General features: G+C 67.8%; 211 protein-coding genes, 1 tRNA gene, 2 other RNA genes and 2 pseudogenes (1 of these 216 cut by a window edge). 76 read left to right on the forward strand and 140 right to left on the reverse strand.

Annotated features, from left to right (window positions below):
* The first annotated feature begins 784 nt into the window (after positions 1–784).
* The 3 genes and pseudogenes from GTW51_RS02030 to GTW51_RS02040 all read left to right on the forward strand — a co-directional run bounded on the left by GTW51_RS02030 (position 785) and on the right by GTW51_RS02040 (position 3,125).
* Positions 785–1,815: pseudogene (locus GTW51_RS02030) on the forward strand (IS110 family RNA-guided transposase).
* Between the two features lie 536 nt (positions 1,816–2,351).
* A complete protein-coding gene (locus GTW51_RS02035) occupies positions 2,352–2,726 on the forward strand; it encodes a response regulator (RefSeq protein WP_281354558.1) in 375 nt (124 codons plus the stop codon).
* A gap of 147 nt (positions 2,727–2,873) precedes the next feature.
* Positions 2,874–3,125: a DUF6894 family protein gene (locus GTW51_RS02040; protein ID WP_163042199.1), complete on the forward strand. Its 252-nt coding sequence runs from the start codon at positions 2,874–2,876 to the stop codon at positions 3,123–3,125.
* Positions 3,126–3,163: 38 nt separating this feature from the next.
* Here GTW51_RS02040 and GTW51_RS02045 read toward each other — a convergent pair whose 3' ends face one another.
* Positions 3,164–3,883, reverse strand: coding sequence for a Crp/Fnr family transcriptional regulator (locus GTW51_RS02045; protein WP_246232497.1), 720 nt, complete (start codon positions 3,881–3,883; stop codon positions 3,164–3,166).
* A 213-nt stretch (positions 3,884–4,096) separates the two neighbouring features.
* On the opposite strand from GTW51_RS02045, the gene GTW51_RS02050 reads away from it, so the two are divergent.
* Complete coding sequence (locus GTW51_RS02050; protein ID WP_163042200.1) at positions 4,097–4,867, forward strand: Crp/Fnr family transcriptional regulator; 771 nt, start codon at positions 4,097–4,099, stop codon at positions 4,865–4,867.
* 163 nt (positions 4,868–5,030) lie between these two features.
* Positions 5,031–5,300 (forward strand): DUF6894 family protein, encoded by a 270-nt coding sequence (locus tag GTW51_RS02055; protein ID WP_163042201.1) that lies wholly within the window; start codon positions 5,031–5,033, stop codon positions 5,298–5,300.
* A gap of 525 nt (positions 5,301–5,825) precedes the next feature.
* On the opposite strand, the gene GTW51_RS02060 is transcribed toward GTW51_RS02055, so the two are convergent.
* The 6 genes from GTW51_RS02060 to GTW51_RS02085 form a co-directional block, all read right to left on the reverse strand.
* Positions 5,826–5,901, reverse strand: a tRNA-Lys gene (locus GTW51_RS02060).
* Positions 5,902–6,007: 106 nt separating this feature from the next.
* Positions 6,008–6,424, reverse strand: coding sequence for a PilZ domain-containing protein (locus GTW51_RS02065; RefSeq protein ID WP_163042202.1), 417 nt, complete (start codon positions 6,422–6,424; stop codon positions 6,008–6,010).
* 528 nt (positions 6,425–6,952) lie between these two features.
* Positions 6,953–7,972 carry a ketol-acid reductoisomerase gene (gene ilvC / locus GTW51_RS02070; RefSeq protein ID WP_163042203.1) on the reverse strand — a complete coding sequence of 340 codons (1,020 nt, stop codon included), beginning with the start codon at positions 7,970–7,972 and terminating at the stop codon, positions 6,953–6,955.
* Positions 7,973–7,995: 23 nt separating this feature from the next.
* Positions 7,996–8,634: a TetR/AcrR family transcriptional regulator gene (locus tag GTW51_RS02075; protein WP_163042204.1), complete on the reverse strand. Its 639-nt coding sequence runs from the start codon at positions 8,632–8,634 to the stop codon at positions 7,996–7,998.
* Positions 8,635–8,733: 99 nt separating this feature from the next.
* Positions 8,734–9,333 (reverse strand): transglycosylase SLT domain-containing protein, encoded by a 600-nt coding sequence (locus tag GTW51_RS02080; protein WP_163042205.1) that lies wholly within the window; start codon positions 9,331–9,333, stop codon positions 8,734–8,736.
* 205 nt (positions 9,334–9,538) lie between these two features.
* The gene (locus tag GTW51_RS02085; protein WP_163042206.1) at positions 9,539–10,288 is read right to left on the reverse strand and encodes a pyridoxine 5'-phosphate synthase; all 750 of its coding nucleotides are present in this window, start codon (positions 10,286–10,288) and stop codon (positions 9,539–9,541) included.
* Between the two features lie 205 nt (positions 10,289–10,493).
* On the opposite strand from GTW51_RS02085, the gene GTW51_RS02090 reads away from it, so the two are divergent.
* Positions 10,494–11,996, forward strand: coding sequence for an apolipoprotein A1/A4/E family protein (locus GTW51_RS02090; protein ID WP_163041840.1), 1,503 nt, complete (start codon positions 10,494–10,496; stop codon positions 11,994–11,996).
* Between the two features lie 84 nt (positions 11,997–12,080).
* Here GTW51_RS02090 and GTW51_RS02095 read toward each other — a convergent pair whose 3' ends face one another.
* From GTW51_RS02095 to ilvN, 4 genes are all read right to left on the reverse strand, one after another.
* A complete protein-coding gene (locus GTW51_RS02095; RefSeq protein WP_163042207.1) occupies positions 12,081–13,208 on the reverse strand; it encodes an ATP-dependent DNA helicase in 1,128 nt (375 codons plus the stop codon).
* 120 nt (positions 13,209–13,328) lie between these two features.
* Positions 13,329–15,323, reverse strand: a complete 1,995-nt coding sequence (locus GTW51_RS02100; protein WP_163042656.1) for a hybrid sensor histidine kinase/response regulator — start codon at positions 15,321–15,323, stop codon at positions 13,329–13,331.
* 100 nt (positions 15,324–15,423) lie between these two features.
* A complete protein-coding gene (locus tag GTW51_RS02105; RefSeq protein ID WP_163042208.1) occupies positions 15,424–16,017 on the reverse strand; it encodes a LysE family translocator in 594 nt (197 codons plus the stop codon).
* Positions 16,018–16,067: 50 nt separating this feature from the next.
* Entirely contained in the window at positions 16,068–16,640 is a 573-nt protein-coding gene (gene ilvN / locus GTW51_RS02110; protein WP_163042209.1) for an acetolactate synthase small subunit, read from the reverse strand.
* A gap of 161 nt (positions 16,641–16,801) precedes the next feature.
* On the opposite strand from ilvN, the gene GTW51_RS02115 reads away from it, so the two are divergent.
* Positions 16,802–17,785, forward strand: coding sequence for a hypothetical protein (locus GTW51_RS02115; protein WP_163042210.1), 984 nt, complete (start codon positions 16,802–16,804; stop codon positions 17,783–17,785).
* A 91-nt stretch (positions 17,786–17,876) separates the two neighbouring features.
* Here the strand turns inward: GTW51_RS02115 and GTW51_RS02120 are convergent, their stop codons facing one another.
* The 4 genes from GTW51_RS02120 to miaA form a co-directional block, all read right to left on the reverse strand.
* The gene (locus GTW51_RS02120) at positions 17,877–19,661 is read right to left on the reverse strand and encodes an acetolactate synthase 3 large subunit (protein ID WP_281354559.1); all 1,785 of its coding nucleotides are present in this window, start codon (positions 19,659–19,661) and stop codon (positions 17,877–17,879) included.
* Between the two features lie 266 nt (positions 19,662–19,927).
* Positions 19,928–20,737, reverse strand: coding sequence for a DUF1206 domain-containing protein (locus tag GTW51_RS02125; RefSeq protein WP_163042211.1), 810 nt, complete (start codon positions 20,735–20,737; stop codon positions 19,928–19,930).
* Between the two features lie 79 nt (positions 20,738–20,816).
* Positions 20,817–21,599 carry a GGDEF domain-containing protein gene (locus GTW51_RS02130; RefSeq protein ID WP_163042212.1) on the reverse strand — a complete coding sequence of 261 codons (783 nt, stop codon included), beginning with the start codon at positions 21,597–21,599 and terminating at the stop codon, positions 20,817–20,819.
* Positions 21,600–21,668: 69 nt separating this feature from the next.
* Positions 21,669–22,577 (reverse strand): tRNA (adenosine(37)-N6)-dimethylallyltransferase MiaA, encoded by a 909-nt coding sequence (miaA, locus tag GTW51_RS02135; RefSeq protein ID WP_163042213.1) that lies wholly within the window; start codon positions 22,575–22,577, stop codon positions 21,669–21,671.
* Between the two features lie 17 nt (positions 22,578–22,594).
* Here miaA and serB point away from each other — a divergent pair, with 17 nt between their 5' ends.
* On the forward strand, positions 22,595–23,482 hold the full coding sequence (gene serB / locus GTW51_RS02140; protein WP_163042214.1) for a phosphoserine phosphatase SerB: 888 nt from the start codon (positions 22,595–22,597) through the stop codon (positions 23,480–23,482).
* Between the two features lie 17 nt (positions 23,483–23,499).
* On the opposite strand, the gene GTW51_RS02145 is transcribed toward serB, so the two are convergent.
* From GTW51_RS02145 to GTW51_RS02170, 6 genes are all read right to left on the reverse strand, one after another.
* Positions 23,500–25,143 carry a Do family serine endopeptidase gene (locus GTW51_RS02145; RefSeq protein WP_246232500.1) on the reverse strand — a complete coding sequence of 548 codons (1,644 nt, stop codon included), beginning with the start codon at positions 25,141–25,143 and terminating at the stop codon, positions 23,500–23,502.
* Between the two features lie 240 nt (positions 25,144–25,383).
* Positions 25,384–25,494 (reverse strand): DUF2065 family protein, encoded by a 111-nt coding sequence (locus tag GTW51_RS02150; RefSeq protein WP_163042215.1) that lies wholly within the window; start codon positions 25,492–25,494, stop codon positions 25,384–25,386.
* A 71-nt stretch (positions 25,495–25,565) separates the two neighbouring features.
* Positions 25,566–26,789 (reverse strand): SPFH domain-containing protein, encoded by a 1,224-nt coding sequence (gene hflC / locus GTW51_RS02155; protein ID WP_163042216.1) that lies wholly within the window; start codon positions 26,787–26,789, stop codon positions 25,566–25,568.
* Complete coding sequence (gene hflK, locus GTW51_RS02160; protein WP_163042217.1) at positions 26,789–27,985, reverse strand: FtsH protease activity modulator HflK; 1,197 nt, start codon at positions 27,983–27,985, stop codon at positions 26,789–26,791. Before hflK ends, hflC begins: the two co-directional genes overlap by 1 nt.
* Before the next feature lie 186 nt (positions 27,986–28,171).
* Complete coding sequence (locus tag GTW51_RS02165; protein WP_343033873.1) at positions 28,172–28,729, reverse strand: dihydrofolate reductase; 558 nt, start codon at positions 28,727–28,729, stop codon at positions 28,172–28,174.
* The gene (locus GTW51_RS02170) at positions 28,726–29,520 is read right to left on the reverse strand and encodes a thymidylate synthase (protein WP_163042218.1); all 795 of its coding nucleotides are present in this window, start codon (positions 29,518–29,520) and stop codon (positions 28,726–28,728) included. The genes GTW51_RS02165 and GTW51_RS02170 overlap by 4 nt, the downstream gene beginning before the upstream one ends.
* A 213-nt stretch (positions 29,521–29,733) precedes the next feature.
* On the opposite strand from GTW51_RS02170, the gene ssrA reads away from it, so the two are divergent.
* The 4 genes from ssrA to GTW51_RS02190 all read left to right on the forward strand — a co-directional run bounded on the left by ssrA (position 29,734) and on the right by GTW51_RS02190 (position 31,211).
* Positions 29,734–30,092: a transfer-messenger RNA gene (ssrA, locus tag GTW51_RS02175) on the forward strand.
* Between the two features lie 59 nt (positions 30,093–30,151).
* Positions 30,152–30,742 carry an SspB family protein gene (locus GTW51_RS02180; RefSeq protein ID WP_163042219.1) on the forward strand — a complete coding sequence of 197 codons (591 nt, stop codon included), beginning with the start codon at positions 30,152–30,154 and terminating at the stop codon, positions 30,740–30,742.
* A gap of 8 nt (positions 30,743–30,750) precedes the next feature.
* Positions 30,751–30,996, forward strand: a complete 246-nt coding sequence (locus GTW51_RS02185; protein WP_163042220.1) for a DUF4169 family protein — start codon at positions 30,751–30,753, stop codon at positions 30,994–30,996.
* Positions 30,993–31,211 (forward strand): ribbon-helix-helix domain-containing protein, encoded by a 219-nt coding sequence (locus GTW51_RS02190; RefSeq protein ID WP_163042221.1) that lies wholly within the window; start codon positions 30,993–30,995, stop codon positions 31,209–31,211. The genes GTW51_RS02185 and GTW51_RS02190 overlap by 4 nt, the downstream gene beginning before the upstream one ends.
* A gap of 26 nt (positions 31,212–31,237) precedes the next feature.
* On the opposite strand, the gene GTW51_RS02195 is transcribed toward GTW51_RS02190, so the two are convergent.
* On the reverse strand, positions 31,238–35,146 hold the full coding sequence (locus GTW51_RS02195; RefSeq protein WP_343033904.1) for an AsmA family protein: 3,909 nt from the start codon (positions 35,144–35,146) through the stop codon (positions 31,238–31,240).
* A 149-nt stretch (positions 35,147–35,295) separates the two neighbouring features.
* The gene (locus GTW51_RS02200) at positions 35,296–36,705 is read right to left on the reverse strand and encodes an FAD-binding oxidoreductase (RefSeq protein ID WP_163042223.1); all 1,410 of its coding nucleotides are present in this window, start codon (positions 36,703–36,705) and stop codon (positions 35,296–35,298) included.
* 109 nt (positions 36,706–36,814) lie between these two features.
* Between GTW51_RS02200 and GTW51_RS02205 the strand changes: the two genes are divergently transcribed.
* Complete coding sequence (locus GTW51_RS02205) at positions 36,815–37,306, forward strand: thioesterase family protein (RefSeq protein ID WP_163042224.1); 492 nt, start codon at positions 36,815–36,817, stop codon at positions 37,304–37,306.
* Positions 37,307–37,329: 23 nt separating this feature from the next.
* On the opposite strand, the gene GTW51_RS02210 is transcribed toward GTW51_RS02205, so the two are convergent.
* From GTW51_RS02210 to GTW51_RS02220, 3 genes are all read right to left on the reverse strand, one after another.
* Positions 37,330–39,729 (reverse strand): putative bifunctional diguanylate cyclase/phosphodiesterase, encoded by a 2,400-nt coding sequence (locus GTW51_RS02210; RefSeq protein ID WP_163042225.1) that lies wholly within the window; start codon positions 39,727–39,729, stop codon positions 37,330–37,332.
* Positions 39,730–39,743: 14 nt separating this feature from the next.
* On the reverse strand, positions 39,744–40,247 hold the full coding sequence (locus GTW51_RS02215; RefSeq protein ID WP_163042660.1) for an oxidoreductase: 504 nt from the start codon (positions 40,245–40,247) through the stop codon (positions 39,744–39,746).
* A gap of 154 nt (positions 40,248–40,401) precedes the next feature.
* Positions 40,402–42,969, reverse strand: a complete 2,568-nt coding sequence (locus tag GTW51_RS02220; RefSeq protein WP_163042226.1) for a cation:proton antiporter — start codon at positions 42,967–42,969, stop codon at positions 40,402–40,404.
* A 238-nt stretch (positions 42,970–43,207) separates the two neighbouring features.
* On the opposite strand from GTW51_RS02220, the gene GTW51_RS02225 reads away from it, so the two are divergent.
* Positions 43,208–43,636, forward strand: coding sequence for a hypothetical protein (locus GTW51_RS02225; protein WP_163042227.1), 429 nt, complete (start codon positions 43,208–43,210; stop codon positions 43,634–43,636).
* Positions 43,637–43,711: 75 nt separating this feature from the next.
* Here GTW51_RS02225 and GTW51_RS02230 read toward each other — a convergent pair whose 3' ends face one another.
* The 3 genes from GTW51_RS02230 to GTW51_RS02240 form a co-directional block, all read right to left on the reverse strand.
* Positions 43,712–46,174: a putative bifunctional diguanylate cyclase/phosphodiesterase gene (locus tag GTW51_RS02230; RefSeq protein ID WP_163042228.1), complete on the reverse strand. Its 2,463-nt coding sequence runs from the start codon at positions 46,172–46,174 to the stop codon at positions 43,712–43,714.
* A gap of 51 nt (positions 46,175–46,225) precedes the next feature.
* Positions 46,226–46,381 carry a cupredoxin domain-containing protein gene (locus GTW51_RS02235; RefSeq protein ID WP_163042229.1) on the reverse strand — a complete coding sequence of 52 codons (156 nt, stop codon included), beginning with the start codon at positions 46,379–46,381 and terminating at the stop codon, positions 46,226–46,228.
* A gap of 367 nt (positions 46,382–46,748) precedes the next feature.
* Entirely contained in the window at positions 46,749–47,627 is an 879-nt protein-coding gene (locus tag GTW51_RS02240) for a dienelactone hydrolase family protein (protein ID WP_163042230.1), read from the reverse strand.
* Positions 47,628–47,807: 180 nt separating this feature from the next.
* Between GTW51_RS02240 and GTW51_RS02245 the strand changes: the two genes are divergently transcribed.
* Positions 47,808–50,387 carry an ATP-dependent helicase gene (locus tag GTW51_RS02245; protein WP_163042231.1) on the forward strand — a complete coding sequence of 860 codons (2,580 nt, stop codon included), beginning with the start codon at positions 47,808–47,810 and terminating at the stop codon, positions 50,385–50,387.
* A gap of 406 nt (positions 50,388–50,793) precedes the next feature.
* Here GTW51_RS02245 and GTW51_RS02250 read toward each other — a convergent pair whose 3' ends face one another.
* On the reverse strand, positions 50,794–51,441 hold the full coding sequence (locus GTW51_RS02250; protein ID WP_163042232.1) for a DsbA family protein: 648 nt from the start codon (positions 51,439–51,441) through the stop codon (positions 50,794–50,796).
* A gap of 207 nt (positions 51,442–51,648) precedes the next feature.
* Between GTW51_RS02250 and GTW51_RS02255 the strand changes: the two genes are divergently transcribed.
* Positions 51,649–52,134, forward strand: a complete 486-nt coding sequence (locus GTW51_RS02255; protein WP_163042233.1) for a BA14K family protein — start codon at positions 51,649–51,651, stop codon at positions 52,132–52,134.
* A gap of 53 nt (positions 52,135–52,187) precedes the next feature.
* Here GTW51_RS02255 and GTW51_RS02260 read toward each other — a convergent pair whose 3' ends face one another.
* Positions 52,188–54,020: an aminopeptidase P family protein gene (locus GTW51_RS02260; protein WP_163042234.1), complete on the reverse strand. Its 1,833-nt coding sequence runs from the start codon at positions 54,018–54,020 to the stop codon at positions 52,188–52,190.
* Positions 54,021–54,249: 229 nt separating this feature from the next.
* On the opposite strand from GTW51_RS02260, the gene GTW51_RS02265 reads away from it, so the two are divergent.
* Entirely contained in the window at positions 54,250–54,456 is a 207-nt protein-coding gene (locus tag GTW51_RS02265; protein ID WP_163042235.1) for a hypothetical protein, read from the forward strand.
* 85 nt (positions 54,457–54,541) lie between these two features.
* Here the strand turns inward: GTW51_RS02265 and GTW51_RS02270 are convergent, their stop codons facing one another.
* The 5 genes from GTW51_RS02270 to GTW51_RS02290 all read right to left on the reverse strand — a co-directional run bounded on the left by GTW51_RS02270 (position 54,542) and on the right by GTW51_RS02290 (position 59,628).
* On the reverse strand, positions 54,542–55,414 hold the full coding sequence (locus tag GTW51_RS02270) for a 50S ribosomal protein L11 methyltransferase (RefSeq protein WP_163042236.1): 873 nt from the start codon (positions 55,412–55,414) through the stop codon (positions 54,542–54,544).
* Positions 55,414–57,306, reverse strand: coding sequence for a cation:proton antiporter (locus GTW51_RS02275; protein ID WP_163042237.1), 1,893 nt, complete (start codon positions 57,304–57,306; stop codon positions 55,414–55,416). The genes GTW51_RS02270 and GTW51_RS02275 overlap by 1 nt, the downstream gene beginning before the upstream one ends.
* 146 nt (positions 57,307–57,452) lie before the next feature.
* A complete protein-coding gene (locus GTW51_RS02280; protein WP_163042238.1) occupies positions 57,453–58,055 on the reverse strand; it encodes an SCO family protein in 603 nt (200 codons plus the stop codon).
* A gap of 131 nt (positions 58,056–58,186) precedes the next feature.
* On the reverse strand, positions 58,187–58,345 hold the full coding sequence (locus tag GTW51_RS02285; protein WP_203565840.1) for a hypothetical protein: 159 nt from the start codon (positions 58,343–58,345) through the stop codon (positions 58,187–58,189).
* Positions 58,346–58,398: 53 nt separating this feature from the next.
* A complete protein-coding gene (locus GTW51_RS02290; protein ID WP_163042240.1) occupies positions 58,399–59,628 on the reverse strand; it encodes an MFS transporter in 1,230 nt (409 codons plus the stop codon).
* 163 nt (positions 59,629–59,791) lie between these two features.
* On the opposite strand from GTW51_RS02290, the gene GTW51_RS02295 reads away from it, so the two are divergent.
* The 3 genes from GTW51_RS02295 to GTW51_RS02305 all read left to right on the forward strand — a co-directional run bounded on the left by GTW51_RS02295 (position 59,792) and on the right by GTW51_RS02305 (position 62,021).
* Positions 59,792–60,631 carry an AAA family ATPase gene (locus GTW51_RS02295; protein ID WP_163042241.1) on the forward strand — a complete coding sequence of 280 codons (840 nt, stop codon included), beginning with the start codon at positions 59,792–59,794 and terminating at the stop codon, positions 60,629–60,631.
* On the forward strand, positions 60,628–61,077 hold the full coding sequence (locus GTW51_RS02300; RefSeq protein WP_163042242.1) for a GNAT family N-acetyltransferase: 450 nt from the start codon (positions 60,628–60,630) through the stop codon (positions 61,075–61,077). The genes GTW51_RS02295 and GTW51_RS02300 overlap by 4 nt, the downstream gene beginning before the upstream one ends.
* A gap of 113 nt (positions 61,078–61,190) precedes the next feature.
* A complete protein-coding gene (locus GTW51_RS02305; RefSeq protein ID WP_163042243.1) occupies positions 61,191–62,021 on the forward strand; it encodes a PhzF family phenazine biosynthesis protein in 831 nt (276 codons plus the stop codon).
* A 509-nt stretch (positions 62,022–62,530) separates the two neighbouring features.
* Here the strand turns inward: GTW51_RS02305 and GTW51_RS02310 are convergent.
* From GTW51_RS02310 to GTW51_RS02320, 3 genes are all read right to left on the reverse strand, one after another.
* The gene (locus GTW51_RS02310; RefSeq protein ID WP_163042244.1) at positions 62,531–62,875 is read right to left on the reverse strand and encodes a helix-turn-helix domain-containing protein; all 345 of its coding nucleotides are present in this window, start codon (positions 62,873–62,875) and stop codon (positions 62,531–62,533) included.
* Positions 62,876–62,879: 4 nt separating this feature from the next.
* Positions 62,880–63,197: a hypothetical protein gene (locus GTW51_RS02315; RefSeq protein WP_163042245.1), complete on the reverse strand. Its 318-nt coding sequence runs from the start codon at positions 63,195–63,197 to the stop codon at positions 62,880–62,882.
* 83 nt (positions 63,198–63,280) lie between these two features.
* Entirely contained in the window at positions 63,281–64,213 is a 933-nt protein-coding gene (locus tag GTW51_RS02320) for an alpha/beta fold hydrolase (protein WP_163042246.1), read from the reverse strand.
* Positions 64,214–64,316: 103 nt separating this feature from the next.
* Here GTW51_RS02320 and GTW51_RS02325 point away from each other — a divergent pair, with 103 nt between their 5' ends.
* A complete protein-coding gene (locus tag GTW51_RS02325) occupies positions 64,317–65,507 on the forward strand; it encodes a vWA domain-containing protein (protein WP_163042247.1) in 1,191 nt (396 codons plus the stop codon).
* 87 nt (positions 65,508–65,594) lie between these two features.
* Positions 65,595–66,617, forward strand: a complete 1,023-nt coding sequence (locus GTW51_RS02330) for a Tim44 domain-containing protein (RefSeq protein ID WP_425483217.1) — start codon at positions 65,595–65,597, stop codon at positions 66,615–66,617.
* A 37-nt stretch (positions 66,618–66,654) separates the two neighbouring features.
* Here the strand turns inward: GTW51_RS02330 and GTW51_RS02335 are convergent, their stop codons facing one another.
* The 3 genes from GTW51_RS02335 to GTW51_RS02345 all read right to left on the reverse strand — a co-directional run bounded on the left by GTW51_RS02335 (position 66,655) and on the right by GTW51_RS02345 (position 68,331).
* Positions 66,655–66,951, reverse strand: coding sequence for an AzlD family protein (locus GTW51_RS02335; protein ID WP_163042249.1), 297 nt, complete (start codon positions 66,949–66,951; stop codon positions 66,655–66,657).
* Positions 66,944–67,657: an AzlC family ABC transporter permease gene (locus GTW51_RS02340; RefSeq protein ID WP_163042250.1), complete on the reverse strand. Its 714-nt coding sequence runs from the start codon at positions 67,655–67,657 to the stop codon at positions 66,944–66,946. The genes GTW51_RS02335 and GTW51_RS02340 overlap by 8 nt, the downstream gene beginning before the upstream one ends.
* 122 nt (positions 67,658–67,779) lie before the next feature.
* A complete protein-coding gene (locus GTW51_RS02345; RefSeq protein WP_163042251.1) occupies positions 67,780–68,331 on the reverse strand; it encodes a YbjN domain-containing protein in 552 nt (183 codons plus the stop codon).
* A gap of 225 nt (positions 68,332–68,556) precedes the next feature.
* On the opposite strand from GTW51_RS02345, the gene GTW51_RS02350 reads away from it, so the two are divergent.
* The 4 genes from GTW51_RS02350 (at position 68,557) to GTW51_RS02365 (ending at position 72,037) form a co-directional block, all read left to right on the forward strand.
* On the forward strand, positions 68,557–69,666 hold the full coding sequence (locus tag GTW51_RS02350; RefSeq protein ID WP_163042252.1) for an S-(hydroxymethyl)glutathione dehydrogenase/class III alcohol dehydrogenase: 1,110 nt from the start codon (positions 68,557–68,559) through the stop codon (positions 69,664–69,666).
* Positions 69,666–70,505 carry an S-formylglutathione hydrolase gene (gene fghA, locus GTW51_RS02355; RefSeq protein ID WP_163042253.1) on the forward strand — a complete coding sequence of 280 codons (840 nt, stop codon included), beginning with the start codon at positions 69,666–69,668 and terminating at the stop codon, positions 70,503–70,505. The genes GTW51_RS02350 and fghA overlap by 1 nt, the downstream gene beginning before the upstream one ends.
* A 147-nt stretch (positions 70,506–70,652) precedes the next feature.
* Positions 70,653–71,411, forward strand: a complete 759-nt coding sequence (gene gntA / locus GTW51_RS02360) for a guanitoxin biosynthesis heme-dependent pre-guanitoxin N-hydroxylase GntA (RefSeq protein ID WP_163042254.1) — start codon at positions 70,653–70,655, stop codon at positions 71,409–71,411.
* Positions 71,408–72,037, forward strand: a complete 630-nt coding sequence (locus GTW51_RS02365) for a DUF1989 domain-containing protein (protein WP_425483218.1) — start codon at positions 71,408–71,410, stop codon at positions 72,035–72,037. The genes gntA and GTW51_RS02365 overlap by 4 nt, the downstream gene beginning before the upstream one ends.
* 18 nt (positions 72,038–72,055) lie before the next feature.
* On the opposite strand, the gene ligA is transcribed toward GTW51_RS02365, so the two are convergent.
* From ligA to GTW51_RS02495, 27 genes and pseudogenes are all read right to left on the reverse strand, one after another.
* Positions 72,056–74,176: an NAD-dependent DNA ligase LigA gene (gene ligA, locus GTW51_RS02370; RefSeq protein WP_163042256.1), complete on the reverse strand. Its 2,121-nt coding sequence runs from the start codon at positions 74,174–74,176 to the stop codon at positions 72,056–72,058.
* Positions 74,173–75,306 (reverse strand): FAD-dependent oxidoreductase, encoded by a 1,134-nt coding sequence (locus tag GTW51_RS02375; RefSeq protein WP_163042257.1) that lies wholly within the window; start codon positions 75,304–75,306, stop codon positions 74,173–74,175. Before GTW51_RS02375 ends, ligA begins: the two co-directional genes overlap by 4 nt.
* A 12-nt stretch (positions 75,307–75,318) precedes the next feature.
* On the reverse strand, positions 75,319–76,995 hold the full coding sequence (recN, locus tag GTW51_RS02380; RefSeq protein WP_163042258.1) for a DNA repair protein RecN: 1,677 nt from the start codon (positions 76,993–76,995) through the stop codon (positions 75,319–75,321).
* A gap of 187 nt (positions 76,996–77,182) precedes the next feature.
* Positions 77,183–78,064, reverse strand: coding sequence for an outer membrane protein assembly factor BamD (locus GTW51_RS02385; protein ID WP_163042259.1), 882 nt, complete (start codon positions 78,062–78,064; stop codon positions 77,183–77,185).
* A 119-nt stretch (positions 78,065–78,183) separates the two neighbouring features.
* A complete protein-coding gene (lpxC, locus tag GTW51_RS02390; RefSeq protein WP_203565841.1) occupies positions 78,184–79,122 on the reverse strand; it encodes a UDP-3-O-acyl-N-acetylglucosamine deacetylase in 939 nt (312 codons plus the stop codon).
* A gap of 318 nt (positions 79,123–79,440) precedes the next feature.
* On the reverse strand, positions 79,441–81,000 hold the full coding sequence (gene ftsZ / locus GTW51_RS02395; protein WP_163042261.1) for a cell division protein FtsZ: 1,560 nt from the start codon (positions 80,998–81,000) through the stop codon (positions 79,441–79,443).
* A 124-nt stretch (positions 81,001–81,124) separates the two neighbouring features.
* Positions 81,125–82,450 carry a cell division protein FtsA gene (gene ftsA / locus GTW51_RS02400; RefSeq protein WP_163042262.1) on the reverse strand — a complete coding sequence of 442 codons (1,326 nt, stop codon included), beginning with the start codon at positions 82,448–82,450 and terminating at the stop codon, positions 81,125–81,127.
* Entirely contained in the window at positions 82,447–83,349 is a 903-nt protein-coding gene (locus GTW51_RS02405) for a cell division protein FtsQ/DivIB (RefSeq protein WP_246232504.1), read from the reverse strand. Before GTW51_RS02405 ends, ftsA begins: the two co-directional genes overlap by 4 nt.
* Entirely contained in the window at positions 83,337–84,260 is a 924-nt protein-coding gene (locus tag GTW51_RS02410; protein WP_163042263.1) for a D-alanine--D-alanine ligase, read from the reverse strand. Before GTW51_RS02410 ends, GTW51_RS02405 begins: the two co-directional genes overlap by 13 nt.
* Before the next feature lie 563 nt (positions 84,261–84,823).
* The gene (murB, locus tag GTW51_RS02415) at positions 84,824–85,792 is read right to left on the reverse strand and encodes a UDP-N-acetylmuramate dehydrogenase (protein WP_163042264.1); all 969 of its coding nucleotides are present in this window, start codon (positions 85,790–85,792) and stop codon (positions 84,824–84,826) included.
* Positions 85,785–87,200, reverse strand: coding sequence for a UDP-N-acetylmuramate--L-alanine ligase (gene murC / locus GTW51_RS02420; RefSeq protein WP_163042265.1), 1,416 nt, complete (start codon positions 87,198–87,200; stop codon positions 85,785–85,787). Before murC ends, murB begins: the two co-directional genes overlap by 8 nt.
* 38 nt (positions 87,201–87,238) lie before the next feature.
* Positions 87,239–88,345, reverse strand: a complete 1,107-nt coding sequence (gene murG, locus GTW51_RS02425) for an undecaprenyldiphospho-muramoylpentapeptide beta-N-acetylglucosaminyltransferase (RefSeq protein ID WP_425483219.1) — start codon at positions 88,343–88,345, stop codon at positions 87,239–87,241.
* 128 nt (positions 88,346–88,473) lie between these two features.
* Positions 88,474–89,628, reverse strand: coding sequence for a putative lipid II flippase FtsW (gene ftsW, locus GTW51_RS02430; RefSeq protein WP_163042267.1), 1,155 nt, complete (start codon positions 89,626–89,628; stop codon positions 88,474–88,476).
* Positions 89,629–89,630: 2 nt separating this feature from the next.
* Positions 89,631–91,025 (reverse strand): UDP-N-acetylmuramoyl-L-alanine--D-glutamate ligase, encoded by a 1,395-nt coding sequence (gene murD, locus GTW51_RS02435; protein WP_163042268.1) that lies wholly within the window; start codon positions 91,023–91,025, stop codon positions 89,631–89,633.
* A 4-nt stretch (positions 91,026–91,029) separates the two neighbouring features.
* Entirely contained in the window at positions 91,030–92,112 is a 1,083-nt protein-coding gene (gene mraY, locus GTW51_RS02440) for a phospho-N-acetylmuramoyl-pentapeptide-transferase (protein WP_163042269.1), read from the reverse strand.
* Positions 92,109–93,575 (reverse strand): UDP-N-acetylmuramoylalanyl-D-glutamyl-2,6-diaminopimelate--D-alanyl-D-alanine ligase, encoded by a 1,467-nt coding sequence (locus tag GTW51_RS02445; protein ID WP_163042270.1) that lies wholly within the window; start codon positions 93,573–93,575, stop codon positions 92,109–92,111. Before GTW51_RS02445 ends, mraY begins: the two co-directional genes overlap by 4 nt.
* A complete protein-coding gene (locus GTW51_RS02450) occupies positions 93,572–95,020 on the reverse strand; it encodes a UDP-N-acetylmuramoyl-L-alanyl-D-glutamate--2,6-diaminopimelate ligase (protein WP_163042271.1) in 1,449 nt (482 codons plus the stop codon). Before GTW51_RS02450 ends, GTW51_RS02445 begins: the two co-directional genes overlap by 4 nt.
* Before the next feature lie 128 nt (positions 95,021–95,148).
* Positions 95,149–96,876, reverse strand: coding sequence for a peptidoglycan D,D-transpeptidase FtsI family protein (locus GTW51_RS02455; protein ID WP_163042272.1), 1,728 nt, complete (start codon positions 96,874–96,876; stop codon positions 95,149–95,151).
* Positions 96,876–97,232: a cell division protein FtsL gene (gene ftsL, locus GTW51_RS02460; protein WP_163042273.1), complete on the reverse strand. Its 357-nt coding sequence runs from the start codon at positions 97,230–97,232 to the stop codon at positions 96,876–96,878. The genes GTW51_RS02455 and ftsL overlap by 1 nt, the downstream gene beginning before the upstream one ends.
* Positions 97,233–97,236: 4 nt before the next feature.
* Positions 97,237–98,271, reverse strand: a complete 1,035-nt coding sequence (rsmH, locus tag GTW51_RS02465) for a 16S rRNA (cytosine(1402)-N(4))-methyltransferase RsmH (protein WP_163042274.1) — start codon at positions 98,269–98,271, stop codon at positions 97,237–97,239.
* On the reverse strand, positions 98,268–98,729 hold the full coding sequence (mraZ, locus tag GTW51_RS02470; protein WP_163042275.1) for a division/cell wall cluster transcriptional repressor MraZ: 462 nt from the start codon (positions 98,727–98,729) through the stop codon (positions 98,268–98,270). Before mraZ ends, rsmH begins: the two co-directional genes overlap by 4 nt.
* 511 nt (positions 98,730–99,240) lie before the next feature.
* An RNA gene (gene rnpB / locus GTW51_RS02475) (RNase P RNA component class A) lies at positions 99,241–99,682 on the reverse strand.
* A 103-nt stretch (positions 99,683–99,785) separates the two neighbouring features.
* On the reverse strand, positions 99,786–100,292 hold the full coding sequence (locus tag GTW51_RS02480) for a lytic transglycosylase domain-containing protein (protein ID WP_163042276.1): 507 nt from the start codon (positions 100,290–100,292) through the stop codon (positions 99,786–99,788).
* A gap of 141 nt (positions 100,293–100,433) precedes the next feature.
* Positions 100,434–101,165 (reverse strand): N-acetylmuramoyl-L-alanine amidase, encoded by a 732-nt coding sequence (locus GTW51_RS02485; RefSeq protein WP_163042277.1) that lies wholly within the window; start codon positions 101,163–101,165, stop codon positions 100,434–100,436.
* Between the two features lie 77 nt (positions 101,166–101,242).
* On the reverse strand, positions 101,243–101,812 hold the full coding sequence (locus tag GTW51_RS02490; protein WP_425483224.1) for a TerB family tellurite resistance protein: 570 nt from the start codon (positions 101,810–101,812) through the stop codon (positions 101,243–101,245).
* Positions 101,807–101,929 (reverse strand): annotated as a pseudogene (locus GTW51_RS24605) (molecular chaperone DjiA); the annotation flags it as partial. The gene GTW51_RS02490 and the pseudogene GTW51_RS24605, both read right to left, overlap by 6 nt.
* A 163-nt stretch (positions 101,930–102,092) precedes the next feature.
* Positions 102,093–102,458, reverse strand: a complete 366-nt coding sequence (locus GTW51_RS02495; RefSeq protein ID WP_163041841.1) for a hypothetical protein — start codon at positions 102,456–102,458, stop codon at positions 102,093–102,095.
* 292 nt (positions 102,459–102,750) lie between these two features.
* On the opposite strand from GTW51_RS02495, the gene GTW51_RS02500 reads away from it, so the two are divergent.
* The 3 genes from GTW51_RS02500 (at position 102,751) to GTW51_RS02510 (ending at position 105,456) form a co-directional block, all read left to right on the forward strand.
* Positions 102,751–103,605: a glycoside hydrolase family 25 protein gene (locus tag GTW51_RS02500; RefSeq protein ID WP_246232508.1), complete on the forward strand. Its 855-nt coding sequence runs from the start codon at positions 102,751–102,753 to the stop codon at positions 103,603–103,605.
* Positions 103,606–103,690: 85 nt separating this feature from the next.
* Entirely contained in the window at positions 103,691–104,878 is a 1,188-nt protein-coding gene (locus GTW51_RS02505; RefSeq protein ID WP_163042279.1) for a lytic murein transglycosylase, read from the forward strand.
* Between the two features lie 149 nt (positions 104,879–105,027).
* Positions 105,028–105,456, forward strand: a complete 429-nt coding sequence (locus GTW51_RS02510; protein ID WP_163042280.1) for a DUF4112 domain-containing protein — start codon at positions 105,028–105,030, stop codon at positions 105,454–105,456.
* 6 nt (positions 105,457–105,462) lie between these two features.
* Here the strand turns inward: GTW51_RS02510 and GTW51_RS02515 are convergent, their stop codons facing one another.
* The gene (locus GTW51_RS02515) at positions 105,463–105,918 is read right to left on the reverse strand and encodes a methyltransferase family protein (RefSeq protein WP_163042281.1); all 456 of its coding nucleotides are present in this window, start codon (positions 105,916–105,918) and stop codon (positions 105,463–105,465) included.
* Between the two features lie 145 nt (positions 105,919–106,063).
* Entirely contained in the window at positions 106,064–107,284 is a 1,221-nt protein-coding gene (locus GTW51_RS02520; protein WP_163042282.1) for an alanine racemase, read from the reverse strand.
* A gap of 158 nt (positions 107,285–107,442) precedes the next feature.
* Between GTW51_RS02520 and GTW51_RS02525 the strand changes: the two genes are divergently transcribed.
* Positions 107,443–108,708, forward strand: coding sequence for an amidase (locus GTW51_RS02525; protein WP_163042283.1), 1,266 nt, complete (start codon positions 107,443–107,445; stop codon positions 108,706–108,708).
* A 392-nt stretch (positions 108,709–109,100) separates the two neighbouring features.
* Here the strand turns inward: GTW51_RS02525 and metF are convergent, their stop codons facing one another.
* Positions 109,101–110,018, reverse strand: coding sequence for a methylenetetrahydrofolate reductase [NAD(P)H] (metF, locus tag GTW51_RS02530; RefSeq protein ID WP_163042284.1), 918 nt, complete (start codon positions 110,016–110,018; stop codon positions 109,101–109,103).
* 12 nt (positions 110,019–110,030) lie between these two features.
* Entirely contained in the window at positions 110,031–111,038 is a 1,008-nt protein-coding gene (locus tag GTW51_RS02535) for an ArsR/SmtB family transcription factor (RefSeq protein WP_163042285.1), read from the reverse strand.
* Positions 111,039–111,164: 126 nt separating this feature from the next.
* On the opposite strand from GTW51_RS02535, the gene tsaA reads away from it, so the two are divergent.
* Together tsaA and GTW51_RS02545 are read left to right on the forward strand one after the other, a co-directional pair.
* Entirely contained in the window at positions 111,165–111,674 is a 510-nt protein-coding gene (gene tsaA / locus GTW51_RS02540; protein WP_163042286.1) for a tRNA (N6-threonylcarbamoyladenosine(37)-N6)-methyltransferase TrmO, read from the forward strand.
* A 6-nt stretch (positions 111,675–111,680) separates the two neighbouring features.
* On the forward strand, positions 111,681–112,046 hold the full coding sequence (locus GTW51_RS02545) for a DUF2293 domain-containing protein (protein WP_163042287.1): 366 nt from the start codon (positions 111,681–111,683) through the stop codon (positions 112,044–112,046).
* Here the strand turns inward: GTW51_RS02545 and GTW51_RS02550 are convergent.
* On the reverse strand, positions 112,043–112,693 hold the full coding sequence (locus GTW51_RS02550) for an MOSC domain-containing protein (protein WP_246232509.1): 651 nt from the start codon (positions 112,691–112,693) through the stop codon (positions 112,043–112,045). The genes GTW51_RS02545 and GTW51_RS02550 overlap by 4 nt on opposite strands.
* A gap of 2 nt (positions 112,694–112,695) precedes the next feature.
* Entirely contained in the window at positions 112,696–113,328 is a 633-nt protein-coding gene (locus GTW51_RS02555; RefSeq protein WP_163042288.1) for a DedA family protein, read from the reverse strand.
* 151 nt (positions 113,329–113,479) lie between these two features.
* Here GTW51_RS02555 and GTW51_RS02560 point away from each other — a divergent pair, with 151 nt between their 5' ends.
* Positions 113,480–113,881, forward strand: coding sequence for a hypothetical protein (locus GTW51_RS02560; RefSeq protein WP_163042289.1), 402 nt, complete (start codon positions 113,480–113,482; stop codon positions 113,879–113,881).
* A gap of 16 nt (positions 113,882–113,897) precedes the next feature.
* Here the strand turns inward: GTW51_RS02560 and GTW51_RS02565 are convergent, their stop codons facing one another.
* The 4 genes from GTW51_RS02565 to ettA form a co-directional block, all read right to left on the reverse strand.
* The gene (locus tag GTW51_RS02565; protein ID WP_343033877.1) at positions 113,898–114,242 is read right to left on the reverse strand and encodes a response regulator; all 345 of its coding nucleotides are present in this window, start codon (positions 114,240–114,242) and stop codon (positions 113,898–113,900) included.
* Positions 114,243–114,264: 22 nt separating this feature from the next.
* The gene (locus GTW51_RS02570; protein WP_163042291.1) at positions 114,265–115,746 is read right to left on the reverse strand and encodes a sensor histidine kinase; all 1,482 of its coding nucleotides are present in this window, start codon (positions 115,744–115,746) and stop codon (positions 114,265–114,267) included.
* 134 nt (positions 115,747–115,880) lie between these two features.
* Positions 115,881–116,315 (reverse strand): hypothetical protein, encoded by a 435-nt coding sequence (locus tag GTW51_RS02575; protein WP_163042292.1) that lies wholly within the window; start codon positions 116,313–116,315, stop codon positions 115,881–115,883.
* 134 nt (positions 116,316–116,449) lie between these two features.
* On the reverse strand, positions 116,450–118,099 hold the full coding sequence (gene ettA, locus GTW51_RS02580) for an energy-dependent translational throttle protein EttA (RefSeq protein WP_163042293.1): 1,650 nt from the start codon (positions 118,097–118,099) through the stop codon (positions 116,450–116,452).
* A gap of 109 nt (positions 118,100–118,208) precedes the next feature.
* Between ettA and GTW51_RS02585 the strand changes: the two genes are divergently transcribed.
* The gene (locus GTW51_RS02585; protein ID WP_163042294.1) at positions 118,209–118,850 is read left to right on the forward strand and encodes a glutathione S-transferase family protein; all 642 of its coding nucleotides are present in this window, start codon (positions 118,209–118,211) and stop codon (positions 118,848–118,850) included.
* Between the two features lie 96 nt (positions 118,851–118,946).
* Here GTW51_RS02585 and GTW51_RS02590 read toward each other — a convergent pair whose 3' ends face one another.
* The 3 genes from GTW51_RS02590 to GTW51_RS02600 all read right to left on the reverse strand — a co-directional run bounded on the left by GTW51_RS02590 (position 118,947) and on the right by GTW51_RS02600 (position 121,397).
* Positions 118,947–119,807 (reverse strand): DUF1206 domain-containing protein, encoded by an 861-nt coding sequence (locus GTW51_RS02590; protein WP_163042295.1) that lies wholly within the window; start codon positions 119,805–119,807, stop codon positions 118,947–118,949.
* Between the two features lie 119 nt (positions 119,808–119,926).
* Positions 119,927–120,973: a ribonuclease T2 family protein gene (locus GTW51_RS02595; protein WP_163042296.1), complete on the reverse strand. Its 1,047-nt coding sequence runs from the start codon at positions 120,971–120,973 to the stop codon at positions 119,927–119,929.
* A gap of 88 nt (positions 120,974–121,061) precedes the next feature.
* Complete coding sequence (locus GTW51_RS02600; protein ID WP_163042297.1) at positions 121,062–121,397, reverse strand: hypothetical protein; 336 nt, start codon at positions 121,395–121,397, stop codon at positions 121,062–121,064.
* A 123-nt stretch (positions 121,398–121,520) separates the two neighbouring features.
* Here GTW51_RS02600 and GTW51_RS02605 point away from each other — a divergent pair, with 123 nt between their 5' ends.
* The gene (locus tag GTW51_RS02605) at positions 121,521–122,456 is read left to right on the forward strand and encodes an alpha/beta fold hydrolase (RefSeq protein ID WP_163042298.1); all 936 of its coding nucleotides are present in this window, start codon (positions 121,521–121,523) and stop codon (positions 122,454–122,456) included.
* Between the two features lie 41 nt (positions 122,457–122,497).
* A complete protein-coding gene (locus GTW51_RS02610; protein WP_163042299.1) occupies positions 122,498–122,941 on the forward strand; it encodes an MgtC/SapB family protein in 444 nt (147 codons plus the stop codon).
* Here GTW51_RS02610 and GTW51_RS02615 read toward each other — a convergent pair.
* The 3 genes from GTW51_RS02615 to GTW51_RS02625 all read right to left on the reverse strand — a co-directional run bounded on the left by GTW51_RS02615 (position 122,910) and on the right by GTW51_RS02625 (position 126,855).
* The gene (locus GTW51_RS02615) at positions 122,910–123,842 is read right to left on the reverse strand and encodes a COG3904 family protein (protein WP_163042300.1); all 933 of its coding nucleotides are present in this window, start codon (positions 123,840–123,842) and stop codon (positions 122,910–122,912) included. The genes GTW51_RS02610 and GTW51_RS02615 overlap by 32 nt on opposite strands.
* 9 nt (positions 123,843–123,851) lie before the next feature.
* Positions 123,852–125,156, reverse strand: a complete 1,305-nt coding sequence (locus GTW51_RS02620; protein ID WP_163042301.1) for a hypothetical protein — start codon at positions 125,154–125,156, stop codon at positions 123,852–123,854.
* A 496-nt stretch (positions 125,157–125,652) separates the two neighbouring features.
* Positions 125,653–126,855, reverse strand: coding sequence for a pyridoxal phosphate-dependent aminotransferase (locus GTW51_RS02625; protein ID WP_163042302.1), 1,203 nt, complete (start codon positions 126,853–126,855; stop codon positions 125,653–125,655).
* Positions 126,856–127,139: 284 nt separating this feature from the next.
* Here GTW51_RS02625 and GTW51_RS02630 point away from each other — a divergent pair, with 284 nt between their 5' ends.
* Positions 127,140–127,757, forward strand: coding sequence for a glutathione S-transferase family protein (locus GTW51_RS02630; RefSeq protein WP_163042303.1), 618 nt, complete (start codon positions 127,140–127,142; stop codon positions 127,755–127,757).
* Between the two features lie 63 nt (positions 127,758–127,820).
* Here GTW51_RS02630 and GTW51_RS02635 read toward each other — a convergent pair whose 3' ends face one another.
* Entirely contained in the window at positions 127,821–128,444 is a 624-nt protein-coding gene (locus GTW51_RS02635; RefSeq protein ID WP_163042304.1) for a superoxide dismutase family protein, read from the reverse strand.
* A gap of 155 nt (positions 128,445–128,599) precedes the next feature.
* Between GTW51_RS02635 and GTW51_RS02640 the strand changes: the two genes are divergently transcribed.
* Complete coding sequence (locus tag GTW51_RS02640) at positions 128,600–129,040, forward strand: DUF1499 domain-containing protein (RefSeq protein ID WP_163042305.1); 441 nt, start codon at positions 128,600–128,602, stop codon at positions 129,038–129,040.
* Between the two features lie 45 nt (positions 129,041–129,085).
* On the opposite strand, the gene GTW51_RS02645 is transcribed toward GTW51_RS02640, so the two are convergent.
* Positions 129,086–129,949, reverse strand: coding sequence for a DMT family transporter (locus tag GTW51_RS02645; protein WP_163042306.1), 864 nt, complete (start codon positions 129,947–129,949; stop codon positions 129,086–129,088).
* A 114-nt stretch (positions 129,950–130,063) separates the two neighbouring features.
* On the opposite strand from GTW51_RS02645, the gene GTW51_RS02650 reads away from it, so the two are divergent.
* Positions 130,064–131,470, forward strand: a complete 1,407-nt coding sequence (locus GTW51_RS02650) for an aminotransferase-like domain-containing protein (RefSeq protein ID WP_246232591.1) — start codon at positions 130,064–130,066, stop codon at positions 131,468–131,470.
* Between the two features lie 106 nt (positions 131,471–131,576).
* Here GTW51_RS02650 and GTW51_RS02655 read toward each other — a convergent pair whose 3' ends face one another.
* Positions 131,577–132,065: an Rrf2 family transcriptional regulator gene (locus GTW51_RS02655; RefSeq protein WP_163042307.1), complete on the reverse strand. Its 489-nt coding sequence runs from the start codon at positions 132,063–132,065 to the stop codon at positions 131,577–131,579.
* An 87-nt stretch (positions 132,066–132,152) separates the two neighbouring features.
* On the opposite strand from GTW51_RS02655, the gene GTW51_RS02660 reads away from it, so the two are divergent.
* Both GTW51_RS02660 and GTW51_RS02665 read left to right on the forward strand, forming a co-directional pair.
* Positions 132,153–132,932, forward strand: a complete 780-nt coding sequence (locus tag GTW51_RS02660; protein ID WP_163042308.1) for a class I SAM-dependent methyltransferase — start codon at positions 132,153–132,155, stop codon at positions 132,930–132,932.
* Positions 132,933–133,196: 264 nt separating this feature from the next.
* A complete protein-coding gene (locus GTW51_RS02665) occupies positions 133,197–134,084 on the forward strand; it encodes a DMT family transporter (RefSeq protein WP_163042309.1) in 888 nt (295 codons plus the stop codon).
* Between the two features lie 214 nt (positions 134,085–134,298).
* Here the strand turns inward: GTW51_RS02665 and GTW51_RS02670 are convergent, their stop codons facing one another.
* From GTW51_RS02670 to urtA, 14 genes are all read right to left on the reverse strand, one after another.
* A complete protein-coding gene (locus GTW51_RS02670; RefSeq protein ID WP_163042310.1) occupies positions 134,299–136,101 on the reverse strand; it encodes an ABC transporter ATP-binding protein in 1,803 nt (600 codons plus the stop codon).
* A gap of 214 nt (positions 136,102–136,315) precedes the next feature.
* Complete coding sequence (locus tag GTW51_RS02675) at positions 136,316–137,260, reverse strand: acetamidase/formamidase family protein (RefSeq protein WP_163042311.1); 945 nt, start codon at positions 137,258–137,260, stop codon at positions 136,316–136,318.
* Positions 137,250–138,923 (reverse strand): ABC transporter substrate-binding protein, encoded by a 1,674-nt coding sequence (locus GTW51_RS02680; protein ID WP_163042312.1) that lies wholly within the window; start codon positions 138,921–138,923, stop codon positions 137,250–137,252. Before GTW51_RS02680 ends, GTW51_RS02675 begins: the two co-directional genes overlap by 11 nt.
* Positions 138,924–138,946: 23 nt before the next feature.
* Complete coding sequence (locus tag GTW51_RS02685; RefSeq protein ID WP_163042313.1) at positions 138,947–139,867, reverse strand: ABC transporter permease; 921 nt, start codon at positions 139,865–139,867, stop codon at positions 138,947–138,949.
* Positions 139,864–140,772, reverse strand: a complete 909-nt coding sequence (locus GTW51_RS02690; protein ID WP_163042314.1) for an ABC transporter permease — start codon at positions 140,770–140,772, stop codon at positions 139,864–139,866. Before GTW51_RS02690 ends, GTW51_RS02685 begins: the two co-directional genes overlap by 4 nt.
* The gene (locus GTW51_RS02695; protein WP_163042315.1) at positions 140,750–141,352 is read right to left on the reverse strand and encodes an ANTAR domain-containing protein; all 603 of its coding nucleotides are present in this window, start codon (positions 141,350–141,352) and stop codon (positions 140,750–140,752) included. The genes GTW51_RS02690 and GTW51_RS02695 overlap by 23 nt, the downstream gene beginning before the upstream one ends.
* Entirely contained in the window at positions 141,349–142,482 is a 1,134-nt protein-coding gene (locus GTW51_RS02700) for a transporter substrate-binding protein (RefSeq protein ID WP_163042316.1), read from the reverse strand. Before GTW51_RS02700 ends, GTW51_RS02695 begins: the two co-directional genes overlap by 4 nt.
* 241 nt (positions 142,483–142,723) lie before the next feature.
* The gene (locus GTW51_RS02705) at positions 142,724–143,053 is read right to left on the reverse strand and encodes an FmdB family zinc ribbon protein (RefSeq protein ID WP_163042317.1); all 330 of its coding nucleotides are present in this window, start codon (positions 143,051–143,053) and stop codon (positions 142,724–142,726) included.
* Position 143,054: 1 nt separating this feature from the next.
* Entirely contained in the window at positions 143,055–144,287 is a 1,233-nt protein-coding gene (gene fmdA, locus GTW51_RS02710) for a formamidase (RefSeq protein ID WP_163042318.1), read from the reverse strand.
* 50 nt (positions 144,288–144,337) lie between these two features.
* Positions 144,338–145,027: an urea ABC transporter ATP-binding subunit UrtE gene (gene urtE / locus GTW51_RS02715; protein ID WP_163042319.1), complete on the reverse strand. Its 690-nt coding sequence runs from the start codon at positions 145,025–145,027 to the stop codon at positions 144,338–144,340.
* 10 nt (positions 145,028–145,037) lie between these two features.
* Positions 145,038–145,784 (reverse strand): urea ABC transporter ATP-binding protein UrtD, encoded by a 747-nt coding sequence (urtD, locus tag GTW51_RS02720; RefSeq protein WP_163042320.1) that lies wholly within the window; start codon positions 145,782–145,784, stop codon positions 145,038–145,040.
* An 11-nt stretch (positions 145,785–145,795) separates the two neighbouring features.
* On the reverse strand, positions 145,796–146,953 hold the full coding sequence (gene urtC / locus GTW51_RS02725; RefSeq protein WP_163042665.1) for an urea ABC transporter permease subunit UrtC: 1,158 nt from the start codon (positions 146,951–146,953) through the stop codon (positions 145,796–145,798).
* Positions 146,954–146,958: 5 nt separating this feature from the next.
* On the reverse strand, positions 146,959–147,885 hold the full coding sequence (gene urtB / locus GTW51_RS02730) for an urea ABC transporter permease subunit UrtB (protein WP_163042321.1): 927 nt from the start codon (positions 147,883–147,885) through the stop codon (positions 146,959–146,961).
* 92 nt (positions 147,886–147,977) lie between these two features.
* A complete protein-coding gene (gene urtA / locus GTW51_RS02735; RefSeq protein WP_425483220.1) occupies positions 147,978–149,246 on the reverse strand; it encodes an urea ABC transporter substrate-binding protein in 1,269 nt (422 codons plus the stop codon).
* 335 nt (positions 149,247–149,581) lie between these two features.
* Here urtA and GTW51_RS02740 point away from each other — a divergent pair, with 335 nt between their 5' ends.
* The 3 genes from GTW51_RS02740 to GTW51_RS02750 all read left to right on the forward strand — a co-directional run bounded on the left by GTW51_RS02740 (position 149,582) and on the right by GTW51_RS02750 (position 154,409).
* Positions 149,582–152,944, forward strand: a complete 3,363-nt coding sequence (locus tag GTW51_RS02740) for a hybrid sensor histidine kinase/response regulator (RefSeq protein ID WP_163042322.1) — start codon at positions 149,582–149,584, stop codon at positions 152,942–152,944.
* Positions 152,934–153,833, forward strand: coding sequence for a response regulator transcription factor (locus GTW51_RS02745; protein WP_163042323.1), 900 nt, complete (start codon positions 152,934–152,936; stop codon positions 153,831–153,833). Before GTW51_RS02740 ends, GTW51_RS02745 begins: the two co-directional genes overlap by 11 nt.
* A gap of 177 nt (positions 153,834–154,010) precedes the next feature.
* A complete protein-coding gene (locus tag GTW51_RS02750) occupies positions 154,011–154,409 on the forward strand; it encodes an acyl-CoA thioesterase (RefSeq protein ID WP_163042324.1) in 399 nt (132 codons plus the stop codon).
* 18 nt (positions 154,410–154,427) lie between these two features.
* Here the strand turns inward: GTW51_RS02750 and GTW51_RS02755 are convergent, their stop codons facing one another.
* Positions 154,428–155,618, reverse strand: coding sequence for an extensin-like domain-containing protein (locus GTW51_RS02755; protein WP_246232516.1), 1,191 nt, complete (start codon positions 155,616–155,618; stop codon positions 154,428–154,430).
* A 211-nt stretch (positions 155,619–155,829) separates the two neighbouring features.
* Here GTW51_RS02755 and GTW51_RS02760 point away from each other — a divergent pair, with 211 nt between their 5' ends.
* From GTW51_RS02760 to GTW51_RS02775, 4 genes are all read left to right on the forward strand, one after another.
* The gene (locus GTW51_RS02760; RefSeq protein WP_163042325.1) at positions 155,830–156,036 is read left to right on the forward strand and encodes a hypothetical protein; all 207 of its coding nucleotides are present in this window, start codon (positions 155,830–155,832) and stop codon (positions 156,034–156,036) included.
* An 88-nt stretch (positions 156,037–156,124) separates the two neighbouring features.
* Complete coding sequence (uvrB, locus tag GTW51_RS02765) at positions 156,125–159,295, forward strand: excinuclease ABC subunit UvrB (RefSeq protein ID WP_163042326.1); 3,171 nt, start codon at positions 156,125–156,127, stop codon at positions 159,293–159,295.
* 563 nt (positions 159,296–159,858) lie between these two features.
* Positions 159,859–161,820 (forward strand): ATP-binding protein, encoded by a 1,962-nt coding sequence (locus GTW51_RS02770; RefSeq protein ID WP_163042327.1) that lies wholly within the window; start codon positions 159,859–159,861, stop codon positions 161,818–161,820.
* 665 nt (positions 161,821–162,485) lie between these two features.
* Positions 162,486–163,079: a hypothetical protein gene (locus tag GTW51_RS02775; RefSeq protein WP_163042328.1), complete on the forward strand. Its 594-nt coding sequence runs from the start codon at positions 162,486–162,488 to the stop codon at positions 163,077–163,079.
* Between the two features lie 71 nt (positions 163,080–163,150).
* Here the strand turns inward: GTW51_RS02775 and GTW51_RS02780 are convergent, their stop codons facing one another.
* From GTW51_RS02780 to GTW51_RS02800, 7 genes are all read right to left on the reverse strand, one after another.
* Positions 163,151–163,465: a hypothetical protein gene (locus tag GTW51_RS02780; RefSeq protein ID WP_163042329.1), complete on the reverse strand. Its 315-nt coding sequence runs from the start codon at positions 163,463–163,465 to the stop codon at positions 163,151–163,153.
* A gap of 57 nt (positions 163,466–163,522) precedes the next feature.
* Positions 163,523–163,654, reverse strand: a complete 132-nt coding sequence (locus GTW51_RS24290; protein ID WP_281354561.1) for a hypothetical protein — start codon at positions 163,652–163,654, stop codon at positions 163,523–163,525.
* Between the two features lie 82 nt (positions 163,655–163,736).
* Positions 163,737–164,312, reverse strand: coding sequence for a hypothetical protein (locus GTW51_RS02785; RefSeq protein ID WP_163042330.1), 576 nt, complete (start codon positions 164,310–164,312; stop codon positions 163,737–163,739).
* Positions 164,313–164,319: 7 nt separating this feature from the next.
* Positions 164,320–164,451 carry a hypothetical protein gene (locus GTW51_RS24295; RefSeq protein ID WP_281354562.1) on the reverse strand — a complete coding sequence of 44 codons (132 nt, stop codon included), beginning with the start codon at positions 164,449–164,451 and terminating at the stop codon, positions 164,320–164,322.
* 68 nt (positions 164,452–164,519) lie between these two features.
* Positions 164,520–165,362 carry a class I SAM-dependent DNA methyltransferase gene (locus GTW51_RS02790; RefSeq protein ID WP_246232518.1) on the reverse strand — a complete coding sequence of 281 codons (843 nt, stop codon included), beginning with the start codon at positions 165,360–165,362 and terminating at the stop codon, positions 164,520–164,522.
* A gap of 49 nt (positions 165,363–165,411) precedes the next feature.
* Positions 165,412–165,747, reverse strand: a complete 336-nt coding sequence (locus GTW51_RS02795) for a hypothetical protein (protein WP_163042331.1) — start codon at positions 165,745–165,747, stop codon at positions 165,412–165,414.
* Positions 165,748–165,888: 141 nt separating this feature from the next.
* Positions 165,889–166,527 carry a pyroglutamyl-peptidase I family protein gene (locus GTW51_RS02800; RefSeq protein WP_163042332.1) on the reverse strand — a complete coding sequence of 213 codons (639 nt, stop codon included), beginning with the start codon at positions 166,525–166,527 and terminating at the stop codon, positions 165,889–165,891.
* Positions 166,528–166,812: 285 nt separating this feature from the next.
* Between GTW51_RS02800 and GTW51_RS02805 the strand changes: the two genes are divergently transcribed.
* Together GTW51_RS02805 and GTW51_RS02810 are read left to right on the forward strand one after the other, a co-directional pair.
* Positions 166,813–167,028, forward strand: a complete 216-nt coding sequence (locus GTW51_RS02805; RefSeq protein ID WP_163042333.1) for a cold-shock protein — start codon at positions 166,813–166,815, stop codon at positions 167,026–167,028.
* 183 nt (positions 167,029–167,211) lie between these two features.
* The gene (locus GTW51_RS02810) at positions 167,212–168,084 is read left to right on the forward strand and encodes a BA14K family protein (RefSeq protein ID WP_163042334.1); all 873 of its coding nucleotides are present in this window, start codon (positions 167,212–167,214) and stop codon (positions 168,082–168,084) included.
* A 37-nt stretch (positions 168,085–168,121) separates the two neighbouring features.
* Here GTW51_RS02810 and GTW51_RS02815 read toward each other — a convergent pair whose 3' ends face one another.
* The 3 genes from GTW51_RS02815 to GTW51_RS02825 all read right to left on the reverse strand — a co-directional run bounded on the left by GTW51_RS02815 (position 168,122) and on the right by GTW51_RS02825 (position 170,516).
* On the reverse strand, positions 168,122–168,763 hold the full coding sequence (locus GTW51_RS02815) for an MBL fold metallo-hydrolase (protein WP_163042335.1): 642 nt from the start codon (positions 168,761–168,763) through the stop codon (positions 168,122–168,124).
* Positions 168,764–168,862: 99 nt separating this feature from the next.
* Positions 168,863–169,543, reverse strand: a complete 681-nt coding sequence (locus tag GTW51_RS02820; protein ID WP_163042336.1) for a spermine/spermidine synthase domain-containing protein — start codon at positions 169,541–169,543, stop codon at positions 168,863–168,865.
* Between the two features lie 82 nt (positions 169,544–169,625).
* Positions 169,626–170,516 carry a branched-chain amino acid aminotransferase gene (locus tag GTW51_RS02825; RefSeq protein WP_163042337.1) on the reverse strand — a complete coding sequence of 297 codons (891 nt, stop codon included), beginning with the start codon at positions 170,514–170,516 and terminating at the stop codon, positions 169,626–169,628.
* A 196-nt stretch (positions 170,517–170,712) separates the two neighbouring features.
* Between GTW51_RS02825 and GTW51_RS02830 the strand changes: the two genes are divergently transcribed.
* The 3 genes from GTW51_RS02830 to GTW51_RS02840 all read left to right on the forward strand — a co-directional run bounded on the left by GTW51_RS02830 (position 170,713) and on the right by GTW51_RS02840 (position 173,463).
* Positions 170,713–171,261, forward strand: a complete 549-nt coding sequence (locus tag GTW51_RS02830) for a MarR family winged helix-turn-helix transcriptional regulator (RefSeq protein WP_163042338.1) — start codon at positions 170,713–170,715, stop codon at positions 171,259–171,261.
* Positions 171,258–171,983, forward strand: coding sequence for a response regulator (locus tag GTW51_RS02835; protein WP_163042339.1), 726 nt, complete (start codon positions 171,258–171,260; stop codon positions 171,981–171,983). The genes GTW51_RS02830 and GTW51_RS02835 overlap by 4 nt, the downstream gene beginning before the upstream one ends.
* Before the next feature lie 91 nt (positions 171,984–172,074).
* A complete protein-coding gene (locus GTW51_RS02840) occupies positions 172,075–173,463 on the forward strand; it encodes an ATP-binding protein (protein WP_163042669.1) in 1,389 nt (462 codons plus the stop codon).
* 29 nt (positions 173,464–173,492) lie between these two features.
* On the opposite strand, the gene GTW51_RS02845 is transcribed toward GTW51_RS02840, so the two are convergent.
* The 4 genes from GTW51_RS02845 to GTW51_RS02860 all read right to left on the reverse strand — a co-directional run bounded on the left by GTW51_RS02845 (position 173,493) and on the right by GTW51_RS02860 (position 175,772).
* Positions 173,493–173,849 (reverse strand): tRNA-binding protein, encoded by a 357-nt coding sequence (locus tag GTW51_RS02845; protein WP_163042340.1) that lies wholly within the window; start codon positions 173,847–173,849, stop codon positions 173,493–173,495.
* A 4-nt stretch (positions 173,850–173,853) separates the two neighbouring features.
* Positions 173,854–174,666 carry a pyrroline-5-carboxylate reductase gene (gene proC / locus GTW51_RS02850; RefSeq protein ID WP_163042341.1) on the reverse strand — a complete coding sequence of 271 codons (813 nt, stop codon included), beginning with the start codon at positions 174,664–174,666 and terminating at the stop codon, positions 173,854–173,856.
* Positions 174,666–175,166, reverse strand: coding sequence for a type III secretion system chaperone family protein (locus GTW51_RS02855; RefSeq protein WP_163042342.1), 501 nt, complete (start codon positions 175,164–175,166; stop codon positions 174,666–174,668). Before GTW51_RS02855 ends, proC begins: the two co-directional genes overlap by 1 nt.
* Positions 175,167–175,457: 291 nt before the next feature.
* Positions 175,458–175,772 carry an accessory factor UbiK family protein gene (locus GTW51_RS02860; protein ID WP_163042343.1) on the reverse strand — a complete coding sequence of 105 codons (315 nt, stop codon included), beginning with the start codon at positions 175,770–175,772 and terminating at the stop codon, positions 175,458–175,460.
* 197 nt (positions 175,773–175,969) lie between these two features.
* Here GTW51_RS02860 and lgt point away from each other — a divergent pair, with 197 nt between their 5' ends.
* The 11 genes from lgt (at position 175,970) to GTW51_RS02915 (ending at position 185,765) form a co-directional block, all read left to right on the forward strand.
* Positions 175,970–176,848, forward strand: a complete 879-nt coding sequence (gene lgt, locus GTW51_RS02865) for a prolipoprotein diacylglyceryl transferase (RefSeq protein WP_163042344.1) — start codon at positions 175,970–175,972, stop codon at positions 176,846–176,848.
* Positions 176,845–177,948, forward strand: a complete 1,104-nt coding sequence (locus GTW51_RS02870) for an SAM-dependent methyltransferase (protein WP_163042345.1) — start codon at positions 176,845–176,847, stop codon at positions 177,946–177,948. Before lgt ends, GTW51_RS02870 begins: the two co-directional genes overlap by 4 nt.
* 33 nt (positions 177,949–177,981) lie before the next feature.
* Entirely contained in the window at positions 177,982–178,791 is an 810-nt protein-coding gene (gene pgeF / locus GTW51_RS02875) for a peptidoglycan editing factor PgeF (RefSeq protein WP_163042346.1), read from the forward strand.
* Positions 178,792–178,795: 4 nt separating this feature from the next.
* Positions 178,796–179,950, forward strand: coding sequence for a M24 family metallopeptidase (locus GTW51_RS02880; protein WP_163042347.1), 1,155 nt, complete (start codon positions 178,796–178,798; stop codon positions 179,948–179,950).
* Positions 179,951–180,057: 107 nt separating this feature from the next.
* Positions 180,058–180,888: a hypothetical protein gene (locus GTW51_RS02885; protein WP_163042348.1), complete on the forward strand. Its 831-nt coding sequence runs from the start codon at positions 180,058–180,060 to the stop codon at positions 180,886–180,888.
* A 162-nt stretch (positions 180,889–181,050) separates the two neighbouring features.
* Positions 181,051–181,983 carry a ribose-phosphate pyrophosphokinase gene (locus GTW51_RS02890; RefSeq protein WP_163042349.1) on the forward strand — a complete coding sequence of 311 codons (933 nt, stop codon included), beginning with the start codon at positions 181,051–181,053 and terminating at the stop codon, positions 181,981–181,983.
* 190 nt (positions 181,984–182,173) lie between these two features.
* Positions 182,174–182,833, forward strand: coding sequence for a 50S ribosomal protein L25/general stress protein Ctc (locus GTW51_RS02895; RefSeq protein WP_163042350.1), 660 nt, complete (start codon positions 182,174–182,176; stop codon positions 182,831–182,833).
* A 43-nt stretch (positions 182,834–182,876) separates the two neighbouring features.
* Complete coding sequence (gene pth, locus GTW51_RS02900; RefSeq protein WP_163042351.1) at positions 182,877–183,614, forward strand: aminoacyl-tRNA hydrolase; 738 nt, start codon at positions 182,877–182,879, stop codon at positions 183,612–183,614.
* Positions 183,615–183,661: 47 nt separating this feature from the next.
* Complete coding sequence (ychF, locus tag GTW51_RS02905) at positions 183,662–184,765, forward strand: redox-regulated ATPase YchF (RefSeq protein WP_163042352.1); 1,104 nt, start codon at positions 183,662–183,664, stop codon at positions 184,763–184,765.
* A gap of 80 nt (positions 184,766–184,845) precedes the next feature.
* Positions 184,846–185,298, forward strand: coding sequence for a MaoC family dehydratase (locus tag GTW51_RS02910; protein ID WP_163042353.1), 453 nt, complete (start codon positions 184,846–184,848; stop codon positions 185,296–185,298).
* The gene (locus tag GTW51_RS02915) at positions 185,295–185,765 is read left to right on the forward strand and encodes a MaoC family dehydratase (protein ID WP_163042354.1); all 471 of its coding nucleotides are present in this window, start codon (positions 185,295–185,297) and stop codon (positions 185,763–185,765) included. The genes GTW51_RS02910 and GTW51_RS02915 overlap by 4 nt, the downstream gene beginning before the upstream one ends.
* Before the next feature lie 28 nt (positions 185,766–185,793).
* On the opposite strand, the gene bluB is transcribed toward GTW51_RS02915, so the two are convergent.
* From bluB to GTW51_RS02960, 9 genes are all read right to left on the reverse strand, one after another.
* A complete protein-coding gene (gene bluB, locus GTW51_RS02920) occupies positions 185,794–186,459 on the reverse strand; it encodes a 5,6-dimethylbenzimidazole synthase (RefSeq protein ID WP_163042355.1) in 666 nt (221 codons plus the stop codon).
* Positions 186,459–187,022, reverse strand: a complete 564-nt coding sequence (locus tag GTW51_RS02925; RefSeq protein ID WP_163042356.1) for an adenine phosphoribosyltransferase — start codon at positions 187,020–187,022, stop codon at positions 186,459–186,461. The genes bluB and GTW51_RS02925 overlap by 1 nt, the downstream gene beginning before the upstream one ends.
* 1 nt (position 187,023) lies before the next feature.
* The gene (hmuQ, locus tag GTW51_RS02930; protein WP_163042357.1) at positions 187,024–187,344 is read right to left on the reverse strand and encodes a heme-degrading protein HmuQ; all 321 of its coding nucleotides are present in this window, start codon (positions 187,342–187,344) and stop codon (positions 187,024–187,026) included.
* A gap of 119 nt (positions 187,345–187,463) precedes the next feature.
* Entirely contained in the window at positions 187,464–188,402 is a 939-nt protein-coding gene (locus GTW51_RS02935) for a cytochrome c1 (protein WP_163042358.1), read from the reverse strand.
* A 26-nt stretch (positions 188,403–188,428) separates the two neighbouring features.
* On the reverse strand, positions 188,429–189,727 hold the full coding sequence (locus GTW51_RS02940) for a cytochrome b N-terminal domain-containing protein (RefSeq protein WP_163042670.1): 1,299 nt from the start codon (positions 189,725–189,727) through the stop codon (positions 188,429–188,431).
* A gap of 17 nt (positions 189,728–189,744) precedes the next feature.
* Complete coding sequence (petA, locus tag GTW51_RS02945; protein ID WP_163042359.1) at positions 189,745–190,305, reverse strand: ubiquinol-cytochrome c reductase iron-sulfur subunit; 561 nt, start codon at positions 190,303–190,305, stop codon at positions 189,745–189,747.
* Between the two features lie 309 nt (positions 190,306–190,614).
* Positions 190,615–191,127, reverse strand: coding sequence for a hypothetical protein (locus tag GTW51_RS02950; RefSeq protein WP_163042360.1), 513 nt, complete (start codon positions 191,125–191,127; stop codon positions 190,615–190,617).
* A gap of 111 nt (positions 191,128–191,238) precedes the next feature.
* Entirely contained in the window at positions 191,239–193,158 is a 1,920-nt protein-coding gene (locus GTW51_RS02955; protein ID WP_163042361.1) for an ABC transporter ATP-binding protein, read from the reverse strand.
* A complete protein-coding gene (locus tag GTW51_RS02960; protein ID WP_163042362.1) occupies positions 193,155–195,029 on the reverse strand; it encodes an ABC transporter ATP-binding protein in 1,875 nt (624 codons plus the stop codon). Before GTW51_RS02960 ends, GTW51_RS02955 begins: the two co-directional genes overlap by 4 nt.
* A 227-nt stretch (positions 195,030–195,256) precedes the next feature.
* Between GTW51_RS02960 and GTW51_RS02965 the strand changes: the two genes are divergently transcribed.
* Positions 195,257–195,787: a tRNA (cytidine(34)-2'-O)-methyltransferase gene (locus tag GTW51_RS02965; RefSeq protein ID WP_163042363.1), complete on the forward strand. Its 531-nt coding sequence runs from the start codon at positions 195,257–195,259 to the stop codon at positions 195,785–195,787.
* Between the two features lie 136 nt (positions 195,788–195,923).
* Positions 195,924–196,904: a calcium/sodium antiporter gene (locus GTW51_RS02970; RefSeq protein WP_163042364.1), complete on the forward strand. Its 981-nt coding sequence runs from the start codon at positions 195,924–195,926 to the stop codon at positions 196,902–196,904.
* A gap of 17 nt (positions 196,905–196,921) precedes the next feature.
* On the opposite strand, the gene GTW51_RS02975 is transcribed toward GTW51_RS02970, so the two are convergent.
* Complete coding sequence (locus GTW51_RS02975; protein WP_163042365.1) at positions 196,922–197,182, reverse strand: hypothetical protein; 261 nt, start codon at positions 197,180–197,182, stop codon at positions 196,922–196,924.
* Positions 197,183–197,408: 226 nt separating this feature from the next.
* Here GTW51_RS02975 and hemF point away from each other — a divergent pair, with 226 nt between their 5' ends.
* Together hemF and GTW51_RS02985 are read left to right on the forward strand one after the other, a co-directional pair.
* On the forward strand, positions 197,409–198,317 hold the full coding sequence (gene hemF, locus GTW51_RS02980; protein WP_163042366.1) for an oxygen-dependent coproporphyrinogen oxidase: 909 nt from the start codon (positions 197,409–197,411) through the stop codon (positions 198,315–198,317).
* Between the two features lie 112 nt (positions 198,318–198,429).
* The gene (locus GTW51_RS02985) at positions 198,430–198,606 is read left to right on the forward strand and encodes a DUF1059 domain-containing protein (RefSeq protein ID WP_163042367.1); all 177 of its coding nucleotides are present in this window, start codon (positions 198,430–198,432) and stop codon (positions 198,604–198,606) included.
* A gap of 71 nt (positions 198,607–198,677) precedes the next feature.
* On the opposite strand, the gene GTW51_RS02990 is transcribed toward GTW51_RS02985, so the two are convergent.
* Genes GTW51_RS02990 through GTW51_RS03000 form a run of 3 tightly spaced genes read right to left on the reverse strand, consistent with a single transcriptional unit; the run spans position 198,678 to position 201,132 of the window.
* The gene (locus GTW51_RS02990) at positions 198,678–199,922 is read right to left on the reverse strand and encodes a CCA tRNA nucleotidyltransferase (protein ID WP_163042368.1); all 1,245 of its coding nucleotides are present in this window, start codon (positions 199,920–199,922) and stop codon (positions 198,678–198,680) included.
* Positions 199,919–200,503 carry a CoA pyrophosphatase gene (locus GTW51_RS02995; protein WP_163042671.1) on the reverse strand — a complete coding sequence of 195 codons (585 nt, stop codon included), beginning with the start codon at positions 200,501–200,503 and terminating at the stop codon, positions 199,919–199,921. Before GTW51_RS02995 ends, GTW51_RS02990 begins: the two co-directional genes overlap by 4 nt.
* 53 nt (positions 200,504–200,556) lie before the next feature.
* On the reverse strand, positions 200,557–201,132 hold the full coding sequence (locus GTW51_RS03000; RefSeq protein ID WP_163042369.1) for a DUF1285 domain-containing protein: 576 nt from the start codon (positions 201,130–201,132) through the stop codon (positions 200,557–200,559).
* Positions 201,133–201,327: 195 nt separating this feature from the next.
* Here GTW51_RS03000 and GTW51_RS03005 point away from each other — a divergent pair, with 195 nt between their 5' ends.
* Genes GTW51_RS03005 through GTW51_RS03020 form a run of 4 tightly spaced genes read left to right on the forward strand, consistent with a single transcriptional unit; the run spans position 201,328 to position 208,194 of the window.
* Positions 201,328–202,338: an AAA family ATPase gene (locus GTW51_RS03005; RefSeq protein WP_163042370.1), complete on the forward strand. Its 1,011-nt coding sequence runs from the start codon at positions 201,328–201,330 to the stop codon at positions 202,336–202,338.
* Between the two features lie 8 nt (positions 202,339–202,346).
* Entirely contained in the window at positions 202,347–203,258 is a 912-nt protein-coding gene (locus tag GTW51_RS03010) for a DUF58 domain-containing protein (RefSeq protein WP_163042371.1), read from the forward strand.
* Complete coding sequence (locus tag GTW51_RS03015) at positions 203,258–206,125, forward strand: DUF4159 domain-containing protein (RefSeq protein WP_163042372.1); 2,868 nt, start codon at positions 203,258–203,260, stop codon at positions 206,123–206,125. The genes GTW51_RS03010 and GTW51_RS03015 overlap by 1 nt, the downstream gene beginning before the upstream one ends.
* Complete coding sequence (locus GTW51_RS03020) at positions 206,122–208,194, forward strand: hypothetical protein (protein ID WP_163042373.1); 2,073 nt, start codon at positions 206,122–206,124, stop codon at positions 208,192–208,194. The genes GTW51_RS03015 and GTW51_RS03020 overlap by 4 nt, the downstream gene beginning before the upstream one ends.
* A gap of 10 nt (positions 208,195–208,204) precedes the next feature.
* On the opposite strand, the gene GTW51_RS03025 is transcribed toward GTW51_RS03020, so the two are convergent.
* Complete coding sequence (locus GTW51_RS03025; RefSeq protein ID WP_163042374.1) at positions 208,205–208,711, reverse strand: GNAT family N-acetyltransferase; 507 nt, start codon at positions 208,709–208,711, stop codon at positions 208,205–208,207.
* Positions 208,712–209,001: 290 nt separating this feature from the next.
* Here GTW51_RS03025 and GTW51_RS03030 point away from each other — a divergent pair, with 290 nt between their 5' ends.
* Positions 209,002–210,003: a glutathione S-transferase family protein gene (locus GTW51_RS03030; RefSeq protein WP_163042375.1), complete on the forward strand. Its 1,002-nt coding sequence runs from the start codon at positions 209,002–209,004 to the stop codon at positions 210,001–210,003.
* Between the two features lie 3 nt (positions 210,004–210,006).
* On the opposite strand, the gene GTW51_RS03035 is transcribed toward GTW51_RS03030, so the two are convergent.
* The gene (locus GTW51_RS03035; RefSeq protein ID WP_163042376.1) at positions 210,007–210,468 is read right to left on the reverse strand and encodes an NUDIX domain-containing protein; all 462 of its coding nucleotides are present in this window, start codon (positions 210,466–210,468) and stop codon (positions 210,007–210,009) included.
* 49 nt (positions 210,469–210,517) lie between these two features.
* Between GTW51_RS03035 and GTW51_RS03040 the strand changes: the two genes are divergently transcribed.
* Positions 210,518–211,495 carry a metallophosphoesterase family protein gene (locus GTW51_RS03040; RefSeq protein WP_425483221.1) on the forward strand — a complete coding sequence of 326 codons (978 nt, stop codon included), beginning with the start codon at positions 210,518–210,520 and terminating at the stop codon, positions 211,493–211,495.
* 595 nt (positions 211,496–212,090) lie between these two features.
* On the opposite strand, the gene GTW51_RS03045 is transcribed toward GTW51_RS03040, so the two are convergent.
* The 8 genes from GTW51_RS03045 to GTW51_RS03080 all read right to left on the reverse strand — a co-directional run bounded on the left by GTW51_RS03045 (position 212,091) and on the right by GTW51_RS03080 (position 221,722).
* Entirely contained in the window at positions 212,091–212,705 is a 615-nt protein-coding gene (locus GTW51_RS03045) for a hypothetical protein (RefSeq protein WP_163042378.1), read from the reverse strand.
* Between the two features lie 83 nt (positions 212,706–212,788).
* Complete coding sequence (locus GTW51_RS03050) at positions 212,789–213,580, reverse strand: alpha/beta fold hydrolase (protein ID WP_163042379.1); 792 nt, start codon at positions 213,578–213,580, stop codon at positions 212,789–212,791.
* Positions 213,577–215,247: a thiamine pyrophosphate-binding protein gene (locus tag GTW51_RS03055; protein WP_343033880.1), complete on the reverse strand. Its 1,671-nt coding sequence runs from the start codon at positions 215,245–215,247 to the stop codon at positions 213,577–213,579. Before GTW51_RS03055 ends, GTW51_RS03050 begins: the two co-directional genes overlap by 4 nt.
* The gene (leuA, locus tag GTW51_RS03060) at positions 215,244–216,932 is read right to left on the reverse strand and encodes a 2-isopropylmalate synthase (protein ID WP_163042673.1); all 1,689 of its coding nucleotides are present in this window, start codon (positions 216,930–216,932) and stop codon (positions 215,244–215,246) included. Before leuA ends, GTW51_RS03055 begins: the two co-directional genes overlap by 4 nt.
* Positions 216,933–217,159: 227 nt before the next feature.
* On the reverse strand, positions 217,160–217,330 hold the full coding sequence (locus GTW51_RS03065; RefSeq protein WP_163042380.1) for a hypothetical protein: 171 nt from the start codon (positions 217,328–217,330) through the stop codon (positions 217,160–217,162).
* 23 nt (positions 217,331–217,353) lie between these two features.
* Positions 217,354–218,427 carry a sensor histidine kinase gene (locus GTW51_RS03070; protein WP_163042381.1) on the reverse strand — a complete coding sequence of 358 codons (1,074 nt, stop codon included), beginning with the start codon at positions 218,425–218,427 and terminating at the stop codon, positions 217,354–217,356.
* Positions 218,428–218,604: 177 nt separating this feature from the next.
* Positions 218,605–219,522: a cation diffusion facilitator family transporter gene (locus GTW51_RS03075; protein WP_163042382.1), complete on the reverse strand. Its 918-nt coding sequence runs from the start codon at positions 219,520–219,522 to the stop codon at positions 218,605–218,607.
* A 10-nt stretch (positions 219,523–219,532) separates the two neighbouring features.
* Positions 219,533–221,722, reverse strand: coding sequence for an anthranilate synthase (locus tag GTW51_RS03080; RefSeq protein WP_163042383.1), 2,190 nt, complete (start codon positions 221,720–221,722; stop codon positions 219,533–219,535).
* 414 nt (positions 221,723–222,136) lie between these two features.
* Between GTW51_RS03080 and GTW51_RS03085 the strand changes: the two genes are divergently transcribed.
* The gene (locus GTW51_RS03085; protein WP_163042384.1) at positions 222,137–223,711 is read left to right on the forward strand and encodes an OpgD/OpgG family glucan biosynthesis protein; all 1,575 of its coding nucleotides are present in this window, start codon (positions 222,137–222,139) and stop codon (positions 223,709–223,711) included.
* Between the two features lie 186 nt (positions 223,712–223,897).
* Positions 223,898–224,732 carry the 5' portion of an ABC transporter substrate-binding protein gene (locus GTW51_RS03090; protein ID WP_203565845.1) on the forward strand. The gene runs 146 nt beyond the window's last position, so only the first 835 of its 981 coding nucleotides appear in the window; its start codon is at positions 223,898–223,900; the stop codon falls past the right edge of the window.

Genomic DNA, 224,732 nt, shown 5'->3' on the forward strand with positions numbered 1-224,732 from the left:
CGATCGATGAATCCCCGCGAACCGAGAGCGGGCAGGATCCAAGCAACCGCGTAGATAGTCGCGGCGATGGCGAGGCCGAAGGTGGCTCCGACGGCCGTGGGCCGCGCTCCCGAGATCGCGAGCCTCGAGATGAGCGCGAAGTTCGGCCCCGGGCTGACGACGACCGCCGCATACAACCCTAGCGCGGTCGCGATGGTCAGAAGCTCCGGACTCATCACAGTCCCTCGGGTTCCAATGGCCTTGGATTTTCCAGGCAATTTTGGTATACCCCGCGAGGAACCGCAATGCCCCAGATACGGTCACGGCGATCGGCCCTCGCGTCCGCCAAGGAAGCTGGCGCGTCACTGGCGGGCCGGGAAGCGCGCAAACTACCTTTGTGGTGACCCGCAGCTGACCTATAGTGGCAGGTCGCTGACCTCAGGTCACCGGACTTCGTCGTAAGCGTCTGTGGTCAAAGGAAAATTTGGTGGGTGATGTAGGGTTCTAACCTACGACCCGATGATTAAGAGGCCCCTGTAGCCTTTGAAATCACTATTGATTTTCCCAAACCGGGCTTTTCCAGACGAAATCATTTCAATAGCTTGCGAGCACATTGCAAACCACGCCACATACCCGAATGTCGGACGTTCCGGGCCAGACGTTCTCTCCTCGTAGCCGAGCTGCGGGTCGCATTTTGGCGTCGTCCGACAGCAGCGATGATGTCAGACCTGGGTGATGGGGTGGACGCCCCCGACGGCATCGTTGTGCCAGAATGGGGTGTTTCGACCATTCACAGGAGGCGTCCGTGTCCGAGGTTACCACGATCGGCCTGGATATCGCGAAGACCGTGTTCCACGCCCATGGCGCCGACGAGCGCGGCCGCGGCGTGTTCTCCAAGCGCCTGACGCGGGCAAAGCTGCTGGCCTTCTTTGCCGCGCAGCCACGCTGCATCGTGGCGCTGGAGGCGTGCGGCGGGGCCCACCATTGGCTCGCGAGCTGACGGCGCTGGGCCATGAGGTTCGACTGATCCCGCCTGCCTACGTGAAGCCGTTCGTGAAGCGGCACAAGAACGACGCGGTGGATGCCGAGGCGATCTGCGAGGCGGCGCAGCGACCAACCATGCGCTTCGTGGCCGTTAAGAGCGAGGAGCAGCAGGCATCGGCGCTCGTGTTCCGGACCAGGGACCTCCTCGTTCGCCAGCGCACCCAGCTCATCAATGCCATTCGCGGTCACCTGACCGAGTATGGCTGGGTTGCGCCGAAGGGGCCTGCCTACGTCTCGATGCTGAGTGATCTGCTCGACGACGAGCTGGGGGCCTCCCTGCCGCCGGCAGCAGTCTCAATGTTCCGCGTTATGCTCGACCTCCTCGCCGATCTTGACGAGCGCATCATTGCTCTCGACAAGGAGATCGCCCAGCGCGCCCGCGAGCAGGAGACGGCGCGGCGGTTGATGACCATTCCCGGGATCGGGCCGATCACCGCGACGGCGCTGCTGGCCATGGCACCAGCAGCCGAGACGTTCGCCAAGGGGCGCGACTTCGCTGCCTGGCTCGGACTGACGCCGTCGCAGCACTCGACAGGCGGCAAGCAGAAGCTCGGCGCGACCTCTAAGATGGGCGAGCGAACGCTGCGGCGCCTTCTGATCATCGGGGCTAGCGCCGTGATCATCCAGGCCACGCGGCGCGGGACCGCGAAGGGATCGTGGCTGGAACAGATGCTGGCGCGCAAGCCGCGGATGCTGGTGACGGTGGCGCTGGCCAACAAGATGGCGCGTATCGTCTGGGCCCTTCTGGCGAAGGGCGGAACTTATCGATCTCCGATGGCGGTCGCGGCGTAAGCCGGGGTCGTCGTCAGAGGCCGTCGGGACGCGAGGTCGGTCGAAGGAGAGTATGGCACAACAGTCGGCGAGACGGGGCCGGAAGAACCAGTGCTTTCCACCGTGCCATCGAGCACGCTCTGGGTGTTTTGGTTCCGGTCTGCGAACTCCCATACGGGCCCGCAGCGACACGCTGCATCAGAGGCCGGACAGATGGCAGCATCCGACATCGTGCCAACCCAACAGAAACCACTTGCGCCCAAGGGGGCGTCCACAGATGGAAAGCGGTCGGTGCGCTCGGTCGAGAAGGCACCAGAATGCTGCCATAGCCATCATCAACGCGAAAGCGGTCGCCAGATCGGCTGAGCGTTTGCTGCTCAGCGCCAACAGCACCTAGTTCCGCCTCGGCGCGCTTAGAAGCCATGGTCTGCGCCTTCAACTGCCCCCGAGCAGTCTCCCACCCCCAGTTTCCCCACCCATAAGCGACTTATTTCTTTTTGATTCGGGATCAAAACCAGTTGGCCGGGACTTGGTACAGAAATAGGACAAAACTGCTCATGTTTTCCGGTCGCAGCCCCTTCGTTCTCGTAGTCGAGGACGATCCCATGATCCGCATGGGGTTGGTGGATGCTTTGGAGGAAGCGGGATTTAGGGTGATCGAGGCCGCAACGGGGGCCGCGGGCCTGTACGCCTTGGAAAAGGACGAAGATCTGACGGCCCTGCTTACCGACATCGAAATGCCCGGGACGCCGGATGGATTAGGGCTCGCCCAGATCGTCCATGAACGATGCCCTGAAGCTGCGGTTATCGTCATGTCGGGCCGGATACGGCCGGGAGTGGGCATGCTTCCCCCGAACGCCCGGTTCTTCGACAAGCCTTATCTGCACGATGAGGTCGTAGCCGCGCTGCAAGGCTTGCTGGAGGTCAAATAGGGGTGGGCTTGAAGATGCGCCGCCGGACTAGCGTTCTCGCCTTGCTCCAGTCACTTTGAAGCCCCATTTCCGGTCATCGCCCGCTTTTGGTTTCCGGCGCGGGCGGCTGAGAGCTGATTACTCTTGCCGAACGTGCAGGAGAGCCCCTTGGCCCGATTTTTCTTCAATCTCCATGATGGCGTTGACCTGCCGGACAACGTCGGCTCCGAGCATTCGGACATGGCGGGTGTTCGGGGAGAAGCAGTCGCGTTCCTGACCGAAAGGGTGCGGGGTAACCTTTTGGACAAGAAGGACCACGCGGCATGGCTGCTGAGCGTGACGGATGAGTCCAAGAACACCGTTCTCACCCTGACCTTTTCGGCTGCGTTGCAGGTCACCAGCGAAGGTCTCGGCGCTTAGCTCGCCTTCCCGATCCCGCGAACGCCGGCTCAGGCGCGTTAACGCAACGGACCGATGTATCGCTCGTATTCCGCCTCCACCGCGCCGTAGCTCCCATCGGCGATCCCCATTAGAGCCTCCCGGTCCAGGATCGTGATGTTGCCACGCTTCGCGGAGATGAGCCGCGAGCCCTCCAGCAGGTGAATTGCGAGCGTCACGGTTGAACGCCGAACGGCAAGCATCACACTCAGAAAATCGTGCGTTAGCTGGATCTCGTTCCTGCCGAGGCGGTCCTGGCACATCAGCAGCCAGCGGGCGAGGCGTTCCTCGACATTGTAGTTGCCGTTGGCGAGGGCCGTCTGCGCGGTCTGGAGACCGAGCATGTGAACCCAGCGGAACAGCATCCGGAGAATCGCCGGCCTCTCCTCCGCGAGCCTCGCGAGATCGGTGGACTTCATCCGCAGGCCAGTTCCCGCAACCTGGACGAAGCACTCCAGCGGCACGCTGTCGATCCCAGCCCCGATCCAGCCGTCGCTCATGCCATCCCGCCCGAAAAGCCCCGCCTCGATCCCTCGCTCATCGGAGCCGTGGATCACCAGCGAAAAGATGCCGCTCTCGGGAAACACGATGCTCTCGACGGACTCACCCGGACGAAACAGGACATCGCGCTGAGCGAATTCAAACCGTTCAAGGCACTCGGCGAGGAGACTGAAGTCATCCTCCGGCAGGGAACGGAGCAGCGTGTTCTTGCAATTCTGAAAAGAGAAATCGAGCATCATGCCGCCTCCGACTGGGGCGGGAGCATGACGGACTCACGGTCGCGAGCGCCCGGTTAAACCTGCACGCGATCATACGAAACTAATCAACATGACCATGCGTTACAACCGCCGCGCTGGAAATGTTCGATATCGGACGCTTGCCCGTAAAGCTATTTCATTTCCGCGGCTTAGGGACTTAATAATCACCTCACGCTCGTTGTTGGAGGTAGCTTAATGTTGAACTTTCCTCGTGGTCCCGTCCGGCTGGCGCTGCCAATCTCGGACGAAGATCTGGAGGCGCTGTTCGACGTCTTTTCCCGAGCGATAGTTGTCGGAAAGCACGCCTTCCTTCGGCGGGAGGGCGAGCGTTCCGACCTCGTAAGTATCCTTGAGAGCGGTCTGGCTCTCCGGCACAAGGCGACCAGGGACGGAAGCAGGCAGATCGTCGGCATTCTCATGCCCGGCCATATCTGCGACCTGTCCTCGCACTTCTTCGACGATCCGGACCATTCCATCGAGACGGCAACCGACTGCGCCGTCGCCGTGGCACGCAAGGACGAGGTGCTCGATCTCATGGAAAGGCGTCCGGCAATCTCCCGGGCGTTCCTGGCCAGGAGCCTCGCCGACGCCGCCATCGCGCGGGAGTGGGTGATGAATGTCGGGCAGCGTCCGGGGTACCAGAGGGTCGCCCACCTGTTGTGCGAGATATTCGCATACCAGCAATCGATGGATTTCGCCGACGAAGCGACCTGCACCTTCCCCCTGACGCAAGAGCAACTGGCCGACGCGACGGGGTTGACGGTCGTTTATGTGAATCGGGCGCTACAGGATCTGCGTCGAAGGAAGCTGATCACTCTCGGCCAGAACCTGCTTTCGGTGCACGACTGGCGAGGCCTCTGCGCCGAGGCTGGCTTCAACCTATCCTATCTGCATGGGGACGAGCAGATAGGGACGCCAATGCGGCAGTTGCAGGATCAAACTCCTCTCGAAGGTGCCAGCGTCTAAGCGGACGAGAGGGCCTATATCCCGAGGACCGCGGCCCGAACCGCCGCTGCCAGTTCCTCGGCATGTTCTCAGCAAAGGTTCGCATACCTGCACCCCGACCCGATCTCCCGCCGCTAGTCAGCCAATAACTTCTCCAAGGTTGCACGGATCGAACGCGGCGCTGATGCGTCTTCTGATCAACTGTGCGCCGAGGTACCTTTTGCCCCGCTTCTATTTCGACATCGACGAGGATGGAGCCCTCGCTCCCGACGAGGAGGGAATCGAGTGCGAGACAAGGGATGCCGTGCGAGAGACCGCCATTGATGCTCTTCCAGGCTTGGCTGCGGATCTAGCCATGCCCGGAGACCGTCACGTGCTGAAGATCATGGTGCGAGATGAGGAGGGCGAGCCTGTGTTTCACGCGTCTCTGACGGTGGAGGCCGGTTGGCGGTAACGTCTCAAGCACAGGTCAGCCGGTCTTCGCCGCCCCGCATGCTTCAGCGGTACTGATCTGTCGGCAGCCTACGTCCACGGCATCCCATTCATCCGATGGCTTCGGCCGCCGCCCCTAACTGCCAAGCACAGCCTCCGGGGCGCGCGTAAACTTCTAAAGCCAATCGTCGTCGATCGCTCCCGCCGCGAATGGCAGCGTTCGAGCATCCCGCGCCAGCCTGCGAAGGTCCTCAGTGGGTCGAAACGAGACCGGCTGCTCAGCGCTCCCTTCAACCAGGAGCGATGCGCTTTTGAATGCCACCGCCATTATGCGCTCCAAGACCGCATTGCTGGCAGCGGTGCACGCTCCGCTTTCCAGGTCGACTCCCGGCATGATATGGCTTTTCGGTGTAATGAGGCCAACTGCGTCATTGTCGGGTTGGGCCAGAGTCGGACGTAAAGCAACCGAAACGACAAACTGGGGGCCGAGGGTCTCCGGCCCCGAGAAGCCTATCCGACGTATGTCTTGCAATCTTTGCAGAAAATTTGGTGGGTGATGTAGGGTTCGAACCTACGACCCGCTGATTAAGAGTCAGCTGCTCTACCAACTGAGCTAATCACCCACGGCGCCGAAGCGCTCGGTAGCGGCGATATAGTCGGAAGGGGCAAAGCTGTCCACCCCTAATCCGATCCATCGCAAATCGCGGCCGGTATTTGTCTCTCCTGCCGTCAGCGGAGCGTCCAGGGCATCAGCCGGACGAGCGAGCGGGGCAAGTTCTCCGGCTCGATCCGCCGGATACCGCGATCGGTCGAATCACCGGCGTCGTGGCGCACCGGCGGGCTGCGCTCCTCGTCCGCCTCGGCGGCGATGTCGAGGAATCGGATGCCGGCGAACATGCCGCGCCGATAGACCAGCTTGGCCGGGCGCTCGTCGCGCTCCTCCCCGATGCGGATCTGGAACTCCTTCGGCAGATGCGCCGCCTCGTCGATGGTCAGCAGCGCGCCGGTGGCGGAGATGTTGCGCAGGATGCAGTCGAAGGTCGAGAAACCGCCGTTGAAGATGATCTTCGCCCGCTTCAGCGTCCGCATGCGCGGCGCGACACGGCGTTCCGATCCGTCCGGCTCGAGCTCGGGAAGCGCTCCCATGATGGCCTCCGTGAGGTTTCGCACGCGCGATCATCGCAACGAAACCTTTGCGAATGCTGAAGGCGGAGTGGAAACTTCGATAGGCCGGCAACGAGGCGGCGGCCATCTAAGGCCGGCCGCCGCCTTCGTTCAGCGACTGAGATCGCCGTTGGATGCGATTCAGTCAGGCTCGCTCCCTGTCCACGAGGACGCTTGATTTGATCCCCGCCCGCCCGCAGCGGCGAAGCCGCGAGGACGGGCAAGGAAGAGACCCGTGGATCAGATCGCGGGCGGATGCGATCCGGTCAGTTGCGCTCCTTGTCGACGAGGGCTTTGGACTTGATCCCCCGCCCGCCCGCAGCGGCGAAGCCGCGAGGACGGGCGAGGAAGAGACCCGTGGATCAGATCGCCGGCAGATGCGATCCGGTCAGTTGCGCTCCTTGTCGACGAGGGCTTTGGACTTGATCCCCCGCCCGCCCGCAGCGGCGAAGCCGCGAGGACGGGCAAGGAAGAGACCCGTGGATCAGATCGCGGGCGGATGCGATCCGGTCAGTTGCGCTCCTTGTCGACGAGGGCGTTGGACTTGATCCACGGCATCATGCCGCGCAGCTTCTCGCCGACTTCCTCGATCTGATGGCCGTCGTTCATCCGGCGGATGCCCTTGAAGCGCGACTGGCCGGCCTTGTTCTCCATCATCCAGTCCGAGGTGAACTTGCCGGTCTGGATGTCGTGCAGGACGCGCTTCATCTCGGCCTTGGTCTCGGCGGTGATGATGCGCGGGCCGGTGACGTACTCGCCCCACTCGGCGGTGTTGGAGATCGAGTAGTTCATGTTGGCGATGCCGCCTTCGTAGATCAGGTCGACGATCAGCTTGACCTCGTGCAGGCACTCGAAATAGGCCATTTCCGGGGCGTAGCCGCCCTCGACGAGGGTCTCGAAGCCGGCGCGGATGAGCTCGACCAAGCCGCCGCAAAGCACCACCTGCTCGCCGAAGAGATCCGTCTCGCACTCTTCCTTGAACGTCGTCTCGATGACGCCCGAACGGCCGCCGCCGACGCCGCTAGCGTAGGACAGCGCCAGATCCAGCGCGTTGCCGGAAGCGTCCTGGTCGATGGCGACGAGGCAGGGCACGCCGCCGCCGCGCTGGAATTCGCTGCGCACGGTATGGCCCGGACCCTTCGGCGCGATCATCACGACGTCAATGGTCTTCTTCGGCTCGATCAGGTTGAAATGGACGTTCAGGCCGTGCGCAAAGGCGATGGCGGCGCCGTCGCGTATATTGCCCTCGATGTCCTGCTTCCAGATGTCGGCCTGGAGCTCGTCCGGGGTCGCCATCATCATCAGGTCGGCCCATTTGGCCGCCTCGGCGACCGACATGACCTTGAGGCCATCGGCCTCGACCTTCTTGGCGGTGGCCGAGCCTTCGCGCAGCGCGACGACCAGTTCGGTGACGCCCGAATCCTTCAGGTTCAGCGCATGGGCGCGGCCCTGGCTGCCATAGCCGATGATCGCGACCTTCTTGGACTTGATGAGGTTGAGATCGGCATCACGATCGTAATAGACGCGCATGGGTGGTTCCTTCCGTTTTGAAGTCAGGTTTGAGAAGCTCGCGCCCCGTGGAGCGCGAAGAACTGCTTGGTGGCGCGTGCTGCCTCGCGCGTCCGCTCGGCCTCGGTCAGTTCGACGCGATCACCCAGAAGAAGACGGATCTGCAGGTCGCGGCCGACCAGGCCGAAATAGGTGCGGAAGGCCTCTTCCGCGTCGTCGAAGTCGAGCAGGCCGGCTTCCCTGCCCGCCTCGAGAAGCGGCTTGAGCCGTTCCCCGATGGCGAAGCGTCCATTGGCCAGCACGATGGCGCCGAGATTGCTCTTGGCCGTGCCCGCCTGGCTTACCGCCACCCGGTTGAGCGCGATGGACGTCCGGCTCGCGATCACGCTCAGCCAGTTGGCCCAGAAGGCGCGAAGGCTTTCCTCCAGCGACGAGGCATCGAGCTTCTGCCGGTCCCAGTTGCCCGCCCGCACTTTCGAGGCCTGCCACCGGACGGTCGCGGTCAAAAGCCCGTCACGGTCGCCGAACCATTTGTACAGCGTCTCCTTCGAGCAGCTCGCCCGTCGCGCCACCGCCGACATGGTCAGCGCCTCGCGGCCTTCGACCAGCAGCGACAGCACGGCGTCGAGGACCTCGCCCTGGCGGGTGGAGAACTCTTCTTCCTGCTGCTCGAGGGCGTTCATGCGTGCTGGCTCGTCCGTACCGTACGTTACGGTTCGGCTTCTAGTCGATCCGCGTCGCCCCCGCAAGAGGCGAGATGGCGGGGCAGAAGGGGAAAGTGGCTAGAGGTTGCAGCCCTGCAGTTGCTGATCGTAGCTCCGGGCCATGTCGGCGGCGCGCCGCGCGGCCGCCTGCATGCCGGAATTATTGCGCCAGACGCCGCGCCGGTAACCGGCGTGACCGGCATAATAGGAGAGATAGAGGTTGTAGGCGTCGTTCAGCGCGATGCCGTTCTGGTCATGGCTGCGGCGGTGATACCAGCCAACGAACTCGACAGCGTCCGCGAAGCTCGTGCGGCGTGCCAAGCGGCTGCCGGTGGCGTCGCGGTATTCGTCCCAGGTCCCGTCCAGCGCCTGCGAATAGCCATAGGCCGTCGAGGCCCGTTTCCACGGAATGAAGCCCAACAGCTTGCGGCGTGGCGGGCGCGCCTTCTGTTCGAACCCCGATTCGATGCGGATCGTCGCCATCAGCACGGGCACCGGCACGCCGTATTTGCGCTCGGCGCTCTGCGCCGCGCTGTGCCAATTGCCGATCCAGCCGTTCTTCTGCGCGAAGACCGCGCAGACATTGTTGATCTGGCTGGGCTTCGACGCACAACCGGCGAGTGCCAGGAACACGGCACACAGGGCGATGACAGGCACAGAACGCTTCAGAGACCTCATGTCCGCTGGATTTACCGGAAAAATCCTAATGATTTCTGTGTCTGGTCGTTAACCCCGCCGTTTCCGGCGTCCGGCCGCGCGGAAGTGCGGCAGCGTCGCCTGCATGCTGACCGGCCCCTGCTCGCCGACGGTGGACGAGATCGCGCCGCGTGTGCCGCCGGGCGCTCTTTCCGGCAATGCCAACGGGAAACTGCGGCGGTCGCGGCTACCCTGCCTGTTGTCCCAGCGCCATGCGGAACCGCCGCACCGTCTCGGCCATACCGTATTCCAGTGCGTCGGCTGTCAGGCCGTGGCCGATCGAGACTTCCGCGAGATCGGGAATGCGGGCAACCAGCGCCGGCAAGTTCGCCACGGTGAGATCGTGGCCGGCATTGACGCCAAGCCCCGCCGCACGCGCCGCGTCGGCGGTCTGGCCGAGGCGCTCGACCTCGGCGACGGCGGCGGCCGGATCTTCGAAGGTTGCGCCGTAAGGGCCCGTGTAGAGCTCGATGCGCTCGGCACCGGTCGCGGCAGCCGCCGGCATCACCGATGGCTCGGCGTCCGCGAACAGCGATACGCGGGCGCCCTGCGCTTTCAGCTGGGCCACGACCGTCTTCAGCATGTCCTGATCGGCGACGAAATCCCAGCCATGGTCCGACGTCGGCTGCGCGGGGGCGTCCGGCACCAGCGTCACCTGCTCCGGCCGCGACGCGGCGACCAGCCGGAGGAACGCTTCGGTGGGATAGCCCTCGATGTTGAACTCGGCCTGCGGAAACTCCTCGTCGATCAGCTGGCGCAGCGCCGGCAGGTCGTCAAAGCGGATATGGCGCTGGTCGGGTCGCGGATGCACGGTGAGGCCGTGGGCGCCGGCCCGGAGCGCGATGCGCCCCATGTCGACGACGCTCGGCCAGGGCAGGTCGCGGCGATTGCGCAGCATCGCGACGGCATTGAGATTGACGGAGAGTTCGGCGGGCATGAGGGTCCTTATCGGCGGATCATGGCGCGCAGGTAGCACAGAATTGGTCGGTCGTCGCGCCGGCCGATGCCAGCCGGAACCCCCTGCGTCGCCGGCCCCCCGTGCGTCGGTGCGGCTACCGCGCTGCAGCGATCGGGAGGATTTCCGGTTGACAGCGGTGCCGGCGGGCTAGTCACTACGCGCAACGCACGCAAGGAGGATTGCCATGGGCGGATCACGTTTCATCCCGATCGTTATCGCAGGTCTCGTCGGTCTCTTGATCGGCTGGTGGGCCGGTCCCGATATCGACGACGTCAACGAAAGAACGTCGCAGCGGATCGCGGAACTGGAGGCGCCGATTGCCCAGATCCAGACCCATGTCACCGAGCTGAGCCAGCGCGTGCCGGCGGATGTGGCCACGGCAGGCACCGGCGTTGCCGATGCCGTCAACGCCTTGCAGGCCCGCGTCGACCAGCTGGGGGCCGACGTGGTGGCCCGCACTGACGCGCTGTCGCAGAGCCTGCAGCAGCAGGCCGGCCAGACGGGCGGCAACGTCGCCGAGGCGGTGAATGCGCTCCAGGCGCGCGTCGACCAGCTCGCCGCCGATCTTGCCGCCCGCACCGACGCCATCTCCCAGGCCGTCCAGGGTCAGGCATCCGCCCCCGCGGCAGGCGCCGGCGATCCCGCCGCGCTGGCAGCGGAGATCGGCAATACCGGCGCGATCCTGCTTCCCGGCCAGTCGGCGATCTATGGCGGCAGCCCCGTCGTCCTGTCGGCGATCTCGGCCGAAGCCGGCACCGCGACGCTGGCCGTTGCCGGCGGCGAGCCGCAGGATGTGGCAGCGGGCGAGTCGGTTGACGTCGGCGAGGGTTGCTCGGTGACGCTGGCGGGTGTCGCCGCTGGCGCCGCCTATCTGTCGGCGGAAGGCTGCGGCACGGCCGCGCCGGCCGAAGCGGCCACTCCGGCTGCCGCAGCGCCAGCAGCGGAAGCACCGGCGGCGGAAGCGCCCGCCACAGCCGCAGCACCTGCTGCCGACGCCCCTGCCGCCGAGGCTCCGGCGCCCGCCGCAGAAGCCCCTGCTGCCGAGCCAGCCGACACCGGCGCCACCCCTATCGGCGGCACCGCGATTTTCGGCGAAACCCGCATCTTCGTCTCGGGACTCACCGAGAACGAAGCGACGCTTTTTCCGGTAGGCGGCTCGCGTGAGCGGGTCGCGGTCGGCGGTACTCTCGACGCCGGCGACGGCTGCACCGTGACCGTCGACAGCATCGCGAACGGCGCCGTCACGCTGAGCTCGGAAGGCTGTGGTGCCGACGCCGCTGCCGCCCCCGCGGCGGAAGAGGCCGCTCCGGCAGAAGCTGCGGCGCCGGCAACCGCACCGGCCGCAGCTCCTCCGGCAGCGGCGCCGGCGGAAGCGCCGGCTCCTGCGGCTCCGGCACCCGCTGCGCCCGCCGCCGCCCCGGCTCCTGCTCCCGCAGCGCCGGCTGCCGCCGCTGTGCCCCCCGCTGCCGGCGAGCCGACCGGCATCAGCACCGGTCAGACCGCCAGCTTCGGCGAGCACCGGGTGTTCCTTTCGGGCGTTACCGACACCGAGGCGACGATCTACGTCGTCGGCTCGGGCCGCCAGCAGCTTGCCGCCGGCGCCTCCGCCGATGTCGGCGACGGCTGCACCATCACCCTCGACCGTATCGAGGCGGGCACGGCCTATCTTTCCGCCGCGGGCTGCTGAGGGCGGCGGGTACAGCCTGCGGCTACGGCCAGCCGGACAGAAAGAGATCGACAAAAGCGGCGGCGCCCCGGGCGCCGCCGCTTTTCATTTGACGATGGTGAGTGTCTCGGCGGCCCGGGTGATCGCCGTGTAGAGCCAACGCTCGCGCGTCTCCTTGAAGGCCCAGCTCTCGTCGAACAGCATCACGTCGTTCCACTGCGAGCCCTGCGCCTTGTGGACGGTCAGCGCGTAGCCATAGTCGAAATCGTCGAAGCGCTTCTTGGTCGACCATGGCACTTCGGCGTCCGGCTCCTCGAAGGCCGCTTTCAGCAGACGGATCTTCGCCGCGCCCTGGTCGATGTCGTCGTCGTCGGGTTTGACGATCAGGTTGATGCCCGGCTTCGTCGTCTCGCGCGAGGCGGTCAGGACCTGCCAGAGCGAGCCGTTGAGCAGGCCCTTGGGCGGGTCGTTGCGCAGGCACACTAGCTTGTCCCCCGCCATCGGAAGCGCGCCCTCGAAGCCCTTCAGCTCGCGCAGCCGCGTGTTGTAGCGCCGGCGCGTGCGATTGGTGCCGACCAGCACCTGGTCGGCGGCCAGCACCTTCTCCGTCTCGACGTCGCGCTTGGAGATGATCTTGGCGGTGCCCCAGTCGCCGTACATCAGTTCCTTGCCCTCGCGGACATGCAGCGCCAGCTCGATGATCGGATTGTCGCGCGCCTGGCGGTGGATCTCGCTGAGCAGGAAGTCCGGCTCCGCCTCGGTGAAGAAGCCGCCGCCCGAGACCGGCGGCAACTGGCCGGGATCGCCGAGCACCAGGATCGGCGTGCCGAAGGACATGAGGTCGCGGCCGAGCGCCTCGTCGACCATCGAGCATTCGTCGACGATGACGAGCTTTGCCTTGGCGACGGGGCTCTGCCGGTTGAGCGAAAAGGTCGGCGAGACGCGCGAAATGCCGCTCGCCTCGTCCGACACGGTCTCCTCGCCGCGTGGCCGGTAGATCAGCGAATGCAGCGTCCGGGCGCTGCGGGCGCCCTTCGAGCGCAGCACCTGCGCCGCCTTGCCGGTGAAGGCGGCGAACTGCACGGCGCCGTCGATGCCTTCGGCGAAATGCTTCGCCAGCGTCGTCTTGCCGGTGCCGGCATAGCCGAACAGGCGGAAGATCGGGGTCTCGCCGGCTTCGAGCCAGCGCGCCACCGCGACCAGCGCGTCGTCCTGCTGGGGTGAAAGCTTCAAGCTGATCTCCGTCGCGGATTCGGGCCCAAACGCGCGAATCCTTTGATGCGATGTCTATACGGGCGGGAAGCGCTTTTCACCCCGGCGCGGGGAAACGCATCAGCTCATCGCCACGAGACATCACCGACCGTTGCCAGCCGCCTCGCCCCCGGCCGTCGCATGGGGCTGGACCGGCATCCGCGGCGCGCCTGCCATCGCCTCGGCGACCGCCGCCTCGAGTTCGCGCATGCCGAAGGGCTTGGCCAGCTTCTGCAGCGACCGGTCGCCCCCGGGGGGCAGTTCCGCATAGCCGGTGGCGAGCACGATGGGGATGCCCGGCCATTCGGCGCGGATCGCCTCGGCCAACTGGCTGCCGGTCATGTGGGGCATGGCATGGTCGGTGATCACCAGGTCGACGCGCTGGCCGGCGCGCAGAAGCGCCAGCGCCTCGTTGCCGGAAAAGGCTTCCAGCGCCGTGTGCCCGAGATCCTCCAGCATCGCCGCGGTGTTCATCAGGACAAGGCCGTCGTCATCGACGGCGAGGATGACCATAGGACCCATCGCAGCGGGAGGCCTCGTCACCTCGGGCTCGGGCGCCACCACGGGCGGTACGTCCAGCGACTGCGGCAACCACAATTCGACCGTCGAGCCGATTCCCTTGCGGCTCTTGATCACCAGCCGGCCGCCCGACTGCCGAACGAGCCCGTGCACCATGGAGAGGCCGAGTCCGGTCCCCTTGCCGATGCCCTTGGTGGTGAAGAACGGCTCGGCGGCACGCGCCAGCGTCGCCTCGTCCATGCCCTCGCCGGTATCGATGACGGCAAGCCGGACATAGCGCCCCGGCGGAAGATCGGTCACCGCGTCGGTGACGATCTCCTCGCCGGCCTCGACGACGATCTCGCCGCTGGCGTCCATGGCGTCCCGGGCATTGACGAACAGGTTGAGAAGCGCCGTCTCGAGCTGGACGGGATCGGCCTGGACCGGCGCCAGCCGTTCCGGAAAGCGCGCGGTGATCGTCACCTGCGGGCCGAGCGAGCGTTGCAGGAAGGCACTCATGCCCTCGACCAGCTCGCGCAAATCGACCGGCCGAGGCTCGAGGTCCTGCCGGCGTGCGAAGGCGAGCATGCGCTGCGTCAGCGAGGCGCCGCGCTCGACGCCCTTCAGCGCATTGTCGATCAGCCCCAGCACCGCCGGGTCGTCCGCCACCCGCTTGCGCGCCAGTTCCAGACTGCCGAGCACCGCCGTCAGGAGGTTGTTGAAATCGTGGGCGATACCGCCGGTCAGCTGGCCGATCGCCTCCATCTTCTGCGACTGGACGAGCGCCTCGTTGGCCTCGTCCAGCGCCCGCTGCGCCTCGGCCCGCTCGGTGACGTCGCGGGTGATCTTGGCAAAGCCGATGACCACGCCCGCATCGCTGGTGATCCTCTCGATCACCACGTGGGCACAAAAACGGGTACCGTCCTTGCGGACGCGCCAGCCCTCAGTCTCGAAACGACCCTCCACGAGCGCTGTCGTCAGGCCCCGCTGCGGCTCGCCGCGTTGCCGATCCTCCGGGGTGTAGAAACGGGAGAAATGCTGCCCCACGATCTCGTCGGGCCGGTAGCCCTTGATCCGCTGCGCCCCGGAATTCCAGTTGGTGACGCGACCCTCCGGGTCGAGCATGAAGATGGCGTAGTCGGTGACGCCGTTGACCAGCAGGCGGAACTGCTCCTCGCTCTGCCGCAGGGCTTCCTCGGCGGCCCTGCGCTCGGAGAGGTCGCGGGTGATCTTCGCATAGCCGACCAGTTCGCCGGTCGACAGACGGATCGGATCGATCACCGCATTCGCCCAGAAGCGGGTGCCGTCCTTGCGGACCCGCCAGCCTTCGGTCTCGAAGCGCCCTTCCGCGGCGGCGGTCGCAAGCGCCTTTTGCGGCAGGCCGGCATCCCGGTCCGGCTCGGTGAAGAAACGCGAGAAATGCTCACCGAGGATTTCCGGTTCGGTATAGCCCTTGAAACGCTGGGCGCCGGCGTTCCAGCTGACGATGACGCCATCCGGATCGAGCATGTAGATCGCGTAATCGGTGATCGCGTCGACCAGCAGGCGGTAGCGTCGCTCTTCGCTCGGCGACGCCGCGAACCGCTCGGTTCGTTCCATCATGTTCCTCACGAGACTGTTATCGCGCGGGGAGATAGTCCCGCCCGGCCGCGAACCAAGCCATCCGACCATATGACTATATGACTATATGACTATATGACTAAAGAAGTAACGGCACGAGGCTGAACGCCAGCAGAACACCCATAGCAATATTGAACCATTTGAGCCGAACGGGATCGGCCAGAAACTGCCGCAGCATCACGCCGAACGCCGCCCATATCGACACGCTCGGCCAGTTCACCAGGCCGAAGACCAGCGTGACGAGAAGAACGGTCGCGAACGGCCGCGCCGGGTCGGTGTAGACAGCCATGCCGGTGACCGCGAGCACCCAGGCCTTCGGGTTGACCCACTGGAACGCCGCGGCCTCGAGAAAGGTCATCGGCGCCTCCCGACCACCTTGTTCCTTGACGGTCCGCGTCGTCGCGATGCGCCAAGCGAGATAGAGCAGATAGGCCCCGCCGACGATCTTCAGCGCCAGATGCAGCGGCGGATAGGCCGTCAGCAAGGTCCCCAGCCCGAAGCCGACGGCCAGCAGCAGCAGGCAGAAGCCGAAGGCGATCCCGCACATATGCGGGATCGTCCGGATGAAGCCGAAATTCACCCCCGAGGCGAGCAGCATGAAATTGTTCGGCCCCGGCGTCACCGACGAGACGAAGGCGAAGGCTGCAAGGGCAAGGAGGACGTCGGTGCTCATGGTCGGATCGATCGGTCAGCAGCGCTGACGGTGAGGAAACGGCTTGGGAACTACATCCCGTCCTTGCCACGCGACAGCGCCGCGACGCCGGTGCGGCAGACCTCGACGAGGCCGAGCGGCGCCATGATGGCCACGAACTTGTCGAGCTTGGATGGCCGCCCGGTCAGCTCGAACACGAAGTGCTCGATCGAGGAATCGACCACCTTGGCCCGGAACACGTCGGCGAGCCGCAGCGCCTCGACGCGCTTCTCCCCCTGCCCGGCTACCTTGACGATGGCGAGCTCCCGCTCGACCGGACCGCTTTCCCCGTCCTCGCCGGCAGCGCGGGTGAGGTCGACCACCCGGTGCACCGGCACGATGCGGTCGAGCTGGCTCTTCAGCTGCTCGATCACGTGCGGCGCGCCCTTGGTCACCACGGTGATCCGCGAAAGATGCTTCTCGTGCTCCGTCTCCGAAACCGTCAGGCTTTCGATATTGTAGCCCCGCCCCGAGAACAGGCCGATGACCCGTGCGAGGACGCCCGGCTCGTTATCGACGATGATCGCCAGGATGCGCGACTCGATGGCCTCCTTTTCCGGCGTGATGAAATAGGCTGAGGCGGGCGGCGGGACGGGGCTGTTCATGGTCGGACTCGGCACTTTCGCGGTTGCGCGGCACGACGGCCGTGCGCGGTGGAGAGGAAGGCGACCGCGTCCATGGGCTGGACGTCGGTCACCGTGATGGCATGTTCCCGTGGCAGTGTCGGGCACCAGCCGCCCGCCAGGGCAAGACGGGAGACTTCACCATGCGACAGGTCACAATCATGGGCGCGGCTGCGGCGCTCGCCGCGATGTCCCTCGATGCGGCGGCACAGGCGCCGGCTGGACAATGCATCCCAGCGTTGACCGACGCCGGCTTCGCGCTGACGCTCAGTGTCGATGGGCAGGACGGGACCTACCGCCTGACGTGCCGCGACGGATCGCTGGTCGCCGTCGCGATCGAGCCGGAAGACGCCGGCGACGCGCCGTCTGCGGAGGCGGTGATCGCCGAGAGCGTGGCGGGAGCCGCCGCCGCGCTGGACGGCGCCGAAACGCTCGCAGATACGCCCGCCGACCTCACCGGGTCGCCTGAAACCCGGAATGCCGCCAGCGACACCGGCGCCCGCGAGACCGGCATCAATGCCGCCGGGGTTGCCGGCCAGACCCCGGATGTCTCCGTGAGCGAGGCCATCGGGGAACCTGTCGGGACGAGCCGTCCAGCCATGGCCGGCAATGACGAAGCTGCCGAGCGGAAACCGGCCATCGCCGAGGCCGACGCGGCGGCGACCGGTGCACCCCAAGCTGACGGCGAGCCCAAGCACGAAGAGCGGCTCGCGGATGGCGCCAGCGATCGCGCCGACGACGACATGGTCGCCGTGCCGTTGGTGGTGATCGGCAACGCCGAGCTTGCGCTCCCCGGCGCGCAATTCACCAGCGTCGCCATCGAGGGCGACGGCGAACGCTTCGATCTGCGTGGGACGCTGCGCGGCGAGACTGTCTCGGTCGCCGTGGCGCCGGACGGCACCATCCTGCAGATCGACCGGGCGATCAGTTCCGATACCGTACCCGACGGTGTCGCGCGGATCGCCGAGGCGCTGCTGCCCGAGGCCGAAATCGAGGCGGTCACGCTGTCGAGCCGACAGAACTACACGAGCTTCTTCGTCTACGAAGGGCGCGACGTCCGCGGCACGCCGTTCACGCTGGAGATCCGCTCCGACGGGCGCAACGTCGAGTTCAAGCGCCCGACCTGAGCGGGCGCGCGCCGCCCGGCACGCCCTGCCCCGGCCCGAGAGGCCGGGGTGAAGGGTCGCCGCGAAGGTCGGGTTGGCCGCCATCGTCGCCTCAGACCAGCGCCCGGCCCTTGGCGTCGATGGCGCGGCCGACCACCTCGTCCGTCGCCTCGTCGGGCAGCAGGATCTCGTTATGCGCCTTGCCCGATGGGATCATCGGGAAGCAGTTGGCGAGATTGGCAACGCGACAGTCGAACAGCACCGGCTTGTCGACCGCCAGCATCTCCTCGATCGCGCCGTCCAGGTCGCCCGGCTTCTCGCAGCGGATGCCGTGGCCGCCATAGGCTTCCGCCAGCTTGACGAAGTCCGGCAGCGCCTCGGTGTAGGAGTGCGACAGGCGGTTGCCGTGCAGGAGCTGCTGCCACTGCCGTACCATGCCCATATACTGGTTGTTCAGGATGAAGATCTTGACGTTGGCACCGTGCTGAACCGCCGTCGACATCTCCTGCATGTTCATCAGCACCGATGCGTCGCCCGCGATGCAGACCGACAGTGCATCGGGATGGGCGATCTGCGCCCCGATCGAGGCCGGCAGGCCATAGCCCATCGTGCCGAGCCCACCCGAGGTCAGCCAGCGGTTCGGCGCCTCGAAGCCGTAGAACTGCGCCGCCCACATCTGGTGCTGGCCGACTTCCGTCGAGACATAGGTCTCTCGGTCCTTGGTCGCCTCGTAGAGCCGCTGCACCGCATATTGCGGCATGATGACGTCGTCGTTCGGCCGGTAGGCGAGGCAGTTGCGATCGCGCCAACCGTCGATGTCCTGCCACCAGGCGTCGAGCGACGGCGCGTCGACCGAAGCCCCCTGCCCCTTCCAGCAGGCGATCAGGTCGCGCAGGACATGAGCGACATCACCGATGACCGGCACCTCGACGCGCACGACCTTGTTGATCGAGGACGGGTCGATATCGACGTGGATCTTCCGCGAGTTCGGCGAGAAGGCGTCGAGCCGGCCGGTGATCCGGTCGTCGAAGCGCGCGCCGATGCACAGCATGACGTCGCAGCCGTGCATGGCGAGGTTTGCCTCGTAGGTGCCGTGCATGCCGAGCATGCCCAGCCAGTTCTTGCCAGAAGCCGGATAGGCGCCCAGCCCCATCAACGTCGACGTGATCGGAAAGCCGGTGAGGTCGACGAACTCGCGCAAAAGCTGCGAGGCCTCGGGCCCGGAATTGATCACCCCGCCGCCGGAATAGATGATCGGCCGGCGCGCACCTGCCAAGAGCGCCACCGCCGCCTCGATGCGCTCGCGATCGGGATCGAGCCGGGGCCGGTAGCTCTCGTGCTTGGGCTGCGCCGGCGGCGGCGTGTAGATGCCGGTGGCGAACTGCACGTCCTTCGGGATATCGACGACGACCGGGCCCGGCCGGCCGGTGGTCGCGACGTGGAACGCCTCGTGCAGGATCCGCGCCAGGTCGTTGACGTCCTTCACCAGCCAGTTGTGCTTGGTGCAGGGCCGCGTGATCCCGACCGTGTCGCATTCCTGGAAGGCGTCCGAGCCGATGAGCGTCGTCGGCACCTGGCCGGTGATGCAGACGAGCGGGATCGAGTCCATCAGCGCGTCCTGCAGCGCGGTCACCGCGTTGGTGGCGCCCGGGCCCGACGTCACCAGCATGACGCCCGACTTGCCGGTCGAGCGGGCATAGCCCTCGGCGGCGTGTCCGGCGCCCTGCTCGTGGCGGACCAGGATGTGGCGGACGTCCTCCTGCTGGAAGATCTCGTCATAGATCGGCAGCACCGCCCCACCCGGGTAGCCGAAGAGGTCGGTGACGCCGTTTTCCTTCAGCGCCCGGACCACCATCTCGGCGCCGGTCATCTCGAATGTCTCGCCAGTCGCGTTCATCGTCGTGCTCTTCCGTCTCTTGTTCCGGACCGCTTGTCGTGCCCGTTCCGGCTCGTCGCGCCGGATTTCGGGCAATAAAAAAGGGCCCTTCGGGGGCCCTTGTTCGCGCACACGTGGCTTTCGCCGGGCGGCCTCAGGCCGCCTCGCGTGTGCGCACTCCTACTACGATGATGGTCGTCGTCGTGATCATGCCCGGAAGCTAGGCTCCCGCACGGCCTGCGTCAATGCCTGTTTTATCCGCGCGGCCGCATACGGCTTCGGTCCTTTCATGCCGCCGCCTCGACATTGATCCGCCGATAGGCGGCTTCCGCAAAGGCGTAGACGCCGAAGGCGATCAGGCCGAGGCCGGTCGCAGAAAGCAGCAACCAGCCGTAGGACCAGCCCGCCATCGCCGTCAGGGCCGTGTCAATCCCTGGCGTGTCGCCGCTGCGGTAGGACGCGGCACCGGTGACGAGAAGGCCCGCGAGGATGAAGAAGGTGATGCCCCGGGCGATCAGGCCGAATTGGCAGACCGGCGTGAGCCAGCGACGGTCGGCGGGGATGTTCATGTACTTCTCGAAGCCTGCCTTCGCGCCCTTGAAGACATGCGCGGCGCCGGCGGCAGCCATGCCGGCGGCAATACCGTAGGTCAGCCATACGCCGATGCCGGCCTCGTAGGCCGCCGCGACGATGCCGTTGCTACCACCGCCGCCCGAGGCCATGCCGATCAAAAGCGTCGCGGCATAGAAAGCGAGCGCGCCATAGGCAAAGGCGCTGATCGTGAGCCCGGTTCGGATGAAGAGGCCCTTGGCACCGGTGCCGTGGCGGTCAATATCGAAGAACACTTGGAACAGGCGCCAGGCGGCAAAGGCCGCGAGTGCCAGAACCAGGGCGATCAGCAGGATCGTCCCGAATCCGGAGCCAGCCATCTCGTCGATCGCGTCCTTCTCGCCCATCGCCTCGCCGCTGGCGAAAGCCGCACTGAAGGCAAAATAGCCAATGATCAGGAAAACCGCGCCCCGAGCGGCGTAGCCGGCCCGCGCCGCATACCGCATGCGGTCGCCATGATCCCTGATGATTGCCTCTGTGGTCGTCATGCCTGCTCCCTGTGCGCTCTTGGCGAGACGCACCAACACCCGCTTGAGTTCCGCGGTTCTTGACGGAAATGTGACGGTGTCAAGCACAGACGCGGTTCCGGCCGGCCTGCTTGGCGGCATAGAGATTGACGTCGGCGCGCTTGTAGAAGCCGGTGCAATCGTCGTCCGGCATCGAGACCGCAAGGCCGATGGAGACGGTCACGCGGATGCGGATCGTGCCGAGATCGAGCGGCAGCGCCGCGATCGCGCTCCGGATCCGCTCGGCCAGCTGGGCAAGTTCGGCGGCATGGAGGTTCGGCGCGACGATGGCGAATTCCTCTCCGCCGAGCCGCGCCACCACGTCGTGGTGTCGGGTGAACTCGAACAAACAGGCCGCGATCGCCTTCAGCACTTCGTCGCCCACGTCCTGGCCGTAGGTATCGTTGATCGCCTTGAAGTGATCGAGGTCGAGGATCATCAGCCCGATCGGCCGCTGGATCCGGGCGAACTCCGCGAGGAAATGCCCGAGCGCGGCGTCGAAGAACCGCCGATTGTTCATCCCGGTCAGCGGGTCGGTCAGGGCCGCCGTCTCGAGGTCCTGCGAGCGCTGCGTTAGGATGCCGGTCAGCGACTGCAGCTTGTTCTGCTCGCGGAACTGCCGGCGCATCGTCGGCAACAGCCAGAACAGCCCGATCGCCACCGCCACCAGCATCGCGGCCATCGTGCCGGAGAAGAGGATGGTACCGGTGCGCTGGGCTTCGGCGAGTCCGGCGGCGCCGAGCGCCGGATGCGCCACGGCATAGAAGGCCGCGAGCCCGGCAGTGGCCGTCACGATGGCTCCCAGGAACAGGAGAACCGTCAGTTCGGCTTTGCTCATGATCATGGTGAGGTTCCGGGAGCGCGTTCTGCAAAACCTAGCGCATCGGCGTGAAGCGCCGTTTAAGATGATCGGTCAAATGCCCGCGATGCGATCCGGATCGGCCTCTTCCAGGCGCTGCCAGTCCGGCCCGAACTGGTGGCGGAACCAGGTCTCCTGGCGCTTGGCATATTGCCTTGTGCGGGTCACCGCCAGTTCGCGGGCGGTGGCGATATCCAGCGCGCCGTCGATGACGGCGCCGAGCTCGTCGACGCCGATCGCCCTTGCGGCGGATCCGTCCATGGCACCTTGCATGGCACGGAACGCCGCAACCTCAGCCAGCACGCCTTCGCCGAGCATCTCGCCGAACCGGCGCGCGATCCGCTCGCGCAGCACCGGGCGCGCCGGGGTCAGCACGACCTTGATGGTTCGCGCGTCGCTCAGCGGGCCTGCGCCCTGCCCCGCCTGAAGCGCCGACAGCGTCTGGCCGCTCGCCTCGCCCACCTCCAGCGCCCGCACGATGCGCTGCCCGTCGGCGGACGCGATGCGCTCTGCGGCAGCAGGATCGCGTTGGGCCAGCAGGTGGTGCAATACCGAAGCGCCTTCGGCGGCGAGCCGGCCGCGCCAGCGTTCGCGAATGGCAGCCGGCACCGGCGGCATCGTGTCGAGCAGCCCGAGCAGCGCCTTGAAGTAGAGGCCGGTACCGCCGCAGACGATCGGCAGCTTCCCGGCGGCCTTGGCGGCGGCAAGGCTGGCGGCGGCGTCGCGCACATAGGCCCCGGCCGAATAGGCAATCGCGGGGTTTACGTGGCCATAGAGTTCGTGAGGCACCGCCGCCATCTCCGCCGCCGTTGGTCGCGCGGTCAGGATCGACAGCCCGTCATAGACCTGCATCGAGTCGGCGTTGACGATCACCCCGTCCAGCCGTCGGGCCAGCGCCAGTGCCAGGCGCGACTTGCCGCTCGCCGTTGGCCCGGCTATCAGAACCGCCTCCACAGCCGCCATGTCCGGACCGTATCTCCATGTTCGTCGCCACGCTCATCGCCGCCCCCAAGGGGCCGGGACTTCCCGCGGCCGTCAGCGACGCTGTCGCTCGCATCCTCGGGGCGTCGCCGCAGGGAGCGGTCTGGCTCGACGACGGATTTGCAGTCGATGTCGGCTTCGAGACGCCGGTTTCGGATGCTCAGCGTGACGAGATCACCGAGATCGCAGCAGCTTCCGCCTTCGACTGCGTCCTGCAGGAGCGGGCCGGACGGCGCAAGCGCTTTCTGATCGCCGACATGGACTCCACCATGATCGACCAGGAATGCATCGACGAGCTGGCTGCCGAGGTGGGCATCAAGGACCGCGTCGCCGCCATCACCGCCCGGGCCATGAACGGCGAGATCGCCTTCGAGCCGGCCTTGCGGGAGCGCGTCGCCCTGCTCGCAGGCCTTCCCGAGACGACGGTCGCCAAGGTCATCGCCGAGCGCATCACGATGGCATCCGGCGGCGCGACGCTGGTCGCGACGATGCGGGCGAACGGCGCGCACACGGCGCTGGTTTCGGGCGGCTTCACCGTCTTCACCGGCCCGATCGCCGGGCGCCTCGGTTTTCACGAGAACCGCGCCAACCGGCTTCTGGCAGCCGACGGAAAGCTGACCGGTGCGGTCGCGGAGCCGATTCTCGGCGCCGCCGCGAAGGTCGAGGCTCTGCAGGAGATTGCCGGCCGGATGGGGGTCGCGACCGCCGACGTCCTGGCCGTCGGCGACGGCGCCAACGACCTGCCGATGCTGGAGCTGGCGGGCTCCGGCGTCGCGCTACACGCCAAGCCGTCGGTCGCCGCGCGGGCCCGCCACCGCGTCGACCATGGCGACCTCACCGCCCTGCTCTTCCTGCAGGGTTACCGCCGCGACGAATTCCGCGACTGAGCGCCGCGCCGGCCCCGTCAGTCGATCGGCACGACCACGAAGCGCAGGTCGCCACTCGCCGAAGCCAGCAGCAGCAGCGCGTTGCGCCGCCCGTTGGTCTTGAGCTCCGCGATCTTGTCCGCGACTTCCTGCGGCTCGGAAACTTCCTCCTGCGCCACTTCGCGGAGAACCGCGCCGGCCTCGATGCCCTTCTCCGCGGCGCTCGAAGTCGGCTCGACCTGGGTGATCACCACGCCCTCGGCATCGTCGCCGAGACCGTACTGGGCGCGCAGCGGCGCATCGATCTCCGACAGCGTCAGGCCGAGCGTGACGACGGTCGCCGAGGGCGTCGCGTCGTCGTCGGACGCGTCGCTGTCGGTATCGGCGGTCGGGTCGCTCGCCGCCTCGCTCTCGGCCATCAGCCTCTCGCCGTCCTCGAGCCGGCCGAGCGTCACCTCGACGGATAGCGGCTCCGCCGGGGCCGCGGTGTCTTCCTTGCGCAACAGCTCGACGGTGACGGTCTCGCTCACCGGGGTCTCCGCGACGATGCGCGGCAGGTCGCGCGACGTCTCGATCTCTTGGCCGTTGAACCGGACGATGACGTCGCCGACCTTGAGCAGCCCATTGTCCGACGGCCCGCCGGGCACGATACCCATGACCACGGCGCCCTTCGCCTCGGCAATGCCGAGCCCTTCGGCGATGTCGTCGGTGACCGCCTGCAGGCGGATACCGAGCCAGCCGCGGCGGGTCTCGCCGAATTCCCGGAGCTGATCGACGACGTTGACGGCCAGCTGTGCCGGGATCGAGAAGCCGATGCCGATCGAGCCGCCGGTCGGCGAAATGATCGCGGTGTTGATGCCGACCACCCGGCCGTTCATGTCGAACAGCGGGCCGCCGGAATTGCCGCGATTGATGGCGGCATCGGTCTGGATGAAATTGTCGTAGGGGCCGGCGTTGATGTTGCGGCCGCGCGCCGAGACGATACCGACCGAGACCGATCCGCCGAGGCCGAACGGATTACCGATCGCCATCACCCAGTCGCCGATGCGCAGCGCCTCGGAATCGCCGAACTCCACCGACGCCAGCGGCTCCGGCGGATTGACCTTGAGCACGGCGAGATCGGTCTTCGGATCCGTCCCGAGCAATTCGGCGTCGAGCCGGCTGCCATCGGCGAAGTTGACGGTTATCGTGTCGGCATCGGCAATGACGTGGTTGTTGGTGATTACCACGCCGGACGAATCGACGACGAAGCCCGAGCCGAGCGACTGGACGCGGCGGTCGCCGACGCCGTCATCGCCCCGCAGCAGATCGTCGAAGAAATCCTGCAGCGGCGATCCCTCAGGCGCCTCGAGTTCGGGAATGCCGCCACCCGGGCGATCCACCGTCTGCGACGTCGAGATGTTCACCACCGCGTCGAGCAGCGATTCGGCGAGATCGGCAACCGAGGCCGGGCCACGCGATGCCGACTGCGCGGCGGCAGGCGGCGCCACCGGTGCGACGGTCGGGGCGGCAGGCGCGTCCTCGTCGACCGGCGGTGCCGGCAGCGCCGGGACGGACGGTTCCGGCGCCGGCAATGGCTCGACAGCCTGCGCTGCGACGGGAAGCGGCTGCATCAGGGCAGACGTGGCCAGCCAGGCGGCGGCAAGGGACAGGAGCGGCAGGCGGCGCAGGCGAGCGTTCATCGCGGGTCCTCTCGGATCGGGAAGGCGGCGGCCGAATCGTCGTACGCCTGCAGGCGGATCATCTGGAATGGCGGCGGCATGTCCGCATCTGTCGCCGCCGGCGCCGCGCATAGCTGCAAAGGCGCGTCACGGCTGGTGAGCGGAGCGGAAAAAAGCGACCGAATCAAGTTGTTTGCAGGTGGTTGACGTGGCCGTGATCGGCTCGAAACCAGTCAGGCCACGTGCCGAAGATATCGGCGGTCAATGCCTTGCGAGCCAGACGACGCCCACGCCGAGCACCATGGCAGCCAGGCCGCCGGTGCGCATCGTCGTGTCCGGTATGGTCAGGATTTGCCGTACCATCTCCCTCATCGGACCGGGAACAGGCAGTCGGCGCCGCCCTCGATCACCATGAGGAGACCCGAGGGCGACGACAAGATCGCTCACTGTGTGGCGGCAGCCGGCGCCGTTCCGGAATTGAACTCGGAGACGTCGGCGCCGCCGATATCACCGGTCGTAGCCGCTGCTGCCGGTGCTTCTGCGGCAGGCGCCGAAGTCGCTGGCGCCGCCGCCTCGTCCGAACCGGGATCGGCGAGCGGATCGATCGCCGCCGGCGCCGCGGCATCGCCCGTTGCAGGCGCATCGGCCGATGCCGGCGGAACCGGGATCGTCGCGGCGTCGGTGCTTTGAGCCGGCGCCTCGCCCGTCTGCGGTGACGCAGGCGCCGCAGCTTCCGGCCCGGCGGGCGCAGCGCCCGGCCGGCCGGTCGAGGCCGCTGCGCCGCCCATCGTGCCGCCGTCGGTCTGAAAGTAGCGGAAGAACTCCGAGTCCGGCGACAGCACAAGGGTCGTGCCCGAGTTGGCCAGCGAGTCGCGATAGGCCTGCATCGACCGGTAGAAGTCGAAGAACTCGGGGTTGGCACCGAAGGCGCCGGCGAAGATGCCGTTGCGCTCGGCGTCGCCCTCACCCTGGAGAATTTCGGCATCGCGCTGGGCGGCCGCTACGGTCTCCACCACTTCACGGTCGGAACCCGCGCGAATCTCCCGCGCCGCCACCTGGCCTCGGGCCCGAAGGCGCTCGGCTTCCGCCAGTCGCTCTGCCTGCATGCGCTCGTAGGTCTGCTGCGAGACCTCCTGAGTCAGGTCGGTGCGTCGGATCCTGACGTCGGTCAGTTCCAGGCCGAGCGACGCGGCGTCCGGCCGGATCTGGTCGCGAACCTGCCGCATCATGTCGCCGCGCTCGGCCGACAGGGCCGCCTCGAAGCCGCGCAGGCCGTAAACCCGGCGAAGCGCCGCATCGAGACGAGTGCGCAGGCGCTGCTCGGCCTGCGGAATAGAACCCGAGACCGACTGCAGGAAGAGTGCGGGATTGGCGATATTGTACACTAGGAACGCATCGACTTCGTAGAACTTGCCGCCCGAGACCTGGACGCGGATGTCGTCGAGGTCGAAGCGCAGCAGCCGATCCGGCATCTTGCGGACATTGTCGGCGCCGGCGAAGGAGAACGGCAGCTTGAAATAGAGGCCCGGCTCGGACTCAACCCGCTGAATCTCGCCGAAGCGCACGACAGCCGCCTGCTCTTTTTCGTTAACGATGAAGATCGAGTTCCAGGCGAGCAACAGGACGACTGCGACCGCAATCAAGACGCCGTAAAAACGGTTGGCCATCAGTTCGCTCCCGTCTGCGGGTTGGTTGCCGCGGTGCCCGGCGTCGCCGTTGCCGGAGGACGGTTGGCGCCCTGAGTCTGGGCGGCGCCTGGCGCCTGGCGCTGGAGCTCGTTCAGCGGCAGATACGGAAGCACGCCCTGCTCGCCGGTGGCACCGCGCTCCATGATGACCTTGTTCGAGCCGCGCATCACGCCTTCCATCGTCTCCAGGAACAACCGCCTGCGCGTCACGTCCGGCGCCTGCTCGAATTCCGTGAGGATCGACGAGAAGCGCTGCGCCTCGCCTTCTGCCTCCTGCACGACACGGCTCTTGTAGGCTGCGGCATCCTCGCGAATCTGCGCCGCCTCTCCGCGTGCCTGACCGATCTGCTGGTTGCGGTAGCGGTTCGCCTCCTCGATGAAGCGATCCTCATCCTGCTCGGCGCGCTGGACCTCGTCGAACGCGTCGGCGACCTGGGTCGGCGGCGCCGCGTCCTCGATGGAGATCGCGTTGATGCGCAAGCCCGTGCCGTATTCGTTCAGCGTGTCCTGGGTGATGGCGCGAACCTCTTCGGCGATGCCGGCGCGGTCGTCGCGGAAGACGTCCTGAACCGGGCGACGCCCGACGACTTCGCGCATGGCGCTCTCGGAGACCTGCTGCAGCATGGCAGCGGGATCGTCGACGTTGAAGAGGAAGTTCTGCGGATTGTCGATCTGGTAGAGGACGGCAAACTGCACGTCGACGATGTTCTGATCGCCGGAGAGCATCAGACCGGAGGTCTCGCCCTGCTGACCGCTGCCCAGGGTGATCTGGCTTTCGACGACCTGAACCGTCTCGACCGTCTCGAGGGGCCAGAACATGAAGTGCAGGCCCGGCTCCGACAATTGCTCTTTCGGCTTGCCGAACAGCATCTCGACGCCGACCTCGTCGGCCTGAACCGTGTAGACCGACTTGAACAGCCAGAGCACGGCGAGGCCGGCAACGATGAGCAACGCCCACCCAGCCATGCCGGCCGTGCTGCCGCCGCCACCACCGCCACCACCACCGCCGCCGGGGATGGCGCGACGCAGCCGGTCTTGGCCCCGCCGCAGGATATCCTCCAGATCGGGAGAGCCGCCGTTGTTCGGACGGGGCTGCTGCGGGCGCTGGCCCCATGGGCCGCCTCCGCCGGCATTACCCTTCCAGCCGCCATTGCCGGTCTGATTGCTCCAGGGCATCGATATCCTTCCAGATTTCGCGAGATGGACGCGGGGGACGGTCCTCCCTTCCCCACATCGGATCCATTACAGCCCTTATAAGAACTGACAAAACTGCTTTCAACGCGGCCGCGACCATTTCGCTCCGCCGACACCTGCAGATGGTGAACGCCGCTATCGGCGCAGGGCTGGCTGCGGTCGGTCGATTCAGCCCTCGAACGAAGCCGCTCGAGCCACCCGGCGTTCGAAAACGATGAAGCGGCACGGCGCGCTGTCGCGCTCCCCACGCTCGGCGGGCTCGTCTAACACCTTCTCCCAAAGGCCCGGATCGATCGGCGGGAAGAACGCGTCGCCCTCCGGTGCTGCGTCGACCTGCGTCACCAGCAGGCGGTCGAGCCGGTCCATGAAGGCGCGGTAGATCTCGCCGCCACCGGCGATCACGATCTCGTCGGTACCGCGTGTTTTTGCGCGCTCCCTCGCCAGCGTCAGTGCCGCTTCCGGCGAATCGGCGACGATCGCGCCCTCGAACGGCACGGTCGGGCTCCGCGTCAGCACGATCGTGTCGCGACCATCAAGCACCCGGCCGATCGATTCCAGCGTCTTGCGGCCCATGATCATCGGCTTGCCCATGGTCAGGCGGCGATAGCGCTTGAGGTCGCTCGGCACGTGCCATGGCATCGCCCCTGCGCGGCCGATGACGCCGTTCTCGGCCATCGCGACGACCGCGACGAGGGCCGGGCGCGCAAGGATGACGTCGTCGTTCACACCGCCACCTTCGCCTTGATATGGGCGTGCGCCTCGTAGCCCTCGAGCGTGATGTCGTCGAAGGCGAAGGCGAAGAGGTCGGTGACGGCCGGATTGAGCTTGAGCGTCGGCAATGGCAGTGGCTCACGGGTCAACTGCAGCCGCGCCTGCTCGAAATGGTCGGCGTAGAGATGCGCGTCGCCGAGCGTATGAATGAACTCGCCTGGCTCCAGCCCGGTCGCCTGCGCCACCATCGCCGTCAGCAGCGAATAGGAAGCGATGTTGAAGGGCACGCCCAGGAAGATGTCGGCAGAGCGCTGGTAGAGCTGGCACGACAGTCTGCCGTCGGCGACGTAGAACTGGAACAGGCAGTGGCAGGGCGGCAGCGCCATCTCGTCGACCAGCGCCGGGTTCCAGGCCGAAACGATCAGCCTCCGCGAATGCGGGTTGCTGCGGATCTGCTCGACCACCCTGGCGATCTGGTCGATATGCCCGCCCTGATAGTCCGGCCACGAACGCCACTGCGCCCCATAGACCGGGCCGAGTTCGCCGTCGGCATCGGCCCACTCGTCCCATATCCGCACGCCGTTGGCGTTGAGATAGGCGATGTTGGTGTCGCCCTTCAGGAACCACAGGAGCTCGTAGACGATCGACTTCCAGTGCAGCCGCTTGGTGGTCAGCATCGGAAAGCCGGCCGACAGGTCGAACCGCATCTGGTGGCCGAACACCGAGCGCGTGCCGGTGCCGGTGCGGTCCGGACGGTCGGTGCCGGTCTCCATGACGCGGCCCAGGAGATCCAGATACTGACGCATGCAGGTGATTCCCTCCGGCGACAGGCCGGCATGTTCGGGCCGATGCCCTGGCCGATTTTGGTGCAACGACACCGCCGCGAAGACGCCATGAGCGACGAGCCGGGTGCGGTGTTACCGCAGGCAGCGAGCCTGCCGATGACATTGGTGCCGGGCGGCCACGCCACCGGCGTATCCGGACGACCTTGACCGATTCCTGTTGGCTTCGGAAGTCCTGCCCTTTTCACGGCAGGCAGAGCACCTTATATTCCGTTCGCTGGCTTCGGTCAGCTACGGCGATAAACGGCCGATGTAATAAGCCTTTCGGACCCGGGGGCGGTACCCGGCGCCTCCACCTGGCTTCATCGTAGTGTCACGATGGGGCCAGGCGGGGGCGAAATAGGATCGACGAGGGTGTAAAAATCGGACTTTCGCTCGGAATGGTACCGCCGTTATCGGGCCGTTTTATAGTTGCAAACGACAACTATGCGGAAGCACGTCTCGCAGCGTAAGCTGCGCGAACGCTTCAATTCAAGTCCTGGGGGTTCGCACTTCTAGGCGGGGCTCGGAGGCGCCTGGCAACAGAAGCCTCCACTTTTTTATGATGCGTGCGGCACGGCCGGCGGATCCGCACAGGTAAGTTCAGGACACCGCAATGGGCCAGGATCTCATCCGTTACGATGTTCTCGCGCAGGACGCGCTGCGCGGCGTGATCCGCAAGGTCATCGGCGAAGTCGTCAAGACCGGGCTGCCGGGCGACCATCATTTCTTCATCACCTTCCTGACCTCGGCGCCCGGCGTGCGGATTTCCTCGCGACTGCGCGAGAAATATCCGGAACTGATGACGATCGTGATTCAGCACCAGTACTGGGACCTGCAGGTCAACGACACCGCCTTCGAGGTTGGCCTTTCCTTCTCCGACATTCCCGAGCGCCTGCTCGTGCCGTTCAGCGCCATTCGCGGCTTCTATGACCCGGCGGTGAATTTCGAGCTCGAGTTCGACGTTCGCGGCATGGATGCCGCCAACGAGCAGCCGGAACTCGTCGGCGAGGAAACCGGCGAGCCGGCCAAGCCCCAGTCGATCGCCCCGGCCCGTGCCGCCAAACCGACCAAGCTGCCCGGCAAGGGCAAGGCGGCTGCTGCGGCCGGCAACAAGTCGGACGAACCGGTCGATTCCGATGGCAATCCCGCGTCGAAGAAGGAAGCTGAAGTGGTTTCCCTCGACGCCTTCCGCAAGAAACCCTGAGTCTTTCGATGGCCGATATCGTCAACCTCCGGCGCGCCCGCAAGGATCGCCAGAGGCTGGCGGCCGAACGTCAGGCCGAGGACAACCGCGTGCGCCACGGCATGCCGAAGGCTTTGCGCCAGACGGCCCGGATCGAGGCCGCGCGGCAGGCGCGCGCGCTGGACGGCGCGGCGCTCGCGCCGGAACGGACTTCTCGGCCGGCATCTTCGACCTCCCCTGACGACCCGGCGGCCGAGGAGCCGCCACCGCAATGATCACCAAGCGGTCCGTATCGATCCGGGGCCACGCCACCTCGATCAGTGTCGAGGACCGGTTCTGGGAACGATTGCGGATCATCGCCGGGGAGCGCGGCCTGTCACTGGCGGCGCAGATCGCCGAGATCGACGCGGCCCGTCGGCCCGGTACCAATCTTTCCTCCGCCATAAGGCTGTTCATCCTCGACGAGGCGCTGGCCCGTCTCGAAGGCTGAAGCCCCGGATCGCTAAAATCCCATAATCAGAAGCGCAGCGGATCCTGCACACCGGGCAGGAAATTGTCGTCGTCCTCCGGCGGTGGCGCCCCCGACAGCGGGCGGTCGAAATCGAGCGCCTGCCCGGCTGCAGCCGGCGGCTGGGGCGCGGCCGGCTCCGGCGCCTGCCGGCGCTGCTGCTCGGCCGCGGCTGCTGCCTCCGCCTCGCGCTGCCGGGCCGTCTCCGCCGCTCGCTGCCGCTCGGTTTCAGCTTCCGAAGCTGCTGCGGCGGCTGCCTCGGCCGCTGCAGCTGCCGCCGCAGCCTCGGCCGCGGCCTGCCTTTCGGCCTCTGCCGCCGCTTCGGCACGCTGGCGCTCGGCTTCCTCTTCCGCCTGTCGGCGCTCTTCGGCGACCCGTGCTGCCTCGGCCTCCTGCCAGCGATAGAACCGCGCCTCGCGGCGCAGGCGCAGCCGCTCCTGCAAATTCTCCTGCATCGCCTCGACCCGCGCCTGCTCGCGCTCGAGTGCCCGCACCGACAGATAGTTGGTGAGCGCCGCGGTATCGATCGACAGGGCGGGCGCCGCCAGCGGTCCGTCCAGCGAATAGGCGATCGAAGGGTCGGCGCCGGCCACCCGGTCGTCGCCGGCATCGACCAGCAGCGAAAGATCGCCCGCGACCGTCAGCGCCGCAAGATCGAGACTGCCGGCCAGCGACAGCGTCGCCTCGCCCTGGCGCAAGGTGACGGGGGCAAAGCGGACGGTGCCGGCCGCGACGGAAAACTCCGTCGCCAGTTCGTCGGCGCGGAAGCGCTGCCCGGCGGACAGCGCGGTAAGCGCCTCGTCCGTGTCGTCTTCGGGCGCGAACCCCTCCGCATCCGCCGCCGCGAGCAGCGGGGGAAGCACCGTCTCGGGGATGTTCGGCAACGCGATGTCGCGGGCGGTCACCCGCCCTGCCCCTGTCAGGCCCGAGGCCATCGCGGCATAGGACTGGCCGGTTCCCTCGATCCGGATCTCGCCGCCGAGCGTTGCATCGCTTTCTCCGGCAACGAGCGCCGGCCAGAGCGTTTCGAGATCGATGTCGTCCGAGCGGGCTTCCAGCGAAAGGCCGCCGATGCCGGCGGCGTTGCGCAGTTCGAGGCGTCCTTCGAGCTTGCCTCCGAGGCCGGTAGCGGCCGCCTCGTCGAGGGTGAGCGTGCCGGACGATCCGGCGACCGTCGCGGAGAAATCGGCCAGGACCGGACCGCCGAGATCGAGAAAATCGCTCTGAAGCGCGACCTGGAACGAGGCCTCCGGCAACCGGCTCGGGCCAAAGGCGGTGCTCGGCCAGCGGGCTTCGCTGCTGCCTTCGTCGATCCCGCGTCCATAGACGAGTTCCGCGAGCCACGGCAGCGACAGGCTGCCGAATCGGACGTTACCGGTGAAAGCCCCACCGTCCGCCTTTGCCAGGTTCGCGCCGATATCGGTGCCGGCGACGGTGCCCGACACGGCGTTCAAGGCCCAGTCACCCCCGCCGTACACGATGCCGCCACTGACATCGAGCGGGACCGAGGCAAGACCCTGGGCGAGGTCGACGCCGGTCGTCAGCAGCCATGGCGACGCGTCCTCGCTCTCGATATACACCGACGCCTCGACGCCGTTGATCCCGGCCGGGGTGACCTCGACGACCCCGTCGAAGCTGATTTCGCTGCCCGGCGCCCGCAGCGTCGCGGTGGTGACGACCGGCCCCGTTGCTGCCGCCGAGAGCGACAGTTCCGCCTCCAGCGGCGACGGCGCAGCGATATCGATGGCTGCTATGCCGAGTTGCTCCAGCAACACGGTCGGCCGGTCGTTCTCCAGCCGCAGGTCGACGCCGAACCGGCCGCTTTCCTGGCGCGCGTAAAGTCCGTTCTCGATGGCGGAGGACAGATCGATCTTGGTGCCGTCGGCAGTGCCGTCGAGGCGGACGAAAAGGGTGGGCCGGCCGCCATCGCCGCCTTCGATCGTGCGGACTTCGCCGGCCAGCGCAATTGGCGCCAGCCGATCGGCGCGGCGTCCGAGCGCTTCGAGCAGCGGCACGCCCGGAAAGCGCGTCTGAAGCAGGCCGATGAACTCTTCCGGCGCATCGGATGCCAGGGTGACGGCAAGCTCGCCGGCCGCAGCGCCGGTCAGATCGGTCAGTCGGCCGGCGGCGGTCAGCGATGCGCCGGCAAGCCCGGAGACGTCCAGCGTCTCGACGGCGAGCGTCTCGCCGTCATAGACGACGTCCGCCTCGATCCGGTCCGCCGCGGCGTTCGCATAGCTGACGGGACCGGCATTCAGCGACACGTCGAAGCGGTTGGCGGTGGCGAGCGAGTCGGCGCTGCCGGTGAGCAGCCGCGACAGCGCCTGCAGTGCGTCGAGATTGACCGCGCCGCCAGAGAGGTCGGCGGCGATGGTCGTTTCCTCCCCGGTCCTCGAGCGCTCCAGACGTCCGGCCAGCTGGTCGCCGCCAATGTCGATCTCGAGATCCTCGAAGACCTGCCGCTCGGTCGTCAGCTCGGCACTGGCCGACAGGCCGGCACGGCCGAGCGTGCGGATCGCCGGATCGACAGCGCCGCTCAGCCAGTCGGCAAAGCCCGATGGCTGCTGCGAGGCAAGCAGCAGATCGCCGCGAAAGCTGAAGGCTTCGTCGAGGCCGACGATGCCGTCCGCCTCGAGCCGCGTGCGGCCCGGCAGCTCGGCGGTAAAGCGCGGCAACGCCCAACCGTCCGCCGTCGGACTCGCAGCAAAGGCGACGTCGCGGATCGTGGTGTCACCGGCCACCACAACCGGCAGGCTGATCTCGATGGTCCCCGCCATGCCCGGCCGGGGAATCTCCGCCAGCACCCGCCGCATCGCCTCGACCCGCTGGGCAAGGGCCAGCGCCGGCGCCGCTTCCGACGCCGCGGCACCCGCCTCGCTGGCGACCTGGTCGACATTGACCTGCTCGCCCTCCAGCGCCAGCGAGAAGCGCGGCACACCGGCAAAGCTCAGCCGGCCTTCGCCGGTCAGGAGATAAGGCTGCTCGCTGCTGCCCGCCTGCAGCCGGATGTCCGTGAACGCGGCGGTGCTCGGCGATAGCGTGATCGCGCCGGTGGCGCGCAGCGGCAGCGTCGCAGCAACGGCCATTTCGGTCTCCGCCACCACGGCCGGCTGGAACGGGTCGTTCGCTCCGGCGACCGCTGCTTCGGGCGGCTGCCACGGCCGGGTCAGCCGCGCCGTGCCCTCGAAGCGCGGCAGGCCCGCTTCCATGCGCGCCGCCCCGTCGAGGACGATCTCCGCGGCGAGCGAACCGTTGGCGACCTCGACATGCAGCGGCAGCCCGCCATCCGCCTGCAGGGTTCCGGTCGAGACGCCGAATGCGACCGTCTGGCCATTCGTGCGGAACGTGCCGCGTCCGTCGAGGGGACCCGCCAGCGACGTGGCCGACAGCGTGGCGTTGAGGTCGGCGAGCTCGTGGCGGCGGCCGGTCGAACCCTGCTCGATGACCACCGTCCCGTCATTGATCGAGACATTGTCGAGAACGACCGTCGCGCCGGACGGGATTGCCGGCTTCGCCACCACCAGGTCGACGCCGCCATCCGGCCGGATCGGCAGGCGAAGCTGCGGCCGGTCGAGGGTCATCGAATAGATGAAGATCTCGCCCGACAGATAGGGCGCGAGTTCGGCGTCCATCCGGAAGCGATCGACCGTCATCAGGGGTGCGCCGGCCTCGCTCCTCACCTCGACGTCCTCGAAGGTCACCGAGGGAAACGGCAGCAGGCGCGCCGACGCATCGCCGCGCACGACGACGTCCCGGCCGAGGATCGCCGAGGCCTCACGCTCGAAATCGGCACGATAGGCGGTCCAGTCGATGAAGATCGGTGCCACGAGCGCCGCCACCAGCGCGAGCACCAGCAGACCACCGAAGAAGACGAAGGCTCTGACCAGGTTTCGGCTCCTTTCTTCAGTTGCTTGGATCGCGCGCGATCGCTCGCCGTCTCAGCTGCGCGGGCGATGATCGCCGCCTGCGCTTGCCCTGCCCTGACCCGCCGTGGCTGGCAGGCTTTGCTGCCGTGCAACCATGACCGGAACAGACCGGCCCTGTCGAGGCCAAGAACCCGAATAGATCAGGGTAAGATCTTGCCGGGGTTGAGAATATCCTTCGGATCGAGGGCCATCTTGATGGCCCGCATCACGTCGACCGCATCGCCGAGTTCGCGGCGCAGATAGGCTCGCTTGCCCTGGCCGACGCCGTGTTCGCCGGTGCAGGTGCCATCCATGGCGACGGCTCGCTCGGCCAGCCGGGCCATGAACCCTTCCGCCGCCGCGATCTCGCGCGGATCGGCGACGTCGAGCAGCAGCGTCGTGTGGAAGTTGCCGTCACCGACATGGCCGACGATCGGCGCCAGCAGCCCGGACGCCTCGATGTCGGCCTGGGTCTCGGCAATGCATTCGGCGAGCCGCGAGATCGGCACGCAGACGTCCGTGGCGATCGCCTTCGCCCCCGGCCGCAGCCCCTGCGCCGCCCAGTAGAGGTCGTGCCGGGCCTTCCACAGTTTCGCCCGGTCCTCGGCCCGCTCGGCGCTGCGGAACGGTCCGCCGCCATGTTCGGCGGCGATCGCCGCGAAGAGTTCCGCCTGTTCGGCCACCCCGGCAGGAGAGCCGTGGAACTCCAGAAACAGAGAAGGCCGTGCCTCGAGGTCGAGCTGCGCATAGGTGATCGTCGCCTGCATCGACTGGGTGTCGAGCAGCTCGATGCGGGCGACCGGCAGGCCAAGCTGGATCGTCTGGATCACCGCATTGCAGGCGCTGTCGACGTCCGGAAACGGGCAAACGCCGGCAAGGATCGTCTCCGGGATGCCGTAGAGCTTCAGGTTCAGGCTGGTGATGATGCCGAGCGTGCCTTCCGAGCCGACAAGGAGCCGCGTCAGGTCGTAGCCGGCGGAGGTCTTCTTGGCGCGCCTTGCAGTCCGAATGACGCGCCCGTCGGCCATCACCGCCGTCAGGCCGATGACGTTGTCGCGCATCGTGCCGTAGCGCACCGCGTTGGTGCCCGACGCCCGCGTCGCCGCCATGCCGCCGAGGCTGGCATTGGCGCCCGGGTCGATCGGGAAGAACAGCCCGGTGTCGCGCAGATACGCGTTCAGCGCCTCGCGGGTTACACCCGGCTCGACGACGCAGTCGAGATCTTCGGGGTGCACCGCCAGCACCTTGTCCATGCGCGAGAGATCGAGCGAGATGCCGCCTTGCGGCGCGTTGATGTGGCCTTCCAGTGACGAACCGGTGCCGAAGGCGACGATCGGTGTCGCGTGGTCGCCGCAGATCCGCACGATCTCCTGCACCTCCGCCTCGGTCTCGGCGAACACCACTGCATCCGGCATCTGGTTCGGCAGGTAGGTGGTGGAGTGGGCGTGCGCCCGCCGCACATCTTCGCCTGTGACCAGCCGCTCGCCGAATCGCTGCCGCAGGATGGCGACGGCACTGCCGATCCCGCCCCGCTTGACCGGCCGTTCGGCGAGTATGTCCTGAAGCGCCATGGTTTCTTCCTCCGTCGCCAGTTCTGCGTATCGGCCGAGGCCGCTTGCCGCAACGCCCCGCCTCTGGCTTCTAGCGGGTAGGACGACGACCCGACAATGCGAGACCGCGATGACCGAAAGCCTCCCCGCCCCGTTCCGCTCGGACCTCATGGCCCTGGAGCCGGCGTGGATCGACTATAACGGCCATCTCAACCTCGCCTACTACCACGTGCTGTTCGACCGGGGCATCGACGGCCTGTTCGATGCCGTCGGGCTGGGCGAGGCGTATCGCGCGGCACGCGGCATGACCACCTACTCGGTCGAGACCCACGTCTGCTACCTGCGCGAGGTGCCGCCGGGTTCGCTCGTCAGGGTCACCGCGCAGATCGTCGGACTCGACGCCAAGCGCCTGCACATCTTCCAGGAGATGCTGCACGAGGACGGCTGGCGCGCCGCGACGCTGGAAGGTCTCAGCCTCTCGATCGACCAGCGCGGCGACAAACCGAAGGCCGCAGCTTTCCCGGGGGATGTCTACGAGCGCATTAAGGCGATGGCGGCGGAACACGCGCAGCTGCCGCGGCCGGACCGTATGGGGCGTAGCATCGCGATGGCGCGCGACTAGCCCTGGAAAGTCGCCCGCGGCGCTCAGTGCCCTTGACCGGCCAGCAACGTCTGCGATGGCCCGGAATCCGGCGTGCCGTCCTGCGGCATGCCGGCGCCGACATGGCCCAGTTCGCTGGCTGGCTTCGGGCGGCCAAAGAGGTATCCCTGCATGTGAGTACAGCCGAGCGCCTGCAGGCAGGCATATTGCGCCTCGGTCTCGACGCCCTCGGCGGTGGTCTCCATGCCGAGACTGGCGCCCAGGCTGATGATCAGCTGCACCACGGACAGGGCCTCGGGCCCAGTGCTCAGGTCGCGAACAAAGGACTGGTCGATCTTGATCGTGTCGAAGGGGAAGCACCGCAGATAGCTGAGCGAGGAATAGCCGGTACCGAAATCGTCCATGGCGATCCGCACGCCCAGTTCCTTGAGCTGGTGCAGCGTCGAGAGGGTCTGCTCGCTGGCCGCCAGCAGCACCGATTCGGTGATCTCCAGATGCAGCCGGCCCGGACTGATGCCGGCCGCTGCCAGTGCAGACATCACCATGCGAGAAAGCGTGGCACCGCGAAACTGCACAGCAGACAGGTTCACCGCCACCGTGAAATGATCCGGCCAGCCGGCCGCCTCCTGCAAGGCATGCCGCATGACCCATTCGCCCAGGGCGTCGATCAGGCCGGTGTCTTCGGCAACCGGGATGAACTCGGCGGGCGAAACCCATCCGCGCGTCGGGTGTTGCCACCGCATCAGCGCCTCGTAGCCGCAGATGCTGCGCGTCGCGGTGTCGAGCAGCGGCTGGTAGTGAACTGAAATCTCGCCGCGTTGCAGGGCGGCGCGAAGATCCGCTTCGAAGGCCTTGCGGACCAGAAGATGGGCATCCATCGCCGGCTCGAACAGTCGCGCGCGTCCCTTGCCGTCGGCCTTGGCCTGGTAGAGCGCCAGGTCGGCGCGCTTCAACAGGTCGTCTGGATGCCCTGTCTCCTCGGCATGGTCGGCGATCCCGACACTGACGCCGATGTCGATCTGCTTGCCTTCGAAGGCGTAGGGACAGGACAGGAAGGCGATCAGGCGCCGGGCGAATTCGAGGTTGGCTTCGGCTCCGTCTGCGGTCTCGTCGAGCACCGCGAACTCGTCACCGCCGATCCTTGCCGCCATCCGTTTCGCCCCCGTGCTGGATTGCAGTCGCTTGGCGACGACCTTGAGCAGCTCGTCGCCGGCATGGTGTCCGAGCGTATCGTTGACGTCCTTGAAGCCGTCCAGATCGAGCAGGAAAACCGCTGTCCTTCCTTCCTCGCCCTGCGATCGCGCGAGCGAGGCATCGAGGCGCTCCTGAAATAGCGTGCGGTTCGGCAGATCGGTCAGCGGGTCGTGATGCGCCATGTGGGCGATCCGCGCCTCGGCCCGTCGCCGTTCGCTGATGTCCTCGTAGGTGGCGAGCCATCCGCCATCGGGTAACGGCTCGTGGGATACCGAAAAGGCCCTGCCGTCCTCCAGTTCCTGGGTGAAAAGGGCGCCGCGCTTCTGCTTCACCAGCGGCCGCTGCCGGGTGCTGATTTGCTGGAATGCGGTTGGGTATGCCCCGACGGCGCTGCGTTCGATGATCTCTTCGGTGGTCGCGCCGGAGAGTTCGTCCTCCGGCAGGCCGGTCAAGGCCGCGAAACGCTCGTTGAACACCGCGAGGCGGCCGCCGCGATCGAAGGTGCACAGCGCCTGGGACATGTTCTCCAGCGCCGCGTCGAAGCGTTCGTTCTGCGCCTGCAGGCTGCGTGTCGTCGCCTGCAGGCGATCGGCGAGGTTGCGCAGGCGATCCTGGGCACGCGTCAGGAGCCCGTTCTGGCTGAGCAGCAGGACGATGAGCGCGACGCCGCAGAGGATCAGGCCGACGGCAAGCGCGGTGAACAGCCCGTGAAGTCTTTGCAGCGCCGTCTGGTCTTCGCCGGCAAGACTGGCGCCGTGGGAAGCGGCCTTCGCCGCCAGCGCCGTCAGTTGCGCATCGAGTGGCTCGAGGATCGCCAAAGCTGCGGTCGCATCCGCGACAGTGACCGGCGGATTGGCGATCAGGACCTCTACGGCCTGCAGAGCCTCTCGCAGATTACCGATCGTGGCGGCGTGGGACGGATCGCTTTCGATGAAATGGCGCAGGCTGCGCTCATGCCCGACCGACTCGGACTCGCTCTCGAACAGGTCGAGCCGGCTGAACATGATGTCGAGCCGCAATCGCAGTTCATCCGTGCTGACGTTCCGGCCGGGCAGCGCATAGGCCGCCAGCCGGTGCTCGAGGCGCATGAATTCCGAGACGCCCTGGCTGACCGTCCACGCCGCATTGTAGCGCGAGACATTGTGCAGGGCGGTCTGCCGCTCGACGATGACGTAGGACAGATAGATGGTCGCGGCCGCGAAGCAGCAGACCGTGGCTGCCAGGCACCATTTCAGGGTCCGGAGGGACATTGCCTGTGGCACGCCTATTCGACGACCAGCGTCCGGAGCTGCCAGGCGGACCGACTGAAATAGGTCTGGTTCTGCAGGTCGGGATCGCTGTCATACGGATAGACGATGAAGAGCGGACCGTGATCGCGCACTGTCATGTATGCGCCGTCCCGCTTGAGCGCGACGATGGGGGCGAACCGGGCAAAGTCGCTGATCGGGATGTCGGTGACGTAGTCGTTCAGCGCCGTCGCGGTGACGGTCTCGCCGCTTGCGCCGACCGCCGTCATCAGCGTTTCGAGCGGCACGCCCTCGAACCGCGTGACGCCGTCGCGCCAGGGCGTCCGCGTCTCGAAGCTGACGGTGCCGAGCGCCTCGAGCATGGCGCGGTCGAACTGCGCCGTGCCATCGACATTGGTCGATGCGATCTTGCCGGAGACGGTCAGGATGGTTTCGCCGGTCGGTGTCCCGAGCGTCTCGGCTTGTGCAGGTGTGAGCATCGCGAGCACGCATGCCGCGATCAACGCCCTCGACGGGCTGATCTGCACGGGCCATCTCCTTGGATTTGCCAAAACGAAATGTCTCTGCAACCCCAGGCTATAGCATTTCGGCGCTAAGAGCACGTGAACAGACACCACGGCATTTTCACGGCCCGAAAAACCGCCTTCATCTTCCGCTGGATAACGGCAGCAAAATTCAGTCCGAGGCCGGCACCAGTTCGCTTTTTGCCCGCCGCGTCTCGTCGGCTGCCTTGTCCGAGGCTCGTTCGGCGGCAGCGACGCGATGCCCGGCATTGTCTTCTTCCCGGCGCAGGGCGGTCTTCTCGATCTCTTCCCGCACCTTCGGATAGGCCTTGAGGAAGCGGTCGAAATCCTCCGCGGCAAGCACCAGCACGTTGCAATAGGTCAGCGCCACGACGTCGGCGCCGCGTGGCCGACCCGTCAGGAGCGCGATCTCGCCGAAGAACTCGCCCTGCCCGAGCGTGATGGTCTGGTCCTCGCGCCGTACCTCCACGACGCCCGAGGCGATGAAATAGAGGCCGGCCGGCAGATCGCCCTTGCGCGCGAGATAGCCGCCCGGCAGCACGATCCGCGGCTTGAGGCGCCGCGCCAGCCGCTTCACCCGCTTCTCGTCGAGATGGCGGAAGATCTCGAGCGAGCGGATCATGTCGAGCGTGTTCAACTTCAGGTCGAGCTGCTTTCTTTTCCGCAGCGGCCCGCGCACCAGTACCGCGCGGCGAAGATCCTGGTGGATCTCGAGCGCCAGGATGCCTTCTTCGAACAGATCGTCGAAATGGCTGAGTTCCTGCTGCTCGCCCAGCTGCGACAGGAACTCCTCCTCCACCGCCGTCGCATATTCGGGATACTGCTGGCGCAGCGCCTGCAGGGCATTGTTCGCCGCCTCGTTCCGGCTCTTGACGATCTCGGTGAGGATCGCGCCGATGCGCTCGCCGAGCAGCGGCGCGATACGCTGCGGAATGTATTCGAGCAGCTCCGTCGTCAGGAGACTGAGAACCAGCAGCGTCTCGAACCGGCGGATCAGCCGCCGCGTCAGGAAGCGGTCGATCGAGAAGCGGAAATGCAGGACGTAGGCGATGCGGAAGCCGCGGCCGTATTCGAGGCTGTCGCGGGCTGCCCGGTTGTAGCCGACGCGCCCGTCGCTCCGCGCCCCTTCGACCAGGCGCTCGGCATGGCTGAGCATGGCCCCGACCGCGTCGACGGCGATCGTGCCCCGGCCGTGATGCTGCAGGATCAGCTCCTTCTCCCGCGTGGCGAGCGCGATCAGGCCCAGCGTGACCCGCTGCCGGTCGGTCAGCACTTTCTCGATGTCGAGAGTTGATGCTTCCTCGATCCGCGAGCCGTAGGTACCAATCACCGCTCCACTCGCCTCGGTGTTGAGGCCATAGCGCCGGGCCGTCAGCTCCAGCGTGTCCTTAACCTCGGCAAGGGTCAACGCGAGCACCTGGTTGCGCACGGCGCTGTCGACCGGGGAAAGCCTGTCGAGCTTCAGCCAGTGGATCACCCGGTGCAGGGTCAGGCCGTTGACGAAGAGCGTGAACAGCACGAAGCCGGTCGCTGTCACCGCGACGAAGCGCTTCAGCTCCGGCTCGACGAAGGCGTTCTCGGTGACGACGAGTGCCAGCGCGAGCGTAACGGCGCCGCGCAGGCCACCCCAGAAGATCGTCACGCTGTAGGGCAGGCTGACCGGCCGGGCGGCGCCGATGGCGCTGAGCGCCGGCAGCACCAGGAAGAGGACCACGGCGCGGGCGGCGAGAGCTGCCGCGACGGCCGTCAGGACGATGAGCAGATCCTGGAACCGCACCTCCGAAAGGATGCGCGGCACCAGGATGGCGGCGAGCAGGAAGACCAGCGATCCGGCCCAGAAGCCGATCTGTTCCCAGACGTCGCGCAGATAGCGCCAGTTGCTCGGCGCGATACGCGCCGGGACCATGGCGGACACGGCCAGGCCGGCGACCACGACCGCCACCACGCCGGAGACCCCGAAGAACTGGTCCGACAGGATGTAGATCGTATAGACGGCGCCGAGCGTCAGCGTGACCTCGGCCGAGCGGATGCCGCCGATCAGCGGCAAAGCGAGGCTGAGCGCATAGCCGCCGACGAAACCCGCCAACGCGCCGCCGAGAAAGGCTGCACCGAAACGCATGAGCCCGTCCCAGGCCTCCAGCGGCTGGTTGGAGACGATGACCGTGAGGAGCAGCGAGAACAGTGCGATGGCGGCGGCGTCGTTGAGGAGGCTCTCGCCTTCCACCAGCCGGGTGAGCCGCGCCGGCGCGCCGAGTTCGCGGAAAATCGCGACGACGGCCGCCGGATCGGTCGTCGCCACGATGGAGCCGAGCAGCAGCGCGGCCACCAGCGAGATGCCGAACAGCACGTTGAGGCTGAAGCCGATCACCGCCGCCGCCAGCACCACGGCGAGCACCGCCAGCACCAGGATCGGCACCGCATCGTCCACCACTCGCCGCACGTCGATCATGATCGACGCCTGGAAGAGCAGCAGCGGCAGGAACACGTAGAGGAAGATCGAGGAGCGGACCGGCAGGTTCACGATCGGCGAGACGATTCCGTTGAACGCGTCGGTGGCCGACGTCTGCAGCAGGAACGCCGCGACGAAGCCGAGCGCCACGCCGACGCCCGCCAGGAGGATGGTCGACGGCAGCTGGAAGCGAGCCGCGACAGGCTGCAGCGCCGCGACGATCAGCAGCAGGCTGGCCACTACGAGAATGATCGCCGCGACGTCGAACAAGAGCGTGCCCTGCGTTAGGATTGACCGGCGGGGGGAGCCTCCGCCCGACGGACCGAAGCGATGGGGATTCGGCAGGATCCAACCATAGCAGCAGGGCCGTTCCATGGCGCAAAGGCCGCAGGTGCCCGTCCGCCGAATTTTGCCGTCGGCGGCAGCCGCTCCCGGACGGCTGCCGCGATTCGACAATTGATGAATCTTCCGTTAATCGCCGCCGCTCGCCACAAATGATGAGGATCGCGTGGGCAAATCGAGAGCGGATGCGGCGCTGCGGCTGGGCCTCCTGGTCGACCGGTTCTACTGGCTGCAGGAATCCCGGCAGCAGACCGCCCGACGCGACGGTCAGGTGCTGGCGGCCACGCTGGGAGGCACCGCGCTGTTTCTCGCCGGCCCTGCCCTCGGCTTCGGCACGGCCGGCCTCGCATGGTTCGCGGCCGTCGTCATCGTCGGTGCGGCGGCATACGTTCTAGCGACGCTCGATCGCCGCGTGCGAACGCTCGACTGTGCGGCGCGCGCCGAACGGGAGCTCGAGGATGCCGGCTTTGGGGTGCACGCCGGCGTCGTCCACGACCGGCACGGCCATGTCGTCATACGCCCATCCGGCCTCGCCTTCGCCTTCGATACACCGAACCCGCGTATCACCGGGCTGTCTCGTGGCACGCAGGTCTGAAACCAACGCCTCACGGGCCGGGACTACGTCGGTGGTCGCTGTCCCGCAGGCTATCGGGGCCGTTGCGCTCCGAAACTAGACCGCAGCCAGAGCAAGGCGTCCCGCGCGGTCCGGCTCCAGGCCACCGGCCACCTCGTGCCGGCGCTCGAACTCGATGAGCACCTGCGCCAGCTCGTTGGCAGGCCGCGGCTTGCTGAAGTAATAGCCCTGCATCTCGGTGCAGCCTTCCGACACCAGTGCATCGCGCTGCTCGCGTGTTTCAACGCCCTCCCCGATCACCGTTATGTCCAGCGCCCGGCTGAGCCCGATCACCGCCCGGATGATTGCGCGACTCTCGTTCGCCTCGATGGTGCGCACGAAGGACTGGTCGATCTTGATCTTGTCGAAGGGGAAGCGGTTGAGGTAGCCGAGCGAGGAATAGCCGGTGCCGAAATCGTCCATCGAGATGCCGACGCCCCGATCCCGGAAACCGTTGAGCGTGGCGATGACCGACGCCGAATCCTGGAGCAGCAGCGACTCCGTCACCTCGAGCTGCAGTCGCTGCGGGGCAAGCCCCGAGGCGACCAGCGCCCGCTCGACGTCGTCGGCGAGACCCGGCTTCTTGAACTGCACCGGCGACAGGTTGACCGACACGGCGAGGTCTTCCGGCCACTCCGCCGCCTGGCCGCAGGCGGTCTCGAGTGCCCAGGCGCCCATGGCATGGATGAGGCCGCACTCCTCGGCGACCGGGATGAACTCGGCCGGCGAAACGAAGCCCTTGGTCGGGTGGCGCCATCGCATCAGCGCCTCGAAACCCGACATCCGCTGGCGGGCGACATCGACGAAGGGCTGGTAGAAGAGTTCGAGTTCGCCCCGGTCCAGCGCGGCGCGCAGATCGATCTCCATGGCGCGGCGCGCCTGCAGTTCGGCATCCATCTCTCGTTCGAAGAAGCGCCAGGTGCTGCGCCCCTCTGCCTTGGCGCGGTAGAGCGCGAGGTCGGCATTCTTGATCACCGCGTCGACATTCAGTTCGGGGCCGGCGGCATGCAGGTAGGCGGGCAGCACGATGCCGATGCTGACGCCGACGACGATCTCGGAACCCTCGATCACGAAGGGCCGGCTGAGCACGTCGATGATCCGCCGCGCCAGCGCTTCCGACGCCACTTCCGGCTGACTGGCGGACTGCACGATGACGAACTCGTCGCCGCCCAGGCGGGCCACGAGGTCGTCCTTGCCGACGCTCTCGCACAGCCGTTTGGCCGCGGCCTGGAGCAGCTTGTCGCCGGTCGGATGGCCGAGCGTGTCGTTGACGGCCTTGAACCCGTCGAGATCGAGCGACAGGATCGCGACGCGGCGCGCGCGGTGCGGCTTGCGCACGACCGATTCCAGCCGCTCGCGGAACCGGACGCGGTTCGGCAGGCCGGTCAGGGCGTCATGGGTCGCCATGTGGCTGAGCTTGAGCTCGGCGTGATGCCGCTCCGTGATGTCCTCGAAGGTGGCGACCCAGCCGCCCCGCTCGATCGGCTGGTGCGAAATGGCGATCATCCGCCCGTCCGGCAGCTCCTGATTGTAGGACGCTTCGGTCTGGGAGGTGAGGACATGGCTGAGCTCCGGGTCGATCAGCACGTCCTTGGCCTCCACCCCGAGCTGGATGCCGCCGAACATCTGGACGAAGCGACGATTGAAGACAACCAGCCGCTGCGTGTCATCGAACATGCAGAGGCCCTGCGACATGTTGTTGAGGGCGGCGTCGAAGCGGGCGTGCTGCTGCAGGATGCGGTCATTGTAGCTGTCGGCCTGTGCCGCCATCAGGTCGCGGATGCGCTGCAGCTTCTCCGAGATGCTTTCCTGCATCGAGGCCAGTGCCGTCAGGAGCTTCGACGTCTCGCTGACGCCCCTCGGGCGGATCTCGTTGTCCAGCCTGCCGCCGGCGATCGACCGGGCAATCGCAACCGCCTGGTTGAGCGGCGGAACGATGGCGCGAGACAGCAGCAGCGAGATCAGCAAGGCGATGGCGATCGCCCCGATCAAGGCGATTGCGGCGCCGCTCACCGAACCGTCGATGTGATCCCTCACCTCTCGGCGGAACCGGTATCCGTCGCCGGCGAATATCTCGACCGCGACGTCGAGCTGCGTGTCGATCGCGCGGAGTTCTTCCAACATCGCCCCCGGCGGCATCGTTGCCGGCGCCTTCGCCAGCAAGATCATTCGCCGGCGGATCTCGTTCGTCCGATCCTTTCCGGCGGGCGAAATGGCCCGCTCGGACGCGACCTGGAGATCCTGCAGGATGGCCGCCATCGGCTGCGGCGGCAAGAGCGGCCTCAAGGCCCCGCCGCCCGACGCCGCGCCCACCCTGGCCAAGACCCGGTAGACCGCTTCCTGCTTCAGCAGCGTGTTCTGCGCCGAGCGCAGATGGCTCATCGAGACGAGCGCCTCGTCATAGATGCGTTCGGCCAGGACGCCCAGATCGCGTTGCGATTTCAGCGCAAAGGCGCCGAGCCCGATGGTCACCATGGTCAGGCAGAGACAGCCGAGAAGCAGCTTCAGCTTGATCGACATGGACGACCCGATGCACGCGTGATGGGATGCCGGTCTGGCATGAGAATCTTTCTATTCAACCACTTCCACCCGAAGGCTCATCGACGGATGAATTCCGCACAGCGCTTCGACTACGCCGGGCTCGGTGAAGGTCGCGCCGGTCGCCTTGCCCGGCGACTCCACGTCGATCTTGTGCGGTAACGGGTCGTCATTGCTGAAGCGGACCACCCTCGCCGGAGCGTATCGATGCCGCGGGCCGCAGCGGTCAGGCTTTGAGCGGTCGGCTTGTCGCCGGCCATCGCCCGCGCGACACCGGGCAGGCCAGCCGTCAGGGCGACAAACGCCGTCCGGAACGGGCGGCTCCAGCCGACTTTCCGGTGTCTTTTGTGGGCGAGCATGCGATTCCCGTCAGATTGCAAGTCAGCGGGTATCAAGTGCGCGCTGGCGATTAAGTGCGCGTTACCACATCGCAGCAAGCCTGCCTGAACCGGCAACATCATGAATTTTCAATGGAAGCCGCTCCCAATGTCGCCGCAAGCTGCGATGAGGCCACCGAGGGACCTTCGACCCGCCAAAGCCGATCGGCGGCGGCCGGTCAGTTTTCGGCCAATTGCGCCGTGAGGAACGTCACCGTCCGCTCGAAGGCGAGGTCGGACGCTGCCTTGTCGTAACGAGCCGCCGACGTGTCGTTGTTGAAGGCATGGTTGACGCCGTCATAGACGTGGATCGTGTGCGTCACGCCGGCCGCTTCCAGCGCTTCCCGATAGGGCTCGATCCCGGCATTGATGCGCTCGTCGAGCCCGGCATAATGCAGCAGCAGCGCCGCCTCGATGTCCGGCACGTCCGCCGAATCGGCCTGGCGGCCGTAATAGGCGACGCCCGCCAGAAGCGCCGGATCCGCCACCGCCAGGCTGTTGACCAGCCCGCCGCCCCAGCAGAACCCGACCGCGCCGACATTGCCGGTCGAGCCCGGCATCGCGGCGAGCCATTCGCGGGAGCCGACGGCCTCGGCCACGGTTCGCTCGGCGTCGAGCGCGCCGATCATCTCGCGGGCCGCATCCTCGTCCGGCGGGGTGCCGCCCGCCGACGACAGGAAGTCCGGCGCCACGGCGATGAAGCCCTCCAGCGCCAGACGCCGCGCCACGTCCTGGATATGCGCGTTGAGGCCGCGATTTTCGTGAATGACGAGAACGCCGGGGAACGGTCCCTCGCCGTCCGCCGGCTTGGCGACATAGGCGCGCATCTCGGTGTCGCCGGCGGGAAAACGCGCCCAGACCGTCGACAGCCGCCCATCCTGCGGATCGACGATGGTGGCCCGTGCCGACGACGCCGCGATCAGCGGCAGGATCGCCGCAGCAGCCGCCGCGGATCCCGCAAGACCGGTGAGCCGTGCCATGAAACCGCGCCGGTCGAGCGTCAGATGCGTATATTCGTCATAGGCGTCGATCATCGCCTGGGTGATCTTCATGGTCATGCGGATCTCCTCGCGGCCGATCCCGCGTGTTGCGGGCCTTCTTCGCGCCTCGCCGGTCATGCGAACCTCGTTCACGATAGCCGTGGCACACCCGGTCGCCAAGCCCGCGCGGCGCGGCGCATCGACCGGCGACGGGCCGTTCCCCTAGTGTTCCCGCTCCCATCCATTACATAAAGAACGATGACCGATTTTGACGAATCAGGCCGGGCCGCACCGGCGGCGACCGGCGGCATTGCCGCACGCGCCATGGCAGCCCGCGGCACGCGCACCCCGGACTATCTCGCCGGGCTCAATCCGGAACAGCGGGCGGCGGTGGAAGCCACCGAGGGGCCGGTGCTGGTGCTGGCCGGCGCGGGCACCGGCAAGACCCGGGTGCTGACCACCCGCATCGCCCATATCCTCAATCTCGGCCTCGCCTTCCCGTCGCAGATCCTCGCCGTCACCTTCACCAACAAGGCGGCGCGCGAGATGAAGAACCGCGTCGGCCTCTTGGTCGGCGGCGCCGTCGAGGGCATGCCCTGGCTCGGCACCTTCCACTCGATCGGCGTGAAGATCCTGCGCCGCCATGCCGAGCTGGTCGGGCTGAAGTCGAACTTCACCATCCTCGACACCGACGACCAGATCCGGCTGATCAAGCAGCTGATCCAGGCCGAGAATCTCGACGACAAGCGCTGGCCGGCGCGCACCTTCGCCAACATGATGGATGGCTGGAAGAACAAGGGCCTGACGCCGAAGGACATTCCCGAGGGCGACGCCCGCGCCTTCGCCAACGGCAAGGGCCGCGAGCTCTACGCCGCCTACCAGGCGCGGCTGATGGCCCTCAACGCCTGCGATTTCGGCGACTTGCTGATGCACCCGATCGCCCTGTTCCGGGCGCATCCCGACGTCCTCGCCGAGTACCACCGCCGCTTCAAGTACATTCTCGTCGACGAGTACCAGGACACCAACGTCGCCCAGTATCTCTGGCTGCGCCTCCTCGCCCAGCGCCCGAAGCAGCGGGACGACGCGTCAGGCAAGATCGGCCAGTCACAGGCGCTGATGTCGGCGAAAGGCAGCGATGCCGGCGTCAGCTACGCCACCGTCAATCTCTGCTGCGTCGGCGACGACGACCAGTCGATCTATGGCTGGCGCGGCGCCGAGGTCGACAACATCCTGCGCTTCGACAAGGATTTTCCGGGCGCAACGGTCATCCGGCTGGAGCGCAATTACCGCTCCACCGCCCACATCCTCGGTGCCGCCTCTCATCTGATCGCCCATAACGAGGATCGACTCGGCAAGACGCTGTTCACCGACGCGGCCAACCCGGAGGATCCCAAGGTCGAGGTCAATGCCGGCTGGGACTCGGAAGAAGAGGCGCGCGCCATCGGCGAGGCGATCGAGGATCTGCAGCGCCGCGAGAACCACAATCTCAACGACATGGCGATCCTGGTGCGCGCCTCGTTCCAGATGCGCGAGTTCGAGGACCGCTTCGTCACCATGGGCCTCAACTACCGCGTCATCGGCGGCCCACGCTTCTACGAGCGGATGGAGGTGCGCGACGCGCTGGCCTATTTCCGCTGCGTCTGCCAGCCGGCCGACGACCTCGCCTTCGATCGCATCGTCAACACGCCGAAGCGCGGGCTCGGCGACGCCACCATCCGGCTCGTCCATGATTACGCGCGGGCCAGAGCCGTCCCGCTGATCGCCGCCGCCGGCGAGATGGCCGAGACCGAGGAGCTGAAGCCCAAGCCCCGCGCCACGCTGCGGCGTGTCGTCTCGGACTTCCGCCGCTGGTCGGAGCTGCTCGCCACCGTCAAGCATACCGAGCTCGCCGAGCAGATCCTGGAAGAATCCGGCTACACCGAGATGTGGCAGAACGACCGCTCGGCCGAGGCGCCGGGACGGCTGGAAAACCTCAAGGAACTCGTCCGCTCGATGGAGCAGTACGAGTCGCTGCCCTCCTTCCTCGAGCATGTCGCGCTGGTCATGGACACCGAGCAGAATGCCGAGATGGACGCCGTCTCGATCATGACGCTGCATTCGGCCAAGGGGCTGGAGTTCGAGACCGTGTTCCTGCCCGGCTGGGAAGAGGGTCTGTTCCCGCACCAGCGCTCGCTCGACGAGGGCGGCCGCTCGGGCCTCGAGGAAGAGCGCCGGCTCGCTTATGTCGGCCTCACCCGCGGCAAGCGCCGGGTGAAGATCTGGTTCGTCTCCAACCGGCGCATCCACGGGCTCTGGCAGTCGACCATTCCCTCGCGCTTTCTCGACGAACTGCCCGAGGCGCATGTCGAGGTGATGGAGGCCAACACCTCCTACGGCGGCTATGGCGGCTACGGCGCCTCACGCTGGGACGGCGCCTCGGCTTTCAAGGAAGCCGCCTACACCACCCCCGGCTGGCGCCGGGCCCAGGCGGCCAACGCCGGCTTCACGAACACCGGCAAGAGCGGTCGGGGCGGCGACGGCTGGTCGGGCGGACGCAGCCGCGAGATCAACTACGGCGAAGGCGGCACCGCCCGCGCCGGCCGCGGCCACAACCAGCCGCCGCGCCAGGGCTTCGGCCTCTATTCCTCCGCCAGCAAGGGCGGCCCGCGCGAGATCGAGGGCGAGCTGGTGGCCAAATCCGTCATCCCAGACGCCAGCCGCTTCGCCGAAGGCGACCGCGTCTTCCACCTCAAGTTCGGCAACGGCACGGTCGCCAACATCGAGGGCAACAAGCTGACGGTCGACTTCGACAAGGCCGGCCAGAAACGCGTGCTGGAGGGGTTCGTCGAGCCGGTGTGAGCGAGATCCCTCTCCGCCCTTACCGGGTCGAGGGGCGTAGCGGTCGGCGGTCACGAACCTCTCCCCCCTTGAGGGGGAGAAAGCGATTTCATCGGCTTAGCACCGGAGGGGCTAACCGATAGAAATCGCAAGAGAGGGGTTCTCTCCTCCGCGGTCCGCCCGGCCCGGCGCCAACGTTCTCGCACCCCTCTCTTGCCTTTTCTGCGACTTGGTCCTCGGCAGGCCTCGGCCCAAGACCGCGAAAAGGCTTTCTCTCCCTCAAGGGGAGAGAGGGCGCCTCACCGCAAATGCCGTGCGCCCTCTCCGCCCTTGAGGGGGAGAAAGCGATTTCATCGTCTTAGGGCCGCAGGTCCTAAGCGATAGAAATCGCAAGAGAGGGGTAGTCTTCTCCGCGACCCGCCGCCCCTCACCCATCCTCCAGCTGATGCTCCAGCCACATGCCGATCCGGGCCAGCACCGCTTCGGGGTCCTGGTAGCCGACCGTGACCGGAAGGTAGCTGCCGTCGGCCTGCGGCCCGGCCAGCAGCGTCGGGAAGCCGGTGACGCCGGCCTGCTGGGCCGTGGCGAAATCCTGCAGGGTTTCAGCCTTGGTCGCATCTTCCTCGAACGCGGCGAGAAAGCCGTCGCGGTCGAAGCCGATCTCCTCGGCCAGATCGGCGAGCGTGTCGGCCTGGGTCACGTCGCGATTGCCGGCGTAGAAGGCGTGGGCGATCGCTCGGTTGAGCGCGAAGGCCCGGCCCGGCTGCAGCCGGCGCGCGGTGACGACGGCGCGGGCGGCCGGTTCGGTGTCGTAGACGAAGCCGCTGCGCTCGAAGAAGCCGAAATCGAAGGGCTGGCCGGAGGCCGCGGCGACGTGCTCCCAGTGCCGGCGCGTTCGCGCCTTGGCCGCCTCGTCCATCGCCGTCTCGGTGAACGGGCGCAGCCCGCCGAGGATCAGCCGGATCGGCAGATCAGGATGCCGGGTCGCGATGGCGTCCACGACCGGCGCAAAGCCCCAGCACCACGAGCACATCGGATCGGCGAAATAGACGAGGTGCGGGGTCGGCGGTTGCATGATGCGCTCTTCCTGCCGGGCGAACCGGCCCCAAGTCGCCCGGCGACAACGCCGGGTGGGCCCATTTGTCGCGCGACGCCAACCTTGCAAGAGCGATCGGTCGAGGCACGCGGTTACCACTCTTTCGTGAGAATCCGGTCGTTCAGGAGCCATTCATCCGCCGGAGCATTAATTAAGCCAACGATATCGTTCCTGCAGGAGGCCGGCATGAAGTTCCCCAAGTCCCTGGCATTCAAGTCATTGGCGCTGGCACTGGCGCTGACCTTTGCCCCCGCGACCACGTCGCTGCCCCTATCCCCGCTGGTCGGAGTGAGCACGGCCAAGGCTGATCCGGGTTGGCGCGGCGGTCGGCACTACCGTGGCGGTCGGCATTATCGGGGCGGCCGGCACTATCGCGGTGGTCGCGGCTACTACAACAACCGTCGCTACTACGGCGGCCGTCGCTATCGCGGGGGCGATGCCGGCGCTGCAGCCGTGATCGGCGGCATTGTCGGGCTCGGCCTCGGTGCCGCCATTGCCAGCCAGCCGCGCTATGTCGAGCCGGTGCCGCGCTATCGCGTCGCGCCGGCCTACGGCTCGCCGCGGCCGTGGAGCGGCGAGTGGTACCGCTATTGCGCGGCACGCTATCGCTCGTTCGATGCGCGTTCCGGCACGTTCCAGCCCTATCACGGCCCGCGCCAGCTCTGCCGCTGAGCCGACTTGAAGCAGCTATCGTAAAAGGCCGGGGCGACCCGGCCTTTTTTGCGTCAGGCGGTGGCTGCCAGTGGCCGCGTCGCCGCCTCCAGCCAGGCAGCGTCCTCATCGGACAGCAGCGGCGCCAGCGCCGCCGCGACGCCGGCATGATAGGCGTCGAGCCAGACAATTTCCTCGGGGCTCATCAGCGCCGGCGCGACCAGCCGCCGGTCGATCGGCGCCAGCGTCAGCGTCTCGAAACCGTGCATCGGCAGGTCGCCGCCTTCGATCGGCGCCGCCGGCTCCACCAGCACCAGATTCTCGATGCGGATGCCGTAGGCCCCCTCGCGGTAGTAGCCGGGCTCGTTGGAGAGGATCATGCCCGCCTCCAGCACCGCCATGCCGCGCTTGGAGATCGACTGCGGCCCCTCGTGCACGGCGAGGAACGAGCCGACGCCGTGACCAGTGCCGTGGGCATAGTCGCATCCCGCCTTCCACAGGGCGATGCGCGCCAGGGGGTCGAGATCGACGCCGCGCGTGCCTTTCGGAAAACGCGCCGTCGAGATCGCGATCATCCCCTTCAGCACCAGCGTGAATTTCTGCCGCATCTCGTCGGTCGGCTCGCCGATCGGCATGGTGCGGGTGATGTCGGTGGTTCCGTCCTGGTACTGGGCGCCTGAGTCGAGCAGGAACAGGCTGCCGGCCTCCAGCGTCCGGTCGGTCTCGCGGTTGACCCGGTAATGCACGATCGCGCCGTTCGGCCCGGCACCGGCGATGGTGTCGAACGAGATCTCGCGGAGGGACTGGCCGTCGCGCTCGCCCTGTTCGGCCCGCAGCGCCTCGAGCTTCTCGGCCGCGCCGATCTCGGTGACGCTGCCCGGCGCCTGGCCGTCGATCCAGGCGAGAAAGCGCGTGACAGCCGCGCCGTCGCGGCGCTGCGCCGCCCGTGCGCCCTCGATTTCGCCGTCGTTCTTAATGGCGCGCGGCAGCCGGGCGGGATCGGCCATCTCGACCACCGTGCCGCCCGCCTCCTCGACGAGGGTGGCAAGCCGCACCGCAGCGAGCTGCGGGTCGACGCCGATCGCCCGGCCCGCCGCCTCGCGCCGCACCGCGGCTTCGAAATCATCCGGCGCGGCAATATCGGCGAGCGGCGCCAGATGGTCGCGCAGGGCCGAATCCAGCTTCTCGGCATCGACGAACAGCGTCGGCCGCCCGTCGCGCCGCAGGATCGCGAAGGCCAGCATCAGCGGCGTGTGCGGCACGTCGGAGCCGCGAAGGTTGAAGCTCCAGGCGATCGACGCCGGATCGGTCAGCAGTGTCGCGTCGGCCTTGGCATCAGCGAGCTTCTCGGCCATTTCCGCCAGCTTGTCCGCCGCCGCCTTTCCGGCGAATCGCTCCGGGTGGACCATCGCAGCGCCCTTCGGGGGCGCCGGCCGGTCGTTCCAGATCCGGTCGATCGGGTTGCCCCGCGTCGGCACCAGCGTCCCGCCGGTCTTTTCCAGCGCCTTGGTCAGCGTCCGGATCTCGCCCTGCGTGTGCAGCCACGGATCGTAGCCGATCCGCTTGCCGGCGGCGGCCACCGGGAGGAACTCGGCCAGCGGCGTCTCCACTGAGGACACCGGCTCGAACACCGCCAGATCGACCTGCGTGCGGACCTGCAGCGTGTAGCGGCCGTCGGAGAGGATCATCGCCCGGTCGGCGAGGACCAGCGCCGTCCCGGCCGAGCCCGAGAAGCCGGTAAGCCATTCGAGACGCGCGGCCGAATCCGGGATGTACTCGCCCTGGTGCTCGTCGGCCCGCGGCACGAGGAAGCCGTCCAGCCCCGCCTCGGCGAGGGCTGCCCGCAACCGTCCGACCCGCTCTGCCGAGCCGCTGCTGTCGCTCGCTGCATCGAAATTCTGGAACATCACTCTCACTCTTCCGCCGTCACCAATTCGCCGGCGCCACACCCGCGCGGCGGCCGCACCATAGGCGCCCGGGCCGCGGCCGGAAAGCTTAACGCCGGCTTAACATCGCGATCATGCTGCATTGCAGCAGGCGGGATGGACCTATGCAGGAACGACTCTACCGGAGCGCCCGGCAAAGCCGCATATTCAAACCTGTCGGGAGGCACTCGTTTCACCCAGGAGACCACCCATGGCCACCAGTTTCACCCAGTTGTCGCTTCGCCAGTCCGGCAATTCCAAGGGCTTCATGCGCAACGTCCTCGACCGCGTCATCGAGGCGCGCGAGCGGCAGGCGCGGCGCTACATTGCGCAGCATCACTCGATCCACGGCTTCGACGATTTCGGCAGCAACGCGCACGAATCGCTGTTCGATGGCCAGGCCCCCGAGCGCCGATAAGGCGCCGGGCTTCCAGCCCAAAGCTTTGACGATATTCTGAAACGCCGGCGGTCACCCGCCGGCGTTTGGCGTTGGGCTAAGCGCTTCAGCGCGTCAGGTGCAGCGTCACCCACTCGCCGCGGACCAGCGTCTGGCGATGGTAGAGGCCCTGGATGCGAAAGCTCGCCAGCACCCGGTCGCGCTGGCTGACGAGAATCCCCGACAAAATCACGTCGCCGCCCCATGCGAGGTGCCGGGCGAATTCAGGCGCGAGACGCATCAGCGGTCCGGCGAGGATGTTCGCCACGATGAGGTCGTAGGGCGCCCGGTCGGCGATGGCGCGCGCGCGAAAGCCGGTGGCCACAGCCGTCTTGACGAAGGGCGTGACATGGTTGCCGGCGACGTTCGCCGCGGCGACCTGCACCGCCACCGGATCGATGTCGGTGGCCAGCACCGGCACCCGCGCCAGCTTGGCGATGCCGATCGCCAGCACGGCGCTGCCGGTGCCGAGGTCGAGCGCGTTGCGCGGCCGCCGGCGCGTCACGATCCGGCCGATGGCCGAAAGGCAGCCGGCCGTCGTGCCATGATGGCCGGTGCCGAAGGCCTGGCCGGCCTCGATCTCGATGGAGAGATCATTGGCCGCCACCTTGTCGCGGTCATGCGCGCCATGGACGATGAAGCGCCCCGCCCGCACCGGCTTCAGGGCCGCGAGGACATCGGCCATCCAGTCGCGGTCCGGCAGGTCCTCGCGGCTGATCCCGTCGGTGCTCTCACGGCCGAGCGCGGCCGCGACATCCCGCATCCGGTCCTCGCCATCGGCGACATCGAGATAGGCCGAGACCTCGAACCGTTCGGCCGCCTCGTCGACTTCGGACATCGCCACCGGCGCGCCCTCGTCCTCGAAGGCGGCGTCCAGCGCGGCGTAGATGCGCTCGGCTTCGGCCTTGCCGGCGACGAGATGGTAGCGGACCTGCGCCATCAGCCGGCGACCTCCCCGGGTTTTACCGCGTCGGCGGTCTGGCGGGCCTTCTCGGCGCGCGCCTCGCGTTCCGTCGTCGTCGCCTTGACGATCTTCTCCTGCTCGCGTTCCGCGCGCTTGGGACCGAAGGAGATGATCGTGTCGCCCTCGGACGGCGTGCCCGAGCCCTCGCTGGCGGCAAAGACGAGTGCGCCCGATGGCCGGATCCACAGCATCACATGCGTGCCCTCGGCCCGGGTCTCCAGATATCGTTCATACTCGAATTCCTCGGTCAGCCGCGTCGCCTGGAAGTTCCAGCCGTCGACGAGGAGATCGCGCAGTTCGGCGAAGCCCTTGGCTGGCTGGAACAGCGGCTGGCCCCCGATGGTGAAGTTCATCGCACGGCGATCGGAGTCGGCGATCTTGCCGATCTGGTAGACGTCCGAGCGCCCCATCTCGGGACCGAAATCGGTGCAGACCAGCGCGTTGTAGGCCTCGTTGTCGGTGGCCGCGAGCAGATAATCGAACTGCGACAGGTTGAGGTTGTGGTGGGCAGCCTCCGACAGCACCTCGCCGTACCAGGCATCGATCTCGGCGAGCCGCGCCCGCGAGATCCGCGACCAGTTGGCGTCGGCGATCAGCACCGGCACGTCCTGCGCCTTCAGGCGCCGCGCCAGTGCGACGGTGAAGCGCGACGCGCCGACGATCAGGATGCCCGGCCTGTCCGACGAGCGCAGGTCGAGCAGCCGCGACAACGGCCCGAGCGTGAAGCCGTGCAGCAGGATCGTCACCGCGACGACGGCGAACACATAGGCGATCATCCGGTCGCCATCGACGACGCCGAGATCGGCAAGGGTCGAGCCGAACAGGCCGGCGACCGCCGTCGCGACAATGCCGCGCGGCGCGATCCAGCCAACCAGCGCCCGCTCGCGCCAGGAGAGGCCCGCGCCGATCGTCGCGAGGAACACCGCCAGCGGCCGGATCACGAACAGCACCACGGCCAGGAAGCCGAGCACGCGCCATTCGAGGCTGGCGATGACTTCTGGCTGCAGCGAGGCCGTCAGGATGATGAACAGGCCGGAGACGAGGAGGATGGTGATCGTCTCCTTGAACCGGCGCAGATCGGCAAGGCTGGCGATGCGGGAATTGGCCATGGTGATGCCCATGACCGTCACCGTCAGCAGCCCGCCCTCCTCGAGCACGAGATTGGTCACGGAGTTCATGCCCACCACAGCGGCGAGCAGGATCGGCGCCTTGAGATATTCCGGCGCCTCGCCGCGGGAGAACATCCAGGCGAGGAAGCGGCCGGCCGCGATGCCTCCCGGAATGGCGATCACCAGAGCGAACAGGACGGTGAAGACGAGGTTCTCGGCCTGGTGGCCGGTGTGGATGACCAGGTAGACTTCGAAGGCGAGGACCGCGAACAGCGCCCCGATCGGGTCGTTGACGATCGCCTCCCAGCGCAGGATCGAGGCCGGCCGGTTCTTCAGCTTGGCGTGGCGCAGCAGCGGCATGATCACCGTCGGGCCGGTGATGACGAGCAGGCCGCCGAGGATGATCGCCGTCGGCCAGCTGAGATTGCCGATGTAATGCGCCGCCAGCGCGGTCATCAGCCAGATCAGCGGTCCCGCCACCGTGACGATGCGGCGGACCGCCGTCGAGGTCTCGCGGATCTCGCGGAAGTTCAGCGTCAGCCCGCCCTCGAACAGGATGATCGCCACCGCCGTCGACACCAGCGGCGTGTACAGCTCGCCGAAATCGGCGCGCGGGTTCATGAAGCCGGTGAGCGGCCCGAACACCAGGCCGACCGCCAGCAGCAGCACGATGGCCGGGATCTGCAGGCGCCAGGCGATCCATTGCGCAGCAATGCCGGCAACGCCGATGATCGCGAGCTGTAGGGCGAGATCGTGCATGTAAAACGGTTCCAGGGTCAGCCGCGAGACGCCGGTACCGCTCCGGCACCCCGCTTTCCACGCTTCGTGAATTCAGATGATGCGCCGAAACTAGCTCGGCAGGGCAGCGTGGGAAGAGCCGTCGGCGATCGTAACGACCGCGCGGCTCAGACGCCGGTGAGCCGTTCGAGCTTGGCCTTGGCCGTCTCCGGGTTTTCGCCATAAGCGAGCGTGCCAGCCAGCGCACCGTCGGCGTCGAGAAGGAAGGTCGTGGCGGTGTGGTCCATCGTGTAGTCCTCGCCCTCGCCGACCTTGCGCGAATAGACGCCCCAGCCCTTCAGCATCGCCGCGACGTTCTCCGGCGAGCCGGTCAGCGCGGTGATGTCGGGCGAGACCGCCGAAACGTAGTCCTTCATGATCGCCGGCGTATCGCGCTCGGGATCGACGGTGACGAACACCACCTTCAGCTCGCCGCCCTCGGCCGCGATCTGCTTCTGGTAGCCGGAGAGCTCGTAGAGCGTCGTCGGGCAGACGTCCGGGCAATGGGTGAAGCCGAAGAAGACCGCGGCGGGCGTGCCGCGAAGATCGGCCTCGGTCACTGGCGCACCATCCTGGTCGACGAGCTGGAAGGACGAGCCGTAAGGCCCCTCGGCGACGGCCGACCCGTCCGTTCCCGCCGAACCATACAGAAAGAAGACGGCAGCCATGGCGCCGGCGATCAGCGCCGCCATGGCCCAGAGGCCGGTGCGGATCATGGTGGTGGTGCTCATGGCTGTCGTCGGATCCCGCCATTCCGGGGTCCGCTCCTTGTCTGTCGGTGTTGTGGACCGGCGATAGCACGACTGGCGCCAGGCGCGCGATATTCCATCGCCCAACGCCGCTCACGAATGCGCGCGTGGCCTCAGAAGCAGGTCATCCAGCCCGATTGCAGCATCGCGACGAAGATCTGCTCGCCGTGGCGCGCCCAGCCGAAGGTGGCGACGGCGGACACGATGGCGATCCCGGCAAGGAGGCCGCCGAGCGTGAATTTCGCGGTCCGAGGGAACACGGGCGGGTTCATGGCTGGATCATACCCCGCTCCGTCGCCTCTCGCCAGTATCCTGGCGTCACCCGTCACGCTGGGCGGTCGACCACCAGGAAATACGCCAGCGCCGTCGCCGGCATGGCGATGCCGATCAGGCAGATGCCCTGCCAGCCGAACGCCTCCAGCACCGGGCTGGTCAGCGCCGAGCCGAGCGCGCCCCCGAGGAAGAACGTCGTCATGTAGACGGCGTTCAGCCGGCTGCGGATCGTGTCGTCGAGCTGGTAGATCTCCCGCTGGCCGAGGACGAGATTGGCCTGCACCCCAAGGTCGATCAGGATGCCGGCGGCGACAAGGGCGGCCAGCGAGCTTTCGCCGAACAGCGCCAGCCCGAACGCCAGCACCGCCGTCCCGATCGCGACGGCCGTTCCCGCACGCGTGTAGCCACGATCGGCCATCCGGCCGGCGATCGGGGCGGCAAGGACGCCGAGCACCCCCGCCAGGGTGAACAGCGCCACGCCGCCGGGGCTGAAGCCGTAGGGCTCACGCAGCAAGAGGATCGGCGTCGCCGTCCAGAACAGCGAGAACGCCGCGAACATCGCGGCGTGATAGAGCGCCCGCCGCCGCAGCACCGGTTGATTGACGAACAGCCGGCCGAGCGAGGCGATCAGCGCGCCGTAGCCGCGCGTTCCCTCGGGCCGGCGCTCGGGGAGCAGGAAAAGCGCTGCGAGGCCGAGGGCCGCGATGACGCCGGCCGACAGGCCGAAGACGCCGCGCCAGCCAACGAACTCGGCGAGGAAGCTCGACAGCGGCCGCGCCAGCAGGATGCCGAGCAGCAGGCCGCTCATGACGTTGCCGACGACCGCGCCGCGCTCCTCGGCCGGCGCCAGATTGGCGGCCAGCGGCACGATCATCTGCGCCGCCGTCGAGGTGATGCCGACGGCCAGCATCGCGGTGAACAGGAGCGCCAGCCCCGGCGCAAAGGCGAGCCCAGCCAGCGCCACGACGTTGGCGGCCATGGTGGCGAGGATCAGACGGCGGTTCTCGAGGACGTCGCCGAGCGGCACCAGCAGCACCAGGCCGACGGCGTAGCCGATCTGCGCCAGCGTCACGAGGGAGCTCTCGGCGCTGACTGGAAGACCGGTATCGGCGCCGATCAGCGCGACCAGCGGCTGGGCGTAATAGAGATTGGCCGCCAGCGCGCCGGATGCGGCGGCGAACAGCACGGTCAGCACCGTCCCGAGGCCGCGCGGCGCAGGCACCGCCAACTCGTCGGCGGAAAGGGCCGCGGCAGCGGCCTCGGAGTCTCGGGTCTGGCGCATCACTGGTCCCCAAAGCGCGAGAGGAGCCCGCGCATGGCGTCGCCGAGATAGCGCCTGCCGCGCTTTCGACCAAGTGCTGCAGTGCAAACATCGCGTCCACGCTTCGGCTTGCATCGCTTGGCACGGCACCTATGGTTGGCCGGACATGGAAGGGACGACACGCATGCGCTTTACCGGAACCGAGAGCTATGTCGCCGGCAAGGATCTGATGGTCGCAGTCAATGCCGCGATCACGCTGGAGCGGCCGCTGCTGGTCAAGGGCGAGCCCGGCACCGGCAAGACCGAGCTCGCCTTCCAAATCGCCGCGGCCCTCGGCCTGCGGCTGATCCAGTGGACGGTGAAGTCCACCACCAAGGCGGCACAGGGCCTTTACGAATACGACGCGGTCTCGCGGCTGCGCGACAGCCAACTCGGCGATGCGCGGGTCAACGACATCCGCAACTACATCCGCCCCGGCAAGCTCTGGGAGGCCTTCGCCTCGGAGGAGCGCGTGGTGCTGCTGATCGACGAGATCGACAAGGCCGACATCGAGTTCCCCAACGATCTCCTGCAGGAGCTCGACCGCATGGCGTTCGACGTCTACGAGACCGACGAGACGATCAGCGCGAAGCACCGGCCGATCGTGATCATCACCTCAAACAACGAGAAGGAGCTGCCGGACGCGTTCCTGCGCCGCTGCTTCTTCCACTACATCCAGTTCCCCGATCCCGAAACGCTGGCGCGGATCGTCGACGTCCATCATCCGGGCATCAAGCAGGACCTCGTGCGCGCCGCCCTCACCCAGTTCTACGAAATCCGCGAACAGCCGGGCGTGAAGAAGAAGCCTTCCACCTCCGAGGCGCTGGACTGGATTCGCCTGCTCGTCGCCGAGGACATCGAGGCCAAGGATTTGCGCGAGAGCCCGAGCAAGGGCCTGCCGAAGCTGGCCGGCGCGCTGCTCAAGAACGAGCAGGACGTGCATCTCTTCGAGCGGCTGGCATTTATGTCGCGAGGCCGGGGATGAGCGCCGTGTCGATGCGCCCCCTCGCCCCCGCCGATGAAGCCGAATGGCGCCGGCTCTGGACGGCCTATCTCGACTTCTATGGGACCAGCGTCTCCGAAGCAGTCTACGCCAGCAGTTTCGCGCGGATGCTGTCGGGCGAGGCCAGCGAGTATCGCTGCCTGATCGCCGAGGTCGATGGCCGGCCGGTCGGCCTCGCGCACTACCTCTTCCACCGCCACGGCTGGCGCGTCGAGAATGTCTGCTATCTCCAGGATCTCTACGCCGATCCGGACGTGCGCGGCACCGGCGTCGGCCGGGCGCTGATCGAGGCGGTCTATGCCGCCGCCGACGCAGAGGGCTGCCCCAGCGTCTATTGGATGACGCAGGATTTCAATCATACGGCACGCCAGCTCTACGACCGGATCGGCGAGAAGACGCCCTTCATCAAGTACCAGCGCAAGACCTGAACCGGGCCCCGGCGGCCATCAGCGCCGGTGATCGCGGCCATCACGAGAATTCGCTGGTCGCGCCGCTCGGGCGGGGCCACAAGCCCTGCCTGTCCAACACCCGCGAGATCACCATGCCGACGCTTCCCCTCTACCAGGTCGACGCCTTCACCGATCGGCTGTTTTCCGGCAACCCGGCGGCCGTCGTACCGCTCGAAGCCTGGCTGCCCGACGCGACGATGCTGGCGATCGCGGCCGAGAACAATCTCGCCGAGACCGCTTTCCTCGTGCCGGCCGGCGACGCGCGTTGGGAGCTGCGCTGGTTTACCCCGGCGGTCGAGGTGCCGCTCTGCGGTCACGCGACGCTGGCATCCGCCTATGTCCTCACCGAATGCCTCGGCGAGACCGCCCCGACGCTGACCTTCGTGACGCGCCAGTCCGCCGAACTGACGGTCACGCGCGACGACGACGGCTGGTTCGTCATGCGGCTGCCGCGCCGCCACACGGTCGAAGCCGTCGACGCCGCGGGCCTGGACGCGCTGGCGGCAGCGCTCGGTGCCCGGCCGAGCGAGGCGGTGATCTTCGCGGTACCCGGCGACACGTCCTGGCTCGCCGTGTTCGCCAGCCAGTCCGACATCACCGCGCTTGCGCCCGATCTCCGCGCCCTCGCCGCGCTCCCGCCGCTCAATGTCGTTGCCACCGCAGCGGGCGAGCCCGGCTCGGGCATCGACTTCGTCTCGCGCATGTTCGCGCCCAAGGCCGGCATTGACGAGGACCCTGTCACCGGCTCGGCGCATTGCTCGCTGGTGCCCTACTGGGCCGAGAAGCTCGGCAAGACCGACTTCCTCGCTCGCCAGGTCTCGCGCCGCGGCGGCACGCTGCGCTGCCAACTCGACGGCGACACGGTGGTCGTCGCCGGCGAGGCGGTGCTGTATCTGACGGGCGAGATCAATGTGCCGGGGTGATGGTGGGCGTCGCCGGCGGGCGTAGCGGTTGCGGAAGCAACCCCTCTCTTGCGATTTCATCGTCTTAGGACCTGCGGCCCTAAGACGATGAAATCGCTTTCTCCCCCTCAAGGGGGGAGAGGGCGCGCGGCGTCGGCGATGATCCGCCCTCTCTCCCCTTGAGGGAGAGAAAGCCTTTTCGCGGTCTTGGCCCCGAGGCTTGCCGAGGGCCAAGTCGCAGAAAAGGCAAGAGAGGGGTGCATCCCGTCGCCGGCAAGGCCGCCCCCTCCCTCGCGGCGTCATCCCCGGGCTTGCCCCGGGGCCCCTTGCCAGCCGCCGAAGCTGCCCAATCGGTGACGAAGAGGGCGCCTTTCCTGAGACGAACGTGCGTCGGAAACACCGAGGTATGGGTCCCCGGTCAAGCCAGGGGATGACGCGGGGGAGATGTTGGCGGGAGCCGTCTACCGTCGGCTCCATTGCGGCCGTCTTCGGCGTGGGGAGTCACGAACGGGCCGGCCTCCTGCCGCTCCCTACTCCGCCGCTTCCACCGTCTCCGAGGCGGCGATGGCGGCCATCACCGCCTTCGGCTCGCGTTCGAGCGCGTTCAGCAGCACGCGCGCCGGCCCGGTCGGGTAGCGCCGCCCCTGCTCCCAGTTGCGCAGCGTCGCCACCGGCACGCCGATCTTGCCGGCAAAGGCGTCCTGGGTCAGCTTGAGCTTGCGCCGCAGCTTCGCAATGTCCGGCACTGCCACCGTGAAGCGGTGGACGACGACATCGGAGTCATCTCCCTCGAACCACTTCAGCGCCTGCTCGAGGGATTCGACCAGATGTGCGTCGGCTTCTTCCTGGGTCTCGACCGGTACACGCTTCGTCATCGCCTCAAAGTCCAAACAGCCGTTTCACGTCGTTGATCACGCGGATCGCTTTCAGAACCGCCTGGATCGGCCGTGCCACCGGGGATTCCAGCGGCACCACCCGCAACAGGACGATCCGGTCGATCTGGTCGGACAGTGCATAGGTAATCCGCAGCGACCGAAACGACCAATCCCATAGGGCGGGCGAATCCGGGCGCTGCTTGCCGATCACAGGATCGGACCGCAGGATACGCAACGCCTGCTCGTAGCGTTCTGCCTCCAGCCCGTAGAGCCCGCAATCGATCCGAAAACGCTCCGTCTCGCCGATTTCGACCTCGTACATCCACGGTCTCATATACGCCATTGGCGCAGCTGCGACAAGCGCCGCGCCGTCACGCTATCCCGCTGCACGGCGACGGAGAAACCTCACGCCCGCCCCTCGTCGAGAAACGCCGCGACCGGTGCCAGCGCCTCGGCAGGCGCCTCCTCGTGCGGAACGTGGCCGAGATCCGGCAGGACGACGAGCCGGCTGTCCGGCAGCGCCGCCTGGTAGTCGGCGGCGTTGGCGACGGGGATCATCGCATCCTTCTCGCCCCACACGAGCAGGGTCGGCGCGGAGATCGTCGCCAGCAACGGCGGCGGCTCGACGAGTTCCACCTGCCCCATCCGGGCGATCGTGGCGTCGCGGGCACCAGGCGCCAGCAGCAGGTCGTAATAGCGGTCGACCGTTTCTTCCGAGAGCCGTGACGGGTCGGCATAGGCCGGCACCAGGTTCATCCGCAGCATCGCCCGCGGCAGCACGTAGCGCATCAGCTGCACCATGGCCGGCACGTCGGGCCGCTTGCCGTATTCGAGCCCGTGGCTGGCGAAACCGTCCGGCGAGATCAGCACCAGCTTCTCCACCCGCTCCGGATGCGCCGCGGCAAACCGCCAGGCAAAGCGCCCGCCCATGGAGTTGCCGACCAGCGTCGCCTTGTCGATAGAGAGCCGGTCCATCAGCGCCCCCAACACGGCGAGCGTGCGCTCGTCAGTGTAGTCGCCGGTAGGATCAACGCCCGAGAGCCCCGTCCCCGGAATGTCGAAGCGCACGACGCGGTAGCGATCGCTCAGCGCCTTGGCCCAGGGCTCCCAGGTGTGCAGGCTCGAGCCGAAGCCGTGCAGCATGATCAGCGCCGGCGCCTCGCGCGGCCCGCTGTCGCGGACATGCAGCCACACGCCGTCCACCTCGACCATGTCTCCCGGCGCATCGAGATAGGCCGCCTCCAGTTCGGCGCGCGACCGCTCGGGCGTCCACAGCCAGTACAGGCCGAGTGCGAGCGCGGCGACGGCGATCAAAGCCAGGACGAGCGACAGCCGCATGAAACATCCTCCAGGGCCCCATGTGGCCGGTTGCGCCGGCGCCTGGCAAGCCTGCGGGCGCTTCGCCGATGACACGACCCGCTGCCTGCCCTAGGCTTGGCTTATGTTCCTGACCCTCTTCCTCAAGCTCAAGGCCGCCGGCGTGCCGGTCACGCTGCGCGAGCATCTGCTGCTGCTCGACGCGATGCGCGCCGATCTCGTCGGCTTCGACGTCGAGGGCTTCTACTACCTGGCACGCGCCACGCTGGTGAAGGACGAGCGCTTCATCGACCGCTTCGACCAGGTCTTCGCCGAAGTCTTCAAGGGCGTCGAATCCGTTGCCGCGGCGGGTGACGCCGGCCTCGATCCCCGCGAACTGCCGGCGGAATGGCTGCGGCGCCTCGCCGAGAAGCACCTCACCGACGAGGAGAAACAGCTGGTCGAAAGCCTCGGCGGCTTCGACAGGCTGATGGAGACGCTGAAGCAGCGCCTGGAAGAGCAGAAGGGCCGCCACCAGGGCGGCTCCAAATGGATCGGCACCGGCGGCACCTCGCCCTTCGGCGCCTATGGCTACAACCCCGAAGGCGTGCGCATCGGCCAGGCCGAGAGCCGGCACCGGCGCGCCGTCAAGGTCTGGGACCGGCGGGAGTTCCGCGATCTCGACGATGGCGTCGAGCTCGGCACCCGCAACATCAAGATCGCGCTAAAGCGGCTCAGGCGCTGGGTCCGCGACGGCGCCGAGCAGGAATTCGACCTCTCCGGCACGATCCGCGCCACGGCCGAGCACGGATATCTCGACGTCAAGACCCGCCCGGAACGGCGCAATGCGGTGAAGGTCCTGCTCTTCCTCGACGTCGGCGGGTCGATGGACGACCACGTCCGGGTCGTCGAGGAGCTGTTCTCGGCGGCGCGGTCGGAGCTCAAGCACCTCGAGTTCTTCTACTTCCACAACTGCCCCTATGAGCGGCTGTGGAAGGACAATCGCCGCCGCCATGCCGAGACGATTGCGACCCAGGACGTGATCAACCGCTTCGGCCCGGACTACCGCGCGGTGTTCGTCGGCGATGCGTCGATGAGCCCCTACGAGATCGTGATGCCCGGCGGCTCGGTCGAGCACTGGAACGCCGAACCGGGATCGGTCTGGCTGTCGCGTTTTTCCCGCCAGTGGCCGCGCATGGCGTGGCTGAACCCGGTGCCGCGGGCGCAATGGGACTGGACGCAGTCCATCGCGATGATCCGCGAGGCGACCGACGACCGCATGTATCCCATGACGCTCCAGGGCATCGAGGCGGCGACGCGCACGCTCTCGCGTTAGGCGTCTCTTGTGATTATTCACCCGAGCCGTGGCGCCTACCGCCGGCCCTTCCCATATGTCCTCCTAACGACAACCTGACGGATCCCCTTGATGCCCAGCCGCCTGCGCTTCGGCGCCCTTTTTGCCAGTCTCTTCCTCGTCTTCTCCTTCGTCGCCGTCGACTTTGCCGACGCGCGGCGCGGCGGCAGCTTCGGCAGCCGCGGCGGGCGGACGTTCCAGAGCGCTCCGGCGACGCAGACCGCGCCGAACGTCACCGCGCCGGTCAACCGCACGATGACCCAGCCTTCCGCTGCCCAGCCGGGCGCCGCCGCCGGCCAGGCTGGTGCGCAGGCACGGCGTCCGGGCATGTTCGGCGGTCTTGGCGGCGGCCTGCTCGGCGGCCTCATGCTCGGCGGGCTGTTCGGCATGCTGCTGGGAACCGGCTTTGGCGGCATGGGCGGCTTCCTGGCGCTGCTCGTCCAGGCATTGCTGATCGGCCTCGGCGCCATGCTGCTGATCCGGCTGTTCCGCGGCCGTTCGGCGCCGACCCCGGCCCGAGCTTCCTCCGGCAATCGCAACGAGCGCCGCGCCTATGACGACGCGCCGCCGGCCGCCGGCGCGGGCAGCTTCCGCATCCCATCGATCGGCTCGGGCGCCGGCGCCGGCGCAGCTGCCGGTGCCGCAGGCCCCAGCGCAGCGGCCGCGCCCGTGGCCAGCGGCTCGGACGAGATCGGCATCACCGATCAGGATCTCGAGACCTTCGAGCAGCGCCTCGTCGCCGTGCAGGCTGCCTTCTCCCGCGAGGACTACGCGGCACTGCGCCAGCTGACGACGCCGGAGGTGATGTCCTATCTCGCCGAGGAACTGTCGGACAACGCCACGTCGGGCCGCAAGAACGACGTGCTCGACGTCAAGCTCGAGCAGGGTGATCTCGCCGAGGCATGGCGCGAAGGCCCGAGCGACTATGCCAGCGTCGCCATGCGCTTCTCGTGCATCGACGTGATGCGTGATCGCACGACCGGCGAAATCGTCGAAGGCGATCCCGAAGCGCCGACCGAGGCCACCGAGCTGTGGACCTTCGTGCGCCAGCGCGGCGGCGACTGGAAGCTTTCGGCAATCCAGGAAGCCTGAGCTTCAGCGGCGGGACGCTACGGCTTCCCGCCGCGTTTCAGAACCCCGCGGCCCGGGCCAGCGCCACCATGGTCGTGCCGATCGCCACGGTGGCAATCAGTGGCAGGCGCAGCGACAGCGCGACGCAGATGACGATCGCCACGCGCTCCGGCCAGTCGCCCGCCACCAGCACGGGCGTCACGATCGTCGTCAGCACGGCGGCCGGCACCGCGTTCAGCGCCGCGTCGAGGCGCGGCGGAATCCGCCCGAAGCGGGCCAGCAGCAGATGCCCGCCGGCCCGCGTCAGGTAGGTCAGGGCGCCGGCCAGAACGATAATCAGCCAGATCTCAGTCATCGCCGTCCGCCATCTCGGCCCGCCGCTTCGGCGGCGCGATCGCCGCGACCAGAACGCCGGCAAGCCCGCCGATCGTGACGTGCCAGGGCGGGCCGAGCGTCGCGAAGACGATAAGTGAAACCGCGGCGCTGCTCAGCGCCACGAGATAGAAGGCGCTGCGGCCACGGAAGGTCATCAGCAGCGCCAGGAAATACACCGGCAGGACGAAATCCAGCCCGTATTTCTCCGAATCCCCGATCATCGAGCCGAACACCGCGCCGATCAGCGTCGAGCCGATCCACACGAGGTAGAGCAGGATCCCGTAGGCGAAGTAGAACGTCTTGGTCAGCGGCCGCTGCAGCACCCGCGCCTCGGCTGCCCCGAACATCGGATCGGTGAGCAGGAAGAACGCCGCAGCCTTTTCCAGCGGGCTGAACCGGGTGAGATGCCGGCCGACAGATGCCGAATAGAGCACGTGGCGGAAGTTCAGCGCGACCACCGTCAGCAGCACCGACCAGATCGGCGCGGCGACACCGATCATCTGCAGCGCGGCGAGCTGCGAGGCCCCGGCATAGACCGCGATCGAAAAGCCCATCGCCTGCCAGAGCGTCAGGCCTTCGGCGACCGCGACCGCACCGTAGACCATGCCGAAAGGCATCACCGCCAGCATGACCGGCAGCAGCTGGCGCAGAGCGGCGCGGATCTCCAGGCGGGTGGATTGGGTCAAGCGGACACTCGGCTGGGATCGATGCGGCGGGAGAGCCGGCTGGCGGCCCGAGAGGCGGATTACGCCCGGCGCCCGGCAGAGGCAAGCGGAAGCTTGGGCCTGCCGGACAGCCGACGATGGCGCTAGAGCGCGCCTTCGACGACCGTGCGCTGGAACTCGGCGAGGGCCACCGCCCAGCGATCGAAGGCATCGACCAGCTGCGGCCGCGTCAGTCCGCCGACCAGCGACAGGTTCAGCTCGATCACCGGCAGGCCGTCCTCGCCTAGATAGGCCTTGTTGAACGGCTGCATGCGGTTCCAGTCGTTGATGACAGCAAGCTCGACCCCTGGCGTGTCCCAGATGGCGTAGAAATCCAGCACCTTGCAGTCGCGGTTGGCGGCGCATTCGAGGAAGAACAGCTGATAGCCGATGCCGTTCATCTGGCCGACGATGACCGGATCGCCGTTCTGCGCCGTGGTCTCCTCCGCCTCGCCGTAACCGCGGGCGATCTCGGCGACGGCCGCGACGTCGTTGGCCGCGATGATCGGCGTCGCCAGCGCCTGGGCCGGGGTCGTGACGCCCGGCGCGAGGGGTGTCTCCACGGTCTGCGCCGCCAGCGCGACCCCACCGGGAGCCGTGAGCATAAGCAGCGTGAAGAGGCCGGTGCGCAGGCAGCGCGGCGGACTGAAGGACATGAGCGATTCCCGTTCGTAGAAAGCCAATCTCCGCTTCCCCCGACTCTGCCGCAACCCGTCATCGCGCCTTATCAACGAGTTCTCCCGTCACCGTGGCCCGGCTGCCATGCGGCAGCGGCCGCCGATCGGACTCCGATCTGGTCATCCCGCAGCAGCCGCCGCAGGGTTTGCAAGCCGGCCCGAAACCGCTAGCAGAAGCCCGGCACCAAGATTTCGGAGAGACGCATGAAGACCAGAGCCGCCGTGGCGTTCGAGGCCAAGAAACCGCTCGAGATCGTCGAGCTCGACCTGGAAGGCCCGAAGGCCGGCGAGGTACTGGTCGAGATCATGGCGACGGGCATCTGCCACACCGACGCCTACACGCTCGACGGACTCGATTCCGAGGGCCTGTTCCCATCCGTCCTCGGCCACGAGGGCGCGGGCATCGTGCGCGAAGTCGGCGCCGGCGTCACCTATGTGAAGCCCGGCGACCACGTCATCCCGCTCTACACGCCAGAGTGCCGCCAGTGTAAGTCCTGCCTTTCCGGCAAGACCAATCTCTGCACCGCGATCCGCGCCACCCAGGGCAAGGGCCTGATGCCGGACGGCACCACGCGCTTCTCCTACAAGGGCCAGGCGATCCATCACTACATGGGCTGCTCGACCTTCTCGAACTTCACCGTCCTGCCCGAGATCGCCGTCGCCAAGATCCGCCAGGACGCGCCGTTCAAGACCACCTGCTATTGCGGCTGCGGCGTCACCACCGGCGTCGGCGCCGTGGTCAACACCGCCAAGGTCGAGCCGGGCGCCAACGTCGTCGTCTTCGGCCTCGGCGGCATCGGCCTGAACGTCATCCAGGGCGCCCGCTTCGTCGGCGCCGACAAGATCATCGGCGTCGACATCAATCCGGACAAGGAAGAGTGGGGCCGCCGCTTCGGCATGACGCATTTCGTCAATCCGAAGGAGATCGACGGCGACATCGTCCAGCACCTCGTCGCCCTGACCGACGGCGGCGCCGACTACACGTTCGACTGCACCGGCAACACCACGGTGATGCGCCAGGCTCTCGAGGCCTGCCATCGCGGCTGGGGCGTCTCGGTGGTCATCGGCGTGGCCGAATCCGGCAAGGAGATCGCCACCCGGCCGTTCCAGCTGGTCACCGGAAGAGTCTGGAAGGGCTCGGCCTTCGGCGGCGCGCGCGGGCGCACCGACACGCCGAAGATCGTCGACTGGTACATGGACGGCAAGATCCAGATCGACCCGATGATCACCCACACACTGACGCTGGAGGAGATCAACAAGGGCTTCGACCTGATGCACGAGGGCAAGTCGATCCGCTCCGTGGTGGTGTTCTGATGGAGACCGTCTCGACGGCGAAAGCCTTCGGCGGCACGCAGGGCGTCTATCGCGATGCGTCCGCCGCCACCGGCACCGACATGACCTTCGCGGTCTACGTGCCGGATCATGCACCGGGCGCGAAGCTGCCGGTGGTCTGGTATCTCTCGGGCCTCACCTGCACCCATGCCAACGTCATGGACAAGGGCGAGTACCGGCGCGCCTGCGCCGAGCTCGGCCTGATCTTCGTCGCGCCGGACACCAGCCCGCGCGGCGACGGCGTGCCGGACGATGCGGAAGCCGCCTATGATTTCGGCCTCGGCGCCGGCTTCTATGTCGACGCGACGCAGGAGCCTTTCGCGAAAAACTACCGCATGTGGTCCTACGTCACCGAGGAACTGCCGGCGCTCCTCGCCGCGGAGTTTCCGGTGGATACGGCGCGCCAGTCGATCCTCGGCCATTCCATGGGCGGCCACGGCGCGCTGACCATCGGGCTGACCTATCCGGACCGCTACAAGGCCGTCTCGGCCTTCGCTCCGATCGTCGCACCGAGCGAAGTGCCCTGGGGCCAGAAGGCCCTCCCCGGCTATCTCGGCGAGGACCGCGCGGCCTGGCGCAAGCACGACGCGGTGGCGCTGATCGAGGACGGCGCGCGGGTCGCCGACCTTCTGGTCGACCAGGGCGAGGCGGACAATTTCCTCGCCGCGCAGCTGCAGCCGGAACGCCTCGAAAAGGCCTGCAGCGATGCCGGCATCAAGCTGACGCTGCGCCGCCAGCCGGGCTACGACCACAGTTACTTCTTCATCTCGACCTTCATGGCCGACCATCTCGGCTGGCACGCCGAGCGGCTGCGGAAGTAGCTTTCAATGGCGGCCGCGGGCAATTGCGGCTGCCACCTCCGTGCGACCGTCTGGCCTTTGCCTGGAGTCGTAGCTGGCAAGCGAATACCGGAACCATCCGGGATGCAGCCTGTTTCGGAGTCCCCTGAACGAGGCGCTCCTCTCCCCATGCCCAGTACCCATAGCGTCAACGACGACATCACCGCGTCCCCGCCCGAGGCCGACCCGCTCGAAGCCGAGCTGCGCAGCTTCATCATGGACCAGGGCTTTCCCTGCGTCGGGGCGAAGTCGGCGCTGCAGCGCGGCCGCATGACGATCCACACGGCCCGCAGCATCGACAGTGCCTGGAACGACGTCGAGATCCAGGACCGGCTGATGAACTTCGCCTGGGAATACAGCCAGGAGCCGATGCTGTTCACCAGCTTCGCGGTGATCTTCGAGGGCCCGTACGACCTGACCGAGGAAGCATTCGAGCAGAGCCTGTGGACGCGCATCCAGTCGCTTGCCGACAAGGATGCCTGGCGCGGCCAGAAGCATGATCCGCGCGTCAGTTCCGACCCGGCCGACCAGCATTTCTCGCTGAGCTTCGGCGGCGAGGCCTTCTTCGTCGTCGGCCTGCATCCCAAGGCCAGCCGGCCGGCGCGGCGCTTCGCCCACCCCACGATGGTGTTCAACCTGCACAACCAGTTCGAGATGCTGCGCGAGGCGAACCGTTACGAGAAGCTCCGCGAGGCGATCATCGACCGTGACGTGAAGCTCGCTGGCGAGCCCAACCCGATGCTGGCCCGCCACGGCACGATCTCCGAGGCGCGCCAGTATAGCGGCCGTGCCGTCGGCCCCGAATGGACCTGCCCGTTCTCCCGCAAGCAGGAGACGGTCCTGCCCGTCGCCAACGAGGAAACCCCAGACGTCAGGCGCGCATCGTGAGCGACAACGGACGCAGCCGGCACATCGCGCCCCGCAGCGGCACCGCCTTCGAGCTGAAGGCCGGCGAGGAGCTGATCGTCATCGATCCCGAAGGCGGCCAGGTTGCCGATCTGCTCGCGGTCTCGCTTGACGACATAAAAGAGATGCTGTCCTCCGGCCGGACGCTCGACTACGCCGAGCGTATTTACCTCACCACCGGCGACAAGCTCTATTCCAACCGCTCGAACGTCATGCTGGAGATCGTCGAGGACACGGTCGGCCGCCACGACTTCCTGCTGACGCCGTGCAGCGAAGCGACATTCCGTCTCTGCTACGAGAACGAGCCGCCGCACCAGGGCTGCCACGGCAATCTCGCTGCGGCCCTTGCGCCGTATGGCGTGACCGCCGACGCCATTCCGGTCGCCTTCAACTGCTTCATGAACGTGCCCGTCGACGGCAAGACCGGCCGCTTCAAGGTGTTGCCGCCGCTCAGCAAGGCCGGCGATCACATCGCCTTCCGGGCCGAGATGGACCTCGTTATCGGCCTCACCGCCTGTTCGGCCCCCGCCAGCAACGGCGGCAGCTTCAAGCCGATCCACTACCGGATCGTCGCGAAGGAAGAGGCACGGGTCGCCTCGGCCGGATAATCGGACGGCGACGGCGGCTCAGCCCGCCTCGCCGCCCCGCCCGATCCGCACGAACCACGCGTCCTCGTCGATCACCTCGATCTCGAACTCGGCGGCCTTCTTGAGCTTCGAGCCGGCACCGGGGCCGGCGACGACGAGGTCGGTCTTCTTCGACACCGAACCCGCCACCTTGGCGCCCAGCGCCTCGGCCATCGCCTTCGCCTCGTCGCGCGTCATCCGCTCCAGCGAGCCGGTGAAGACGATGGTCTGGCCGGAGACCGGCGAGGTCGCTGCCGGCTTCTCGACCCTTTCGATGGTCAGCTCCCGCACCAGCTCCTCGACCAGCCGGCGATTGTGTTCCTCGGAGAAGAACCGCGCCACTGCGGTGATCACCGCCCCGCCGATATCCTCCAGCGCGTCCATCTCGGCGGCGGCCTCCGCGTCGCCCTCGGCGACCTTCAGCGCCGCCTCGTGGAAGGCCTCGAAGCTGCCATAGGCGCGCGCCAGCGTCTTCGCCGTCGCCTCGCCGACATGGCGGATGCCGAGCGAGAAGATCAGCCGGTCGAGCGCGATCGTCCGCCGCGCCTCGATCGCATCGAAGAGGTTGCGCGCCGAAACCTCGCCGAAGCCTTCCTTGTCCTTCAGCTTCTTCAGGCCCGCCGCATCCTTGCCCCGCATCTTGAAGATGTCGGCGGGCGTGCGCACGGAGAAATCTGGATCGTCGTAGAACAGGTCGATCTGCTTCTCGCCCAGCCCGTCGATGTCGAAGGCCTTGCGGGAGACGAACAGCTTCAGGTGCTCGCGGCGCTGGAATGGGCAGGCGAACTCGCCGGTGCAGCGGCGCACGACGCTCTGCGCGCCCGACGCCGTCTCCTCGCGCACCACCGGCGTCTTCAGCTCGCACGGGCAGGTGTCGGGGAAGGCGAAGGGCTCGGTGCCCGCCGGGCGCTTCTCCGCCACGATTCCGAGCACCTGCGGAATCACGTCGCCGGCGCGCTGGATCTGCACCGTGTCGCCGACCCGCACGTCCAGCCGCTCGATCTCCTCGGCATTGTGCAGCGTCGCGTTCTGCACGACAACGCCGCCGACGGTGACCGGATCGAGCTTGGCGACCGGGGTCAGCGCGCCCGTCCGTCCCACCTGGATCTCGATGTCGCGGAGCACCGTTGTCGCCTGCTCGGCCGGGAACTTGTGGGCGATCGCCCAGCGCGGCGAGCGCGAGACGAAGCCGAGCCGCTTCTGCAGGGCGAGATCGTCGACCTTGTAGACGACGCCGTCGATGTCGTAGCCGAGCCCCGCCCTGCCCGCCTCGATCTGGTGGTAATGCTCGATCAGACCGTCGATCGTCTCGAAGCGCTTCATCAGGTCGAGAGTCTGGAAGCCCATCGCCTTCATCGCCTTAACGACGTCCATCTGCGTTTCGCCCGGCACCGCGCTCGCCTCGCCCCAGGCATAGGCGAAGAAGTTCAGCTTGCGGCGCCGCGTGATTCCGGCGTCGAGCTGGCGCAGCGAGCCGGCCGCGGCATTGCGCGGGTTGGCGTAGATCGGCTTGCCGTCCTCGGCCTGGCTCGCATTGAGCGCGGCAAAGCCGGCATGGCTCATATAGACCTCGCCGCGCACCTCGAAGATGTCCGGCACATCACCCTTCAGCCGGTTCGGGATGTCGGCGACGGTGCGGGCGTTGCGGGTGACGTCCTCGCCCGTCGTGCCGTCGCCGCGGGTCGCGGCCGAGACGAGTTCGCCGTGCTCGTAGCGCAACGACAGCGACAGGCCGTCGATCTTCGGCTCGGCGGTGATGCCCAGCGGCGCCGCCTCGTCGAGCTTCAGAAAGCGCCTGACCCGCTTGCCGAAATCAGCCACGTCCTCGTCGGAAAAGGCGTTATCCAGCGACAGCATCGGGATCGAGTGACGGATCTTGCCGAACTTCTCCGACACTTCGGTGCCGACCCGCGCCGACGGCGAATCCTCGCGGATCAGCCCCGGAAAGCGCGCCTCGATGGCGCTGTTGCGCCGGCGCAGTGCATCGTATTCGGCATCCGAAACGCTCGGAGCATCGTCCGCATAATAGCGTCGGTCGTGCGCGGCGATCTCGCCGGCCAGCCGTTCGAGCTCCGCCGCGGCGTCCCCCTCCGTCAGTTTCTCGACCGGCGTGTCGCTCATCCTGCGTCCCTGTTCCGTCCGGCATCGGCCGCCAGCCATTCCGGCTGCGGCAGGTCGAGCGCCAGCACCCTTTCGGCGATCCGCCGTGCGATGGTCGGCACGCGCCCCGCCAATGGCATCGCAAAGGGCAGCAGCCGCAGGGCCGCGCCGCCCGGCTGGCTCACCGTGTCGGTCATCTGGCGCGTCGCCTTCAGCACCTGGTCCACCACCGGCAGGCGCTTGGTCTCGTATTCGGTCTCGCGGCCCTCGGCCAGGAGGAAAGCCAGCGTCGCCGCGTCCCAGATACCGAGATTCATGCCCCGCCCGCCGACCGGCGAATGCACGTGGGCGGCGTCCCCCGCCAGGAACACCCGGCCCTTGGCCATCCGTTCCGCACGCCGGAACGCAACCGTGAAGCGCGACGTCCAGGTCACCGCCTCGATGCCCTCGACGCCCTCGTACAGCGCCTCCGGCGAACCGCCGACGCCGATGAACCGCCCACTGTGCGTTCCGAACGGCAGCAGCGCCGACGCGCCGATCCCGCTGCGGATGTTGACCTCGGCGCGGGTGGCGTCGATCGGTGCCGAGAAACGCACGTCGGCCAGCGAGAACTCCCCCGGATAGCCCTCGCCGCGCCAGGGAATGCCGACCGCCTCGCGCACCCGCGAATGGATGCCGTCGCAGCCGATCACCGCCCGCGCCGCGACCGTCTCGCCGTTCGTCAGGACGGCCTGCGGCCGGTGCGTGTCGATGATGTCGTCGAGGCCGAGACCCCATTCCACCGCGACGCCCCGCGCCGCCAGCCAGTCGATCATGATCCGCTCGGTCCGGCCCTGCGGCAGCGACAGGATGAAGGGCGTCGGCGTGCGGGCGCGGGCAAGCTCGATGGAGAACAGCTTGCGTCCGTCGCGCGCGATGTCGGCGCCGCCGATCCGGGCGCCCTCGGTGAGCAGCCGCTCGGTCACGCCCGAGGCGGAAAGGATCGCCAGCGTCGTCGGCAAGATTCCCAGCGCGCGTGATTGCTCCGGCGGCGTCGGCCCTTCGCCGGCATCGATGATCCGCACCGGCAGGCCGCGGCGGGTCAGTTCGACCGCAGCGGCAAGGCCGACCGGCCCGGCGCCGGCGATGAGGATCACGCTGTCATGCGCCATCGCCCCGCCTCCTCAACGGCCGTCCGCGCCGATCAGCCGGGCGGCCGCCGCCCGCGCTTCCTCGGTGACGCTCTCGCCGGCCAGCATCCGCGCGATCTCCTCGCGGCGACCCGCCTCGCCCATCGTCGCGACGCGCGTCTCGACCCGGTCCTCGCCGCTGTCGGCCGTCGCCTTCGAGATCAGCAGGTGGCTGGTCGCACGCGCGGCGACCTGCGGCGCGTGCGTCACCGCCAGCACCTGCACCGAGCCCGCCAGCCGCGCCAGCCGCCGCCCGATCGCGTCCGCCACCGCCCCGCCGACGCCGGTGTCGATCTCGTCGAACACCAAGGTCGGCGCCGAGCCGCGGTCGGCCAGCGCCACCTTCAGCGCCAGGAGGAAGCGCGACAGCTCACCGCCCGACGCGACCTTCATCATCGGACCGGGGCGCGTGCCGGGATTGGTCCGCACGAAGAACTCGACGCTGTCGATGCCCGCCGCGGACGGCCGCTCCGGGTCGGTCGCCGTCTCGACGATGAAGGCGGCCCGTTCCAGCTTGAGATCCGGCAACTCCGCCATCACTGCGCCTTCGAGCAGCCGCGCGGCGACCTGGCGCTTTTCCGACAGCGCCGCCGCGATCGTCGCGAACGCGGCGCGTTTCTCGATCGCCTCCGCTTCCAGCCGGTGCAACCGGTCTTCCCCGGCGTCGAGATCGGCGAGATCGCCGATCATCCGGGCGGTCAGCTCCGGCAGATCGTCGACCGGCACGTTGAACTTGCGGCCCGCGGCGCGAAGCGCGAACAGCCGCTCCTCGGCCTGCTCCAGCGCGCGCGGATCGAACTCCAGCGCACGCAACGCCGCCGCCAGCGCCATCTGCGCCTCCGACAGCGCGTCGAGCGCCACATCGATCCGCTCGATCGCCGGGTCGAGCAGGCCGGGCAGTTCGTCGCGGCGGCGGGCGAGACGCTTCAGGAGCCCCGCCAGCGGCGGGATCGGCGAAGCGTGTCCCGACAGTTCCTCATTGGCGTCGCTGACGTCGGTGGCGATCTTCTCCGAGCGCATCATCGTCTGGCGGCGCTCGGCGAGTTCCTCTTCCTCGCCGGCGATCGGCGAAAGGTCCGACAGTTCCTCCACCGCGGCGCGCAGGAAATCCGCCTCGCGCTGCGCGGCGTCGACGCGGGCGCGATGCTCACGCAGCGCCTGCTCGCAATCCTTCCAGGCGGCATAAGCGCGCGCCACCGCCTCGGCCTCGACCTGCAGGCCACCATACTGGTCGAGGAGCAGGCGGTGGGCGGCCGGGTCGATCAGCGCGCGGTCGTCGTGCTGGCCGTGGATCTCGACCAGCAGTTGGCCGAGGTCGCGCATGAGCGCGACGCTGGACGGCCGGTCATTGACGAAGACCCGCGTGCGCCCGTCGGCGTTCTGGACGCGGCGCAGGATCACGTCACCATCGGCCTCGATGCCGTTCTCGACGAGGATCGCCCGGGCGCGATGATCGCCGGCGATGTCGAAGACCGCCGTCACCTCGCCCTGCTTCGCCCCATGGCGAACCAGTCCGCCGTCGCCCCGCCCGCCGAGCGCGAGCGACAGCGCGTCGAGCAGGATCGACTTGCCGGCGCCGGTCTCGCCGGTCAGCACCGAAAGTCCCGCCGCAAGGGCGAGATCGAGCCGTTCGATGAGAACGATGTCGCGGATCGAAAGGTGAACCAGCATGGCCCGATTGTCGGTAGTGAAGCGCCGCCGCGATAGCAACAGCGATGCGAAGATAGGGCATCCTGTCGCCAACCGCAGGGCATGAAAACACCAAAGGCCGCCTTCCGGGGAAGACGGCCTTTGTCGTGTCTCTACCGAGTCGTGCCTGGCATCAGGCCACAAGCGCGACCGTCTCGATGGACTCTGCTCAGGCGCCGGTGATCATGCGTCCGGCGTTGGCGAACCACGAGTTCGCCCCGCCTTCGCGTGGCGCCAGGCCCTTGGTCTGCAGCAACTGGTAGGTGTCGCGGTACCACGGCGAATCGGGGAAGTTCTGTCCGAGCACCGATGCCGAGGCCTGCGCCTCGCTGGTCAGGCCCATCGCGTAATAGGCCTCGGTCAGGCGGGCAAGCGCCTCCTCGACCTGGCGCGATTCCGGATAGACGTCGACGACGTTCTTGAAGCGGTTGATCGCCGCCAGATATTCGCGCCGCTCGAGATAATAGCGGCCGACCTGCATTTCCTTGCCGGCCAGCTGGTCGCGGGCGATGCGCACCTTGGTGCGGGCGTCCTCGGCATATTCCGAATCGGGATAGCGCTCCATCACCTCGCGCATGGCGGCGGCAGCCCGAGCCGATTCCTTCTGGTCGCGGGTGACGTCCGGGATCTGCCGGTAATAGGCGAGGCCGATGATGTACTGGGCGTAGGCGGCATCCTCGGAGCCCGGGTAGAGCGACAGATAGCGCCGCGCCGAGGTGATCGCCTCTTCGTAGTTGCCACTGCGGTAGCTGGCGAAGGCGCCCATCACCAGCGCCTTGCGGGCCCATTCCGAATAGGGATGCTGGCGATCGATCGCCTCGAACTTGGCCGACGCTTCGCTCAGGCGCCCGCCCTCGAGATTGGCCAGGCCCTGGTTGTAGAGAACGTCCGGCGGCTCGGTCTGCGCGGCGAGCGCCAGCGCGTCGACGTCGCTGCCGCCCGACGACATGCAGCCGGAAAGCCCGCCGAAGGCCAGCCCGAGAACGGTCGCCAGTCCGAGCGTCGCCTTGCGCGAGCGCGGGACGGCCCGAGATGTTTGCGGATTGCTCATATGCGTCGACCCCCTGCCTTCAAAAGGCCCGGCATGTGTACGCCCGACCTTTGATGCCGGCAACGCTCAAGCCGCACCAAGCGGTCTTTTTTGTGACTGCTGCGTCAGGACGACCCGTTTCAGAGCGTCTGCGGCCCATAGGCGGGCGCGGCAACGGCGACCAGCGGCGCGTGGCGGACGGGATCGACCCGGCGCGACGGCATCTCGATCATCTCATAGGCGCGATGGTCGGCAAGCAGGGCCTGCAGCGCCAGCGCGTTGAGCTTGTGGCCACCGCGATAGGAGCGGTAGCAGCCGAGCACCCGGGCACCGGCCAGGGCCTGGTCGCCGATCGCGTCGAGCGTCTTGTGGCGGACGAACTCGTCCTTGTAGCGCAGGCCTTCCGGGTTGATCACCCGGCCGTCCTCGCCGATCACCACGGAATTCTCGAGCGAGGAGCCAAGCGCGAAGCCCGCCGCCCACAGCCGCTCGACATCCTTCATGAAGCCGAAGGTGCGGGCCCGCGACAGGTCCCGCGCGAAGCGCTCGGCCGTGAGGTCGGCGCTGTAGCTCTGGCGCCCGATGACCGGGCTGTCGAATTCGATCTCGATCTCGAAGCGCGTGCCGTTGTGCGGGCGATACTCGGCCCATGCACCGTTCATCTCGACCGTCACCGGCTTCAGGACGCGCAGATAGCGGCGCCGGCAAGCCTGGCTGACGGTGCCGGCCTCGCGGATCGCCGCGATGAAGGCGGCGGCGCAGCCGTCCATGATCGGGGTCTCGTGCGCATCGATCTGCACGACGATGTTGTCGACGCCCATCGCGTAGAGCGAGGCCATCAGATGCTCGATCGTCGACACGTGCGCGCCACGCGGGTCACCGACCACGGTCGCGAGGTCGATGAGGGCGGCGTTGGCGGAGGTCGCCTTGATCTCGTGCAGCAGTTCGCTGCCATCGAAGAGGTGGAAGACGATGCCGGTATTCGCCTCGGCCGGAAGCAGGCTGAGCTGGACGGGCAGGCCGCTATGGACGCCGACACCGTCGAATGCGATCCGCGAGCCTATCGTCTGCTGAAACATTGACACTACCGGCAAACCTTTCCCACCATGCAGATCGAGGCGGAGCGCACTTCCATCGTGTGGCTGGCGTCCCCTCGGCATTCCGGCTGGCTGTCGTTACCTGCGGATCGCCCCCCGACGACCGACACGACACAAACCCGTTGAACGCACAGAAAGTCCTAGAACGAGCCCCGTCGGCGACCAAATCACGCTTTCTTACCCGTTGTTACCAGAAGCCTGGTTAACGCATCGCAAAAGGCGGCATTTTCAACAAGTTAGACGTGAAAAGGCCCGCCGGTTTCCCGGCGGGCCTTGTGTCAATCTTGCAACGTGCGTGGATCAGTTGGCCTGGCGGCGCAGGAAGGCCGGGATTTCAAGCTGATCGTCGTCGCTCTGGGGCCGCTGCGCGGCGACCGGACGAGCCGCTGATTCCGCTGCGACGCGGCGCGGCGCATAGGGGCTCGGCTCGGCCGGGGCACGCCGCGGCTGCTCGGCGGCAGGCCGGCGCGTCTCGGCGGCGCCCTCCTCGTCCTGGTGGCGCGACAGGCCCGTGGTCAGCCGGCGCAGGAGACCCATCGGCCCGCGATCCTCGTGACCGTCGACGGACGCCGCGCGGCTTTCCATCTCGGCGCGGACCGTCGGCGGGAAGTCCTCGACCCGCGGCATGCGCGGCGACTGCACGGCGTGGCGCTCGCCGGCCGTCGCCGGGCTGACCTGGGCGATCTCGGCCTCGAGGGCGGCGGTGAAATCGTCCTCGATCTCGTCCGCCGAGAAATCCTCCTCGACCGCGGCGAAGCTCGGGGCCGCATGGGCCTCGGCCGGACGCTGTGTGACCGGCTGGGCCACCGGCACGGCGCGCGGCTGGGCGGCAGCGGGCGCCGCGACGGCCTGGGTCTGGGCGATCATCGGCCGCTCGGCGGCGACGTAGCCATCGGCCTTGTCTATGCCGGTGGCGACGACCGAGACGCGGATGACGCCTTCGAGGTTCTCGTCGAAGGTGGCGCCGAGGATGATGTTGGCGTCCTGGTCGACTTCCTCGCGGATGCGGGTGGCCGCCTCGTCGACTTCGAACAGCGTCAGGTCACGGCCGCCGGTGATCGAGATGAGCAGGCCCTTGGCGCCCTTCATCGAGGTCTCGTCGAGCAGCGGGTTGGCGATGGCGGCCTCGGCGGCGGCCATCGCACGGCCCTCGCCCGAAGCTTCGCCGGTGCCCATCATCGCCTTGCCCATCTCGCGCATCACCGAACGGACGTCGGCGAAGTCGAGGTTGATCAGGCCTTCCTTGACCATCAGGTCGGTGATGCAGGCAACGCCCGAGTAGAGCACCTGGTCGGCCATGCCGAAGGCATCGGCAAAGGTCGTCTTGTCGTTGGCGATCCGGAACAGGTTCTGGTTCGGGATGACGATCAGCGTGTCGACGTTCTTCTGCAGTTCCTCGATGCCCTGGTCGGCGATCCGCAGCCGGCGCTGGCCCTCGAAGTGGAACGGCTTGGTGACGACGCCGACGGTGAGGATGCCCTTCTCGCGGGCGGCCCGCGCCACGACCGGTGCAGCGCCGGTGCCGGTGCCGCCGCCCATGCCGGCGGTAACGAAGCACATGTGCGAGCCGAGCAGGTGATCGCAGATCTCGTCGATCGACTCCTCGGCGGCCGCGCGGCCGACTTCCGGCTGCGAGCCGGCGCCGAGACCCTCGGTGACGGCGACGCCCATCTGGATGATGCGCTCGGCCCGCGACGAACGCAGGGCCTGCGCGTCGGTGTTGGCGATCACGAACTCGACCCCTTCGAGGCCGGCATTGATCATGTTGTTGACGGCATTACAGCCGCCGCCGCCAACGCCGAAGACGGTGATGCGGGGCTTCAGCTCGGTGATGTCCGGCTTGTTGAGGGTGATGCTCATCGTTCGTTCCTCGTTCCACTGTTCGGGCCGTCTCGCCGCGCGGCCGATCCCTAGATCCATGCTTGCCGGCGCACGGCGCACCGTTTTCTTTTGGCAACCCGGCGGCTTGCGCCGCGGGGATTCGTCAGAGGCTCCGACGGAGCCAGGAGCCGATCCGTCCCGTCCTGGTGTTCTCGTCGACCGCGAAAGCGCCGATCGACGTTTCCGCCACGTATTCGCGATGGGCCACCTGCGGGTAGATCAGGAGGCCCACCGCGGTCGCGAAGGCCGGTCCCTTGTGGGACGGGTTGAGCCCGGAGACACCCACCGGGCGTCCCAGCCGGACATTGCGCTGCAGGATCGAGCGCGCCGTCTCGCCAAGGCCAGCCAGCTGGCTGGCGCCGCCGGTCAGGACGACGCGCTTGCCGATGACATGGCCGAGCCCCGAGGCCGCCAGCCGGTCGCGGACCAGCTCCAGCGTCTCCTCGACGCGCGGCAGGATGATCTTGGCGACCAGCGACCGGGCGACGGTGATCGGCGCCTCGTTGCCGTCCTCGCCGAGCGGCGCGACCTGGACGGTCTCGCCGTCCTCCATCAGCTCGTTCAGCGTGCAGCCGTGCATGACCTTCAGGCGCTCGGCGTCGGCCGGCCGGATCGACAGGCCGCGAGCGAGATCCATGGTGATGTGGTGGCCGCCCATGGCGACCTGGTCGGCGTAGACGAACCGGCCGTTCTGGAAGATCGCGATAGTGGTCGCGCCGCCGCCCATGTCGATGCAGGCCGACCCCATGGCCGCCTCGTCCTCGACCAGCGTCGACAGCGCACTCGCATAGGGCGTGGCGACGAACGCCTCGACCATCAGATGCGCCCGGTTGATCACCGCCTCGAGATTGCGCAGCGGCGTCTCTTCGGCGGCCAGGATGTGCATCGACGCGCCGAGCCGCGAACCGCTCATGCCGAGGACCTGCTCGACGCCGCCCTCCCCGTCGATCGAATAGTCGCAGCCAACCGAATGCAGCGCCACGCGGTTGTCGTCGAGCGTCACCCGGGCAGCCTCGCCCAGCACCTTGGCGATGTCGAGGCGGGTGATCTCGCCGTCGGTGTCGATCTCGGCATGGCCGCGGAGGCTCTTCAGCCGCCCGGCGGTGACCGAGACGATGAGGGATTCGATGGTCAGGCCGGCCATCCGCTCCGCGGCTTCGACGCAATGGCGGATCGCCTGCTCGGCGGCGTCGAGATCGACGACCACGCCCGACTTGATTCCGTGCGAACGCTGGTGCCCGACGCCGACCACTTCGATGGCGTGGGTGCGGCCGGGCAGCATCTCGCTCGGCAGCCGCGGCCGCAGCCGGGCGATCAGGCAGGTGACCTTCTCCGAGCCGACGTCGAGCACGGAAATCACCCGTGAACGGCGCTTGGGCAGCGCGCTGATGCGCGGCAGGTCGCCCCGGCCTCGTGAAAACAAACTCATACCGGGTTGTCCTTCCGGCTACGCTTGATGATCTTCTCGCGCTCTTCGAGCGCGGCGTTGCGGCGCACCAGCGCTTCCGACGTCAGCTTGACCACCATCCGGTCGGCCAGCCGCACGTCCACGGCCTCGATGTCGCGTGATAGCAATCCGTGCTCCCGATCCATCCGTGCTACCTCCGCCAGGGCCTCAACCGCCCCATTTTCCGGCAACCGTATGGTCACGCCATTCTCGAGCCGCAGGTCCCACCGGCGGTCACCAACCCGAATGTACGCCCTGACCCTTGCGCGAAGCTCGGGTAACACTTCCATCTCGTCGATCAGCGCAGCGGCGGAACCGGCGGCGCCGGTGCCGACGACGATCGGCAGGGCCGCATAGCGCCCCGGCGCGTAAGGCACGATTTCCTTGCCCTCGCGGTTGACGACGAGGAATTCCGTGCCGCGCTGCCAGACCGCATAAGGCCGGTGCTCGGAGAGCGTGATCCGGACATGGTCCGGAAAGACCTTCGCCACCGAGGCGCGGTCGACCCAGGGCATCGCCTCGAGCGTCTCCCGCGCCGCCGACGGGTCCAGCGAGAACAGGCTCTGCGAGCCGGTCATCCAGAGCGCCTGCAGGGCGTCGATCTCGGAGGTCTCGTCGTTGCCCTCGACGTCGATCCGGTTGATCGAGAAGCCGAGCGGCTGCGCGAAGGCGTCGATGACGGTGACGGTGTGGCCGCCGGTCGAGATGCCGTAGACGACGCTGGAGCCGATGACGAGCGCCGCCATCATGCCGAAGCGGGGCAGCGGCGCATGCGCCAGCGCCGCGGCGCTGCTCGAGGCCCGGCGGGCGAAACGCACCACATGGAGGGTCAGCCGGCCCGGCGCCCGAAGCGGCCGGTAGTCGTCGCTCATCGCCCGCATGACGCGTCCTCCACCATCCAGGTCAGCAGTTCCGGAAAGCTGTGGCCGGAGGCGGCAGCGATATCCGGCACCAGCGAAACCTCGGTCATGCCGGGCTGCGTGTTGATCTCCAGCCAGATGACCTCGCCGCCCTCGCCGAACCGGTCGTCATAACGAAAGTCGGAGCGCGAGACGCCGCGGCATCCGATGCCCCGGTGCGCGGTCAGCGACCATTCCTGGATCCGCCGCGTCACCGCCGCGGGAATTTCCGCCGGCACGACGTGGCGCGAGCCACCCGCGACATATTTGGAATCGTAATCGTAGAAGGTGTGGCCTTCCGGGATGATCTCGCAGACCTCCAGCGCGACGTCGCCCATCACCGCGCAGGTGAATTCCCGGCCGTGCACGAAGCGCTCCACCATGACGATGTCGCCATAGGGCCAGTCGGCGCCGTAGAGCTGCTGCGGCGGATGTTCCTGGTCCTCGCGGACGATCAGCACGCCGAAGCTCGATCCTTCCGCCACCGGCTTGACGACGTAAGGCGGCGACAGGACGTGCGCCTTGGCCGCCTCGTGGCGGTGCATCACCTTCGCCTCGGCGACGGGAATGCCGGCGGCCGACGCGATGGTCTTGGCGATCTGCTTGTTCATCGCCAGCGCCGAGGCCAGCACGCCCGAATGGGTGTAGGGGATCTGCAGATATTCCAGGATGCCCTGGATGGTGCCGTCTTCGCCATACGGGCCGTGCAGCGCGTTGAACGCGACGTCCGGACGCAGTTCCGACAGCACCGTCGCGACGTCGCGGCCGACATCGACCGTCGTGACGTTGTAGCCGGCGGTTTCCAGCGCAGCGGCGCAGGCAGCACCGGAGCGCAGGCTCACCGGCCGCTCCGACGAAAATCCACCCATCAATACCGCGACATTCTTGGCCATGGACGCCCGTTTCCAAACTGCACGAAGGCTTCAAGCCATTCATCGCAGTCCGATGGTTAAGCAGGAGTTAACCGATTGGGGCGAAAGCAAGAAAATCGTAATGCTGTCGGAAGATAGGCGGAAACGTGGCGGCAAGAGAGGGGCGGGAGGGCGTTGCGAGCGGGCGGGCGTTGCGTCCGAGGTGAGGCGCCCTCTCTCCCCTTGAGGGAGAGAAAGCCTTTTCGCGATCTTGGGCCGAGGCTTGCCGAGGACCCAAGTCGCAGAAAAGGCAAGAGAGGGGTGGGGACGTTGCCGGCGGGCGGTGAGGCGCGCGGAAGCCAAGTACCCCTCTCTTGCGATTTCTATCGTTTAGCGCCTTCGGCACTAAGCCGATGAAATCGCTTTCTCCCCCTCAAGGGGGGAGAGGGTGCCTAGCCACACCTGTGCGGCGGAGCCTTCCAGCACTCGCTCCGGCCGGCCTTGTCGAAGTCGACAGTGAACTTCTGCTTATAGTTAACGATGAGGAAATTCACCCAGCCGCCTGATGTGAATCAGACTTTACGTCGCCGCATCATCCGCCCGCCTCAGCCGCGTCCGAGAAACGGCTCGATGCCCTGCCCCTCGGCGAACCGGCCCAGCCGCTTGATCTCCCACTCGAGCCTGATGCCCGACGTTTCCAGCACGCGCGCCCGCACGGTCTCGCCGAGCAGCTCCAGGTCATGGCCGGTCGCCGTGCCGGTGTTGATCATGAAGTTGCAGTGCATCTCGGACATCTGCGCCCCGCCGACCGTCAGGCCGCGGCCGCCGGCGCGGTCGACTTCCTTCCAGGCGGAGGTGCCCGGCGGGTTCTTGAAGGTCGAGCCGCCGGTCTTCTCGCGGATCGGCTGGACCGTCTCGCGATGGTGCTGGACCTCATCCATCTGCGCGCGGATGGTCTCCGGCTCGGCCGCGAAGCCCTCGAACACCGCGCTGGTGAAGATCAGGTCGCCGGGTGCCGCGGAGTGGCGATAGGAATAGCCCATTTCGTCGTTGCTAAGGACATGCACGTCGCCGCGCCGGTCGACGGCGCGCACCTCGCAGACCCGTTCCCGCGTCTCCACACCGTTGGCGCCGGCATTCATCCGCAGCGCCCCGCCGATCGCGCCGGGAATACCGTGATAGAAATGAAAGCCGCCGAGCCCCGCCTCCAGCGCCACCGCCGCGACCCGCTTGTCGGGTGCGGCAGCGCCCGCGGTGATCGTCGTTTCGCCGGACCGCTCCACCTGGCCGAAACCTTTCGCCGAAAGGCGGATCACCACGCCCGGAATGCCGCCGTCGCGCACCAGGAGGTTGGAGCCGATGCCGACCACCATCACCGGAACGTCCTCGGGCAGCGCCGCGAGAAAGGCCGAGAGATCCGCCTCGTCGGCCGGCTGGAACAGGAGTTCCGCCGGGCCGCCGGTGCGGAACCAGGTGATCTTGTCCATGCCGGCATCGGGCGTCAGCCGCCCGCGCACATCCTTCAGCCCATCGCCGAGGCGGGCGAGCAGCCTGGCGCCGTCGATCTCAGGCATCGGCCGCGGCCAGTGCCTCGAGTTCGCGCGGAAGCGCGTAGGCCCACTGGGTGATCGAGCCGGCACCGAGGCAGATCACCATGTCGCCCGGCTGGGCCAGCCGGTGGATCAGCGGCGCCAGCTCCTCCGGCCCGTCGATCAGCCGCGCGTCGCGATGGCCGCCGAGCTTCAGCCGCTCGACCAGCATCTCGGAGGTGACGAACTCGATCGGCTCCTCGCCGGCGGCATAGACCGGGGCGATCACCACGGTGTCGGCGTCGTTGAAGCAGGCGGCGAAATCGGCGAACAGCGACTGCAGCCGCGTGTAGCGGTGCGGCTGCACGACGGCGACGACCCGCCCCTTCGTAGACGAGCGCGCGGCCGCCAGCACGGCGCGAATCTCCACCGGGTGGTGGCCATAGTCGTCGTAGATCATCACGTCGCCGACCGTCCCGGTCAGGGTGAAGCGCCGCTTGACGCCGCCGAAGGCCGCCAGGCCGGTGCGGATCGAATCCGCCGGGATCTTCAGCCAGTGAGCGACCGCGATCGCCGCGGTGGCGTTGGAGACGTTGTGGCGGCCCGGCATCGGCAGCTTGAGCTGGTCGATGACATGCGTCTCGCCGGTGATGCGATCGCGGATCGTCACGTCGAACAGCGAGTTACCCGCCTCGTAGCGGACATTCTCGAAGCGGACGTCCGCCTGCAGATTCTCGCCATAGGTGATGACGCGGCGGTCCTCGATCTCGCCGACCAGCGTCTGCACCTCGGGATGGTCGAGGCACATCACCGCGAAGCCGTAGAACGGCACGTTCTCGACGAAGGCACGGAACGCGTCGCGAACCTTGTCGAACGTGCCGTAATGGTCGAGGTGTTCGGGGTCGATATTGGTGACGACGGCGATATCGGCCGGCAGCTTCAGGAAGGTGCCGTCGGATTCATCGGCCTCCACCACCATCCAGTCGCCGGCGCCCATCCGCGCATTAGTGCCGTAGGCGTTGATGATGCCGCCATTGACCACCGTCGGGTCGAGCCCGCCGGCGTCGAGCAGCGTCGCGACCATCGACGTCGTGGTGGTCTTGCCGTGCGTGCCGCCGATGGCGATCGCCGAGCGGAAGCGCATCAGCTCGGCCAGCATCTCGGCACGCCGGACGATCGGCAGGAGCCGCTCGCGCGCCGCCGCCAGCTCGGGGTTGGCGCGCTTGATCGCCGTCGAGACGACGATGACCTCCGCCTTGCCGAGATTCTCCGCCGCATGCCCGATATGCACCGTCACGCCCATCTCGCGCAGGCGCTGGACATTGGCGTTCTCGGACTGGTCGGAGCCCTGCACGGTGTAGCCGAGATCGACGAGCACCTCGGCGATGCCGCTCATCCCGATGCCACCGATTCCGATGAAATGGACCGGCCCGATATTCGGCGGCATCTTCATGCGCATCCCCCTCGACTGCTCTGGCAGGAAGCTGCCGTTCAGCGCCCTTCGTCAGAGCGCGGCATAGACTCAACCAGGTCGGCGAGCAACCGCGCGGCATCCGGAATGCCGGTGGCGCGGGCCGCCGCCGCCATCGCCGTCGCCCGCGCCGGGTCCTCGGCGATCCCCACCACCAGCTCGGCGAGACGCGCCGGCGTCAGCTCCGCCTGGCGCACCACGATGGCGCCGCCTTCGGATTCCAGCCGTGCCGCGTTGGCCGCCTGGTCGTGATCGAGCGCGTAAGGATACGGCACCAGAATCGATGGCCGGCCAATTACCGCGATCTCCGAGACCGTCGAGGCACCGGACCGGCTGATCACCAGATGCGCCCCGCCGATGCGCTCGGCCATGTCGGTGAAGAACGGCGCCACCTCGGCGGGGATGCCGCGCTCCTCGTAGAAGCGCCACACCGCGGCCTCGTCGTCCGCCCGCGCCTGCTGGGTGATTACCAGCCGGCGCCGCAGCGCCTCGGGCAGCAGCTCGATGGCCGCCGGGATCGCCTCGGAGAAGAACTGCGCGCCCTGGCTGCCGCCGAACACCACCAGCTTGAACGGCTCGTCTGGCCCGGCGGCCCGGTAGGGCGTTCCGGCCGCCGCGATCACCGCCGGGCGCACCGGATTGCCGGTGACCGTCACCTTGCCGGCATAGGCCGGATCGAGCCTGTCCTGCGGGATCCCGACGGCGATGCGGTCGACGCGCGGTGCGAGGAACTTGTTGGCCCGGCCCATCACCGCGTTCTGCTCGTGGATCAGCGTCGGCCGGCCCGAACGGGTCGCGGCCATCAGCGGCGGCACGGTCGGGTAGCCGCCGAAGCCGACGACCACCGCCGGACGGATGCGTCGGACCAGCGCGCCGGCCTCGCGAAAGCCGCGCCACAGCGTCCAGAGCGTCGACAGCACCTTGATCGGGTTCTTCGAGGCGAAGGTCGCCGAGCGCACCCGATGCACCGTCTCGACCGGAAACCGGTCGGCGAAGCGCCCGGCCCGGTCGTCGGTGACGAGTTGCACGTCGTGGCCACGGGCGACAAGTTCGTGCGCCAGCGCCTCGGCCGGGAAGAGATGGCCGCCGGTCCCGCCGGCGGAAAGAAGGATGGTCGTCATGCGCACCGGACGTTTGGCCGGCCTTGCGGCCGGCGCGGAAAGGAATGTCGCCTCGACCTATGGCCCGCTTGCGCCCTTGCCAAGGCCCGGCCGCCATCGGAGCGGAGACATTGCTCCCCGCCCCGGCTCGATGGTCAAGCGCCGTGCAGCTGATAGGTCCGCTGGACCAGCCGGTCCGTGTGCGAGCGGTTTTCCGGCCGGCGCCGCGTCAGCGCCAGGATGAACCCGGCCGACATGGCGATGGCCAGCATCGACGAGCCGCCATAGGAGATGAACGGCAGCGTCATGCCCTTGGCCGGCATCAGCTGCAGGTTCACCGCCATGTTGATGATCGACTGCAGGCCGAACAGCAGGACCAGGCCGGAGATCGCCAGCCGGTTGAAGACGTCGCGCTGCTGGCCTGCCACCGAAAGCCCGCGGACCACGATGAAGGCGAAGATCGCCGCCAGCGCCATGCAGGTGATGATGCCGAACTCCTCGGCGATGACGGCGAAGGCGAAGTCGGTGTGGCTGTCCGGCAGCATGCGCTTGACCGTGCCTTCGCCGGGTCCCTGCCCCAGCCAGCCGCCGCGCATGATCGCTTCGCGCGCCGTGTCGGTCTGGAACGTGTCGCCTTCGCCGGTCAGGAAGCGGTCGATGCGGCTGGCGACGTGCGGGAAGGCGAAATAGGCCAGCGCCGAACCGCCGAGAGCGACGCCGCCGAGCAGCGCGATCCAGAGCCACGACATGCCGGCCATGAAGAACAGCCCGCCCCAGGCGGCGGCGACGAGGATCGTCTGTCCGAGATCGGGCTGGGCGACGAGCAGCGCCACGGCGACCAGCAGCAGGATCATCGCGAAGAGGTTGCCCGGAATGTCCGGCCGGCGCTCCTTCTCGGCGAACAGCCAGGCGCAGATCACCACGAAGGCGGGCTTCATGAATTCCGACGGCTGGAGGTTCAGCGGGCCGAGCTCGATCCACCGGCGGGCGCCCTTGATCTCGGTGCCGAAGAACAGCGCCAGCACCATGAAGAACAGCGACGCCCCCAGCACCAGCAGCGCCGTCCGCCGGACGCCACGCGGCGACAGCAGCGAGCAGGCGAACATCACCGCCAGCGACGGCAGCAGGAACACCGCGTGGCGCTTGACGAAGTGGAAGGGTTCGAGGCCGATCCGCTCGGCGACCGGCGGACTGGCCGCGAAAGAGAGCACCAGCCCGCCGACCAGGAGCGTCAGGAAGGCGGCGAGGAACCAGCGATCGACGCCCCACCACCAGTCGCTGACCAGGCTGCGCTTGGTCCGGCTCGTCATGCTCATCCCCTCTGGACCATCTCTATGCCGGGCAGACGACCGACCGCTTCCCGGAAGGCGTCGCCCCGCACCTCGAAATTGCGGAACTGGTCGAAACTCGCGCAGGCCGGCGACAGGAGGACGACCTCCTCGCCGCCGCCCGCGGCAGCGTCCGCAGCGGCATGCCGCACGGCAACGTCGAGCGTATCGGAGATTTCGTAAGGAATTCGTTTACCAAGCGTCGCCGCGAAGGCGGGCGCCGCTTCGCCGATCAGGTAGGCCTTGACGATCTTCGGGAAGAACGGCGCCAGCGGCGCGATCCCGCCCTCCTTGGCGAGTCCTCCGGCGATCCAGTGGATGCGCGGGAAACTGGCCAGCGCCGTCGCCGCGGCATCGGCGTTGGTCGCCTTGGAATCGTTGACGAACAGCACCGCGCCCTGCCGGCCGACCGTCTCCATCCGGTGCGCCAGCCCCGGAAAGCTCTGCAGGCCCGCCTCGATCTCGTCCGGCGACAGGCCGGCGAGGCTGAGCGCCGCCACGGCGGCCGCGGCGTTCTGGGCGTTGTGGCGTCCGCGCAGCGAGCCGATCCCGGCGAGCGTGAAGGACACCTCCGGCAGGCCGGGCATGCGGCGCAGCAGCGCCGTGCCGTCGAAGCCGACCGCGGCCCGCGCATCGTTCGCCTGCGAGATGCGGATGACGGCGCGGCCCTCGCTGTCCAGCTCGTCCGCGATGCGGCGGCAATGCGCGTCGTCGATGCCGACCACCGCTGTGTCGGCCCCGGCCACCAGCCGCGCCTTGATCGCCGCGTACTGGCCCATCGTGCCATGCCGGTCGAGGTGATCGGGCGTCAGGTTGAGCAGGATGCCGACCGAAGGCGCCAGCGTCGGTGCGAGATCGATCTGGTAGGAGGAGCATTCGAGTACGTAGTGGCGCGCCGGCGCCGGCGGCTCCAGCGTCATCACCGCGACGCCGATATTGCCGCCCATCTGCGTATCGCGACCAGCGGAGCGCAGGCAGTGCGCGATCAGCGCCGTCGTGGTCGACTTGCCGTTGGTGCCGGTGATGGCGATCAGCGGCGCCTCGGGGGCCCGGACGCGGCGCTCGCGGCTGAACAGCTCGATGTCGCCGATGACCGGCACGCCCGCCGCGTGCGCCAGTTCCACCGTCCAGTGCGGCCGCGGGTGGGTGAGCGGTACGCCCGGCGCCAGCACCAGCGCGGCGAAACCCGACCAGTCGGCGCTGTGCAGGTCGCCGGTGGGAATGCCGGCCGCCGCCGCCGCCGCGACGCCGTCCGGATTGTCGTCGAATGCCGTCAGCTTGGCGCCGCCCTCGACCAGCGACAGGGCGGTCGCGCGGCCCGAACCGCCGAGGCCGAACAGCGCGATTGATTTGCCGGCAAAGCTTTGGGCCGCGATCATCGCCCTACCGCAGCTTGAGGGTGGAGAGGCCGACGAAGGCCAGCATGAAGGCGATGATCCAGAAGCGCACGACGACCTGGCTCTCGGTCCAGCCGAGCTTCTCGAAATGGTGGTGGATCGGCGCCATCAGGAAGACCCGCCTGCCCGTCAGCTTGAACCAGCCGACCTGGATGATCACCGATAGCGCTTCGATCACGAACAGGCCACCGATGATCGCCAGCACCAGCTCGTGCTTGGTGGCCACCGCGATCGTGCCGACCATGCCGCCCATGGCAAGGGAGCCGGTATCGCCCATGAAGATCGCCGCCGGCGGCGCGTTGAACCACAGGAAGCCGAGCCCGGCGCCGATCACCGCCCCGCAGAGCGGGGCGAGCTCGCCGGTGCCGGCGACGTAGTGGATCTGCAGGTAGGTGGAGAAGTTCACGTTGCCGGCGACATAGGCGATCAGGCCGAAGGCCGCGGCGGCGATCATGATCGGCACGATGGCCAGCCCGTCGAGCCCGTCGGTGAGGTTCACCGCGTTGCCGGCGCCGACCATCACGAAGGCCCCGAACACGACGTAGAACCAGCCAAGGTCGAGCAGCACCGCCTTGACGAACGGAAACGCCAGCGAGGACGCGAAGCTGCCGGTGCCGGCATAGACGATCATCGTCGCCGCGGTGCCGGCAATCAGGAACTCCAGCGCCAGGCGCGACTTGCCGGAAAAGCCCTTGTGGCTCTGCTTGGTGACCTTGAGATAGTCGTCGTAGAAGCCGATGGCGCCGAAGCCGACGGTGACCATCAGCACCGTCCAGACATAGAGGTTCGACAGGTCCGACCACAACAGCGTCGCCACCAGGAAGCCGCTGATGATCATCAGCCCGCCCATGGTCGGCGTGCCGGCCTTCTTGAAATGCGTCTGCGGCCCGTCGGCGCGGATCGGCTGGCCCTTGCCCTGGCGGATGCGCAGATTGGCGATGATCGCCGGGCCGAACAGGAAGACCACGATGAAGCCGGTGATCATCGCCGCGCCGGTGCGGAAGGTGATGTAGCGGAAGACGTTGAAGATCGGGAATTCCGCCCCGAACTGTCCGAGATAGGCGATCATGCGTCGGCTCCGGACGTTGTCGGCGAGGATGGCGACGCCGCATCGCCGGCGGGGGCGTGATGGGCGATGATCCGCTCCACCAGCGGCCCGAAGCCGATGCTCTTCGAGGCCTTGACCATGATGACGTCGCCGGCGCGCGATGCGCCGAGGAGGCTCGCCAGCAGCTCGTCGACATCGTCATGCCACTCGCGCGGCACGCGGTTCTCCAGGACGTCGTCGAGCGCCTTCATCTCGTCGCCGGCCATGTACACACGGTCCACCCCGGCCGCCTCGATGGCGCCGGCGAGATCGGCGTGGAGCGAGGCGGCGTGCGTGCCGAGTTCCAGCATGTCGCCGATGACGGCGATCCGCCGTCCGCCCTCGCCCGGCGTCTCGGTCTTCAGGACGTCGAGCGCGGCGCGCATCGAGGCCGGGTTGGCGTTGTAGCTGTCATCGATGAGCGTGATGGTTCCACCTTCCTTCAGTGGCAGGCGGTGGCGGGCGCCGCGTCCCTTGACGGCGCGCCAGCTGCCGAGCGCCGACGCGACGGCCTGGACGTCCGCGCCCGCGAGCTTCGCCGCGCCGAGCACGGCGAGCACGTTCTGCGCCATGTGCCGGCCGCTCGGCGCAAGCTCGACCCGCACCTCCTCGCCGGCGATCGTCGCCGTCACCGTGGCGCCCTCCGGCGATGGCGCGAAGCCTGTCAGGCGAAAATCGGTCCCGGCCGCCTCGCCGAAGGTCGCGATCCGGCTCACCCCCGCGGCCCGCGCCATCGTCGCCAGCCGGCCGCATTGCGCATCGTCGCCGTTGAGGATCGCGGTGCCGCCCTCGACCAGCCCCTCGAAAATCTCCGCCTTCGCGTCGGCGATCTCGTCGAGATCGCGGAAATGGCCGAGATGGGCCGGCGCGATCAGCGTGACGATCGCCAGGTCCGGGCGCACCAGCTTCACCAGCGGGCGGATCTCGCCGGGATGGTTCATGCCGATCTCGAACACCGCGAAGCGCGCGTCCGCCGGTAGGCGCGCCAGGCTCAGCGGCACGCCCCAGTGGTTATTGAACGAGGCGGCGCTGGCGTGGACGCTGCCGCAGGCCGACAGCCCGTGCCGCAGCGCCTCCTTGGTAGTGGTCTTGCCGACGCTGCCGGTGACCGCGATGATCGTCGCCTGCGAGCGGGCGCGGGCGGCTTCCGCAAGCCGCGTCAGCGCTTTCAGCACGTCGTCGACGACCAGCAGCGGCGCAAGGACGCTGCCGAGAGCCGGCAGCTTCTGCTCCGAGACGACATGCAGCGCCGCGCCGGCCTTGGTCGCCGCCATCAGGAAATTGTGGCCGTCGAACTGCTCGCCCTTGATGGCGAAGAACGCCTCGCCCGGCTCCAGCGTACGGGTGTCGATCGAGATGCCGGTGATCGATTGCGGCAGGTCGCCGACCGGCCGCGCATCCATCGCCGCGATCAACGCGGGCATGTCCCAGAGTGGCGTGCTCATCGGCCGGCCTCCGAGATCGCCGCGCGGACTTCTTCATGGTCGCTGAAATGCTGGGTCACGCCGCCCGCCGTCTGGCCGACCTCGTGGCCCTTGCCGGCGATCACCACCGTGTCGCCGGCCTGCGCCGAGCGCACAGCCTCGAAGATCGCTTCGCGGCGATCGCCGATCTCGGTGGCCCCGGGCGATGCCGCCATGATCTCGGCGCGGATCGTCGCGGGATCCTCCGAGCGCGGATTGTCGTCGGTGACGATGACGATGTCGGCGAGCCGTGCGGCGATCTCGCCCATCATCGGCCGCTTGATCTTGTCGCGGTCGCCGCCGCAGCCGATCACCGCCACCACCCGGCCGGTGGTGAACGGGCGCACCGCGGCCAGGACGTTCTCCAGCGCCTCCGGCTTGTGCGCATAGTCGACGAAGACCGGCGCCCCGGTGGGAGTGGTGCCGGCGAGGTCGAGCCGGCCGGATGCGCCCTTCAGCGTCTCCAGCGCCGCCAGCGCGTCGCTCGCCGGCACGCCGGTGGCGATGGCAAGGCCGGCCGCGACCAGCGCGTTGGACATCTGGAATTCGCCGGCCAGCGGCAGGACGATGCGATGGATGCGGCCCTCCGCCTCGATCTCGCCGATCTGGCGATGGCGCTCGTGCTCCAGCCGCTTCAGCGCCAGGAAATTCCCGCCGCGCCCGACGGTCATCACCCGCGCGCCCGCGCCGGTCGCCACCTCGACCACCCGGCCCGACCAGCGGTCGTCGGCGAAGACCACGGCTGGCGCGCCCCTCGGCAGCAGCGCGGTGAACAGCCGCATCTTGGCGGCGAAATAGTCCTCGATGTCCGGATGATAATCCATGTGGTCGTGGCCGAGATTGGTAAAGCCGGCCGCTTCCAGCCGCACGCCGTCGAGCCGGCTCTGGTCAAGGCCGTGGCTCGAGGCTTCCATCGCGGCGTGCGTCACGCCCTCGCCCGCCAGCTCGGCCATCAGCTTCGCCAGCGCGATCGGGTCCGGCGTTGTCAGCGAGCCGTATTCGTCGCGGCCGGGCGATACAATGCCGGTCGTGCCGATCGAGGCGGCGGACAATCCGGCACCTGCCCAGATCTGTCGGACGAAGGTGGCGACGGAGGTCTTGCCGGCGGTGCCGGTGACGGCGACGACATGTGCCGGCTGCGCGCCATGGAAGCGCGCCGCCATCAGCGCGATGGCGCGGCGTGGGTCCTCGGCGCGCACGAGCGGTAGCGACGTCTCGATCGCCGCATCGGAGCCGGCGAGGATCGCAGCAGCGCCGCGGCCTTCGGCGTCGGCGACGAAGCGGGCGCCATCGGCCTTGGAGCCGGCGATCGCGGCAAACAGGAACTCAGGCCGGATTTCCCGCGAATCGCTCGAGAGTCCGGCGATCTCGGGGTCGTTCCCCGTCCATTTCGCCGCAAGGCCCTCTGCGAGTTGGGAAAGCTTCATTAACCATGTTCCGCTCTGTACCGAAAAGCCGGCCTCACCTTGGCCGGCTGTTCGGTCTTCTATCGCCAAGCGGTCGCTCGGTGAAGATCGCTTTCCACCTGCCGGAACAGTTCGTTCCGGCTGTGGTATTAATACGAGACGAGCAGCGACTTGGCCTCGTCGCCGAAGTCGGGCCGCACGCCGAGCAGCGTCGCCGAGCGCCGGATGACCGCGCCGACCGTCGGGGCCGCGTTCCAGCCGGCCGTCGCGTAGGGCTTGCCCTCTTCGCGCTTCGGCTCGTCGATCACCACCAGCACGATGTAGCGCGGATCGTTCATCGGGAATGCTGCCAGGAAGGCGTTGAACTTCGCCGTGTCGGAGTAGCGCCCGTTCACCACCTTGTTCGCCGTGCCGGTCTTCCCACCGACCATGTAGCCGTTGACCTCGGCACTCTTGCCGGAGCCGCGCTGGTCGGCGACGTTGAGACGGAAGAGATAGCGCATCTGCTCGCTGGTCTTCGGGTCGACGACCTGCGTCGCCAGCGCCTCGGCCTCGGCTCTCGTGCGCGGCAGGAAGGTCGGCGGGACGTGCTTGCCGCCGTTCATCAGCGTCGCCGCCGCGACGGCCGTCTGCAGGGGCGTCGTCGAGACGCCGTGGCCGAAGGAAATCGTCACCGAGTTGATCTGCTTCCAGACCTTGGGCTGCGTCGGCGTCGCCACCTCCGGCAACTCGGTCTGCATCCGCGACAGGAGGCCCATCCGGGTGAGGAATTCCTGGTGCCCCTCGATGCCGACCGCTTCGGCTTCCTTGGCGGTGCCGATGTTCGACGAGTAGATGAACACTTCCGGAACCGACAGCACGCGCTTCTTGCCGTGAAAGTCGGAGATGGTGAAGCCGCCGATCCGGATTGGCCGCGTCGCGTCGAAGGAGTCGGTGATCTTCACCTTGCCGGAGTCGAGCGCCATGGCGGTGGTGAAGGTCTTGAAGGTCGAGCCCATCTCGTAGAGGCCGGCGGACATCCGGTTCATCCGGTCCTTGTCCAGGGCCTGCTTGGAATCGTTGGGGTCGTAGTCCGGCAGCGAGGTCATCGCGACGACCTCGCCGGTGTTCACGTCGAGCACGACGCCGCCGACGGCGATCGCCTTGTAGCGGGTCATCGCCGCGGCAAGCTCGTCGCGCAGGATGTGCTGGACGCGCAGATCGATCGACAGCTTGACCGGCTCGAGCTCCGTGCCGACGGCCAGGCCGGCATTCTGCAGGGCGCGATAGCCCTGGTCGTCGATGTATTTCTCCATGCCCGCCGTGCCCTGGTTGTCGACATTGACATGGCCGGTCACGAAGCCCGCGGTGCTGCCGCCGGGATAGAAGCGCCGCTTCTCGGTGCGGAAGCCGATCCCGGGAATGCCGAGATCGAGGATTGCCTGCTGCTGGCCCGGCGTCAGCTCGCGCCGCAGCCAGGCGAAGCCGGCCTTGCTGGCCAGCCGGCGGTAGAGCCATTTCGGGTCGAGATCCGGCAGCACGCTGAGCAGCAGTTCGCTCGCCTCGTCCGGATCGATGATCCGCCGCGGCTCGGCGAACAGCGAGGCGGTACGGATGTCGGTCGCCAGCACTTCGCCGTTGCGGTCGATGAGGTCCGGCCGGGCGGCCATGATCTGGTCGCGCGCGCCGTAGGCCGATGCGACGTTGACGGGCTCGACGCCCCACATCACCAGCCGGCCGCCGATGACGCCGTAGATCGCCACGAACAGCCCGATGGCGATGGTGATGCGGCCGCGGTTCTTCGGCGGGCCGAGGCGGCGCCGGCGGCCGAACGGGTCGAAGTCCGGCAGCGTGGGTTCGGCGGCCGGCTTGCGGCGGAGGAGCTTTTTGACGTCCATCACCGCACCACCGTTTCGCCGTTGTCGGCATAGCCGCCGAGCGTGTTGTTCTGATCGGGAACGAGGTTGACCGGGCGGGCCGGCAATTCGTCGGGCTCGACGACCTGGTCCGGCCGCATCGGCTTCAGCTGCAGTTCGGCCTCGAAAGCATGGACGAGGCGCTGCAGGCGCGGCGGCTGGTCGAGCAGGCTCCAGTCGGCCTCGAGCAGCTGGATCGTCTCGCGTTCGAGCGCGATCCGACGCTCCACCTTGGCAAGCTCGCTCTCGGTGGTCTCGGCCTGGTGCTTGATCTGGTAGGTCCAGGCGGCGGCGGAAATCATCACCGCGATCAGCACGACATCGATCGTCTTCAGCATCGGATCAGTCTCCGCTCTCGGGTAGATCGGCAAGGGAGGGCAGCGCGGCGAATTCCAGCGCGTCGCTGCCGGTTCGGGCGGGTTCGTCGGTGCGGATACCGCTGCGCAGCTTGGCGGAGCGGGCGCGCGGATTTTGCCGCGCCTCCTCCTCGCTCGCGGCGACGGCCTTGTTGCGCGCCACGAAGGTCTGCGACACCGGCGCAAGGTTCGGCAGATGCCGCGAGCCCGACGGCGGCGACGAGCGGTCGCGCAGGAAGCGCTTGACGATGCGGTCTTCCAGCGAATGGAAGCTGACGACGACCAGCCGGCCACCGGGCTTCAGCACCTGCTCGGCCGCCACCAGCGCCCGGGCAAGCTCGCCGAGCTCGTCGTTGACGTAGATGCGCAGCGCCTGGAAGCTCCGCGTCGCCGGGTCGATCTTGTCCTTGGGCGAGCGGCCCACGACCTTGCCGACGACGCCGGCGAGATCGAGCGTGCGCGTAAACGGCCGCTCGTCGCGCCGCGCCACGATCGCCCGGGCGATGCGCCCGGCCTGCTTCTCCTCGCCGTAGAAGCCGAAGATCCGGGCGAGATCGCCGATCTTCAGCCGGTTGACGACGTCGGCCGCGGTCGGCCCGGAGGAGCCCATGCGCATGTCGAGCGGCCCGTCCTTCTGGAAGGAAAAGCCCCGCTCCGCCGTATCGATCTGCATCGACGAGACGCCGATGTCGAGAACGATGCCGTCGACCCTGCCGCCATGCGCCGCGACGATGGCGCCGAGATCGCCGAACCGTCCCTCGACCGGGATCAGCCGGCCGTCATAGCCGGACGCCAGCTCCCTCGCCGTGGCGACGGCCGACGGGTCGCGATCGATGGCGATGACCGATGCCCCGGCGTCCAGGATGGCGCGCGTGTAGCCGCCATTGCCGAACGTGCCGTCGACGACGATGTCGCCGTCCGCCGGTTGCAGGGCGGCAAGAACCTCGGCGAGAAGCACCGGAAGATGACGGGCTGGTCCGCCAGCGGTGGGTTCCTCAACCCCGCCGCCGCCCGTCGTCATTCCGGCGCTCTCGCCGACGCGGCACCACCGGAGCGCGAGGCAAGAAGACGTTCGCGCGCCTCGTTCCGGTAGGCCTCGAAATGGTCCGGCTCCCAGAGCTGGAAATAGTCCCGCGCGCCGACGAAGGCGACGCGATCCCTGATGCCGGTATGGGAGCGGATGAAGTCCGTCATCATGATCCGCCCCTCGGAATCGAACTTCAGATAGGTGCCGTCGCCGAAGGCGAAGATCGACAGGTCCTGGAAGGTCTCGCTGAACGGATCCTGCGCATCCATCCGGCGCTCGAACCGCTCCATCAGCTCCGGCCCGCCCACGTCCATCACCGGATGGGTCAGCGAACGCATGGCGAAGAGGTCGTGGATGCCGCGGGCTGCGATCACCTGCCGGAAGGCGGCCGGCACCGACACCCGGCCCTTGGCGTCGATATTGTGCACGAAGTTGGAAAGGAACCGATCCATCAGCCGCCGACTGTCCTGGAGCGACCAGTTCGCATTCCATCAAAGCCCCCGCCTTGCCGCCGACCCGCAGGCACGAAGGTGCCCTGGCGGACGGCGCCCACCATGAATTTCCCCCGCCTCGAGAAGCCCGATGAGCGGAACTGAATGTCTGAAAACGGGGCTGCCGCGCCCCTCGTTTGGTGAGAATTGGGATAGCATGGGCATCCATGGGCGTCAATGGGAAACGCGGTCGCGTTGCTTGCTCCGCTCTCCCGGAAAGTCTTAGAACGCCAGTGTTAATGCCTTATTAACGTTGATGTTTCGTAAACGATCCCGGTTTCGTCGCTACGGCAGCACACGCGCTCATCCGGCCGCACGGGATCGCCGTAAGCGACGGAAGAAGAAGACAAAAAGGGGACTTCATGACAGCGGCGCTATATTCGGTGGCGCGGCATCCCATGGATCACCGGACCACGTCGTCGCGCGGCAGCGACCCGGCGCCCGGCCAGGGTCGTCTTCTCGATGATGATGTGGTGCCAGTCGGCCTGTAAGCCGGGTTCTGTCGAGCGGCGATGAAGCCGCCGTGCGACCATTCCTCTGGGACGGCGCTTGCGCGCCGCCTCGAGCAACCCACCCGGACGACCGGCCCGGAGAAGGGCTGGCGCCTGTCTTGCGACAGGCTCCGCGTCGTCCCTATTCGGTCTTGCTCCCGGTGGGGTTTGCCGTGCCGCCGCCGTTGCCGGAAGCGCGGTGGGCTCTTACCCCGCCGTTTCACCCTTACCCCGCCATCACTGCGGCGCGCTCGGCTGGAAGGCCGGCAAGCCGCACTGAAGGCGGGGCGGTCTGTTCTCTGTGGCACTTTCCCTGGGGTCGCCCCCGCCGGACGTTATCCGGCACCGTTTCTCCGTGGAGCCCGGACTTTCCTCCCCCGCCGTCTTTCGACATATGGCGGGAGCGGTCGCACGGCCGACTGGCGACGCCTAGGTGTTCGCCGCGGCGTGCAATGTCAACCGTTCGATGGAAAAGCGCATGACGGGCCCCGGGCGGCAAACGCGTCCCGGTGGCCCGCCTCCCGGCTCAGGCGCGGGCCATTTCCCGCTGGACCTTCGAGCAGTAGCGCTTCGAGATCGGGTTCATCCGCTTGGCGTAATGGCCGGCATTGTATTTGAGGATCGTGCCGCAGGTGCTGCCGTCGCCGCGCTGCATGGCGCCGGCGAGATAGCGCATTCCCCATTTGATGTTGGTGGCCGGATCGTAGAGCGCCTTGGTCGAGCCGCGATAGCCCATGCCGCGGGCGGTGGCGGGCTTGATCTGCATCAGGCCGACTTCGCCGGCCGCGCCGGTCACCGTCGACCGGTAGCTGCTTTCGATCTGCACCACCGCGTGGGCGAGCGCCACCGGCACGCCGTGGGCCTTCGCGTGGGCTGCGATGATGGTGGCATACGGCCGGTCGGCGAAGCGCTCGACGGCGGCGACCTGAACGTTGTCCGCTTCGGCATTTCCCTTCACAGAATCGGCCGTGGAAGCGGTCGTCAGGCCGAGTACGATCGTCGCGGCGAGAGCCGCGGCAGTCAGTCTTTTCATGGATACCCCAAGATGTTGCCTGTCGCTCCAACCCCTTGAAAGAGCGACACTATCCCCCCGCCGCAGAAATGCTGCGGCTGCGAGGACCGCTATGTGCGGGGCAAAAGAACCGCCATTATGACGGCGCCGTCACGGACTGTATCAGGCTGAAATATCCAACGGATCAGTTGTCGCCTGAGCCGTGGGGACGGAGCGGCGAAACGGCGACCGCGGCAAGCGCATCAGAAGCCGGTGGAGCGTCTCGACCGTGGAGGCGTCGGCGATCCCGTCGACACGCTCCCGGCGGAAGTGCCGCTGGAAGGCGATCGTCGCCTGACGCGTTGTCTCGCCGAATGTCCCGTCGATCGGCACGCCATATCCGTAGGCGGCCAGCAATCCCTGATAGGCGGCCACCGGCTCGCCTTTGTCGCCGAGCCCGAAGAAGCGCCCGCCGGTGATCGGCGATGCCTCGACGAGATGCCCCAGCCCGGCAGAAAAAAGTTGATCCCAGGGGAACTTTTCGCCGGGATCTGCCTTGCGGGCCGGCGCGACATCCGAGTGTCCGAGCAATCTTTCGGGCGGGATCGCCCAGCGCGTGGCACAATCTGCGCACAATTGGACAACCGCGCGAATCTGCACGTCCGAAAAATCCGGATAGCCGTACTCATGGCCGAGATTGACGATCTCGATCCCGATCGAGCGCGAATTGATGTCCGCCTGCCCTCGCCAGTCACCCGCGCCCGCATGCCAGGCCCGCCGCGCCTCCGGCACCATCTGGACGATTCGCCCATCCTCGTGGACGAGATAGTGGCACGACACCGCGCTCACCGGATCGCAAAGCCAGCGCACGGCATCGTCGCCGGTGCCCATGCCGGTATAGTGGATGATCAGCATGTCCGGCCCGCCGGGGACGCGGCGTTCGTTGTGGTTGGGCGAGGCAAGCACGGCGTCGACGAGCGGGGAGTCAGGGGTCAAGCGGCGTCCCGGCTGGTGATCGCGTGATAGGCTTCGTTGATCGCCTTCATCCGCTCGTTGGCGATGAACATGAACTCGTCCGGCACGCCGCGCGCCGACAGCCGGTCCGGGTGGTTTTCCCGCGCCAGCGTCAGATAGCGGGCACGCGCCTCCTCGCGCGGCGCATCGGGGCTGATCCCGAGCACGGCGTAAGGATTGTCGGGGCCGAGGATGTGCCGGTTGCTCAAGCGAGCGAATTCCCGGTCGGTCAGGCCGAAATGCTTCGCCACCTCGGCGAGGAAGGCGAGCTCGTGCTCGTGCACCAGCCCATCGGCCTTGGCGATGTGAAACAGACCGTCGAGCACGTCCGTCAGGATCTCGCAGTCGCCGTTCTCCTCCCGGCAGAGTGCCTGCAGGCGCGCCGCGTAGAACTCGAAACCCGCGACGTCGCCCTTGGCGATATCGTAGAGTCGGAAGACGTTGCGAAGTTCCGCCGGCGGGATCTCGAGGATCTGTTGGAAGGCGGCGATCTCGCGCTGCGAAACGACGCCGTCGGCCTTGGCCATCTTTGCCGACAGCGCAATCACCGCGACGCTGAAGGCGACGCCGCGTCGCGTCTCCCTGTCGCCCGCGAACAGCGAGCGGATCGATTCGAGGATGGCCTCCAGCGTTGCCCGGCCACCGGCAGGGACCGATTGCAACAGGGCGCTGAGGCTGGAGAGTATCTGCATCCGGACGAGTCACCGCTTCTGACGGACGCAATTATCGGCGAAGCGCTGCTGCAACGCAAACGGGGTCGCCGATTGGCGACCCCGTCAAGCTGGGAATGGCGTGCCGGAAACCTAGCGTCCCCGACCGAAATCCCGATTAGTTGGCCGAAGGCACGCTTGCCGGCGGGACGGTCGTAACCGCATCGTCGTCGTCGGTCGCGCCGAGATTGTCGGCGTCGTTGACGGGCGGCGTCATCGGCTCGTCCGTGGTCGTGGTATCAACCGGAGGGGTGGTCGTCGTGTCTACCGGAGGGGTCGTCGTCGTCGTGTCAACCGGCGGCGTCGTCTCGACCGGATCAACCGTCTCTTCGACAGGATCGACCGTCTCGACCTCGGGCTCTGCCACCACTGCAGGCTCGCTCTCGGTGACGACCGGAGTTTCGGTCTCGGTGACTTCGTCGTCGGAACAGGCGCCGAGGGTCAGGAGAGCGGCGGCACTGGCGGCCAGCAGGAGCGTTTTCATGGATAGTCCTTTCAGAAACAAATCGTGTTCTGCACCCAAACGCGCCAGATCGCCTTAGGTTCAGGCGGAAACCGATCACGGAACATGTCCGTGCAAGACATCGACGTCAGCCCGGCGCTTCCTGCAGGTTCGAAATTCGCCGCGCGGCGGGACAGCCCGGGTCCAGCCATCCGTGGTGAAATGATGCCCCAGACGCCGACTTCGACAATCACACCCCGATGTGTGGCGCGGCGGTCCTAGTCATCGACAGCCTGCCGTCGGAATGTTTCGCGCAGGACGATCCGGAGTTACGATGAGACTTCTTTCTGCGATCCGCAGCTGCACCCTTTGGCACAGCCGCCCGGAACGGCCCGAAACGGCGACGCGGCGGCGTCGGCCGTTTCGCGGCGGCTTGCTGATGCTCGCCGGGGTCGCCGCACTGGCCCTCGCCGGCTGCCGCTCCGCCTCGCTCGACGTCAACGATCTCGGCCTTGCCCCTGCCCCGTCCGGCTTCAGCGCCGACAGCGCCCATGCCTATCCGGTGCACGGCATCGACGTGTCGAAATACCAGGGCACGATCGACTGGAATGCCGCCCGCCAGGGCGGCACCGCCTTCGCCTGGCTCAAGGCGACCGAAGGCGGCGACATCCTCGACGACCGCTTCCTCGAGAACTGGCGCAACGCCGGTGCCGCCGGCGTGCCGCGCGGCGCCTATCATTTCTGGTATCATTGCCGTCCCGGCGTCGAGCAGGCCGCCTGGTTCATCCGCAACGTGCCGCGCGAGCGCAACGCGCTGCCGCCGGTGATCGACATCGAGTGGACGCCCTTCTCGCCGACCTGCACCCGTCGGCCGACGACCGAGGAGATCGTGCGCGAGGTCGGCGCCATGGCCGACGTCCTCGAGAGGCACTACGGCAAGCGGCCGATCCTCTACATCCCGATCGACGTCCATCGCGAACGCCTCGTCGGCGCCTTCCGCCAGCACCAGATGTGGCTGCGCGCCGTCCGGGATCATCCGAAGAATGTCTACGAGGACCGCGACTTCCATTTCTGGCAATATACCGAGAGCGGCACGGTGCCCGGCATCAGGGGCGAGGTCGACCGCAACGTCTTCGCCGGCACGCGTGCCGACTGGATCAGGTGGCTGCAGACCCACACCGCCGGCTAGGCACGTTCTTCAAACTGCCATCATGGCCGGCTAGCGGGACAGCATCAGCCCTGCCGACCGACACGCTTGCCCATAGGATCGCCCCATGCCCGCAGCCCGCCATATCGCCGTGACCCTGTCGATGCTCCTCGCCGGCACCTCGCTTGCCGCCGCGCAGCAGTGCGGCGGCGATTTCGGCCAGTTCCTGGAGGGCGTGCGGACCGAGGCGCTGGCGAAGGGCCTGTCGCCCGCCGCCGTCGACACCGCCGTCGCCAACATGCGGCAGGATCCGAAGGTGCTCGCCGCCGACCGCGCCCAGGGCGTCTTTGCCCAGGACTGGGAGCAGTTCGCCACCCGGATGGTCAACGGCTACCGGCTGAGCCAGGGCAAAGCCAATCTCGACAAGCACGCCGGCGTCCTGTCCCGCGTGCTCGACGAGACCGGCGTGCCGGGTCCGGTGATCGCCGCCTTCTGGGGCCTCGAGACCGATTACGGCGCGGTGCTCGGCAATTTCGACACGCTGGCCGCGCTTGCCACCCTCGCCCATGACTGCCGCCGGCCGGAACTCTTCCGCCCGCACCTCCTCGGCGCGATCGAGATCGTCGACCGCGGCTACCTGACGCCGGCGGAAATGAAGGGCGCCTGGGCCGGCGAGCTCGGCCAGACGCAGCTCCTGCCCGAGGAATACATCGCCTTCGGCACCGACGGCGACGGCAACGGCCGGGTCGACCTGCGCCAGGACGCCGCCGACGTTCTCGTCACCACCGGCAAGTACATCCAGTCGCTCGGCTGGCGGCGCGGCGAGCCCTGGCTCGAAGCCGTCGCCGTCCCGTCCGACTTCCCGTGGGAACGGGCCGCTCTGGTCAACAGGGAGCCCCGCTCGGCCTTCGCGGCGCTCGGCGTCACCAAGGCGGACGGCTCGCCTCTGGAGACCGACGACCTGCCGTCATCGCTGATCCTGCCGATGGGCCGGGGCGGTCCGGCCTTCCTCGCCTTCCCGAATTTCGACATCTATCTCGAGTGGAACAAGTCGCTCGTCTACTCGCTGTCGGCGGCCTATTTCTCGACCCGCCTTGCCGGCGCCCCGCCGGTCGACATGGGCAATCCGCAGCCGGGCCTTGACCTCGAGACCACCAAGCAGCTGCAGCAGCGCCTGAGCGATCTCGGCTACGACACCGGCGGCATCGACGGCATCATCGGCGAAAACACCAGAGCCGCCGTCCGCCAGGAACAGATCCGCCTCGGCCTGCCCGCCGACGGCTGGCCGACGCCGGACCTGCTGTCGGCGCTCTGACGCCGCCTCCGCGGAGCCTTGCCGCCAGCTCCAAGGGCGGCAAGGCGCTCGCGCCGGGCACGTCGTTCTCACTGCGCCTGTTGTCTTCGCCGTGTCCTCCCCATATGCGCGCACGGAGCAGTGAGCGCTCCGTGAGGAGCCGACGACGCATGAAACCGACCCAGACCCCGCTTCATCCCGACCACGTCAGGCGCCTGCGGCGCGTCAGCCGCATCGCGCGGCTGATGGACACGGCGATCCGGATTCCCGGCACCGGCATCCGCTTCGGCGGCGATTCCGTTCTCGGCCTGATCCCGGGTGTCGGCGACGTCGCCGGTGGGGCGATCGGGCTCTACATCGTCAACGAGGCGCGCCAGCTCGGGCTTCCGACCAGCAAGATCGTGAAGATGCTCGGCAATCTCGGGCTCGACGTTGCGATCGGCGTCGTGCCGCTCGCCGGCGACGTCGCCGACGTGTTCTTCAAGGCGCACCGGCGCAATCTCAACATCATCCTCGAGCACTTCGGCGAGGCCGACACGGACCTCGGCGAGACGATGCGCGAGCGGCCGATGAAGGATATCACGCCGAAACGGCGCTGAGGCGCCTTACCAGCGGCGGGTGCGCGCGAAATAGCGCTCGGCCTCGAACCCGAAGGCCTGGCGCAGCCCCGCCTCCTCGCCGCGGATGAAGCGGGCAGTGATCACGAACGGATAGATCATCGCGATCGCCACCGCCGACAGCGCGCCGAGCCAGAACGCGACCCCCAGCACCACAAGTGCCATTCCGGTATAGATCGGGTTGCGGTTGATCCGGTAAGGCCCCTCGACGATCAGCGCCGTCGGCGTCTGGCGCGGCATGATCTCGGTCTTCTTCCGGCGGAACCACAGCGCCGACCATGCCATGATCGCGATGCCGACGACGGCGAGCAGGATGCCGAGCCCGGTGCTCCATGCGGAGCCGAAACGGGCGATCGGGACGAGCCAGGCCGCAAGGACCGAGGCGGCTATGGTCGCCATCGCCCAGACCGGCGGCAGGTCGGGTGTGAGATGCCCTGAACGCATTGGATGATGTCTCCGCGCATTGCCGGCGATCATACAACCGCGTCGGCTGGCACGCCGGCTCCGTCGCCGCCGCCATGATACAAGCCGCTACCGTCTCCGCCAGCCCACACGGGTCCCCGTCAGGCGCCGTTGATCGCGGTCGGCCTCAATCCGCCATCGTCTCGAGGCTCGCATAGCCCTCGGCCGCCTCGCCCTCGTCGAACGGCGTCGTCACCTCGACGAACGTGTCCGGATAGAAGCCGTTGAAGCGCGTGCGCAGCGACAGCGAGTAGGCGCCGATATGGCCGATCTCGATCCAGTCGCCGGTATCCACCGTCTCCGGCAGCCAGAACGGCCGCGACAGGATATCGACGCTGTCGCAGGTCGCCCCGCACACCTTGAACGCCTCGATCTTCGAGGGGTCGCCGTTGCGGCTCTGCCGCGCCGGGTCCGGGATGAAGCGCGCCGGCAGGGTGATCTTGCCGGTCCATGAATCCGACAGCGACGCCCAGATGCCGTCGTTTATGTAGAGCCGCTTGCCCTTGCGCAGCAGCACCCGGACGATCAGCGAGAACGCCCGCGCGACGATCACCCGGCCGGGCTCGGCGACCAGCGGCATCTCGTCGAAGCCCCATTCCCTGATGTCGCCGTCCAGCCGCGACATGATCTGCCCGAGCCCCGGCATCTCGCGCTTCTTGCGGCGCGGATCGTGGCCGTATTCGGCCGGAAAGCCGCCGCCGACGTCGAGCCCGGCGAGCGGCACGTCGGCACGGTTGCGCACCCAGTCGGTCGAGGCGAGCGCCCGCTCGTAGGTGTCCGGGTCCTCGATCTGCGAACCGACATGGAAGCAGATGCCCACCTTGAAGCCGATCTTGTGGCAGCGCTGCAGGAGCTCGACCGCATGGGCCGGCGCCGCGCCGAACTTCTTCGACAGCTCGTAGGCGGCATGGCCCCTGGTCTGGATACGCACGAACAGGGTGATCGTCCCCGGATCGAGGTCGAGCGCCCGCACGATCCGCAGGATCTTGGCGACCTCGTCCTCGTGGTCGAGCGACAGGACGCGGATGCCGTAGGTCTCGAGCGCCAGCCTGATGTCCGACTGCGCCTTGACCGGATGCATGTAGAGCATCTCGGCCTTCGGCAGCGCCGCGCGGACGGCGGCGAACTCGCCGGGCGAGGCGACGTCGAAGATCTTCACCCCCGCCTCGGCGAGGGTCGAGAGCACCATCGGCTCGCCATTGGTCTTCACCGCATAGGCGGTGTCGCCGGCGAAAGCCGCCATGAAGCCCCTGGCGTCGGCCTTCAGCACCTCGGGTCGGAAGCAGTAGACCGGCACGTCGGGCCGAAGCGCGAGCGCGGCGTCCTTGGCCGTCTTGAATTTCTGCAAGGAAAGCTCCTGCGATTCTGTCGGACGGGCATCGCCGAAGCAGCTCAGGCTGCGGCGAATGTTGCGGGGCAGCGTCGTGTCTCGGACCGGGCGACCGGCCTTGCCGTGCTGCCGTCGCCGACCCTAAAGAGGGCGCGTCATCCCTAGGAGCTTCCCGCATGAACGTCCAGCCGCTCGGTCTCGCCCGCCTCGTCGCCGACATTGAGGCCGGCCTGACCACGCCGGCCCGGATCATCGGCGCAGCTGAGGAGCGGATCGACGCGCTGGACGGCGAGATCGCCGCCTTCGTGCGCCGCGCGCCGGCGGAAAGCGTTGCTGCGGCCATCGCCGCGACTGGGCCGCTGGCGGGCGTGCCGTTCGGCGTCAAGGACATCTTCGACACCGCCGACATGGCGACCGAGCACGGCTCGCCGCTCTATGCCAGGCACCGCCCGGTCGCCGACGCCGCCCTGGTCGCAATGGCGCGCAAGGCCGGCGCGGCAATCCTCGGCAAGACCGCGACCACCCAGTTCGCCTCGCTCGATCCCTGTGGCACTCGCAATCCCCACGATATATCCCGCACGCCCGGCGGCTCCTCATCCGGCTCGGCCGCGGCGGTCGCGGCCGGCATGGTCGCCGGCGCCTGCGGCTCGCAGACCGGCGGCTCGGTGCTGCGGCCGGCCTCCTATTGCGGCGTCGCCGGCTACAAGCCGAGCTTCCGGCTGCTGCCGACCGTCGGCATGAAGACCTTTGCCTGGTCGCTCGACACGGCCGGCCTGTTCGCCGCCGGCGTCGCCGACGTCGCACTGCTCGCCGCTCGTCTGACCGGCCGCGACCTCGCCCGTGCCCCCCTCGCAGATGCCGCGGGGCTGCGGATCGGCCTCTACCGAAGCAGCGTCGACGCCTTGATCGAACCAGAGATGCAGGCTGCATGGCACCGCGCCGCCCGCGCCCTGGAAGCTGCCGGCGCGACGCTGGTGGAGGTGGCCGAACCCGCGGCGCTCTCGGCGGCGCGCGATGTTCACGGCGCCGTCCAGAATTTCGAGGCCGCGCACGCGCTGATGTGGGAGCATCGCACCCACCGCGCGGCGATCGCGCCGCGCGTGCTGGCGCAGCTCGACGAGGGCGCGGCCATTTCCCCGGCAGACTACGATGCCGCGCGGCGGACCGCCCGGATCGGGCGTCGAACGGCGACGAGCCTGTTCGAGACAGTCGATGCGCTGCTGCTGCCGTCGGCGCTCGGCGCCGCTCCCGAAGGCCTCGGATCGACAGGCGATCCCGCCTTGAACAAGCTCTGGACCCTCACCGGCAACCCCTGCGTCAGCGTGCCCGGCCTGACAACGACGGCCGGGCTGCCGCTCGGCATCAGCATCGTCACCCGCTTCGGCCGCGACGCCGAGGCACTCGCCATCGGCGCGCTGCTGGAAGCGCGGCTTCGCGCCTGAGCCGGTCGCCGGAATCGCCCGACGGCCGCTTCGGTCCGGATCTGTGCCAAAAAAATACAGCGTCCGGCTTCGCGCTGCATCGTTATTGCCCGCAGGGCCTGGCGGCCGTGAGGAAGAATTTCCTGCTGCAGTGCAGCAACGAAACCGCCTTTACGATTTCCTCATCTCCGTTAACGTCTCCCTCGTCGTCAGATGAGGAGGCGCTTCCATGGAACTGACACGTCCCATGAACCTGCTGTTTATCTGTGCCGCATTTGCGTTCGTCGGCGCTCTGGTCGTGGGCATCGTGCCCTGACCTGAACAGCGCGACAGGGGCCATCTTCGAGATGGCCGAGAGACGAAAAAGCCGGGGTTCGCCCCGGCTTTTTCACGTTCGGACGGATGACTTGCGCTCAGGCGGCTTCCGCCTTGCCCTCGGCCTGTGCACCGCCCGCCGTCCCGGCGCGCAGGCCAAGGATGTGGCAGATCGAATAGACTAGGTCCGCCCGGTTCATCGTGTAGAAATGGAAGTCCGAGATGCCCCGGCTGGTGAGGTCGAGCACCTGCTCGGCGCAGACGGCGGCCGCCACGTGGCTGCGGGTCTGCTCGTCGTTCTCCAGCCCGTCGAAGCGCTCGGCCAGCCATGACGGGATCTTCGTGCCGCAGGCACTAGAGAAGCGGGCGATCTTGGTGAAATCGTGGATCGGCGCGATGCCGGGAACGATCGGGATGTAGATCCCTGCCTTGCGCACCCGCTCCACGAAACGCTCGTAGACGTCGTTGTCGAAGAAGAACTGGGTGATGGCGCGCGTCGCGCCATTGTCGACCTTGCGCTTCAGGAGGTCGATGTCGGTGGCGAAATCCGGGCTCTCGGGGTGCTTCTCCGGATAGGCCGAGACCGAGATCTCGAAATCGGCGAAGGCTTTCAGCCCCGCGACCAATTCGACGGCGTTGCGATAGCCGTCGGGCCGCGCGACATATTCGCCGCCGACGCCCGCCTGGCTGTCACCGCGCAGCGCCACGAAATGGCGCACGCCGGTCTCCCAGTACTGGCGCACCACCGCATCGACGTCCTCGCGGGACGCGTCGACGCAGGTCAGGTGCGCCGCCGGCGTCAAGCTGGTCTCCTTGAGGATTCGTTCGATGGTCGAATGGGTGCGCTCGCGGGTCGAGCCGCCGGCCCCGTAGGTGACGGAGACGAAGCGCGGCCCCAGCGGCGCGAGCCGCTCGATCGAGCGCCAGAGATTTTCCTCCATCTTCTCCGACTTCGGCGGGAAGAACTCGAAGGAGACGTTGATCCCGGAAGGGGAAAGCGGGCTGGTGCGGCTCATGGCAGGTTCTTCTCAGCTGGCTTGGATGGAAAGTGTGGATTCGGCGACGAGGAGGCGCGGGTCGCGGGCGATGCAGAGGGTCACGGTGAGTTCGCCGGTCTGCTCGCCCGTCGAGACGAGATGCTGGATGGAGACCGGTTCGAGCCCCGCCTCCTCCAGATAGGCGTTGAGCGCCTCGTCGGAAAAGCCGAGGCGCAGATGCGCGTGTTCGGCACGCAGAAACTCCAGCGAATGCGGCGCAAAGTCGATGATCGCCATCCGACCGCCCGGCGCCAGCGCCCGCGCCGCCTCGGCGACGGCCGCGGCCGGATCGTCGAGATAATGCAGCACCTGGTGGATCGTCACGAGGTCGAAGGACTGACGCTCCACCGGCAGATGATAGGCGTCGCCCTGGCGCACCAGCGCGTTGGCGATGCCGGCCTGGTCGAGCTTGGTCCGGGCGATCGCCAGCATCTCGCGCGAGGCGTCGACGCCGACCGCCCGCTCGCAGCGCGGCGCCAGCAGTTCCAGGAGCCGGCCGGTGCCGGTGCCTATGTCGAGCAGCGTGCCGATCCGCTTGCCGCCCAGCGCGTCGAGCAGCGCCCGCTCCACCTCGGCGTCGGAGGCATGCAGCGCCCGGATCCGGTCCCAGTGCCCGGCATTGCTGGCGAAATAGCTGGCGGCCCGGCGGGCGCGGTCGGCGCGAACCGATTCCAGCCGCTCGAGGTCGCGGCGGATTTCCGGATCGCCGTCGTCGACCCAGCCGACCAGCGTGCGCACCAGCCCGGACATGGTCGCCTCGTCGGAGACCCGGAAATACGCCCAGGCGCCTTCCTGATAGCGCAGCAGCACCCCCGATTCGACCAGCAGCTTCAGGTGCCGCGAGATCCGCGGCTGCGACTGGCCGAGAATCGACGTAAGCTCGCTGACAGTGAGATCGTTGCGCGCCAGAAGCAGGACGAGTCGCAGCCGGGTCGGTTCGGCGACGGCTTTCAGCGCGTCGACGAAGGATCCGAAAGAGAGCTTGCGAATGTCCAGCATGAAGACTTCCAATCACGATATAAAGATATGTTTATATCGAAACGGTGATCGCTGCAAGCTGAAGTTGGATCGTCGGACCGCCTTGTCGGCGGCTCCCGGCTTCCCGACTCCGACGCGGGCCGCCCGATGACCGATCTGGCCACGCCACGACCCGCCGCCGACGGCGCCCGTCCCGGCGAAGTGCGCTTCGCCGCACCCGCCCCGGCCTATGACGATGCCGGCCTGGTCTTCATCGGCCGCATCCGCTCGCCCTGGGCCGAGCGCAGCGCCTGCCCGAAGAACATCGGCGCGGCGCGGGAGCGCGGCCAGACGGCGACGGTCGAGATCGACGCCGCCTTCCGGCCGGCCCTGCAGGGCCTGGCGACGGGCGCCTACGTGCATCTCCTCACCTGGCTCGACCAGGCCACCCGCGACCTGGCGCTGCAGGTGCCGCGGCATGCCGCCGGCCCGCGCGGCACCTTCTCGCTGCGCTCGCCGGTCCGGCCCAACCCGATCGGCATGCATCTGGTGCGGATCGAGGCGATCGATATCGAGGCCGGCATCCTGACCATCGACGCGATCGACGTCCTCGACGGCACGCCGCTCCTCGACCTCAAGCCGTACCTCGCGTCGGTCGACGCCCCGCCCGCCCCCTGATCGCTGGTGGCCACCGAACGCCAGAAGCGCATCGCCCGCGCCCTCACCGCCCTGATCCCGCGCGCGCCGTTCATCGACGCCGAGGCGATCCGCGCGGCGGCGCGCTCGCGCCACATGCGCCCGCTGCCCTCGGAGCGCGCCATCTGGCTCGCAGCCATCTCGCACATCAGGCACGCCCATACCGACTACGACGAGCTGATGGATGACGGCTACGACCGCGACGCGGCGCGCTATTTCGTGCTCGACGACATCAACGCGGTGCTCGATCGCTGGGGCGCGACACGGCGCCTCGATCCGGACGTTTCGGACGATACCTCGCCGGAAGACACGCCGGATGCTGATGAGCAGGACGAATCCGACCCGGACGACTAGGCGCCGTAGATCCACTGCTCCGGCACGCGCGCCTCGAACCGCTCCCCGGCCTCGATCCGCCCCGGCTTCTCGACCCAGCCGACCAGCCCGCGCCGGTGCTTGGCCGCCCGGACATAGGCGAAGGGGATGTCGGCGCGCCCGGCATGATGCCGTGCCACCGCGTGCCCGGCCGCCCGGCACGGGGCATTGTCCCCGTCGATCTTCAGCGTGACGCCGCCCTCGAACATCAACAGCGTGCGCGGCGGCAGGAAGGTCAGTCGCGCAATGCCGGCGATCAGCAGATTGGCGCCGACCCATTCCGGCCGGATCTCGTCGATGCCGAGGGCTTCCGCCGTCTCCGCCAGTTCCTCGGCCGAGAGCAGCGAGACCTGCCGCTCGTTGCGGATCTCGGTGCCGCGCGGGTACCAGGGCTCGCGCCCGCCGGCCCGCCGCGTCAGGCCGCCATGGCGGTCGCCCGCAAGCCCGTCATAACCGAGCTCGAGCGCGTCCACCGGCGTCGTCTCGAAGCCGCTGCCGTCGGTGCGGTAGAGCGCGGTCGCGCTGCCCGCAAGCCGGAAGGCCCGCTTGCGCTCCGGCGGCGCCAAGCGCTGCGGCTGCACCGTCTCGCCGAGATCCAGCGTCTCCTGTCCCACCGCACTGCTCGCCATGGTCAGGCCTTTCCATCGCCGGGCTTGAACTCCGACGCGTGGGCGCGCTCGAAGGTGACCACCCGGTAGACGTAGAAGACCACGATCACCACCAGGACGGTGTTCGACACCGGCCCCACATAGCCCTCCACCGCCTCGTAGTTCTGCCCCAGCAGATAGCCGGCGAAGGCCAGCAGCGCCGTCCAGATCGCGCTGCCGATGGCCGAGAAGATCAGGAACGTGCCGATCGACATGCGCGCGATGCCGGCCGGCACCGAGATCAGCGTCCGCACCGTCGGCACCAGGCGGCCGAACAGCACCGCGGCGACGCCGTGCCGGCCGAACCAGTCATTGGCCGTATCGACGTCGCCCGGCGACAGCGTCATCCAGCGCCCGTGCCGGGCCGCCAGCCGCTTCAGCCGCACCCCGCCCATCAGGCGCCCCGCATAGTACCAGGGCACAACGCCGGCGAGCGAGCCGATCGTCCCGGCGACGATAACGGCTACAATCGACATCCGGCCCGCCGCGGCCTCGTATCCGGCCAGCGGCATGATCAGTTCGGAGGGGATCGGCGGAAAGATATTCTCCAGGAACATCAGCATCGCGATGCCGAACGGCCCGAAGCTGTCCATCATGGTCTTGACGAAAACGTCCATTGAATCATCCGCTTATGCCGGGTGCCGGGCCAATTCGCGCCGTACCGCCACCGGTCGATGACCATTTCGATAGCGCGCGGCCTGCCGCGTTGCAACGCAGCACGACCGCCATTGGCTTGCGGCGGTCCCGGCCGGGTGCTCTGCTCGCGCCATGAGCACCGGTCTCGACAGTTTCGACAATTTCTCCTGGGCGAGCCTCCTGGCCGGCAGTGAGACGCTGGTCGTCGACCCCGATGCCAGACGCGCCATGCGAACGGCGAACGCGCTGGAGGAAGCCGGGGCTCGCGCCACGATCGTTCCCGACCGGGCGACGGCACTCGACCGGCTGCTCCGGCGGCGCTTCTCGCTCGCCGTGGTGGCGCTGGAACCGGGCGCAACGCTGGACGGCGACGTCGATGCGGCGCTGACGGCCGCCGGTGTCCGGCTGATGCTGCTGGCCGAGCCCGCCCGCCACGAGCGGCTGCGACTGAGCTACCCGCACGCCGCGGTCGCGACCCTCGGGATCAGCGAACGGGCGCTGGTGATGCTGCTGACCGGCACGCGCGACGAATGACCGGCCCTTGCCGGGCCTAGCGCAGGACGGTGTCGATCGAGGTCTCGATCTGCTGGATCGTGTAGGGCTTCTGCAGGATCGGGCAGTCGTGCCAGCGCTCCTCGACGCCGCCGCGGCCGTAGCCGGTGGCGAAGACGATGGGGATGCCGGCTTCGCGCATCCGCTCGGCCACCGGGTAGACGGTCTCGCCGCCGATATTGACGTCGAGGATCGCCACGTCGATCTCGAGCCCTGAATCGATCAGCCGGTGTGCGCCGCTGACCCGCATGGCGGTCGCCACGACATTGCATCCGAGGTCGTCGAGCATGTCTTCGAGCTGCATGGCGACGAGGCTTTCGTCCTCGACGACGAACACCTTCACCCCGGTCAGATCACCAGACTGCCTATGCGGCTGAACTTTCAATATCTTCGACCTCGGAGAGCGCTACCTGGAACCGGCAGATGAGGCCGGTGTCGAGAAGGTCAAGAGCGTGCGATCCCGACAGCTCTCCCTCGATGATCCGCTTCAGGATTCGCATGCCGAAGCCGGGCGCGAAACTCCTTGGCTCGGCGGTCGGCGTATTCTCCTGCCAGACGACGTCGAGCATCCGGCGCGCGCCGCGGCCGCTGGTCGTCCAGGTCACCGAAAGCTTTCCATCCTCGCCGGCCATCGCGCCATAGCGTGCCGCGTTCGAGGCGAGCTCGTGGAACACCATCGCCAGCGCGATGGCCGACTTGGCCGACAGATGCACTTCCGGCCCGCCGATCCGGACACGATCCGGGGAGAACACCGACAGCTCCTGCGTCAGCAGGACCGACAGGCCGGCGGCCTCCCAGCGGCGCGCCGACAGGACGTTGTGCGCCTGGCTCAGCGCCATGATCCGCGCCTCGAAGGCATAGCGCGCCTCCTCGGGGTCGCGGATGTTGCGGAAGCTCTGCCGGGCCATCGACTGCACCGTCGACAGCGTGTTCTTCACCCGGTGGTTCAATTCGTCGATCAGCAACCGCTGCCGTTCGGCGGCACGGACCGACTCGGTGCGGTCGGTCGCCTGCACGAACACACCGCTGATCTGCCCGTCGGCGTCGCGGATGGCATTGTAGGAGAAGTCGAGGAAGGTCTCGATCGGCTCTGTGTCCGGGCCGCTCTGGAGCATCAGCCGCACGCCCTCGCCCGAAACCGTCTGCCCGGTCGCGTACACCCGGTCGAGCATCTCGAAATAGCCCTGCCCGGCGATGTCCGGCAGCACCTGGCGGATCGGCAGGCCGATCAGGTTGCGGTTGCCGATGAAGCGCAGATAGCTGTCGTTGACGAAGGTGAAGACGTGGTCCGGGCCCTCCAGCACCGCGATCATGCCGGGCGCCTGGCGGAACAGCCGCCGGAACTCCTCGCTCTCGGAGACCTTCTCCTGATAGGCCTCCTCGACCTCCTGGGCGTGGCGCAGCAGCGCCAGCTCGCCCGGGATCGAGCGGAACGGCAGCGTCTCGGCTTCCTTGATGCGGACGATGTCGGTCACGTCGATCGTGTTCTGGACGACGAACTCGACCTGCCCGTCCGCACCGAGGATCGGCGTATGGGTGGCAGTCCAGAAACGCCGCTCGACGCCGCCGCCGCGCTCCGCCGGCACGGGAATGTCATACGGGATGAAGGCGATCGTGTCGGGTTCGCCGTCGGCGATGACCTGCGCGAACGAGGCGCGCAGCCGGCGCCCGCTCTCGCCGTCGTCGGGAAACATCTCGAAAAGCGGCTTGCCGACCAGTTCGTCCGCCGAACGCAGCACGACATCGGCATAGGCCAGGTTCACAGCGACGTAACGAAGCTCCCGGTCGACGACCATGTAGGGCGTCGGCAGGACGTCGAAGATCCGCTGGAATTCTGGAATGCTCATGCGCGTCGCTGGTCTCGACCGTCTCGTCTGGGAAGGAGTTATCGAAAACTATTTCGAAGTCCGCAACACATCGTTAGGCCAACACTGATTTCAGGGTTAAGCCGGCCACTCAGATACATGCGAAATCAGTCGCTTCATGACGATCGATCGGGCTGACATTTTCGTGCCGAAAACACTTGCTGAGTGTCGCCTGAACGAATCACAGCCATCGATTGCCTGTGGCACCGCGGGCGGCCTCCCCACGCGCAGATGCGGGTTCCCGTCTCGGCGTTCGCCCAGCAGGCCGGATCGGCGCGTTCGCGAACGAAGGGGCCGGCGAGCGGAATGTTGCGGTTGCCGAGATTGACGAAGCCGAACGCACGGCCGGGACTGTCGACCAGCACGATATACGTCGCTTCGGGCCCGACGATGGTGAAGCTGCCGGCAGAATCCGTCGTCCGGAAGTCGCAGGCGAAATGACCGTCGTCGGTGGCGAAACATTGCGCCGGCCTCGCATCGGCAGCCGTCTGGCCGAGGAGCAGGAGGCCCGCGCCCAGCAATGCCGCAACCCCGTTGCTGCGCCGATCCATCGCGATTGCTCCTGCCCCGGTAGCCGTCACCATAGCAGGCGGCCGTCGCAACGCCCAGCAGACTCCCGCATCTGGAAATCAACGCAGAACGATGCCGGACCAGCCTCCAAAGGCCGGCCCGGCAAGGGCCCGGATCAGCGCGTCAGGCGCTTGTAGGTCGGCCGTTTCGGGTTGACCGATTCCGGTCCGAGACGGCGGATCTTGTCCTGCTCGTAATCCTCGAAATTGCCCTCGAACCACTCGACGTGGCTGTCGCCCTCGAAGGCGAGGATGTGCGTCGCCAGGCGGTCGAGGAACATGCGGTCATGGCTGATCACCACGGCGCAGCCGGCATATTCCTCCAGCGCATCCTCGAGCGCCGTCAGCGTCTCGGTGTCGAGGTCGTTGGTCGGCTCGTCGAGCAGGATGACGTTGCTGCCGGATTTCAGCATCTTGGCGAGATGCACGCGGTTGCGCTGGCCGCCGGAAAGCGTGCCGACCTTCTGCTGCTGGTCCGGGCCCTTGAAGTTGAAGTTGCCGACATAGGCCCGGGAGTTCATCTCGTATTTGCCGAGCTTCATGATGTCGACGCCGCCGGAGATTTCCTCCCAGACGTTCTTCGAGCCGTCGAGATGGTCGCGGCTCTGGTCGACATAGCCGAGATCGACCGTCTCGCCGATATCGATCTTGCCGGAATCGGGCTTCTCCTGCCCGGTGATCATCTTGAACAGCGTCGACTTGCCGGCGCCGTTCGGCCCGATGATGCCGACGATGCCGCCGGCCGGCAGCTTGAACGACAGGTTCTCGATTAGCACCCGGTCGCCGTAGCTCTTGGTCAGGTTCTCGACCTCGATGACCCGATTGCCGAGCCGCTCGCCGGTCGGGATGACGATCCGCCCGTCCGCAGGCTTGCGGTTCTCGGCCGCCTCGACCAGCTCGTTATAGGCCTGGATGCGGGCCTTCGACTTGGTCTGCCGCGCCTTGGCGCCCTGCTGGATCCACTCGCGCTCTCTTGTGAGCGCACGCACCCGGGCGTCGTCCTCGCGCCCTTCCTGCTGCATGCGCTTGGCCTTCTTCTCCAGATAGACCGAGTAGTTGCCCTCGTAGGGAACGCCGCGGCCGCGATCGAGCTCGAGGATCCAGCCGGTGACGTTGTCGAGGAAGTAGCGATCATGGGTGACCATCAGCACCGAGCCCGCGTATTCGCGAAGGTGCTTTTCGAGCCAGAGGATCGTCTCGGCGTCGAGATGGTTGGTCGGCTCGTCGAGCAGCAGGATGTCGGGCTTGGACAGCAGCAGCTTGCAGAGCGCCACGCGCCGCTTCTCGCCGCCGGAGAGGCCGACGACATTGGCGTCGGACGGCGGACAGCCGAGCGCGGCCATCGCCATCTCGACCTGGTTTTCGAGGTCCCAGAGATCCTGCGCGTCGATGACGTCCTGGAGCTTCGCCCCCTCCTCCGCCGTCTCGTCGGAGTAGTTCATCATCAGCTCGTTGTAGCGGTCGAGGATCGCCTGCTTGTCGGCGACGCCTTCCATGACGTTCTCAAACACCGTCTTGGACTCGTCGAGATGCGGCTCCTGCGGCAGGTAGCCGACCTTGGCGCCCTCGGCGGCCCAGGCCTCGCCGGTATACTCGTCGTCCGTCCCCGCCATGATCCGCAGCAAGGTGGACTTGCCGGAGCCGTTGGGGCCGAGAATGCCGATCTTGGCGTCCGGGTAGAACGACAGATGGACGTTCTCCAGAACCTTCTTGGTGCCGTAGGCCTTGGTCAGGCCCGACATGTGATAGATGAACTGGCGTGCCATGGCGCGCGGTCGCTCCGTGTCGGAATGATGGAAAAGTTGTGCCGTACGTAAGCCATCGGCGGCCGCGGGGCAACGGCGGCACGATGGCAGGATCGGGAGAAAGACACGAATGCTGACAGTATGGGGACGCCGGACGTCGTCGAATGTGCAGGTGGTGATGTGGTGCATCGCCGAGCTGGGGCTGGAAGTCCGGCGCCACGATGTCGGCCACCGATACGGCGGCAACGACACGCCGGAATTCCTGGCGATGAACCCCAACGGCCTCGTGCCGGTCCTGAAGGACGGGGACGACGCGCCGCTGTTCGAATCCGCCGTCATCACGCGCTATCTGGCCAGCCGCTACGGCGAAGCGCCGTTCTGGCCGGCTGACCTCTCCGAACGCGCCCAGATCGACAAATGGGGCGAGTGGGCCAAGCTGAACATCTGGCAGAACTTCAGCGGTCCGGTGTTCTGGCAGATCGTGCGCGTGCCCGAAGCCGAGCGCGACCAGCGCGCCATCGGCGCCGCGGTCCGGGCGCTCAAGCCGAAACTCGACATCGCCGAGGCGCGCATCGCCGAACACGGCTTCCTCGCCGGCCCCAACTTCACCCTCGCCGACATGCAGTTCGGCTACATGCTCTACCGCTATTTCGACCTGCCCATCGAGCGCCCCCCGCACCCTGCGATCGAGCGCTACTACGCTGCCCTGACCGAACGGCCCGCTTTTCGCGAGCACGTCATGGTCTCCTACGAGGAACTGCGGGCCAACTGACGGCCTGCGGCCGGCCCCCTCCATCCTCGAATCTGGCGGGCAGCGTCATCGCGCCGTCCGCCGAACCCACGCCGCCCGCCGCCTTGAAGCACGGTCCTAGCCGACCGCCTGCCGCGCCTTGGCCTCAAGCCGCGCGCCCAGCGTCTCGATGTCGTCGCCCTCGGCCTTCGGGATGATCCGGTAGGCGGCATTGACGAAGCAGAACAGCGCGAAGCCCAGCAGCCCGACACACACGAATACGACGAGGAACTGGCCGTAGGGCTGCGCCGTCAGCCAGTCGAACGCCTCGCCGACGCCGCCTGCCTCGTTCGCATTGGCGCGCCACGCCGCATAGACGAACAGCCCACCGATGATCGCGATCACCAGCCCCTGCGCCCCGAGCCCGGCCTTCAGCATGAAGTTCCAGCGCAGCGTGAACTCGTTGGCGCGGATGTGCTGGCGGTATTTCTCCTTCCACGCCTTGTGGAGATAATAGGCGCCGGTCGCGATGACGATCGCGCCGACGATGCCGACGATCCAGCGCCCGGCGGGCAGGCCCATGACCGTCGCCACCGCGCCGGTGATCGACGATCCGCCGCCACCGCCGCTGTCGCCGCCGCCCATGAACAGCAGCGAGAACGCCGAGATGCCGATTGCCAGGTGGATGATGCCGGTGATCAGCATGCCGGTGCGCGCGATCATCCCCTTGGCCTCGCTGCCATAGGCTTCGAGATCGTAGATCGCATCGATGAGGCGCCAGATCGCATAGGCCACCATGCCGAGAAAGATCAGGAACAGCACCGCCATGCCCCAGCCGGTATTCTCTAGCTGCTCCAGCGCCGAGGACGTCCCCTGCGCCTGCCCGCCGACCCAGATGGCGTAGAGCGAGAACCCGGCGACGACGAGATAGACCAGCCCACGCCCGGCATAGCCGGCGCGCATGAAGAGGATGGACCAGGAGAAATCGGATTGCGACATGGCTCGGCTCCGCTGATTGACTGTTGGGTCAATCGTCGCGGCCATGCATCGTTCCCCGCGACCGGATCTGCCCGGTCAGCCCGGCCAGACCGCCGAACAGGCTTTTCCCGCCACCGCGGCTACTGCAGCCCCACCGCGTCGACCACGCCGCCGGGACAGCCGCCGTCGGTCGTCGGGGCCGCCCGGATCAGCGCGGCGATGTCGGCATCGGGGCTGATCTCGCCCGCCAGCCCGACCGTCAGCTCGGTGACGATGCGCCGGCCGCCATCGTTGGCGCAGGTCACCCGCACACGCTCGCCGGCGCCCGCGCCGAACGCGGCGTCGAAGGCGGCGCGGATCTCGGCCTGCGTCACATCCTCACCGATCCGCTCGGCAAACAGCGTGCGCACGGCAGAGCCGTTGACCGCCGCCATCACGGTCAGCGAGTCGGCGAAATATTCCTCCGCGTCGGTGCCGTAGCAGGTGCCATGCTTGACCCATTCGTGCCGCTCCAGCGCCGAGCGTGTGCCGGGCATCGTCTCGGCGAGCGCCGTTTGCGTCGCGGCGGACAGGTCCACCGGCGCGAGGTCGCTCCAGCGCCCGGCCCGGTCGCTCGCCTGGTCGGCGGCGGCGACGCCGCAATATTCGACGCCGCGCGGCTGCGGCCACAGCCCGTGCAGCGAGAAATTCGTCGTGTCGAACCGGCCCTCGGTCTGCTCTGCGCACTCGGGCTTGCCCGGACGCGTCTCGCAGAAGGCCGGCTGCCAGCTGATGGCGATGACCAGATCGGCGTGCGCCGCGCCATCCGTCTGGCCACCGCCGGCCACGGGCTCGCTGTCGCCGGGCACGCCTGTCCCGCTGCCATCGTTCGACACGCTCCCGCCGGTGCCGTCGCTCGGCGCGACCATCGCCACCCAGTCGCCGCAGCCTTTTGCGATCCAGCGCCGGGACGGTTCGGCGCCTTGCACCTCGATCAGGTAATGCGTGCCGTCGGCGCGGTTCTCGCCGATCAGCCGGTAGGCGCGTTCCACGACGAGGCTGACATTGCCGGGATTGGCCGCGTTGCGGATCGCCGGCGTCGCCGGGCACGCGGACCGCGCCACGACGAAGCCGTCGAGCGGCACCTGCGCCTCGGCCTGCCCCGGCAGCAGCATCAGCCCCGCTAGCAACGGAATATACCGCCTCATCGCCCATCTCCGGTCGGATTCGATCCTGGCCCAAGATTTACAGCCATCCGACGGCAGATTGATAACATCGACGCGTCCCCAGCTGGCATCAGGCGCGGCGCGCGGGATCTGCCTGTCCGAGACTGGCGGCCTGGCCCTCCGTCTCGACCCGGCCGCAGCCGATCGCCACCCAGCGCAGCGGCGGTTCGGCACCGGGAATCTCGATCAGGTAATGCGTCGCCGGCGCCGCCGTCCGCGCCAGCAGCCGATATTCGCGGCCCGGCTCGGTGGCGATGGCGCCCGGATTGTCGACAGTGCCGAGTTCCGGCACCGAAGGACAGTAGACTTCCGCGATGAAGCGGCCGGTCATCGGGACTTGGGCCAGCGCCGGGACGGCAGTCAGGCCGGTGACGACGGCAAGGCCCAGCGAAACGGTCGAGATCATACGCATCCCCCGCGCTAGCAAGCCGATGGGGCAGGAGCAAGGAGATGGCCGTCCCGGCCCCACCTGTCGCGCCGCCCGCCCGACCCTATCTCCGCCGCCAGCAATGCGGTATCGGCGAGGCTGATGTTCGACGACCACGCCACCATCGACAGCCGCTCCGGCGCCGCCGTGCATGTCTACGCCCGCAAGGCGGTCGGCGCGCCGCGCGGCATCGTGCTGATCTTCCACGGCCTTGCCGAACATGCCGGCCGCTACGGCCGGCTCGCCGGCGAACTCGCCGAGGCCGGTTATCACGTCTTCGCCCACGATCACCGCGGCCACGGCTCCACCGTCGCGGCCGATGCCGTGCTGCGCCGCTTCGCCCGCAAGGGCGGCGCCGAGAAGGTGATGGTCGACTGCCGCGCGGTGCATCTCGACGCCGTCGCCCGTCATCCCGGCCTGCCGGTCGCCCTGTTCGGCCATTCCATGGGCGGCATCATCGCAATGAACTACGCCGAGCGGCATGGCGGCGACCTGGCCGCCCTCGCCGTCTGGAACGCCGACCTGTCGACCGGGCTGGAGGAGCGCGTCGGCCGCGCCGCGCTGAAGGTCGAGAAGGCACTGAAGGGCTCCGACGTGCCGAGCCGCCTCTTGCAGCGCGCCACCTTCGAGGCCTGGGGCAAGGCGATCGAGCCGCGCCGAACGATGTTCGACTGGCTGTCCCACGATTCGCGGGCGGTCGATGCCTACATCGCCGACCCGCTCTGCGGCTTTTCGCCGAGCATCTCGATGATGGAGGACGTCCTGTCCCTGATGTTCCAGGGCGGCTCGGAGGCTGGCCTGTCGATGCTGCCGGGCGGATTGCCGGTTCATCTGCTCGCCGGCACCGGCGACCCGGCGACCGGCTACGGCGAGGCGGCGCGCCAGCTCGCCGGCCGGCTGCGGCTCGCCGCCAGCCACGACGTCACGGTCGAGATCGTCCAGGGTGCGCGCCACGAGACGCTGCACGAGATCGAGTCCTACCGCGCGACCGCGGTCGCGGGCCTGATCGACTGGCTCGGGGCGAAACTGCCGGGCTGAACCGGCGTTTTTCTGCCGATCGGACGTTTCTGGAGGGGACGATGAACGAATTGATCGAGCCGGGCCTGTGGTCCACCGCCCTCACCCAGGCGTCGCGACTTGCGACGGCCGCTGTCCTGACCGGTGCCATCGGCTTCGAGCGCGAGCGCCACGACCACTCCGCCGGGCTGCGCACCCATATGCTGGTCGGCATCGGCGCCTGCGTCTTCACGCTGCTGATGGTGCAGCTGATACAGAGCTTCGACGGCGACGACATCCGCTCCGACCCGGTCCGCATCGTCGAGGCAATCACCGCCGGCGTCGCCTTCCTCGCCGCCGGCGCGATCATCCAGGCGCGCGGTCAGGTCAAGGGGCTGACCACCGGCGCCTCGCTCTGGCTCGCCGGCGCGGTCGGCCTTGCCTGCGGCCTCGGCGACTACGTCCTGGCGATCATCGCCGTGACGATGACGCTGATCATCCTGCGTCTGGTGAAGCTTCTGGAGTGACCGCCGCCGTTCCCGCCTCCGTCGGCGCGTCCGGCGCTGGCGGGCCGATGAACAGCGCCGGGTCCGGCTCGGCCTGCACCATGCGGTAGGTCGAAAGGTCCTCCTCCGTCAGCACGTAGAGCTCTTCCGGCGGCGTCTGCATCGCCTTGATCCACACCGCCGGATCGACGCCCATCTCGACCAGCAGTTCCTGGCAGCGGGCGATCGTCGCCTGGATTTCGGAGATCGAGGCGCCGACGTCGCGCAGCTCCGGCATGCCGGGAATGTCGACGGCATAGACCTGGTGCACCCCGACCCAGGCGCCCTCGCCCGCGTCGCGCGTCACGCCGCCGGCCAGCACCAGCGGGCAGGCCGAGGCGCAGTAGCCGTCGTCCGGCACGGAGGTCGACAGCCGCAGCCGCCGGATCTCGCGCGCCATCGCGATGGCGTCGTCCACCGAGCCGCCCGGCGAATGCAGATGCAGGGTCGATCCCGCGCGAATGCCCTCATCGGCGAGAAACGCCGTCAGCTGCGCCCCGGTGCCGATCTCGATCCGCCCGATCGCCGTCACCGCGCCGCCCGGCGCGGCGATGAAGCGCATCGGCCCCGCCATCGCCTCGCCGCCGACGGGGCCGTCATGGCCCGGCAGCACCGGCTCGCCGCGATCCGGCCCGACCGGGATGGTGCGCGGCAGATAGGGGCGGACCTGGTCGCCCGGCTCCGGCCGCTGCAGCGGCAGCGGCTCGGTGCGCATCGTCCGCTCGGCGTCCTCGGTCGCCGCCGAAAGGTCGCGATAGTCGAGAAAGACGATCGCCGCCGAAACCGCCAGCAGCGACACGAAGACGCCGCGCAGCACGGCCCCCTCGGGCAGCCGGGTCACGAGGCGCTCGAAGCGTCCGGGCGGTGTCTCGGAGCCGATCATCGCAAGGCGCTACCGGACCACCGTCTTCGGAAACGGCGTCGGCCCGGCCGGGTCGTTGCGCTGGACGAATTCCTCGTCCTCCGCCACCGCGGCGTCGAGTTCCCGCTCCTCCACGGCATCCATCGCCCGCAGGCGCTTCTGGATGCGCAGCGCCCGCAGCAGTTCCGCAGCGCTCATGTCCTGCGTCTCGAACTCGCCGGTATCCTCGCCGTCCTCGCGCCTTATCGCGTCCTGGACGATGCAGAGGATGAAGATCAGCACCGCCGGCAACAGGTCGATCGAGATCGCCCCCGCCCAGGACGGCAGGAAGTCGCGCGCATAGCGGATCACCGCCTCCGGCGCCGACAGCGGCGTGAAGCGCAGCGCCTCCACCACCGGCCGCGCCAGGATCTCGTCCGCCGCGCCGGCGAGCGCCGCGCTCTGCGCCTGCACCGCCGCCTCGACCCGGCCGACGACCTCGTTCTGCCGCGTCCGGAGATCGGCGTCGCTGCCATCGGCGATCGGTGCGATGAAGGTCCGGCCGAGATCCTCGGCGGCGCGGCGCACGGCCGGCGCGACCGAGGTCTGTTGCAGCGCCGTGATCAGCCCGGAAAGCGCCACCGCCTGCTCGGCATAGTCGTTGGAGCGACCGGCGATCGGCCCCTGCGAGGACACCAGCTGGCGCATCGCGCCCAGCCGCACGCCGCCCTCGTCGAACAGCGCCGACACCTCGGTGCGCGAGGCCTCGATCTCGCCCTGCAGGCCGGTGAGCTGGTTCGACATCTGCCGCAGATACTGCACCACCGTGCCGGAGCCCGACGTGCCGGTCAGCGCGCCGGACTGCGCCTCCTGGTCCGACAGGCGAGCGAAGCGCTGCGAAGCCAGCTGGATGTCCGGCAAGAGGCTCTGCGCCGCCAGCGCGTTCTCGTGCGCCTCGTTGAGCTTCTGCTGGTATTCCTCGGTGGTCACCGCCAGATGCTGCTCGATCGCGGCCGAGCCGGCCAGCGCCGCGGCGTTCAGCCAGGACGACATCGCAATGATCATCGCCGAGCCGATGGCCATGGCGAGATACAGCATCGCCCGGCTGCGCGGCTGGCGGACATGCGGCATGAACCGCATCAGGAACGACCAGAAGGCGTAGATCGCCACCGAGACGGCCGAGGAATAGATCACCGCGCCGAGAAACACCGTCGTCGCGGTGCCGTTCAGCAGTTCGCGGACGCCGAGATAGGTGTAGACGCCGCTCGCCAGCGCCAGCACCGCCAGCGTGACCTTGGTGGTCAGGTCGAGCCGGGTCTGCTGCCCGCGCAGCGTGTAGGAATGGGATGCCCCCATCGTGCCTGGTCCTCCTGCCTTGCTAATGCCAGGACCGGCTCCGATCCGATCGCATCGTTAACCGGAGATTAAGGCGGCCGGGGGGCTCGGGTAAGACGGCGAACGGACGAAACCGCCGGCCACCCAGACTTTGGTATAAGAAGGTTAACGGCAACCGCGACGAAGCCGCCAGATTGCTCCCTGAGCGACCAGAATGCCTGCCAACTAGGCAGAAATGCATGCCTGCCGCATAGCGATGCATTAGGCGCATGGCTGACATGTCGAAATACGGCTGGCTTCGCAACTGCGAACGAATATGTTGGTAAGCAGTCGACCGCGAGCAGCACCTCCTCCCGCTGTTTCGCCCGACTGTTTCCTCCCAAGGGGTTTGTTTTCCTCCCGAAAACCCCCTTTCTAATTCAAGCCGGGTTCGCAAGAGCCCGGCTTTTTTTTGCCCGGATGCAGGCACCGGCAGCAGATGTCGGCGGACGCCAGGCGCCCGCCGATCCTGTCCTTGTCAGTCGAGGCTGGCGCAGAAGCGCTGGATGCGCGAGCAGGCTTCCTCCAGCAGCGCCTCGGACGTCGCGTAGGAGATTCGGAAGTTCGGGCCGAGGCCGAAGGCCGAGCCGTGCACCACCGCGACGCCCTCGGCTTCCAGCAGCGCGCCGACGAAATCCTCGTCCGTCTCGATCATTTTGCCGGCCTTGGTCTTCTTGCCGATCAGCCCGCGGCAGGACGGATAGACGTAGAACGCCCCCTCCGGCGACGGGCACTCGATGCCGCGCGCCTGGTTCAGCATAGAGACGACCAGGTCGCGCCGCCCCTCGAAGATCGAGCGGTTTGTGGCGATGAAGTCCTGCGGGCCGTTCAGCGCCTCCACCGCCGCCCATTGCGCGATCGAGCAGGCGCCCGAGGTCTGCTGGCCCTGGATCATGTCCATCGCCTTGATCAGCGCCACCGGGCCGGCGGCATAGCCGATCCGCCAGCCGGTCATCGCATAGGCCTTGGAGACGCCGTTCATCGTCAGCGTCCGCTCGTAGAGCGCCGGCTCCACCTCAGCGGGCGTGGTGAAGGTGAAGTCGCCATAGACGAGGTGCTCGTACATGTCGTCGGTCAGCACCCAGACGTGCGGATGGCGCATCAGCACGTCGGTCAGCGCCTTCAGCTCGGCCCGCGTATAGGCGGCGCCTGACGGGTTCGACGGCGAGTTGAACAGGAACCACTTGGTCTGCGGCGTGATCGCCGCGTCTAGCGCCTCAGGCGTCAGCTTGAAGCCGGTCTCGATCGTCGTGTCGACGAACACCGGCGTGCCGCCGCAGATCGCCACCATCTCCGGATAGCTCACCCAGTAGGGCGCCGGGATCACCACCTCGTCGCCGGGGTTCAGCGTCGCCATGAAGGCGTTGAACAGGATCTGCTTGCCGCCGGTGCCGACGATCGTCTGCTCGGGCTTGTAGTCGAGATTGTTCTCGCGCTTGAACTTCGTCGCGATCGCCTGGCGCAGCTCCGGAATGCCCGAGACTGGCGTGTACTTGGTCTCGCCGCGCCGGATCGCGTCGATCGCGGCTTCCTTGATGTTGTCGGGCGTGTCGAAATCCGGCTCGCCGGCACCGAGTCCGATGACGTCGCGGCCGGAAGCTTTCAGCTCGCGCGCCTTCTGGGTGACGGCGATGGTCGCGGACGGCTTGACGCGGTCGAGGGCGGCGGCAAGAAATGCCATGGGTCTGAAACTCCGGTTCTGCTTAGGGGTGCCCAGGGGAGCCAAAAAGGCGCGCGGACCCTAGGCGCAGACGGATTTGGGTGCAAGGCGGGGCGGCAGGGGCCCGGTCACGCCCGTCCCGGTCTCGATGCCTGCTCGACAGCCGCGAAAGGCCGAGGAACCGGGCATCTGGCGTTACCACCCGGTCCATCGATCATCAGCCCGGATCGCTGGCGTCAGCAGAATGAATTGGTCCTGCCGGCGATTGGCGCCGATCTTCCGCTCCCCGCAAGACGAGAGACCCCATGATTACCATTCACGGCATGGCCGATTCCGGCAATTGCTACAAGCCGCGCCTCCTGATGGCGCTGCTGGGCCGGCCGTTCCGGCACAGCGAGGTCAGCTGGCTGGACGGCGAGACGTCCTCCGAGGCGTTCCGGCGGAAGACCCCGATCGGCAAGGTGCCGCTGCTCGAGACCGAGGACGGGCGCTTCCTGCCCGAGTCGAACGCCATCCTGGCCTATCTCGGCGACGGCACGCGCTTCGTCCCGCAGGACGCGTTCGAGCGGGCGCAGATGCTCGCCTGGATGTTCTTCGAGCAGTACAGCCACGAACCCAGCATCGCGGTCCGGCGCTCGCTGCTCGTCTATCCCGAAATGGCCGATGTCGCGACGCCGGAGCGGCTCGCCGCGACGCTCGCCGGTGGCCACAAGGCCCTGGCGGTCATGGAGGAGCGGCTGGCGGGTCATGACTGGCTGATCCGCGACGCCCCAAGCCTCGCCGACATCGCGCTCTATCCCTACACGCATGTCGCGGACGAAGGCGGCTTTGACCTGGCGGCCTATCCCGGCATCCGCGCCTGGCTTGCCCGGATTCCGGCGCTGGGGAATTACCGGCCGCGCAGCTGGCTGCCCGACCTCTGAGCGTCTTGTAAAAGCGGCGCGCGACCCGAAGCCCGCGCGCCGCCCCCAGGCTTGCTCGGACGCTTACTCGGCCGCGAAGACCACGCCGCAAGCGATGCGGTCGCCGGCATCGCCGGAAGGCTGCGACTCGTAGTCGTCCGCCCCGTCATGCACGACGATCGCCGTGCCGTCGGAATCGTTCAGCGGCGCGTCGCCGCCGGACATCGCGACCATCGGATTGAAGGTCTGGAACTGGGCCGTGCCGTCGGTCGCCGTGAAGTTCGGCATGTCGCCGGCATGCGGGCCGTTCTCGGCCATGTAGCCGTGGTCCTTGTCGGTCGGGTTGTAGTGCCCGCCGGCCGAGGTGAAGTCGCCCTCGCAGACGCCGGTCTCGTGCAGGTGGAAGCTGCGCTCGCCGTCGCCGAGGCCGGAGAGGTCCGCGGCCAGCAGCAGCCCGTGCGGCGTCGGCGTGATCGTGACCGTGCCGGCGGAGCTGCCGTCGGCATGCTGCATCTCGACCGTCACCGGCTCCATCCCGTCTGCCGTCTGGGCAGCCGCGCCCTCGGTCGGGGCCGCCGTCGGGGTGGGCGTATCGGTCGGCGCGGTCGGCGCGGTCGTGTCGGTCGGCGCGGTCGTTGCGTCCTGCGCGAAAGCCGGCGCGGCGAACAGGAGGGCGGTCGCAAGGCTTGTGGTGGCAAAGAGTTTCATGGTCGTCTCCCAGTGATATGGCGGGACAGCCGCAGCCGCGGTGCTGTCCTTTCGCTACCGTCGCAACGGGAGGCAGACTCGATCGTTCCGTCGCCGCGACGTCGCGGCCCACTCGCCGGCGGCGCGCCACCCGCCCATTCAGGGAGACATTCGCCATGGCCTCGCCGCTCGAAACCCTGTGGACCCGCCTCGCCGGCCCGGCCGACCAGGGCCGCATCGACTTCGCCCGTCTTGAGCGCCGCAAGGTTCCCAACGACGCCCTCGCCGCCTCGCCCGGCGCCGTCTCCGCCACGGTCGACCGCGCTCTGCCGGTCTATGCCGAGCCCCCCGAGGCCTTGCTGCGCCGGCTCGACGTCCGGCTCGCCGACGACCGCAATGTCGAGCGCGTCGACGACCGGGCAAGCCCGACCTACCGGCGCTACGTCGTCCGCACGGCACTGCTGCGCTTTCCGGACACCGTCGATGTCGAGGCCGGGCCCGACGCCAGCGGCCATACGCTGCTGCGCCTCTACGCGCGCTCGCAACTCGGCAAGGGCGATTTCGGCGCCAACGCCAAGCGCCTGGCCGCCTGGACGGAAGGCCTTAGCACGACTTGATCGGCCAAGGCGTACCGGGCGACGCGTCCTGCCTGGCAAACATCGCTACCGGCTGAAGCGCTTGGCGCCCGCCACGCAGGCAACCACCAGGCCGGTCACCGCGATCATCGTGCCCGGCACCGCCTCGCCGAGCAGCAGCGCCGCCAGCGCCAGCCCGAAGAACGGCTGCAGCAGCTGCAACTGGCCGACACCGGCGATGCCGCCGAGCACCAGGCCGCGATACCAGAACACGAAGCCGACGAGCATCGAGAACACCGAGACATAGGCGAGCCCGAGCCAGGCCGGCTGGCCGACGTCGGCGAACGTCGCGGGCAGCGTCGCCAGGGCCACGGCGGCCATCGCCGGCAGCGCCACGACCAGCGCCCAGGAGATCACCTGCCAGCCTCCCAGCTTGCGCGACAGCGTCGCGCCTTCCGCATAGCCAAGGCCGCAGAGGAGGATCGCCGCGACCATCAAGAGGTCGCCGGCCAGCGCGCCCGGCCCGCTTTCGGCCAGTGCGAAGCCCGCCACAGCCGCGCCGCCGACGATCGAGAACAGCCAGAACGCCGGCCTCGGCCGCTCGCCGCCGCGCAGCACCGCAAAGCCTGCCGTCGCCAGCGGCAGGAGCCCGACGAAGACGATCGAGCGCGCCGCGGTGATGTGCTGCAGGGCCAGCGCCGTCAGCAGCGGAAAGCCGATCACCACGCCCAGTGCGACGATCGCGAGGGGCACGAGGTCGCCTCCCGCCGGCCGCTTCTGCTGCAGGACCAGGAGCAGGGCGGCCCCCAGCAGCGCCGCGATGACCGCGCGGGCCGACGTCAGGAACAGCGGCGTGAAATCGCCGATGGCGGCGCGCGTCGCTGGCAGCGAGCCGCTGAAGATGATGACGCCGAGGAGCCCGCTGCCCCAGCCCGCATAGGTCCGTTCCATGATGTCGCTCCGCTGTTCGAGCCACCCTCCTAGGGCCCGTCGGCTGGCACCGACAGCGACAGTGCCGTACAGTTACAACAATCTGTATGGCTCACGAGACCCGCACAATTGCCGATGCCCGTCCCCAACCGATCGCCGACGCGCACCGAAGCGCTGATGGACGAGATCCGCCGCCGGATGGCCGCGCGCACCCTTGCCGCCGGCGAGAAGCTGCCCTCCGTACGCGGCTTCGCAGCGGAGATGTGCGTCTCGCCCTCGACGGTGGTGGAGGCCTATGACCGGCTGGCCGCCGAAGGCCTGATCCGCTCGCGGCCGGGTGCCGGCTTCTTCGTCGCGGGCGCCCTGCCGCCGATGCTGCTCGCCGAGGTCGAGCCGCGTCTCGAGCGCGAGTTCGACCCGTTCTGGGTGTCGCGCCAGTCGCTCGACGCCGGCCCTGACGTCCTGCGCCCCGGCTGCGGCTGGCTGCCGGCCGACTGGATGCCCCACGCCTCGCTGCGAAAGGCGCTGCGCGGTCTTTCCCGGGCGGACGACGCCATCCTCGCCGATTACGGCCCCACCCGCGGCCTGCTCGCCTTGCGCCGGCTGCTGGCGCGCCAGCTCGCGGCCGAAGGCGTCGCGGCCGGCGCCGACCAGATCCTCCTCACCGGCTCGGGCACCCAGGCGCTCGACCTCCTCTGCCGCTTCTTCCTGCAGCCGGGCGACACGGTGCTGCTCGACGATCCCTGCTACTTCAACTTCCAGGCGTTGCTGCGCGCCCACCGCGTGCGCATCGTCAGCGTGCCGTGGACTCCGAGCGGGCCGGACATCGCCCGCTTCGAAGCGGCCGTGGCGACCCACCGGCCGCGCCTCTACGTCACCAATTCCGCCATCCACAATCCCACCGGCGCGACCCTCTCGCCGCCGGTCGCCCACCGCATCCTGACGACCGCCGCCGCGGCCGACATGACCATCGTCGAGGACGACATCTTCGCCGATTTCGAGCCCGAGCCCTCGACGCGCCTCGCCGCGCTCGACGGCCTTGCCCGGGTCGTGCGGATCGGCAGCTTCTCCAAGACCCTCTCGGCCTCGGTGCGCGTCGGCTACATCGCGGCGCGCGGCGACTGGATCGAGGGGCTGGTAGACCTGCAGGTCGCCACCAGCTTCGGCGGGGCGAGCCCGCTCGCTGCCGAACTCGTGCACGCGATGCTGAGTGACGGCAGCTACCGCAAGCACATGGCCGCCCTGCGCACCCGCCTCGCCCGCCGGCGCAAGGAGACGATCGCCGCGCTCGCCGAATTCGGCGTCGAACCGTGGACGCTGCCGCGCGGCGGCTTCACCCTGTGGTGCCGCCTGCCGGACGGCCAGGATGCCGCCGACATGGCGCGGACGGCACTGCGCCAGGGCGTTGTCCTCGCCCCCGGCAACGTCTTCAGCGTCGCCCGGACCGCCCCCGCGATGATGCGCTTCAACGTCGCCCAGATGGATCCGAAGGTGCTCGACGTGCTCCGCGCCATGCCCGGCCTTCGGCCCGGGCAGGCCTGATTGGGCGCGAGCACTGTGCCAGGGCCGAGCGGCGCGGAACATCTCGCCGGGATCGGACGAGCGTTACCGTCGAAAGCCCGACAACACGCGAGCTGCGCGCCCTTGCCTACCGATCCGCCGCGCGATCGCGGTCTGGCCCCCTCGCCTGCTCTTCCACATGGCCCGACGGCGCGGCGGCGCAGCGCGCGTCGAAGCTTCGGCTCAGTTCGGCCAGGCTGACGCCGGCCAGCCGCGCGACCAGCAGCGCCTCCGCCTCGGCAAGGGCGCCTTCCAGCGCCGCGTTGACCAGCTGTTCGACGGCGCAGTCCGGGTTGGAATGCTCGTTGCCGATCGCAAACAGCCGGGGCCCGCCGACGGCGCGGTGAACGTCGAGCAGCGACACGCGCTCGAGGTCGCAGGCGATGACCCAGCCGCCGCCATGCCCCTTGCCCGAGCGCACGTAGCCGGCGTCGCGGAGCCCGGCCATGGTGCGGCGGACGACGACCGCATTGGTACCCAGCATCGCCGCAATCGCTTCGGACGTCATCGGCCCCTCGTGCCGCGCCATATGGAGCAGCACGTGCAGCATCCGGGAGAGACGGCTGTCGTTTCGCATCCGCTGATCTGTCATGCACCCCGCCCCGTTGGCAATCATGCTTCATCATGATACTCCATAAGTTACATGATTTGATGGAGCCACGGAATGCGCGCGTTCGAGAACCCCGATCACTGGAACAAGGCAGCGACCCATTACCGCGAGACCGCGCATCCCTTCACCGCAAAGTTTGCCGAGGCGGCGCTGGCGCGCGTCGCGCTGAGCCCAGAAAGCCACGTGCTCGACGTCGCGACCGGGACCGGCGCCCTGGCCCTGGCGGCGGCGCGGAGCGGCGCGCAGGTGCTGGCGACCGACTTTTCCCCCGGCATGGTGGCGTGCGTCGCCGCCGCGGGCCTGCCCAACGTCGCGACGCGGGTCATGGACGGTCAGGCGCTCGACCTGCCCGACGCGAGTTTCGACGCCGTCTTTTCCATCTTCGGGGTGATCATGTTTCCCGACTGGCAGAAGGGCCTTTCCGAAATGCGCCGGGTGACGCGGCCGGGCGGCCACGGCGTCGTCGCCACCTGGCAGGAACAGGGCGCGGCGACCTTCCTGCTGCTCGGCGACGTCAGACGCAAACTGTTTCCCGGGCGCGCTGGCATGCCGATGCCCGAAGGCGTCAAGGCGATGAGCGATCCCGACGATTTCGCCCGCGCGCTCGTCGCGGCGGGCTATCACGACCCGCATATCGAGACCGTCACCCATGACTTCCAGCTGGACGTCGTGTCGCTGGATGCACCCGACACGCTCTTCGGCATGTCGCCCGACTGGACCAGCCTCGACGACGCCGACAAGGCGGCCGTGGTCGCCGAGGTGCGGCGGCTGGCCGGCGACCGGCCGGTCCTGCCGATCCCCTCTACCGCCCTGATCGCCGTGGCAGAGGCGTGACGGAGCAGGCACGCCTGACGGAATGGGTTTATCGCTCGGCTGACGCTGCCGGACCTCGGCGTTTGCCGGCCAGTGCGGGAGGCAATGAAGCGCGAAGAGATCGCCCTCGGCGATCAGCCGCCTGATCCCGGCGCCGCGTGCCCTCGATGCGTGGTTCTCGCCTTTGGTGCCTCTCTGGTTCGAGCGCTGTTTCCGCCCCAGCCTTGCACCCTCCCTTATCCTCGGCTAGCCACGACCTCTCCCGTCCACCGGACCGCCCTGCCCATGTCGCGCCTCAGCGCCAATCTCCTGTTGCTGCTCGCCGGTGCCGTCTGGGGCATGGGCTTCGTCGCCCAGTCGACGGCGATGGACGCCGTCGGCCCGTGGACCTACACGGCAGCGAAATTCGCCGTGGCGGCGATCGCCCTGGTACCCTTCGCGATCCTCGAGGCGCGCCGGGCGACCGCGCCGCTCCCGTCCTCCGCGCGGACCGGCTTCGTGCTGGTCGGGCTGATGCTGTTTGCCGGCGCGATCCTGCAGCAGATCGGTATCGTCACCACCTCGGTGACCAATGCCGGCTTCCTCACCGGGCTCTACGTCGTCTTCACGCCGATTCTCGCCTTCGTCCTTCTGCGCGCCCGGCCGCATTGGGTGGTCTGGCCGTCGGCCCTCGCGGCCTTCGCCGGCATCGTGCTGCTCGGCGGTGGCGGCGTCGCAGCCCCTGGCCTCGGCGACTGGCTGATGGTCGCCTGCGCCGTCTTCTTCGCGCTGCAGATCATCGCCGTCGGCTTCTTCGCCGGCCCGACCGGCCGGCCACTGACCCTCTCCTTCACCCAGTTCGCGGTCGCCGCCGTGCTCGCTGGTGTCGGCATGCTGGTGCTGGAGGCACCGACGCTCGCGGCGCTGACCGCCGCCTGGCCGGAGATCCTCTATGGCGGCCTGTTCTCCACCGCCCTCGCCTTCACGCTGCAGACCATCGGCCAGCGCCACACCACCGCCGCCCAGGCGGCGATCTTCCTGTCGTCCGAGGCGCTGTTCGCCGCCCTCTTCGCCGCCCTGCTGCTCGGCGAACGCATCGCCGCCATCGGCATCCTCGGCTGCATCCTGATCTTCGGCGCCATGCTGGCCGTGGAGATCGTGCCGCTGCGCGTGGCGAGAACCGCCAAGGTTTAGGTATTGCCGCGCCAACGGGCCGGGGTTCCGGGCCGGCGAGATCGAGCCCTCCGCACGAAGCGGGTGCGGCCGCATCGGCGGCGGGGCCGGGATGCGGCTGCCGCCGATGCGGCCGCAGCGGAAGCGCGTCGCAAGGCTGCGTGCTGCGCGGCCCGTCCGTGCAGGTGGTCGACCGCGTCAGTCGGTCCGGCAATCCGCTTGCGCTCGTCGCGGATCAAGCCGCGACGAGGTGCCCGCCGCCAAAATCCTGCAGCACGAGCCGATTGGGCTCCTCGCCGATGCGGCGCACCGGGCTCGGAATGTCGCGATCGAGCCGCGGAAACGCCCGGCGCCGCATGGCGGGATCGGGCACCGGGACCGCCTCGATCAGCCGCTGCGTATAGGCGTGCTGCGGATTGCCGAAGACCTGATCGCGCGTGCCGATCTCGACGATCTGGCCGAGATACATCACCGCCACCCGATCAGAGATGTTCTCCACCACGGCCATGTCGTGGGAGATGAACAGATAGGCGATGCCGAACTCGTCCTGCAGTTCGCGCAGCAGTTCCAGCACCCGTGCCTGCACCGAGACGTCGAGCGCCGAGACGCTCTCGTCGGCGACGATCAGCTTCGGCCGCAGCGCCAGGGCACGGGCGATGCAGACGCGCTGGCGCTGGCCGCCGGAGAACTCGTGCGGGTAGCGCCGCATGTCCGACGGCGACAGGCCCACCCGCTCGAACAGGCCGGCCGTGCGCTCATGCCGCTCGGGGCCTTCGGCAATATCATGGATGAGCATCGGCTCGGCGACGAGTTCGCCCACCGTCATGCGCGGATCGAGCGAGGCGAACGGATCCTGGAAGATCATCTGGACGTCGCGCCGCAGCGCCTTGGTCTCGCGGCGCGGCAGGCCGGCCATGTTGCGGCCGGCGACGACGATGTCGCCGGTATACGGCACCAGCCCCGCCAGCGCCTTGGCCGTCGTCGACTTGCCGCAGCCGGATTCGCCGACCAGCGACAGCGTCTCGCGGTCCGCCACCGAGAAGCTGATCCCCTCCACCGCATGCACCCGCCGGTCGACCCGGCCGAAGAACCCGCCATGGATGTCGAAGCGCACCGTGAGATCGCTGACGTCGACCACCGGGACCGGGATCGCTATCGGCTGCGGTGCAGCCGGCGCGACACGGGCCGCGGCGCGAGCCCGCCCCTCGCCCATGCGCGGCACGGCGGCGAGCAGTTCGCGCGTATAGGCCGCCTGCGGATCGGCGAAGATCGCCGCGGTGGTTCCCGTTTCGACCATGCGGCCGTGGCGCATCACGACGACGCGGTCAGCCATTTCGGCGACGACGCCCATGTCGTGGGTGATCAGGATGATCGCCGTGCCGAGATCGCGCTGCAGGTCGCGCAGCAGTTCCAGCACCTCGCCCTGCACCGTCACGTCGAGCGCGGTCGTCGGCTCGTCGGCGATCAGGACGTCGGGGCGCAAGGCCAGCGCCATCGCGATCATCACGCGCTGGCGCATGCCGCCGGACAGCTCATGCGGATGCTGCGTGAGGCGGCTGGCCGCCTCCGGAATGCGGACGGCGTCGAGCGCCGCGATGGCGCGGCGGCGGGCCTCGCTGCGGCCGACGCCTTCATGCGCCTCGATCGCCTCGGTCAGCTGCCGGCCGATGGTCAGCACCGGGTTGAGCGAGGTCATCGGCTCCTGGAAGATCATCGCGACGCGCTTGCCGCGGACCTTGCGCATCTCGCCTTCGGAAAGCTGCGCCAGGTCGGTGTCGCCGAGCAGGATCCGGCCGGCGCCGATCCGCGCCCCCGGCTTCGGCAGCAGCCCCATGATCGCCAGCGACGTCATCGACTTGCCGGAGCCGGACTCACCGGCGATGCAGAGCGTCTCGCCGCGCGCGAGGTCGAAGGAGAAGTCCGCCACCACCGGCCGCGGCCCCGCCTCGCCGCCGACCTCGACGGTGAGGCCCTCGACGCGCAGGACCGTGTCGGCCCGCAATGTCTCATGCGAATCGGGATGGGTGGTCACGACCATGCGTAGTTGGGGTGCCGAACACCCCCCTCTGGGCTGCCGCCCATCTCCCCCACAAGGGGGGAGATCGCTGGCATGATTCCTGCGAACATCCTGAAACGTCGAAGACGAATTAACGCCTCCGATATGGGGCCGATCTCCCCCCTTGGGGGGGAGATGCCCGGCAGGGCAGAGGGGGGTAATACCCCCCTCCGCCCGACGGGGACCAAGCCTGTCGTCATTCGAAGACGCAGCGCGGGAAGTAGAAGGAGACGACCCAGTTCGGCATGTCGACGATCTCCGAGATGCGCAGGTCGCCGCAGGTCGAGACCAGCATGTAGGCGTCGACCGGATCCATCTGGTAGCGGGCCGAAAGGAGATCGACCATCTGCGCGACGGCCATCTTCGCCCCCGCCATCAGGTCGGGCCCGATGCCGGTCGTCACCTCGTAGCCCTTGGCGTCGAGATGCCGCGTCACCGGCCCGGCGGTGGTGAAGCGGGGCATCTGCAGCCGCGCGTCCTTGACCAGGTCGAGCGTCAGCACCGTGTTCATCGGGCTTTCGATCGCCGTGCCGCAGACTTCGCCGTCACCTTGGGCCGCATGGGTGTCGCCGACGGAGAACAGCGCCCCCGCCACCTCGACCGGCAGGTACAGCACCGTGCCGGCCGACAGATCGCGGATGTCGAGATTGCCGCCCATGCGCCGCGGCGGCACTACCGAATGGTGGCCCGCCTCGGCCGGCGCGCAGCCGATCGTCCCGGCGAAGGGCTTCAGCGGCACCCGTCCCTCCTTGCCGAACAGAGCCGGCTCGAGGGTCGTCGGATCGTATTTCCAGATGGTGAGCGCCGGGTCCTTGAAGTCGTCCGCCAGGAGGCCGAAGCCCGGAATGTTGGCGGTCCAGCCGAAGCCGGAGGGCTTGAACGCCTCGATGGTGATCTTCAGCGCATCGCCCGGCTCGGCGCCCTCGACGAAGATCGGCCCCGTCACCGGGTTGATCTTGCCGAAATCCAGCGCCTCGACGTCGGCCACGGTCGACCCGGCGGTCAGCTGACCGCCGGAGGAATCGAGGCATTCGAATTCGATCGTCGAGCCCGGCGCCACGATTTGGGCCGGCTGGAACGTGTTGTCCCAGCCGAAATGATGGTGGCGGCTGTGGATCGTGTAGTCGCAGTTACTGCACATCGTTCACATACACGTAGTCGTAGTTGATCGGGATGTGGACCGGGTCGACATAGAGATTGTCGGCCCCGCCCATGCGCGGCGACTTCATGGTGAAGCGCTGCTCGTTGAAGACCGGCACCCAGGGCGCGTCGGCCATGATGTCGGTGTAGATCTTCGACCACATCCCGGCCCGCTCCTCCTGGCGCGCCGGATCGACGATCGAGTCGGCCTCGGCCGCCCGCTTGTCCATCTCCTCGTTGCAGTACCACGACCAGTTCCAGCCGCCCGCGATCGCCCCGGCGCAGCCGAGGATCGGGCCGTAGAAGTTGGACGGATCGGGGAAGTCGGCGATCCAGGCCATGCCGCCCGACCAGATCATCGGCGCGGCGTCCTTCTCGCCACCGGCGGCGATGACGTTGGCCTGGGCCAGCGACTGGATCTCCGCACGGATGCCGATCTGCGACAGATCCTGCTGGATCGCCTGGGCGATGCGCGGGTTCGGGTCGGTGTTCATCACGAACAGCTCGGTGTCGAAGCCGTCGGCGAAGCCGGCCTCGGCGAGCTTGGCCTTCGCCGCTTCCACGTCGTAGGCATAGCCCTCGTAGCTCTCGTCGTAGCCGGGCATCGACGGCGGCAGCGGCTGGTTGGCCGGCAGCGCCCGGTTGTTGATCATCTGGACGATGCGGTCCTTGTTGATCGCCATGTTCACCGCCTCGCGGACTTCCTTCTGGTCGAAGGGCGCCATCGTGACGTTCATGGTGATGTAGCCGGTCTGCAGCTGGCCGCCCTCGACAACACGGGCCTTCTGCTCCGGATCGGCCATGACTTCCTGGAACTTGGCCGGCGGGATGCCGTCGCCCGGAATGTCGACCTCGCCGCTCTGCAGGCGCAGCAGCGCGACAATCGGTTCCTGGCCGATCTCGAAGGTGATCTGGTCGAGATAGGGCAGGCCGTCGCGCCAGTAGTCCGCGTTCTTGGTGAACACCACGCGCTGGCCGAGCGTCCACTCGCCGAGCTTGAAGGCGCCGGTGCCGACCGGGTTCTGGCCGAAATCGGCGCCGTGCTCGGCGACGGCTTCCTCGGGAACGATCGAGGCGAAGTTCAGCGCCATCACGTGCAGGAAGGTGGCGTCCGGCCGCGACAGCTTGATCTCGACCGTCGTCGGATCGATGACGGTGACGCCCGACAGGCTGTCCGCCTCGCCGGACTCCACCGCCTCATAGCCCTCGATCATGCCGAAGAAGCCGGCACCGGGGCTCTGGGTGGCGGGATTGGTGACGCGGTCGAGCGAGAACTTGACGTCCTCGGCGGTCATCTCGCGGCCGTTGTGGAATTTCACGCCCGAGCGCAGCTTGAAGGTGAAGGTCTGGCCGTCCTCGGAAATCTCGTGGCTCTCGGCAAGGCCCGGCCGCAGCTCGGTGGTGCCCGGCACGTAGTCCATCAGCCCGTCGAACAGGCTCTTGATCATCGACCAGTTCTGCCAGTCGTAGCCGATCGCCGGATCGAGCGTCGCAACGTCGTCCTTGTAGGTAATGACGATGGCGCCGCCTTCCTTGGCGTCCGGGTCCGGCGTGTAGGCGTCGGCGGCGGGCGCCGAGGCGGCGTCCTGCGCCATCGCCGGCGCTGCCGCCAGCATGAGGCCGAGAGCCGATGCGGCGACGGTCGAGGTGAGCCAGGCTTTCATGCGGTCTTCCTTTCCTTGAGGGGTCACTGGAGCTTGATCCTTGGATCGATGAAGGGTGAGACGAGATCGGCGAGGAGGTTGCCGAGCACGATGGCGCAGGCCGAAACCAGCGTGACGCCCATGATGATCGGGATGTCGACGCGCTGGATCGCCTGCCAGGCGAGCTGGCCGATGCCGGGCCAGCCGAAGACGCTTTCAACGACGACGATGCCGCTCATGAACAGGCCGATGTCGATGCCGATCATCGCGATCACCGGCAGGATGGCGTTGGGCAAGGCGTGGCGGAACAGCACCGTGTAGCGGGCGAGGCCCTTGGCCCGGGCCGTGCGGATGTAGTCCTGGCGCAGGACGTCGATCATCGACGATCGCATCATCCGCGAGTACCAGCCGGCGCCGAGAATGCCGAGCGTCACGGACGGCAGGACGAGGTGGGCGAAGGTGCCGTAGCCGCCGATCGGGAACCAGCCGAGGCGCACCGAGAAGACGTAGAGAAGCAGCAGGCCGACGACGAATTGCGGTGCGGAGACGCCCACGAACGAGCCGACCATCAGCGCCTGGTCGGTCGCCGTGCCGCGCTTCAGCGCCGCCACCAGGCCCATGGTCAGGCCGAGGACGAGCTCGCAGACGATGGCGCCGAGCATCAGGAGCAGCGTCGCCGGCAGCCGTGCCGCGATCAGCTCGGACACCTCCGAGCGCTGCAAATAGGAGCGGCCCAGATCCAGCTGCACCAGGCCGAGAAGGTAGCGCCCGTACTGGACGAGGAAGGGCTGGTCGAGGCCGAGCTCGCGGCGGATGTTCTCGACGGTCTGCGCCGTCGCGCTGCGGCCGGCGATCTGGCGCACCGGGTCGGCCGGCAGCAGATAGAGCAGCGCGAAGGTGATCAGCGAGACGCCGAGCAGGATCAGCGCCGACTGGATCAGCCGGCGGGCGAGATAGGCGATCATGACAGCCGCCCCCGCTGGGTGGGATCGAGGATGTCGCGCATCGCGTCGCCCACGAGGTTGAAGGCGAGCGCCAGCGAAAGGATCGCCGCGCCGGGGAAGAACACCAGCCAGGGCGCTGCCTGAAAATAGGTCTGGTTCTCGAAGATGATGTTGCCCCAGGAGGCGGTCGGCGGCTGCACGCCGACGCCGAGATAGGAGAGCGTCGCCTCCAGCAGCACCGTGGTCGAGATGCCGAGCGTGCCCCAGACGATGATCGTCGGCAGCAGGTGCGGCAGGATGTGGCGGAACAGGATCCGCGGCGTCGAGGCGCCGATGGCGCGCTCGGCGTCGATGAACTCGCGCTCGGCGAGCGAGCTGGTCTCGGCAAAGACGATGCGCGCGGTCTGCACCCAGTTGACCAGCGCGATCACCATCGCGACGATCCACAGGCTCGGCGACAGCACGGCGGCGAGGCAGATCGCCAGCAGCAGCGCCGGAAACGCCATCATCAGGTCGGTGAAGCGCATCAGGATCGTGCCGATCCAGCCGCGGAAGAAGCCGGCGGTGACGCCCACCAGCGTGCCGATGATCAGCGCGACGCCATTGGCGACGACGCCGATGATCAGCGAGGTGCGGGCGCCGTAGAGCATGCGGGTCAACAGGTCGCGGCCGAGCAGATCGGTGCCGAGGAGGAAGGCGCCACCGGGCGCCATCGGCGCGCCCTCCAGCGTCAGCCCGTCGAAGAGCTGGTCGTTCGGGTCGTAGGACGTCAGCCACGGCGCGGCGATCGCGCCGCCGACGGTCAGGACGATCAGCACGAGGCCGATCACTGCCAGCGGCCGGCGCAGCAATTGCGCCAGCACGCCCGCCGGCTTCGGCGCGGGGACCGCGGGGGTCAACGGTTCAGAGACGATTTGCCCGCTCATCGCGCCCTCCCTCCTCGAGTGCCAGGACGCGGCGCGCCGCCTCTTCGATCGTCGTCTGCCAGCTCATCGCCAGCGCCCGCAGCTGGGCATAGGCCCGTTCCTCGCCGACACCGCCGGCGCCGAGCGCCACGACGGCGCGCACGATGGTCTGGCGCTCGGCGACCCGCGATTTCAGGCCGCGCACCTCCTCGGCCAGGCGTTGCCGGGCCTCGAAGCCCTGCCGGGCGATCAACAGCGCCGAATAGATGCCGGAATTGGCCACCGGCTTGACGAGGTGGGAATGGGCGCCGTGCGACAGCGCCCATTCGATGCGGCCCGGCGCCTCGGAGCCGATCAGCGCGATCATCGGCACCGGCGCCTCGCCCGGCGCCCAGGGAAACTGCCCGTCGTAGCCAAGATCGGCATCGAAGAAGACGAAGTCGGCGACCAGTGCCTCGGCCGGCAGTTCCGGCCAGCACTCGACCGGGTCGAGGCCGATCGCCGCCAACTGCCGCACCAGCGCGGCGGTCGTCGCATGCGGGGGATGCAGCACGTAGGCCTTCGCCCCGCCGAGATTGGGAATGCGGCTGCGGCGCGTCACGAGACGGCCCTCAGGACCGGGCGCGGAAACACCCGCGTCGGGTCGTAACGCGACAGGTAGGGATCGGGATCGACCCGCCGGGCGCTCTCCTCCACCACGTCGAACCCGCCTTCCCTCACCCGCCCGATGCGGACCGGCAGGCTGGCATGCTGGGTCTGCGGATCGATGGCGATCTCGCCGAAGGGCGTCGCGAAAAGCCGGCCGGCGAAGTCCGGGACCCGTTGCGCCGTCTGACCGTCAAGGTCAGCCGAAAGCCGGTCGGCAAGGACGAGAACGGCGCTGTAGGCGGCGGCGAAGAAGGATGACGGGCGCGCGGCGAATGCCGGCTCCGCGGCGTGGTCCGGCCACGGCTTTGTTCGGTCGTGGAAATATGGGCCGACGGCGATGTGACCCTCGGCCGCGGCGCCGATCGCCGGCAGCTCGATCTCGGTCAGGTTGCACGAGAGGATCGGGCAGGACGCGGCGGCAAAATACGGGTCCTCGCGCGCCAGTTCCTCATAGGCGGCGAAGAAGGCGTAGGAGGATGGACCGATCAGGTGGTTGAGGACGAAGTTCGGCCGGGTCGCCCGGATCTCGTCGATCAGGCGGGAGACGTCGGTGTCGCCGAGCGGCAGATAGCGCTCGCCCAGCACGCGGCCGCCGGCATCGCCGACCAGGTCGCGGGCGACGCGATTGGTCTCCCAGCCCCAGATGTAGTTCGAGCCAATGAGAAACGCGTCGGCGCCGAAGCGCGGCACCACATGGCCAAGCAGCGGCACCAGATGCTGGTTCGGGCAGGCATGCATGTAGACGACGTGATCGTTCGATTCGAACCCCTCGTAGGGGCAGGCATACCAGAGCGTCCCTCCGGTCTTCTCCAGCACCGGGATGACTTCCTTGCGGCTCCAGGAGGTGATGCAGCCGATGACGTGGCGCGCCTCGGTGTCGCGCAGGATTTCCTCGCAGAGCGGCGCGTAGCGTTCCACGCGGCCCTCGGGATCACGCTCGACCGGCACGAGCGCGACGCCGAGCGCCGTGTCGCGATTGACCGCGGCGATGGCGCTCATGGCGCCGGCGCGGCAGGCGTCGGACAGCAACTGGTAGTTGCCCGAACGCGAGTAGAGGATGCCGATCTCGATGCGTCGCTTCACGTCGATCCCATGAAAAAAGCCCCGCAGCCCGTCGAGATGGATCGACGGGCGTACGAGGCTCGAATGCCGTCCGGCGTCCAGGGCCGGTATGTGGAGTCAGCCTAGCAGGGGCGGAGACTGAGTCAAGCGTTCATGCCTCGCGTCGCATCATGCCTGATTTATAGGCAGGATGTGATGGCATACCGGAGGCGGCCGGCCGCCGCACTCGGGATTGGGGGTGACAAGGCCCTCTCCAGCTCCGTCAATGGCTGATCATCCAGGGGCGTTTGGATGGAAACCCCTTTGCGGCGTTTTCGGCGGGGGCGGAAAAGCCCATCGGCTTCGGGCCGCAGCACCCGCAGCCGGCCCCGTGGCCGCCGGAGGCGCGCTTCGGTTCGTGGGCGCTCCGCTCGTTGGTCGCGCTGGCGCTGCGCCGCCCGGCATCCATCATCGACAAGCGCGGCGCGGTGAGGATCACCCGCCGCGCCGCGTCGCCGCAATCGGGACAGGGCGACGCCTCGGCGGCCTCCGCCATCGGGCGGAGGCGCGTGAAGGTGCCGCAATCGTCGCAGGCATAATCGTAGAACGGCATCTCAGAGATCCGGCGCCAGCGGCATGTCGACCGAGCCGTCGAGATATTTCGTCGGCCCGTCGACGCCCGGCATCAGGTCGAACTCGAAGATGTCGGTCGGCAGCCACAGCGTGGCGCAGGCATTGGGCACGTCGACGACGCCGGAGATATGGCCCTGCACCGGCGCGGTGCCGAGGATCGAATAGGCCTGGGCGCCGGAATAGCCGAACTTCTTCAGGTATTCGATGGCGTTGAGGCAGGCCTGCCGGTAGGCGATGTGGACGTCGAGATAATGCTGCTTGCCGCCTTCGTCGACCGAGATGCCCTCGAAGATCAGGAAGTCGTCGTATTTCGGCGCCATCGGCGAGGGCCGGAAGATCGGGTTCTTGATGCCGTATTTGGCCATGCCGTCCTTGATCAGCGACACCTTGATGTGCAGCCAGCCGGCCATCTCGATGGCGCCGCAGAAGGTGATCTCGCCGTCGCCCTGGCTGAAATGCAGGTCGCCCATCGAAAGCCCCGCCCCGTCGACATAGACCGGGAAATAGACCTTCGAGCCGCGCGACAGGTCCTTGATGTCGCAATTGCCGCCATGTTCGCGCGGCGGCACGGTGCGGGCGCCCTCGGCCGCGGCCTTGTCACGGGCCTCGCCCTTCAGTCTGCCCATGTGGGCGCTGGGGCCGCCGTCGGGCAGCGTCGCCAGCGTCGGCACGCGGGTCGGGTCGGTGTCGAACAGCGCCTTCTCGCGGCTGTTCCAGGTATCGAGCATCTTCTGGTCGGGCAGGCAGCCGATCAGGCCCGGATGGATCAGGCCCGCATAGCGCACGCCGGGGATGTGGCGCGACTTGGTGAACATGCCCTCGAAGTCCCAGATCGACTTCTGCGCCAGCGGGTAGTGCTCGGTCAGGAAGCCGCCGCCGTTCTGCTTGGAGAAGAAGCCGTTGAAGCCCCAGAGGCTGTGGTCGAAGGCGCCGATGTCGAGGATGTCGACCACCAGCAGGTCGCCGGGCTCGGCGCCCTTGACGCCGATCGGGCCGGACAGGAAATGCACCTGGGAAAGGTCGACGTCGCGCACGTCGGCGGCGTCGTCGTCGTTCTTGATCTGGCCGCCGGTCCAGTCGAAGGTCTCGATCTTGAAGTCGTCGCCAGGCTCCACCCAGCAGGCCATCGGGATGTCCGGGTGCCAGCGATTGTGGATCATCTCGTTGTCGTAAGGCGATGTGTCGAGGTCGACCTTGATGAGCGTGTCGGTCATGTGCTGTCCCCCTGTTTGCTGGATGGTGCGTGTGGCTGGTGCGGGTCCGGTCAGACCGACAAGAATCGCGCGATCTTCGCCTCGTTGACCGAGGCGACCGGCTCGTCGTGGACGATGGCGCCGTTCTCGAGCACGAGGACGCGGTCGGCGATGTCGAGGGCGAAGGAGAGAACCTGCTCCGACACCACGATCGACAGGCCCTTCTCGTCGCGGATCTTCTTCAGCGTGCGGCCGATCTCGCGGATGATCGAGGGCTGGATGCCCTCGGTCGGCTCGTCGAGGAGCAGGACCTTCGGCCGCGAGGCCAGCGCCCTTGCGATGGCGAGCTGCTGCTGCTGGCCGCCGGAGAGATTGCCGCCGCGGCGCTTGCGCATTTCGAGAAGCACCGGGAACAGCTCGTAGATGTCGCCCGGGACCTCGCGCTCGCCGGTCACCGTCAGCCCGGTCTCGATGTTCTCGCGCACCGTCATGGTGGAGAAGATCATCCGGCCCTGCGGCACGTAGGCGACCCCGCCCTTCACCCGCTCGTGGCTCTTGGCCCTGGTTATGTCGCTGCCGTCGACGGTGATCGTCCCGCCGGTCGCCGGCACGATGCCCATCAGCGACTTCATGAGCGTCGTCTTGCCCATGCCGTTGCGGCCCATGATGGCGATGATCTCGTTCCTGGCGACGTCGAAATTGAGCCCGTGCAGGACCTCGCTCGACCCGTAGGCGGCGTGGAGGTTGGCGACGTTCAGCATGTTCGGTCCCTCAATGCCCGAGATAGACTTCGACGACCTTCGGGTCGGCCTGGACGTGCGCCATGGTGCCTTCGGAGATCACCCGGCCCTGGTGCAGCACGGTGACCCGGTGGGCGATGTCCTCGACGAACTTCATGTCGTGCTCGATGACGATCACCGAGCGGCCGACGATGATCCGGTGCAGCAGCTCGGCGGTCTTGACGCGTTCCGAGACGCTCATGCCGGCGACCGGCTCGTCCAGCATCAGGAGCTCGGGGTCCTGGATCAGCAGCATGCCGATCTCCAGCCACTGCTTCTGGCCGTGGCTGAGGAACTCGGCCCGCTCCTCCAGATGATCGGCGAGGAAGATCATCTCGGCGACCTCCTCGACCCGCGAGGTCACGACGCCATCGCGCTTGAAGGTCAGGGCGCCGAAGACCGAGCGGCCCTTGGGATAGGAGATCTCGAGATTCTCGAAGACCGTCAAATCGTCGTAGATCGACGGGTTCTGGAACTTGCGCCCGACGCCCGCGTGGACAATCTGGTGCTCCTTCATCGCGGTCAGTTCCTTGCCACGGAACCGGATCGATCCGGATGTGGCGCGGGTCTTGCCGCAGATCAGGTCGAGCGCCGTGGTCTTGCCGGCGCCGTTGGGGCCGATGATCACCCGGATCTCGTTCTCGTCGACATAGAAGGAGAGGTCGTCCACCGCCTTGAACCCGTCGAAGGAGACGGTGAGGGCTTCGACGGACAGGAGGAAGTCGTTGTCGGTGGTCATGTTACCGTCTCCTATTCGGCCGCGGCGGCGGAGGGGGTGGCGGCACCCGGACCGGCCATGTCGCTGGCCTTGGGCGCCGCGGCGGAGCGGGCGAAAAGGCGCCTCAGGCGCGGGGCGACATGCGCCGAGTAGACGCCGGCGAGACCGTTCGGGAAGGCCAGCACGACGGCGATGAACAGCGCCCCCATGGCGAACAGCCAGAGCTCGGGGAAGCTTTCGGAGAAGGAGGTCTTGGCCCAGTTGACCAGCAGCGTGCCGTAGACCGCGCCGATCAGCGACAGCCGGCCCCCGACCGCGCAGTAGATGACCATCTCGATGGACGGGACGATGCCGACGAAGGTGGGCGACATGAACCCGACCTGCAGGGTGAACATCGCGCCGCCGACACCGGCCAGCGCCGCGGCGAAGCAGAACACGAAGATCTTGAAGCCGGCGACATTGTAGCCGGAGAAGCGGACGCGATCCTCCTTGTCGCGCATCGCGACGAGGATGCGGCCGAGCTTGGAGCGGCGCACGATCATCGCCAGGACGATCGAGCCGAGCAGCAGGATGGCGTTGACGAAATACAGGACGAACTTCGCCTGGTCGGAGCGGATGTCGAAGCCGAGCAGCGTGCGCAGGTCGGTGATGCCGTTGACGCCGCCGGTATAGCCCTGCTGGCCGATGATCAGGATGGTGAGGATCGCCGCGATCGCCTGGGTGATGATGGCGAAATAGACGCCGCCGACCCGCCGCGTGAACATCGCGAAGCCGATGATGAAGGCGAGCGCGACCGGCACCAGGACGACGGCGAGAAGCGTGAAGCCGAAGGAATGGAACGGCTCCCAGAACCACGGCAGTTCGGTGATCTGGTTCCAGTCCATGAAGTCGGGAATGCCCGGCGTCGACTGGATGGCGGTGGCCTCGGGGGTGGAGGATTCCAGCTTGAGGAACATCGCCATGCAGTAGCCGCCGAGGCCGAAGAAGATGCCCTGGCCGAGGCTGAGGATGCCGGCGCTGCCCCAGCAGAGCACCAGGCCCACGGCGACGAAGGCGTAGGTCAGGTACTTGCCGTAGAGGTTGAGGCGGAAGACGTCCGTGACCGCCGGCAGGAGCACCAGGAGCACGGCGGCGAGGATGACGAAGCCGACGATCTCGGTCTGGCGGCCGCCGGCGGCGAGGCTTTTCATCGGGTTCATCGACGCACCTTGAGGACGAAGAGGCCCTGCGGCCTGAGCATGATGATCGCGACGACGGTCAGAAGCGTCAGCACCTTGGCCATCGAGCCGGAGAGGAAGAATTCGAGCGTCGACTGGGCCTGCGAGATGGTGAAGGCCGAGGCGACCGTGCCGAGCAGGCTGGCGGCGCCGCCGAACACCACGACGAGGAAGGTGTCGACGATGTAGAGCTGGCCGGCACTCGGGCCGGTCGAGCCGATCATGGTGAAGGCGCTGCCGGCGATGCCGGCGATGCCGCAGCCGAGGCCGAAGGTGACGCAGTCCACCCGCTCGGTGTCGATGCCGACGGCGCCGGCCATGGTGCGGTTCTGGACGACGGCCCGCACCTGCGCCCCCCAGCGCGAGCGGAACATGATGAGATAGACCATGAAGGTGATCAGCAGCGTGATCGCCATGACGATCAGGCCGTTGATCGGTATCTCCACCATGTCGGTGACCGGCATCGAGCCCATCATCCAGTCCGGCAGCGTCACGCCGACCTCGCGCGGGCCGAAGATCGTGCGGAACGATTGCTGCATGATCAGCGACAGGCCCCAGGTGGCGAGCAGCGTGTCGAGCGGACGCTTGTAGAGATAGCGGATCAGGTAGCGCTCGACCCCCATGCCGAGGGCGCCGCTGGCCACGAAGGCGAGCGCCATGGCGATGAAGAACGAGATCCCCATCAATGCCGGCGCGAAGGCCTGGAAGAAGTTCGAGCAGAGATAGGTGACATAGGCGCCGAGGATCATGAACTCCCCGTGCGCCATGTTGATCACGCCCATCTGGCCGAAGATGATGGCAAGGCCGAGCGCCATCAGCAGAAGCACCGAGAAGAGCACGAGCCCCGCAAAGCCCTGCATGGCAAAGATCGAGCCGAGTTCGCTCCAGCTGTAGTCGGCGAACATCCGTATCTCCGGGAGTTCGAGAAAAGGGCGTGATCGGGGGAAAGGCGCAGGATGCCCCGGCCCCGCAAAGGGACCGGGGAACCGGCTCGCGCTTACTGGTAGCCTTCCGGGAACGGGTCGGGCTCCATCAGCTCCGCCGTCTCGAACACCACCTCGTACTGGCCATCGAGCTGGGCGTGGCCGATGCGGGTCTTCGACCAGAGGTGATGGTTCTCGTGGATCTTGACGTAACCTTCCGGCGCGGTGTCGAGCTCGATGCCGGGCGAGGCCTCGCGCACCTTGTCGATGTCGAAGCTGCCGGCCTTCTCCACCGCCGCCTTCCACAGCCAGGGCCCGAGATAGGCCGCCTGCGTCACGTCGCCGACGACGATGTCCTCGCCCCACATCGCCTTGAAGGCATCGACGAACTTCTGGTTGTTGTCGTTCTCGAGGCTCTGGAAGTACTTCATCGCCGCATAGGCGCCGACCATGTTCTCGCCGCCGATGCCGCGGATCTCGTCCTCGGTCACCGAGATCGTCAGGACCAGCGGCGCTTCCTTGGTCATGTCGATGCCGGCCGCCTTCAGCTGCTTGTAGAAGGCGACGTTCGAGCCGCCGACGACGATCGCGTAGATCACGTCGGGCTTGCGCAGCTTGATCTTGTTGATCACCGAATTGAACTGGGTGTGGCCGAGCGGGTAGTACTCCTCGCCGACCACCTCGAGCCCCAGCTTCTCGATGTGCTTGCGGGCGATCTTGTTGGAGGTCCGCGGCCAGATATAGTCCGACCCCAGCAGATAGAAGCTCTTGGCGCCCTTGGTCTCGACCACCCAGTCGATGCCGGCGAGGATCTGCTGCGTCGCCTCCTGGCCGGTGTAGATGACGTTCGGGCTCTCCTCGAGGCCTTCGTAGAAGGTCGGGTAGTAGAGCATGCCGTTATACTGCTCGAACACCGGCAGCACCGCCTTGCGCGAGGCCGAGGTCCAGCAGCCGAAGACCGATGCGACCTTGTCCTCGACCAGCAGCTTCTTGGCCTTTTCGGCGAAGGTCGGCCAGTCCGAGGCGCCGTCCTCCTGGATGAACTCGATCTTGCGGCCGAGCACGCCGCCCATGGCGTTGATCTGCTCGATGGCGAGCTTCTCGGCCTGCACGGAGCCGGTCTCGGAAATCGACATCGTGCCGGTCACCGAATGCAGGATGCCGACCGTGACGGTGTCGTCGGTGACGGCAAGGCCCGTGGTATTGACCTCGGCGGTGGCAGGCCCCTGGCCCCAGGCGAAGCGGGGTGCCATGGCGGCGATGGCGAGAGCCGCCGAGCCGAGCAGAAGCTTGCGTCGATAGACGGAGCTGGGCCCGTCCGGGCCGGACATGCGGTCTTTCATCTGATCCCCCTGTGGTGAGCGTTGGTTGGTCCGCCATCTGGGTCGGACGGGTCGGTTCACGGGAGGATCATCCGCTCCGATCTTGCGCCGCAACAATACGTCAAATCACGTATTCCGAAACTGCGTGACTTGGCGAAGATGTCATGCGCTAATCATGCGTGGCGCGGGGAAATATCGGACGTGACGCGATTATTCGCGTGCGAATAACGCCTCACGGAAACAATTGCTGATTGCATCGCACTTTGTTGATTTATGACAGTAATTTATCTTTCTCTTGTTGAAGAAATCGGACTGCCGATGCAGGGCTCAAGCATCTCCTGGAGGCCGCGAATGGAATGACGGCGCCGCAGCGCATACTTCGGGTTCGCCGGAGCTATAATCAGTGGGTCGCGGACGAGACGCTCGAGGACTACGCGCTGCGCTTCACCGCAAAGCGCGGCCGCCGCTGGTCGCCCTGGCAGCTCGCGATGACGGCCTGCGGCGGTATCTCGTTCCTGGCGCTGGAAGCCATCGGCGGCACGGTGACGCTGCATTACGGCTTCGACAACGCCCTGCCGGCGATCCTCGTCGTCGCGCTGCTGATCTTCGGCGCAGGGCTGCCGATCAGCTTCTATGCGGCGAAATACGGCGTCGACATCGATCTTCTGACCCGCGGCGCCGGCTTCGGCTATCTCGGCTCCACCGTCACCTCGCTGATCTACGCCTGCTTCACCTTCATCTTCTTCGCCATCGAGGCAGCCATCATGGCGATGGCGCTGGAGATGATGCTCGGCCTGCCGCTCTGGGCGGGCTACGTCGTCTGCGCCGTCGCGGTGATCCCGATCGTCACCCACGGCATCACCCTGATCAGCCGGTTCCAGATGTGGACCCAGCCGGCCTGGATCGTCCTCAACCTCGCACCCTTCGTCTTCCTCGCCGCCCAGGGCGCGCTGCCGCTCGAGGAATGGCAGGCCTATGAGGGCGTCCGCAGCCCGGCCGGCGGCGGCTTCGACGTCCTGCTCTTCGGCAGCGCCACGGCGATCCTCTTCGCCCTGACCGCGCAGATCGGCGAGCAGGTCGATTTCCTGCGCTTCATGCCGCGCCGCACGCGCGAGACGCAGATCGGCTGGTGGAGCGCGCTGATCGCCGGCGGTCCCGGCTGGATCCTGATCGGGGCGGTCAAGATCCTCGCCGGCTCGCTGCTGGCGGTGCTGGTCGTCAGCCAGGGCCTGCCGGCGGAGACCGCCCAGCACCCGACCGAGATGTACCGCGTCGCCTTCGGCTACGTCTTCTCCCAGGAGGCGCTGGTGATCGCCGCGACCGGGATCTTCGTCGTCATCGCGCAGATGAAGATCAACGTCACCAACGCCTATGCCGGCTCGATCGCCTGGTCGAACTTCTTCTCGCGCCTGACCCACAGCCATCCCGGCCGCGTCGTCTGGCTGGTGTTCAACGTCGCCATCGCGCTGATGCTCATGGAAATGGGCATCCTGCGCGCGCTCGAGGAGATCCTCGGCCTCTACGCCATCCTCGCGGTGTCCTGGGTCGCGGCGCTGGTCGCCGACCTCGTGGTCAACAAGCCGCTCGGCCTCTCGCCCAGGCACATCGAGTTCAAGCGGGCGCATCTCTACGACATCAACCCCGTCGGCTTCGGCGCCATGGGCGCCGGCATCCTCGTCGCCAGCCTCTGCCACACCGGCCTGTTCGGCGAGACGATGCGCGCGCTCGCCGCCTTCGCGGCGCTCGGCACCGCCTTCGTCGCCTCGCCGCTGATCGCGTTGGCGACACGCGGCCGCTACTATATCGCCCGCCGGCCGCGCGAGGACTGGGCCGGATTGCCGACGATCGCCTGCTGCATCTGCGAGCATCATTTCGAGGCCGAGGACATGGCCTCCTGCCCGGCCTATTCGGGGCCGATCTGCTCGCTCTGCTGCTCGCTCGACGCGCGCTGCCACGATCTCTGCAAGACCGACAGCCGGGTGCGCGAGCAGGTGGTCGGGGCGCTGCGCCGCAATGTCTCGGAACGCCTCGCTGGCTTCGCCGACTCGCCGCGCGGCCATTATCTGGTGATCTTCGTCACGATGCTGGCCGTCACCGGCAGCATCCTCGCCTTGATCGGCTTCCAGGCGAGCCTCGACGAGCCCGACAATGCCGCGACGATCACGGCGATCCTGGTACGGGTCTTCGCGGTCTTCGTCATCGTCGCCGGCGTCGCCTCCTGGCTGTTCGTGCTCGCCCATGCCAGCCGCCGCGTTGCCCAGGAGGAATCCAGCCGGCAGACGCTGCTCCTGACCCAGGAAATCGATGCGCACCGGCGCACCGACGCCGAGCTGCAGCTCGCCAAGGAAAAGGCTGAGGCGGCAAGCCTTGCCAAGACGCGCTTCCTCGTCGGCATGAGCCATGAGCTGCGCACGCCGCTGAATTCGATCCTCGGCTTCGCCCAGATCCTCGAGCAGGACCCGGCTTTGCCGGGCAAGCGCCGCGGCGCGGTCAAGGTGATCCGGCGCAGCGGCGAGCATCTCGCCGGGCTGATCGACGGCCTGCTCGACATCTCGCGGATCGAGGCCGGCAAGCTGCAGGTCTATCGCGACCAGATCGCGCTCGGGCCCCTGCTCGGCGAAATCGTCGAGATGTTCCGCCTGCAGGCCGACGGAGCCGGGATCGGCTTCCAGTTCGAGGTCGAGCGGACGCTGCCGGATTTCGTGCGCGGCGACGAGAAGCGGCTGCGCCAGATCCTCATCAACCTCCTCTCCAATGCCATCAAGTTCACCCGCGACGGCTCGGTCACGCTCCGCGTCAGCTATCGCAGCCAGGTCGCCGAGTTCCGCGTCATCGATACCGGCCCGGGCATGGCGACGAAGGACCTGACGCGCATCTTCGAGCCGTTCGAGCGGCTGGAGGGCGGCGCCAGCGCCGTGCCCGGCACCGGGCTCGGGCTCACCATCACCAAGCTCCTCACCGAAATCCTCGGCGGCGACATCCGCGTCACCAGCACGCCCGGCCAGGGCAGCATCTTCGCCGTGCGGCTGTTCCTCCCCTCGATCAGCGCGACGCCGATCGCCGTATCCCGCGAGCGGCGGATCATCGGCTATGCCGGGCGGCGGATGACGGTGCTCGCCGTCGACGACGAGCCGGCGCACCGGCAGCTTCTGGAAGAGATCCTGTCGCCGCTCGGCTTTACCGTGCTCACGGTCGAAGGCGGCGCCGCCTGCCTCAAGCTGGTGCCGCTGGCCGAGCCGGATCTGCTGATCGTCGACATCACCATGCCCGGCATGAACGGCTGGGAACTCGCCGCAAGGCTGCGCGAGAGCGGCGTCGACACGCCGATCGCCATGCTGTCGGCCGACGCGCGTCCCGCCTCGCCGGACATGCGGCTCTGCGACGACTGGGTCGGCAAGCCGCTGGCCGTGCCGATGCTGCTCGAAAGCGTGCGCCGGCTGCTTGGGGTCGCCTGGCTCTACGACGACACGCCGGCTGGCGCCTCGGTGCCAGGCGAAATCGAACTCGAAGCCTTCGAGATCCCCGACCGGGGGGATCTGCGCGACCTCGTCTCACTCCTGCAAATCGGCTTTGTCAGAGGGATCCATGCCAAGCTCGACGACCTCGCTTCGCGGCAACCCCGCACCCAACGCTTCGTCGCCCGCATCCGCAGCCGCGTGGATCGCTTCGACCTCGACGCCTGCATCGGCTTCATCGAGGGCCTCGACGATGCCCTGTGACGGCGCCGACCCGCGCCGCATCGTCCTCGTCGTCGACGACTCGCCCGAGACGATCGAGTTCCTGACCACGGCGCTCGAGGAACAGGGCTTCACCGTCCTCGTCGCGCTCGACGGCGGCAAGGCGATCGCCATCGCCCGGCGGATCACCCCGGACGTGGTGCTGCTCGACGCCGTAATGCCGGGCATGGATGGGTTCGAGACCTGCCGCCGGCTGAAGCAGGATGCCTCGCTCGCGCATGTGCCGGTGATCTTCATGACCGGGCTCAGCGAGACCGAGCATATCGTGCACGCCTTCGCCGTCGGCGGGGTCGACTACGTCACCAAGCCGGTGGTGATCGAGCAGATCCTGGCGCGGATGCGCGTCCACCAGGAGAACGCCCGCATGACCCGCGCCGCGCGCCTGGCGCTCGACACGACGGGGCGGTTCCTGCTCGCCGTCGACGGCGACGGCACGGTGCGATGGATGACGCCGCAGGCGCGCCGGCTGCTGACCGGCGAAGGCGAGGCCGACCCGCTGCCCGGCGCGCTGGCCGGCGAGTTGCAGCGGCTGCGGCGCGGCGAGGCGGCGCGCCATCCCGGCAATCCGGGCCTCGGCTTCGCCCTGCTCGGGCAGATCGGCGCGGACGAATTCCTGCTGCGGCTGTCGCGGGTAGAGGGCGACGAAACTGACGCCGCGGCGCTCCGCGACGGCTTCGGCCTCACCGCGCGCGAAGCCGAGGTCTTGCTGTGGATCGCCCGGGGCAAGTCCAACCGCGACGTCGCCGAGATCCTCGCCCTCAGCCCGCGCACGGTGAACAAGCATCTCGAAACAATCTTCCGCAAGCTCGGCGTCGAAAACCGCTCCGCCGCCACCGCCTCGGCGATGAACCTTCTGGCCGAGCGCCGCTAGGGCGGTCTGGTCTCGGCCACTCGGCCGGCCTGTTCTTTTGACGGGCATCGAACGGGGGCAACAGGAAGCGGGAGCGCTTCGGCAAGCCTCGTCGCGCGCTTCCCGCGCAGGTCGGTTGGCCCCCATGCCGCGCGCCGCCGCTTCTGCTATCAAACTCCCGACAGGACGGAGGGGACGATGGCCGACGACGACCAGCCGAAGGGCGAACTGACGATGCGGGTGCCGGCCATGCCGGCCGATGCCAATGCCAATGGCGATATCTTCGGCGGCTGGGTGATGGCACAGATGGATCTTGCCGCAGGCATACGCGGCGCCGAGCGGGCGCATGGCCGCGTCGCCACCGTCGCGGTCAACGCCCTGACCTTCCGCAAGCCGGTGAAGATCGGCGACACGCTCTGCGTCTATTCGGTCATCGACAAGGTCGGCCGAACCTCGATCTCGCTTTCCATCGAGGCCTGGGCGCAGCGCCACCTGACCCGCGAGCGCATCAAGGTGACCGAAGCCTCCTTCGTCATGGTGGCGATCGACGAGGAAGGTCGTCCGATGCCGGTGCCGCCCGAGGCGCCGGTCGCCTGAGCGACAGTCCGGCAGCGGCTACTTGCAGACCACCCGGCGGCGGTTCTTGGCGTCGAGATGCAGATGGTCGCGATGCGCGTGGTTGTAGCCGGGGCCGAGCACCGTGCCGAAATAGCGGCAGGCGGATTCCCGCACCGCGCTCTGGAAGGATTTCTGCCGGAACGAGAAGAAGCCCTTCTTCTCGACGTCGAACAGCGATCCGTCGGAAAACTGGAAGCCCCGCACGTCGAGCGCGTTGCCGCTGGCGTGTTCCGAGACGGTGCGCGATCCGGCGATCCGCGAGCAGCGATAGGACGAGGCGTTGAGCACCGCCGTCGGGCGCTTCCACATCTTCCAGCGCGCCGCCGGCTTGACCTCGTCCTCGACCCATTTCGAGATGCGGACGGCCGAGGCGCAGTTCAGCGTCGCCGCCGGCTTCATCGCGACGCCCTCGGCGATCGCGGTGATCTTCACCGGATGGGCGATGCCGCAGCCGCTGCCCTTGCCGATCGGTGCGACGTCGACGAAGGTCACGCCCATCTTGCGCAGCGTCGCCCGGCACATCGCCTCGGCGCGCGGCATGGCGCGATAGCCGCTCGGCGTCTGGTCCTCCAGCGCGCCGCGGCCGGGCACGGTCGCCTCCGGACGCACCGGCGCCGGCTCCAGCGCCGCGACGGCGCGCTGCGGCGCCGGCGCAATCACGGGCGGCGGGGCCGGGGCCACTTGGGGCGGCGGCGCGGCCTGCGGCTCGGCCTGCTTCAGCCCGGCCCAGGGATCGCCCTGCGGCGGCGGGGCGTACTGGCCGGAAGCCAAATCGTCGATGCTGACCGGCGCCGCCAGCGGCGGCGGCGCGGCCAGCGGCTGCGACTGCATCGGCGCGGATGGCGCAGCGGCTTGTGTCCCGCCGCCGAGCAGGTCCTCGGTCAGCGACCAGCCGGGCGGCGGCGCTGCCGGCGCGTTCTGGATCAGGCTCGGCGCCGCACTTTGCTGCGCCAAGCTGTGATCCACCAGCGCCTCGTAGCCCTGGTCGCTGAGCCGCGGCGCGCTCGGCACATAGCCCTCGCCCGGCGCCGGCAGGCGGCCGCCCCACGTCAATTGTCCGCCGCCCGGCACGGCGCCTGGCGGCACCGGAGCGAAATCGGATTGGGCAAGGGCACCGGACAGATGGCTTGCCGTCGCGACGGCGACGGCAAGCGCGGCGATGCGCCAGACGCGTTTACGCGATACCATGCGTTGGCCTTTCGTCGTCCGCGGAACTCGAGCGGATGAGCAAAACCCTAAGCCGGTTTGGTAAGCGAAGGATGAATCGCCGGGCGAAACCGCCCCCGCGACGCCGATCCCGCGCAATCGTGATCGCCGCCTTCGGTGGCCGGGAACCGACCACGCAACCCCGCGGCGCCCGCCCCGTTGAGAGGCAAACCCGCTTCCACGGAGCCCTTCGATGACCCTGCGTCCGCTTGCCCTCACCGCCCTGATCCTCGCCGCCGGCTTCGGCCTTGCCGCCTGCGACGAGCCCGCCGTCCAGCCCAATGAGGTCGGCAGCGGCGATGGCCCGACCGGCGGCGCCGGCTCGGCCAACCCCGCCGTCGACACCAGCGGCGACGCCGAGGCCGAAGGCGTCATCCCGTCGCAGCAGGACCCGCAGTAACCGCCGGCGCGCCCCGCGCCACGGTCGCCGCCTCGATGGTGGCGACCCGCTTCTTCCAAGCCGGCCTCTGCCTCTCTATATGCGGCGCATGGCTTCCCGACCGAAACAGACCCGCCCCGCCAAGTCCTCTTCAGACGAGGCGCCGTTCGACCCCGGCGCGCCGGCGCGGCGCGGGCCGCTGCAGGACTTTTCCGACGCCGCCGAGCGCCGGACGGACGGCTTCGGCGAGGCGCCGCAGACGGGCTTCGACGCCGGCACGCCGCTCGATGGGCCGGTTTCCGGCTGGGCCGATGCCATCGCCAGCGAGGCCGCCGCCACCCCGGCACCGCCGAAGCAGCTCAAGCCCCGCGCCGCCGCCGACAAGCCGATGAAATCCTCCCGCGGCACGTCGATGGGCAGCACCAGCGACCCCAAGCGCCGCGCCGCCGCCGGGCTCAACCCGGTCGCCGGGCTCGACGTCAGCCTCGAGGATGCCGGCCGCCTGCCGGAAGGCGGCGTCACCGCCACGGTCGAGGCGCTGACCCGGCTGATCTCCGAGGGCGACCCGCTCTTGAAGGACGGCAAGGTCTGGATCCCGCACCGCCCGGCCCGGCCGGACAAGTCGGAGGGCGGCGTGCCCTTCCGCATCGCCTCGGACTACGTGCCGATGGGCGACCAGCCGACCGCCATAAAAGACCTCGTCTCCGGCATTTCCGAGCACGACCAGACCCAGGTCCTGCTCGGCGTCACCGGCTCCGGCAAGACCTTCACCGTCGCCAACGTCATCGAGCACACCCAGCGCCCGGCGCTCGTCCTCGCCCCCAACAAGACGCTGGCGGCGCAGCTCTACGGCGAGTTCAAGAACTTCTTCCCCGACAACGCCGTCGAGTATTTCGTCTCCTATTACGACTACTACCAGCCCGAGGCCTACGTGCCGCGCTCGGACACCTATATCGAGAAGGAATCTTCGATCAACGAGCAGATCGACCGGATGCGCCATGCTGCGACCCGGGCGCTGCTCGAGCGCGACGACGTCATCATCGTCGCCTCGGTCTCGTGCATCTACGGTATCGGCTCGGTCGAGACCTACACGGCGATGACCTTCCAGATGGCCGTCGGCGATAGGCTCGACCAGCGCCAGCTCCTCGCCGACCTCGTCGCCCAGCAGTACAAGCGCCGCGACATGGATTTCCAGCGGGGCTCGTTCCGCGTCCGCGGCGACACGATCGAGATCTTCCCCGCCCATCTGGAGGACCGCGCCTGGCGCATCTCGATGTTCGGCGACGAGATCGAGCAGATCCAGGAGTTCGACCCGCTCACCGGCCAGAAGACCGGCGACCTCAAGTCGGTGAAGATCTACGCCAACTCGCATTACGTCACGCCCCGCCCGACGCTGAACCAGGCGGTGAAATCCATCCGCGAGGAGCTGAAGCACCGGCTCGTCGAGCTGGAGAAGGCCGGCCGCCTGCTGGAAGCCCAGCGGCTCGAGCAGCGCACGCGCTTCGACATCGAGATGATCGAGGCCACCGGCTCCTGTCCCGGCATCGAGAACTATTCGCGCTATCTCACTGGCCGCCAGCCCGGCCACCCGCCGCCGACCCTGTTCGAATACCTGCCCGACAATGCCCTGGTCTTCATCGACGAGAGCCACGTCACCGTGCCGCAGATCGGCGCCATGTATCGCGGCGACTTCCGCCGCAAGGCGACGCTGGCCGAATACGGCTTCCGCCTGCCCTCCTGCATGGACAACCGGCCGCTGCGCTTCGAGGAGTGGAACGCCATGCGGCCGCAGACCGTCGCGGTCTCGGCCACGCCCGGTAGTTGGGAGATGGAGGAGGCCGGCGGCGTCTTCGCCGAGCAGGTCATCCGCCCCACCGGCCTGATCGACCCGCCGGTCGAGATCCGCCCCGCCCGCAGCCAGGTCGACGACCTCGTCGGCGAGATCCGCGACACCGTCGCCAAGGGCTACCGCGTGCTCGCCACCGTGCTCACCAAGCGCATGGCCGAGGACCTTACCGAATATCTGCACGAGCAGGGCATTCGCGTGCGCTACATGCACTCCGACATCGACACGCTGGAGCGCATCGAGATCATCCGCGATCTCCGCCTCGGCGCCTTCGACGTCCTCGTCGGCATCAACCTGCTGCGCGAGGGGCTCGACATCCCCGAATGCGGCCTCGTCGCCATTCTCGACGCCGACAAGGAAGGCTTCCTGCGCTCGGAGACCTCGCTGATCCAGACCATCGGCCGCGCCGCCCGCAACATCGACGGCAAGGTCATCCTCTATGCCGACCGCACCACCGGCTCGATGGAGCGCGCCATCGCCGAGACCAGCCGCCGCCGCGAGCGGCAGGAGGCCTACAACGCCGAGCACGGCATCACCCCAGCCTCGGTGAAGGCGCATATCGCCGACATTCTCGACAGCTACTACGAGAAGGACCACGTCCGCATCGACGTCGGCCCCGGCGCGAAGGAAGGCGCCCTCGTCGGCAACAACCTCAAGTCCCATCTGGAACATCTCGAGCGCCAGATGCGCGAGGCCGCCGCCGACCTCGATTTCGAAACGGCGGCCCGCCTGCGCGATGAGCTGAAGCGCCTGCGCGCCAAGGAACTCGAATTCGGCGGCGTCCCCGCCGGCGACGCCCATCTCAGCGACGGCGGCGTCGGCGACACCGCCGCCGACGCGATCGCCTTCGAGGAGGACGCCGTCTCCCCCGTCACCGGCCGCTCCAAGCACGGCCGCAAGACCAAGCGCGACCGCTCCCCCGCCGGCGGCGAACGCTTCGGCCCACGCGGCGAACCGCTGAAGCCCCGCGGCGAAGGCTCCGACCGCCGCCCCGCGCCGCTCTCCCGCCCGGCCCCGGCCGGCGAGACGCCCGCGGACCCGGCACCCGGCCCGTCCTATTTCCAGAAACCCTCGCTCGACGCCATGGGCCCCGGCACCGACACGGCCGTCCCCGCCACGCCCTCGCTGTTCCGCAAGAACTCCCTCGACGAAATGACCGTCGGCCGCACCGAAAAGCCGACCGGCAAGCCGGCGCCGAAGAAGCCCGCGACGGCGAAGCTGCCCCTCTCCCCCCTCGAGGGGGAGAAGTCCGGCAGGACAGAGGGGGGCGTGCCGCCCACCAACGCTGGCGGCAATCCGGCAGATCCACGAGGCACCGACCCCGACTCCCCCGCCCCGATCCGCCGCGAGCGCGTCGGCCGCGGCTCTTACGAGGACCCCGCCGACCAGCGCCGCAAGCGCCGCCCCGGCAAGACCGGCCGCCCGGGCCAGTAGGGCGGCGCGGGCTTCAAAATCCCGCCCACCCCTGTATACTCCGACCAGAGACGGTGCCGAGCCTATGACAGCGGGGAAAAGATCGAAGCCGAAATCGCCGCCCTCTCCGGGGCGGAACTGGCGCGCCTGCGCGCGTGGTTCGACGCCTACGACGCCGACCGCTTCGACGCGGCGATCGGGCACGACGCCGCGGCCAGCACGCTCGACGCCCTCGCCGACGCCGCCCTCGCGGACTTGCGGGCGGGGCGGACGCGCCGTCTGTGATCCATCACCCGGCCGCTTCCTTCTGGAAAGCCTACGGCGCCCTGCCTGCCCCGGTTCGCAGCCAGGCCGATAGGAACTCCCCGCTGCTCAAGGCTGACCCCGACCACCCGTCGCTGCGCTTCGAAGACATCCCGCTCTCATCTATCCCCTGAATGAGATGATTCTCCCGTCTCCGAAGAGGATATATGGGATGCGAGGGAGCCGAAGCTTGTTATTCTGTGTCCTGAGGGTACAATCGGCGTGAGAACCATATCTAGGAACATTCCCAGATTTTGTAGATCAGCTTACAGGATACACTAATGGCTACCCACGCAGGTGTAAACAAGCATTTTAGATACGACCCATTTACCCTTAGTGAACGCCAAGTTATATCCAGATTTGCCGAACATTTCTATGTAACGAGAAATCTAGACCCCGTAAAAGTTGGAAACAGTATATACCGCGCGTTTCTGATGCGACCGGCGGAGACATTTTCTGTTGTCCTGAACGTAGAGCGAGAGTTTATTGTGCTGTTCGCCGACTATGAGACATTCGAAGCAAGAACGCTTAGCGCATATGATCGGGTTGCAGAAGAATTTCACGACGCACGTATCGACAATTCAATTCGATTTTTGGTGAGCGCGGACAGAAACATTGAGACCAGTATCCGTCACTATCTATCACAGGACCCGGAATATCCAATAATCGTTCCATTCCATTATGATGATTTCCGACATTCTCGGAATGACTTTATTATTCAAAGGATAAGGTCAAACTACGTTGTGAGAGATATATTTGGGTATCAGTCCCCATTGAGGCATGAATATTTTTATTTTGGACGAGATAACCTTATAAATCATGTAATAGATCTGCATAAATCTGGGCAAAACAGCAGCCTGTTCGGCCTGCGGAAAAGCGGAAAAACGTCAACCATATACGCTATTACTAGGCGTGCTAAGGTATTTGGTCATAAGTCCATTACAATAGACTGCCAGGATCCGTCGGTTCATGCGAGGGGCTATGCAGAGCTCCTGTCCCACATCATCAATGAAATTCGTGTGAGCTTAGGCCTCAAATCAAAAAAAGTCGAGTTAACTGGAGAAGCGTTCGAAATATCGGACCAGTTTAAAGCGAGCATGGATAGCTTATTGTCCGAGGCCCGCAGTGATATTCTTCTTATATTCGATGAGATCGAGTGTATCTCTCCAAATACGGCGTCATCACCTCACTGGAACGAAGGATACGACACTCTATATTTTTGGCAAATCCTCCGTTCATATTTTCAGAATACGAGAAAATACAAGCTTACATTCTGCTTTGTCGGGACAAACCCAACTCTTTTCGAAAGCCCTAGAATAGACGGCGCTGACAATCCTGTTTATCTATTCGCGCCAAAGACCTTTATCACTCCTCTCAGCGAATCTGATGTATTTGACATGATAAAGAAGCTTGGATTCTTCATGGGGATGGATTTTTCTTCATCTATTCTTTCTAAAATTTGTGGAGAATATGGTGGTCACCCATTTTTCACTCGACAGCTCTGTTCGAAAATACATCACGAGTTAGGAGCAGGACGTCCTCAGCAGGTTGGGCGAAAGGAATTGGAGAGTGCCGTGTCAAAAAATCGGCACCCAATGAAATCTTATATTTCTGATATTCTTCTTAGCTTGCAAAGGTTCTATCCGCTTGAATTTGATATGCTCTCGTATCTTTCCCAAGGAAAAGTTGAGAATTTCGAGGGCCTTTCAACAGAATATCCTGAGTTGCTTGAGCACTTGATTGGCTACGGCTTCATAAAAAAGGAAGGATCAAGTTACGAACTTTCCTTTTCATCAATCTCCGACGCCTTCAAAGGCGACAATAATCCTAATGTATTTAATGAGCAAGATGCATCGATTGAGATAAGTAAAGGTCGAAACAGGATCGAGCGCTCCATCCGACAGTATTTATTCTATGAAACAAACCGAATGTCGAGGGAGGAATGGCAAGAGCTTTGTCAGCTATCCTTTCCTCGTACATGGGAGAAAAACAAGACACTGACTCCCCGAGCTGTTTTTTCACAAGGCGGGAGTCCTTTGTATTTCATAGATCTTCTTAAGACTCTTCAGTATCTGGGTAATTTTGCGACGGACGCGTTCGGCGAAGGCGATATAGCTGGCGCTATGCATGTGGTGAACAGGCACCGTGTGGATGCGCACGCAACAGCGATAGCTGAGGTAGATTTTACCGAATGGCAAGCGGAGATGAACGTACTCGACTCGGTATTTGAGGCTCCAGTCTAGCCAATAAGTGCGCTGTAGACGCGTGGACCTATGGATAATTAGGTACCCTACCACTCGTCGCGGTTGCACAGCCGGCGCCCCACTTATCCCCACCCCCTCACCCCTCCCGCATAATCCCCCCATCGCCGCCCACGGCGGGCACGGACGATCGCCGGGATCGCCCGGGGGCGGCGAGCGGTGTCCGCGCCGGTGCCTCTTCCGGAGAGGCGCCGACCCGGACGGGCCGAACCGTCGCCGGACCGTCCCCCACTACGAGGGGGCCGCGGATCGATCCGCTTGAGCCCGCAAGGGCGAAGAGCCGGCCGGAAGGGGGTGTGGGTCCCCGCCCGCCACGAGCTTCGCGAGGAGCTTAGGGGCCGGGCACGGGTCCCAGCCAGCGACGAGCCCCGCGAGGGGCTTGAGGGCTGGCACGGGTCCCAGCCAGCGACGAGCTTCGCGAGGAGCTTAAAGGGCTGGGCAGAGGACTCTCTCTCTTTCCATCGGACCGACAAGACACCGCGCGGATCGCCGACGGCGTGCCGCTCTTCATAAAAGCCGATGGCGTGCCGTCGGCGATCCGCCGCCCGCCAGGGCGGCCGCATGAAGCAGACCGCCGGCCCGCTCGGGCGCGGCGACGCTTCCGCACGCCCGCAGTCAAGGAGCCCCAAACCCGAAGGAGGATGACCATGCCCGACGCGCCGATCGACCCGCCGCTGACGCCGGAGGAAATTGCCGAAAGCCGCCGGATCGCCGGCGAGTACTTCAAGCTGATCGAGGACGCCCTTGTCGGGGCGCCGAAGCCGGCCCGGCGGTCGAAGAAATGGCGGCCGCGCAGCAGGCCGCTCGCGCCCTCGGAGCTGGGGCACGCGAACAGCCTGCTGCCGACCCTGGCGATGAGATACACGCTGTTCTGCAAGCGCGGCGCCTGCCGCCGCGCCGGCCGCTGCCGCTTCGGCGAGCGCCGCGGCGACGCGGCGGGCGCGGCGAACCCGCACGGCGCCGCCCCCTGTTTCGAGCGGCTGCCGGAAGTGGTCCAGTTCGTCTTCCCCTACGCGGTCTTCCGCCGTTTCGAGCCGCAGCACTTCCGCGACGAGATCACCCTCCGCTGCGAGAAGGCGTGGGTCGACGCCGCCCGCGGCAGGATCGCGGCAGCGGCGGCGGCGTGCGAGGCGCAAAGCGAGGGCGGGGCGGATGCCGCGTCGGACGCCGCTCCCCCGCCGCCGCGCCAAACGGAGTTCCCTGAGCCCCCGGCGCCGCGCCCGCGGCTGACGCAACTGTGACGGCGCGTGCGCCGGCCAGCTGGATCCTCGGGACGGGGCCCGAGGATGACGCCGCGTATGGAAAATCCGCCTTACGGCGTCTTCTGCCCCGGCACGATGCCGCCCGAGGGAGAGGCGCCCATCGCCGAGGGCGTCACGCCGCCGACGGTCGGGCGGGCCGAGGGCGCGCCGTCATTGTCGCCGAAGCCGAACAGGAACGGGATGCCGCGGCTCGGCGGCCGCAGCACCACCCGCCCGTCGGGCAGGCGCACCGGCACCGAGCGGGCCTTCTCGCGGTCCGACAGCGCGACGCCGACCGTGGCGTAGCCGTCGTCGTCGACACGATCCTGCGCCACGGCCAGCGTCGGCATGGCGATCAGGGCGGCGAGCAAGAGGGGGCGGATCATGGCGGTCTCCTTCGTCTTACAACGCGCCGCGGCGCCCGAGGGTTTCGTCGGCGGGCCTCAGAGCCCGCGCTGGCCGGGCACGATGCCGCCCGACGGGGTGTTCTCGTAGCCGCGGGAACCGGGCGCGCCGCTCGAGACGCAGCCGGCGAGCGCCAGGGACAGGATCAGGGCAATGGCAAAGGCGGGCATCGGGCATTCTCCATGAGACATCGTCCCGGAGAACGCCGCCGAGGGCGGGCCGTTGCGCATCACGTCGCGCCTCCCGGGATCGTTACTCCTGGGGCTCCAGCGTTGCCAGCGCCTCGATCAGCCCGATCATCGGGATCCGCGCCGCCTGCCGCGCCTCCGGCGCCGTGGCGCAGGCGAGCGTGTAGAGCCGGCCCTTCACCCCCCACAGGAACGCCGGCATCGCCACGAAGCCGACGCGCGTGCGCAGCCCGTAGTCGCGCCGCACCACGTCGCGGCCGCCCAGCGCCTGCAGCGCCGGCACGCCGCGCTCGGCAAAGCCGGTGCGGGACCGGTCGCTCGCCAGCGCCGGCTTCAGCTGCCGCGCCGCGCCCGCGAGCCAGACCTCGTAGTCCGCCCAGGGCATCACCTCGGGATTCATCACGTCTTCCGCCGTCAGCCAGCGCGACCCCGCCGGCCGCGGCGGCGCGACGGCATAGAGGCAGGCCAGCCCCGCCGAGGGACAGGCCTGGCCGGTGCAGTCGTAGCGCTGCGGCGCCTCGAGCGTCGCCTGCGCCGCCGGCCCGGCGCGCCAGCCCGGCACCGCGAGATCGCCCGGCTCGGCCATTGCCGGCACGGCACCGGCGAGCAGCGCCAGGGCCGTCAGGATGCGAAGCAGCATCGGCGGCTTAGTAGAACAGCGAATTGTCGAGCTGCGCGGCCTGCTTGGCCCATTTCCCCTCGGGGTCGTTCACCGGCTTGGAGGCACAGCCGGCAACCGACAGGGCAGCCAGGAGGAAAAGCGATAGGCGAATTGTCATGGGATCTTGTCCGAAGGAGTGAGGCGGCATTTTCGCCTGCCCGTTGCAGCGTTTCAAGGCGCCCGCGATCAGCGCCGCCGGGCGAGGATGAGGTGGCCCGGCGCCGGCTGGCCTTCCTGCCGGCGAACCGTGATGTCCTCGCAGGACAGCGTGTCGAAGCCGTGCGCGCCGAGCCGGTCCTGCACGTAGGAAGCGCGATGGTGGAAGCGCTGATGCGGACCGACCATGAAATCGCGGGCGCCGAACGCTTCGTCGGAAAGCGTCTCGGTGGAGAAGGCCAAAACCCCGCCGCTCGCCATGCGCTGCGCCGCGCCGGCGAACAGCGGATCGAGGTCGCCGAGATACGGCAGCACGTCGGCCGCCACGACGAGGTCGAACGGCTCCTCCTCGTCGAAATCCTCCAGAAACCCGACCGCCTCGCCGATGAACAGCTGGTCGTAGACGTCCTTGTCGAAGCAGTTCTCGATCATGCCCTCGGAGAGATCGACGCCGATGAGGGTCTCCGCCCGATCGGCCAGCGCCTCGCCGGCAAGGCCGGTGCCGCAGCCGAGATCCAGCAGCCGCCGGTAGGGGCCGGGCGCGATCTCGCCCAGCCGCTCGGCGATCAGCGCCGGCACGCCGTAGCCGAGCTGGCGGACCAGGATATCCTCGAAGGCGTCCGCGTGCTGGTCGAACAGCGTCGCGACATAGGCGTCGCCGGCAGATGCCGGGGTCTCGCCCTGCCCGAGCCCCGCGAGCCGGATCGCCGCGCCGCCGTGGTCGTCCGGGTCGAGCAAAAGACACTCGCGATAGGCCACCGCGGCACCCGTCGCGTCACCGGCCTTTTCCAGCGTCAGTGCCCGGTTGTACGCCTCGGCCAAGGCCGCCTCGTCGATCTCGCCGCCCATCGTCTGCTCCGTCTCCGTCATCATGCCGCCTCCATACGTCAGCAAGCGGGCATCCGGAAGGCACCGCCGCGGCTCAGTCCGGGAGCGGCACGCCTTCGCCCTCGGGCAGCGGGGCGTCGATCGGATCGGGATTGTAGCCGGACGTATCCGGCGCGTCGGTACCAGCCGCGCCGGTATTGTTCTGCAGGCCGCCCGGACCGCGCACGGTCCCGTCAGCATCGGTATCCTCAAAATCCACGCCGGGCAGCCCGCCCGTGTCGATCTGGTCCCCGATCGGAACGCCGGTCCCTTCCTGGATCAGCACGCCGTCCTGCGGAATGGGCGCGTCCTCCGGCACCGCCGTCTGGGCAAAGACGGGTGCGGCGGCGAGGGTCAGCGAGAGGAGGATGGCAGGCAGGCGAAGCGACATGGACGTTCTCCGGGATAGGCCGCACGTCATCGCGGCAGGCAAAGGGATATGGTCACCCCGGAACGGCGACCGGGGATAAGCCGATCCCTCACGTTCCCGTCAGCCGGCCTGACGAAGCCCCCGATGCCCACGCCCCTTTCCTCACGCGAGTGTTCGGTTCGCCGAAAGCACCGCGACCAGATGCCGGGCGGCGCGCTCGAGATCGGCCCCGGCAAGGCTGCAGAAGATTTCCGGCCCCGTCTCGGCTCCCGATGCCACCACCAGCTCGTCGGTCATCGGCACGTGGAAGAAGCCGAAGCGGTCGACGCCAAGCCGTTCGGCATGGAAGGCCAGGCGGTAGAGCGTGTCGTTGCAGAGATAGGCGCCGGCATTGGTCGACCATTCGAACGACACCCGCGCCGCACGCAGCGTCCGCGCCACGTGGGTCCAGGGCAGCGCGAGTGGCAAGATATCGGCGCCATCCAGCACGGCCGGCCCGGACGGAAAGCCGCCGACGGCGTCGATCCGGCCGAGTTCGCGCCGATTCCGCGCCAGAAGCTCTATCCGCAGCCGTTCGGCCCGGCGATGGAGGCCGAACAGCAGGACCGTATCGGCTTTGGCGTCGAGGATGGCCGCCTCCAGCACCGGCCAGCTGCGCTCCCATTCGACCGGCAGGACCACGGTCGCAAGATCCGCGCCCGCCGCATACGCGGCGTCTGCTGCAAGAGCTCGGACCAGATGCTCGGTGGGGTTGTCCGGTGCGCCCGGAAACGAAGAGAAGCCGGCAACTAATATGGTCATGGCAGGTAAGCGGCACCGATAAACGGGAACGAGGCCTGTCCCGAAACGAAACGTGAAGCAGATCGACAAAGTTTTGCTTGCCAATCTTGCGGCGGGATATCATTGAAAGAAGGTTCGGGCAATTTCGCGAACACGGGTCAAGGACGAATTGCGTATCGGGGGCGCATCTCCCGAGCGGGCCGTGCGAGAGTGCTGTCCTGCGATGTATCGGTTCCTATCCTAGTCAAGACTTGCCTGCCACCGCCAGAGACGGCGACACGTAATGCCAGGATAAGGATTCCGACGATGGCACAGACCGGAACGGTCAAATTCTTCAACACCGAGAAGGGCTTCGGATTCATCAAGCCCGACAATGGTGGGGCGGACATCTTCGTTCACATCTCCGCGGTGCAGGCGTCCGGCCTGCCGGGGCTCGAGGAAAACCAGAAGGTCTCCTTCGATACCGAGCCCGACAAGCGGGGCAAAGGCCCGAAGGCCGTCAACCTGCAGTCCGCCAGCTGAGACAGCCCGCGTCCTGCTACCGCAGGACGCAGCGACGAATAAGTTATGGAAAGCGCGCCGTGGAGCAGCGGCGGGCTTTTCCCTCGGCAGAGGCCGTGATCCTGTTTCAAAATGAAACGGAATCACCTGGCACGGACCCTGCAGGGGTCATCCCGAACATCTCATCCGAGACGGGAGCCTGCCATGTTTCGATCCAGATGCGCCGTCGCCGGCGGTGCGCTTATCCTTTCCACCTTGCTGGTCGGCCAGCCGGCAGTTTCCCAGGATCGCGTCCCCGGCCCCGCGGCGCTGGACAGCGCCGACGTGACGCGCGAGCGCGGCCGGCAGCGGGATCGCCGCGGCGATGACCGCTTCGTCCCGCCAAGCCCGCTGTTCGACGAATTCGGCGGCGAAAGGTTGGGCGCCGAGGACGAGTTCCTCGACGGCGGCGGCGGTATCAGCACCGAACCGGACGTCTATTTCACCGACGATCGGGAGGAATTCCTCGAGGATGGCGGTGGCATCAGCACAGGCCCCGACGTCTACTTCACCGATGATCGCGAGGAATTCCTCGAGGATGGCGGCGGCATCTCCGCACCGGGTCGGACGCTGCGAACGCTGAAGTTCCGCCGCCGCGATCGCGGCTGGCGCGACCCCTATCCCTCCCGCAGCACCCACCGGACCCACGGCTCGTTCACCGTCGTCTACTCCGACCTCGGCGACCGACGGCATCTGCCGATCCTGCCCGCTTCGCTGAATCTCGGCGCCGCCGGCCTTGCCGAAGGGCCGAAGATCATCGACGTCGCCAGCGAAAGCCTCGATCGCCGTCCGATCCCGGCCTCGGGGATCGAGGTGATCTATGCCGGCGGTTCGAAGATCATCCGCATCGCGCAGGATTACGACCGCGCCGCGACCGACGCGATCAGCCCATCCGCCAGCCAGCCCTCCAATGCGTTGGAGCCGTGGTCGCCGGGCTGGATGGCATGGTGCTCGCGCACCCATGCGAGCTTCGACCCGGATCTCGGGACCTATCGCGCCGCGGACGGCCGGCGCCGTTTCTGCACCGGGAGCGACTAGCCTCTCACGGGCGTGCGGTAAGCCGAGCAGGGAAAATTCAGGTGAGGAACGGGTTCGTCCGGCGTTCGTCGCCGAGGCGTCCGCCGGGTCCGTGACCGCAGAGAAAGCCGACGTCGTCGCCGAGCGGCAGGACCTTGTCCTTGATCGAGCGGATCAGCGCCGCATGGTCGCCGCCCGGCAGGTCGGTGCGGCCGATCGAACCGGCAAAGAGGACGTCGCCGGCATGCAGGAACTTCGCCGCGCGATTGTGAAACACCACATGGCCCGGCGCATGACCGGGCGTGTGCAGAACCTCGAAGCGGTGGCCGGCGAAGCCTAGGACGTCGCCCTCCTCCAGCCAGCGATCCGGGGTGCAGTTGCGCACCGCGCCGCCGACGCCGAACATCCTGGCCTGGTCCGCCAGCCCGGCGAGCAGGAATTCGTCCGCACGGTGCGGGCCGATGATTTCGACGCCGAGCTGGTCCTTCAGGCCCATGGCGCCGCCGGCGTGGTCGATATGGCCGTGGGTCAGCCAGATCGCCTCGATCCGGATGCCCGACTCGGTGATGGCCGCCATGATGCGATCGACGTCACCGCCGGGATCGACGACGACGCCGACCTTCTCCTCGACGTCGAAGAGGATGCAGCAATTCTGCTGGAAGGGCGTGACCGGAACGATCTGGGCGCTGAGCTGGGTCAAGGAGAGGCCTTCATGCCGCGTCTAGGAAAGGCCACCGAAGCGACCTGCCGCGACGCATAGCGGGCCCGGGTGGGCCATGCAACGCGGCCGGCAGGCGCGTCAGCTGAACGGTCGCAGCGCCAGCCAGATGACGTGCCGGGCGCCGCGACCCTTGCTGCTGGCCCGCACGCGTGCCTCCTCGACGACGAAGCCCGCCTGCCGCAGACGGCCGGTGAAGTAGCTGTCGGGGCCCGAGGACCAGACCGACAGGACGCCGCCCGGCCGCAGCGCGGCGCGCGCCGCGCCGAGGCCCGCGACGGTGTAGAGGCGGTCGTTTTCGCGGCTCGTCAGCCCCTGCGGGCCGTTGTCGACATCGAGGATGATCGCGTCATAGGTGTCAGGCGCCTTGGCGATGCAATCGGCGACATCTTCGATCGCGATCGTCACGCGCGGGTCGTCGAGGCACCCCTTGAAGATCGACGCCATCGGCCCCCGCGCCCACTCGACGACGGCCGGCACGAGTTCGGAGACCGTGATCTGCGCGTCGGGCTCCATCGCCGCCAGCAAGGCGCGAAGGGTGAAGCCCATGCCGAGCCCGCCGACGAGTACCGACGTTCGTGGCCGGCCGGGGACCTGCTCGAGCGAGAGCCGGGCGAGCGCTTCCTCGGATCCGCTCAGCCGGCTGTTCATCAGTTCGGTGCCGCCGAGCATGATCGAGAATTCGGCGGCCCGCCGCATCAGGCGCAGCTCGCCGCTGCCACCCGGCACCGGCGTGCTGTCGATGTGCTCCCAGGGGATCACGGTCGGTTACCGCGCGTGGCAGGACCGCAATCCTGTGGGTGCCGGGAAACCCCGGCACTCACGATGACGATGAACGCCACGCCTACTCAGCCGCCGCGCGCATCGGCTGCACTTCGTTGGCGTAGTCCTCGACCAGCTGCCGTGTCGTCGCGCCGGGCGTGAAGCGCCAGTCGGCGATCTCGGAGACCGGCGTGACTTCCGCCGCCGTCCCGCACAGGAAGCACTCGTCGAAACCGTCGAGCTCGGCCGGGAGGATCGCCCGCTCCTGCACCTCGATGCCGCGGCGCTTGGCCAGGGCGATGACGGTGCGGCGGGTGATGCCATCGAGGAAGCAGTCGGCGAGCGGCGTGTAGATGACGCCGTCCTTGACGAAGAAGACGTTGGCGCCGGTCGCCTCGGCCACCTGGTCGCGCCAGTCGAGCATCAGCGCATCCGCATAGCCCTTGGCCTCGGCGGCGTGCTTGGAGATCGTGCAGATCATGTAGAGCCCGGTCGCCTTCGCCTTGGACGGCGCCGTGCGCGGGTCCGGGCGGCGATACTCGGCGAGATCGAGCCGGATGCCCTTCATCCGCTGCTCCGGGTCGAAATAGCTCGGCCACTGCCAGATCGCGATGGCGACGTTGATGCGGTTCTTCTGGGCAGAAACGCCCATCATCTCCGAGCCGCGGAAGGCAATCGGCCGGACATAGGCGTCGGAGAAGCCCTGGCGCTCGAGCAGTTCGTTGGTCGCAGCGTCGATCGCATCGGCGCTGTAGGGGATCTCGAAGCCGAGCAGCCTGCCGGACTCGATCAGCCGCTCGGTGTGCTCGCGCAGCTTGAAGACCGTGCCGCCATAGGCGCGCTCGCCCTCGAAAACGGCGCTGGCATAGTGCAGGCCGTGGGTCAGCACGTGGATCTTGGCGTCCTTCCAGGGAAGGAACTCGCCATTGAACCAGATCTCGCCGTCCAGCTGGTCGAAGGGAACATTGCTCATCGATTGCGCGACGCCGTCAAGGCGTCCTCCCTGATCGTTTCTTGTTGCGTTAGACTGTCCGTCGCGGATCGATCGTCGTCAATGCGCGATCGGGCACGGAGCCGGATGCGGAGACGGCAGCAGGCGGCGGTTTCCCCTGTACGCTGGCCGGTGTAACAATAGACGCAAATTACGTCAATGGTACTGACCTATTATCATGGAAATTTCTCCGCCTGCGAAGGCGAGCCTGCCGGATGCCAGCGCCGTCATCGTCCGCGATCCCCTGCCGACGCGGGGCGATCTGGACTTTCGCATGATCGAGCTGCTGTTCTTCGCATATCGGGAGTTCACCGCCGACGCGGATTCGATTCTCGAGCAATACGGCTTCGGCCGGGCGCATCACCGCATCCTGCATTTCGTCAATCGCGATCCCGGCATGACCATCGCCGACCTCCTGGAACTGCTGCAGATCACCAAGCAGTCGCTGTCGCGCGTGCTGCGGCAGCTGATCGAGGAAGACTTCGTGCGGCAGATGCCGGGCGCCGAGGACCGGCGCCAGCGCTGCCTCTACCCGACGCAGAAGGGCCGCGATCTGACGCTGGAACTGTCGCGCGCCCAGTCGCGCCGCATCGACGCCGCGCTCGGCACCACCGCGCCGACCGACGCCGCGCCGATCGGGAGCTTCCTGATGCAGATGGCCTCCGACCGCAGGGCGACGCAGGAATGGTTCAAGAAGCAGGGCATCGACAGGAAAGATCCGGCATGACCGACGCTGCCATCGCGACCCAGACCAGCATCGAGCCGCTCGGCGACGATGCCCCGCACATCCTGATCATCGACGACGACCGCCGCATCCGTTCGCTGCTGTCGCGCTTCCTGACCGAGAAGCGCTTTCGCGTATCAGTGGCGGCCAATGCCGCCGAAGCCCGCAAGATCCTCGGCGGGCTGGATTTCGACCTGCTCGTCGTCGACGTGATGATGCCCGGCGAGAACGGCATCGACCTGGTGCGCTCGCTGCGCGAGACCCGCACCGCTCCGGTGCTGATGCTGACCGCCCGATCGGAGACCGAGCAGCGCATCGAGGGGCTGGAAGCTGGCGCCGACGACTATCTGCCGAAGCCCTTCGACCCGCGCGAACTGCTGCTGCGCATCACCAACATCCTCAAGCGCGGCACGCCGACGCCGGTCCAGAAGCTCGAACACGTGCGCTTCGGACCGTATAATTTCAGCCTGTCGCGGCGCGAATTGAAGCGCGGCGTTGAGATTATCCGCCTCACCGACCGCGAGCAGGAGATCATGACCCTGTTCGCGAGCAAGGCGGGCGAGACGATCCAACGCCAAGAACTGCTCGGCGACGAGACCGAGGTTGGCGAGCGGACGGTGGACGTGCAGATCAACCGCCTGCGCCGCAAGATCGAGAGCGACCCGGCCAATCCGCTGTGGCTGCAGACCGTGCGCGGCATCGGCTACCGCCTGAACGTGGACTGAGCCGGACGTGACCCTGCTCGAGCGCCTCATCCCGCAGATCCCCAAGCGGCGGACCGACGGCCGGTCATGGTGGCGGGCGTGGGCGGACAGGATGCCGCGCGGGCGCCGCTATGGCTGGCACCTGCCGAGCATCCGGATCTGGCGCGGCCCGCTGCGGCACATCCCGCGCATCGTCCAGCGCTACATGCCGACCGGCCTCTACGCCCGCTCGCTGATCATCATCATCGCGCCCGTGGTGATCCTGCAGAGCGTCGTGACCGTGGTGTTCATGGAACGCCACTGGCAGCTGGTGACCAAGCGGCTGTCGGAATCGGTGGTGCAGGACATCGCCGCGATCACCGCCATGGTCGAGGAACGGCCCGTCGGCGCCGACAACAGCGACATCCTGCGCATCGCCCGCGAGCATCTCGGCCTCAATGTCAGCATCCTCGCCCCCGAGCCGCTGCCGGCGCCGGCGCCGAAGCCGTTCTTCAACATTCTCGACGGGATCCTCAGCGAGGAGATCACGCGGCAGATCGGGAGGCCGTTCTGGATCGACACGGTGGGCAATTCCAAGATCGTCGAGATCCGCATCCAGCTCGCCGACGAGGTGCTGCGGGTGTTCGCGCCGCGCAACTCGGCCTATGCCTCCAACACCCACATCTTCCTCGTCTGGATGGTCGGCACGTCGCTGGTGCTGATGATCATCGCCATCCTGTTCCTGCGCAACCAGATCCGCCCGATCCAGGCGCTTGCCGCGGCGGCCGAGGGGTTCGGGCGCGGCCAGCCGATGCCGAGCGAGTTCCGGCCGCGCGGCGCCTCCGAGGTGCGGCGCGCCTCGCTCGCCTTCATCCAGATGCGCGACCGGATCGAGCGGCAGATGGAGCAGCGCACGGCAATGCTGACCGGAGTCAGCCACGACCTGCGCACCATCCTGACGCGCTTCCGGCTGCAGCTCGCCCTGCTCGGCGAGGGCGAGGACCAGGACGAGCTGAACCAGGACGTCGACGAGATGCAGCGCATGCTGGAGGGCTATCTCGCCTTCGCCAAGGACGAGGCCGGCGAGGATGTCGGGGAATGCGACCTCGCCCAGATGCTCGGCAAGTTCCACAACGACGCCAAGCTGCAGGGGCGGCAGATCTCGGTGGACATCGTCGGCGACCCGCGCATCGCGGTGCGACCGGACTCCTTCGCGCGGATGATCACCAATCTCGTCGCCAACGCCATGCGCCACGGCACAAGGGTGCGGATCCGCGCCAGCCACGAGGGCCGCTGGCTGACCGTCAGCGTCGAGGATGACGGGCCCGGCATCGCAGCGGAGCAGCGCGAGGAAGTATTCAAGCCGTTCGTGCGGCTCGACACCGCCCGCAACATCGACAGCGGCGGCACAGGACTCGGCCTCGCCATCGCCCGCGACATCGCCCGCAGCCATGGCGGCGACATCCTGTTGTCGGACAGCAAGCTCGGCGGCCTGCGGGCGCTGGTGCGCATCCCGGCCTGACGTCGGGGACGATCAGCCCGCGGGGCGGTTCAGAACATCCGGCCGCCGTTCGGGACGTCGTGGCTCGGCTGCAGCAGCACCACCTCGCCGTCGGCGTCGGGAACGCCCAGCGTCAGCACTTCCGAACGCATCGGGCCGATCTGACGCGGCGGGAAATTGACCACGGCGACGACCTTGCGGCCGATCAGGGTTTCCGGCGTGTAGTGACGGGTGATCTGGGCCGAGGACTTCTTGCGCCCGATCGTCTCGCCGAAATCGATGACCAGCCGGTAGGCGGGCTTGCGCGCCTCGGGGAACGGCGCCGCCTCGACGACCGTGCCGACACGGATATCGACCTTCATGAAGTCCGGGAAGGCGATCTCGGCGGCCGGTTCTTCCGTCCCCATCAGCTCATTCCTTCGCCAGGGCGGCCGCACGGTCGCGGGCGGCGAGGACCGCGCGCTGCATCAGCGGCGCCAGCCCGTCTTCGGCCATCAGCACGTCGAGAGCCGCCTGCGTCGTGCCGTTCGGCGAGGTGACGTTGCGGCGCAGCTTCTCCGGCGGCTCGGGCGAACGGATCATCAGCTCGCCGGCCCCGGCCACGGTGTGGCGGGCGAGGCGCATCGCGAGATCGGCGGGCAGTCCCGCCGCGACGCCGGCGTCGGCCAGGCATTCGGCGAGATGGAAGACGTAAGCCGGCCCGCTGCCCGAGACGCCAGTGACGGCATCGATCAGTTCCTCGCGGTCGACCCATTCGACCGGACCGCTGGCGGCCAGCAGCGCATCCGCCAGCGCCCGTCCGGCCTCGTCGACGCGCGCATTGGCGAAGGCGCCGGTAATGCCGCGGCCGATCAGCGCCGGCGTGTTGGGCATGGCGCGCACCACGGCGCATTCGCCGATACCGGCCTCGATCGTCGCGATGGTGGTACCGGCGGCGACGGAGATGACGAACGTCTCCGGCCCCAGCGTAGTACCCAGTGGCGCCAGCGCCTCGCCCATCATCTGCGGCTTCACCGCCAGGACGACGACATCGAAGCTCTCGGCCGGGACTTGCTCGGCGTGGCGGACGCCGCGCTCCTCGACGAGCGGCCGCAGCGTCTCGCCGATACGCGGATCGACGACAACGACGTTCGCCGGATCGACGCCCTTGTCCAGCCAGCCCGCCAGCATCGCGGCGCCCATGTTGCCGCCACCGAGCAGGAGGATGCGCGCGGCGATCGCCATCAGGCCTCTCCCGCCGTCTCGAAGATCGCGCAGGCCATCGCTTCCTCGGCGGGCTTGTCGGCCCAGATGACGAACTGGAAGGCCTGGTAGAAGCGCTCGCAGCTTTCCAGCGCCATGGCGAGCATCCGCTCGGCCTGCTGGCTGGTCGGCTCGGCCCCGCCCGACAGCAGCAGCGCATGACGGAACATCACCGCGCCCTCCTGCTGCCAGAGGTCGAAATGGCCGACCAGCAGCGTCTCGTTGATCTTGGCCAGAAGCTGCAGCACCTCGGCGCGCCGATGCGCCGGGATCTTCAGGTCGAAGGCGCAGCCGAGATGCAGCGCCTCGATATTCTCCAGCCAGGAGAAGGAGACGGCATAGTCGGTCCAGACGCCGGCCACCGCGACGGCGATCTCGTCATCGCAGGAGCGCTCGAAGGCCCATTCCCGCGACGCGGCCACCCACTCGATCACGTCGACCGGGTTGGATTGCCGCAAACTTGCATAGTCGGTCAGATTCATTCGTTCGCCCCGGCGTCCCCGTATCCGCTTCGGGGAGGGTCGGTCCGCTCCGACACCCCTCCAAAGCTGGGTGCCCGATGCCGACCGGCGCCGAATCACCCTTATGAATCAGCATATAGACCGGGAGTCTTCGCGCTAAGGGCGTGAACGGTTTATTCACCATTGATCGGATTTTGCGGCTCGCGCGCCGCATCGACGGCGAGTCTTAAGCGACTCGCCGCAAAGCGCTTTCCGCCCCGACCGCGGCCGCGGCGACGGCGGGGAAAAGCTGTTGAAAGCCTGTGGAGAACCTCAGCCCTGGCTCTGTGTCGTCTCCGAACCGGAAGCAGCGCCCGGAAGATTGGCGATCTTCGCCTCCAGATCGGCAAGCCGGCGCTTCAGCGTCTCGTTCTCGGTCCGGGCCTTCGCCGCCATGTCGCGAACCGCTTCGAACTCCTCGCGCTGGACGATGTCCATCTGGTTCATCAGCCGCTCGCCCTGGGCACGGAACATCGTCTCCATCTCGCGGCGCACGCCCTGGGCGGCGCCCGCGGCGTCGGTCATCATCCGCGCGAACTCGTCGAGCATGCGGTTCGGGCCTTGCCGGCCGGGGCCTGTACTGGACATGGAGGATCTCCGTTCTGGCGCCCTCGCGCGCATTGCATTCCTCCGGGAGGTAGAGACGGGCCGACGGGAAGGCAATGGTGGCAGAGGCGAAGGCTTGGCGAAGCCCCGAATGCCTTGACCCTCGCGGCAAGCTCTGGCCAATGTCGCGCCGCCTTTCCCGCGGCGCCCGGCGCCGGCGACCAGACAATGGCGGCCTTATGCTTACCCTTCCCTACTTCGGCGTGCTGACCTACCCGCAGATCGACCCGGTCTTCCTCGATCTCGGGCTGATCCAACTGCGCTGGTACGGTCTTTCCTATGTCGCCGGCATCCTCTGCGGCTGGCTCTACGGGCGCTATCTCGCCGGCAACACGCGACTGTGGGCCAACGGCGTCTCGCCGTTCACCAAGACCGACATCGACGACTTCATCCTCTACATCACCATCGGCATCGTCATCGGCGGGCGCCTCGGATCGGTGCTGTTCTATGATTTCGCCCGCTACGTCGACGATCCGCTGGCGATCTTCCGGGTCTGGGAGGGCGGCATGGCGTTCCATGGCGGGCTCATCGGCGTCGTCGTGGCGATCGCGATCTTCTGCCGGGTGCGCAACGTGCCGCTGTGGAGCCTGACCGATATCGTCGCCGCCTCGGTGCCCTTCGGCCTGTTCTTCGGCCGTATTGCCAATTTCATCAATGGCGAGCTGTGGGGCGCGCCGTCGACCGTGCCGTGGGCGATGGTGTTCCCCGATGGCGGCCCCCTGCCGCGCCACCCCAGCCAGCTCTACGAGGCGCTGCTCGAGGGCATCGTCCTGTTCATCGTGCTGCGCATCGCCACCCATCAGTTCAAGACGCTGCACCGGCCGCGCTTCACCGCCGGTCTGTTCATCTTCGGCTATGGCTGCGCCCGCATCTTCGTGGAGTTCTTCCGCATGCCGGACGTGCAGCTTGGCTATCTCTACGGCGGCTGGATGACGATGGGGATGATCCTCTCCTTCCCGATGCTGCTGATCGGCATCTGGGCCATGGCGACCGCCAGGCTCCGCGCCTATGCCCCCGTCCCCGATGCGATGACAGAACAGGACGCTCCGCGGTCGTGAACCCGCTTGCGCGAAAAATCGCCGCGGTGATCGCGGACGAGGGCCCGATCGGGCTCGACCGCTACTGGAACATCGCCTTGTTCGACCGCGAGCACGGCTACTACACCAGCCGCGAGCCGTTCGGACGGGCCGGCGACTTCATCACCGCGCCGGAAGTCAGCCAGATGTTCGGCGAGCTGATCGGCGCCTGGGTGGTGGCCGCCTGGCGGGCGCTGGGCACCCCCGCCCCGTTCCTGCTCGTCGAGATCGGTCCCGGCCGCGGCACGCTGATGGCCGACATGCTGCGCACCATCGGGCGGATCGCCCCGGACTGCATGCGGGCCGTGGCGGTCCGGCTCGTCGAGACCAGCGACCGGCTGGCTGCGGTTCAGGCGGCGACGCTGGAGCGCTTCGACCTGCCGATCCGCCGGGTGCGGCAGGTCAGGGAGCTGGAGGCGACGCCCGCGATCATCATCGCCAACGAGCTCTTCGACGCCATCGCGATGCGCCAGTTCGTCTTCGATGGCGAGGCCTGGCGCGAGCGCTGCGTCACCATCTCCGGCAGCGGCCGCTTCGAGTTCGTGCTCAACCGTCGAGCCAACGACCTGCCGGAAGCGCGGGTGGCCGGCGCGTCGCCACTGGCCGGCGCCGTGCTCGAATGGTCACCGGCCCGTGAGGCGCTGGCCGCCGAACTGGCGGAGCGCCTGGCCCTCAATGGCGGCGCCGGCCTGTTCATCGATTACGGCCACGCCGCCACCGGCTTCGGCGATACGCTGCAGGCCGTCCACGGCCACGCCTTCGCCGATCCGCTCGATCGCCCGGGCGAATGCGACATCACCAGCCACGTGGATTTCGCACCGATCGCGGCTGCCTTCCGCGATCGCGGCCTCGCTGTCTCGCCTGTCGTGACCCAGGGCGCCTTCTTGCTTTCGCTGGGCCTGCGCGAACGCGCCGAGGCGCTGGGGACCCCGGCGGACGCTGAAAACCGCGCTACGATCGAAGCGGCGGCGCGCCGCCTCGCGGGCGCGAACAAAGGCGAAATGGGACGCCTTTTCAAGGTGTTGTGCGCGTCATCTGAATCGTTGTCTCTACCGCCTTTCGGCCTCGACGCGGCCGATTGACTTCCCCCCGGCCCTCGACCACCATCCCGCGCCATGTCCGAATCCCGACCAGAACCCGCTGTGCGCCTTACCGATTCCGACGTCGTCAGCGCGCCTGAGCTGGCTGCGGCGAGCGCCGTCCGGCACGGCTTCTTCACCCGACGCGGCGGCGTTTCGGGAGGCATCTACCAGGGGCTGAACGTCGGCTTCGGATCCGATGACGACCGAGCCGCCGTCGCGGAAAACCGTGCGCGGGCGATGGCCTATATGGGCCTCGGCGACGGTGATTTCGTCACGCCGTGGCAGATCCATTCGCCGGAAGTGATCGTCGTCGACGGACCGTTCGAGGGCGAGCGGTCCAAGGCCGACGGCGTCGTCACCCGCCGCCCGGGCCTTGCCATCGGCGTCCTCACGGCGGATTGCGGACCGGTACTGTTTGCCGATCCGCGCAACGGCGTCGTCGGCGCAGCCCATTCCGGCTGGCGCGGCGCGCTGGGCGGCGTCCTCGAGGCCACCATCGCGGCGATGGAATCGGCCGGCGCCGAGCGGGGCGCGATCACCGCCGTGCTCGGGCCGACCATTACCCAGCCCAATTACGAGGTCGGCGTCGCGATGATGGACGAGTTCCTCGACGGCGACGCGTCGCGCGAACGGTTCTTCGCGCCGGGGCGCGCTGCCGACAAGCGGCAGTTCGACCTGCCCGGCTTCATCGTCGCCCGGCTACTCGACAGCGGCGTCACGGCGAGTTTCGTCGGCGTCTGTACCTATGCCGAACCGGATCGCTTCTTCTCCTTCCGGCGCACCACCCACCGCGGCGAGCCCGACTACGGTCGGCAGCTTTCCGCGATCGCACTGCGGGACTGACACCATGCTGCACTTCGGACGGGACGAATACGAAGCGAGGCGCGACCGGCTGGTCGTCGAGATGGGCGAGCAGAAGCTCGACGCGATGATCCTGTTCGCGCAGGATTCGATGTACTGGCTGACCGGCTACGACACGTTCGGCTTCTGCTTCTTCCAGTGCCTGGTGGTGAAGGCGGATGGCGACATGCGGCTGCTCAGCCGCTCGGCCGACCTTCGCCAGGCCCGCCACACCTCGATCATCGAGAACATCACCGTCTGGCGCGACCGCGGCAACGCTGAGCCGGTGATCGAACTGCGCGACATGCTGGACGAGATGGGCCTCCTCGGCGCCAAGATCGGCGTCGAGTGGGCGACGCACGGCCTGACGGCGGCGAACGGCCGCTCGGTCGAGGAGCGGCTCGGCTCCTTTGCGTCGCTGAAGGATGCCTCGACGCTGATCCCGCTGCTGCGGGCGGTGAAGAGCCCGGCGGAGATCGAGATCGTCCGCGAGGCCGCCCGGCTCGCCGATGCCGCCTACGAGGCGGCGCTGCCGCTGATCCGGCCCGGCGCCGACGAGGCCGAGGTCCTCGCGACGATGCAGGGGACGGTGCTGGCGGAGGGTGGCGACTATCCGGCCAATCCGTTCATCATCGGCTCCGGCCGCGACGCCCTGCTCTGCCGCTACAAGGCGGGCCGCCGAAAGCTCGATGCGAACGACCAGCTGACGCTGGAATGGGCCGGGGTGAAATCGCAGTATCATGCCGCCCTGATGCGCACCGTGATCATCGGCACGCCGACGGAGCGGCATCGGGAGCTGCATGCCGCCGCCCGCGAGGCGCTGGACGCCGTCGAGGCGGTCATGCAGCCCGGACACAGCTTCGGCGAGGTGTTCGACGCCCACGCGGCGGTGATGGAGGCGCACGAGCTGGCGCGCCACCGCCTCAGCGCCTGCGGCTACTCGCTCGGCGCGCGCTATGCGCCGTCCTGGATGGACATGCCGATGTTCTACTCGGGCAATGCCGAGATGATCGTGCCGGGCATGACGCTGTTCGCGCACATGATCATCATGGACTCCGACACCGAGACGGCGATGACCCTCGGGCGCACCTATCTGACGACGGCCGGCGCGCCCGAGCCGCTGTCGCGGCTGCCGCTGGACCTGGCGGTCATCCGCGGCTGACGACGGAAAACCCCGGGCGCCAAGGGGTATCTTAACGATTCTCTGCCACGAAGGGTCAGGCGTTCGCTTCGACGAGCGCGGATCAGACCCAAGGCAGGGAGCGTGCCGTGGAAGCCCGCACCACCCTTCGCAGGCCGATCATCGCAGCCGGTCTGTGCGCGACGCTGGCGAGCTGCACCGGCGTCGATCCGATGATCGGCATGGCCGACGCGCCCGTGCCGAGCGTCGATGTCGGCTATCCCGGCATGAGCTTTTCGCCGACGGTGGCGCCGGCACCGGCCTACAACGTCGCCACCAACAACGCGTCACTGCAGCCGCCGGCCCCGATCGCCTCGGCGCCGGAGCCCTTCGTCAGCCAGCCGGCACCGTTGCCGCCGCCGTCGATGGGACAACCGCCCGCGATGCCCCCGCAGCAGGCGCCCTTCCAGACCTACGAAGAAGCACCCCCGCAGCAGACATACGAGCCCGCGCCGCCGCAGCAGACATACGAGCCGGCTCCGCCGCCGGCGCAGTCCGTGCAGATGGCAGCCGTTCCGCCGCCCGCCGCGCCGGCGTCGGCCAGCGGGTCGCTGGCGAGTCGCGAAATCCAGTTCCTGCCGCTGACCGGCGCGCCGGAGGACAAGGCGGTGATGCTCGCCCGCTCGCTCTCCGACAGTGCCGCGACGGCGGGCGTCGAGATCCGTCCCGCCGGCGGCCCGGCGACGCCGGTGCGACTCAAGGGCTATTTCTCCGCCTTCAACGACGGCTCGTCGACCACGTTGGTCTATGTCTGGGACGTCCTCGACCCCAACGACCAGCGCATCCACCGCATCCAGGGCCAGGAAAGCGTGCCGGGCACGTCGAGCGATCCCTGGGCCGATATCGGCCAGGCGCAGCTCGATGCCGTCGCCGACCGGACGCTGCGCGACGCCGCCGCGCTGGTGGGGCAAGCCGGCTAAGCCTTTGCCCTGATCACGCCGCCAGGCACAGACTCCGGGTTGATGTTTCGCCCGATGTTGTTATGAGCCCGTCCATCAATCGGCCCTTCGATGGGCATCAGCGGAAGGATGCGCATGCAGCGCCAGGTACCGCGTCGCCGTCCCGCCAGCGGAAACAACGCGATGAAACTGTTCGGCGGCAACTCCAATCGTGTGCTGGCCGATTCCATCGCCCAGTATCTGGAGATCCCGCTGGGCCAGGCCATGGTCCGCCGCTTCGCCGACCAGGAAGTGTTCGTCGAGATCAAGGAGAACGTCCGCGGCGAGGATGTCTTCATCGTCCAGTCGACCTCCTATCCGGCCAACGATCACCTGATGGAACTGCTCATCATGATCGACGCCATGCGGCGGGCCTCGGCCAGACGCATCACGGCGGTGCTGCCGTATTTCGGCTATGCGCGGCAGGACCGGAAGGCCGGCGGCCGCACGCCGATCTCGGCCAAGCTCGTCGCCAACATCATCACCGAGGCCGGCGCCGACCGGGTCATGACGCTCGACCTGCATGCCGGGCAGATCCAGGGCTTCTTCGACATCCCGACGGACAATCTCTTCGCCGTGCCGCTGCTGTCGCGCGACGTGAAGGAGCACCAGGACCTCGACGACCTGATGGTCGTCTCGCCGGATGTCGGCGGCGTGGTGCGCGCCCGTTCGCTCGCCAAGCGGCTCGACGCGCCGCTCGCCATCGTCGACAAGCGCCGCGACCGGCCGGGCGAGTCGGAGGTGATGAACATCATCGGCGACGTCACCGGGCGCAACTGCATCCTCATCGACGACATCATCGATTCCGGCGGCACGCTGTGCAACGCCGCCGATGCGCTGATGCGGGCCGGCGCCAACAGCGCCTCGGCCTACATCACCCACGGAGTCCTTTCGGGCGGCGCCGTCACCCGGATCAGCGCCTCGAGCCTCAAGGAACTGGTGATCACCGATTCGATCCAGCCGACCAAGGCCGTGCTGGAGGCGCCGAACATCCGGGTGATCACCACCGCCAATCTCCTCGGCGAGGCGATCCAGCGCACCGCATCGGAAGAATCGGTCTCCAGCCTGTTCGACTGAGAAAACCCGGCATGCCGCCACGCCCGACACCGGCGCCGGCTTGCCCGTTTTCCGCAGCTGGGCTATAGGCACAACGTCCGCGCGGACACCCTTGGAGGCAGCGCGGAGTTAAGCGGTCCCTGACGGGTCCGCTTTTCGTCGTTTCGGGCACGGCGCCCACTCGACCCCTCACGAACAAAAGGAACAAGCCATGAGCAAGACCTTCACGGTCAAGGCCGAGGCGCGCGAGAAGGTCGGCAAGGGGGCCGCCAGACATCTTCGCCGCACCGGAATGATTCCCGCAGTGATCTATGGTGACAAGCAGGACCCGCTGCCGATCGCCATCCCCTACAAGGAAACCTTCCTGGCGTTGCACGCCGGTGGTTTCATGACGCATGTCGGCACGATCGAGGTCGGCGGCCAGTCGATCCAGGTCCTGCCGAAGGACTACCAGCTGGAGCCGGTCCGCGACTTTCTGATGCATGTCGACTTCCTGCGCGTCTCCGAGAAGAGCCGCGTGACGGTCGAGGTGCCGGTGCATTTCGAGAACGAGGAAGCATCGCCAGGCCTCAAGCGCGGTGGCGTCCTCAACGTGGTGCGCCACGAGGTCGAGATCGAAAGCCCGGCGACGGCCATCCCGGAAGCGTTCACCATCGACCTGACCGGGCTCGAGATCGGCGATTCGATCCATGCCTCGGCCCTGACGCTGCCGAAGAACGTCACGCTGACCATCACCGACCGCGATTTCACCATCGCGACGATCGCGGCGCCGGCGGCGCTCCGTTCGGAGGAAGATGAGGCCGAAGAGGCCGCGGCAGCAGCCGAGTCGGCGGAAGCCGAGTCCGAGGCTGAAGCCGACAAGGAAGACTGATCGTTCGACGCCGATCGTCGACGACACACAGGGGAGCCGGGCCATGTTGCTGATCGCAGGATTGGGCAATCCCGGCTCCCGCTATGCCGGCAACCGACACAATATCGGCTTCATGGCGGTCGACGAGATCGCCCGCGACCCGGCCTTCGGCCCCTGGTCGAAGAAATTCTCCGCCGAGATCGCCGAAGGCCAGATCGCCGGCGAGAAGGTGGTGCTGCTCAAGCCGCAGACCTTCATGAACGAATCCGGCCGCTCGGTCGGTGATGCCGTGCGCTTCTACAAGCTGGCGCCGTCGCAGGTCGTCGTCATCCACGACGAGCTGGACTTGCCGCCCGGCAAGCTGCGGGTGAAGACCGGTGGCGGCAATGGCGGCCATAACGGGCTTCGGTCGATCGACGCGCATCTCGGCTCAAAGGACTATCGGCGGGTCCGCCTCGGCATCGGCCATCCGGGCAGCAAGGAAGCGGTCACCCCGCACGTCCTCGGCGATTTCGCCAAGGTCGACCGGGAATGGCTGGCGCCGTTCCTGGAGGCCGTCGCCCGCCATGCCGACAGCCTGGCGAAGGGCGAGGACGCGGTGTTCATGAACAAGGTCGCCATGGCGACCGGTGCGACCGAACCATCGGGCGCCAAGGGCTCGGCCAGCGCCAATCCATCACCGGCTCAGCCGAAGGGCCAGAGCCACGTCCGCCAGGCTCGGGGCGCGGGACCCCAGGTCAAGATCCCGGAGCGCGGCCCGATGGCCGAGATGCTGAAGCGAATATTCGGCGGCAAGGACTGAGCGGCGACAAGCCCTCCCCTCCGCCAGCAAGAGACAAGGATTGACCCATGGGTTTCAGATGCGGGATCGTCGGGCTGCCGAACGTCGGCAAGTCGACGCTGTTCAATGCCCTCACCAAGACGGCGGCCGCCGCGGCCGCGAACTATCCGTTCTGCACGATCGAGCCGAACACCGGCGACGTGCCGGTACCGGACGCGCGGCTGAAGGACATTGCCGGCATCGCGAAGTCCGCGAACACCATCGCCACCCGCATCACCTTCGTCGACATTGCCGGCCTCGTGCGCGGCGCCTCCAAGGGTGAAGGGCTCGGCAACCAGTTCCTCGCCAATATCCGCGAGGTCGACGCGATCGTGCACGTGCTGCGCTGCTTCGAGGACGACGACATCACCCATGTCGAAGGCCGCATCGACCCGGTGGCGGACGCCGAGACGGTCGAGACCGAGCTGATGCTGTCGGACCTCGAAAGCATCGAGCGGCGCATCGTCGCGACGCGCAAGAAGGCCGCCGGCAAGGACAAGGAAGCCCAGCAGGCGCTCCCCGTCATGGAAGCCGCGCTCGCCAAGCTGCAGGCCGGCGAGCCGGTGCGGGTGCTGCTGGCGGGCATGGACGCGGACGACCGGCGCGAGCTGAAGGCGCTCAACCTCCTGACCTCCAAGCCTGTCCTCTATGTCTGCAACGTCGCGGAAGAGGACGCCGCCAACGGCAACGCCCATTCCGCCGCCGTCGCCGCCATGGCCGAGCGCCAGGGCGCCAAGAGCGTCGTCATCTCCGCCGCCATCGAGGCCGAGATCGCGCAGCTGCCCGAAGCCGAGGTCGGCGACTACCTGGAATCGATGGGCCTCACCGAGCCCGGCCTCGACCGGGTGATCCGCGCCGGCTACGAGCTGCTCGACCTGATCACCTATTTCACCGCCGGACCGAAGGAGACGCGGGCCTGGACCGTGCGCCGCGGCGCCAAGGCGCCGCAGGCCGCGGGCGTCATCCACACGGATTTCGAGAAGGGCTTCATCCGCGCCCAGACCGTCGCCTTCGACGACTTCATCGGCCTCGGCGGCGAGGTCGCGGCCAAAGAAGCCGGCAAGGCCCGCGACGAAGGCAAGGAATATGTCGTCCAGGACGGCGACGTGCTGATGTTCAAGTTCAACAACTGATCGGAGATGGGCGCGTCGAGCCCGCGGGCTCGACGTTGTTGCCCTCCGGGATGCGGTCGACACCATCGCGAGGTCGTTCGATGCGGACCTATGAAGACTTCACCGAGGGGCTGGAACTGCCGCTCGGGCCCTATGCGGTGACGCTGGAGGAAGTGCTCGAGTTCGCCCGCGAATTCGATCCGCAGCCGTTCCATCTCGACGAGGAAGCCGCGCGCGACTCGCTGCTCGGCGGCCTGTCGGCATCGGGCTGGCACAGCTGCGCGATGATGATGCGGATGATGGCGGACGGCTACGTCCTCGATTCCAGCTCCCAGGGCTCGCCCGGCGTCGACTATGTGAAATGGCTGCGGCCGGTCCGGCCCGGCGACGTGCTGACCGGCACGGCGAGGGTCGAGTCGCGTCGTCTGTCGGCCAAGCGGCCGGCGCTGGGTCTTGCGAAGATCGTCACCGTGCTGCGCAACCAGCGCGACGAGGCGGTGCTGGAGAGCGAGTACACGCTGCTGCTGCTCACCCGCGCGGGCGTGGCCGCATGAGCTACTGGGACACGATCGTCATCGGCGAGAGGGTCGAGATCGGCTCGCACCGCTTCGAGGCGGCCGACATCAAGCGCTTCGCCGCGAAGTACGACCCGCAGCCCTTCCACCTCGACGAGGACGCCGCGCGCCATTCGGTGCTCGGTGGGCTCTGCGCCTCCGGCTGGCACACGACGGCCGTCTGGATGCGGCTGAATGTCGACAGCCAGACGGCGCGGATCAGGGCTTTCGTCGCGGCCGGCAACCCTGTCCCCAAGGCCGGCCCCTCCCCCGGCCTCAAGAACCTGCGTTGGCTGAAGCCGGTCTATGCCGGCGACACGGTGACCTTCTCCCAGCACGTCACGGCCAAGCGCAAGTCGGCGAGCCGTCCGGGCTGGGGCGTGATCGAGTTCAGTTGCGAGGGCGTCAATCAATCCGGGGAGACGGTGTTCTCCTTCGACGCCGCGGCGTTCTACGGCACCGACTGACGGGTCCGCAGCCGGCGGCAACCGCGTGTCAGCGCTGGATCAGACGCAGACGGCCGTCGCTGCGTGCCTGCCAGCCCTCGCGCTCCAGCTCCGGCACGTCGTCTAACGCGCGGGGATAGCCGACGCAGAGATAGGCCACCAGCTGCCAGTCGGGCGGTACGTCCAGTGCCGCGGTCACGACGTCCGGCTCGATGATCGAGACCCAGCCGACCCCCAGGCCGCGGCAGCGGGCGGCGAGCCAGAAATTATGGATTGCGGTGACCACCGAATAGCGCAGCATCTCGCGCATGGTTCTTATGCCGAGCCCATGGCCCTGGCTCGTGCCCTCGTCGCAGAAGACGGCGAGGTGCACCGGTGCCGCGTCCAGCCCTTCCAGCTTCAATCGCGCGTAGAGCGGTGCCCTGTCGTCGGGCTGGCCGGCCAGTGCCTCGGCATTACAGCGCAGGAAGCTGGCCCGGACGGCCGCGCGGCGCTGCGGATCGGCGACGGTGACGAAGCGCCAGGGCTGGCTGTTGCCGACCGACGGGGCGAGATCGACGGCCTCCAGCGCCAGCGCCAGTTCGGATTGGGGCACAGGAAGCCGGTCGAAGCCGCGGACGTCGCGGCGCCAGCGCAGCAGCGTCAGGAAATCTGCGTAGAAGCCGTCGTCGAAGTGCGGCGTGCCGTCACCGGCGGCGCCCCGGTCCGCCGGCATCAGTGGCCCTCGAAGGCCACCAGCGTCCGCACCTCGACCCCCATCGCTTCCAGCTTCCGGCGGCCGCCGAGATCCGGCAGGTCGATGACGAAGCAGGCGGCGACGATCTCCGCGCCCAGCTCGCGCAGCAGGCGGACGGCACCCTCGGCGGTGCCGCCGGTGGCGATGAGGTCGTCGGTCAGAAGCACGCGCTGGCCCGGCCGCACGGCGTCGCGGTGCATCTCCATCTCGTCGACGCCGTATTCGAGGCTATAGGCGATGCGCACCGTGTCGTGCGGCAGCTTTCCTTTCTTGCGGATCGGGACGAAGCCGGCGGACAGCTGGTGCGCCAGCGCCCCGCCGAGGATGAAGCCGCGCGCCTCGATGCCGGCGACGAGATCAACGCGGTCGTCGCGGTGGCCGGCGACCAGCGCATCGACGGCCGCGCTGAAGCTCGCCGGGTCGGCGAGCAGTGTGGTGATGTCGCGAAAAAGGATTCCGGGCTTGGGATAATCCGGGATCGTCCGGATCGCGGCGCCGAAATCCGTCGGGTCGCGAAGGGCCGGCGCCGCGTCGATCGTCATGTCAGGCGTCCTTGCCGATGGTCTGGATGACCTCGAAGCCCTCGAACTGCGGATGGCCGTCATAGAGTGGCTTGGTGCTGCCGGCGCCGCCATGGGCAGCGCGGAACGCCTCCGACTTCGTCCAGGCCTCGAACGAGGGGTAGTCCTGCCAGATCGTGTGCGAGGAATAGAGCCGGTGCCCTTCCCGCTCCGGTCCCTTAAGCAGGTGGAACTCGACGAAGCCCGGCACCTCCGGCAGCTTCGATTCGCGGCTCATCCACAGCGTCTCGAAATCGGCTTCCGAGCCGGGTAGAACCATGAAGCGGTTCATCGCGATGTACATCGTCAATCTCCTAGTCGCCTGATCACCGGCTTGCGGCGGCCGCAACCTCGCACGACCAGCCAGCAAAGAAAAAGGGAGCCGCAGCTCCCTTTTCGTCATTTCGTATGAAACGGCGCCTGTCAGTGCGGCGTGTTCGCCCAAACCCGACGCTTCACCAGGAACATCATCACCGCGAAGATGACCAGGAAGATCATCACCACGAAGCCGGTCGCCTTGCGCTCGACGAGGTGCGGCTCGGCCGCCCACATCATGAACGCCGCGACGTCGCGCGAATACTGGTCCACCGTCTGCGGTGCGCCGTCAGTGTACTCGACCTGGTCGTCGGAGATCGGCGGCGGCATCGCCAGCGCCGGACCGGCGATGAAGTACGGGTTGTAGTAGGTGCCCGGCTGGATCTCGAGCTCGGCGGGTGCCTCCTCGTCGTAGCCCGTGATGAGAGCGTGGATATAGTCGGGTCCCGCCTCCTGGTACTGCGTGAAGATGTCGAAGACGAAGGTCGGGAAGCCGCGCTCGACGGCCCGGGCCTTGGCGAGCAGCGAGAAATCCGCCGGAACGGCGCCGTTATTGGCGGCGGCCGCAGCTTCAGGGTTCGGGAACGGGGCCGGGAACCGATCCGACGGCGTGCCCGGACGCTCGAACATCTCGCCCGTGTCGTCCGGCCCGTCCTGCACCTGGTACTGGGCGGCAAAGGCCTGAACCTGCTCCTCGCTGTACCCGAGATCGGTCAGCGAGCGCATCGAGACGAGGTTCATCGAGTGACAGACGGCGCAGGCCTCGGTGTAGACCTTCAGGCCGCGCTGCAGCTGGCCGAGATCCCAGCGGCCGAACGGGCCGGCAAAGGTCCAGCTCAGCTCCTCGGGACGCTTCAGCGGGTAGTGAGGCGTCTCGGCGTGGCCTTCCTCGGCGACTTCGGCAGCCGGGTCCTCACCCGTTGCCGCAGCCTCGATCTCGGCCGCGTCGTTCTCGACCGGGCCCTGGCCGCCATCCTGGGCGGTCGCCACCGCCACCGGGCCGAAGAGCAGGCCGGCGGCAAGAAGGGCTGACAGGAGTCTTTTCATGGATATGTCTCTCTCGAACCGTCAGGTCAGCCGTGGGTTTCCGGGGAAGCCGCCGCGCCGGCGGGATGCCCGCGCGCCGCGCTCTTGGCGAGCACCGCCTCGGTGATCGAGTTCGGCAGCTTCTTCGGCTTCTCCACCAGCCCGAGCACCGGCATGACGATCAGGAAGTGAGCGAAGTAGTAGATCGTCCCGAACAGGGCGAGGATCGGGTAGATGCCTTCCGCCGGCTTGGCGCCGAGCCAGCCGAGGAAGACGGCGTTCGCCGCGAAGATCCAGAAGAAGATCTTGTACATCGGCCGGAAGACCGACGAGCGGACCCGCGACGTGTCCAGCCAGGGGACGAAGAACAGGACGATGATCGAGCCGAACATCACCAGGACACCGCCGAGCTTGGAGTCGATCGGTCCGATGTCGAAGGTGATGGCCCGCAGCATGGCGTAGAAGGGCAGGAAGTACCATTCCGGCACGATGTGCGACGGGGTCTTCAGCGAATTCGCGGGGATGTAGTTGTCCGCATGGCCCATGTAGTTGGGCATGTAGAAGACGAAATACGCGAACACCACCAGGAAGACGATCATGGCGAAGCCGTCCTTGATCGTCGCATGCGGCGTGAACGGCACGGTGTCCTTCGACGACTTCACCTCGACGCCGGTCGGGTTGGTCTGCCCGCAGACGTGCAGCGCCCAGACATGCAGGATCACCACGCCGGCAATCATGAACGGCAGCAGGTAATGCAGCGAGAAGAAGCGGTTCAGGGTGGCGTTGTCGACCGCGAAGCCGCCGAGCAGCAGCTGCTGGATCGGCTCGCCGATCAGCGGGAAGGCGGTGAAGAAGCCGGTGATGACCGTCGCGCCCCAGAAGGACATCTGGCCCCAGGGCAGCACGTAGCCCATGAAGGCGGTCGCCATCATCAGGAGGAAGATGATCACGCCGAGGATCCACAGGACCTCGCGCGGCGCCTTGTACGAGCCGTAATAGAGGCCGCGGAAGATGTGCAGGTAGACGGCAATGAAGAAGAACGAGGCGCCGTTGGCGTGCATGTAGCGCAGCAGCCAGCCCCAGTTCACGTCGCGCATGATCTTCTCGACCGACTCGAAGGCCAGCGCCGAGGAGGCCGCGTAATGCATCGCCAGCACGACGCCGGTGAGGATCTGCAGGACCAGGAAGATCGCGAGGATGCCGCCGAACGTGTAGGCGTAGTTCAGGTTGCGCGGCACCGGATAAGCGACGAACGAATCGTACATGAGACGCGGCAGCGGCAGCCGCGCGTCCATCCACTGCATGATCCCGTTGGACGGTACGTAGGAAGAATGACCACTCATGATGTGTACCCTCTGACCGATCAGCCGATGCGGACGGTGGTGTCGGACGTGAACGTGAAAGGCGGGATGTCCATGTTGGTCGGAGCAGGCCCCTGCCGGATGCGCCCGGCCGTGTCGTAGTGCGAGCCGTGGCACGGGCAGAACCAGCCATCATAGTCGCCGGACTGGCCGAGCGGGATGCAGCCGAGATGGGTGCAGACGCCGACCATCACGAGCCACTGCTCGCGGCCCTCGGCAGCACGGTTCTCGTCGGTCGCCGGCGCGTCGCCCGCGAGATTGGCGTTGCGCGCGATCGGATCCTTGAGATCGCCGAGGTCGACGGTGCGGGCTTCCTCGACTTCCTGGGCGGTGCGCTGCCGGATGAACACCGGCTTGCCACGCCACTTGGCGGTGATCGACTGGCCTTCGGCGACCTGGCTGACATCGACGTCGATTTCGGCCAGCGCGAGGGTCGCGGCGTCCGGGTTCATCTGGTCGATGAACGGCCAGAGAAACGCCGCGGTACCAACCGCGGCGACGGCACCGGTCGCAATGTAGAGAAAGTCCCGACGGGTCGGTTCGGCGGTGTCGTTGACGCTCACGGCGGCTGCCACTCCTTGACTGGTCTCGCGCGGATCGACCGCTTCTTGCCGATTCCGGCCGATGCGGCAAGGGGCGACGCGGCACGACGGCCGCAACGCCCCGAAGGCGATGACGATTTTCGCCGGTTCTATGCGGGATGCCAGGCCATTGTCCAGACTAGAAGGGCTTTAAGGTCGTTCTGTCGCGCGGCGGCAGATAGCCGGGATAGCCATCGCCGCGGGACACGACTTCGATAGGCCGTTCGGCAGACGTCTGGGACGTCGAGAGCGAACCGACGTCCGCTGGATGGGATCCCGGTCGCGCCCCCGTCAACGCACCTTGCGGCTGCGCTCCAGCACCGGACGGCCACCTTCGGCATCGAAATTGCCGGAGGGGGCGATGCCGTCGTTGGTGATCGGCTGCATGCCCTCGTCGGCGGTTCGCGACGTCGGCCGCTCGGGCCGGCTCGCCTTCGCCGCGTTGGCCTGCTTCAGGGCGCGTCGAGCGTTGCGGACCAGTTCGCTCTTGGCTTCGGCGCCGTTGCGGCGAGTCCTCTCCTTGTTGACGCGCTTCAGCGCGGCCGACAGGACGCTGCCTTTCTCCTGGCTGCCCGTGTTGTCGCTGGCCGCGCGAGTACCCGCAGGGGCGGCCTTGCCGCGCATCTCGCGGCGCTGCTGCCGGGCAATCCCCTGGGCGCGGTCACGGCGATCGCGCAGCCGCTTGATCAACGCGGTGAGATCGGTGTCGCTGAGCTCCGCCAGCACCGGATGATGCGTCTGGGCAACGGTCTCGCGCTCGTCGGCACTCAGCAGGCGGTCTTCTTCGCGTCGGGTACGGGCCATGGATTCTCGCTTTATCGTTCTGTGAAATGAATGATCGTGCGAAAGCGTAACCGCCTAGGCGCCCCAGGGTTGCAGTTTGGCCGACGAACGCGCTTCCGCGTTCTGCCAGGCCTACTCCGCCGCGGCGGCCCCCTGCTCCGCATCGCTATCCGTATCGGCATAGAGGAGCCCGCCCGACTGGCGCGCCCAGAGGCTGGCGTAGAGGCCGCCCGCGGCGGCGAGCTCGGCATGGGTGCCTTCCTCGACGACCCGGCCCTTGTCGAGGACGATCAGCCGGTCCATCGCCGCGATGGTGGACAGTCGGTGGGCGATGGCGATGACCGTCTTGCCCTGCATCATCTTCGTCAGATTGTCCTGGATCGCCGCCTCCACCTCGGAGTCGAGGGCGGCCGTCGCCTCGTCGAGGACGAGGATCGGCGCGTCCTTCAGCAGCACCCGCGCGATGGCGATGCGCTGGCGCTGGCCACCCGAGAGCTTGATGCCGCGTTCGCCGACATGGGCGTCATAGCCCTCGCGGCCTTTCGGATCGCGCAGCGTCGGGATGAATTCCTCGGCGCTGGCGCGCTCCGCCGCCGAGAGGATGTCGCCGTCTTCCGATCCCGGACGCCCATAGGCGATGTTGTCGCGGATCGAGCGGTGCAGCAGCGAGGTATCCTGCGTGACGACGCCGATCGCCGACCGCAGCGAGGCCTGGGTGACCTTCGCGATGTCCTGCCCGTCGATGAGGATCCGCCCGCCCTCGAGGTCGTAGAGCCGCAGCAGCAGGTTGACGAGGGTCGTCTTGCCGGCGCCGGAACGCCCGACCAGACCGACCTTTTCGCCGGGGCGGATCGTCAGCGAGAGATTCTGGATGATGCCGGCGCCCTTGCCATAGTGGAAGGTCACGTCCTCGTAGCGGATCTCGCCGCGCCCGCCGACCAGCTTCTGCGCTTCGGCGTCATCGACCAGGGTCGGCACCCGCGTCACCGTCGCGACCGCATCCTGGATGGTGCCGTAGTTGCGCACCAGGCCGTTGATGTTGAACATCATCCAGCCGGACATCTGGTTGAGCCGCAGGACCAGTCCCAGCGCCGTCGCGACACCGCCGGTCGTCACGCTGCCGGACTGCCATCCGGTGAGCGCGACGGCCCCCACCCCGGTCATCATGAAGCCGTTGAGCACGGCGACGGCGGTGCGGACCTCGGTCAGCGCGCGGGTCATCCGCCGCGTCGTGTCGACGAGGTTCTGGAAGCCTTCCTTGACGAAGCTGTCCTCGCGGCGATCGGAATCGAAGAGCTTCACGGACAGGATGTTGGTGAAGGCATCGACCACCCGTCCGGAGACGACCGAACGGGCCTCCGCGGCGGCCCGGCCGTTCTCGCGGATGCGCGGCAGGAGATTGCGGACGATCCAGACATAGCCGAGCGCCCAGACCGCGAGCACCACCGCCATGCGCCAGTCGATGGCGCCGAGGATCGTCACTGTCAGGACGATGAAGGTCACGAACGACCAGAAGGTCTGCAGCACCGTGGTGATGAAGTCGCCGGTCGCCTGCCCGACCTGCTGCACCTTCTGCGCCAGCCGGCCGGCGAAGTCGTTCTGGAAGAAGGTGTAGGTCTGCTCCATCAGCCGCCGGTAGCTCTGCCAGCGGATGCGGTTGTAGAAGCTCGGCGAGACCACCTGCTCCTCCAGCACCGAGGCGAGGAACAGGATCAGCGAGCGGCCGACCAGCGTGATGAAGGCCAGGCCCGCGACCAGCCAGAAATGGTCGGTGAACAATGTCTCCGGCGAGGACTGACCCAGCGCGTCGACCAGCCAGCCGACGCCGGTGAACATGACCACCTCGATCCCGCCGGTCAGGCCGCCGGTGATCAGCAGCCCGAGCAGCGGCCACTTCGCCTGCCGGGCGAAGTGCCAGATGAAGCGATTGGTTTCGTCCGGCAGCGGCTCGAGATGGCCGGTGCGGTTGAGCCGCGCGTCCTCGCGGCTCTCGCCCTCGTCCTCGAACGGGTCCAGCCAGTTCTCGAAGCGCTGGAGGAAACGATCCATCATTCGGCGGCCCTCAGCGCCGCCGCGTCGGGATCGTCGACCGGTTCCACCGGCAGGAAGCCGCCGGCCTGCCGCGCCCAGAGCTGAGCGTACAACCCACCGGCCTGCACCAGCTCGGCGTGGCTGCCCTCCTCGACGATGCGGCCCTTGTCGAGGACGATCAGCCGGTCGAGCGCCGCGATCGTCGACAGGCGGTGGGCGACGGCGATGACGGTCTTGCCCTCCATCAGCCGGTAGAGATTGGCGGCGATGGCCGCTTCGACCTCGGAGTCCAGCGCCGACGTCGCCTCGTCGAGCAGCAGGATCGGCGCGTCCTTCAGCATGACGCGGGCAATGGCGACGCGCTGGCGCTGGCCACCCGACAGCTTGACGCCGCGCTCGCCGACCTCGGCGTCCAAGCCCTGCTGGCCGTTCTTGTCGCGCAGCTCGTCGACGAAATCGGCGGCCTCGGCCCGCTCGACCGCGCGGCGCAGGTCGTCCTCGCTGGCACCCGGACGACCGTAGAGGATGTTGTCCCGGATCGAGCGATGCAGCAGCGAGGTGTCCTGCGTCACCATGCCGATGTTCTCGCGCAGGGTCTCCTGCTGGACCCCTCCGATATCCTGCCCGTCGATGAGGATGCGGCCGGATTCCACGTCGTGGAAGCGCAGCAGCAGGTTGAGGATCGTCGACTTGCCGGCGCCGGACCGGCCCACCAGCCCGATCTTCTCGCCCGGACGGATGACGAGGTTGAAGTCGCGCAGGACGCCGCCGCCCTTGCCGTAGTGGAACGAGACGTTCTCGAAGGCGATCTCGCCGCGCGGCACCGCCAGCGGCTTTGCGTCCGGCCGGTCGGTGATCGTGTGCGGGTTGGCGAAGGTCGCCATGCCGTCGCGGATCGTGCCGATATTCTCGAACAGCCCCGCGACCTCCCACATGATCCATTGCGACATGCCGTTGATCCGCAGCACCAAACCGATCGCCGCCGCGATCGCCCCGACGCTGACCAGCTCGTCCAGCCAGAGCGACACCGACAGGGCGCCGACGGCGAACAGCAGCAGCGAATTCAGCAAGTAGAGCGAGACGTAGAACAGGTTCACCAGCCGCATCTGGCCGTAGACCGTGCCGAGGAAGCCGCGCATCGACCCGCGCGCGAAATCGGCCTCGCGCCGCGTGTGGGCGAACAGCTTGACGGTGGCGATGTTGGCATAGGCGTCGACGACGCGGCCGGTCATCTCGGCCCGCGCGTCGGCCTGCTTCTCCGAAATGCGGTCGAGGCGCGGGATGAAGACCCGCAGGATCACCCCGTAGAGCACGATCCAGCCGACGAAGGGCACCGCCAGCTTCCAGTCGGCCGCCGCCACCAGCACGATGATGCCGGTGAAGTAGACAGCGACATAGAGGAAGACGTCGATCGACTTCATCAGCGTCTCGCGGATGGCGAGCGCCGTCTGCATCAGCTTGGTGGAGATCCGTCCGGCGAACTCCTCCTGGTAGAAGCCCATCGAATGGCCGAGCAGCCAGCGATGCACCATCCAGCGAAACCGCATCGGGAAATTCGCCGACAGCGCCTGGAAGGTGACGAGACCCTCGACGAAGATCAAAGCCGGCAGCGCCACGAGGATGACGAACGCCATGCCGGCGAGCATCCAGCCGCGCTCGGCGAGGAACGTCTCGCGCGACACGCCGGAGAACCAGTCGACGATTTGGCCGAGGAAGGCGAAGAGCGACACCTCGATAATCGACACCAAAGCGGTGAGGACGCCCATCGCCAGGAAGAGCGGCCAGACCGGACGAGCATAGAACCAGATGAACTGCACGATGCCGCCACTGGGCGGCGTCGCGACCGCGCGTTCAGGAAACGGCTCGACCATCCTTTCGAAGAAGGAGAACATGGACGTACTTCCAATCGATGTTCCGCAAGGTACCGGTTGGCGCCGGATCGCTAGGCGGATGAGTGACGGCGTCGCTGGCGCCGCTGCGCCTTTCGGGCAGGCGCGATGGTCGGGTCAATTCCGATGCTGTTGCCGCGTGGCGGGCGCGGCTCCCAGGATATAGGCAGGGTTTGCAAAGATTCACGCCCTGCCCTTTTCGCCGCCTAAGCCATCTGGACGAACCTCCTATGACGATCGATTTCGAAAACAGTGTGGCCGGGATCCCGGACCAGCCGGAGGGGGACGCGTCGCCACGGCCATCCATCGCGCTGTTCCAGCCCGACATTGCCGGCAATACCGGAACGATCCTGCGGCTGGGCGCCTGTCTCGGCCTGCCCGTCGAGGTCATCGGCCCTGCCGGCTTCGATCTCTCCGACCGGGCCCTGCGGCGGGCCGGCATGGACTATATCGAGATGTCGCAACTGGTCCGCCACGTCGACATCGAGGCCTTCGAGACAGCGCGGCAGAACGGCGGGCGACGGCTGGTGCTGCTGACGACGAAGGCCGAGACGAACTACACCGACTTCGCCTTCACGGCGCACGACACGCTGCTGTTCGGCCGCGAGAGCGCCGGCGTGCCGGACAGCGTCCACGACGCGGCCGATGCCCGCCTGACCATCCCGATGCAGCCGGGGACGCGGTCCCTCAACCTCGCCGTCTCGGTGGCGATGGTGGCCGGCGAGGCGCTGCGGCAGTTGCGGTGGTCGGCCGGCCGCTGACAAGCAACGGCCGTTGCAGCGGTTGGCAAGCGCGGCCGCCTTCCCATCTTGGGGACTGCCGCCATTGCCGCCTCCTTCATACGGCGTGGCGAACCTTCGATTCACCTGAATTTCGCCTGACGGAAATGGAGCTTGAATGCCGATGATGTGGGATTGGGTCTATCTGGCCGTTGGCGCCGTCCTGTTGTTCGGCGGCGGCGAATTCCTCGTCCGCGGCAGCGTCTCGATCGCCGACCGCTACGGCATATCCAAGCTCGTGGTCGGCCTCGTCATCGTCGGATTCGGCACCTCCGCGCCGGAACTGCTCGTCTCCATTCAGGCGGCGCTGGACGGATCCCCGGACATCTCCGTGGGCAACGTCGCCGGATCGAACATCGCCAACGTGCTGCTGATCGTCGGCGTCGCCGCGCTCATCGTCCCCGTCTCCAACAACGACCCGGCGATCCGCCGCGACCTCGTCGTGATGGTCCTGGCGTCGATCGTGGTGACGGCGATCTTCTTCACCGGCGAGATCGGGCGACTGACGGGCATCGCCTTGGTTGCCGCCCTCGCCCTCTATCTCGGGGTCACATACGCGCTGGAGGCGCGCCGGGTGAAGGCTGCCAACGGCGACGACGGCGGCGCGATCGCGAAAAGCGAATTCGATGAAGAGCAGGCGCAGAAGCCGCTATCGCTGCTGGTAGCGATCGGTGCCGCGCTGCTCGGCCTCGCGCTGCTCGTCGTCGGCGCGCGCCTGATGGTCGACGGCGCGGTCGGCATCGCCCGCGGCTTCGGCATTTCCGAGGCGGTCATCGGGGTGACCGTGGTCGCCCTCGGGACCTCGCTGCCGGAACTCGCCACCGCCATCATCGCCGCTTGGCGCAAGCACGCCGAAGTGGTCCTCGCCAACGTCGTCGGCTCGAACATCTTCAACCTGCTCTCCATTCTCGGCATTACCGCCATCATCGCCCCGATCGGCGTCTCGCAGCGCTTCGCCTATTTCGACGGCCCGCTGATGACCGCAATCGCGGCCGCAATGCTGATCTATCTCTTCGCGTTCCGCTCGATCGGGCGGTGGACCGGGGCGCTGCTGCTGGCGCTCTATGCGGGCTATATCGGGATGCAGGCCGTCGCCTGAGCCTAACGGCTCGCGGCTCAGTCGGCGCTGGGCAGGCGGCGCATGGTGAACTCCACCTCGTCGCCCGGCAGCAGCCGCCAGCTTTCGACCGAGGTCCAGTAGGCAGCCTTCGGGTAGCGCTCGAACCATTCGCGCGCCTTGGTCCGGGCAGCGTCGCGCGGCAGCGTGAAGGTCTCGCGCACGAAGCTGTCGCCGCTGCCACCACCGGCGCGGTCGATGCGGCTGCGATGCAGCTGCCGCCTGAGGCCGTCGAGCGGCGGGCGAGAGAGCCGTGACATCCTGCGCAGCCTCCGTGGCTCCGATCGTTCCAACTTATCCCCAAGATAGCGTGGCGCTGCGGGCTTTGCGAATCAATGCGGAGGCCCGCGCGCCTCGTGCCGGCATTGCGCGTTCGCCCGCCAGATGCGATTGCCGAAAGAAAATGCGCGTCCAACTTTCGTAGCGGACGCGAAGGAGCCGCCGCCGGGAGACGCGCGCGGCCAACCAGACGAGAGTGGCGCAGACATGCAACGGCCAGACCTGCCCGAGGGGCTACCGGACGACATCGAGACCAAGAAGGCGACGGCGCAGGCCTGGTTCGAGACGCTGCGAGACCGGATCTGCGCGTCCTTCGAGGAGATCGAGGATCGCCATGGCGAGAGCACCGGGCTGGCTGCCGGGCGCTTCGAGCGGACGCCCTGGTCGCGCGAGGGCAACGGCGGCGGCGGCGTCATGTCGATGATGCACGGCCGGGTGTTCGAGAAGGTCGGCGTCCATACGTCGACAGTGCATGGCGAGTTCTCGCCGGAGTTCCGCAAGCAGATCCCCGGCGCCGACGAGGACCCGAACTTCTGGGCCTCCGGCATCTCGCTGATCGCGCATCTGCGCAATCCGAACGTCCCCGCCGTGCACATGAACACCCGCATGGTCGTCACCACCCGCCAGTGGTTCGGCGGTGGCGCCGACCTCACGCCGACGCTGGAGCGCCGGCGCAGCGACGACGATGCCGACACGCGCGCCTTCCACAAGGCGCTGCAGTTCGTCTGCGACCGCCATTCGGGCGTCGCCGACTACGGCAAGTACAAGGAATGGTGCGACGAGTATTTCTACCTGCCGCATCGCGGCGAGGCCCGCGGCGTCGGCGGCATCTTCTACGACTGGCTGCATTCGCCGCAGGAGAAAGGCGGCTGGGACGCCGATTTCGCCTTCACCCGCGACGTCGGCAAGGCCTTCATCGTCGTCTACCCGCATATCGTGCGGCAGAACGTCGAGCTGCCGTTCACCGAGGAGGATCGCGAGGAGCAGCTGATCCGCCGCGGCCGCTACGTCGAGTACAACCTTCTCTACGACCGCGGCACGTTGTTCGGGCTCAAGACCGGCGGCAACGTCGCATCAATCCTCTCGTCGATGCCGCCTGTCGTGAAGTGGCCGTGAGCTGATCAACTCTTAGCCACGACCTGCACATTTTCTCGCCAAAGATGAACCAGTTGAAGGTCGCGCGGTTGAACCTGGACTAGTGGAGGCTAGTCAAAAGGGAGGATCGACCATGTACGAACTCGATTGTTCGGGCGTCATCCCCGGCTGCCAGCGCGTCATTCGGGCCGAAACCCAGGCGGAAGTGTTCCGCCGGGCGGTGGTCCAGGCCAAGCAGCTCGGGGTCGAGAAGATCACGCCAACGATGCTCGACACGATGCGGCAGAAGACCCAGGAACTGTCGAACTGAGGCCGGCTGCACCGCATGCAAGGCGGGCTCTCGAGCCCGCCTTCTTCATGGCCGCGAGGAGCCTACGAAACCTACAGCTTCGCCAGCAGCGACTCCCGGCCCAGCGTGAAGCCGCTCTCGGCCCAGAGTCGGCGAAGCCGCTCGAGCGTCTGGCCGAGTTCGGGACCCGGCGCGATCCCGGCTTCCTGCAGATCGGTCCCGTTCAGCGGAAACTCCGGCGGCGCGAAGCGCGTCGCGGTCTCGAGCTGGCGCACCAGCGCGGCGATGCGCGTCAGGCTGTCCGCCGTCACGCCGGCCCTCGCCCGCTCGGCGGCAAGTGCCAGCTTCAGCCGGTCGGCGATAGCCTGGCGGTCACCGAAATAGAGCCGGGTGCGCAGGGCATGGTCGTCAGTCTCCGGCGTGACGGCTTCGGCATGGGCGAAAGCCAGCAGCCGGTCGCGCTCGCCGTTGGAGAGCCGCAGCCGCCTGGCGAGCTCGGCCAGGCGTGCCGCATCGGGCGGGACGATCGCCGCCAGCCGCAGCATCGGATCGGCGGGCCAGGAAAAGGCACCTTCGGCGTCGACCAGCCCGTGGATGGCGTCGATGCCCCAGCGCTCGCTTTCCCGCAGGATACGCGTCAGGACACCGGTCTGGCGCATCCACAGCAGCGCTCGCGACGGGTCGGGGGCTGTGAGAAGCCGCTTCAGCTCCTTCCAGACCCGCTCGGGCGACAGCCCGTCGAGCCCCTCCTTCAGCCGCGTCGCCGCCCGGATGCCGCCGGCGTCCGGCCGGCCCTCGCCGTACCAGGCGAAGAAGCGGAAGAAGCGCAGGATGCGCAGATAGTCCTCGCGGATACGCGCCTCGGCGTCCCCGATGAAGCGCAGCGTCTTCGTCTCGATGTCGGCGAGGCCGCCGACCAGGTCGACCACCGTCCCGTCCGCCTCGCAATAGAGCGCGTTGATCGTGAAGTCGCGGCGCTCGGCGTCTGCTTGCCAGTCGCGACCGAAGCTGACGACCGCGCGCCGCCCGTCGGTCTCGATGTCGCGGCGGAGCGTCGTGACCTCGAAGACGCCATCAGGGGTCACCGCCGTGACCGTGCCGTGCTCGACGCCAGTCGGGATCGCCCGGAACCCGGCCGCCTCGATCCGGCTGGTGGTCTCGGAGGGATGGTTGGTCGTCGCCACGTCGACGTCGGTGACCGCGTGTCCCATGAACGTGTTGCGCACCGCGCCGCCAACGACGCGCGCCGCCTCGCCGTCCGACGACAACGCCGCCAGCAGCGCCTGCAGCGACGCCGTCTTGAGCCATGGCGCGTCGTCGATCCGCTGGGTGGTCATGCGTAGAGCCTTTCGTAGAGCGTCCGGATGATGCCGGCGGTGACGCCCCAGATGAAGCGTTCGCCGAAGGGCATCACATAGTAGTGCCGGGTCCGTCCCTGCCAGACCCGGCTTTCCTGGCGGTGGTTCGCTTCGTTCATCAGGAAGCCGAGCGGCACCTCGAACACGTCCTCCACCTCGACGGGATTGGCGCTTAGCGCAAAGCCCGGCCGGATGAGGCCAACGACCGGGGTGATCTTGAAGCCGGTGGTGGTGCGGTAGAGCGGCAGCCGCCCGATCGGCTCGACATGGACGGGATCGAGCGCGATTTCCTCGAGGCTCTCGCGCATGGCGGCGGCTTCCGGCGAGGCATCGCCCGGATCCACCGAGCCGCCGGGAAAGGCGATCTGGCCGGAATGTTGGCGCAGATGCGAGGCGCGCGTGGTCAAAATCACGGTCGCGCCCTCGCCGCGATCGACGATCGGCACGAGCACCGCCGCCTCGCGCGCCGATTCGCGCTCCATCAGCTGGACGAGGTCCGGGTTGAGCAGATGGTCGCCATACTGCCGCTCCGGCGCCGATGCCGGTCCGACGGCTTCCATGCGCGCCCGCAGATCGGCGGCAGTAAAGCCTGCATAGGCGTCATCCCATGCGGTCACGCCGCGCCTTTGCCGATGGCGAAACGGGCGCCGGCGGAGCGCACGAACGGGCCGGTGGCGTCTTCCTCGACGAAGTCGGCAAGATCGTAGGCCAGCGCCCGCGTCAGCCGGGCTTCGAGCCGGCCCCTGACCGTCACGTAGGGGCGGAAGGCACCGTCTTCTCCGCCCTCCGCAAAGCGTAGCGGTCGGTCAGGTCCGCAGATGACGACGTCGCCGACCTCGGTCCGGAACGTCAGGATAGGCTCGCCACCCTGAATGTCGCGGCTCATCTCCACCGCCTGGAAATGCGCATCCTCGACCGTGATCCCCAGCTTTTCAACGGGGGTCACCAGATAGGTACGGCCGTCCGCGTCCTTGCGAAGGACGGTCGAGAACAGCCGGACAAGAGGCTTGCGTCCGATTGGCGAGCCGCCATAGGTCCAGGTGCCATCGGCGCGGATCACCATGTCGATATCGCCGCAGAAGGGCGGGTCCCAGCTGTCCACCGGTGGCGCCCCCTTGCCGGCGCGCTCGGCCCGTGACACCAGCGCTTCGAGGCTCGGGCCACCGCTGCTAGATGCTTGATTTTCCATAACGCCCTTGTGTTGCAACGCGGTGCACGCCATCCGGGCCGGTCTTATTTTGGCCCGCCTTCGCAGTCACGAAATAGTTGTCCTTTCCTTGCTTGCCAGGAGCGGTCGCGGCGGTTTTCATGAGGCGGCAAGCGGCGGCGGCGCCTCTTTCGCGCTGCAGCGCCGGATAGCGGCCTTCTCGACGGAGACATCACCATGACGATTCTCGCGCCCCACGAGACAACGCTCGACGAAGGCGCAGTGGTTCGGCTGGCCGAAACCGCCCTTTCCGACATCGCCGCGATCCGCCAGTCCGTCGGGCGGGTGATCTTCGGCCAGGAGACCGTCGTCGAACAGGCGCTCATCGCGATCCTTGCCGGCGGCCATGCACTGCTGGTCGGCGTGCCGGGTCTCGCCAAGACCAAGCTGGTGGACACGCTCGGCGTCGCGCTCGGCCTCGACGCCCGCCGCATCCAGTTCACCCCGGACCTGATGCCCTCGGACATCATCGGCACCGAGGTGATGGACCAGGACGAGAATGGCCGTCGCTCGTTTCGCTATGTCAGGGGACCGGTCTTCGCCCAGCTGCTGATGGCCGACGAGATCAACCGTGCCTCGCCGCGCACCCAGTCGGCGCTGCTGCAGTCGATGCAGGAATACCACGTCACCGTCGCCGGCGAGCGTCATGATCTCCCCGCCCCGTTCCACGTGCTGGCGACCCAGAACCCGCTGGAGCAGGAGGGCACCTACCCGCTGCCCGAAGCGCAGCTCGACCGCTTCCTGATGCAGGTCGACGTGTCCTATCCCGATCTCGAAGCCGAGCGCCGCATCCTGCTGGAGACGACGGGCGGCCATGACCAGTCGGCAGAAGGCGTGGTCACCGCCGACCGGCTGCGCGAGATCCAGGCGCTGATCCGGCGGATGCCGGTGGCCGAGAGCGTCGTCGACGCGATCCTCTCCCTGGTCCGCTCGGCCCGGCCGGGCAACGGCCACAAGGAGGCGGACGCGCACATCGCCTGGGGTCCCGGCCCGCGCGCCTCGCAATCGCTGATGACCTGCGTCCGGGCCCGCGCCCTCTACGACGGCCGGCTCGCCCCCTCGGTCGACGACGTGATGGCGCTGGCCGAGCCGATCCTGCAGCACCGCATGGCGCTGAACTTCGCCGCCCGCGCCGAGGGCATGGGCGTGCGCGACGTGATCGCGTCGCTCAAGCGCGACGCGGCCTAGGATTGCCCATGCCGATCGGCTCGACCGTCGAACTCACCGCCGCACCGGACGCCCTGGTCCGGGCCCGGCAGCGCGCCGTGCTGATGCCCGATCTCCTGGTCGAGGCCCGGCGCGTCGTGGCGACGGTGATCGCCGGCTGGCACGGCAGACGGCGACGCGGCGTCGGCGAAAATTTCTGGCAGTTCCGCCCCTTCGTCGAGGGCGAGGCGGTGTCGCGCATCGACTGGCGGCGCTCGGCGCGCGACGACCATGTCTATCTGCGAGATCAGGAGTGGGAGGCCGCGCACACGGTCTGGGTCTGGGCCGATCCGTCCTCCTCGATGCAGTACCAGTCGAAGACCGCGCCGGTGTCGAAGGAATCGCGGGCGCTGGTCCTCGTGCTGGCGCTGGCGGAGATCCTGTCGCGATCTGGCGAGCGCATCGGCTATCCGGGCGTCGTCGATCCGATCTCGGCACGGAACGCCGCCGAGCGGATTGCCGCGACGCTGCTCGGCAGCCGTCCTGACGATGCCTTCCCGCCGGACGACCGGCTGAAGCGCTTCTCTGAAATGGTCATCGTCAGCGACCTGCTCGACCCGGTCGACGCGATCGTGGCGCGGATCGACCGCATCGCCCGCCGCGGCATTCGCGGCCATGTGGTCATGATCTCCGACCCGGCCGAGGAAGCCTTCCCCTATGCCGGCCGCACCGAGTTCCGGGATCCGGAGACCGGCGCCAAGCTCACCGCCGGACGCGCCGAGACGCTGCGCACCGAATACGTCACCCTCTACAATGCCCGCCGCGACCATATCGCCGAGCATTGCCGCCGCCTCGGCTGGAGCTTCATCCCGCACCGGACCGACCGGCCGGCGTCCGAGGCGCTCGTCGCCATTCACGCGCGGCTGAGCGGCGCGCCGCAGCCGACGGGCCGTCGGCCGTGATGGGCGGCCTCGCCCTCTCCTTCGGCGCACCGCTGGTACTGGCAGGACTGCTGGCCCTGCCGGTGATCTGGTGGCTGCTGAAGCTGACGCCGCCGCGGCCTCAGACCGAGACCTTTCCGCCGCTGCGGATCCTGCAGCGTGTCCTCAAGAGCGAGGAGACGCCGTCGAAGAGCCCGTGGTGGCTGACGCTGCTGCGGCTGCTGCTGGCGGCGCTGATCATCCTGGCGCTGGCCGCGCCGACGCTGAACCCGCGCGAGGGCCTGCTCTCCGGCTCCGGGCCGCTGGCGCTGCTCGTCGACAATGGCTGGGCGAGTGGCGGCGACTGGGATGCGCGGCGCGACGCCGCCGAAGAGCTCATCCAGCGGGCCGGCGACCAGGGGCGTCCGGTGGCGCTGGCCTTCACCGCCGAAGCCGCGGACGACGACGCGACGCCGGCCGAGGCCAACACGGCGCTCGAACGGCTGGCCGCCGCCGAACCACGCCCGATCCCGACCGACCGCGTCGCGGCGGCCGACCGGCTGGTGACGGCGCTCGCCGGCGACGCGCCCGGCTCGCTGGTATTCCTTGCCGACGGGCTGGACAGCGAGGGCACCGAAGCCGCTGCGCGCAGCCTGGCTGCTCTGGCGCCGGGCGAAGCCATCGTCTACGCGCCGAATGTCGACGGGCTGGTCGGCCTCACCGGCGCCGACAATTCCACCGAGGCGCTGGTCGTGCAGGCGGTTCGCCCGGCGGAGAGCGGGCTGGCGGCCAATCTCGCGCTGCGGGCCCTGGACTCGCAGAGCCGCGAAGTCGGCCGCGCGCCGCTGGAATTTGCCGACGGCGCCGCGACGGCCGAAGCCCGCTTCGCGATCCCGGTGGAACTGCGCAACGACATCGCCCGCATCGAGGTCGAAGGCGCGTCGCAGGCCGGCGCCGTCCGGCTTGTCGACGACAGTTTCCGCCGTCGCCGCGTCGGGCTGGTTTCCGGCGAGTCCGCCGACGTCGCGCAGCCGCTTCTGTCGCCGCTCTATTACATCAGCCGCGCGCTCGAGCCCTTCGCCGACATCGTCCGGGCCGACAGCGCCGATCTCGGCGAGGCGATCCCGGCTCTGGTCGAGCGCCGCCCCTCGATGATCGTGCTCGCCGATATCGGCGTCATGCCGGAGCGCGCCCAAGCGGCGTTGCAGGGGTTTGTCGAAGGCGGCGGGTATCTCGTCCGCTTCGCCGGGCCGCGCCTCGCCGCAACCACCGGCGACGATCCGCTGGTGCCGGTGCGCCTGCGCGCCGGCGAGCGGCAGCTGGGCGGCGCGATGTCCTGGTCGGAGCCGCAGACGATCGCCCCGATGGCCGCCGAGACGCCGTTTGCCGGCATCGAGGTGCCGGCGGACGTCACGGTGGCACGCCAGCTGCTGGCCGAGCCCTCCGCCGACCTGCCCGAGCGGACCTGGGCGAGCCTCTCCGACGGCACGCCGCTGGTGACCGCTTCCAGCATCGGCGCCGGCACGATCGTGCTCTTCCACGTCACCGCCGAGGCGACTTGGTCGAACCTGCCGATCTCGGGCGCCTTCGTCGACATGCTGCGGCGGATCGTGACGCTGTCGCGTGCCAGCGGCGGCACCACGGAAGGGCGGACGGCGGCCGACAGCCTGCCGCCCTATCGCGTCCTCGACGGCCAGGGCCGCCTCACCGGCCCCGGCGCCGAAGTCCAGCCGCTGGAGCCCGTCGCGGAGGGTGTGCAGCCGGTGACCCGCCAGAACCCGCCCGGGCTCTACGGCAACGAGGAAGGCTACATGGCGCTCAATCTTCTGCCCGCGGGCGCCGAACTGCGACCGCTGCCGGCACTTGACCTGGGCGCACCGATCGAGGCGCGGGGTTATGGCGGCGAGCGCGCGTTTAATCTCGCGCCCTGGCTGTTCGCCGCCGCGCTGGTGCTCTTCGCCCTCGACGCGCTGGCGCTGCTGTGGCTGAACGGCGCCTTCTCGCGGATCGGCGACACGCTGTCGCGCCGCCGGGCAACCGCGCTGCCGGCCATCGCCGTGCTGGCGACCGCCGGGTTGCTTCTCGCCGCCGTCCCTTCGGCGCATGCCCAGGAAACGCCCGCAGCGCCGGCCCCGCCGGAGACGGCGGAACCGTTCGATGTCGAGCGCGCCATCCTGGCGACGGAATCGACGCATTTCGCCTATGTCGAGACCGGTCTTCCGGCCGTCGACGACGTCGCCCGCGCCGGCCTCTCCGGGCTCAGCCAGTATGTCGCGGCGAAGACGGCGCTCGAGCCGGGCGTGCCGATGGCCGTCGACATCGCCACCGACGAGCTGGCCTTCTTCCCGCTGATCTACTGGCCGGTCGACCCGGCGGCGCCGATGCCGACCGAGGCCGCGATCAGCCGCATCGACGCCTACATGAAGGAAGGCGGCACGGTGCTGTTCGACGTCGCCGACGAGACGCTGGCGGGTCTGTCCGGCACCGAAGTCTCCGCCGGGCAGCGCCGGCTCCGCGACATCCTCGCCGATCTCGACATTCCGCCGCTGGAGCCGGTCCCCGACGACCACGTGCTGACCAAGGCGTTCTACATTCTCGACGATTTCCCCGGCCGCCACACCGGCTCGGATCTCTGGGTGGAATCGCTGGTGCAGGATGCCGACGGCACGGCGCGGCCGGCGCGCGGAGGCGATGGCGTCTCCTCGATCATGATCACCTCGAACGACTTCGCCAGCGCCTGGGCCGTCGATGACCAGGGCCTGTTCCTGTTCCCCACCGACTCCGCCGACCCGGCGCAGCGCGAGTTCGCCTACCGGGCCGGCGTCAACATCGTGATGTACGTGCTGACGGGTAACTACAAGGCCGACCAGGTGCACGTGCCGGCGCTGCTGGAAAGGCTGGGCCAGTGACCTGGTCGGTGGAATTTGCCCCGCTGTTCTCCTGGACGGTGATCGCCATCCTCGCCGTGCCGGCGGTGATCCTGGCGCTCGCCTTGCTGCTCGCACGGATGCGCGGCGCCCTGGTGCGCGTCGTCGCCATCGCCGCCATCCTGCTGGCGCTGATCAATCCGGTCGTGCTGGAGGAGGAGCGCGATCCGCTGAAGAGCGTCGTGGCGCTGGTCGTCGACCGCAGCCAGAGCCAGACCATCGAAGAGCGCACCGCCCAGGCCGACGCCGCGGAAGCGGCGCTGAAGGAGAGCCTCGCGCGCTTTCCGGAATTCGAGGTCCGCACCGTCGAGGCGCGTTCCGGCGCGACGCCGGGCGACGATGCGACGACCGCCTTGTTCGGCGCGCTGTCCGGTGCGCTGAAGGACGTGTCGCCCGCCCGCGTCGCCGGCGCGGTGATGATCACCGACGGCCAGATCCACGACATTCCGGCCGAAGCCCAGGCGCTGGGCTTTAATGCGCCCGTGCACGGGCTGATCACCGGCCGCGAGGACGAGTTCGACCGGCGCATCGAGATCACCACCAGCCCGCGCTTCGGCCTCGTCGACGAGGACCAGACGCTGCGCTACCGGGTCGTCGAGGAGGGCCCGCAAGCCTCCGACAGGCCGGTGGAGGTGCAGGTCTTCGTCAATGGCGACCTCGTCTCGCGCGAACAGGCGCGGCCGGGCAGTGACGCCGCCCTCACCTTCCAGCTGCCGCGCGCCGGCAAGAACATCCTGGAGCTGTCCGTCGCGCGCGATCCGGCCGAGATCACCCCGGTCAACAACCGGGCGATCGCCGTCGTCGACGGCATCCGCGAGAATCTGCGCGTGCTGCTGGTCTCCGGCGAGCCGCATGCCGGCGAGCGGACCTGGCGCAACCTCCTGAAGTCCGATGCCGCGGTCGACCTCGTCCACTTCACCATCCTGCGCCCGCCGGAAAAGCAGGACGGCACGCCGATCGACGAATTGTCGCTGATCGCTTTCCCGACGCGCGAGCTGTTCGTCGAGAAGATCGACGATTTCGACCTGATCATCTTCGACCGCTACCAGGAACGCGGCGTCCTGCCGTCGCTGTATTTCGACTACATCGCGCAATATGTCGAAAACGGCGGCGCCATCCTGATCGCCGCCGGCCCCGAATATGCCGGCGACGAGAGCGTCGCGACGACGCCGCTGCAGTCGATCCTGCCGGCGCTGCCGACCGGCGGCATCGACCAGCAGGCGTTCCATCCGGAGCTATCCGAACTGGGGCGCAAGCACCCGGTGACGCGTGACCTGCCCGGCTCGGCCAGCGAGCCGCCCGACTGGAGCCCGTGGTTCCGCTCGATCGACGTCGACGAGCCGCGCGGCGAGACCGTCATGGACGGGCCCGACGGCAAGCCGCTGCTGGTCCTCGACCGTGTCGGCGAAGGGCGCATCGCCCTGCTCCTGTCGGATCACGAATGGCTGTGGTCGCGCGGCTTCGAGGGCGGCGGCCCGCATGTGGCGCTGTTCCGCCGCCTCGCCCACTGGCTGATGAAGGAGCCGGAGCTCGAGGAAGAGGCGCTCGACGCCGAGGCCAGCGGCTCCGACCTCGTCATCACCCGCCAGACCATCGGCGAGGATCCGGGCCCCGCGACCGTGCTGACGCCCACCGGCGGGGCGGTGACCGTGCCGATGCTGGCGGCGGGCGAGGGTCGCTGGGAAGGCCGGCTGGCAACCGAGGAACTCGGCCTGTTCCAGGCAGCGAACGGCGAATTGCGGGCGCTGGCCAATGTCGGTCCGGTCAATCCGCGGGAATATCGCGAGGCGATCTCCACCGAGGAGAAGCTCGCGCCGCTCGCAGATGCCACCAGCGGCAGCGTCCGCCGGCTCGGCGACGACGCCGCCGTGCCGCGCATCGTGCCGGTCAGCGGCCGCGCCGACGCCAATGGCCGCGACTGGATCGGCCTCAGGACGACGGACGAGACCGTGTTGCGCGGCGTCGAGCGCACCCCGCTCTTCGCCGGCTTCCTCGGCCTCGCCGTGCTGCTGATGGCGCTGTCGGCGACCTGGTATCGCGAAGGGCGGTAGGACGTCAGCGTCAGGCCAGCCGCGGCCCGACCCTGCCGGCGAGTTCGGCCAGCGCGCCGTCGGCGAGCGGCAGGCCGAGCAGCCGCGACAAATCCACCGGACCTGGCATGAGCACCGAACCGGCCGGCAACGGGTGGTAGCCGAGCGGCGCGTAATAGGGCGGGTCGCCGACGAGGATGACCGAGCGCTCGCCCGCCTCGCGCGCCGCGTCCGCCGCGAGCTTCATCAGGGCCTTGCCGACCCCGCGGTTCTTGTAGTCGGGCCGCACGGCCAGCGGTCCCAGCATCAGCGACGGCGCGGTGCCGATCGCGATGGGGGTCAGGCGGACGGAGCCGATGATCGCGCCGTCGTGCTCGGCGACGAAGGACAGCGCCGGATCGTGCGACGCCATTTCGCGGACCCGCTCGGCCGCGCGCACGAAGCGACCGGGGCCGAAGGCCTCGTCGGTGATCGCCAAAATGACCGGCGCATGGTCGGGATGCTCCGGCAGAAACCGGACGGCGGCGAGATCGAACATGGATGGGAACCAGGGTGGCAGGCCTTTGGGGTGCCGCCTCGGTCCTCGGACCTGCGGCGAACGACGGCGATCAGAGCGCTGGGGCGCGCAGCCGGTATCGTCGTCGCAGCAGGATCATCGAACGCCCTTTCGCAGTCAGCGGTGCTGATATCACTCCATCGAGAGGCGGTCCAGCATTGGCGACGGGCGCCTTGCCCGTTGACGCTCCGTCACGCCGCAAGCCGGAACAGCGGGAGACAAGTCCTGTTAGACTGGCAGGAACTCAGACAAACGAGAACGGGATTGGCGCAATGGGACTTCTGGTCGACGGCAAATGGCAGGATCAATGGTACGATACCAAGTCGACCGGCGGCAGTTTCGAGCGGACCAAGACGGTGTTCCGGAACTGGATCACGCCGGATGGCGCCCCCGGCCCTGACGGCCAGAAGGCGTTCAAGGCCGCATCCGGCCGCTACCATCTCTACATCTCGCTCGCGTGCCCGTGGGCGCATCGGACCCTGATCGTCCGCCGGCTGAAGAAGCTCGAGGACGTCATCTCGCTTTCGGTCGTCGATTTCCTGATGGGCGACGACGGCTGGACCTTCTCCGATCGTCCGGGCGCCATCCCCGACAGCGTGCTCGGCAAGCAGCGACTCTACGAGGTCTATCTGGAGGCCGATCCGCAGTTCACCGGCCGCGTCACCGTGCCGGTGCTGTGGGACAAGGAGACCGGCACGATCGTCAACAACGAGTCCGCCGAAATCATCCGCATCCTCGACACGGCCTTCGACGAGTGGGGCGACGCATCGGTCGACATCACGCCGGAGGCGCTGCTTGCCGAGATCGATGCGGTCAACGCCATGGTCTACGACAGCGTCAACAACGGCGTCTACAAATGCGGCTTCGCCACAGAGCAGAAGGCCTATGAACGGCCCTTCCACGAACTGTTCGGCGCGCTCGACCAGCTGGAGGACCGGCTGTCGCGCCAGCGTTACCTCGTCGCCAGCGACGCGCCGACCGAGGCAGACTGGCGGCTGTTCACCACACTGATCCGCTTCGACGCGGTCTATCACGGCCACTTCAAGTGCAACCAGCGGCAGATCGCCGATTATCCGAACCTTTTCAGCTACATGCTCGAGCTCTACCAGACCGACGGCATCGCCGAGACGGTCAATTTCGAGCACATCAAGGGTCACTATTATTCGAGCCATCGGATGATCAACCCGACCGGCATCGTGCCGCTCGGCCCGGACCAGGATCTTACCCGGCCGCATGGGCGCGAGCGCCTGCAGCCGGGTGGTGCCGCCGACTGACCGCTACCAGTAATGGTCGGTTTCAGCTTCGCCGCGCAGCTCGGCCAGCCGCCGACGCGTCGCGTCGGTGGTCCCGGCGGGCAGCACGTCGGGTGCATAGAAGCCGGTCTCGGCAATCTCCGCGTCGGGCTTCTTGCCCGTCGCCTGGCTGAAGGCGCCGCAGCGATAGAGCAGGACGTGGTCGCGGTTCGAGGCGTTGCGGTTGAAGAACACCGAGAAAAGCTGGGGCGGCGCCTCGAGTGCGATGTTGCCTTCCTCGAAGACCTCGCGCGTCAGCGCCTCGATGGCGGTCTCGCCAGGCTCGACGCCGCCGCCGGGCATGTACCAGCCCGAAACATAGGTGTGCCGCACGAGGAAGATCCGACCGTCCGCATCGAAGATCGCGGCGCGCACCCCGAGCGTCACCGGCCGGGCGACGAGATGCACGCCGTGCAGAAGCCGGATCAACGGTTTTTCGAACAGCATCGATTCTCCCAAGCGCCGAACCCTACCAATCGCGGCGCGATCAACTAGGATGGCAGGAATGTTTCGCCTTGCCCATCTCTCCGACATTCATCTTGGTCCGCTGCCGTCACTCTCCATCCGGGAACTCGCTTCCAAGCGGGTGACAGGTTACGTCAACTGGCACCGCAATCGCCGACGCGTGATGTTCGGCGAGACGCTGACCGACCTCGTGCAGGACATCAAGCAGGAGGCGCCGGACCACATCGCGGTGACCGGCGACCTGGTCAATCTCGCGACCCAGACGGAAACGATCGCGGCGCGTATCTGGCTGGAGGAACTCGGGCTGCCGCGCGACGTCTCGGTCGTGCCCGGCAATCACGACGCCTACGTGCCGGGCGCGCTGAGGCGCGCCTACAAGGAGTGGCACGAGTACATGCTGGGCGACAATCCGCTGTCGGCCGTCGGCAATTCTTTTCCCTATCTGCGGGTCCGCGACAATGTCGCGATCTTCGGCGTCTCCACCGCCGAGGCCACGGCGCCATTTCTGGCGACCGGTACGTTCAGGCGCGGCCAGGCGCTGCACCTCGCGCGGCTCCTCGACAATTGCCGGGCGACCGGTCATTTCCGCGTCGTGCTGATCCACCATCCGCCGGTTTCCGGTGCGGCGGCCTGGCACAAACGGCTCGTGGGCAAGCAGTTCTTCTACAAGGTGATCCACGAGGTGGGCGCCGATCTGGTGCTGCACGGCCATACGCATCTCGACACGCTGCACTGGCTGAAAGGACCGGATCACATGGTCCCGGTCGTCGGGGTGCCGTCCGCGAGCCAGAGCCCGGGCGGCACCAACCCGGCATCGCGCTACAATCTGTTCGAGATAGACGGAGGACCAGGCAAGTGGTCGCTGGTCCAGCGCGAGCGGGGCGCCCGTAAGGAGGCACCGGGCATCGACTGGATCCGGGAGCGCGAATTGCTGTCGAACGGCCGGGCCGTGCAGGCGAAGCCTCGCGAGGACGCCAGAGCGGCGCGCGAACCGCAGGGCGCGGCCTGACGTAGCGGCAGATGACGACTGCGTTCTCTGTTCCGGGTTCCCCCTCGACCCAGGCTCCTCTCTCCCCCTTGAAGGGGAAGAACGATTTCATCGACTTAACGCCTACCGGCAACGTCCTTCACCCCTCTCTTGCCTTTTCTGCGACTTGGGTCCTCGGCAAGCCTCGGCCCAAGACCGCGAAAAGGCTTTCTCTCCCTCACGGGGAGAGAGGGCGGATCGCCGCCGACGTAGCGCCTCCTCTCCCCCCTCGAGGGGGAGAAAGCGATTTCATCGGCTTAGCGCCTCAGGTGCTAAACGATAGAAATCGCAAGAGAGGGGCATTTGGCTTCCACGCGCCTCAGCGCCCACCGGCAACGACGTCCCTCACCCCTCTCTTGCCTTTTCTGCGACTTGGTCCTCGGCAAGCCTCGGCCCAAGACCGCGAAAAGGCTTTCTCTCCCTCACGGGGAGAGAGGGGGATCATCGCTGAAGCTAGCGCTTTCTCCCCCCTTGAGGGGGAGAAAGCGATTTCATCTGCTTTGCACCGCAAGTGCTAAACGATAGAAATCGCAAGAGAGGGGTTTGCGCATCCGCGGCCCGCGTCGCCCGCCATCGATCAGCCGATCGAAACGCCCTGGTAGGAGGCAATGGCGAGCAGGATGCCGGCGCCGATGACGACGCCGATCATCAGCCATGTCAGCGCCACCACGAAATCCGACGCGCGACTCTGTGCTGCCGGCGCACGCAACGGCTCGTCGCTAACGGCCTTGGCAGGGCGCGGGGGGGCGATCATCCGCTCGTTCAGCCCGTCTTCGGCCGCGAAGGCCTTGTCGCGCTCCACGATGCGTTCGGCCACGTAGTCGGTGACCCGGTCGGCGATCACCCGCGGCTCGGCCGCCTCCATCAGGACAACGCGGCCGAGACGGGTCTCGCGCACCAGGCGATAGGTGCGCCGGTCCCGCGCCATCATGACGTTGGCGGTGCCGTCGATCCACAGTCGCGGATGCATGCCACCGGAAATGGTGAAATCGAAGAGGTCCTCGCCCGGCGGCAGCTCGTCGAGCAGCGGCTGCAGCTCCTCGGCCAGGATTTCCAGCCGGGCACGATCGGCCTCGCGGATGTCGACGATCACGTCGGACCGGTGCGCCGCGGCGATCTTTGCCTGCCGCACGGCATCGGATAGACGCTTCGTGCCCATCAGGGACGCCGCATTGTCCTTGCCTTCGCCCATGACCGGCATCCTCGAATCCGCTTCGTTAACGCGTTCTTCATCTTACCCAGCTTTCCGGGCGGAAGGAACCACGGCCATGGCGATCAGTCGCTGGAGGGCGATTTTTCGTCGGCGACGGCGGCGCGGATGAGCGCGGCGCAGGCCTCGGGCGCCTCCAGCATCGGCATGTGGCCGACGCCGTCGAGGCGGTGGACGGCAAAGCCGGGTGGCAGGTCGTTCGCCTGGGTGATCGGCGTGACAGGATCCTCATCGCCCCAGAGCACGCGGATAGGACGATGCCTGCCCGCGATCGCCGCCAGCGGCAGCACGCCCTGCCAGCCGCCGTCGAACAGCTGGTCGAAGATCCGGCGCATCGCCGCCCGCGCTTGCGGCGTCCGCTCGCCGACACCGGCGGCGGCGACATCCACCGGCGCCGTCCAGCCGGGTGCACCCATGAAACCGACGGCGCGCCACAGCTCCTGCCCCGCCGATGCTTCCATCACGGCCCTGATCGGGTCGATGCCGATCTCCGGTCCGAAGCCGCCCGGCGACAGCAGCGTCAGCGACGACACGCGTTCGGGTGCAAACAGGCAGATCAACGCGGCGACGGCGCCGCCCATCGAATGGCCGACGAGATGCGCTGTCGCGATGCCCCGTTGGTCCAACTCGGACAAGACCGCGCGGGCCGCGACCTTAGCCGGCCCGGCGCCGGGATAACCGAGCGAGCGGCCATGGCCGGGCAGATCGAAGGCGACGGTCCGGCGGTCGACGTCGCCGAGCGCGGCGCAGACCGCCGACCAGACGGCTGCCCGCCCGTCGAAGCCGTGCAGAAAGACGATCGGCACGCCCTGGCCTTCGCCGGTTTCCAGCGCGAAGAGGCGCGCCGGATCGCTCACCCTGCGGCGTCTCGCGTCGGCGCGAAGGGCAGGCGCGCGGAGGTGGAAATGCGGTCCGGATCGGTTCGCAGATGCACCAGCGCCGGAACCCCGGCGGCCAGCGCCGCTTCCATCGCGGCGGGGAACGCGGCGGTCTCGGTCACCGTCACGCCGAAGCCGCCATAGCTGTGGGCGAGCGCCGCGAAATCCGGATTGACCAAAGCCGTTGCCGAGGCCCGGCCGGGATAGTGCCGCTCCTGGTGCATCCGGATGGTGCCGTACTGGCTGTTGTCGACGAGGAGGACGACGACCGCCGCGCCGGCCTGGCAGGCGGTGCCGAACTCCTGCATCGTCATCTGGAAGCAGCCGTCGCCGGCGAAGCAGACGACGGTCCGCTCGGGATGGCGCAGCTTGGCCGCGACCGCCGCCGGCAGGCCGTAGCCCATCGATCCGGAGGTCGGCGCAAGCTGCGCGGCGCGATCGGTGAAGCGATGGTAGCGGTGCAGCCAGCCGGCATAGTTGCCGGCGCCGTTGGTCAGCGTGCTGTCGGCGGGCAGCACCGCTTCCAGATGCGCCATCACGCCGTTCATGTCGACGAAGCCCGGCCGCGCGGCGGCGTCGGGCTCGGGCGTCGACCAGGCGAGATAGGCGGCGTGCGCCGCTTCCGCCTCGCCGGACCAGGCAACCGTCGCGGGGGCGGCCAGCTGCGCGGCCTTGCGCGCGAAGGAGACAGGATCGGCGAGGATCGACAGCGCCGGGTGGTAGAGCCGGCCAAGCTCGGTGTCGTCGGGCAGGACATGGACGAGGCGCTGCCGCGGCGCCGGCACGTCGAACAGCGTGTAGCCCTGGCTCGGCATCTCGCCGAGCCGCGCACCGATGGCGATGACGAGGTCGGACGCCGCGATCCGCGCCTTCAGCGCCGGCGCGATGCCGATGCCGACATCGCCGGCGTAGTTCGGGTGCAGGCTCGGAAACAGCGACTGGCGGCGGAAGGAACAGGCGACAGGCAGATGGAAATGCGTCGCGAACGCCTCGATGTCGGCAATCGCGCCGTCCGTCCAGCGCGAACCGCCGAGGATGAGGATCGGCGCCGTCGCGCCCTCGAGCATCGCCCAGAGGTCCTCGAGCTTGGACTCGGCGGGATGGATCTCGATCGCCTCGACGCGGCTCGGGATGTCCGCCGCCGCTTCGCCCGACAACGTGTCCTCCGGCAGCGCGACGACCACCGGTCCCGGCGCGCCGTCGAGGGCGATGCGGAACGCTTCGGCGACGAGGTCGGGCAGTTCGGCGGCGGTGGCGGCCTCGAACACCGCCTTGGCCATGCCGCCGAACATCTTGTCGTAGTCGACTTCCTGGAAGGCGCCGCGGCCGCGGAACTCGGTCGGCACCTGGCCGATGAACAGGATCATCGGCGTCAGGTCATGGGCGGCGACGTGGACGCCCGAGGCGGCGTTGGTCGCGCCGGGGCCGCGGGTGACGAAGGCGATGCCGGGCCGGCCGGTGAGCTTGCCGTCGGCCTCCGCCATCATCGCGGCACCGCCCTCCTGCCGGCAGAGGACGGTGTCGATGCCGCTGTCGACAAGGGCGTCGAGCACCGGGAGATAGCTCTCCCCCGGCACGCAGAAGACGCGGGTGACGCCCTGTACTTCCAGCGCGCGGACGAGGAGGACGCCGCCTTCCACCATCATTTCACCGCTCCGACGATGCGGTTGGCAGCCGAGACGATGCCCTGCAGCGAGGCGGTGACGATGTTCTTGTTGATGCCGGCGCCGAACAGCCGCCCGCTGCCCTGCGCCCCGCTTTCGTACTCGATGTCCATGTAGGAGATCGCCGAGGCGTTGGAGCCGTGCTGCAGCGAGTGTTCGGAATAGTCGGCGACCGACATGGCGATGCCGAGATGGCGTGACAAAGCGTCGATGAAGCCGTCGATCGGCCCGGTGCCGCGCCCGGTGATCGTCACCTCCTCGCCGCCGTCGAGGATCGTCGCCTCGAGCAGCCGCTCGCCGCGATGCGCCGGATCGGGCAGCGTGTGATGGTCGAGGAAGCGGATACGCGCGTCCGGCTGCTCGACGTAAAGCTCGATGAAGCGGTCGTAGATGCGCTTCACCGGCAGTTCGCGGCCTTCCTCGTCGGTGATCTGCTGGATGTCCTCGCGGAATTCCATCTGCAAATTGCGCGGCAGGTTCAGGCCGTAATCGGCCTGCAACACATAGGCGATGCCGCCCTTGCCGGACTGCGAGTTGATCCGGATGATCGCCTCGTAGCTGCGCCCGACATCCTTCGGATCGATCGGCAGGTAGGGAACTTCCCACAGCTCCTTGTTGGCGGTCTTGCGCGCTTTCATGCCCTTGTTGATCGCATCCTGGTGCGAGCCGGAAAACGCCGTGTAGACGAGTTCGCCGACGTAAGGGTGGCGCTCCGGGATCGCCAGCTGGTTGCAGTATTCGTAGACGTCCTTGATGTTGTTGATGTCGGTGATGTCGAGGCCGGGGTCGATCCCCTGCGTGAACATGTTCAGCGCCAGGGTCACGAGATCGACATTGCCGGTGCGCTCGCCATTGCCGAACAGCGTTCCCTCGACCCGGTCGGCGCCGGCCATCAGGCCGAGCTCCGTCGCCGCGACGGCGGTGCCGCGGTCGTTGTGCGGGTGCAGCGAGACGATGAGGTTCTCTCGGTTGTCGAGCTGGCGGCACATCCACTCGATCTGGTCGGCATGGATGTTGGGCGTCGACATCTCGACGGTCGCCGGCAGGTTGAAGATCAGCTTGTTGTCGGCCGAGGGCCCGATGATCTCGGCGACCGCGTTGCAGATCTCGGCGGCGAACTCGAGCTCGGTGCCGGTGAAGCTCTCCGGCGAATACTCGAACCGGTAGCCGCCGCCGGCCTTGGCCGCCATGTCGGAGATCAGCTTGGCCGCGTCGGTGGCGATCTGCTTGATCCCGGCGCGGTCCTTCTGGAACACCAGGCGGCGCTGCAGCTCGCTCGTCGAGTTGTAGAAATGCACGATCGGCCGGACCGCACCCTCGAGCGCCTCGAAGGTCCGCTGGATCAGCTCCGGCCGGCACTGGACGAGCACCTGCAACGAGACGTCGTCTGGCGTGTCGCCCTCCTCGATGCACCAGCGCGCGAAGTCGAAATCGGTTTGCGAGGCCGACGGGAAGCCGATCTCGATCTCCTTGAAGTTCATCTCCTTCAGGAGCCTGAAGAACCGCGCCTTGCGGTCGTGGCCCATCGGATCGACCAGCGCCTGGTTGCCGTCGCGCAGATCCACCGAGCACCAGACCGGCGGGGCGGTGATGGTCTTCGACGGCCAGGTCCGGTCGGGCAGGTCGATCTGGCCGTAGGGCTGGTACTTGCGGGATGCGAGCGGCATCGGCGACGTTCGGCCTGTCGGCTTGGCGGCTTCGTCGACCGGTTCGACGGTGGAACTGACGGACATGGATCTGACCTTCATCTCGGGCGGATGCCGGCGGCGGCGACAGAGCGCGCTTCGGACCGGGTCATCGGCAATTGGAACGATGTTGTAAAGATTGAGGGGCAGAGCGCGGGAGCCGGGAAGCTCGTCCTACGCGCCGGCTCGACCGCCGGACGCCCCTTCGATCAACGGGTCCGACGGCCGCCGATAAGCAGTCCAAGAAGCAGGCCGGCCGAGCGCGCGCTGCCGACGGAGGCGGCAGCAGCGAAAGACGCGAAAGGGGCGCAGGCAAGGTTCATGGCCGCAAAGCTAACCGGAAACAGCGCCGAAGCAAGCAAAAAAGCATCGCTGTTCATGGCGGCATCCGCGGATGCCCGTCTCAGGCGGCGCGTCCGGTAAGGTCCGGCGCCGGCCGCGAGACGAAGCGAAGCGTCGACACCGCCCCATCCTGGTTGCTGATATCGAGACGCCCGCCGACCTGCTGGGTCAGCGACACGACGATGCGCATGCCGAGATTGCGCGAGGCGGCGGGCGAAAAACCCTCCGGCCAGCCAGGTCCGTCATCGGCGACGCGCAGGAAGACCGGCACGCCCATGCCGTCCTTGCCCGCGCCATCACGTCCCAGCGTGACGCGGATCACGCCGCCCTTTCCGTAAACCCGGCCATGCTCGATGGAGTTGGAGATGAGCTCGGTGGCGATCAGGCCGATCGGCACGGCCATGTCGGCGGAAAGCTCGACCGCCTCGACGTCGACCTCGTAGCGAACGCCCTCGACGCCCGACGCTTCGAGCAGGTCCGGCCCGAGCTGGGCCAGATAGGGGCCCATGTCGAGCGTCTGCTTTCCGGGGTCGTGCAGCTGCCGCTGGATCTTGGAGATCAGCCCGATGCGGGCGGAGGCCTGCTGCAGCACGGCCGTCGCTTCCGGATTTGTCGTGCCGCGCGACTGGGCGTTGAGCAGCGCCGAGACGACGCCGAGATTGTTCGAGACCCGGTGCTGCATCTCCTGGAACAGAAGATCGCGCTCGCCGGCATAACGGCTCGCGGCTTCCTTCTCGACCGTGACGCGCTGCAGGGCGAGTTGCATCCAGTAGATGAGCACGATGTCGACCGTGACGATGAACACGTAGAAGCCGAGCGCCAGCACCGAACCGCCGGTGAGCGCGAAGGAGTCGAAGGGCGGGATGAAGAAGTACCAGGACGCCACGCCGCCAGCCAAAGCGACGAGAATGCCTGGCCGGATTCCGGCGAAGAAGGCGGTGATGATGATTGCCGGGAAGAACGACAGATAGGGAAAGCCGATCGGCAGCCGATCATCCAGCTCGTAACGAAGCGTGAAGGCGATGACGAAGGCGGCGACGGCGAATACCCAGCGCAGCACCGGCCGCTCGCCGAGCGACGTGCGGGCCAGGAACGTTTGAATTCCCCTCAGCCTGGATGGCGCCGACCCTGTCAAGACTTCCCCTCGTTTCCCGCATCCGTGACGCGACACCGCGGAAGCCGCACCGCTCGACCGAGCAGCCACAGCTACCGTCATGTCCCGTTTTCGCAGAATGTTCGCCGCGCCGGAACATAGCGTAAACTCCGGCGCGCAATGCAACAGAATTCGCCAGCCAGACTGCGAAAAACGGCGCTACAGCACAGGCACACCGGTCTGCTTCGCTTCGGCCTCGGGCTCGACGTGGATCAAGACCCGTGCTCCGTCGAAACTCAGCTTCAGGGCGTCCTCGATGCGGTCGCAGATGTCGTGGGCGGCGCCGACGGTCATCTCCTCCGGCACCACCATGTGGAATTCGATGAACATTGCGCGGCCCGCCAGCCGAGTCTTCAGGTCGTGCACCTCAAGGGCACCGTCGGCATTGGCGGAGATCAGATCGCGGACCTGCGCCTCCTCGCCCGGATGCATGGCCTGGTCCATCAGCCCGGAGAGCGAACTGGTCACCACAAGATAGCCCTCGCGCAGGATGTTGAGCGCGACGAGCGCTGCCATCAGCGGATCGAGGATAGACCAGCCGGTGGCAGTCGCGATGAGCAGGCCGCCGATCACGCCGACGGAGGTGACGACGTCGGCCATGATGTGGCGACCGTCTGCCGCCAGCGCCGGCGAGCGCCGCTCGGCGCCGCGGCGGATGAGATAGACCGCCCAGGCGGCATTGATCGTGGTGGCGACCGCGTTGATGGCGATGCCGGTGAGTGGTGCCTCCATCGTCCGCGGCACCAGGTAGGCGCCCCAGGCCTCACGCAGGATCAGCATCGCCGCGACGACGATCAGGACGCCCTCGACCACCGCCGAGAAGTACTCGGCCTTGGTGTGACCGAAGGGGTGGTCGCTGTCCGCCGGCTTGTAGCTGAGCGACACCGCCCACAGCGCGATCAGCCCGGCGACGACGTTGACGATCGATTCCATCGCGTCCGAGAATAGCGCGACGGAGCCGGTCACGTGATAGGCCGCGTACTTGATCCCGAGCACGACGACCGCGATCACCACCGAGACCATGGCGATGCGCGTGACGAGGGTCGCGCCGGCGTCCCTCGGCTCTGGGGCGGACATGCTCACGGTTTCAGGCTGCCTTGACGCGGGCACGTCGCGGCAGCTTGGCGACGATGTTCTCAATCATCCGCATCCCGGCGTCGCCGCCGAGACTCATGATGCTCTCGGGATGGAACTGCACCGCCGCCACCGGCTCGCTGCGGTGCTCGAAGGCCATGACGATGCCGTCGTCGGTCTCGGCCGTGACCTCGAACTCCTTCGGCAGGCGCACCGGATCCGCGAAGATCGAGTGGTAGCGCCCGACCGTGACCTCGCTGGGCAGACCCTCGAAGATGATGCCCGGCCGCGACACGCGGATGCGCGACGGCTTGCCATGTACGGGCAGGTGCAGCGTCCGCAGCGACCCGCCATAGGCTTCCGCCAACGCCTGCAGGCCGAGGCAGACGCCGAAGATCCCGGCGCCGTGAGCACGCGCCGCGGCGATGGTGCCCTTGCAGTCGAAGTCCGAGGGTCGGCCGGGACCGGGCGAAAGGACGACGAGATCCGGGTCGATCCGCTCGAACACGTCCGCCGGCACCGGCGTGCGGACCGTCGAGACGGTGGCGCCGGTCTGGCGGAAATAGTTCGCGAGCGTGTGGACGAAGGAATCCTCGTGGTCGACGAGGAGGATGCGGATGCCCTCCCCCACCTTGGCGGTGTGCCGGTCGCCGCCGACCGGGGCGGTGGCGCCCGCCTCGCGGATGGCGCCGAGCAGCGCCGAGGCCTTCAGCTCGGTCTCGGCCTCCTCTTCCTCCGGATTGGAATCGTAGAGCAGCGTCGCGCCGGCCCGCACCTCGCCGATGCCGTCCTTCAGCCGGATCGTGCGCAGGGTCAGGCCGGTGTTCATGTCGCCGTTGAAATGCACCATGCCGACGGCGCCGCCATACCAGGCGCGCGGGCTCTTCTCGTGGCTCTCGATGAAGCGCATGGCCCAGAGCTTCGGCGCGCCGGTGACCGTCACCGCCCAGGCATGGGAGAGGAACGCGTCGAAGGCGTCCATGCCGTCGCGCAGCCGGCCCTCGATATGGTCGACCGTGTGGATCAGGCGCGAATACATCTCGATCTGCCGGCGACCGATCACCTTGACCGAGCCCGGTTCGCAGACCCGGCTCTTGTCGTTGCGGTCGACGTCGGAGCACATGGTCAGCTCCGACTCGTCCTTCTTCGAGTTGAGCAGCTTCAGGATCTGTTCGGAATCGGCGATGGCGTCCTCGCCGCGCTTGATCGTGCCGGAGATCGGGCAGGTCTCGACCCGCCGACCGTTCACCCGCACGAACATTTCGGGGCTGGCGCCGATCAGGAACTCGTTGTCGCCGAGATTGACGAAGAACGAATAGGGCGACGGGTTTACCGCCTTGAGGCGGCGGGAGATCTCCGACGGGCGATGCTCGGCCCGCTCGTAGAAGACCTGGCCCGGCACGACCTCGAAGAGATCGCCGCGGATGAACTTCTCCTTCGCCGAGCGCACCAGCTCGGCATATTCCCCGGGACGATGGTCGCCACGCGGCGGAATGCGCTCGGCCGGCACGAAGGGCGCCGGCTCGCTGCCGCCGGCGACGCCGTCGGTCGAAACGCCGCCCTGCGCGAAGGCATAGCGGGTGAGCACGGCGCTGGCCGAATAATGATCGACCGAGAGGATCTCGTCCGGCAGATACAGGACAAGGTCGCGGCCGGCGGGAGCGCGGGGCAGCACCTCGGCGACGGGGTCGAACTGGAAGGCGAGGTCGTAGCCGAAGGCGCCGTAGAGGCCGAGCTGGCCGTCGTCGTCCGCCTTGAACAGCGACACGATGGACCGCAGCACCGAGAAGACGGTCGGCATACGCGAGCGCTCTTCCTCGGTCACCGCCCCCGAAGGCGTGCGGACAGTGAGGTCGATGCGGGATGCCTGCCGATCGAGCCGGGCAATGTCCGCATGGTCCGCCAGCGCATCGGCGACAAAGCCGAGCAGGATCTCGCCGCGCGGGTTGAGCGCCTCGATCCACAGTGCGCGGCCGCGCGAGGCGATGACCAGCGGCGGATCGACGAAGGCGACGTCCTGACGGGTGTAGCGGCCGGGATATTCGTAGTTGGAGAACAGCACCGCGCCGCGGCGGTCATCGAGCCAGTCGAAATACGGCTCGATCGCACCTTCGTAGGCCACCACCTGCCGGCTGCGGGTAATCGCGATGCCGCCGGCGGTGACATACCGCTCGCGCTCGTCTTCGGTCTGCTCGATCACCATGAGTCTTCTCCGGGTCCTGGGGCGGTTCGGTGCGGGTCTCCGACCCGGACCCCTGGCGACAAAGCAAAAAGGCCGCCGGATGATCCGAGGCGGCCTTGAGGTACTGATCACATGCGTGATGGTCCGGCCGCTATGAGCGCGTCCGCCACCAGTTCATCGCGAGGATCATCGTCGTGTCCATGGCACGATCGATAGCCGAGCCGGCGGCCGAGGGCAAGGCTCCTCGGGAAGCCCCGAGGGAGCGCCAGCCGCCACTTCGCTAACCGCGTCGGCATGCTTCGCTGACCGGTGCGACATATCCGCCACGCTCCTGCCCCAATGACGCGTCGGTATCGCACGCCTTGCCGGAGGGGTGCCGGAGGGGACGATGAGGATCGTGCCGGCTCTGCTCCATTGTGAGCGAAGGGGCACAGCATGACTTCTGCAATGACGCGCCGCGAGATCCTCGCGGGGCTGACGGCACTGGGTGTCGTACGACTCCCTGCATCCGCGCACGCGGCTGACGGACCGCTGCAATTCGAAGCGGCCAGGCCGTTCTCCTTCGAGGCCCTGGCCGACAACGCCCGGCGCCTCGCTGCCGCACCCTACGTGCCGCCGCAGGTGCGCGGCGGCGGCATCCTCGACCGGATCGACTTCGATACCCACTGGAAGATCAAGTACCGCGCCGAGGCGACGCTGGACGTCGCGGGCGGCAAGGCGCCTGTCGGCCTCTTCCATCTCGGCCGCTACTTCCAGGTCCCGGTCAACATCCACGTCGTCGAGGACGGCCAGTCCCGCAAGCTGGTCTACGACGAGGCGCTGTTCGACATGCCCTCGGACAGCCCCGCGCGCGACTTGCCGCACGATGTCGGCTTTGCCGGATTCCGGGTGATGGAGCCGAATGCGCAGGCGGACTGGCTGGCCTTCCTCGGCGGTTGCTATTTCCGCAGCGCCGGCGAGCTCAACCAATACGGCCTGTCGGCACGCGCCGTCGCGGTCGACGTCGCCATGCCGACGCCGGAGGAGTTTCCGCGCTTCACCGATTTCTATCTCGGACCGCCGAGCTCGCCCGAGCACGACCTGTCGATCACCTGCCCGCTGGACAGCCAGCGCATGACCGGCGTCGTCAAAATGGAGGTCGGCAAGCGCGGCCGGGTGATCATGGACATCCAGACCCGCTTCTTCGCCCGCGCCGACATCGACCGCGTCGGCCTTGGGGCGCTGACCTCGATGTTCTGGTATTCCGAGACCGACCGCGACCGGCGCATCGACTGGCGGCCGGAAGTGCATGATTCCGACGGGCTGGCGATCTGGACCGGCGCCGGCGAACGGATCTGGCGGCCGCTGAACAATCCCGCCCGGGTCATCACCTCGAGCTTCGCCGACCGCGACCCGAAGGGATTCGGCCTGATGCAGCGCGACCGGGATTTCTCGAACTACGAGGACGACGGGGTGTTCTACGACCGCCGGCCAAGCCTGTGGGTCGAGCCGAAGGGCGGCTGGGGCGCCGGCAGCGTGCAGCTGGTCGAGATTCCCACCGACGACGAGATCCACGACAACATCGTCGCTACATGGGTCCCGGAAAAACCGTTCCGCCGCGGCGACGAGATCGCGCTGGACTACCGGCTGACCTGGTCGAAGGACGATCCCTACCCGCCGGAGGTCGCCACGGTCAGCGCCACCCGCATGGGCCGCGGCGGCATACCCGGCCAGCCGCGCCCCGCCGACGCCTCGAAATTCGCGGTGGACTTCGACGGCGGCAAGGTGGCGGCGCTCGCCCGCGACACGAGCGGCGTCGAGGCGGTCGTCACCGCCTCGCGCGGCACGCTGTCGCGCATCGACGCCTATTCGGTGAAGGTCGGCACCGCCTGGCGATCGACCTTCGACCTGACGGCCGACGGCACCGAGCCGGTGGATCTGCGGCTCTATCTCGTGCGCAACGGCGAGGTGCTGACGGAGACGTGGCTCTGCCAGTACCTGCCGCTGCCGGCGGATCGCCGCGGCGCCTAGCGCCCGGCAGCATCGCCCAAACCGTGCCCGCGCCCTGAACTTCTCGCCCGGGCGCGGCCAGTCGACGACGTCCCTGGGATGTCGTCGACTGACTTGTCGGACCTTCATCAAGCTGTCACAGGCAATGCGTTAGTCGCTCGGCCGATGGGCCTTTCGCCCGACGAACGCTATCCGAGGAACCGTCCGATGATCCGCAAGCTCAGCCTCCTGGCCGCCTTCGCCGCCACCTTGCTCTCCGGCTCCGCCTTCGCCCAGTCGGGCAGCCTGGTGCTCTACACCAGCCAGCCCAACGAGGACGCGCAGGCGACGGTCGATGCCTTCGAGGCGAAGTATCCCGACGTCGACGTCCAGTGGGTGCGCGACGGCACGACCAAGGTGATGGCCAAGCTCCAGGCCGAGTTCGCCGCCGGCGCGCCGCAGCCGGACCTGCTGCTCATCGCCGATAGCGTCACCATGGAAGGCCTCAAGCGCGACGACCGCCTGATGCCCTATGCCGAAGCCGACACGACCGGCTACGAGGCCGGGCTGCACGACGCGGACGGGACGTATTTCTCGACCAAGCTGATCACCACCGGCATCGTCAACAACACCCGTTCCGAAATGACCCCCGCGTCCTGGCAGGATCTCGCCAAGCCGGAGGCGAAGGGCCAGGTCACGATGCCGAGCCCGCTGACCTCGGGCGCGGCGCTCGTGCATCTGGCGGCGATCACCCAGAACGCCGATCTCGGCTGGGAATACGTCGAGTCGCTCGCTGCCAACGGCGCGACGGCGGCCGGCGGTAATGGCGGCATTCTCACGGCCGTGGCCGGCGGCGAGAAGGCCTATGGCGTCATCGTCGACTATCTGCCGATCCGCGAAGCCGCCAAGGGCGCACCGGTGAACTTCGTCTTCCCCGAGGAAGGCGTCACCGCCGTCACCGAGCCGGTAGCGATCCTCAAGACCGCCCAGAACCCGGAAGCCGCCAAGGCCTTCGTCGACTTCCTCTTGAGCGAGGAAGGCCAGAAGCTCGCCGCCAGCCAGG

Origin of the sequence: Aurantimonas aggregata (assembly GCF_010500835.1) — a bacterium.
Classification (GTDB): domain Bacteria; phylum Pseudomonadota; class Alphaproteobacteria; order Rhizobiales; family Rhizobiaceae; genus Aurantimonas; species Aurantimonas aggregata.

Bases quoted from the DNA above. Each gene is read 5' to 3' on its own strand.
- GTW51_RS02270 (WP_163042236.1), bottom strand. From the start codon at position 55,414: ATGGCGCAGGTCCGCTACCATCTCGTCGCCGGCAAGGCCGAAGCCGAG.
- GTW51_RS02170 (WP_163042218.1), bottom strand. From the start codon at position 29,520: ATGCGTCAGTATCTGGATCTCCTGGGCCGCGTCATGGAGACCGGCACC.
- urtE (WP_163042319.1), bottom strand. From the start codon at position 145,027: ATGCTGAACGTCGCCAACCTCCACGCCGCCTACGGGTCGAGCGAGGTC.
- GTW51_RS02810 (WP_163042334.1), top strand. From the start codon at position 167,212: ATGTTTCGATCCAGATGCGCCGTCGCCGGCGGTGCGCTTATCCTTTCC.
- GTW51_RS02410 (WP_163042263.1), bottom strand. From the start codon at position 84,260: ATGGCCAAGAATGTCGCGGTATTGATGGGTGGATTTTCGTCGGAGCGG.
- GTW51_RS02240 (WP_163042230.1), bottom strand. From the start codon at position 47,627: ATGACCATGAAGATCACCCAGGCGATGATCGACGCCTATGACGAATAT.
- GTW51_RS03010 (WP_163042371.1), top strand. From the start codon at position 202,347: ATGCCGATCGGCTCGACCGTCGAACTCACCGCCGCACCGGACGCCCTG.
- GTW51_RS02255 (WP_163042233.1), top strand. From the start codon at position 51,649: ATGAAGTTCCCCAAGTCCCTGGCATTCAAGTCATTGGCGCTGGCACTG.
- GTW51_RS02245 (WP_163042231.1), top strand. From the start codon at position 47,808: ATGACCGATTTTGACGAATCAGGCCGGGCCGCACCGGCGGCGACCGGC.
- urtC (WP_163042665.1), bottom strand. From the start codon at position 146,953: ATGAAAAGCCTCGCCGCCGGCGGCCGCCAGACCGAGATCGTCGGCTTC.
- GTW51_RS24295 (WP_281354562.1), bottom strand. From the start codon at position 164,451: ATGACAATTCGCCTATCGCTTTTCCTCCTGGCTGCCCTGTCGGTTGCC.
- GTW51_RS02325 (WP_163042247.1), top strand. From the start codon at position 64,317: ATGTTCCTGACCCTCTTCCTCAAGCTCAAGGCCGCCGGCGTGCCGGTC.
- GTW51_RS02455 (WP_163042272.1), bottom strand. From the start codon at position 96,876: ATGGACGTCAAAAAGCTCCTCCGCCGCAAGCCGGCCGCCGAACCCACG.
- GTW51_RS02825 (WP_163042337.1), bottom strand. From the start codon at position 170,516: ATGAGCAATGTTCCCTTCGACCAGCTGGACGGCGAGATCTGGTTCAAT.
- GTW51_RS02595 (WP_163042296.1), bottom strand. From the start codon at position 120,973: ATGAGGCGGTATATTCCGTTGCTAGCGGGGCTGATGCTGCTGCCGGGG.
- GTW51_RS02790 (WP_246232518.1), bottom strand. From the start codon at position 165,362: ATGATGACGGAGACGGAGCAGACGATGGGCGGCGAGATCGACGAGGCG.
- GTW51_RS02250 (WP_163042232.1), bottom strand. From the start codon at position 51,441: ATGCAACCGCCGACCCCGCACCTCGTCTATTTCGCCGATCCGATGTGC.
- GTW51_RS03075 (WP_163042382.1), bottom strand. From the start codon at position 219,522: ATGTCCGCCCCAGAGCCGAGGGACGCCGGCGCGACCCTCGTCACGCGC.
- GTW51_RS02570 (WP_163042291.1), bottom strand. From the start codon at position 115,746: ATGAGCATTCCAGAATTCCAGCGGATCTTCGACGTCCTGCCGACGCCC.
- GTW51_RS02625 (WP_163042302.1), bottom strand. From the start codon at position 126,855: ATGGCATTTCTTGCCGCCGCCCTCGACCGCGTCAAGCCGTCCGCGACC.
- lpxC (WP_203565841.1), bottom strand. From the start codon at position 79,122: ATGTTTCAGCAGACGATAGGCTCGCGGATCGCATTCGACGGTGTCGGC.
- ftsA (WP_163042262.1), bottom strand. From the start codon at position 82,450: ATGAGTTTGTTTTCACGAGGCCGGGGCGACCTGCCGCGCATCAGCGCG.
- GTW51_RS02985 (WP_163042367.1), top strand. From the start codon at position 198,430: ATGTACGAACTCGATTGTTCGGGCGTCATCCCCGGCTGCCAGCGCGTC.
- GTW51_RS02290 (WP_163042240.1), bottom strand. From the start codon at position 59,628: ATGCGCCAGACCCGAGACTCCGAGGCCGCTGCCGCGGCCCTTTCCGCC.
- GTW51_RS02300 (WP_163042242.1), top strand. From the start codon at position 60,628: ATGAGCGCCGTGTCGATGCGCCCCCTCGCCCCCGCCGATGAAGCCGAA.
- GTW51_RS02830 (WP_163042338.1), top strand. From the start codon at position 170,713: ATGGAAATTTCTCCGCCTGCGAAGGCGAGCCTGCCGGATGCCAGCGCC.
- GTW51_RS02320 (WP_163042246.1), bottom strand. From the start codon at position 64,213: ATGCGGCTGTCGCTCGTCCTGGCTTTGATCGCCGTCGCCGCGCTCGCA.
- GTW51_RS02550 (WP_246232509.1), bottom strand. From the start codon at position 112,693: ATGGCGAGCAGTGCGGTGGGACAGGAGACGCTGGATCTCGGCGAGACG.
- GTW51_RS02915 (WP_163042354.1), top strand. From the start codon at position 185,295: ATGAGCTACTGGGACACGATCGTCATCGGCGAGAGGGTCGAGATCGGC.
- GTW51_RS02755 (WP_246232516.1), bottom strand. From the start codon at position 155,618: ATGGTATCGCGTAAACGCGTCTGGCGCATCGCCGCGCTTGCCGTCGCC.
- GTW51_RS02645 (WP_163042306.1), bottom strand. From the start codon at position 129,949: ATGGAACGGACCTATGCGGGCTGGGGCAGCGGGCTCCTCGGCGTCATC.
- fmdA (WP_163042318.1), bottom strand. From the start codon at position 144,287: ATGACCGACACGCTCATCAAGGTCGACCTCGACACATCGCCTTACGAC.
- GTW51_RS02895 (WP_163042350.1), top strand. From the start codon at position 182,174: ATGAGCAAGACCTTCACGGTCAAGGCCGAGGCGCGCGAGAAGGTCGGC.
- GTW51_RS02305 (WP_163042243.1), top strand. From the start codon at position 61,191: ATGCCGACGCTTCCCCTCTACCAGGTCGACGCCTTCACCGATCGGCTG.
- GTW51_RS03065 (WP_163042380.1), bottom strand. From the start codon at position 217,330: ATGAACAGCGATGCTTTTTTGCTTGCTTCGGCGCTGTTTCCGGTTAGC.
- GTW51_RS02105 (WP_163042208.1), bottom strand. From the start codon at position 16,017: ATGAGCACCGACGTCCTCCTTGCCCTTGCAGCCTTCGCCTTCGTCTCG.
- GTW51_RS02185 (WP_163042220.1), top strand. From the start codon at position 30,751: ATGGCCGATATCGTCAACCTCCGGCGCGCCCGCAAGGATCGCCAGAGG.
- GTW51_RS02950 (WP_163042360.1), bottom strand. From the start codon at position 191,127: ATGGCCCGTACCCGACGCGAAGAAGACCGCCTGCTGAGTGCCGACGAG.
- GTW51_RS02965 (WP_163042363.1), top strand. From the start codon at position 195,257: ATGACGATCGATTTCGAAAACAGTGTGGCCGGGATCCCGGACCAGCCG.
- GTW51_RS02770 (WP_163042327.1), top strand. From the start codon at position 159,859: ATGGCTACCCACGCAGGTGTAAACAAGCATTTTAGATACGACCCATTT.
- GTW51_RS02125 (WP_163042211.1), bottom strand. From the start codon at position 20,737: ATGACGACCACAGAGGCAATCATCAGGGATCATGGCGACCGCATGCGG.
- ftsZ (WP_163042261.1), bottom strand. From the start codon at position 81,000: ATGAGCATCACCCTCAACAAGCCGGACATCACCGAGCTGAAGCCCCGC.
- rsmH (WP_163042274.1), bottom strand. From the start codon at position 98,271: ATGACGACGGGCGGCGGCGGGGTTGAGGAACCCACCGCTGGCGGACCA.
- GTW51_RS02080 (WP_163042205.1), bottom strand. From the start codon at position 9,333: ATGAGGTCTCTGAAGCGTTCTGTGCCTGTCATCGCCCTGTGTGCCGTG.
- GTW51_RS02385 (WP_163042259.1), bottom strand. From the start codon at position 78,064: ATGAGCAATCCGCAAACATCTCGGGCCGTCCCGCGCTCGCGCAAGGCG.
- mraZ (WP_163042275.1), bottom strand. From the start codon at position 98,729: ATGGATCGGTTCCTTTCCAACTTCGTGCACAATATCGACGCCAAGGGC.
- GTW51_RS02075 (WP_163042204.1), bottom strand. From the start codon at position 8,634: ATGAACGCCCTCGAGCAGCAGGAAGAAGAGTTCTCCACCCGCCAGGGC.
- GTW51_RS02115 (WP_163042210.1), top strand. From the start codon at position 16,802: ATGCGACAGGTCACAATCATGGGCGCGGCTGCGGCGCTCGCCGCGATG.
- GTW51_RS02260 (WP_163042234.1), bottom strand. From the start codon at position 54,020: ATGTTCCAGAATTTCGATGCAGCGAGCGACAGCAGCGGCTCGGCAGAG.
- GTW51_RS02600 (WP_163042297.1), bottom strand. From the start codon at position 121,397: ATGATCTCGACCGTTTCGCTGGGCCTTGCCGTCGTCACCGGCCTGACT.
- GTW51_RS02670 (WP_163042310.1), bottom strand. From the start codon at position 136,101: ATGGTCGTGACCACCCATCCCGATTCGCATGAGACATTGCGGGCCGAC.
- GTW51_RS02760 (WP_163042325.1), top strand. From the start codon at position 155,830: ATGACCCTGCGTCCGCTTGCCCTCACCGCCCTGATCCTCGCCGCCGGC.
- GTW51_RS02605 (WP_163042298.1), top strand. From the start codon at position 121,521: ATGTTCGACGACCACGCCACCATCGACAGCCGCTCCGGCGCCGCCGTG.
- metF (WP_163042284.1), bottom strand. From the start codon at position 110,018: ATGAGCCGCACCAGCCCGCTTTCCCCTTCCGGGATCAACGTCTCCTTC.
- GTW51_RS03000 (WP_163042369.1), bottom strand. From the start codon at position 201,132: ATGGAAAATCAAGCATCTAGCAGCGGTGGCCCGAGCCTCGAAGCGCTG.
- GTW51_RS02995 (WP_163042671.1), bottom strand. From the start codon at position 200,503: ATGGAAGCCGTCGGACCGGCATCGGCGCCGGAGCGGCAGTATGGCGAC.
- GTW51_RS03025 (WP_163042374.1), bottom strand. From the start codon at position 208,711: ATGTTCGATCTCGCCGCCGTCCGGTTTCTGCCGGAGCATCCCGACCAT.
- GTW51_RS02555 (WP_163042288.1), bottom strand. From the start codon at position 113,328: ATGGACGTTTTCGTCAAGACCATGATGGACAGCTTCGGGCCGTTCGGC.
- GTW51_RS02045 (WP_246232497.1), bottom strand. From the start codon at position 3,883: ATGATGCTCGATTTCTCTTTTCAGAATTGCAAGAACACGCTGCTCCGT.
- GTW51_RS02620 (WP_163042301.1), bottom strand. From the start codon at position 125,156: ATGGGGGCATCCCATTCCTACACGCTGCGCGGGCAGCAGACCCGGCTC.
- GTW51_RS02275 (WP_163042237.1), bottom strand. From the start codon at position 57,306: ATGCACGATCTCGCCCTACAGCTCGCGATCATCGGCGTTGCCGGCATT.
- GTW51_RS02655 (WP_163042307.1), bottom strand. From the start codon at position 132,065: ATGCGAAACGACAGCCGTCTCTCCCGGATGCTGCACGTGCTGCTCCAT.
- GTW51_RS02880 (WP_163042347.1), top strand. From the start codon at position 178,796: ATGCTGCACTTCGGACGGGACGAATACGAAGCGAGGCGCGACCGGCTG.
- GTW51_RS02590 (WP_163042295.1), bottom strand. From the start codon at position 119,807: ATGTCGCAATCCGATTTCTCCTGGTCCATCCTCTTCATGCGCGCCGGC.
- GTW51_RS02190 (WP_163042221.1), top strand. From the start codon at position 30,993: ATGATCACCAAGCGGTCCGTATCGATCCGGGGCCACGCCACCTCGATC.
- GTW51_RS02085 (WP_163042206.1), bottom strand. From the start codon at position 10,288: ATGCCCGCCGAACTCTCCGTCAATCTCAATGCCGTCGCGATGCTGCGC.
- GTW51_RS02685 (WP_163042313.1), bottom strand. From the start codon at position 139,867: ATGATCGCCTATCTCGCCCGCCGGCTGATCCAGTCGGCGCTGATCCTG.
- GTW51_RS02855 (WP_163042342.1), bottom strand. From the start codon at position 175,166: ATGAATCTGACCGACTATGCAAGTTTGCGGCAATCCAACCCGGTCGAC.
- GTW51_RS02640 (WP_163042305.1), top strand. From the start codon at position 128,600: ATGGCCTCGCCGCTCGAAACCCTGTGGACCCGCCTCGCCGGCCCGGCC.
- mraY (WP_163042269.1), bottom strand. From the start codon at position 92,112: ATGATCGCCTATCTCGGACAGTTCGGGGCGGAATTCCCGATCTTCAAC.
- gntA (WP_163042254.1), top strand. From the start codon at position 70,653: ATGCCCAGTACCCATAGCGTCAACGACGACATCACCGCGTCCCCGCCC.
- GTW51_RS03080 (WP_163042383.1), bottom strand. From the start codon at position 221,722: ATGGTGATCGAGCAGACCGAAGACGAGCGCGAGCGGTATGTCACCGCC.
- GTW51_RS02840 (WP_163042669.1), top strand. From the start codon at position 172,075: ATGCCGCGCGGGCGCCGCTATGGCTGGCACCTGCCGAGCATCCGGATC.
- GTW51_RS02285 (WP_203565840.1), bottom strand. From the start codon at position 58,345: ATGAACCCGCCCGTGTTCCCTCGGACCGCGAAATTCACGCTCGGCGGC.
- GTW51_RS02310 (WP_163042244.1), bottom strand. From the start codon at position 62,875: ATGACGAAGCGTGTACCGGTCGAGACCCAGGAAGAAGCCGACGCACAT.
- GTW51_RS02145 (WP_246232500.1), bottom strand. From the start codon at position 25,143: ATGAACGCTCGCCTGCGCCGCCTGCCGCTCCTGTCCCTTGCCGCCGCC.
- GTW51_RS02935 (WP_163042358.1), bottom strand. From the start codon at position 188,402: ATGAAAAGACTCCTGTCAGCCCTTCTTGCCGCCGGCCTGCTCTTCGGC.
- urtD (WP_163042320.1), bottom strand. From the start codon at position 145,784: ATGACCACCGACAACGACTTCCTCCTGTCCGTCGAAGCCCTCACCGTC.
- GTW51_RS02445 (WP_163042270.1), bottom strand. From the start codon at position 93,575: ATGAGCACGCCACTCTGGGACATGCCCGCGTTGATCGCGGCGATGGAT.
- GTW51_RS03040 (WP_425483221.1), top strand. From the start codon at position 210,518: ATGGCAGGAATGTTTCGCCTTGCCCATCTCTCCGACATTCATCTTGGT.
- GTW51_RS02315 (WP_163042245.1), bottom strand. From the start codon at position 63,197: ATGTACGAGGTCGAAATCGGCGAGACGGAGCGTTTTCGGATCGATTGC.
- serB (WP_163042214.1), top strand. From the start codon at position 22,595: ATGTTCGTCGCCACGCTCATCGCCGCCCCCAAGGGGCCGGGACTTCCC.
- GTW51_RS03035 (WP_163042376.1), bottom strand. From the start codon at position 210,468: ATGCTGTTCGAAAAACCGTTGATCCGGCTTCTGCACGGCGTGCATCTC.
- GTW51_RS02925 (WP_163042356.1), bottom strand. From the start codon at position 187,022: ATGACGATCGACGCGGCGCCGGCCCTTCGCGACCCGACGGATTTCGGC.
- GTW51_RS02675 (WP_163042311.1), bottom strand. From the start codon at position 137,260: ATGTGCAGTAACTGCGACTACACGATCCACAGCCGCCACCATCATTTC.
- GTW51_RS03030 (WP_163042375.1), top strand. From the start codon at position 209,002: ATGGGACTTCTGGTCGACGGCAAATGGCAGGATCAATGGTACGATACC.
- ligA (WP_163042256.1), bottom strand. From the start codon at position 74,176: ATGAGCGACACGCCGGTCGAGAAACTGACGGAGGGGGACGCCGCGGCG.
- GTW51_RS02180 (WP_163042219.1), top strand. From the start codon at position 30,152: ATGGGCCAGGATCTCATCCGTTACGATGTTCTCGCGCAGGACGCGCTG.
- GTW51_RS02845 (WP_163042340.1), bottom strand. From the start codon at position 173,849: ATGGGGACGGAAGAACCGGCCGCCGAGATCGCCTTCCCGGACTTCATG.
- GTW51_RS02515 (WP_163042281.1), bottom strand. From the start codon at position 105,918: ATGCGTTCAGGGCATCTCACACCCGACCTGCCGCCGGTCTGGGCGATG.
- GTW51_RS02610 (WP_163042299.1), top strand. From the start codon at position 122,498: ATGAACGAATTGATCGAGCCGGGCCTGTGGTCCACCGCCCTCACCCAG.
- GTW51_RS03015 (WP_163042372.1), top strand. From the start codon at position 203,258: ATGGGCGGCCTCGCCCTCTCCTTCGGCGCACCGCTGGTACTGGCAGGA.
- GTW51_RS02500 (WP_246232508.1), top strand. From the start codon at position 102,751: ATGAGACTTCTTTCTGCGATCCGCAGCTGCACCCTTTGGCACAGCCGC.
- murD (WP_163042268.1), bottom strand. From the start codon at position 91,025: ATGATCGCGGCCCAAAGCTTTGCCGGCAAATCAATCGCGCTGTTCGGC.
- GTW51_RS02510 (WP_163042280.1), top strand. From the start codon at position 105,028: ATGAAACCGACCCAGACCCCGCTTCATCCCGACCACGTCAGGCGCCTG.
- murC (WP_163042265.1), bottom strand. From the start codon at position 87,200: ATGAAGATGCCGCCGAATATCGGGCCGGTCCATTTCATCGGAATCGGT.
- GTW51_RS02805 (WP_163042333.1), top strand. From the start codon at position 166,813: ATGGCACAGACCGGAACGGTCAAATTCTTCAACACCGAGAAGGGCTTC.
- hmuQ (WP_163042357.1), bottom strand. From the start codon at position 187,344: ATGTACATCGCGATGAACCGCTTCATGGTTCTACCCGGCTCGGAAGCC.
- GTW51_RS02485 (WP_163042277.1), bottom strand. From the start codon at position 101,165: ATGCTGATCATCCACTATACCGGCATGGGCACCGGCGACGATGCCGTG.
- GTW51_RS03045 (WP_163042378.1), bottom strand. From the start codon at position 212,705: ATGGGCGAAGGCAAGGACAATGCGGCGTCCCTGATGGGCACGAAGCGT.
- GTW51_RS02750 (WP_163042324.1), top strand. From the start codon at position 154,011: ATGGCCGACGACGACCAGCCGAAGGGCGAACTGACGATGCGGGTGCCG.
- murB (WP_163042264.1), bottom strand. From the start codon at position 85,792: ATGCCTGAGATCGACGGCGCCAGGCTGCTCGCCCGCCTCGGCGATGGG.
- GTW51_RS02960 (WP_163042362.1), bottom strand. From the start codon at position 195,029: ATGTTCTCCTTCTTCGAAAGGATGGTCGAGCCGTTTCCTGAACGCGCG.
- GTW51_RS02525 (WP_163042283.1), top strand. From the start codon at position 107,443: ATGAACGTCCAGCCGCTCGGTCTCGCCCGCCTCGTCGCCGACATTGAG.
- GTW51_RS02990 (WP_163042368.1), bottom strand. From the start codon at position 199,922: ATGACCACCCAGCGGATCGACGACGCGCCATGGCTCAAGACGGCGTCG.
- GTW51_RS02065 (WP_163042202.1), bottom strand. From the start codon at position 6,424: ATGGGAGCGCTTCCCGAGCTCGAGCCGGACGGATCGGAACGCCGTGTC.
- lgt (WP_163042344.1), top strand. From the start codon at position 175,970: ATGCTTACCCTTCCCTACTTCGGCGTGCTGACCTACCCGCAGATCGAC.
- GTW51_RS02100 (WP_163042656.1), bottom strand. From the start codon at position 15,323: ATGGAACGAACCGAGCGGTTCGCGGCGTCGCCGAGCGAAGAGCGACGC.
- hflC (WP_163042216.1), bottom strand. From the start codon at position 26,789: ATGGCCAACCGTTTTTACGGCGTCTTGATTGCGGTCGCAGTCGTCCTG.
- GTW51_RS02560 (WP_163042289.1), top strand. From the start codon at position 113,480: ATGAGCACCGGTCTCGACAGTTTCGACAATTTCTCCTGGGCGAGCCTC.
- hemF (WP_163042366.1), top strand. From the start codon at position 197,409: ATGCAACGGCCAGACCTGCCCGAGGGGCTACCGGACGACATCGAGACC.
- GTW51_RS02495 (WP_163041841.1), bottom strand. From the start codon at position 102,458: ATGAAAACGCTCCTGCTGGCCGCCAGTGCCGCCGCTCTCCTGACCCTC.
- GTW51_RS02705 (WP_163042317.1), bottom strand. From the start codon at position 143,053: ATGCCGTTCTACGATTATGCCTGCGACGATTGCGGCACCTTCACGCGC.
- GTW51_RS02745 (WP_163042323.1), top strand. From the start codon at position 152,934: ATGCCCTGTGACGGCGCCGACCCGCGCCGCATCGTCCTCGTCGTCGAC.
- urtB (WP_163042321.1), bottom strand. From the start codon at position 147,885: ATGTTCGCCGACTACAGCTGGAGCGAACTCGGCTCGATCTTTGCCATG.
- GTW51_RS02680 (WP_163042312.1), bottom strand. From the start codon at position 138,923: ATGAAAGCCTGGCTCACCTCGACCGTCGCCGCATCGGCTCTCGGCCTC.
- recN (WP_163042258.1), bottom strand. From the start codon at position 76,995: ATGCTGGTTCACCTTTCGATCCGCGACATCGTTCTCATCGAACGGCTC.
- GTW51_RS02130 (WP_163042212.1), bottom strand. From the start codon at position 21,599: ATGATCATGAGCAAAGCCGAACTGACGGTTCTCCTGTTCCTGGGAGCC.
- pth (WP_163042351.1), top strand. From the start codon at position 182,877: ATGTTGCTGATCGCAGGATTGGGCAATCCCGGCTCCCGCTATGCCGGC.
- uvrB (WP_163042326.1), top strand. From the start codon at position 156,125: ATGGCTTCCCGACCGAAACAGACCCGCCCCGCCAAGTCCTCTTCAGAC.
- GTW51_RS02800 (WP_163042332.1), bottom strand. From the start codon at position 166,527: ATGACCATATTAGTTGCCGGCTTCTCTTCGTTTCCGGGCGCACCGGAC.
- GTW51_RS02450 (WP_163042271.1), bottom strand. From the start codon at position 95,020: ATGAAGCTTTCCCAACTCGCAGAGGGCCTTGCGGCGAAATGGACGGGG.
- GTW51_RS02200 (WP_163042223.1), bottom strand. From the start codon at position 36,705: ATGGCGCTTCAGGACATACTCGCCGAACGGCCGGTCAAGCGGGGCGGG.
- ettA (WP_163042293.1), bottom strand. From the start codon at position 118,099: ATGGCACGCCAGTTCATCTATCACATGTCGGGCCTGACCAAGGCCTAC.
- fghA (WP_163042253.1), top strand. From the start codon at position 69,666: ATGGAGACCGTCTCGACGGCGAAAGCCTTCGGCGGCACGCAGGGCGTC.
- ilvC (WP_163042203.1), bottom strand. From the start codon at position 7,972: ATGCGCGTCTATTACGATCGTGATGCCGATCTCAACCTCATCAAGTCC.
- GTW51_RS02375 (WP_163042257.1), bottom strand. From the start codon at position 75,306: ATGGCGCATGACAGCGTGATCCTCATCGCCGGCGCCGGGCCGGTCGGC.
- GTW51_RS03005 (WP_163042370.1), top strand. From the start codon at position 201,328: ATGACGATTCTCGCGCCCCACGAGACAACGCTCGACGAAGGCGCAGTG.
- GTW51_RS02230 (WP_163042228.1), bottom strand. From the start codon at position 46,174: ATGTCGATCAAGCTGAAGCTGCTTCTCGGCTGTCTCTGCCTGACCATG.
- GTW51_RS02350 (WP_163042252.1), top strand. From the start codon at position 68,557: ATGAAGACCAGAGCCGCCGTGGCGTTCGAGGCCAAGAAACCGCTCGAG.
- GTW51_RS02575 (WP_163042292.1), bottom strand. From the start codon at position 116,315: ATGGATCGGCGCAGCAACGGGGTTGCGGCATTGCTGGGCGCGGGCCTC.
- GTW51_RS02035 (WP_281354558.1), top strand. From the start codon at position 2,352: ATGTTTTCCGGTCGCAGCCCCTTCGTTCTCGTAGTCGAGGACGATCCC.
- ychF (WP_163042352.1), top strand. From the start codon at position 183,662: ATGGGTTTCAGATGCGGGATCGTCGGGCTGCCGAACGTCGGCAAGTCG.
- GTW51_RS02090 (WP_163041840.1), top strand. From the start codon at position 10,494: ATGGGCGGATCACGTTTCATCCCGATCGTTATCGCAGGTCTCGTCGGT.
- GTW51_RS02150 (WP_163042215.1), bottom strand. From the start codon at position 25,494: ATGAGGGAGATGGTACGGCAAATCCTGACCATACCGGACACGACGATG.
- GTW51_RS02860 (WP_163042343.1), bottom strand. From the start codon at position 175,772: ATGTCCAGTACAGGCCCCGGCCGGCAAGGCCCGAACCGCATGCTCGAC.
- tsaA (WP_163042286.1), top strand. From the start codon at position 111,165: ATGACCGATCTGGCCACGCCACGACCCGCCGCCGACGGCGCCCGTCCC.
- GTW51_RS02210 (WP_163042225.1), bottom strand. From the start codon at position 39,729: ATGTCCCTCCGGACCCTGAAATGGTGCCTGGCAGCCACGGTCTGCTGC.
- ftsW (WP_163042267.1), bottom strand. From the start codon at position 89,628: ATGACGAGCCGGACCAAGCGCAGCCTGGTCAGCGACTGGTGGTGGGGC.
- GTW51_RS02780 (WP_163042329.1), bottom strand. From the start codon at position 163,465: ATGATCCGCCCCCTCTTGCTCGCCGCCCTGATCGCCATGCCGACGCTG.
- GTW51_RS24290 (WP_281354561.1), bottom strand. From the start codon at position 163,654: ATGCCCGCCTTTGCCATTGCCCTGATCCTGTCCCTGGCGCTCGCCGGC.
- hflK (WP_163042217.1), bottom strand. From the start codon at position 27,985: ATGCCCTGGAGCAATCAGACCGGCAATGGCGGCTGGAAGGGTAATGCC.
- GTW51_RS02205 (WP_163042224.1), top strand. From the start codon at position 36,815: ATGACCGAAAGCCTCCCCGCCCCGTTCCGCTCGGACCTCATGGCCCTG.
- GTW51_RS02585 (WP_163042294.1), top strand. From the start codon at position 118,209: ATGCTGACAGTATGGGGACGCCGGACGTCGTCGAATGTGCAGGTGGTG.
- GTW51_RS02615 (WP_163042300.1), bottom strand. From the start codon at position 123,842: ATGATCGGCTCCGAGACACCGCCCGGACGCTTCGAGCGCCTCGTGACC.
- ftsL (WP_163042273.1), bottom strand. From the start codon at position 97,232: ATGCTGAAGACGATCGATGTCGTGCTGATCGCGGTGATGATTTCCGCC.
- GTW51_RS02505 (WP_163042279.1), top strand. From the start codon at position 103,691: ATGCCCGCAGCCCGCCATATCGCCGTGACCCTGTCGATGCTCCTCGCC.
- GTW51_RS02295 (WP_163042241.1), top strand. From the start codon at position 59,792: ATGCGCTTTACCGGAACCGAGAGCTATGTCGCCGGCAAGGATCTGATG.
- GTW51_RS02970 (WP_163042364.1), top strand. From the start codon at position 195,924: ATGCCGATGATGTGGGATTGGGTCTATCTGGCCGTTGGCGCCGTCCTG.
- GTW51_RS02630 (WP_163042303.1), top strand. From the start codon at position 127,140: ATGATTACCATTCACGGCATGGCCGATTCCGGCAATTGCTACAAGCCG.
- GTW51_RS02690 (WP_163042314.1), bottom strand. From the start codon at position 140,772: ATGAGCGGGCAAATCGTCTCTGAACCGTTGACCCCCGCGGTCCCCGCG.
- GTW51_RS02280 (WP_163042238.1), bottom strand. From the start codon at position 58,055: ATGAGCACCACCACCATGATCCGCACCGGCCTCTGGGCCATGGCGGCG.
- proC (WP_163042341.1), bottom strand. From the start codon at position 174,666: ATGGCGATCGCCGCGCGCATCCTCCTGCTCGGTGGCGGCAACATGGGC.
- GTW51_RS02335 (WP_163042249.1), bottom strand. From the start codon at position 66,951: ATGACTGAGATCTGGCTGATTATCGTTCTGGCCGGCGCCCTGACCTAC.
- GTW51_RS02345 (WP_163042251.1), bottom strand. From the start codon at position 68,331: ATGTCCTTCAGTCCGCCGCGCTGCCTGCGCACCGGCCTCTTCACGCTG.
- GTW51_RS02660 (WP_163042308.1), top strand. From the start codon at position 132,153: ATGCGCGCGTTCGAGAACCCCGATCACTGGAACAAGGCAGCGACCCAT.
- ilvN (WP_163042209.1), bottom strand. From the start codon at position 16,640: ATGAACAGCCCCGTCCCGCCGCCCGCCTCAGCCTATTTCATCACGCCG.
- GTW51_RS02775 (WP_163042328.1), top strand. From the start codon at position 162,486: ATGCCCGACGCGCCGATCGACCCGCCGCTGACGCCGGAGGAAATTGCC.
- bluB (WP_163042355.1), bottom strand. From the start codon at position 186,459: ATGCCGGCGGACCGGGGCGCCGCCGGTGACGGCACGCCGCACTTCGAC.
- GTW51_RS02120 (WP_281354559.1), bottom strand. From the start codon at position 19,661: ATGAACGCGACTGGCGAGACATTCGAGATGACCGGCGCCGAGATGGTG.
- miaA (WP_163042213.1), bottom strand. From the start codon at position 22,577: ATGGCGGCTGTGGAGGCGGTTCTGATAGCCGGGCCAACGGCGAGCGGC.
- leuA (WP_163042673.1), bottom strand. From the start codon at position 216,932: ATGCCGCTCGCATCCCGCAAGTACCAGCCCTACGGCCAGATCGACCTG.
- GTW51_RS03055 (WP_343033880.1), bottom strand. From the start codon at position 215,247: ATGATGGTGGAAGGCGGCGTCCTCCTCGTCCGCGCGCTGGAAGTACAG.
- pgeF (WP_163042346.1), top strand. From the start codon at position 177,982: ATGTCCGAATCCCGACCAGAACCCGCTGTGCGCCTTACCGATTCCGAC.
- GTW51_RS02265 (WP_163042235.1), top strand. From the start codon at position 54,250: ATGGCCACCAGTTTCACCCAGTTGTCGCTTCGCCAGTCCGGCAATTCC.
- GTW51_RS02785 (WP_163042330.1), bottom strand. From the start codon at position 164,312: ATGCTGCTTCGCATCCTGACGGCCCTGGCGCTGCTCGCCGGTGCCGTG.
- GTW51_RS02535 (WP_163042285.1), bottom strand. From the start codon at position 111,038: ATGCTGGACATTCGCAAGCTCTCTTTCGGATCCTTCGTCGACGCGCTG.
- GTW51_RS02405 (WP_246232504.1), bottom strand. From the start codon at position 83,349: ATGCGGGCGATGAGCGACGACTACCGGCCGCTTCGGGCGCCGGGCCGG.
- GTW51_RS02795 (WP_163042331.1), bottom strand. From the start codon at position 165,747: ATGTCGCTTCGCCTGCCTGCCATCCTCCTCTCGCTGACCCTCGCCGCC.
- GTW51_RS02650 (WP_246232591.1), top strand. From the start codon at position 130,064: ATGCCCGTCCCCAACCGATCGCCGACGCGCACCGAAGCGCTGATGGAC.
- GTW51_RS02740 (WP_163042322.1), top strand. From the start codon at position 149,582: ATGACGGCGCCGCAGCGCATACTTCGGGTTCGCCGGAGCTATAATCAG.
- GTW51_RS03085 (WP_163042384.1), top strand. From the start codon at position 222,137: ATGACTTCTGCAATGACGCGCCGCGAGATCCTCGCGGGGCTGACGGCA.
- GTW51_RS02665 (WP_163042309.1), top strand. From the start codon at position 133,197: ATGTCGCGCCTCAGCGCCAATCTCCTGTTGCTGCTCGCCGGTGCCGTC.
- GTW51_RS02910 (WP_163042353.1), top strand. From the start codon at position 184,846: ATGCGGACCTATGAAGACTTCACCGAGGGGCTGGAACTGCCGCTCGGG.
- GTW51_RS02955 (WP_163042361.1), bottom strand. From the start codon at position 193,158: ATGATGGATCGTTTCCTCCAGCGCTTCGAGAACTGGCTGGACCCGTTC.
- GTW51_RS02975 (WP_163042365.1), bottom strand. From the start codon at position 197,182: ATGTCACGGCTCTCTCGCCCGCCGCTCGACGGCCTCAGGCGGCAGCTG.
- GTW51_RS02480 (WP_163042276.1), bottom strand. From the start codon at position 100,292: ATGAAAAGACTGACTGCCGCGGCTCTCGCCGCGACGATCGTACTCGGC.
- GTW51_RS02890 (WP_163042349.1), top strand. From the start codon at position 181,051: ATGAAACTGTTCGGCGGCAACTCCAATCGTGTGCTGGCCGATTCCATC.
- GTW51_RS02635 (WP_163042304.1), bottom strand. From the start codon at position 128,444: ATGAAACTCTTTGCCACCACAAGCCTTGCGACCGCCCTCCTGTTCGCC.
- urtA (WP_425483220.1), bottom strand. From the start codon at position 149,246: ATGAAAGACCGCATGTCCGGCCCGGACGGGCCCAGCTCCGTCTATCGA.
- GTW51_RS02055 (WP_163042201.1), top strand. From the start codon at position 5,031: ATGCGTCTTCTGATCAACTGTGCGCCGAGGTACCTTTTGCCCCGCTTC.
- GTW51_RS02835 (WP_163042339.1), top strand. From the start codon at position 171,258: ATGACCGACGCTGCCATCGCGACCCAGACCAGCATCGAGCCGCTCGGC.
- GTW51_RS02050 (WP_163042200.1), top strand. From the start codon at position 4,097: ATGTTGAACTTTCCTCGTGGTCCCGTCCGGCTGGCGCTGCCAATCTCG.